Raw genomic sequence first — 221,695 nt, forward strand, 5'->3', positions numbered from 1 at the left:
TTACGTCCGTATTCTCAAGTGCGGTTTCCGCACCGGCGACAACGCCCCCATGGCCTTCGTCGAACTCGTCGACCGTCCGGTCGTCGAGGAGTCCGAGGAAGTCGTCACCGAGGAGTGATCTCCGGCGGCGGGCCTTGGTCCGGCAGTGCTGTAGCAATACGAAAAACCCGGCTTCTCGCGAAGCCGGGTTTTTTATTGCGTTTCGACCCTACTTGGAAGTCGCTGGCTCGGCCTTCTGGCTCTTGGCCCGCTCCAGCAGCGGCTTGAGGAAGCGTCCAGTGTGAGAGGCCTCCATCTCCGCCACCTGCTCCGGCGTGCCCTCGGCGATGATGCGTCCACCGCCGGAGCCGCCCTCGGGGCCGAGGTCGACGATCCAGTCGGCGGTCTTGATCACGTCGAGGTTGTGCTCGATCACCACGATGGTATTGCCGTGGTCGCGCAGGCGATGGAGTACGACGAGCAGTTGGCGAATGTCCTCGAAGTGCAGCCCGGTGGTGGGCTCGTCGAGAATATAGAGCGTCTTGCCGGTGTCGCGCTTGGCCAGTTCCCTGGCCAGCTTGACCCGCTGGGCCTCGCCGCCGGAGAGGGTGGTAGCGCTCTGGCCTAGGCGGATATAGGAGAGACCCACGTCGAGCAGGGTCTGCAGGCGGCGGGCGATGGCCGGCACGGGGCTGAAGAACTCCAGCGCCTCCTCCACAGTCATCTCCAGTACCTCGTCGATGCTCTTGCCCTTGTAGGCGATCTCCAGCGTCTCGCGGTTGTAGCGCTTGCCCTTGCACACGTCGCAGGGTACGTAGATGTCGGGCAGGAAGTGCATCTCGACCTTGATCATGCCCTCGCCCTGACACGCCTCGCAGCGCCCCCCCTTGACGTTGAAGCTGAAGCGGCCCGGCTTGTAGCCCCGGGAGCGGGCTTCCTGGGTACCGGCAAAGAGCTCGCGGATCGGCGTGAAGATGCCGGTGTAGGTGGCCGGATTGGAGCGTGGCGTGCGACCGATCGGGCTCTGGTCGATGTCGATCACCTTGTCGAGCTGATCGAGGCCTTCGATGTGCTCATAGGGCGCCGGCGTCAGGGTGGTGGCGTGGTTGAGTTCGCGGGCGGCGATGGGCATCAGCGTCGAGTTGATCAGCGTCGATTTGCCGGAGCCTGAGACGCCGGTGACGCAGATGAACAGCCCCAGCGGCAGGGTCAGGCTGACGTTGCGCAGGTTGTTGCCGCTCGCCCCACTGAGCACGAGTCGCTTTTCGGGGTTGCCGGGGATGCGCCACTTGGGTATCTCGATACGCCGCTTGCCGGAGAGGTACTGGCCGGTGAGCGAGTCGTGGCTGGCCATGACGTCTTCGGGCGTGCCCTGGGCGACGATACGGCCACCATGAACACCGGCGCCGGGGCCGATATCGAGCACGTGGTCGGCGGCGCGGATGGCGTCCTCGTCATGCTCCACCACGATCACGGTGTTGCCCAGGTCGCGAAGGTGGATCAGCGTCTTGAGCAGGCGATCGTTGTCGCGCTGATGCAGGCCGATGGAGGGTTCGTCGAGGATGTACATGACGCCCACCAGGCCTGCCCCGATCTGGCTCGCCAGGCGGATGCGCTGGGCTTCGCCGCCGGAGAGGGTCTCGGCGCTGCGCTCGAGGTTGAGGTAGTCGAGGCCGACGTTGACCAGGAATTCGAGGCGCGCGTGGATTTCGTTGATGACCTTCTGGGCGATCTCGCCCTTGCGTCCGGGCAGGGTCAGGCGCTGAAAATAATCCCACGCCTCGCCGATCGGTAGCTGCACGATCTGCGGCAGGGTGTGATCGTCGACGAAGACGTGGCGGGACTCCTTGCGCAGGCGCGAACCGTGACAGGTGGGGCAGGGTCGGTCGGCGATATAGCGCGCCAGCTCCTCGCGCACCATGCTCGACTCGGTCTCGCGGTAGCGGCGCTGCATGTTGGGCAGTACCCCTTCGAAGGGGTGTTCGCGGGTGACGCGACGGCCGCGGTCGTTGACGTAGCTGAAGGCGATCTCGTCGTCACCGCTGCCATGGAGAATGACTTCCTTCTCATGGCGGGCAAGCTCCTGCCATGGTGTCTCCAGGGTGAAGCGGTAGTGGTCGGCGACGGCTTGTAGCTGGCTGAAGTAGTAGATACTGCGACGATCCCAGCCCTTGATCACGCCCTCGGCCAGCGACAGTTCCGGATGGCTGATCAGTTTGTCGGGATCGAAGACCTGCTGCACGCCGAGTCCGTCGCAGGTGGGGCAGGCACCGGCGGGGTTGTTGAACGAGAACATGCGCGGCTCTAGCTCGGCGATGGCATAGCCGCACACCGGGCAGGCGAAGCGCGCCGAGAATGGGATGTCCTCGGCTTCGCCGTCCATGAAGTGGACCACGGCGATGCCATCGGCAAGGTTGAGGGCCGTCTCGAACGACTCAGCCAGGCGCTGCTGGAGCCCTTCGCGCACCTTGATGCGATCGACCACCACGCTGATGTCGTGTTTCTTGTTCTTGTCCAGCGGGGCGATGTCGTCGAGTTCGAGAGCCTGCCCGTCGATCAGCACACGCACGAAACCCTGGGCGCGCAGCTCGGAGAGCAGCTGCAGGTGTTCGCCCTTGCGTCCCTTGACCACCGGGGCGAGCAGCATCAGCTTGCTGCCCTCGGGCAGGGCCAGCACCTGGTCGACCATCTGCGAGATGGTGCTGGCCTCGAGATCCTCACCGTGCTCGGGGCAGCGCGGCGTGCCGGCCCGGGCAAACAGCAGGCGCAGGTAGTCGTAGATCTCGGTGATGGTGCCCACGGTGGAGCGCGGGTTGTGGGAGGTGGATTTCTGCTCGATGGAGATCGCCGGCGACAGTCCTTCGATGTGGTCGACGTCGGGTTTCTCCATCATCGACAGGAACTGGCGCGCATAGGTGGATAGCGACTCCACGTAGCGTCGCTGTCCTTCGGCATAGAGGGTGTCGAAGGCCAGCGACGACTTGCCCGAGCCCGAAAGCCCCGTGACCACGATCAGGCTGTCACGGGGCAGTTCGACGTCGATCTGCTTGAGGTTGTGGGTGCGCGCACCCCTGACCACGATCCTGTCCATTCACACCTCATGGCGCTCGGCAAAACCTCGATTATACTCCTGCGGCCGACCGCGCGCCAAAGCGCCGCTGGTCGGGACGTTTCCTGCGGGGCCCGGAATCGTTAGAATAGTCGGTTCATTGAAGGGCTCCGGCCCGCCTACCCATGGAAGCGTCTCACTCCCTATGCGCAAGGTCTCTGGACTGCTGCTAGTCTCCGAACGACGCGCCATTACCGGCTTGGCCAGCCTGTATGCCACGCGCATGCTGGGGCTGTTCATGGTGTTGCCGGTGCTGGCGCTGTATGCCGACGAACTGGCCGGCGCCACGTCGTTGCTGGTGGGGCTGGCACTGGGTATCTACGGCCTGACCCAGGCGGTGCTGCAGATCCCCTTCGGGCTGCTCTCCGACCGTCTCGGACGCAAGCCGGTGATCGCCGGAGGTCTGCTGCTGTTCCTGCTCGGTAGCGTAGTGGCGGCATCCGCCGAGACCATAGGCGGTGTCATCGTGGGGCGCTGCCTGCAGGGCAGCGGCGCCGTTGCCGCGGCTATCATGGCGCTGCTTGCCGACCAGACCCGCGAGCAGGTGCGTACTGCCGCCATGGCCACCATCGGCCTTTCGATAGGCGTGGCGTTCGCCGTCGCCATGGTGATCGGCCCCTGGCTGGCCGCCGCTTTCGGGCTCTCTGCCGTGTTCTGGTTCACCGCCCTGCTCGCCGCACTGGGCCTGGTGGTGCTATGGAAGCTGGTGCCGCCAGCACCGCGGCGACTGAGGCATCGCGACGTGGGCATCGATCGGCAGCAGTTGGCGGCGACTCTCACCCGGGCCGATTTGTGGCGGTTGGACCTGTCGATCTTTGCCCTGCATCTGGTGCTGATGGCGATCTTCGTTGCCGTGCCGTTTCGCCTGGTCGAGGCGGGCATCGAGGCCGAGCGGCATGGCCTGACCTACCTCGCCATCATGGCGTTGGCCTTCGTCGGCATGGTGCCGTTGGTGATCGTTGCGGAGAAACGTCAGCGCATGAAGGCCATGAGCCTGACGGCGATCGCGGCCATCACCGTCAGCCTGGCCGGCCTGGCCTCGTTCGGCAGTGGCTGGGCATTGTTCGCCTGGCTGCTGCTGTTCTTCACCGCCTTCAACTTGCTCGAGGCAATGCTGCCTTCGATGCTCAGCAAGCTGGCACCGGCCGGGGCCAAGGGCACGGCGATGGGCGTTTACTCCACCAGCCAGTTTCTGGGCGCCTTCCTCGGCGGCGTGTTGGGCGGCTTCCTGGCCCAGCAATGGGGGCTGCCGGCGGTATTCGTCGGCAGCGCCGTGCTCGCCGGCGTCTGGTGGCTGTTGATGCTGGGTATGCCGACGCCGCCGCACCTCTCGAGCGAGGTGGTGGCGCTGGATGACGAGCATCATGAGGATACGCTCGATACACTGATGGCGAGCTTCGCCGAGGTGGCCGGCGTTGAGGACGTTATGGTCGTTCCCGAGGAGCGAGTGGCGTATCTTAAGGTGGACCGGCGCCGCCTCGACGAAGACGCCCTGGCGCGCCTGATCCGTTCGAGTCGCCACCGTGGCGGCTAGCCTGCCTGTCAGGTGCCGGCCTCTCAGGTCGGTTCATTACAATGCACATGTTCATTTATAGAGGGAGTCCAGCATGGCCCGTGGCGTCAACAAGGTCATTCTCATCGGCAACCTGGGGCAGGATCCCGAGGTTCGCTTCATGCCATCCGGTAGCCCCGTCGCCAACCTGCGCGTCGCCACTACCGACACCTGGACCGACAAGCAGAGCGGCCAGCGCCAGGAGCGGACCGAGTGGCACTCGGTGGTGTTATTCAATCGACTGGCCGAGATCGCCCAGCAGTACCTGAAGAAGGGATCGCGGGTCTATCTCGAAGGGCGCTTGCAGACGCGTAAGTGGCAGGGACAGGACGGTCAGGATCGCTATACCACCGAGATCGTATGCAACGACATGCAGATGCTCGATACCCGTAGCGGTGACTTCGGCGGCCAGCCGGGGGCGGGCATGCCTCAGCAGCAGGGCGGCTATGGCGCGCCCCAAGGCAACCCTGTGCCACAGCAGGGCGGCTACGGCAACGCCGCGCCTCAGCCAGGTGGCTTTGGCGGCCAGCCCCAGCAGCGACCCGCGCCGGGCGGCCAGCCCCAGCAGGGAGGACAGCCCCAGCAGGGAGGACAGAAGCAGAGCAATTACGGCGCGCCCGATCCGGGCAGCTTCGACGATTTCGACGACGAAATCCCGTTCTGACTTCCTCCCGACCGAGCCTGCCGGAGGCGATCGCGTGAAGCTGTTGGTACTGGATGCCGGCCACTGTCTCAACCTGGCATTGGCCAGGCTGGTTCATCGCCGCAGTGATACCGAGCTCGTCATCGAGCCCGGTCTGAAGATCGATGCGGCGCTATTGCTCGAGCTGGCACCGGATGCGGTCATCATCCCGCCCCTCTCGGCACCGATGGAGATCGAGCCCGCAGCCGTGATCGCGCATGGCGAGGGCGTCGATGCCTGCCTGGCGGCATGTCGTGAAACCGACACGCCGCTGGTGTGGTGCGTCTCCGATCAGCTCTATCAGGATGGCTTCGAGACACCCATTGACGAGCACGTGATACCGGCGCCGCGGGACGAGAGTCTCAGGCGTCTGATCGCCATCGGTGACCGAATCCGCCAGAGCCATCCGCGACACCTGATCGTGCGGCTGGGGCCGCTGTTCGCGCTGGAAGGCGGGCACGCCTGGCTCAGCGGCGTGATCGATAGCCTGGTGACCGGGGAAGAGGTTCGCGCGGCCCAGGACGTGATCTTCTGCCCGACGTCGGCCGATGCCGTGGCCATGGCCCTGGTGGGCATGCTGCACCAGCTCTCGTGCGGTTCCAGTGCCTGGGGTGCCTATCACCTGGCAGGCACGGAGCCGGTCAGTGCCTACACCTTCACCTCCATGGTGCGTACGCAGCTGTCGACTCGCCTGGAGGGGCTGGGGGAGCAGGTTGCGTTGGGCGAGGTCAAGGCTCTCAAGCATCATCACGATCAGCCGCTACGCCGGGTACTCAACTGCAGGCGCGTGCTGGAGGCCTTCGGTGTACATCAGAAGCCGTGGCGGCTGGAGGTAGGGCGGCTGCTGGATGAGTGGTGCCAGGCCCGCCGCGCCATCGCGACCGATGAAGAGGGCGGCATTCCACTATGAATGTGTTGCGCAGCCTGTTGTTCTACGTCGGTTACTTTTTCGCTATTTTCGTCTTCGGTGCGCTGCTGCTGCCCGTCGCCCCGCTGCTGGCGCTACCGGCACGCTACCGGCTGCTCAATCTCTACAACCATTTCATCACCGCCTGGTTCCGCTGGACGTGCGGCGTGACCTATCGGGTCAGTGGCAAGGAGCGGCTGCCGCAAGGTCCGTGCGTAATCCTGGCCAACCACCAGTGCGAGTGGGAAACCATCTTCCTGCAGATTCTCAAGCCGCCAGTGTGCACGGTACTCAAACAGGAGCTGCTGCGCATCCCGCTGTTCGGCTGGGGGCTCAGGCTGCTGCATCCCATTGCGCTGGACCGCTCGAAGCCGGCGCGGGCCATGCGCCAGGTGCTGAGCCAGGGCGTGGCGCGACTGCAGGAGGGGCTCTCGGTATTGATCTTTCCGGAAGGCACACGGGTGGACCCGGGGCAAAGGCGGCGCTACAACAAGAGCGGGACTGTCATCGCCTGTCGGGCCGGCGTGCCGGTGCTACCGGTAGCGCATAACGCCGGTGAACGCTGGCCGGGTCGCCATTGGGTGAAGAACCCGGGAATACTCAACGTCGTGGTGGGGGAACCCATCGATACCGTGGGCCGTACTCCGGAGGAAGTGTTGATCGAGGTCGAAGCGTGGATCGAGGCGCGCCTGGCCGAGATCTCGGAAGTCCCGCGCCCGGTGGATGCCAAATCTGCAGTTGAGGCAAGTTCGGGATAGACTGCTGCGTACGACATACTTTGCATGACGAAGAAGGCGCCCCGCTGGGCGCCTTCTTCGTTGCGGACGGAACCTCTAGTCGCGGTAGCGCTGCAGTACCAGGCAGGCGTTGGTGCCGCCGAAACCGAAGCTGTTGGAGAGTACGCGATCGACACTGACGCTCTCGCGAGTGCGAGTGACGATATCGAAGCCGGCCGCCTGGTCGTCGAGCTCTTCGATGTTGGCCGAAGCGGCGATGAAGCCATGCTCCATCATCAGCAGCGAGTAGATCGTTTCCTGTACGCCGGTGGCACCCAGCGAGTGGCCGGTCAGCGACTTGGTGGAACTCATCGGCGGTGTGCTGTCACCGAAGACCTCGCGGATCGCCTTGAGCTCGGCAACGTCGCCCACCGGTGTGGAGGTGCCGTGGGTGTTGATGTAGTCGATCTTGCCGTCCACGGTGGCCAGTGCCTGGCGCATGCAGCGCATGGCGCCCTCGCCGGAAGGGGCGACCATATCGTGACCATCGGAGGTGGCGCCATAACCGACCAGCTCGGCATAGATCTTCGCCCCGCGCGCCTTGGCGTGCTCGAGCTCCTCGAGTACCAGCATGCCACCGCCACCGGCAATGACGAAGCCGTCGCGGGCCTTGTCATAGGGGCGTGAGGCCTTTTCGGGCGTGTCATTGTACTGGGTCGTCAGGGCGCCCATGGCGTCGAACAGGCACGACAGCGTCCAATGCTCCTCCTCGCCGCCGCCGGCGAAGACGACATCCTGCTTGCCCATCTGGATCTGCTCCATGGCGCTACCGATGCAGTGCGCGGAAGTGGCGCAGGCGGAGGAGATCGAATAGTTGACGCCCTTGATCTTGAACGGCGTGGCCAGGCATGCCGAGACGGTGCTGCCCATGGTGCGGGTGACCCGGTAGGGGCCGACCCGGCGTAGCCCCTTCTCGCGCATCACGTCGGCAGCCTCGACCTGGTTGGCGCTGGAGGCGCCGCCGGAGCCGGCGATCAGGCCGGTGCGTTCGCTCGATACCTGCTCGGGGCCGAGGCCCGAATCCTCGATGGCCTGGGCCATGCTGACATAGGCATAGGCCGCGGCGTCGCCCATGAAGCGGCTTAGCTTACGGTCGATCAGGGCGTCGAGATCGATATCTACGACCCCGGCGACCTGGCTACGAAAGCCGCGCTCGGCGTATTCCTCCTTGAAGCGAATGCCCGAGCGCCCGCTCCGGAGCGCTTCGACGACCGTTTGTGCGTCGTTGCCCAAGCAGGACACGATGCCCAGGCCGGTGACTACCACTCGTCGCATGGGAGCCTCCTGTTTCAGAAATTCGCGGTAGAGGTGAACAGGCCGACGCGCAGGTCGTTGGCCTGGTAAATGTCGCGGCCATCCACCGATACGGTGCCATCGGCGATGCCGAGGATCAGGCGCCGGGTGATGATGCGCTTGACGTTGATGTGGTACTTGACCTTGCCCGCCTCGGGCAGGATCTGGCCGGTGAACTTCACCTCGCCACAACCCAGCGCACGGCCGCGGCCGGGGTGGCCGAGCCAGCCCAGGTAGAAGCCCACCAACTGCCACATGGCGTCGAGCCCCAGGCAGCCGGGCATGACCGGGTCGCCAGGAAAATGGCAGTCGAAGAACCACAGGTCGGGTTGGATATCCAGCTCGGCGATCAGCTCGCCCTTGTTGAACTGGCCGCCCTCCTCATGGATGTGCGTGATACGATCGAGCATCAGCATGTTGGGCGCCGGCAGTTGTGCATTACCGGGGCCGAATAGTTCGCCGCGGCTACACGCCAGTAGTTCTTCGCGTTCGAAAGAGTGTTGCTTGGTCACTGAGTCGTTCCGAGTCGCAGTTGTAGTGGGCCCTTCCGCGTACGGTGCGGAGGCACATGGCACAGGTGCCAACCCGCCCGGGCGGCCCTGCCTAGTCTACTGGCCGTGGTCCTTGATTGCACGTCAGGCATGACGCGACAGCCGCCAGTGATTAAAGTGTTACCGCAAAGTGTCGATACTCTAGGTAGGGTCGATGCACAGCATGGGCGCAACTTTCCTCTCAATATCCGTTACATCGGGACCACGCATGCGGCCATCCTTCGCATTGAACCGCCCCTTGACCTGGGCTGCCATGGCAGCGTTGCCGGCCTGTATCTGGCTGCCCAGTCCCGGTTTGCGAATGGCCGCCGTCGCCATCGTCGTGGCGGGGTTGACGGCTGCCTGGCGCCAGTTGAAGCGAGACCGCCAGCACGCCGATCTGATGCAGCAGGCACTGATGCTCTCCGAAGAGGGTGTGCAGATCACCGATGCCGAGAACCGTATCCTCGCCGTGAATCCCGCCTTTACGCGCATCACCGGTTTCACCGAGGATGAAGTGCGCGGGCTCAATGCGACCAACCTGGCCGCAGCGCGTCACGACCCGGCCTTTTTCAAGCGGTTCTGGCAGACCCTGCACAGCAAGGGGCGCTGGGAGGGGGAGATCTGGAACCGGCGCAAGCAGGGCGACGAGTTTCCCGAATGGCTGCGGGTCAAGGCGGTCACCGACAGCCGTGGACGCATCAGCCATTACGTCGGCACCTTTACTGATATTTCGGTACACAAGGCTCGCGAGCAGGACTTGCGACGCATCGGCTTCGAGGACCCGCTCACCGGTCTGCCCAACCGCCGCCGGCTGCATGACCTGATGACCTCGCGGCTGCGCCACCTGCGCGCCGGCGAGAGCCTAGACATGGCGATCATCGATATCGACGGCTTCAAGGCGGTCAACGACAGCCTCGGCGTGGAGCAGGGCGACCGGCTGCTGGCCCGCTTCGGCCAGCGCCTGGCTCGGCATGTGGCCGGCGGCGTGGTGGGGCGCCTCGGGGGCGACGAGTTCCTGGTGATACGCACCACGACGTACGACGACCACGACAACTGGATCGCGGGACTGCGACAGCACCTGGGCGAGCCTTTCGAAGTCGGCAACAAGACCCTGCGCCTGGGACTCTCCATCGGCAGCTGCCGGGCCCCTGAGGACGGCAAGGAGTCCGGCGTGCTGTTCCAGCGTCTGGAATCGGCGCTCTATTCGGCCAAACGCCACGGGCGTAACGTCAGCCAGCGCTTCCGCCCGGCACTGGACGTGCAGAATTCACCACACATGACGCTGGTCTACGGCTTGCGCGATGCCTTGGCCAATGGCGACCAGCTCGAGCTGTATTACCAGACCCAGCACCGCATCATGGATGGTGCCGTGGTGGGCATGGAGGCGCTGCTGCGCTGGCGGCACCCCGAGCATGGCATGGTGTCGCCGGTCGACTTCATTCCGCTGGCCGAGCGCCATGGTCTGATGGGCCAGCTTGGCAACTGGGTGATCGACGAGGCGCTGGCCCAGATGGCGCGTTGGCGGGAGTTGGGCCTGCCCCAGCTTCCCGTGTGGATCAATATTTCGGCGATCCAGATGTTTCAGGGCGAGCTCGAAACGGCACTATCGGCGGGCCTGGCGAGACACGGCATCGAGCCACCCCAACTGGGCCTGGAGCTGACGGAGTCGGTGCTGCTCGACGAGCGCGCCGGCGATATCGTGCCGCGGCTGGAGGCGCTGCGTGCCAAGGGCCATCGTATTGCCATCGACGACTTCGGCATGGGCTACTCGTCGTTGAGCTACCTGAAGAACCTGCCGCTGGACAAGCTCAAGCTCGATCGCGCCTTCATCCGCTCGCTGCCCGACGATCCTGCCGATGCCGCCATCGTCAGTGCCGTGCTGGCGATGGCGAGGGGGTTGGGGCTCGACGTGGTGGCCGAAGGCGTGGAGACACAGGGGCAACTCGATTTCCTGCAGCAGGCCGGCTGTCGATTGGTACAAGGCTATCTCTATGCACGGCCGGGGCCGGCCGAGCTGATCGAAGCGCAGTGGCAAGCCCGCCCATCGGACTCGGCGGGCTTGATGCTGCGTGCCGAGCCCACGACTTAGCCGCTGATTTATTGCATCGTCGACATTGTCACTCCGAGGCGGAGTTTCTAGGCGGGAGGTAGCAATGCCTTGAAGGCTTCCAGCGCTCGGAGGCGTGCCATCCTGTGTTCGACGATGGGCGACGGGTAGCCGGTGTCGGCGCGCTGGGCTTCGCTGGGGGCATGGCGATCCCGGGTCGGCAGCTCGGCCAGTTCGGGTACGTACTCGGCAATGAAGCGAGCCTCCGCATCGAAGCGGTGAGACTGGCTCGTAGGATTGAAGATACGGAAGTAAGGCGCTGCATCGGTGCCGGTGGAGGCGGCCCACTGCCAGCCACCGTTGTTGGCGCAGAACTCTCCATCCACCAGGTGACGCAGGAAGAATGCTTCACCTCGCCGCCAGTCGATCAGCAGGTGCTTGCTCAGGAACATCGCGGCGACCATGCGCAGCCGGTTGTGCATCCAGCCGGTGCGGACCAATTGACGCATGGCGGCGTCGACGATGGGGTAGCCGGTGCGCCCCTCGCACCAGGCACGAAAACCGGCTTCGTCGTCGCGCCAGGCCAATGCCTCGGTGTGCCGCTGGAAGGCGCGATAGCGGCATACCCGTGGGAAACCTGCCGCCACATGCTGATAGAACTCCCGCCACACAAGCTCGTTTACCCAACTGACGATACCGGCATCGCCCTCGGCCAAGCTGCCGTCGTTCTCGCTCAGCGCGGCCTGCAGGCACTGGCGATGCGAGATCATGCCGAGCGCCAGATAGGGCGAGAGTTCGCTGGTGCCGGCCACTGCGGGGAAATCGCGCTGCTGCGCATAGCGGCGCGCGCGAAAGCGCAGGAAGCGCTCCAGACGGTCGGCGGCTGCCGCTTCGCCGGCAGGCCAGCGCGTCATATCGGCCGGGGGGGCGTCGAGCGGAGGCAAGGGGGCGATTGCGTCGCTCTCGATGGCTGGTGAAGGTTGCGGGGGAGGACGGTCGCGCAGAGCCAGGCGCTGTGCTGTCAGTTGGCGGTGCCAGGCTCGCGCAAAGGGCGTGAAGACACTGTAGAAGTCACCTTTGCCGGTCAACAGCTCGCCGGGAGCGAAGGCCACGCTGTCGTGATGGCCAGTCGCGGTAAGGTCGGCTTGTCGAAAGGCCTCGATGACGGCCTGGTCGCGGCGCTGCTCGTCGAACGGGTACTCGCGGTTGAAGTGCAGTGAGCTGGCGCCGGCCTCGCGGGCAAGATCGAGCAGGGTAGCCGGGGCCTGGCCGAAGTCGTCGATATCGCGATGCAGCAGGGGTATGCCGATGCCGGCCAGGTCCTCGCCGAGGGCCACGACACCGCGATGCCAGAAGTCGAGCTTGTTGACTCCATGCCCGTGTCGTTGCCACTGGGAAGTGCTGCGCAGGAACACGGCGATGACCGGCCCCCGGCGTGCGGCGGCTGCCAGCGCCGTGTTGTCATGAACGCGCAGGTCGCTGCGAAACCACATCAGGGAGCAGGTCATGGTCGGCTGCCTCGCGATGGGGTCAGTGGTCGAGAATCAAGGGGCGCATGCGGGCCATGGCCAGGGGCAGGTCGTCGCCAAGCAGTTCCACCAGGCTGTCGGCCAGATCGCCGCTACGAATCCGCGCGACCGGCCCGCACAGGCCGAGGGGGGCATCGAGCTGCTCGGCGAGGCGGGGCAACTGGCGACGGATCAGGTCGGCCCGCTCGGCGCGGCCGCTGACCAGGATCAGCGCGGCGGCATGCAGGCGCTCGACCGCCAGTGGCAGTTCGCCGAAGGGCAGGGCGCTGTCCATCAGTTGGACCTGGTAACCGGCATCGCTGGCGGCGAGTGCGGCCATCAGCAGCCATAGGGGGCCGGGGTCGTCGGGCAGCGGGGCGATCAGTAGTACGGGTCCCTTGGCCAATCGGTTGGCATGGTAGAGGCGGATGCCGATGCGGGTGCGCAGGAACGACTCCAGACAGCGGCGCTGCAGGGCGGCGCCGAGCTGGTCGGCCCAGTGCTCCTCGAGTTCGCGCAAGACCGGCTGCCACAGCTCCGTCAGGCAGGTAGATACGGGATAGAGTGCCAGACTCTGGGTGAAGAGCGTTTCCATCTGGCCCTGGTCGAGGGCCTCGATGGCCGCCATCAGCTGGCGTCGTTGGCTGGGCCAATCGCCGGAGGCAGGCTCGGTGGCCGGTACGGGTTGTGGTTGGTCGATGAGTTCCTTGACCTGGCTGACCGGCACGCCGCGGCTGAGCCACTGCAGGATTCGCTCGACCCGCTCGATGTCTTCGCGGGCGTAGAGCCGATGCCCCTTGGGGGTACGCTTGGGGCGGATCAGCCCGTAGCGACGTTCCCAGGCGCGCAGGGTAACCGAATTGACGCCGGTAATGCGTGACACCTCGCGGATAGGATAGAGCGGTGTGTCGGCCCGGTGGGCCCCCTTCTCGGTCATGCTCGCCTGCCTCTTGTGTTGTCTTGGCCACGTGGCAACGGTGCTCGGGCCGCTGCCAAGGAATATTGTACACTAAGCGGGCGGTGTACAACTGATGGCGGTCATGGTCAAGTCGGCAATGCTTCTCCGGCCTGTTCGGCTACCACGGCGGCCAGGGCCTCGATGAAGGCAGGGTGCTCGCCAACGGGCGGCAGTAGCGTCAGTTCGGTATCGGGGTGGTTCGCCCTCAGCGCCTCGACCTGGGCCGGGACATCCTTGCGCAGGTGCCGCCCGGCGGCGAAGAACAAGGGAAGGATTTCGATGCGCCGAATGCCGGCCGAAGTGAGTTCGGCCACACTGCTTTCCAGCGAGGGTTCGCTAAGCTCCATGTAGGCCAGCTTCAGCGACGTCTGCATGCGAGTGGCCAACGCCTCGTGGAACCGCTCGAAGGGGGCGCGCCATGCGGGGTCGCTGGAGCCATGGGCGAGCAGGATCAGGCTGTAGGACATGGCGGGTCTCCCGGAAACACGACGTTCAGCGGCTGGGCGGGGTGTCGAGCTGCACCTGAATTGCCCGGTTGCCGGCAGCATAGCAGAGATGTACAACGGTTGTATAACGAGAGGCTGCGAAGCGGCCGAATGCGGAGGGAGTCGAATGCGAGTCTTGATTACCGGAGGTAGCGGTTTCGTTGGCCAGCGCCTTTGTCAGCGCCTGAGGGAGGCGGGGCATCGCCCGCAGGTGGTTTCGCGTGATCCCGAGGCCGCCAAGCGCAAGCTGCCCGAAGGGGCGGACGTGCGACGCTCGGTGCTCGATTTCGTCGATTCGCCGCCGCATGCCATCGTCAACTTGGCCGGGGAGCCGATTGCAGCCAAGCGCTGGAGCGATGAGCAGAAAAACCGCCTTATCGACTCCCGGGTCAATATCACCCGCGACCTGGTGATTCTCTGCGAGCAACTCGAGCAGGCCAGCGGCAAGGCGCCAAAGGTCATGGTGTCGGGTTCGGCGATGGGTTATTACGGGGACCAGGGAAACCGCGAAGTCAGTGAACAAACGCCTCCCCACGACGAGTTCGCCCATCGTCTGTGCAAGCGCTGGGAGGATACCGCACTCGAGGCGACCGACTTCGGTACCCGGGTGGCACTGCTGCGCACCGGCCTGGTGCTGGACACGGGGGGTGGCAGCCTTGCGAAGATGCTGCCGCCGTTCAAGCTGGGGCTGGGGGGGCGTTTCGGCGACGGCAACCAATACATGCCCTGGATCCACCGCGAGGATCTGGTGCGTAGCATTCTGTTCCTGATCGAGCGTGACGATCTCGACGGGCCGTTCAATGGCAGCGCGCCGCATCCCGTCACCAACGCCGAGTTTACCCGCGCCCTGGCCAAGCAGCTCAACCGCCCCGCCGTCATGCCGGTGCCGGCGGTCGTGCTGGAGACCGCCTTCGGCGAAATGGCACGCCTGCTGCTGACCGGCGCCGACATGCGCCCGGTGCGCCTGCTCGAGGCCGGTTTCGAGTTCCGCTTCCCGACGCTGGAGCAGGCTCTCGCCGATATTCTTTGATTGTCATTCTTAGTCGCCGATGGTGACTATCACCCGCACCGCATCCAGCCGCAGCCGCGTGCCGTCGATGGCGGTATCCAGCTCGCTGCGTTCGCGGCGCAGCGCCTCCAGCTCTTCCTCGCGCACCGCTGGATTGAGCCGTGCCAGTGCTTCCAGGCGGGCCAGTTCGCCATCGAGCTCCCGGCGCATGCGCACCTGGGCGGTCTCGACGATGCTCGGCAGCTCGCGCTCGGCCTCCTGCTCGCCTTGGGTGAGCAGTTCCCGCAGCTGATCGTGACGGCTGCGGATCAGGTCGCGAGCCATGGCCTTCTTGACCTTCTGCAGGTTTTTCGCCAGACCGGTGAAGGAGACCTTATCGCTGAGCACGGCGCCGGATTCGTCGAGCAGCACGCGTACCGCGGTCGGTGGCAGAAATCGGTTGACGTGCAGCCGCCTGGGGGCGGGGCAATAGGTGCGAAAGACCAGCTCTGCCATCAGTCGCCCAGCGGGTATCGCCGGATGCTTGAGCAGTGCCAGGGCGGTGTTGCCCATGGCACCGTCGAGGATGCGTCCCATCATCTCGCGCAGCAGAGGGTGTTCCCATGAGAGCCTTTGCACGTCGTCGCGGGCCAGGGCACGTCCACGCGACAGCGTGGCGGTGAAACCCTCCTCGCCCTTGGCCAGGCCGGGCAAGCCGTCGAGCATCTGCGGGCTGGGCTGCAGGTGCAGCAGGCCGCTGCCGAGTTCGTGGCTGTCGATGCCGAAGATATCCAGCGCCTGATCGAGGTAGCGCGGTAGCGCCGGGTCGTCGTCGAGTTCACGGATCGCCGCCGCTACCGCCTCGGCCCGGTCCGGACGGCAGGCGTTGAGCTCGAGCAGGCGGTTGCGCCCGGCGTCGCGTTGGGCCAGGCGGCTCTCGAACAGCATGCGGGTCTCGTTGATAACGTCGTCGAGGGCCTCGTCGTCGAGCAGGGCCTCGGCCAAGGCGTCGCCGAAGGCGTCGAACAGCTCGTTGCCGACGCCATGGGGCGCGTCGAAGGCGTCCATCCCTTCGCGGAACCAGCGCAGCAGGCGCTCTCCGGGGCTGGCTTCGAACAGCGGCACATGGAGCTCGATGGCGTGGCGCTGGCCGATGCGGTCGAGCCGGCCGATGCGCTGCTCGAGCTGGTCGGGATGCTGCGGCAGGTCGAACATCACCAGATGGTGGCAGAACTGGAAATTGCGCCCCTCCGAGCCGATCTCCGAGCAAACCAGCACCTGGCTGCCCTCCTCCTCGTCGGCAAAGGCCGCAGCTGCGCGGTCGCGCTCGATCAGGGTCAACCCTTCGTGGAACACTGGGGCGTGGATGCCGCCCAGCACCCGCAGCGCCTCGGCCAGGCCCTGGGCGGTCTCGCGACCGTGGGCGATCACCAGTACCTTGTCGTTGGCGAAGCCTTGCTCGCCCTCGTCCGCGAGACGCTCCAGCAGCCAGCTCACTCTAGGGTCGATCTGCCACCAGGGCTCGGCGTTGAGCGGGTCGTCGGATATCGCCCGGTAGGTGGCATCGGGGTAGATCAGCACGTCGGGGTGGTCGAGCCCGGTCTCGATCAGCAATTCGTCGAGATAGTCTTCGTCGCGCTCGAGCTTGCGTAACACGCGGCGGTAGGCCGAGGGTAATGCCAGCGATGCCAGGTGCAGGCGGCGTTCGGGAAAGCCGCCGACATGGCGTCGGCTATTGCGAAACATCACCCGACCGGTGCCGTGGCGGTCGAGCAATTGATCGCGTAGTTGATCGCGAGCGCTGTCCCGCTGCTCCGGGCTGCTTTCCGCATCGGCCAAGGTGTCGAGCAAGGCCAGGCTATCGGGTTCGTCGATCGCAGCGGCCACGCTATTGCGAGCCTCGATGCCCGCTTCGGGCAGGCGCTCCAGCGCGTCGATGGCCTGGGCCACTTCCACGTAGTGCTGCTCCTCTTCGCGGAACGCATCCAGGCTGTGGTAGCGGTCCGGATCGAGCAGACGCAGACGGGCGAAGTGGCTTTCGAGCCCCATCTGCTCGGGGGTGGCGGTCAGCAGAAGCATGCCCGGCACGGCCTTGGCCAGGCGCTCGACGCAGGCATAGCCGGGGCCGACCTGCTCGGCGCTCCAGTCGAGGTGGTGGGCTTCGTCGACGATCAGCAGGTCCCAGTCGCAGGCCGCGGCCTGCGACTGGCGGTGGGGGTTGGCGAACAGCCAGTCCTGGCTGGCAAGGATCAGCTGGCCCGACTCGAACGGATTGGCTTCAGCCTGGGCCAGGCTCTGCTGCTCGTCGAGCAGGGTTACCTCGAGGGCGAAGCGGCGTAGCAGCTCTACCAGCCACTGGTGCGTGAGGCTTGCCGGTACCAGGATCAGGGCGCGCTCGGCACGGCCGGTGAGCAGCATGCGATGCAGGATCAGCCCGGCCTCGATGGTCTTGCCCAGTCCCACCTCGTCGGCCAGCAGTACACGCGGCGCGTGGCGGCGCGCCACTTCATCGGCGATGTATAACTGATGCGGGATCAGGTCGATGCGGGGCCCGGCCAGGCCCAGCGCCGGGTTCTGCTCGATGCGATGATGGTGGTGCAGGGTGCGGAAGCGCAGGTCGAACCAGTCGTTGCGATCGACCTGGCCGGTCAGCAGGCGGTCACGGGCCTGGTCGAACTGCATGGTGTCGGCCAGGCGCGCCTCGGGCAGTTCGCGCAGCTCGCCCTGATCGTCCTCGCCGATATAGACGATCAGCCCGTCGACCTCCTTGCTGTCGTCGACGGTCAGGCTCCAGCCCTCGGTGGACTGGATCCGGTCGCCGCTGCCGAAGGCCACACGGGTCAGTGGCGCCTGGCGACTGCTGTAAGTGCGGGTTTCCTGGCTGGCGCCGAACAGCACGGTGACGCTACGGTGGTCGCAACTCAGGATGGTGCCCAGGCCCAGGTCGGCCTCGCCGTCGCTGATCCAGCGCTGGCCGGGTGAAAAGTCGCTCATGATGCCTCGGTCGATGCTGAATACGGTGCGCATGCTGTCGGCGAAGAGAACTCCGTCAGCAGCAGGGCGGGGGATTCTAACGCAAAGCCTGCGCGGGCTTAAGGCTGGTGGAGAAGAGCGGGAAATGGTAGGGCCCGCTCGTACTGTCTAGTGGGACTGCAGCCAGCCGTCCAACTGTGCCCGCGACAGCTCGCCCACGTGGCGCTCCACTGCGCGGCCCTCGCGGTCGAACAGCACCGTGGTTGGCAAGCCTGGCGACGCCATGGTCTTCATCATTTCCTGGCTCGGGTCGAGCAGCGCGTAGCGGAAGGCCAACTCCTGCTCGTCGAGATAGCGCACCACCTGCAACAGCTCCTCACCCTGGTTGATCACCACCACGCTGACACCCTCGCGCTCGTCGGCCTCGGCCAGCAGTGGCATTTCGCGCAGGCAGGGCGGACACCAGGTGGCCCACAAGTTGACCACTACGCGTTCGCCACGCAGATCCTGCAGGTTGACCGGCTCGCCGTCGAGGTTTTCCAAGGTAACGCTGGGTAGCTCGCGCAGAGGCATGTCACCGCCCAGCGGCGCCAGAGTGACGAGTACCAGCCACAGCGCCGAGACGCCAATGGTCAGGCTCATGGCGCCGATCATGGACAGCAGTCTGTCGCGCAGTGCCCAGCCGGTCCAGATCAGCGCCGCAAGCAGTCCCCACAGGCCGTGGTAGCCAGCCTGCCACAGCTTGAGCACGTCCAGCGGGGCGACGGCATAGGCGTCGAGATTCATGGCCACGTGGCCCAGGCGGGCGCCAACCAGCCAGGTCAGCAGCAGGCCGTTGAACCAGCGCGCACGGACGGTGGATGAAAGCCCCAGCAGCAGCCATGCCGCGAGTAACAGCAGCAGAGCGCAGCCAATGGCGTACAGGCGCGGGACGGATATCAGTACGGGGCCCAGGGCGAAGGCGTCCATTGGCTCAGCTCCGAGAAGGGGGGTCGGCGCAAACGGCAAGACCGGGTAGAATCATTCACTTGCAGAAGATTACTGCGTCAGGCAAAGCAAGCCTACTGCGCACGGACAGCACTGTCACCCGGCGGGAGCCTTCATGGCACAGAAGTCGTTCGATACCCTGCGCGCCCTGGCCATCGGCAGCCAGGCGCTGGGCTTCATCCTGATCATTACCTTGGAAACAGTGATGGGGGGCGAGGCTGCCCGACCCTGGCAGGGAGTGACGCTGGCCGCCATGGTGGCGTTTGCCTTGGCGCTGGCGTTGGCACGTCTCTACCGGCGCAACAAGACACGCAAGGCCATGGCACGACGCCTGGCGGACGACGATGACGAAACCTGAGTCCAGCGACTCGAGTCGAGCCCGCAGATGGCGCCTGGCACTATTTGGCCTGATGGCGTTCCTGCTTTTCGGGTGTGCCGGCACGTCGGCTCCGCGTGAACATGGGGCGCTGCTGTCCACTGCCGAGAGCGAAGCTACCTGGCTGGGCCAGTGGGCGCAGCTGAGCGCTTCCGCCCACCCTGGCAAGAGCGGTTTCGCCCTGCTTTCCAGCGGCCAGGACGCCTTCAGCCTGCGCGTGCTGCTCAGCGAGCAGGCCGATCGGCGCCTCGATATCCAGACCTACTTGATGGGTGATGGGTTGACGACCCGGTTATTGCTGCACCGCCTCCTGAGTGCCGCTGATCGAGGCGTCGAGGTGCGCCTGCTGATCGACGACATGGGCGCCGTGGGTCAAGGGCAGGAGCTGGCCGCGCTCGATAGCCATCCCAATATCCAGGTGCGCGTCTACAATGCGCTGAGCCTCGGCCGCGGGACGTTGACGGGCCGGGTGCTGGCCTCGGCACCACAGGCCTCCCGCCAGCATCGTCGCATGCACAACAAACTGTGGATCGCCGATGGCGCCCTGGCCATCGTCGGTGGGCGCAATCTGGGCGATGAATATTACAGCGCCAGCGAGCCGCGCAATTTCACCGACCTTGACCTGATGGTGCTCGGGCCCGTGGTAGAGCCGCTGTCGCGCAGCTTCCATCTCTACTGGAATCATGGCCTGGCGCAGCCCGTCGGACGCTATCACCATGCGGATGGAGAGGCCTGGCGTGAACTGCAGGCATTGCTTGTCGAGTGGTTCGAGGCCAACCTCGACTCGCCCTACTTCACCGAACTGCGCCAGCGCTATGCCGATGCCGAGCAAGGCCCGCTGGTGGGCAGGCTGCACTGGGGAGAAGGCATCGCCCTCTGGGACCCGCCGGGCAAGCCGGCATGGCGTGGGCGCCCGACGTTTTCCCGCACCATGGCCGGTGAGCTGCTCGAGCACGCCGGTGAACCGAGCGAGCGGCTGGTGATCGTCTCCGCCTACTTCGTGCCCGGTGAGCTTGGCACGCAGCGCTTGAGGGAACTGGCCGAATCGGGTGTCGAGGTCGAGGTCTTCACCAATTCTCTCGAAGCCACCGACGTGCCGTTGGTCCATGGCGCCTACCAGGTGCGCCGCAGAGCGCTGCTCGACAGTGGCGTCAGTCTCTACGAAATGCGCGCCGAGAGTGAATCCGACGACGAGGGATTCGGCGTGGGTTCATCGGCCTCCGCCCTGCACATAAAGGCGCTCGCCATTGATGACGATCGTGTGTTCGTCGGCTCGCCCAATGCCGACCCTCGTTCCGTGTGGTGGAATACCGAAGTGGGCGTGCTGGCCACGAGCCCGAGCCTGGCGGCAGAGCTGCAAGCAATGGCGGAAATCGGCAAGTCGCCGGCACTGAGTTATCGGGTCGGGCAACAGGCGTCGGGACGGTTCCACTGGCAGACCGTCCACGAAGGGGAGACAGTGCGACTGGTGCAGGAGCCCGGTGGCTTCTGGCGTCGCCTGGGTGCCCGGCTGGGCAGGATTACCTGGCTGGAGCCGCTGCTCTAGGTTGCGGGGCGTGTGGCGTCGTCCAACTGCTGCGCTCAAGCATGGGTCTCGGCGATGCCCACTCGGTTGCGTCCCGCCCGCTTGGCCCGGTAAAGGGCGCCGTCGGCGCGGGCCAGCATCTCTTCGGGGCTTTCGCCTCGCCGGTACTCGGCGATGCCCAAGCTGATGGTGACGGCGAGCCCGTGCAGGCGGGTCTCGGCCACCTGCTGGCGCAGGCGCTCGGCGAATATCGACGCCCCCTGGGCGGACGTGTCCTGCAGCAGGATGGCAAACTCCTCGCCACCCCAGCGGGCCAGCAGGTCGGTACTGCGCAGGGTCTTGCCTACCAGCAAGGCCAAACGCTTGAGAATGATATCGCCGGTATCGTGGCCATGCTGGTCGTTGACCGATTTGAACAGGTCGATATCGAAAAGCAGCAGCGAGAAGGTATTGTCGCTGCGTTCGGCCTGCCGGATTGCCTTGCGCATGGCGGCATCGAAGGCGCGGCGGTTATGCGCCCCGGTCAGGTGGTCGCGGGTGGCCTGCTGTTCCAGCTCCTGCTCCAGGCGCTTGCGTTCGGCGATGTTGTGGAACACCGCGATGAAGTGGCGGATGTTGCCTGCCTCGTCATGGACAACCGTGATTGATTGCCACAGCGGATAGATTTCGCCGTACCTGTTGCGGTTCCAGATCTCGCCTTGCCAGTGGCCGGTCTCGCGTACGTCCTGCCACAGCCGCGCGTAGAACGCCTTGTCATGCCGGCCAGACTTGAACAACCGTGGCGTGTGGCCGATCACCTCTTCCGGGAGATAACCGGTGATGTCGGTGAAGGCCTGGTTGACTCTCTCGATGCGCATCTCCGGATCGGTGATCAGGGTGGCCTGGCCGGTCTGGAATACGCTGGCGAGAAGCCGCAGCTCCTCCTCCTGACGCTTGCGCTCGGTGATGTCCTCTTTCACCGCCACGAAGCGTACGATCTCGCCGGCATCGTTGCGCACCGGCGTGATGGTTTCGGCTTCCCAGTAGAGTTCGCCGCTCTTCTTGCGGTTCTGCAGCTCGCCGCGCCAGACCTGTCCGCTGCGCAGGGTTTGCCACAGGTCGCGATAGACGATCTCGGGCGTCAGGCCCGACTGGATCATGGCCGGTGTCTTGCCGACCAGTTCTTCGCGGGAATAACCGGTCACCTCGAGAAAGCGCTGGTTGACGTACTCGATGCGCCCCTCGGTATCGGTAATCGCGGTTGCGGCCGGGCTCTGCTCCACGGCAATGTAGAGTTGATAGAACTTGGCTCGCAGTGTATCGATATCGTTGCTGGAGCAGTGGGGGCCGGGCATGGCAGCAGCAATGCCGGCGCTGCCATGCGCAGTTGCAAGCTCGCTATTCTCCACGAGCACCCTCCCTACGAGTGGACTTGTTCCAGGGCAAGTTTCTTATGTCTTTTGTATGATCGCTTGGCCGAATCTTGCATCAAAAGGGACGGTGGCGACCCCTCGGTCGCGGAGCATAGCGTCTTTTCGCAGCACGTTCACGCCGAAGTTGGGGATGACGGGCTAAAGAAGGGCAAACCACTTTTTCATCGACAGCGCGGCTTCGTCTGCGGGCTGCGGTTCGTGCATATAAAACCCCTGAATCTGGTCGCAAGCATGGCGACGCAGGTATTCCACATGCGCCGCCGACTCGACGCCTTCGGCGACGACCGTCAGGCCCAGGTTCTTGCCGAGATCGATGATGGCCTCCGTGAGGCTCCTGTCGCCGGCATTGTCGAGAAGGTCATGGATGAACGAGCCGTCTATCTTGATCGTGTCGAGCGGAAATGCCTGCAGCTTGGAGAGCGAGGAGTAGCCGGTGCCGAAGTCGTCGATCGCGATGCGCACGCCGATTCCTCTCAGCTCCTGCAGGACTCTGACGGCTTTTGGCATGTCCTGCATCATCATGCTCTCGGTGATCTCGACCTCGAGCAGTTCGGGGGCCATGCCGGTGGCCTGAAGTGCGCCTTTGATGTCTCTGAGCAGACCATCATCGAGGAACTGACGGGCCGAGAGATTGACCGCCATGCTCAATGCCGGGAAGCCGGCCTTCTGCCAGGCGACATTCTGTCTGCATGCCGTGTAGATGACCCAGCGGCCGATGGGGATAATGAGACCATTTTCTTCCGCCAGCGGTATGAACTGCTTGGGCAGTACCAGCCCGAGTTCCGGATGTTGCCAGCGAAGCAGCGCTTCCATGCCGATGACGCGGCCGGTCGCCATATCGAGCTTCGACTGGTAGTAAAGCAGGAACTCCTGGCGCTCCAGCGCCTTGCGCAGGCTCGACTCGAGAGCCAGGCGCTCCAGGGAATCCGTCTTGAGCTGCTCCGAGTAGTACTGGGCGTTGTTCTTGCCCTCTTCCTTGGCGTGATACATCGCCACGTCGGCGTGTTTCATCAGGGTTTGCTCATCCTCGCCATCGGCGGGATAACGGGCAATGCCGATGCTGACCGTAATACGAAACTCCTGACCCACCAGAGTGAAAGGGGTGCTGACTGAGGCAAGGATCTTGTCGGCAACCTGGTTAATCTGGTTCGGCTCAGTGATCTCGGGGAGCAGAATGACGAACTCGTCACCACCCAGTCGGGCGACGGTATCGCTTTCCCGCACTGCGCGGCCAAGTCGGCGGCTGACCTCCCGAAGCAGCTCATCGCCCGCATCATGTCCCAGAGAGTCGTTGATCGCCTTGAATCGGTCCAGATCGAGAAAGAGCAGCGTCAACTGCTTGTCGTAGCGGCGAGCGTGCTGCATCCCTTTGGTCAACAGACGGCTGAAATAGGCTCGGTTCGGCAACCCCGTCAGGTTGTCGTGGAAGGCGAGATATTCGGCACGACGGGCGTGGTCCAGGCGCTCTTCGAGTACCCTGGCCTGCGCCCTGCGGAGTTTCCGGCTCAGCCGGCCGAGCAGTGTCAGCATGGCGAGCGCAACGATGCTGACCAGCATCGCGCGCCAATAGTAGGTGTGTCGAAGTGCAGCGGCGGCGGCCATCTGCTCCTCCTCGGAGAGACCGACGACGATGGCGAACGGGAACTCGTACAGCGGCCTGGCCACCAGGTAACGGCGCACGCCGTCCCAGCCATTGACGCTTACCCGGGCGGGCTCACCGAGTGCACTGTTATCCTCCAGCAGCTTCTCATAGTCGATCTGCTCGCCCGTATGGATGTGTTCACCAGTACGGCGAACCAGAAAGGTGTCGTCTTCCCCCGCCAGGGCCAACGCCCCCAATGCCCCGAGCGTGTCCATGTCGTAGCCGCTGACGAAATAGGTCGCATTCACCACCACGGACACCCAGCCCGCCTCTTGTTGCCCGCTTTCAGACAGGCTTCGGTGGAAGGCCAGCTTGCTGTCCTGCTCGGACGTGGCCTGATGGTGAAGTTCGACCCTCAGGCCCTCCTGCCCGGCAACGGGTGAAATATCCTCCGTGTACGAGGGCCCGTGCGTGCTGGCGATGACGTTGCCCTCGCCATCGCTCAGACGGACCTCGAACAGCAGGGTGGGGGGGAGCATGTCCTGCTGGCTCAGTTCATCAAGAACGACCTGCGGCGGGCGTTCGTCGAGACTGTAGCGCACCAGCTTGAGGGTGGTATCGATCTCGCGCAGCGCCCGGACGACCTGGGCCTCGTAGGTCTCCGCCATGTCCGTCGCGAGTACCGCCGCGCGGCGGTGAGCAGCCGACTGCTCACGTGCGGTCAGGTTCCACGTGACCAGCCAGATGGCTGCCAGTGCCAGCAGGGCGAGACCCGTGAAGAGCATGCCGGGCTCGACGAGGCGATGCATCCAATGCCGCTTGGTGAGGGGCGGGCCCGTAGCGGTGCCAGCGTGCGAGGTGGGTTCAATCAATGGTCACCACCCGCAGGCGCTCATCAACGTAGGCGTCGTCCACATAGCCGATGGCAGTGGCCTGCCCCGCCACGAAGTCGGCCATGGTCTGATGATCCGCCAAGCTGCGTGGTGGCTGGCCGCGGCCGGTGAAGATCAGGCGCGACCAATGCATCTTGATCTGGGCGGGCGTCTGGCCCAGATAGTTGCGATAGAACGTGACGTAAGCCGGGGAGTTCTCGTGCTGGTCCACGGGCATGGCGGGTTGCCCGCCAGGGAAGCGGTTGGTCCGGCCCAGGTAGATATCGGTCAGCTCGCTGCGCGTGAGGTTACTCACCGGGCTCTGGGCGGAAACCACCACCACGGCATCGGCCAGGGCAGGGCTCGATGCCAGGCCGAGGAGCAGGATGCAGCCGATCTTCGTGAGTCGCGAAGGCATTCTTGTCTCCTCAGAACACGAAGTCGAGCGCTAGGCTGAACAAGTTGACCGAACCGCCGGGCTCGAAGCCTGGCTGCGAGTTGACCAGGTAGCCGCGCGATCCCCCCTCGTGGTTCATGTGGTCGAACTGGGCCTTGACTGCCATGTTGCTGCTGAAATCCCAGCGTACACCGACAGAAACGCTTCTCTGCTGTGGCTGCCCCTGAAGCATAGCGTTGAGCATCGCATCCAATGCTTCGCTGCCGGGCTGTGAGAGGCCCGGGGTGGACGTCTTGCTGAGAATGCGCTGACCGGCATATGTCAGATAGGGCGTGAAGGCACCCAAGCGGTAGCCACCGGAAATGTACCAGCCGCGGCTATCTGCCAGGAAGGTGCGGCTGCTGGTCTGGGTCCATTCGCCCATCGCGAACCAATTGCCGGGATCGTAGCGTGCCCCCAGGCTGATCACTTCAAATGACTTGCCATCGACATTGTAGCGATCGGCAATGGCATCCCCTTCGGGGCCAAACATTCTGAACGCATCGAATAGCGGGTTGAATTCCTCGATGGTCAGGCGGTAATGGCTATAGGCGGCAAAGACGCTGACGTTGCCATGCTCCATGGTATTGCTGACCGTCAGCCCTTCCCGGGCGCGTGCCTCGGCCGTGGCTCGGCTCAACGTGGCGTCGATGTAGGGAAAGGTGGAATCACTTTGCCCATAGGTGGCCCGAAGCGTGTTGGTGACGCTTGCGATATGGGCGCGGTAGCTTACGTCCACGCCGTCAGCGCTGGAAACCGGTATGGTGCGATAGACTTCCAATGGCGGGCGGATCCAGGGCGTCGCGTAGCCTACCTTGCGATACTCTGAATTCATGAAGACCGGAAGTATGACGCGGCCGACTCTCATGCTCAGGTCTGGAGTCACATCGAAATTGATGTTGGCCCACTCGATTGCCGGCCTGAACTGGCCATCGTACTGCTGCTCGGTAACGGCCTGCACCACGCTCGAGAGGCGAGGCGTAAGGTTAGCGGTAAGCTGCAGGCCCAGCCGGCTGTCGACCTCGGCACTCCAGTCACTGGTATGGCCAGCCCCTCTGGGCATCAGCATGCTCGAAACGAAATCTGCCTCGCCCTCACTGGAATGCACCACGGCAAGTGTGCCGAAGCCATTCAGGGACAGTGAGGGGGTATTCGCTTGTGCGGCAAGGGGAAGCCCGTATGCCAGCACCAGCGAGGTGAGGAGGGTAAGAGATAGCTTTCTCGACATATGGGAGACCACGTGCGTGGGCGGTGATACATGGCCGTCTCCGAGCGGTGGCGGAAGGCTGGCCGAATGATTGACTTCGCAGGCAGGAGAGGTACGTCTCTGCTTTCTAAACGAGCTATCGGCAGGAGATCGAAGAACTTGAGGTCAGAGGGGGTAAGTCGGCGACAAACGTGCGGCTGGCTTCACGACGCAAAACCGCCACCCGGCATGATCCGTAAGTGGCGGTTTTTACTGAATTCTCTGGTCGGAGTAGCAGGATTCGAACCTACGACCTCTGCCTCCCGAAGGCAGCGCTCTACCAAGCTGAGCTATACTCCGTTGTTGCGTTTCGAGCTGCCTCTGAAGGCCACCCGATGCCGGCTCTGCTGGAGCCGACGGATGGGCATTATACGCAAAACCGGGGTGCTTGCAAGTCCCTCGGAGGCGGCTCGGCGTCGCTCAGTTCTGGCGCTCCACGGCGAGTCGGGCCAGGTCGGCCATGCTGTCACGGTAGCGGCTGGGGGGCAGGAAATCGAGCTGCTCCAGCGCCTTGGCCGACATCTCCTCCGCCCGTGCTCGGGTGTAGTCCAGCGCGCCGGTATCGCGCACGATGGCCAGCACCTCGTCCAGTCGCTCGAGCCCGCCCTGGCGAATGGCCTGACGAATCGTCTTGGCCTGGTCGGCGGTGCCGGCGGCCATGGCCTGGATCAGCGGCAGGGTCGGCTTGCCTTCAGCCAGGTCGTCGCCCACGTTCTTGCCCATGGCCTTGGTGTCGCCCTGGTAGTCGAGCAGGTCGTCGACGAGCTGGAACGCCAGGCCCAGGTAACGGCCGTAATACTGTAGTGCCGCTTCCTGTCGTGGGTCGGCCTCGGCCAGAATGGCGCCGCTGTGGGTAGCGGCCTCGAACAGCATGGCTGTCTTGCCCTGGATGGTCTCGAAATAGACCGCCTCGTCGATGTCGGGGTTGCCCACGTTGGTCAGTTGCTGCACCTCGCCCTCGGCGATGACGCAAGTGGCGCTGGAGAGCACGTCCATGATCTTGAGCGAACCAATCTGCACCATCATCTGGAAGGAGCGAGAATAGAGGTAGTCGCCCACCAGCACCGATGGGGCGTTGCCCCAGGCGTCGTTGGCCGTGGCACGGCCGCGGCGCATGTGCGATTCGTCGACCACGTCGTCGTGCAGCAGGGTCGAGGTGTGCATGAATTCGATTAGCGTGGCCAGCGAGATGTGCTTGTCGCCTTGGTAACCCAGCGCTCGAGCCGCCAGCAGGACCAGCAGTGGGCGCAGCCGCTTGCCGCCGCTGGCGATGATGTATTGGCCGATGGTTTCCACCAGCGGAACCCGCGAGGCCAACTGGTCCATGATGGTGCGGTTGACCGCGGCGAAATCGTCGGCAACCGCGGCATGGAGCGACGAGGCGGAGGCGTTGCTGTCGGTCGGGCTGGTAGAAGCGTTGGCAGGCATGAGGCGGTGTCATCGAGCTGTTGGGCCGAATGCCGGACAGTGGCTAGTGGCCTTGGGTTGCGGGTCATGCTATGGCCCCCCCATGGGGGCGTCAAGCTGTGCTGCGGTGAGCCTTGATGTGAGGCGGCGTCGGGTCGAGAGTGAGGGTAAAGGCCGCTTGAATGGCACGCTGGGCGCGGTTATAATGCGCGGCCCACTCATCATGCTCCCTGTCAGATGGCTGCCAAAAGGGGCGCCACTCGAAGCAGGCCGACGAAGAGCCAACCCCGATGAGTTCTGGAGAGATGCACATGTACGCAGTAATCAAGAGCGGTGGCAAGCAATACCGCGTTCAGGAAGGCCAGACGCTCAAGCTCGAGAAGCTTGAGATTCCGACCGGCGAAACCGTCGAGTTCGACCAGGTGCTGCTGGTCGCCGATGGCGACGACGTGACCATTGGCGCTCCGCTGGTCGACGGTGCCAAGGTGGCCGCCGAGATCGTCTCCCACGGCCGTGGCGAGAAGATCCGTATCATCAAGTTCCGTCGCCGCAAGCACCACATGAAGCGTCAGGGCCACCGTCAGTGGTTCACTGAAGTCAAGATCACCGGGATTTCCGCCTAAGCGGCTTCCCCTTAACGAGCGAGGACTTTGCAATGGCTCATAAGAAGGCAGCCGGCTCTACCCGTAACGGCCGCGATTCAGAATCCAAACGCCTTGGTGTCAAGCTGTACGGCGGTCAGGCCGTCACCGCAGGCAACATCATCGTGCGCCAGCGTGGTACCCGTTTTCACGCCGGTACCGGTGTCGGCATCGGCCGCGACCACACCCTCTTCGCCCTGAGCGACGGTGTGATCAAGTTCGAGACCAAGGGTCCGAAGAACCGTAAGTTCGTCAGCGTCGTCTCTGCCTGAGAACGCCCGAACCGGTAAAGGGAAGGCCCCGCTCAGGCGGGGCCTTCTTGTATCATGACGGTAGCATCCGTCGGGAGAGTGTCACATGCAGTTCGTCGACGAAGCCTCGATCATCGTGGAAGCCGGCAGGGGCGGTAACGGCTGCCTGAGCTTTCGCCGCGAGAAATACGTGCCCAGGGGTGGTCCCGATGGCGGCGATGGCGGGCATGGCGGCAGTGTCTACCTGGTCGGCGACGACGCCCTCAATACCCTGATCGACTTCAAGTACCAGCGTTTCTACCAGGCCGAGAGCGGGCGCCCTGGACAGGGGCGGCAGATGAGCGGTCGGGCCGGCAGCGACCTGGTGGTCAAGGTGCCGGTGGGTACTACGGTAATCGATGAGGACACCCTCGAGGTGATCGCCGACATCACCGAGATCGGGCAGCAGGTGCTGGTGGCCCAAGGGGGGCGCCGGGGCCTTGGCAACATCCATTTCAAGTCGTCCACCAACCGGGCGCCGCGCAAGACCACGCCCGGTACCGACGGCGAGCGGCACAACCTGCGCCTGGAAATGAAGGTGATGGCCGATGTCGGCCTGCTGGGCATGCCCAACGCCGGCAAGTCGACCCTGATTCGCTCGGTCTCCGCGGCCAAGCCCAAGGTGGCCGATTACCCCTTCACCACCCTGGTACCCAACCTCGGCGTGGTGAAGCTGGGCATGCACGAGCACTTCGTGATGGCCGACGTGCCGGGGTTGATCGAGGGTGCCTCGGATGGTGCCGGCCTGGGCCTGCGCTTCCTCAAGCACCTGACGCGTACCCGGCTGCTGTTCCATGTCGTCGACGTGGCGCCTTTCGACGAGTCCGACCCGGTCGAGGCGGCGCAAGCCATCGCCCACGAGCTGGAGCAGTTCTCGCCGACCCTGGCCGAGCGGCCGCGCTGGCTGGTGATCAACAAGCTTGATCTCGTGCCGGAAGAGGAGCGCGAGGCGCGAGTCGCCACCATCGTCGAAGGTCTTGCCTGGACGGGGTCGGTCTATCGTATCTCGGCGATCAGCGGTGAGGGCACCGATGCCCTGGTGCAGGCGGCGCACCGCTGGCTGACCGAGCAGCGCCGGCTGGAAAACGAGGACGAAGCAGCGGCCGAGCGTGAGCGAGAAATGCGCGAGCGCATGGAGGCCGAAGCAGTGGCGCGCACCGAGGCGCGCCTGGGTCGCAGGCGCAAGCGCAGCGATCAGGACGATGATGACGATGACTTCGACGACGATGATTACGATGTCGAAGTCGAGTATGCCCCTTAAGTGAACACTGGCTGCGCTCGGCCATACGTCGTTAAACCTTGACTCAAGATGCTCATTTGCAACAGCAAACTCCGCTCTTTCGCCAAGGTTTGCCTAGTCTGACCATCGCTCGCGCAGTGTCTCGATGTTGGTAAATTGCAGCCTTGTGGGAGAGTCGAAAGGTGAGCAACGAGCGGGTTCCGGGTCGCGATGCGCTGCGTGGCGCTCGCCGGGTGGTGGTGAAGATCGGCAGTGCGCTGCTGACCAATGACGGGCGCGGGCTCGACGAGGCGGCGATCGGCGGCTGGGTGGACCAGATCGCGGCGCTGCATCGCCAGGGCGTCGAGGTGGTGCTGGTGTCGTCGGGTGCCGTGGCGGCCGGTATGGTGCGGCTGGGCTGGCAGGCCCGCCCTTCGGCAGTGCATGAGTTGCAGGCCGCCGCCGCGGTCGGACAGAACGGCCTGACCCAGTGCTACGAGCATCATTTTGCACGTCATGGATTGCTCACCGCCCAGGTGCTGCTGACCCATGACGACCTCTCCAACCGCAAGCGGTACCTCAACGCGCGCTCGGCGCTGCGTACCCTGGTCGACCTGCGCGTGGTGCCGGTGGTCAACGAAAATGACACCGTCGTCACCGACGAGATCCGCTTCGGCGACAACGATACCCTGGGCGCGCTGGTGGCCAACCTGCTCGAGGCCGAAGCACTGGTGATCCTCACCGACCAGGAGGGGTTGTTCGACGCCGATCCCCGGCATAATCCCGCGGCCACGCTGATCAGCGAAGGGCGTGCCGACGATCCGGCGCTTGCGGCAGTGGCGGGTGGCGGTGGCGCGCTGGGGCGGGGTGGTATGACTACCAAGGTGCAGGCGGCTCGCTTGGCCGCTCGCTCCGGCGCCGTTACGGTCATTGCCAGCGGTCGCCAGCCCGATGTGTTGTCCCGGCTGGTCCAGGGCGAACGGCTGGGTACGCTGCTGTGTCCGGAAGAGGCGCCGATCGCGGCGCGCAAGCGCTGGCTGGCGGGGCAGCTGCAGGTACGCGGTAGCCTGACGCTGGACGCCGGTGCGGTGAAAGTCCTTCGCGGCAGCGGCTCGAGCCTGCTGGCGGTAGGGGTCAAGGCGCTTTCGGGCGACTTCGTTCGCGGGGACATGGTGCTGTGTCTCGACGAACAGGGCGAGAGGATTGCCAAGGGGTTGGTCAATTATGGCGCCGACGAGGCACGCCGCATTCTGGGTCAGCCGAGCCACCAGATCGAGGCGATCCTGGGCTACATGGAGGCCCCCGAGTTGATCCACCGGGATAACCTCGTCGTGCTGTGATCCAGTGTTTTCGCTGCATGTAGCATGACGCCGCGCACCTGTGGTAGGATGCGCCATCCTCTCAGACACGGCCCGTCGACAATCTTGACGTTGACACAATGGCCAGGCCGGCAGGAAAGCGATAATTCCAGGCCGGACAAATCGTTATCGATGCCGCCCCACATTGGGCGGCGTTAAAGTTTTTCAGGAGATAGTCAGTGGCAAACAGCAAGCAAGCCCGCAAGCGTGCCCGTCAGGCGGAAGGCCGTCGTGTTCTGAAGGCGAGCCAGCGCGCCATGGTGCGTACCTATGTGAAGCGTGTCATCAAGGCCATCAACGGCGGCGACCACGCCACCGCGATGACCGAGTTCCAGAAGGCGCAGCCGATCATCGACCGCATCGCCGACAAGGACGTGCTCTCCAAGAAGAAGGCCGCGCGCCTGAAGAGCCGCCTGAACAAGCGAATTAAGGCGCTGGCTGCGTAAAGCCGGACGCCTGGAGACGTCGCGAGCGCTCATCGGTTCGATGCAGTGTATCGCGATCTCGAAAAACCGGCCTTGGCCGGTTTTTTTGTGCCTGATGGTGGGACGCTCCCACCTTGAACGAGCCTGGTGAGGAAGGGATAGGTGACGGAACGCGAGCAGTTGCCCGAGCCCGGAAAGTCGGCCCCGCCCCAGGTGGCCGACGACGATCGAGCCGTTGCACCCAAGGCCGGTGGTCTGATGCGCTCCGGCCTGGTCGTCGGCGCCATGACCATGCTGTCACGAGTCATGGGGTTGGTGCGCGACGTGGTAGTGGCGACCCTGTTCGGTGCCGGTAGCGGCGCCGATGCCTTCTTCGTCGCCTTCAAGATCCCCAACTTCATGCGCCGCCTGTTCGCCGAAGGGGCCTTCAACCAGGCCTTCGTGCCGGTGCTCTCCGAGTACGCCACCCGCGGCAGCAAGCGCGAAGTGCGCGAGCTGCTCGATGCCGTGGCCGGCAGTCTCACCGCCGTGCTTGCGCTGATCACTGCCCTGGCGATGCTGGCCGCACCCTGGCTGGTCTGGGTCTTCGCGCCCGGCTTCGGCCGCGACCCGGCCAAGCTGGCGTTGACCGCCGACATGCTACGGCTGACCTTTCCTTACCTGCTGCTGGTCTCGCTCACCGCCTTCGCCGGCAGCGTGCTCAACACCTGGAACCGCTTCGCCGTGCCGGCCTTCACTCCGGTGCTGCTCAACCTCTCGCTGATCGGTGCGGCCGTGCTGCTCACGCCCTTGATGAGCGAGCCGGCCATGGCGCTGGCCTGGGGAGTGCTGATTGCCGGCTGCGCCCAGCTCGCCTTCCAGGTGCCGTTCCTGGCACGCCTGGGGCTGATGCCGCGGCCGTGGCCCAACTTCGCCCACAGCGGGGTGAAGCGCATCCTGGTGCTGATGGCGCCGGCGCTGTTCGGCGTCTCGGTGTCGCAGATCAACCTGCTGCTGGACACGGTGCTGGCTTCACTGCTCGCGCCTGGCAGCGTCTCCTGGCTCTATTATTCCGACCGCCTGGTCGAGCTGCCACTGGGGGTGTTCGGTATTGCCATCGGCACGGTGATCCTGCCGGCGCTCTCCAAGCGCCACGCCGAGCAGTCGGGCGAACACTTCGCCGCCATGCTCGACTGGGCGGTGCGCGCCGTGTTGCTGCTGGGCTTGCCGGCGGCGCTGGCGCTGGCGATCCTGGCCGAGCCGTTGCTGATCTCGTTGTTCCACTACGGCGCCATGACCGAGCACGACATTGCCATGGCGGCCATGAGCCTGCGGGCCTACGCCTTCGGCCTGGTCGCCTTCATGCTGATCAAGGTGCTGGCGCCGGGCTTCTTCGCCCGCCAGAACACCAAGACGCCGGTCAAGGTCGGCATCATCGCCATGGTGGCCAACATGGTGTTCAACCTGATCCTGATCTGGCCGCTGGCCCATGCAGGCCTGGCCCTGGCTACGGCGCTGTCGGCGTTCCTCAATGCGGGCCTGCTGGGTTGGCTGCTCTACAAGCAGGGCGTGCTGGTGTTCCAGCCTGGCTGGGGCCGCTACGCGGTGCAACTGATCGGCGGCTGCGTGGTGATGAGCGTGGGGCTGGCCTGGCTCGCGCCGGACTGGCAGCAGTGGCTGGGCTGGGGCGTATGGACACGGGTACAGTGGCTGGCGCTGCTGGTTGTAGCCGGCGCGATGGTCTACTTCGCCTGGCTGGCGGCGCTGGGCGTCAGGCCGCGGCAGTTCCGGATGCGAGGGTGAGAGCTGTTCTTCTAGCAACGTGCCGGGGCTGATCCAAGGGCAAAGGTCGCCGAGAAGGCGCTGTGAATGCTTCCCTGGACGCTACATTTGCCATCCATGGCAAATGGCCTTCTCGTCGACCTTTGCCCTCGGCACCCCTCGGTGTGGGGAGTCGGGCCGGCCGGCTGTCAAGGGGAGCCAGGTCCGCTATAATCGAGCCCTTTACACGTTTCAACCCTAACAGGATGTTGACGACCAGATGGAAGTCATTCGAGGACTGCACAATCTGCGCGAGGAGCATCGCGGCTGCGTGGCCACCATCGGCAATTTCGATGGCGTGCACCGCGGACACCAGGCGATTCTCGATCAGTGCCGCGAGCAGGCCTCGAAGCTGCGCCTGCCGGTAACGGTCGTGGTGTTCGAGCCCCAGCCGCGTGAATTCTTCGCCGGCGACCAGGCGCCGCCGCGGCTGACCCGGCTGCGCGAAAAGGTGCGCCTGCTGGGCGAGAGCGGCGTCGATTACGTGCTCTGCCTGCCGTTCAACGAGCGGCTGCGAAGCCTCACCGCGGTGGAATTCATCGACCGTGTGTTGGTCGAAGGGCTGGGTGTACGCCATCTGGTGGTGGGGGACGACTTCCGTTTTGGCTGCGACCGCAGCGGTGATTTCACCTTGCTGGCCAAAGAGGGGGAGCGGCGTGGCCGCGAGGGCTTTGGCGTCGAGCATACGCGCACCTTCGCCTATGACGACGAACGGGTCTCCAGCACGCGAGTGCGCACTCTGCTGGCCAGCGGCAACTTCGCCCAGGCGGCGAGAATGCTGGGGCGCCCCTATCGTCTCGGTGGAAGGGTGGTCGCCGACCAGAAGCTGGGGCGTACCATTGGCGTGCCCACCGCCAACCTGCCGCAGCCGCGCCTGCCGCTGGCGCTGCGCGGGGTCTATGCGGTAGTGACCGAGCTACCCGATGGGCAGCGCCTTCCCGGCGTGGCCAATATCGGCTGGCGGCCAACGGTGGGCAGCGACCGGCCGGTGCTGGAGGTCCACCTGTTCGACTTCGACGGCGACCTCTACGGGCAGCGCCTGGTGGTATTTCCCTGTGCCAGGCTGCGCGGCGAAGTGAAGTTCGACGACTTCACTGCGCTCAAGCAGCAGATCGCTGCCGACCAGGCCCGTGCCCGGCGCTATTTCGCCGAGGAGTGCCACACGGCCAGGGAGCTTGGCCTGACAGACGACTCTCTTCCATTGGCATCGGCGCCGCTGGCGCGCGAAGCCGTGAATTTCGAATCCTCGGCGGGACGTTCCGCCGACCACGACGACGGCTGACTCCCAGGATATGAGCGACTACAAGCACACACTGAACCTGCCCGAAACCGACTTCCCCATGCGCGGTAACCTGCCCCAGCGTGAGCCCGGCCGGGTGGCACAGTGGCAGGACATGAAGCTCTACCAGCGCCTGCGTGAGGAGCGCCGCGGCCGCGAGACCTTCGTGCTTCACGACGGCCCTCCCTACGCCAACGGCAGCATTCACATCGGTCATGCCGTCAACAAGATCCTCAAGGACATCATCGTCAAGTCGAAGAACCTGGCCGGCTTCGATGCGCCCTACGTGCCCGGCTGGGACTGCCACGGCCTGCCCATCGAGCACAAGGTGGAGACTACTCACGGCAAGCACCTCGAGCCCGAGCAGGCGCGAGGGCTGTGCCGCGAGTACGCCGCGGCGCAGATTCAGACCCAGCTCGCCGATTTCGTGCGCCTGGGTGTGATCGGCGACTGGGACAACCCCTACCGCTCGATGGACTACGCCAACGAGGCGGGCGAGATCCGCGCGCTGGCCGACATGGTCGCGGCGGGTTACGTCTTCAAGGGACTCAAGCCGGTCAACTGGTGCTTCGACTGTGGTTCGGCGCTGGCCGAGGCCGAGGTGGAGTACCAGGACAAGAAGTCCGATGCCATCGATGTGGCCTTCCCGGCTGCCGACGAAGCCAAGCTGGCAGCCGCCTTCGGGCTGGCGACGTTGCCCAAGCCCGCCGCCATCGTGATCTGGACCACCACGCCCTGGACCATTCCGGCCAACCAGGCACTCAACGTGCATCCTGAGTTCACCTACGCGCTGGTGGATACCGGTAGCCGCCTGCTGGTGCTGGCCGAGGAACTGGTCGAGTCGTGCCTGGAGCGCTACGAGCTCCAGGGCAAGGTGATCGCCACCGCCAAGGGTGAGGCGCTCGACCTGATCGAGTTCCGCCACCCTTTCTACGACCGCATCTCGCCGGTCTATCTCGCCGACTACGTCGAGTCCGAGGTGGGCAGCACCGGTATCGTTCACTCCGCCCCGGCCTATGGCGTCGACGACTTCGTCACCTGCCGTGCTCACGGCATGGCCTTCGAGGAGATCAAGAGCCCGGTGCAGGGCAACGGCGTCTATGCCGACGACCTACCGTTCTTCGGCGGTCAGATGATCTGGAAGGCCAATCCGCAGATCGTCGACAAGCTGCGCGAGGTCGATGCGCTGCTGGCGCACAAGGTGATCACCCATAGCTACATGCACTGCTGGCGCCACAAGACGCCGGTGATCTACCGCGCCACGGCGCAGTGGTTCGTGGGCATGGATATCAAGGACAAGGAAGGGCGCACCCTGCGCGAGCGGGCGCTCGAGGGCATCCAGGCCACCCACTTCACTCCGGCCTGGGGGCAGGCGCGGCTGCACGCAATGATCGCCAACCGTCCCGACTGGTGCATCTCGCGCCAGCGCAACTGGGGGGTACCGATCCCGTTCTTCCTGCACAAGGCCAGCGGTGAGCTGCATCCGCGTACCGTGGAACTGATGGAAGAGGCCGCCAAGCGTGTCGAGCGCGATGGCATCGATGCCTGGTTCCGCCTCGACCCGGCCGAGCTGCTGGGCGACGAGGCGGCGGATTACGACAAGGTCACCGACACCCTCGACGTGTGGTTCGACTCCGGCACTACCCACCGCCACGTGCTGCGCGGCTCGCATCCTCACGGTCACGAGAGCGGCCCACGCGCCGATCTCTACCTGGAGGGTTCCGACCAGCACCGCGGCTGGTTCCACTCGTCGCTGCTGACCGGCTGCGCCATCGACGGCCACCCGCCGTATCGCGGCCTGCTCACCCACGGCTTCACCGTCGACGCTCAGGGCCGCAAGATGTCCAAGTCGATGGGTAACGTGGTGGCGCCCCAGGAGGTGATGGACAAGCTGGGTGCCGACATCCTGCGCCTGTGGGTCGCCTCCACCGACTATTCGGGCGAGATGGCGGTCTCCGACGAGATCCTCAAGCGTACCGCCGACGTCTACCGGCGCATTCGCAATACCTCGCGCTTCCTGCTCAGCAACCTCAACGGCTTCGACCCTGAGCGCGATGCGGTGGCCTTCGGCGACATGCTGGCGCTGGACCAGTGGGTGGTGGATCGCGCCGCCCAGCTCCAGGCGCGCATCGAGAAGGCCTATGAGGAGTACCGCTTCCTCGACGTCTACCAGCAGGTACATACCTTCTGCTCGCGTGAGCTCGGCGGCTTCTACCTCGACGTGATCAAGGACCGCCAGTACACCACCCAGGCCGACTCCCTGGCCCGGCGCAGCTGCCAGACCGCGCTCTATCACGTGGTCGAGGCGCTCTCGCGCTGGGTGGCACCGATTCTCAGCTTCACCGCCGAGGAGATCTACGAGCACATCCCCGGCGATCGCCGCGACAGTGTGCTGCTCGAGAGCTACTACCCAGGCCTCGCCACCCTGGCCTCGGATGCCGAGATGGGCCGCGAATTCTGGGAGCAGGTGCTCGAGGTCAAGCAGGCGGTCAACAAGTGCCTGGAGGACGCCCGCAACGCCAAGACCATCAAGGGTAGCCTGGCCGCGGAAGTGACGCTCTATGTCGATGACAAGCTCAATGCCATCCTGGCCAAGCTGGGCGAGGAGCTGCGCTTCGTGATGTTGACCAGCGAGGTGCGCCTGGCACCCCTGGCCGAGGGGCAGAACGCAGATGATGCCGAGGCCACCGAGCTGGCGGGCCTGAAGGTTGCCGTCGCGGCCAGCCCCCACCAGAAATGCGAGCGCTGCTGGCACCATCGCGAGGATGTAGGTAGCCACGCCGATCACCCCGACCTGTGCGGTCGCTGCATCAGCAACCTGCCGGAAGGCGCCGGTGAGACTCGCCACTATGCGTGACAAGGAACAAGGCGGTGGCGCTTCGGTGCCGCCGATGCACAAGCCGCTGCGCTGGCTGTGGCTGGCCGTCGCCGTAATGCTGCTGGACCTTGGCACCAAGGCGCTGATGTCGAGCGTGCTGAGCTACGGCCAGCCGGTGGAAGTGCTGCCGTTCTTCAACCTGACATTGCTGCACAATACCGGCGCGGCGTTCAGCTTCCTTGCCGGACATCCCGGTTGGCAGCGCTGGTTCTTCGCTCTGATCGCCGTTGGCGCGACGGTAGGCCTCAGCATCTGGATGAGCCGGCTCAAGGCCGACGAAAAGCTGCTCGCCGTCTCGCTGGCACTGGTCATCGGCGGGGCGCTGGGCAATCTCTATGACCGCCTGGTACATGGCTACGTGGTCGACTTCTTTTCCTTCCATGTCGCCGGCTGGTACTACCCGGCCTTCAACGTGGCCGATATCGGCATCACGCTGGGGGCCGTCGGCCTGATCTGGGAATCCATCTTCGAAGGCCGCAAGCAGGCGCGGCGGCGCGGCTGACACGCCTGCTATGCTGCTGGCAGATACCGACCTAACGAGCGCAAGAGCCGATCAAGCGAGAGCGACATGAGCGAATATCGCATCGACGAGGGCATGGAAGTGACCCTGCACTTCACCCTCAAGCTGGAGGACGGCACCATAGTCGACTCCACCCGGGAAAAGCAGCCCGCTACCTTTCAGGTGGGTGACGGCAACCTGCCGCCCGGCTTCGAGCACCCTCTGAAGGGCATGACGGGCGGTGAAAGCGGCAGCTTCGAGATCACGCCTGAGCACGGTTTCGGCCAGCACAATCCGCAGAACGTGCAGATGCTGAGCCGCGACGATTTCGAGGAGATTGAGCCCGAGGTGGGCACGGTGATGTCCTTCTCCGATCCCGCTGGCGGCGAATTGCCTGGGGTGATCTCCGCCGTTGGTGAGCGCCAGGTGGAAGTGGACTTCAACCATCCGCTTGCCGGGCGTACCCTGACCTTCGAGGTGGAAGTGATCGACGTCCGGCCCGCGCAGACACACTGAGCGGTTAGCACGATGATCGACTGTCAGAAGGGAGTCGGGGGCGGGTCGTAGCGGAGGTCTTTTGCCAGGGAAGGCAAAAGTAGCGCCTAGGGATGGGGTCACAGCGCCTTCGCAGAGAACTGCCGCCGCGACAGCCCTGACTTGAAATACCATTATCGGATGCCCTGACGCATCAAGGCGACGTAACCATGCAAGCTAACTCCGTGCGAATCAGGCTGGCCAATCCCCGCGGCTTCTGTGCCGGTGTCGATCGTGCCATCGAGATCGTCAACCGTGCACTGGACGTCTTCGGGCCACCCATCTACGTGCGTCATGAAGTCGTTCACAACCGCTTCGTGGTCGACACGCTGCGCAGCCGTGGAGCTGTCTTCGTCGAGGAGCTCGACGAGGTGCCCGATGATGTCATCGTGATCTTCTCCGCCCATGGCGTCTCACGGGCTGTGCAGGAGGACGCCGAGCGGCGCGGTCTCAAGGTCTTCGACGCCACCTGCCCGCTGGTGACCAAGGTGCATTTGGAAGTACTTCGCTACGCCAGGCGTGGACAGGAGTGCATCCTCATCGGCCATGCCGGCCATCCGGAGGTGGAGGGCACCATGGGGCGCTACGACGTAACCCACGGCGGCGCCATCTACCTGGTCGAGGACGAGGCTGACGTCGAGCGTCTGGCGGTGAACGACCCGACCCGGCTTGCCTTCGTCACCCAGACCACGCTCTCCATGGATGACACTGCCCGGGTGATCGATGCCCTGCGCGTGAAGTTTCCCGAGATCGAGGGGCCACGCAAGGACGACATCTGCTATGCCACCCAGAACCGTCAGGATGCGGTGCGCGAGCTGGCTGCCGACTGCGACCTGCTGTTGGTAGTGGGTAGCCCCAACAGCTCGAATTCCAACCGGCTACGGGAGCTGGCCGAGCGGGTCGGCACACCGGCCTACCTGATCGACGACGCCAGCCAGATCGATCCGGTGTGGCTCAAGGATGTATCTGCCGTCGGTATCACCGCAGGGGCGAGCGCGCCGGAGGTGCTGGTCAAGGGGGTGATCGAACGGCTCCAGGGATTGGGCGCTCAGGCGCCGGAGGAACTGGCCGGCCGCGAGGAGACCATCACCTTTTCCATGCCCCGCGAGCTGCGTGAACGCGTGATCGCCAGCGATTCGCTATCCTCAGAAAAGGTATGAAGAACGATACCACCTGAAGGTATGAGACTTCTCATGCTGTGTGAGAATATCAAGCCGGGCCTGCCCCGGCTTTTTTCATGACGTATCTAGCAGGGTTGGTTGTCATGATACATACTGAAACCAAGTGTAACCAATCAGCGGAGGAGCGCCGAGTGACGACCTACGCTTGCCCGGCTCATCGCTGGTCCCGGTATGGCACGCCCCGGCGCGCCCATGGCTTTACGCTGATCGAACTGATGATCGCCGTGGCCGTGATCGCGATACTGGCGTCTATTGCCATACCGAGTTATCGCGGCTATGTGGAGCGGGCGACACGCACCGATGCCCATGCCGGGCTCATGGAGGCAGCCGGTCAGCTCGAGCGTTGCTATACGGTCAACAACTCCTATGCGGGATGCAGCGTGGCTTCGCCCTCTCCTGATGGAAACTACACAATCACCGTGACGAGTGCTGCTGCGACTTACACCCTCACTGCTGCATTGAGAGCCGGTCGTGGCCCGGACGGATGTTCCGGGAACATGACCCTGAATCATCAAGGTGTCAGAAGCCCTGCGGCCTGCTGGTAACGTATCGATGAAAAGCGCTGGTTTCACCCTCATCGAGTTGTTGGTCACGATCGCCGTGATGACGATCGTTGCCACCATTGCCGTACCGGGCTTTCAGGGCATGATGGCCAGAAACCAGCTCGCGGGTGACTACAACCTGATACTGTCCGGTCTGAACCAGGCCCGCAGTGAGGCCATCAAGCGGCGCGAGAACGTGACATTCCGGGTGACACAAGCCAGCCCCTGGGAATACAGGATCACTACGGCCGACAATAACGACATTGCGATTCGCTCTGCACGCGGCGGCGGCCAGGTCAGTATCACCAATACGAATATCACCTTCAATGCGCTGGGGCGTCGCGCGAACTGCACGTCAGGCTGTGACATCACGGTCGATCACAGTGCTGCCGGAGACATCGACCTGCGCGTGAGTACCACTGGCCGTATCGGCAAGCCGACGAGTTGAGGAGCGAAATGAGACGCCACGCTCAGTCAGGTTTTACGCTAATCGAAGCGCTGATCGCCGTGCTGGTGCTCTCCATCGGCCTGCTCGGTGTAGCGGCCATGCAGCTCAGGGCGCTGCAGAGCGCCCATATGGGCTATCAGCGCGCGGTGGTCAGCCTGGCGGCGATCGATGCGCAGGAGAGGGCGTGGGCCGCGCTTTCAGCGGATCCCAACAAAGCGTGCCCGGCTGCGAATGCGGTCGAAAATGGCTGGCTGGGGAACTGGTTCGGCACCCTTCTTTTCGATACGGGAAGCGATATCGGCGGTACGGACTGTGACTATAGCGTAACCGTACGCTGGCAAGAGGATCGCTATGGCGCGGGTGAAACCGGGGTGGGGTTCGTTTACCAGTTCCGGTTGCCCGACCTGGATCCATAAGGGGAGCGCGCACAATGACCATTGCAGGCTCACCGCATCATGTCCCTCATCAGCAGTCAGGCTTCACTCTGATCGAGCTGATGGTGGCGTTGGTGATCGGTCTGGTCATCATTCTCGGTGCCGGTCAGCTATTTCTCATGGGATTCCAGACGTTCCGTCAGATCGAGCTGCTGGGCAACAAGCAGGCGGCGCTGACCTTTGCCACGGAGACGCTGATACGCGATATTCGGCGGGCCAATAACATTGACTACGATGCCACAAATGATGAATTGACGGTCGAGTTTCCGAACAATGGAGACATGAGCGGTTGCGGCCCGGGTGTGAGGGTCGTTCGTGTCTATCGTCTGAGTAGTTCGGCATTGAGCGCCAGCGAAGGTTGGTCTCTGAATATGGGACAGGAGTGCAACGATACGCCTAGTGGCTCCGATTTTGAGCCGCTGGTGACCTCCTTTGTGGCCAATGGATTCAGTGCAACTGATGCTTCAAATGGTATCTGGCTAGTCAACTTCTCGCTGATGGCGAATCGGGATGGCAGCGTGACGGATGATTTCGAGTTCCGTGCCGTCAACCGAAACCAGGCCGTCAATTGATCTTGCCCTGATGGGCATGGGAGGGAGCATGAAGCAACAGCGAGGTGCAGCGCTTGTCGTCGTTCTCTCCATGCTGGCCATGTCACTGATGCTGGGACTTTCCGGCATGCAGTCGTCGCAGATTGATGAACGCTTGGCGGGTAACTACAAGGCTTCGGCCGAAGCCCAGATGGGTGCGGAAAGGGCCATCTCGGCCGGCTGGGGCGTGAGTGGCAGCGGAGTGAGCGTCAGCGATTTCGATGCCACGCGGACCCTCGCTGAAGTGGAAGCCTACAGTTGGACGGAGTTCATTGCCTTGAGTGATATCTCCGCCAACGTCTGTAGCGGCAATATCGCCTGTCACTATTATTTGCTCCAGGATGGGGGCGAATATTTCATTGCTGGCATGGGGGCCGTGGTCAGTGCGGGCACTCTGGCGGCCCTGAGCCAGCCGGTCTTCGCTCGCGTCGAGTTCACTCCGGGGCCGAATCCTGCCTTTACCAAGGGGCTGCTCAGCGCCGACTATATCCTGGTCACGGGTCAGTCCACCGTCATGGGTAACGTCCACTCAAACGGTACCGTCGACATTACTTTGCGAAACGGTTCGGAAGCGACAGTGACCGATGGTAGCGACCAGATGATCGAGGTTCCTTTGCCTGGGACCAGGCCCGAAGGCGAGGACATGAGTGCCTGCGACGAAAATCCTGCACCTTACTGCTACAAGAGCTATGACCCCAACGTGTTTGACGAGTACGAGAACAGGGAAGGCGTCATCAATACCTGTAGTATCGACGTCGACGCGCTGAACGACGGCGATACGGTGTTTTGTGATAATGACCTTGTGGTGTCCGGTGGAAATATAGGCAGTAAAAGAGTGACTCTGGTGTCGACCGGTAACGTCACGATGAACGGGGCTACTTCAAGCGGCGGCAGCGAGAGCGAGATCGGCCTTTTCGTCATCGCCGGCCAGGATATCGAATTCAATGGCAACACGGATAATTATGGCGTGTTCTGGGCCGGTGGATATGTGCGTCAGAACGGCAATTCGAGCCTGTATGGCGCAATCGTGGCGGGCACCTATATTCGCAGCAATGGCGGTATAGACTTCATCAGCATCGATAACGTAACCAATCCGGATACTTTCGTACCTGCCGAGCCGAAGATCGTCGCTTGGTACTGAGAGGGAATGTCTTGCCGTTTGGTCTGCGAAAACGCCTGGTCACTCGGGTTGCAGGCTGATCTAAGTCAGGCATAAATCCGAGTGCTCGTCCCTCCCCTCATTTTGAATCGAACCGACTAGGTCCGGGGGCGCCTGTCTTTTCGCATATTCTTTCGTTTGCTCTACCCTGAAAGAACAAAGGAGCATTGCACTGAGGCGGGCAGCAGCCCCCCGGCGGCCAATGCAGCAAATACTCGTCCAGGGAGGGCATCCATGCACCAGCAGCACGGTGCCGCGCTCATTGTCGTTTTGTCCTTGCTATCCATCACCTTGATGCTGGGGCTGTCGGGCTTCCAGTCCGCCTTGGTCGATGAGCGTCTTGCCGGCAATTATCGTGCGTCGACCGAGGCACAGATGGGGGCCGAGCAAGCCATTTCCTACGCCTGGGGCGAAGGGGGCGAGCACCTCACCTCGGCTGACTTCGTGCCCGCCGCATCCCTCGAGGCGCTGGAGTCTCAGGACTGGGAGGCGTTCTACCCCGGGAGTCGTGCCGGGCCCTGTCGCGGCAACCTGCGCTGCCCCTTTCGTTATGTGAGGGTCGGCGGACAGTACTACATCGTCGCCATGGGGGCGATCGCCAGCGACAACCAGGCGATGGCAAGCAGCCTGCCGGTGGTCGCGAGAGTCGAATTTCGTGAGATTCCCGATCCCGCCTTCACTCGGGGGTTGCTGAGCGCGGGACATATCAATGTCACGGGCAATTCCACGTTGACCCCGGCACGCTATGCGGACGGCAGTATCAATCCCAGCGTGGTGCATGCCAACAGCATCGTCGATATCAGCGTGCCGGAAAGCCAGAGAGCCTACATCACGTCCGGGGCCGACCGCATGGTCGATGTTCCTTTGCCTGGTGAGCGTCCAGCCGGCGAGGACGTATCCCAGTGCACCCGCGCAACGCCCCCTCCTCATTGCTACAAGCGCTATGACCCGGATGTTTTCGATGAGTATCGCAACCGGTCGGGTGTCATTCGCAGCTGCAGCGTCAACCTCAACTCGCTGCGCCATGGTGATACGGTGTACTGCGAAGGGAGCTTATCGGTGGGGAGCGGTAGCGTGGAGGGCAAGCAGATCACCCTGGTGGCCACGCAGGACGTGTCCATGAGCGGCTCCACGACGACCTCGAGCCCAGTCAATGCCGAAATCGGCCTTTTCGTCGTGGCGGGCCGCAACATCTCCTTCTCCGGCAGGACGGACAATTATGGTGTCTTCTGGGCCGGTGGGTATGTCAGCCAGAGCGGTACATCTCGGCTTTACGGTTCTATCGTGGCGGGGAATTACATCCAGAGCAGCGGCGGCATCGACTTCACCAGCATCAATAACGTGACCAACCGTGATGCCTATATCGAGGCTGAGCCGCGCATCGTTTCATGGCGTTAGCTGGGTTCCCGACATCGGAGAGCCGGGAATCATCATGACTCGGAAGGCTTGCGATAGTGGCCGGGCACGGTGACACGTTCTCCGCTGGGAAGCTCGCGTACGTGGGTGGGAACGTAGATGCGTTTGATGACGCTGCGGGACTTGCCGTTCGACATGCTCGACTCCTTGTCCGTTAAGACCTTGATCCACTCTACGTCAGGGGTGACGCGCCGTGCAATCCCGTTCCAGCGGGCAACGCTTGGTTTTACGCCTAGCGCCGGATTGCCTAGTGTAGGTAGAGGGATGGTACAGAGCGGAAGGAGCCGGGATGGGGCAATTGAACTTGGCGCTCACGGTCGTGGGTGGCCTGGTGTTATTCGTGGGTTTGTTGTCGAGCCCGCTGGATCGCTCCTGGCTCTCTACTCCGCTGTTCGCCTTCCTGATCGGTGTGGCGCTGGGGCCCCATGGCCTGAGCGCACTTGACCCGATGGAGTGGGGCAATGCCAAGCGAATGCTCGAGGAGACGGCGCGGCTGACGCTTGGCATCAGCTTGATGGGCATTGCGCTGCGTCTTCCGCCCAGTTATCCCTTCGTGCACTGGCGCTCGCTGCTGGTGCTGCTGGGCATCGCCATGCCGGCCATGTTCCTGATCAGCTCGCTGCTGACTCACTGGGTCATGGGCCTGCCCTTGTTGTTGACACTGCTGGTCGGCGGCACCGTCTGCGCCACCGACCCGGTGGTGGCGTCTTCCATCGTCACCGGCGGGGTGGCAAAGGAGAATCTCCCCGACAGCTATCGTCACCTGCTTTCCAGCGAGTCCGGCGCCAACGATGGCCTGGCCTATCCCTTCGTCCTGCTGCCGATCTTGCTGTTGTCCCTGCCTGCCGGAGATGCCTGGCTCGACTGGTTCGGCAGGGTCTGGCTGTGGGAGATCGGCGGGGGTGTGCTCACCGGGATCGCGCTTGGCTGGGCGGCAGGGCGAGCCTTGCAGTGGTCTGAAGAGCGTGGCTTTCTCGATCAGCCTTCTTTTCTTTCCATCACCCTGGCACTCACTATCCTGGTGCTAGGCTTGGGCCAACTGTTGGGAACCAACAGCATCCTGGGTGTCTTCGCTGCTGGCCTGGCCTTTGATCAAGAAGTGGGCGGCAAGGAGCGTAGCGAGGAAGATAACGTCCAGGAGGCGGTCAATATTCTGCTGACGATGCCAGTTTTCGTCCTGTTCGGCCTGATTGCCCCTTGGTCCGAGTGGCAGGCGCTGGGTCTGCAAGGAGCGCTATTGGCCCTGCTCGTGCTGCTGTTTCGCCGCCTGCCGGTCATCCTGCTGCTGCGGCCCTGGCTGCCAGCGATGCGTAACTGGCCAATCACCCTGATCATGGGCTGGTTCGGCCCGATCGGTGTGTCGGCGCTCTACTACGCCACGCTGGTGTCGAGCCGCAGCGGTTACGATCTGGCCTGGACGGTCGGCACTCTGATCGTGCTGGCCTCGATGACTGTACACGGGATTACCGCGACACCTTTCGCCAACTGCTATGGGCGTTGGCAGCGACGGCGCCGGGAGCGACACTAGTTCTAGCCATCCTCATCCAGCAGCATTTGATGGCATCGCTCGCGAGCCTGCTCGAGTTCAACTGCCTCCCAGACGTTCCATTTCGTCAGTGCTCTTGGCTAGCCATGAGCTGTTGGCTCAGTCGAACCGCCAGCGGTAGCACGTGCTCGCGCGTCAGTGCCGCCAGAGGAAGCTCACGTGCCTCATCGGGCGTTACCCAGCGGAGCTCGGCGATCTCCGCGGCGGCCAACAACGAGTGTGACGGCAGCTTGGCCAGGAACAGCCAGGCATGGACCTGACAGCCGGGCTCGTTGGCGGCCGGAGCAGTGAATTCGCCAAGCAGACGCAGGGCGCTCGGTGCTTGGCTGAGTTCTTCGTGCAGCTCTCGACGCAGCGCGGCCTCTGCGGGTTCGCCAGGTTCTAGCTTGCCGCCGGCTTGCATGAAGCGTTCGGTGCCACGCTTGCGCACAAGCAGCAGGCGTCCCTCGCTATCGAGGATCACTGCCGCGGCGATGCGCAAGGTGGTCAGCCGAGCTTGGCTCATGAGTTCGGTCCCTGTCCGTGAACCGCCTGCCCGCTATCTTGGGAGCATGCGGCAATCAGTTTCAATGGTAGCGAGACGGCAAGCGCGTGAAGCGTACCGGGGGGCTGTACTTCTCGCCCGCCGGGGCGCGCTCGGGAGCGGGGCGGACCCGCCAGCCCCGCGAGCTCGCCCACTCCTTGAGCTCTCGATAGTCGAGCAGCGGGTATTCGCGGCTGTAGGGGTTGGGCGCGGACGAAGGGAAGGCGAAGGCCACATGCGGATAGCGGGCCAGGGCGTCTTCGCTGTTATGGGCGGCCAGGGCAAGATCCAGGGCGTGCTGCCACGCCTGAGAATCCCGAGGGGTGTGTGCCGTGCTGAGTCGAGCGTTGTCGTTTGCGTAGAGACTTCCCATGACGTTTACCTCACTTCGAAATCGTTGAAGGTCGCAGCCAAGTTGTCGAGTGGGCGGTAATCATTTCGGCGGCGAGCGGCGATGAGGCTTGACGGTTACCGTCTTTGGCCCAGGCTTGGGGGAGGACCTGGCGGGTTGGGAAGGGGTTGAGCGACGATGTGGCTTGACGGAAACGCTTTTTCTGGACATGACACACCTCTTGGTTGGCTACCGGGATACTACATGAAGGCCTTCGGCTCCTTTTCCTGCTTGGTAGGTGCCCCACCCAACGCTGGGTGAGGCTTGTGGTCCAGGATCAATCCCAACTGAGCGCGCCGCCCACCTGGTACTCGGTGACGCGGGTCTCGAAGAAGTTCTTCTCCTTGCGCAGGTCGATGATCTCGCTCATCCACGGGAAGGGGTTCTGCGCCCCGGGGAACTGCTCCTTGAGGCCGATCTGGGCCAGGCGGCGGTTGCAGATGAAGTGCAGGTACTCCTCCATGATCGCGGCGTTCATGCCCAGCACGCCGCGGGGCATGGTGTCGCGGGCGTAGGCGATTTCGAGCTCGGTGCCCTCGAGGATCATCTGGGTGACCTCGTCCTGGAACTCGGGCGTCCACAGGTGCGGGTTCTCGATCTTGATCTGGTTGATCATGTCGACACCGAAGTTCAGGTGCATCGACTCGTCGCGCAGGATGTACTGGAACTGTTCGGCCACACCGGTCATCTTGTTGCGCCGACCCATGGAGAGGATCTGGCTGAAGCCGCAGTAGAAGAAGATGCCCTCGGTGACGCAGTAGAAGGCCACCAGGTTACGCAGCAGTTCCTGGTCGGTCTCGGGGGTGCCGGTATTGAAGTCGGGACGCGCCAGCGACTGGGTGTGCTTGAGGCTCCAGGCCGACTTGGCGGCCACCGACGGCACCTCGCGGTACATGTTGAAGACCTCGCCCTCATCCATGCCCAGCGACTCCACGCAGTACTGGTAGGCGTGGGTATGAATCGCCTCCTCGAAGGCCTGGCGCAGCAGGTACTGGCGGCACTCGGGGTTGGTGATCAGGCGATAGAGGGCCAGCACCAGGTTGTTGGCCACCAGCGAGTCGGCAGTGGAGAAGTAGCCCAGGCTGCGCTCGACGATGCGACGCTCGTCCGCGGTCAGGCCATCCTGGCTCTTCCACAGCGCGATGTCGGCGTTCATGTTCACTTCCTGGGGCATCCAGTGGTTGGCGCTGCCGTCCAGGTACTTCTGCCAGGCCCACTCGTACTTGAAGGGCACCAGCTGGTTGAGGTCGGCGCGAGCGTTGATCATCTGCTTGTCGTCGACCTCGATGCGCGCCGCACCCATCTCGAGTTCCTCGAGGCCGGCGGCCACGTCGAGCTCCTCCAGCGACTTGCGGGCCCGCGCCAGACGGTCGCTGTCGGCCACCTGGTAGCTGCCGCTGCTTTCCTTCACCTCATCGCTCGGGGTCGCCGCGGGCTGCGGCTTGGCGGCAGGTGCCGGCGCGGCCTTGGCCGGCTGCTCGGCGACGGAAACCTCTTCTTCGTTGAATTCGTCCCAGTTCAGCATTTCCACTTCCTTCACGTTCGGTGGAGCGGGAGGCGGCGTTGCCGCCTCCGGTGAGGATTACTGGCAGGCCTCGCAGCCCAGGTCGTCGATGTCACTTGCGCTTGGCGCACGCGAGCCGCTGCCCGCCTTGCCGGTGAGGAAATCCTCCACGCCGCGCGGTGCTCTCTGCGCTGTGGGCGGAGTCGCGGAGGGCTCCGGCGCGGTGGAAGGCGACTGATTGCTTACCGCATTGAGCGTGCCGCGGCTCACGGTGGATTTCTCCACCGAGGTGGCGCCCAGGGCGCGCAGGTAGTAGGTGGTCTTGAGGCCGCGGAACCACGCCATGCGGTAGGTCACGTCGAGCTTCTTGCCAGAGACGCCCTTGATGTAGAGGTTCAGCGACTGGGCCTGGTCGATCCATTTCTGGCGCCGTGCGGCGGCCTCCACCAGCCACTTCGGCTCCATCTCGAAGGCGGTGGCGTACTTGGCCCTGAGATCTTCCGGTACCCGCTCGATGGGTTGCACGCTGCCGTCGTAGTACTTCAGGTCGTTGATCATCACCTCGTCCCACAGGCCGCGTGCCTTGAGGTCGTGGACCAGATAGGCGTTGACCACCGTGAACTCGCCGGAGAGGTTCGATTTCACGTAGAGGTTCTGGTACGTGGGCTCGATCGACTGCGATACGCCGCAGATGTTGGAGATCGTCGCGGTGGGGGCGATCGCCATCACGTTGGAGTTGCGCATGCCCTGTTCGGCGATCTTCCGGCGGATACGCTGCCAGTCCTGGGTGGCACTGGTATCGACTTCGATGTACTTCTCGCCGCGCTCCGTCACCAGCTTCTCGATGGAGTCGATGGGCAGGATGCCCTGACTCCACAGCGAGCCCTCGAAGCTTTCGTAACGGCCTCGCTCGGCGGCGAGGTCCGATGAGGCCTCGATGGCGTGATAGCTGACAAGCTCCATGGAGTGGTCGGCGAACGCCACCGCTTCCTCGGAGGCGTAGGCGATGTCCTGGGCGTAGAGGGCGTCCTGGAAGCCCATGATGCCGAGTCCCACCGGGCGATGCTTGAAATTGGAGTTCCTGGCCTGGGGCACCGCGTAGTAGTTGATGTCGATGACGTTGTCGAGCATGCGCACGGCGGTGCGTACAGTCTTCTTCAGCTTGTCGTCGTCGAGCTTGCCGTCGACCACATGCTGGGCCAGGTTGACCGAGCCCAGGTTGCACACCGCGATCTCGTCGGCGCTGGTGTTCAGCGTGATCTCGGTGCACAGGTTGGAGGAGTGCACCACCCCGGCGTGCTGCTGGGGGCTTCGCAGGTTGCACGGATCCTTGAAGGTGATCCACGGGTGGCCGGTCTCGAACAGCATCGAGAGCATCTTGCGCCACAGGTCCTTGGCGCGAACGCGCTTGAACAGCTTGAGCTGCCCCGAGCGGGTCATCGCCTCGTACTCTTCATAGCGCTTCTCGAAGGCGGCGCCATAGAGGTCATGCAGGTCCGGGCAGGTGGCGGGCGAGAACAGCGTCCACTCCTTGTCGTCGAACACCCGCTTCATGAACAGGTCGGGCACCCAGTTGGCGGTGTTCATGTCGTGGGTGCGTCGGCGGTCGTCGCCGGTATTCTTGCGCAGCTCCAGGAACTCTTCGACGTCCAGGTGCCAGGTCTCGAGGTAGGCGCACACCGCCCCCTTGCGCTTGCCGCCCTGGTTCACCGCCACGGCGGTGTCGTTGACCACCTTGAGGAACGGCACCACGCCCTGGCTCTTGCCGTTGGTACCCTTGATGTAGGAGCCCAGCGCGCGCACCGGCGTCCAGTCGTTGCCCAGGCCGCCGGCCCATTTGGAGAGCAGGGCGTTGTCGCGGATGGCACTGTAGATGGCGTCGAGGTCGTCGGGCACGGTGGTGAGGTAGCAGCTGGAGAGCTGGCTGCGCACGGTGCCCGAGTTGAACAGCGTCGGCGTGGAGGCCATGTAGTCGAAGCTGGAGAGCAGCTCGTAGAACTCGATGGCGCGCGCCTCGCGGTCGTCTTCGTTCAGCGCCAGGCCCATGGCCACGCGCATGAACATCACCTGGGGCAGTTCGTAGCGGACGTCGTCACGGTGGATGAAGTAGCGGTCGTAGAGCGTCTGCAGGCCCAGGTAGGTGAAGGCGTTGTCTCGGCTATGGTCGAGGGCGTCGCCGAGGCGCTCGAGGTCGAACTCGGCCAGCGCCGGGTCAAGCTGCTCGAACTCGATGCCGCGGGCCACGTAGGCTTGAAACGCCGGCTTGTAGAATTCGGCCATCTCACCGAAGGTGGCCTCCTCGGCGATACCGAGGAACGACAGCGCTTCGCGGCGCAGATTGTCCTGCAGCAGGCGGGCGGTGACGTAGGTGTAGTTCGGCTCCTTCTCCACCAGGGTGCGCGCGGTCATCATCAGCGCCTGGGAGACGCCATCCACCGAGACGCCGTCGTAGAGGTTCTTCAGCGACTCCTCGACGATGCGGTTGGGGTCGACGTTCTCGAGCTCCGCGCAGGCATCGAACACCAGCGTCTCGATGCGGCCGAGGTCCAGCGGGCGACGGCTGCCGTCGGGCAGCGTGACGTTGAGCGTGGGGTGCGGCTTCTCGATCTCGGTACCGGTCGCGGCGCGGGCCCGGGCGTGTTCCTCGCGATAGAGCACGTAGGCGCGGGCGACTTTCTGCTCACCGGCGCGCATCAGCGCCAGTTCCACCTGGTCCTGGATGTCCTCGATGTGCACGGTGCCGCCGTCCGGCATGCGGCGCAGGAAGGCGCGAGCGATGGACTGGCTAGCCTGTTCCACGAAGTCGCGGACCCGCGAGGAGGCGCTGACGTTGTCGCCCTCCACGGCAATGAAGGCCTTGCGCATGGCGACGGCGATCTTGCCGGCGTCGAAGGGCGCCACGTCGCCGTTGCGCTTGATGACGCGCAGGGTTTGCGGGGCCGTGAGCGACAGCTCGGTGGGGTCGGGGGTCTGGAGTTCCATGCCGATAATCCCTTCTGCGTGGGAATGAGGTCAGGGGCGACGAAGGCATTGACAGCCGACGGAAGGCTTGGTAAATGCACATCATCTTGTGTCGTTCTCTTTTGAGAACACAAGATAGTGTGCTTTTTCGTCTCCTTCAAGTGGATAACCTGTGGGTGAGCTGTGACTCGCCGGGGGGCATCCTTTGGGTTGTTGTGCAAGTCCGGGCTATGCTTCGCTGGCAGGCTGCAATGACGCGAAATGTCATGAAAGGCAGGCGAAAGGAGCTATTTCGGGTATCCTTGATTTGTAATTTGGCGGGACAGGGTGTCCCGAGTGATAACGAAGCCCAGCACGGGGATGACTAGGATGGATGACAACCTGGAAAGCAGCGACATGGAACACGTGCTGATTATCGAGGATGACGTGCGCCTGGCCGAACTCACCCGCGACTACCTTGAATCCAATGGGTTCAAGGTCACGGTGGAGGCCGAAGGTTCACGAGGTGTCGAACAGATACTGACGTTGCAGCCGGATCTGGTGATCCTCGATCTGATGCTGCCCGGAGAGGATGGATTGTCGATCTGTCGCCGGGCCAGGCCCGACTATGCTGGGCCTATCCTGATGTTGACCGCCCGCACCGACGACATGGACCAGGTGCTGGGGCTGGAAATGGGGGCCGACGATTACGTGCCCAAGCCGGTCCAGCCCAGGGTGTTGCTGGCACGCATGCGGGCGTTGCTGCGGCGAGCCGAGAACGCCGAGAATTCCGGTGAGGCCCGTCTCACCTTCGGCAACCTGGAGATCGATAGCGCCACCCGCGAAGCCTGGTTGCAGGGAGAGCGTATCGATCTCACCAGTGCCGAATTCGATCTCTTGTGGCTATTGGCCAGCAATGCCGGCCGGGTGCTCACTCGAGAGGAGATCTTCAGCGATCTACGCGGCATCAAGTACGACGGCCAGGATCGCTCCATCGACGTCCGGGTCTCGAGGATTCGTCCCAAGATCGGCGACGACCCCAATCATCCGCACCGGATCAAGACGGTACGCAGCAAGGGCTATCTATTCGTCAAGGATGCCTGAACCATGCAGCGGTTCCTGGCCGATGGCTCCTTCCTGCGTGTCTACCTGGCCTTGGCCCTGGCACTGCTGCTGACTTTCGGCCTGGCCCTGATGGGGCTGGCGCTGGTCGATCGAGTTCGGATCGAGCAGTATCGCGAGCAACTGGCCGAAGCACCGCTGCAACTACTCACCTGGCGGGTGGCGGCTCTGCCGGCCTACGAGCGCGGCGGCTGGTTGATCCAGCAGTCGGACGTGCTCGACATGCGCCTCTCTCTGCGCGAGCCGGAGGCAACCGGGCTCGGTTGGTTCGAGCGTCGTCGGATTGACCGTGGCCAGGTGTTGGTGAAGGTGCACGAGGAGGAGGGCTGGCGGCTCTACCGGCGTCTGCCGCGTGAAGAACGAATTCTGGAAGCGCGTCTCTCCGGGCTCAATGAACGTCAGCTACGCGGCCTGGCTCAGATGCTGGGCGACTGGCTGGCCGAGGTGGACGGTGACGCTCGCCGTCGTCGCCTCGAGAGCGTGACCAGCGATGCCTTGCCGGTACGCCTCAGCGACCTGGCTCCCGAAGGGCTCGACAGTCATCAACTCACCCGCCTGCGGGACGGTGAGCTGGTGATCCGCCTGATGCCGGGCCACTGGGCATTGACAGTCCATCTTGCCGTGCCGGCTGCCGACGGTTCCCGCCAGTGGCTATCGATCGGCCCGGTTTCGGCGCTCGAGCCCACTCCCATTTCCCTGCTCTTGCTGGTGCTGGTGATCATGCTCGGCGTGCTGGCCGCGATCATCTATCTGATCGTGCGGGGTGTGGAGGCGCGCCTGGCTCGGCTCGAGCTGGCCGCGGGTCGAATCGCCAGCGGTCGCCTCGATACCCGGGTCAAGGTCGACGCCGGTGGCTTCATCGGCCGGGTCGGCATGGCCTTCAACGCCATGGCCGCCCAGGTGCAGTCGCTGCTGCGCTCGCAGCAGGAGATGATCCGTGCGGTATCCCATGAGCTGCGCACCCCCGTGGCGCGCATACGCTTCGCCATGCAGATGGTCGAGGACATGACCGACGACCCCGCCGTTCATCGTCAACTGCATGGCATCGACAGCGATATCGAGGAGCTCGACCAGCTCATCGACGAAATCCTGACCTACGCGCGGCTCGACAGCGGTATCGTCAACGGGGCCGAGCTGGAGCGCACCCAGGTCGATTGCCGCGCCGTCGCGGAGCGGGTCATCGAGACCCTGGCACCGTTGCATGCGCACCTGCGACTGGCGCTGGCGCCGGGGCCCGAGGTGGAAGTGCAGGCCGACCCGCGCTATCTGCAGCGGGCGCTGCAGAACCTGGTGGCCAATGCCTGTCGCCATGCCCAATCGCAGGTGCTGGTGCGGCTATCGCTGGAGTCTCGGCTGGTACGCCTGGATATCGAGGACGACGGGCCCGGCGTGCCGGCCGGCGAACGCCAGGCCATTTTCAAGCCCTTCGCGCGGCTCGACGACAGCCGCACGCGGCGCAGCGGGGGCTATGGCCTGGGGCTCTCCATCGTGCAGAAGATCATGGCCTGGCACGGTGGCAGTGTAGTGGTCGACGACAGCCAGGAATTGGGCGGTGCGCGCTTCTCGTTGCTGCTGCCGCGGGTGACGGCCAACAAGGCCAAGCTGCCGCTCAAGCCGGCTTGATGCCCTCCAGCACGGCGAAGGAGGTCTCGCGGGCCGTGCGCAGGAAGTCCTCCATCCACGCCTGCTCGCGGCTCTCCTCGCGGATGGCGGCGTACAGCGTACTCCACATGCCTGTTTCGCCAAGGCCTACCGCCTTGACGTAGTCGCGCTCCAGATATTCCGTCAGTGCCCAGTTGGGCAGCGCACAGACCCCGCGGCCGCTGGCCACCAGTTGCATCATCATCACCGTGAGTTCGGCGGTGCGGATCTCACGCGGGCGGACACCGGCAGGGTCGAGAAACTGAGTGAACACGTCGAGCCGCGCATGCTCGACGGGATAGGTGATCAGGGTCTCCTCGGTGAGGTCCTCGGGCGTGACGAAGGTGCGTTCGGCGAGGCGATGCTGACGGGCGACGGCCAACAGACCCTGATAGCGGAACAGCGGCTCGTAGTAGACGCCCGGCAGCGACTGGGGGTCGGCGGTGATCACCAGATCGAGCTGCTCACGGGCCAGTGCCGGCAACGGATCGAAGTGATGTCCGCCGGGAATGTCGATCTCCACTTCCGGCCAGTGGTCGCGGAAATGGTCGATGGTCGGCATCAGCCACTGGAAGCAGCTGTGACACTCGATCGCCATATGCAGGCGGCCCGGTTCGTGACCGATCAGCCGGGCCACGTCACGTTCGGCCATGCGTACCAGTGGCAGCGCCTGTTCGGCCAGGGCCAGCAGGCGCTGACCGGCGCGGGTGAACTCCACCGGCCGTGTCTTGCGCACGAACAACGCCGTGCCCACGCGCTCCTCGAGGTCCTTGATCTGATGCGACAGGGCCGACTGGGTCAGATGAACCCGTTCAGCGGCGTCCACCAGCGAGCCGGCATCGCGCAGGGCAACCAGGGTCCGCAGGTGACGAAGTTCAATCATGAGAAATGTTCAAGTTGTAGGTTAATTTATTTAGTTTGATTCAATAGTTCGCGGCGACGAGACTCTACGGCATCATTCATGCGTAGAGGGACTTATCATGACATTAGCTCATGTACTTGGCTATCCGCGAATCGGAGCCGACCGCGAACTCAAGCGTGCCGTCGAAGCCTACTGGCGTGGCGAGCTCGACCGTGCCGGCCTCGAGGCCGCTGGCCGCGAGCTGCGGGCGCGTCACTGGCAGGCGCAGCGCGACGCCGGCCTGGACTATGTCACTGTGGGCGATTTCGCTTTCTACGATCAGGTGCTCAACGTCACTACGATGCTGGGCGCCGTGCCGGCGCGTTTCGCGGCCGAGGAGGAGGTCGCCCGTGGAGAGGTCGGTCTCGACACCCAGTTCCGCATGGCTCGCGGGCGTGCCCCCCATGGGGCACCGGCCGCGGCCTGTGAGATGACCAAGTACTTCGATACCAACTACCACTACCTGGTCCCGGAGCTGCACGAGGGGCAGCAGTTCAAGCTGGCCGCCACGCGGCTATTCGATGAGGTGGCCGAGGCACGCGCGGCGGGACATCCGGCCAAGGTGGCGCTGACCGGGCCGCTGACCTGGCTGTGGCTGGGCAAGGGGTGTGAGGCTGGCTTCGATCGCCTGAGCCTGCTCGAGGCGCTGCTGCCCGTCTACGGTGAAATTCTTGCACGGCTGGCCGAGCAGGGCGTGGAGTGGGTCCAGCTCGACGAGCCGGCACTGGTGCAGGATCTGCCGGTGGAGTGGCGCAACGCCTTCGAATTCGCCTACAACGCCTTGCGTTCGGCGCCGCTCAAACTGATGGTGGCGACCTATTTCGGTGGCCTGGGGGACAACCTGCAACTGGCGGTGGGCCTGCCGGTGGATGGCCTGCACATCGATGCGGTGCGCGCGCCCGAACAGCTGACACCGGTGCTCGACAACCTGCCCGGCTACAAGGTGCTCTCGGTCGGGGCTATCGACGGGCGCAACGTCTGGCGGGCCGACTTGGCCGCCCTGCATGAGCGCCTGGCCAATGCCCGCATGCGCCTCGGCGAGCGGCTGTGGCTCGCACCCTCCTGCTCGTTGCTGCACGTGCCGGTGGATCTCGCCAGTGAGAGCGAACTCGACGAGGAACTCAAGAGCTGGCTGGCTTTTGCGCGCCAGAAGCTCGACGAGACGGTGACCCTGGCCCGGCTGCTGGGCAACCGTGCCAGCGCCGCAGAGCGCGCCTGGGTCACCGCCGCCACGGCCGCGCTGGATGCCCGACGAGCCTCGCCGCGGCTGCACCGGCCGGAAGTCGCCCAGCGCTTGGCCAACATCGGTGACGCCGAGCGTTCTCGCGACAACCCCTACCCGGTCAGGGCCCGAGCTCAGCGCCGCGCCCTGGATCTGCCGCTATTCCCCACCACCACCATTGGCTCCTTTCCTCAGACCGGGGAGATCCGCGCCGCCCGCCGCGCCCACAAGAACGGTGAGCTGGGGCGTGACGCCTACGAGGCGAAGATGCGCGACGAGATCGGCGATGCCGTACGCCGTCAGGAAGAACTGGGGATCGACATGCTGGTGCACGGCGAGGCCGAGCGCAACGACATGGTGGAGTACTTCGGCGAACAGCTCGATGGCTACGTATTCACCCGCAATGGCTGGGTACAGAGCTACGGCTCGCGCTGCGTCAAGCCGCCCATCATCGTCGGCGACGTGGCCCGGCCGGCGTCGATGACGGTAGTATGGAGCCGCCATGCCCAGTCGCTCACCGAGCGGCCGATGAAGGGCATGCTCACAGGGCCGGTAACCATGCTGCAATGGTCCTTCGTGCGCGACGATCAGCCGCGCGATGTCACCTGCCGGCAGATCGCCCTGGCACTGCGCGACGAAGTTGCCGATCTGGAAGCCGCCGGCATACCGGCCATTCAGATCGATGAGCCGGCGCTGCGCGAGGGCTTGCCGCTGCGCCAGGGTGAGTGGCAGGGCTACCTCGACTGGGCCGTGGAGTGCTTCCGCCTGACCGCCTCGGTGGCATGCGACGCCACCCAGATTCACACCCACATGTGCTACTCGGAGTTCAACGACATCATCGCAGCCATCGCGGCGCTGGATGCCGATGTCATTACCATCGAGACTTCGCGTTCCAACATGGAGCTGCTCGACGCTTTCCACGACTTCGCCTATCCCAACGAGATCGGCCCGGGTGTCTACGACATTCACTCGCCCAACGTGCCGGAGGTAACGTGGATGGTCCAACTGATGGAGAAGGCCGCCGAGCGTATCCCTGTCGAGCGGCTGTGGGTCAATCCGGATTGCGGCCTCAAGACCCGCGGCTGGGCCGAGGTGGAGCCGGCGCTGGCCAACATGGTCGAGGCGGCACGGGAGCTGCGTCGTCGCCACGGCTGAGGCCGGCATGAGGCGCTGCGTTCGTCGTGCGTGAAACGGCACCGGGCCGGGAGGCGCCGGTGCCTGTTATGCTGTGCCGGTTCAGAATGTTCAAGGAACCGCCATGTCGCTTCGTTCTTCTTCCTCTCTTCGCTCGGCCTTGCTCGTCGCCGGTTCGCTGTTGTTGGGCGGCTGTGTCGCCGCGCCCGTCGATGGACCCCGTCCTGATACCGGCAAGGTGGCCAGCACGGCCCCGCTGATGCCTTCTTCGTTTTTTCCCGGTGGTGCCGAGCGCTTCGAGGCCTGGCGCTGCACGCCGCAGCAGGACCTGGTGACGGCTTTCGGCGAGCGCGAGCTGCGGCTGTGGTCGGCACACGGCGCCTATCGCTTGACACCCGCGGTGGTGGCCAGCGGCGCGCGCTACCAGCAGGGCGACCTGAGTTTCTGGAACAAGGGCGGGGATGCCGTGGTCGAGAGCGCCAACGGCCAGCTGGAGTGCAGCGCCGCCATGGCGCGCCCGGCGCTGACTCGCAAGCAGCGGCCCGGCGTCATGTTCCATGGGCGCGGCAACGAACCGGGCTGGAACGTCAATCTGGCTCATGACAAACCCGAACTGACCCTGGTGCTTGACTACGGCGCGCGGGAAATGACCTTGCCTTATCGTGTCATCGGGATGGACAACGCCAATGGCCGGGTCATCCTCGCCAGCAGCCAGCCCGACCGGACCTTCGAGCTGCGCCTGGAGGCTCAGGCCTGCTTCGACGACATGAGCGGTGAACCGTTCCCGGCCCGGGTCATGCTGACGATGAATGGAGAAACATATCGGGGCTGTGGTCAAGGTATCGCCCCTTAGCCCTACCCCGTGATGCGATGGATGCAGCGCCTCGCGCTGGCCAGAACCAAGGCAAGCCGGGAGCCATCGGATTTGCCTTGGACGAGCCCCGCCACACCACCGTGAATAGCAAGGAGCCACAACAATGGCATTCGAACTGCCTGCACTGCCCTATGAGAAGAACGCCCTCGAGCCGTACATCTCCGCCGAGACCCTCGAGTATCATTACGGCAAGCACCACCAGGCCTACGTCACCAAGCTCAACGAACTGATCGAAGGTACCGACAACGCCGACAAGTCGCTGGAGGAGATCATCAAGTCCTCCTCCGGCGGCCTGTTCAACCAGGCGGCGCAGGTGTGGAACCACACCTTCTACTGGCACTGCCTGGCACCCAACGGCGGCGGTGAGCCGACCGGCGCGCTGGCCGAGGCGATCAGTGCCAGGTTTGGCTCCTTCGCCAAGTTCAAGGAAACCTTCAACGCCAGCGCCGTAGCCAACTTCGGCGCCGGCTGGACCTGGCTGATCAAGACCGCCGACGGTGGCGTCGACATCGTCAACACCAGTAATGCGGACACGCCCATAGCCCACGGCCAGACCCCGCTGCTGACCATCGACGTGTGGGAGCACGCCTACTACATCGACTACCGCAACGCGCGTCCCAAGTATCTTGAGAATGTATGGAGCGTACTGAACTGGGACTTCGTCACTCAGAACTTCGCCTGATAGGCGGGGCTTGTTTGCAGAGCTGTATTTTCGTTTTTGTCGAACGATAGGCGCGAAAATCTGCGCTTTTAGTATGAAAAAATGCACGTAACATGACGATCAATACCGAACCCTACAGTGGAGATCGTCATGGCTACCCGTATTCTTCTCGTTACCTCCTCGATCCTCGGCGAGCATGGCCAGTCCAACGCCCTCGCCGGCCACCTTCGTGAGCGTGTCGCCGGGCGCAACGACGTCGCCGTCACTCACCGCGACCTGGCGAGCGAATCGCTGCCGCATCTGGGCCTGGAGGAGCTCTCGAGCTGGCAGGTCGCAGCTGACGAACGCTCCGCCGAGCAACAAATGCTGGCCGAGCGCTCCGATAGCCTGATCGAGGAGTTGCAGGCCCACGACGTATTGGTGCTGGCGGTGCCGATGTACAATTTCGGCATTCCGTCCCAGCTCAAGGCCTGGTTCGACCGGGTGATGCGCGCAGGCACCACCTTCCGCTATACCGAGCAGGGCCCCGAGGGGCTGGTGAAGGGCAAGCGTGCCGTGATCCTGGCCGCCCGTGGCGGGCAGTATGCCGGCACCGAGCTCGACAGCCAGACACCGCACCTCAAGGCGATGCTGGGCATGATCGGCATCAGCGACGTATCGGTGATCTTTGCCGAGGGGCTCGCCATGGGCGAAGGGCTGCGCGATGCCGCACTCAAGGAGGCCCGTCAGGCCATCTATGGCCTCGTGGCCAGCCTCTAGGGCCGTGGAAGTGGACGCCTGCTTTCAGCAGGCCTCGGGCCTGACTTCGACCCAGTGCTCGGCGACGAAACCACTCGTGCACAGGTTGGCCTGTGCATCGAGAATACGCGCCCCTAGCTGACCGAGGGCCTGCCGATCCGCGCGTGAGTCTGGAGCCACCATCGCGGTGGCCTCCAGCGGCTGCCACGCCTTCTCTTCGCGTGCCGCCAAGGCGTAGCTGAAGGCGAAGAAGCCAGGAAACCCCAGGCGCAGGTCTGTCGCTACCAGGGTTTCCCTACCGTCCAGTTCACGCGCTTCATAGCGTAGAAAGGGGCCGGCGAACCAGTCCAGCCGCTGGCCCTTCTCCAGCGCCAGGGCGACCGACTCGAGGTCAGCGCCGCGACGGAAGGTCTCTACCATTGGCGGCGTACCGCCATCCAGCAGGCCCAGCAGGGTTTCATGATGACGGTCGCCGTCGATGATCGTCACCCGCCACAGTAGCGTATTGAATGGTGTGGGTTGTACCAGCCGGGGCGCTTCAGCGAGCCCGCGTTCGGCCAGTAGCGGCGTGAGACGATGCTCGACCACGCCCTTGGCGGTCATGGCGAATGCCAGATAGGCACAGGAGAGTGCCAGGCCCCAGGCGGGACCACGATAGCCGTTGCCGGTGGCCAATGCGAAACCGATGCCCACCAATAGCGGCAGTGTGTAGAGTGGATCGATGATGAACACCACCGGCCAGGCGCTGGGGCGCACGTCGAGCGGCCACCATAGCTGTGTGCCGTAGGTGGTCAGCGCATCGAGCAGCGGATGAGTGATCAGGCACAGCAAGAAGTAGACCCACCAACGGCCCAGGGAAATGTCGCGAGCCGGGGCGAAGCGTCGGACGAGCAGCGCCAGCAGCGTGCCGAGGCCGGTCAGCACGAACAGCGAGTGGCTGAAGCCGCGGTGCTCGGTGACGTTGGCCACTGCATCGCCATAGTCGAGAAAGACGTCGAGATCGGGCAGGGTACCCAGCGCCGCACCGATCAGCACCGCCTTGCGCCCGAGGCGACGGCCCAGCACGGCACCGCCTACTGCCGCGCCCAGCGCGGCCTGCGTCAGCGTATCCATTCTCTCGGGTTCCTTCTCGTATGAGCGCCAGGCGCTCGGCTCAGGTGTTGTACCAGGCCGGTCCAGCGGCGAGAATGCGCTGGTGGATGGGACAGTCGTCGCGATGGGCGCCAGGCAGGTAGCCCGTGCTCATGAGAAACTCGCCGACGATCTCGGGGCCGGTGAAACGAAAGGTGCGACGGAACAGCTTGACCCAGTCGGCCAACGGTAGTGGGTGGTGGTGGTCGAGCCAGCCGGCGAAGCTGCCGTGCTCCTCGCGCAGCGTCTGGATCACGCCGGCATTGTGAATGACTGCCTCGACCTTGAGCCGGTTGCGGATGATACCGGCATCGCCGAGCAGGCGCTCGCGGTCGGCGTCGCCGAAGGCGGCAACTCGGTCGACGTCGAAATTGTCGAAGGCATGGCGAAATGTATCGCGCTTCTTCAGCACCGTCAGCCACGACAGGCCGGCCTGGTTGATCTCCAGCACGAGACGCTCGAACAACGCCGTTTCGTCACCGACCGGGAAGCCGTATTCATTCTCGTGGTAGGGGCCGTGCCAGGGGTGTCCCGGTGCCAGATCGCAGTAGTGCGCCATTTCCACTCTCTTTCCCTTGGGAGGTATTGGCAAGCCGTCGCCGGCTTGTCACGATTCCATCGGCATGGTGACGCAACGCATCAGGAGCCGCAGACATGAAGATCCTACCCGCAAACCGCAAGGCCCGGAAGCCAGCGCTGCTCTCCTCCCTGGCTGGGGGATTGCTGGCCACTTACGTCATCGTGGCCTCAGTCTCGCCCTCCCAGGCCGCGCCTGTGGTCGAAATGTACCAGGACCCCAGCTGCGGTTGCTGCTCGGCCTGGGCCGAACATCTCGAGGAAGAAGGCTTCGAGGTGCGCCAGCACAAGACCCGCGATATGCGTTCGGTCAAGATCGAGCATGGCGTCACGCCGGAGCTCGCCTCATGCCATACGGCGTTGATCGAGGGCTACGTCATCGAGGGCCACGTGCCGGCTGCCGACATCAAGCGGTTGCTCGAGGAGCAGCCCGACGTGGCGGGGCTGACCGTGCCCGGCATGCCCCATGGGTCGCCAGGCATGGAGACCGGGCGCCACGACGACTATGCCGTGCTGACCTGGCGCCACGAGGATCGGACGCCGGCCATCTTCAACGAATACACCCACGAGTGAAGTAAAGACGACACAAGGAGGGGTTCATGCAGTACCTGCACACCATGGTGCGCGTCAGTGACCTTGACGCTTCGCTGCGTTTCTACTGCGACCTGCTGGGGCTCGAGGAGGTTCGCCGCAAGGAGAACGAGAAGGGGCGCTTTACCCTGGTCTTCCTGGCCGCCCCCGAGGATGCATCGCGCTCCGAGCGGCTCAAGGCGCCCGAACTCGAGCTGACCTACAACTGGGACCCGGAGGAGTACACCGGCGGGCGCAACTTCGGACACCTGGCCTACCGGGTCGAGGATATCTATGCGCTGTGCGAGCGTCTGCAGGCGGCGGGCGTGACGATCAACCGGCCGCCGCGTGACGGCCACATGGCCTTCGTTCGCAGTCCCGACGGTATCTCCGTCGAGCTGTTGCAGAAGGGGGATCCGCTGCCGGCCAAGGAGCCCTGGGCGTCCATGGAAAACACCGGTTCTTGGTAGCGGGTGTGTCGACCCACGACTGCGTTTGGCCTACGGCGTAGAACTCACCCTGAGAGAAGAAGAAAGTCCATGAAGATGACGCTTGTGGCCCGCCTGGGCCTGATGTTGGCGACCGCGTCCTTGTTGGCGGCGTGTGGCAGCCAGCCCTCCGAGCCGACACGCGATGATGGCCCTCGTGTCTCCAGCGACCACCCGGTGGTGGGGCAGCGCTGGAACCTGCTGCTGGTGGGCACCGACGAACGGCTCTCCATGCCCGAGACGCCACATTTCGTGGTTTCTCCCGATGGCCGCGTGACGGGCAGCGATGGCTGCAACGAGCTCAATGGGCGGGTAAAACTCGACGCGGGCAATCGTGTTCAATTCAGTGAATTGGCCACCACCCGCCGGGGCTGTCCGCAACTCGACGATGCCCGGCGCGTCACCGGGATGATGGAAAACGCCTACCGTTTCCTCATCGACCACGACCGGCTGGTTTTCTTCGGCCCGGATCAGCGCGTTCTGGGTGGCTGGCGCAGAGCGAACTAGGCCTAAGCGACTTGGGGAAGAGCGCTGCGCACCTTGACCAGCCAGCCAGTGATGGCACCGGCCAGGACCGGGCCCAGCGGCGTCAACAGGATCCAGGGCGTGACGATCAGGTTGATCGCCAGGGCGGCGAAGTAGACGTCGCTGAACCAGTGGGCGCCGCCGAGAATGCGCGGGGCGCTGAGCAGCACTGCGAACAGCGCGCTGACCAGGGCGACACGCAGCCCGGCGAAGCGCCACATGAAGGCGGTGAACAGGATCAGGTTGATGCCGTGATTCCCCGGGAAGCTGCTGGCGGAGCTGTCCTTGGTCGAGAATTCGACCATCTCCGTGATCAGGTTGACATTCTCGTAGACCAGCGTGGGGCTGGGATGCGTATAGGGGACCGCCATGCTGACGCCCTGGGCGATGAACACCGCCGACAGCAGCATGGTGAGACCGATACCGCCCCAGCGCAGCAGGCGGTACTGGCACGGTGCGTCGCGCCGCATTGCCCAGAGGAAGATTCCCAGCAGGACCAGCAGGCTAGCCACGTCGAACAGGCGATTGTTGGTAAACGCCACGAGCAGTACCCACGCCGCATTGTCCTCGCGGAGCCAGGCGTTGGTGGTGAAGAAGACGGCATCGTCCCAGGCGGTCCAGAACAGCAGGCTGGGCGAGAGCCAGGACCAGACCAGCAGGGCACCGAGCAGGTTGAACAGCAGGACGCGGCCAGGCGCGAAGTAGGGTTTGAAGTGTGACATGAGGGGCACGCGCGAAGTAAATGGCAATGCCCCATTCTAGCGTAAGTGAACGTAACGGAACAGTGTTCCTTAACGTTTTGTGACTACTGCATGTACCAACCGTGACTGGCCACCACCGACTGGCCGGTCAACGCCGCCGTGGGGAAGGCGGCCAGCTGCAGCGCGACCTCGGCGATGTCGTCCAGCGTGGTGAACTCGCCGTCGACGGTATCCTTGAGCATCACGTCGCGCACCACCGCTTCCTCGGAGATACCCAGCGCCTCGGCCTGCTCGGGGATCTGCCGGTCCACCAGCGGCGTGCGCACGAATCCTGGGCAGATCACGTTGGCGCGCACCCGGTGCGCCGCGCCCTCCTTGGCCACGGTGCGGCACAGGCCCAGCAGGCCGTGCTTGGCGGCCACGTAGGGCGCCTTGAGTGGGGAGGCGAGCTTGCTGTGCACCGAGCCCATGTAGATCAGGCAACCGCCGCTCTCCTGCCGGTACATCTGGCGCAGGGCAGCCCCGGTGACCAGAAAGGCGCCGTCCAGGTGTACCGCCATCACCCGCCGCCAATCGGCAAAGGATAGGGTATGCAGCGGCTCGATATGCTGGATACCGGCATTGGCAATGGCGATATCCACCCCACCCCAGCGCTCGACCATCGTCGCCACGCCGGTTTCCACCGCGGCTTCGTCGGTGACGTCCATGGCCAGCGCCAGGGCTTGGCCGCCATCTTGGCGAATTTTTTCCACGGTCGCCTCGGCCGCGGCCAGGTCGAGGTCGGCCACGGCGACCCGGGCGCCTTCGCGGGCGTAGCGCTCGGCGATGGCGCGGCCGATGCCGCCGGCCGCTCCGGTGATCAGTGCTCTCTTGTCGGTCAGTTGCATGCCTAGTCTCTCCGAAGATAAGGATCAATTGCCGCCGTAGATGGTGTTGGGCAACCAGGTCGCCAGCGGCGAGAAGAAGAACACCAGCAGCAGGCCGAGCAACTGCAGCGCAACGAAGGGAGCCACGCCGAGATAGATGTCGCGTGTGGTGATCTCGGGCGGGCAGACCCCCTTGATGTAGAACAGCGCGAAACCCACCGGCGGCGTCAGGAACGAGGTCTGCAAGCAGATGGCGAAGAGCATCGCGAACCACAGCGGGTCGACGCCCAGGCTCATGATTACCGGCGCCACCAGTGGCAGGATGATCAGCGTAATCTCCACCCAGTCGAGGAAGAAGCCGAGCAGGAACACCACCGCCAGGATGGTCAGCACGATACCTGTTTCGCCGAAGGGCAGGCCGGTGAGCGCCAGGCGCACCACGTCGTCGCCGCCCAGTCCACGCAGCACGGCGGCGAACACCGTGGCGCCAATGAAGATGGCGAAGATGAAGGCGGTGGTGCGGCTGGTCTGGAACAGCGCCTGCTGCAGGATCGTGAGATTGAAGCGACGGTTGGCCATGGCCAGCAGCATGGCGCCCAGGGCGCCCACGGCCGAGGCCTCGGTCGTCGTGGCGAAGCCGGTGAAGATCGAGCCGAGTACGGCGAGAATCAGCCCCAGAGGAGGCAGCACCGCGAGAAACACCTGCAGGAAAGCGCGGGCGTCGAGCGGTTCGCGGTCCTTGGGCGCCGGCGCCAGGTCCTTCTTCAGGTAGGCGGCAATGAGGATATAGGCAATATACATCAGGCCCAGCATCACCCCGGGGATCAGCGCCGCCATGAACAAACGGCCGACCGACGCCTCGGAGGTGCCCATGCGGTCGGCCATCAGCACCAGCATGATGCTCGGCGGCACCAGGATGCCCAGGGTGCCCACCGAGCAGGCGGTGCCTACCGCCAGTGACTTGTTGTACTGGGCGCGCATCATTGGCCCCAGCGAAAGCATGCCGAGCAGCACCACCGAAGCACCGACGATGCCGGTGGAGGCCGCCAGCAGTATGCCAACGATCACCACGGTGACGGCATAGCCACCGCGCAGGCCGCCGAGAACGCGCACCAGCGAGGTGACCAGGCGCTCGGCGATGCCGGAGCGGTCGAGCATGATGCCCATGAAGATGAACAGCGGCAGCGCCACCATCAGCTCGTTGGCGACGATGCCGTAGATGCGCCGGTCAAGCACGCCGATGGTGCCGCCCCAGGAGAACCACAGGTCGGCGCCGAGGAATTCCACCAGCACGTGGCCAATGATGGCGAAGACGAAGCCGATGCCGGCCAACGACCAGGCCACGGGAAACCCCAGCAGCAGCAGGCCCATGAAGCTGGCGAACATCGCCAGCACGAGAAATTGCTCCAATCCCATAATCGATCTCGCTAGATGAACGTGGCGTATGCCGGTTGGATGCGCAGTGGCTACTGCCGCGGTGTGGTCTGGCGGATGGGCCGGGGGAAACCGAACAGCAGCGTGGAGCAGCGCAGTGCTCGAGAGAACAGCGCCACGGCCACCAGCGTCAGGCCGACGGGAATCAGGGTCTTGATGATGAAGCGATAGGGCAGGCCGCTGGGTGCCTGGGAGCGCTCGCCGCGCTGGAAGGCGCGATAGCCGTACTCGAACAGTGCCTCCGCCATCAGGTAGAGAATCGGCAGGGCCAGCAGCACGATGCCGGCAAGCTCGATCCAGGCCTGGGTGCGCAGCGTGAACTTCTCGCGAATCACGTCGACGCGGACGTGGTCGTCGCTGACCACGGCGTAGGCCAGGGTCAGGATCATGGTGGCGCCGAACAGGTGCCAGGACAGCTCCTCCACTGCGATCGAGCCGCGACCAAGGATGAAACGGTTGACCACATTGGTCAGCACAACCGCCATGGTGGCCAGCCATAGCCAGGAGATGGCCCGGCCGAACAGCAGGATGGCCATGTCGAGGCGGTGGCTTAAGCGATTGGTGGGCAGTTCTGGCGCGGAGTGGCCCTCCGGCCCTTGGGATGAGCCTGCCGAATCATTGACGCTCATGGAGTGACTCCGAGGTGTTGAGACGAATGCCGGCCGCCACCGTGCGATGGCGGCCGGCATTCAGAGCGGCTTTAGGTATCAATTATCGAGATTTTCCGGCGCATAGTAGGAGCGCGGCAGGTGGCCTTTGACGTGCCAGTTGCCGTGCAGCTTCATGAACTCGCGCTGACTTTCGAGGACGCGACCGAACATCTCGTCCTCGGCGGCGATCTCGGCCTGCACCTCGTTGGTCACCCGGCGCAACTCGGTGAGAATCTCGTCGGACAGCACCTGGGCGTTCACGCCCTCTTCTTCGAAGTCGCGCAGTGCCTTGGGCGTCTCGATCTCGCTCTCGGAGTAACCGTAGAGAGTGGCGGCGCGACAGCCCATGTCGATCATCGCCTGGGTCTGCGGCTCCAGCGCCTCCCAGCTCTCCTTGTTGACCAGCAGGTGAGCGGTAGTAAAGGTCTGGTGCCAGCCCGGCATGACGTAGTTCTGCACGATCTCCTGCATGCCGAGGATGCGGTCCACCGCCGGTGCCGAGAATTCGGTGGCGTCGATGGTGCCGCGCTCCATGGCCTGATAGAGCTCACCGCCCGGAATCATGGTGACCGAGGCACCCAGTCGCTCCAGCACGCGACCGCCGATACCGGCGAAGCGGATGCGCAGGCCGTCGATCTGGTCGAGGGACTCCAGCGGCTCGGCGAACCAGCCGGCGGCCTCGGGACCGATCATGCTGCACAGCAGGGGCTGGACGTCATACTCGGCATAGATCTCCTCGAGCAGTTCCTTGCCGCCGCCGAAGTAGTGCCACGCCAGGTAGGCGGGCGGTTCCATGCCGAACGGCGCGCCGGCGAACAGCGGCAGCGACGGGATACTGCCCTGGTCGTAGCCGACCCAGGTGAAGCCGGCATCATAGCGGCCTTCGGAAACGGCATCGAGAATCTCGAACGGTGGGATCAGTTCGCCCGGCTCGTAGTAGCGCAGATTGATGTTGCCGCCCGAAGCCTGTTCCAGCGACTCGCTGAGGAAGCGAACCGGGGTGCTCAGGCCGACCAGGTGCGAGGGGAAGGCGATGGGAACCTGCCAACGTACCTGCTCCTGGGCCTGGACGTTGCCTGTGGCACCGGCCAACAGGGCAGCGGCGGCCACGCCGAGAGTGAGCGGACGAAGGCGGATGGCGAGAGGCGATGAGGATGGCATGGAAGCTCCTTGTGCGTTGTTGTCGTCGCAACGCCTTGGATGGCGTTGTCGCGATGCATGAGCCATGGCGCACCCGCCATCGGACGGATAGCGCTTGCACCATGCACTGGCGCTTGTAGTGCACGTGCCGTGCCATTCTTGGTTTCTAGCTGTATTTCAGTGGGTTAAAGGAGGGCGAGGGAAAGAGGTGGGAAAGGGGTGTCCGATTTTTCGGACAATGTTCCGACCATGGTCGAAGAGGTTGTGTCCGTGAATCCGGACACTTGACCGGTTAGTCGGACAGTCTGGCCAGTTTTTCGTAGAGCACTGAACGAGGAATGCCCAGCATGCGAGCCGCGCGGGATTTGTTACCACGGCAGGCGGACAGCGCATCGTACAGCGCACTGCGCTCGGCCGCGGCCACGACGTCGGCCAGGGGACGCACGGTAGAGGTGGAGGGAGTGGGGTGTGTTGCGGCATTGGTATGGGGCAGGGCGGCGCGCAGCTCCGGCACGTCGATGACGCTGCAGGCTTCGTTCAGGGCCAGGGTCTGCTCGAGCACGTTGCGCAGCTCGCGAATGTTGCCCGGCCAGTCGTGCCGCTGCAGCAGCGCCACGCCCTCGGCGGTGATCTCGGCGCGGGGCTCGCCGCTCTCCGCCGCGATCCGGCCGAGGATCGTCTCGCACAGGATGCCCAGGTCGGCAAGGCGCTCGCGCAGCGGCGGCACCTGGATGCGCAGCACGTTGAGCCGATAGTAGAGGTCGGAGCGAAAGCTGCCGTCGGCCACCATGGCCTCGAGGTCGCGGCTGGTGGCTGCAATCACGCGCACGTCGACGCGCTTGATCTCGTTGGAGCCCAGCGGCTCCACTTCCCCTTCCTGAAGGGCGCGCAGCAGCTTGGCCTGCAGCGCCAGCGGCATGTCGCCTACCTCGTCGAGGAACAGGGTGCCGCCGTCGGCGAGCTGGAACTTGCCCTTGCGGGTGCGCTTGTCGGCGCCGGTATAGGCGCCCGGGGCGACGCCGAAGAACTCCGCTTCGAGCAGGTTCTCTGGCACCGCCGCGAGGTTCACTGCGATGAAGGGGCTGCCGCCACGGGGGGAATCGCCGTGGATGGCCTGGGCCAGTACCTCCTTGCCGGTGCCGGTCTCGCCCAGCAGCAGTACCGGTGTGGCGCGGGCGGCGGCCAGTCGGGCGCGACGCTTGACCTCCAGCACCGGGGGGCTGGCGCCGACGAAGTCGGCCAGCTCGTAGCGTGAGCCGCGCCGGGCCAGGGCGCGTCGCGCCGCCGCCAGGTCATGCTGCAGGCGGCGGTACTTGCCGAGTAGCGGCGCCAGGGGCTCCAGGTCGTCGAACACGATGAAGGCCACCGCGCCGTTGACCCGGCCGCTGGCCGGGTCGTGCAGCGGCAGCCGCGTGACCACCAACTGGCGGGACTGGTACTCCATGATGTCGAGCAGGATGGGGCGCCCGCTGCGCACCACCTCGGGCATGCGGGTATGAGGGATCACCGCGTTGACCGGGCGACCGATGACGCTGGCCGGATCGGCGATGCCCAGCAGCCGGCAGTAGCAGGCATTGATCCAGATCAGGCGGCTCGCCTCGTCGACCAGGATCGCCCCGGCGCTGTTGCGCTCGAGCAGCGGGAACAGCGGCCGGATCGCCTCGAGCGTCAAGCCTTGGCTTTGGCCGGCCATAGTGCTTTCATCCCGAGGCATTCGTGTCGTCTCCTGGCGGCGATGTCGGGCCGCTAATCAGAGCGCGGCAGTTTCGGGCCGCTAAATCAGAGCGCGGCAGTTTCGGGCCGCTGTTCAGAGCGCGGCGATCTTGTCGCGCTGCTCGACCAGCACACCGCGGGCGGCCTGGTACTCCCTGAGCTTGCCGCGCTCCTTCTCGACCACCGCTTCCGGCGCCTTGGCGACGAAGCTCTCGTTGCCGAGTTTCTTCTCGATGCCGCCAATCAGCTTGTCCTGCTTGTCGATCTCCTTGGCCAGGCGGGCGAGCTCCGCCTCCTTGTCGATCAGGTCGGCCATCGGCACCAGCACCTCCATGTCGCCGACCAGCTGAGTGGCCGAAAGCGGTGCCTCGCTCGGGTCGTCGAGCCAGGTGGCGCTCTCGAGCTTAGCCAGCTTGGCGAGGAAGGGCCGGTTGGCCTCCAGGCGCTCGCGATCCGCCGGAGCACCCTTGGACAGCAGCACCTCGAGTGGCTTGCCGGGAGCGATGTTCATCTCGGCGCGAACGTTGCGCACCGCCACGATCACGCCCTTGAGCCATTCGATGTCGCGGGTCGCCTGCTCGTCGATCTTCTCCTGCTCGGCCATGGGCCACGGTTGGTTCATGATCGACTCAGCGCCGTCGCCCGTTGCCTTGCCCGCCAGCGGCGCCACGCGCTGCCAGATCTCCTCGGAGATGAACGGCATCATCGGGTGGGCCAGGCGCAGGATGGCTTCCAGCACGCGCACCAGGGTGCGGCGGGTGCCGCGCTTGGCCGCCTCGCTGGCGCCGTCGTCCCACAGTACCGGCTTGGAGAGTTCCAGGTACCAGTCGCAGTACTCGTTCCAGACGAACTCGTAGAGTGCCTGGGAGGCGTGGTCGAAGCGGAACTCCTCCATCGCCTTGGTCACCTGGGCCTCGGTCTGCTGCAGGCGCGAGACGATCCAGCGGTCGGCCAGCGACAATTCGACCTCGCCACCTTGCGCACCGCAGTCCTGGCCCTCGGCGTTCATCAGCACGTAGCGCGAGGCGTTCCACAGCTTGTTGCAGAAGTTGCGGTAGCCGTCGAGGCGGCCCATGTCGAACTTGATGTCGCGCCCGGTGGTGGCCTGGGAGAGGAAGGTGAAGCGCAGCGCATCGGTACCGTGGGGCTCGATGCCCTCGGGGAACTCGTCGCGGGTGGCCTTGGCGATGGCCTTGGCCTTCTGCGGCTGCATCATGTTGCCGGTGCGTTTTTCCAGCAACGTGTCGAGCTGGATGCCGTCGATCAGGTCGATGGGGTCGAGCACGTTGCCCTTCGACTTGGACATCTTCTGGCCCTGACCGTCGCGCACCAGGCCGTGGACGTAGACGGTCTTGAACGGCACTTCGTCCATGAACTTCAGCGTCAGCATGATCATGCGTGCGACCCAGAAGAAGATGATGTCGAAGCCGGTGACCAGCACGCTGGAGGGGTGGAAGGTCGCCAGCTCCGAGGTCTTCTCCGGCCAGCCCAGGGTGCCGAAGGTCCACAGCCCCGAGCTGAACCAGGTGTCGAGCACGTCTTCATCTTGGGTCAGAACGATGTCGTCACTCAGGCCATGCTTCTCACGCGCCTCGGCTTCGGTGCGGGCGACGTAGACGTTGCCCTCGGCGTCGTACCAGGCGGGAATGCGGTGGCCCCACCACAGCTGGCGCGAGATGCACCAGTCCTGCAGGTCGCGCATCCACGAGAAGTACATGTTCTCGTAGTTCTTGGGCACGAACTGGATGTCGCCGTTCTCCACCGCGGCGATGGCGGGCTTGGCCAGGCTCTCCACGGCGACGAACCATTGATCCGTGAGCAGCGGCTCGATGACGTCGCCGGAGCGGTCGCCATAGGGCAGGGTGTTGTTGACCGTCTCGATCTGCTCGAGCAGCCCGGCGGCCTCCATGTCGGCGACGATCCGCTTGCGCGCCTCGAAGCGGTCGAGCCCGGCGTACGCTTCAGGCAGGCTTAAGTCGATCTCGGGCAGCGGACGGCCCTGGATGTCGAAGGCCTCGGCCTGGGGCAGGATCGCCGCGTCCTGGGTGAAGACGTTGATCAGCGGCAGGCCGTGGCGACGACCCACCTCGTAGTCGTTGAAGTCATGGGCCGGGGTGATCTTCACGCAGCCGGAGCCCTTCTCCATGTCGGCGTGTTCGTCGGCGACGATGGGGATGCGACGGCCGACCAGCGGCAGCTCGACGAACTTGCCCACCAGCGAGGCGTAGCGCGGGTCCTCGGGGTTGACCGCCACGCCGGTGTCGCCGAGCAGGGTCTCGGGGCGGGTGGTGGCGACGACCAGGTAGTCGAGGCCGGCATCGGTCGTCACGCCGTCGGCCAGCGGGTAGCGGAAATGCCAGAACTGGCCCTGCTGGTCGCGGTTTTCCACTTCGAGATCGGAAATGGCGGTGTGCAGGGTCGGGTCCCAGTTGACCAGGCGCTTGCCGCGGTAGATCAGGTCCTCTTCATAGAGGCGCACGAAGACTTCCTGCACCGCCTTGTAGAAGCCGTCGTCCATGGTGAAGCGCTCGCGCGACCAGTCGACGCTGGCGCCCATGCGGCGCAGCTGGCGAGTGATGTGGCCGCCGGATTCGTGCTTCCACTCCCATACCTTGTCGATGAATGCCCCGCGCCCCAGGTCGTGGCGGCTCTTGCCCTCCTCGGCGGCGACCTTGCGTTCCACCAGCATCTGGGTGGCGATGCCGGCGTGGTCGGTGCCGACCTGCCACAGGGTGTTGTTGCCCTGCATGCGCTTCCAGCGGATCAGCGTGTCCATGATGGTGTCCTGGAACGCGTGGCCCATGTGCAGGCTGCCGGTGACGTTGGGCGGCGGGATCATGATCGAATAGGGTTCGCCCTTGCCCGAGGGGGCGAAGCGGCCGTCGGCCTCCCAGCGCTCGTACCAGCGGGATTCGATCTGCTCGGGTTGGTAGGTCTTGTCCATGGGGCGTTCCGGGTCCAGAAATGATCGCCGCCGGATCGTGGTGCCGGGCGGCAGGAAAGTCGTCGAAGCGGTCGAAAAATGGGCTCGATTATAGCGCGATGAGGGAGTGGGCGTCAGCCTTGCTGCTCGGGGCTGATCCGCCAGCAGGCCTGCGAGGAGGCGCTGTGAACCCATCCCTGGGCGCTACTTTTGCCATCCATGGCAAAAGACCTCCTCTTCGGCCTGCTGCCGGCGCCCCTGGCTTGGTGGTATTAGCCGCGTAGCTGATGCGCTTTCACCGGATAGCCACGCTGCTTGTAGGTCTGCCAGCATTCGCGCTTGGCGACGAGCACCTGTTGGTGCTGGTTGATGATCTCGGCGACCCGCTCGAAGCGCGAGAACCACTCGGGGATACCCGGGTCGAGGTTGAGCAGCGCCATGGGGGCCTCGGGATTCGGTTCGGGCGGCTGTTCCCAGCCGATGGTCACCGCCACGCTCTCGGCCATGTCGCTGCCGAGCAGGGCGTGGGGCAGGTAGGCCTCGGGGCGAAAGGTCCAAAGCCGCTCGTCGAGGTCGGTGGCCATGGCCTCGTCCTCGGCGTGCAGGTGCAGCCGGAAGCCCTTGCCGGCGATGGTCTCGGCCAGCCGACAGGCGAAGTCGAGCCGCGCTTCCAGCGTGGTGTCGGGGAGTATGTAGAAGTCTACTTGCGTCATGACGGCCTTAACGGTTGGGGCCGATTCTGCCGATGCAGTGGCGAGGCCCTGCCGCAAGCAGACCTACCAGGAGGCGCTGTGAACCCATCCCTGGGCGCTACTTTTGCCTTCCCTGGCAAAAGACCTCCTCTTCGGCCTGCTCCCGGCCGCCTCGCGAGGCGTTCGGCTCCTGGCGTAGTGGGTAGCGTCAGACCAGCCTGGTCAACCAGCCATGCGTATCTTCCGCGCGGCCGTACTGCAGGTCGAGCAGCTTGGCGCGCAGGCGCTTGGCCACTTCGTTGCCTTCGTCGGGCATGCGGATGGTGTCGTCTTCGCTGATCAACTGACCCACCGGCGTGATCACCGCGGCGGTACCGCAGGCGAAGACTTCGGTGATCTCGCCGGAGGCCACGCCCTCGCGCCACTCGTCGATGCTGATGGCACGCTCTTCCGCGGTGAAGCCTTCGTCGCGGCCGAGGGTGAGCACCGAGTCCCGGGTCACGCCCTCGAGGATGGTGTCGGTCAGGCGCGGCGTGACCAGGCGGCCGTCCTTGTAGACGAAGAACAGGTTCATGCCGCCCAGTTCCTCGACCCACTTGTTCTCGGCAGCGTCGAGGAAGGCGACCTGGCCGCAGCCGTGCTTCTCGGCTTCCTTCTGGGCGGCCAGCGAGGCGGCGTAGTTGCCGCCGCACTTGGCAAAGCCGGTGCCGCCGGGGGCGGCGCGCTTGTAGTGCGAGGAGAGCCAGATCGATACCGGGGCGATGCCGCCCTTGAAGTAGGCACCGGCAGGAGAGGCGATGACGTAGTAGTCGACTTCCTTGGCGGGACGCACGCCAAGGAACTTCTCGCTGGCGATCATGAACGGGCGCAGGTAGAGGCTCGATTCATCGGCCTCGCTGCTGGGTGTCGGCACCCAGGCGTGGTCCTGGGCGAGCAGCGCCTTGAGCGAGCCGACGAAGTCTTCGTCGCTGAGCTCGGGCAGCGCCAGCCGGCGCGCGCTGCGGCGGAAGCGCTCGGCGTTCTTCTCCGGGCGGAACGACCACACCGAGCCGTCGGCGTGGCGGTAGGCCTTGATGCCCTCGAAGATCTCCTGGCCGTAGTGCAGCACGGCCGCCGCCGGGTCGAGGGTCAGCGGACCGTAGGGGCGTACCTCGTGGCCGTGCCAGCCGGACTCGGCCGTCCAGCGTACGTGGGCCATATGATCGCTGAAGTACTGGCCGAAGCCGGGGCTGGCGAGAATGTCGTCGCGAATGTTGGCTGCCACGGGTGTGGCGTTGGGCAGCGTCTCGAAGGTTGCGTTGGGCACGGCAAATGGGTCTCCGCTATGCCGGGATTCCGGCGTTTTCTTGGGCTTCTACGGCGCTCCGAGTCAGGCGACCCGGAGCGCGCAATGCGTCAGATGTAACGGTTGTCGCCTGCGTTGGCAACCTTGGCAACGTCAGGCGTCGTTCTCGACCTGACGCGTCTCTTCCTCGCGGTCGAGCAGGTATTGGGTCAGCAGGCCTACCGGACGGCCGCTGGCGCCCTTCTGCTTGCCCGAGGTCCAGGCGGTGCCGGCGATATCCAGGTGTGCCCAGGGGAACTTGTCGGCGAAGCGCGAGAGGAAGCAGGCGGCGGTGATGGTGCCGGCCGGGCGCCCGCCGATATTGGCCATGTCGGCGAAGTTGGAGTCGAGCTGCTCCTTGTACTCGTCCCACAGCGGCAGGTGCCAGGCGCGGTCCCAGGCAGCTTCGCCGGCATCGAGCAGGTCCAGCGCCAGGTCGTCGTCGTTGGAGAGCAGGCCGGTGGCGTGGTGGCCCAGGGCGATGATCGCCGCACCGGTCAGGGTGGCGATGTCGACCACGCTAGCGGGCTCGAAGCGCTCGGCGTAGGTCAGCGCATCGCACAGCACCAGGCGACCCTCGGCGTCGGTGTTGAGTACTTCGACGGTGAGACCTTTCAGCGTCTTGATGATGTCGCCGGGCTTGGTGGCGCGGCCGTCAGGCATGTTCTCGGCGGCGGCGACGATGAACACCAGGTTGAGCTTGGGCCGGATGCCGAGCACCGCCTTGGCGGTGCCGAACACGCTGGCCGCTCCGCACATGTCGAACTTCATCTCATCCATGGCTTCGCCGGGCTTGAGCGAGATGCCGCCGGTATCGAAGGTGATGCCCTTGCCCACCAGCACGTGGGGCGACTCGTCGGCATTTTCTGCCCCTTGGTACTTCATGACGATCAGCCGCGAGGGCTGCTCGCTGCCACGGCCCACCGAGAGCAGGCTGTGGGCGCCGAGCTCTTCCAGCGCCGCCTCGTCGAGGATCTCGACGGCAAGCGCGCCGCCCGACTCGCGGCCGAGCTGCTCGGCCTGTTCGGCCAGATAGCTCGGCGTGCAGACGTTGCCCGGCAGGTTGCCCAGGGTGCGGGTGTAGGCCACTCCTTGGCCAATGGCGTCACCGATGCGAGCACCCTCGCGGGCCTCGCCGGCGGTATCGTTGTCGCTGAGCAGCAGGGTGACTTTCTCCAGCCGCGGACGCGGGGCCTTCTCCGACTTGAACTCGTCGAAACGGTAGACGGCACGCTGTGCGGCCTCCGCCGTCATGCGCGCCTTCCAGGTAACGCTGCGCTCGGGTACAGGCACGTCGGTGAAGGCCACGGCGACGTCCTCGGCCGGCAGCCCGGCGACGGCGGTGAAGGCGGCATCCAGGGCCTTGATGAAGGCGCGCTCCTGGCACTTCTCGCGCGTGCCCAGGCCCACCAGCATCAGGCGGTCGGCGGAGAGGCCGGGGGCGAAGGGGATCAGTTGCACATTACCCAGCTTGGCGTCGAAGTCGCCGCGCTCGATCAGCTGGCCGATCAGCCGCTCGCTGGCGTCGTCGAGCTTGGCGGCGGCGGGCAGCAGGTCGCCGTCCTTGAAAACCGGGACCACGAGGCAGGCCGATTCGGCCTTGGCGGGATTGGCCGTCTGAACTGGGAATTCCATGGTGACTCCACAAGACAAGCGATGGGGGATTCTGGATAATGCCGGCACGGCTCCAGGCCACTGCCGAATCACCCAAGTGTACTCAAGGCATGGCGCCATTGCATGGAAGACCGCTGCATGATCATTTTTCGATACCTGACCCGCGAGATCCTGCTGACCATGGCCGCCGTTGCCGGCGTGCTGCTGCTGGTCATCATGGGCAGTCGTTTCATCCGCTACTTTACTGACGCTGCAGAGGGCGATATCCCAGCCACCATCCTCGGCAGTTTGATGCTCTATCACCTGCCCGGCTTTCTTGAGCTGATTCTGCCGCTGGCCTTCTTTCTCGGTATTCTGCTGGCCTACGGTCAGCTTTACCTCAACAGCGAGATCACCGTGCTGGTGGCTTGCGGTACCAGCCCCGCTCGGCTGTTTCAGATCAGCCTGGTGCCGGCGACCTTGCTGGCGGTAGCCGTGGGACTGTGCAGTTTGTGGCTGACCCCGGCGGGGGCGCTGCACAACGCCGTGATGCTCGAGGAGCAGCGCAGCCAGATCGACTTCACCGCCCTGGCACCGGGACGCTTCCAGGACTTCGGCGGCGGTCGCACTGCCTATACCGAGTCCTTCAGCGACGACGGCAGCCGTATGCAGGAGGTCTTCATCAGCGAACGCCAGCGCCGCCGCGACGGCACGCCGGAAACCGCCGTGACCCGTGCCGGCAGCGGCTACCAGACCGTGGACCGCGATACCGGCAGCCGTTTCCTGGTGCTGGCCGACGGCGAGCGCTACAGCGTCGATCCCGGACGCTTCGAAGCCGAGCGGTTGGAGTTCGATACCTATGCCGTGCGTCTTTCGCTCGCCGGTGAGCAGCGTGAGCTGGAGTCGGCGGAATATGCCACCACGGCGGAGCTGTTCGGCGACGACTCCGGGCGTGCCCGCGCCCAGCTACAGTGGCGGCTTTCGCTGCCGCTGATGGTTTTCATCCTGACCCTGATGGCGATGCCACTCTCGCGGGTCAATCCGCGGCAGGGGCGTTTTGCCAAGCTGCTGCCGGCGATCTTCCTGCACATCTGCTACTTGAGTCTGCTGTTGGCGGCACAGGATGCCATCGGACGCGGAACGCTGTCGGCGTCGATCGGCATGTGGCCCATTCATCTGGTCTTCCTCGCGCTTGGCCTGGGGCTGCTGATGCACAACCAGCGCAGGGGGATGCGTTGATGCTGACGGACCGTCTCGACCGCTATATCGCCCGTAACGTGCTGGGAGCGATCCTCGTCGTTCAGGTAGTGCTGCTCGGCCTCGATCTGGTAATCACTTACATCAACGACCTGAACGATGTGGAAGGCGGCTACGGAGCGTTTCAGGTCCTGCTCTACCTGTTGATGCGTCTGCCCTGGCGCTTCTACCAATATGCGCCGGTAGGCGTGCTGATCGGCGCACTGATCGGGCTTGGCAGCATGGCCTCGAGCAACGAGCTGACGGTGATGCGCGCCGCGGGACGTTCGTTGGCGCGCATTCTGTGGGGCGTGATGAAGCCGATCATCCTGGTGGTGGCCATCCTGCTGCTGATTGCCGAATTCGTCAGCCCGCGTACCGAGCAGTACGCCAGCGCCTGGCGGCTGGAGCAGATGCAGGGCGAAGGCGCCTTGCTGACCCAGAGCGGTGGCTGGCAGCGCGAGGGCGACAGCGTTTATCGATTCGGCGCCATCCGTGCCGACGATACGGTTCTCGACCTGACCCGCTATGTCTTCGATGAAAGGAGGCTGCGCGAAGCCGTGCAGGCGGCGCGTGCATCCTGGGCAGGCGACCACTGGATGCTCGAGGAAGTGAAAATCACCCGCTTCGGGGAGGACCGAACCGAGGCCGAGGCGCACGAGCAGCTGTTATGGGAGACGACCCTCACCCCCGATCAGCTCAATCGCCTGCTGCGGGATATCACTAGTCAGGCGCCCAGTGAACTGTGGGCCTACTCGCGTTATTTGCTGTCCCAGGGGCAGCAGGCCACCCAACCGCTGCTCTATTTCTGGCAAAAGATGCTGCTGCCACTGACCATGGCCTCGCTGGTGCTGGTGGCGGCGTCGTTCGTGTTCGGCCCGTTGCGCACCGTGGCTGCCGGAACGCGGGTTTTCTACGGCGTGATCGTCGGGCTGTCGTTCAAGTACCTGCAGGACCTGCTGGCACCGGCCTCCACCGTATTCGGTTTCTCGCCGGTGTGGGCGGTGTTGGTACCTACGCTGCTGTGCGCTGCCCTGGGATTCTATTTGCTGCGCCGCTCGGGTTAGCGACGTCGCCGGCATGGGCCTGGAACAAGGGATGATGATGCAACGACGATTCGATCAGCTCGACGATGTATGGCCCGCCGGTCTGGGGCGGCGCCTGGGTGCGATGCTTTACGATGCCTTGCTGGTCCTGGCGATCTGGATCTTGATCACCGTGCTGCATGTGGTCTTCGTGCGCCTGGTCCTTGGGCTGGATGCCGAGCTGGTGGGACAGGGGGCCCCGCAGCGCCTGACCCTCCAGTTGGCGCTGCTGATCGGAGCGTTCGTATTCTTTGCCTTCTCCTGGATGCGTGGCGGCATGACCCTGGGCATGCAAGCCTGGCGTCTGCGCGTACAGACCCGCAGTGGCCACTCGATCACCTTGAGCCAGAGCCTGGTGCGTTACCTCGTGGCCTGGCTCTCGCTGGCCGCCTTCGGGCTGGGTTATCTTTGGGTGCTGTTCGATACGGAGCGCCGCAGCTGGCCCGATATCGCGTCAGGCACACGGGTCGTGGTCATACCCAAGCCGGGCCGGCACTAGCCGCTCGGGATGACCTTGGTCAAAAAACAGGCGATTCTCTCTTGCGATATGCTATGCGAATCATTTACATTACTCCTCGTAAGCACAGCGAGGTGGATGTCGATGTACGTATGTCTTTGCAAGGGCGTATCCGACCGCAAGATCCGCGAAAGCGTCGAAGGCGGTGCCCGTAGCTGGCGTGAGATTCAGCAGGAAACCGGCTGCGGCACGCAGTGCGGCAAGTGCGCCTGTGTCGGCAAGTCCATCACCCGCGAGGCCGTCAAGGCCGAACTGATGGCCTCGGCCAACGATCTCGCCTACGCCGTGTAGTGTTTCGAGCCGTCATCGGCTGTCGTTGCCAATCTCTCTCATTCTTGTTGCCATTAATCCAACCGACTGTCTCGGTTGGATTTTTTGCGTGTTTGGGCTGATACTGCCTATTATGGTTCGCTGAGCGTCACGCAACGCCAAGACAGGCCCAAGGCCGAGACGAAGAAGGGAGAAAGGCAATGAAAGGCGATGCCAAGGTCATCGAATACCTCAACAAGTCCCTCGGCAATGAGCTGGTTGCCATCAACCAGTACTTCCTGCATGCCAAGATGTACAAGGACTGGGGCCTCAAGGCACTGGCCAAGTGGGAGTACGACGAGTCGATCGACGAGATGAAGCATGCCGACAAGCTGATCGAGCGCATCCTGTTCCTCGAGGGCGTGCCCAACCTGCAGGATCTCGGCAAGCTGCACATCGGCGAGAACGTGCGCGAGATGCTCGAGAGCGACCTCAAGATCGAGCATGAGGGTCGTAACGACTACATCGAGGCCATCGCCTATTGTGAGCAGGTCAAGGACTACGTGTCCCGTGATCTGTTCCGCCATATCCTCGCCGACGAGGAAGAGCACATCGATCATATCGAGACCGAGCTCGGCCTGATCGACAAGGTCGGCATCGAGAACTACATGCTGCGTCAGATGCAGGAAGCCGGCGACGAATAACGACGCGCTGCGGCGTATCGCAACGGCACCGACACACGTCGGTGCCGTTTTTGTTTCTCGATGCTGAGAATTGTCGAAGTGTTTTCCTGACGTCAACGCTGCGTCAGTGAGCAAGGTTTGGTCTTCCTCGCTATGAGCTAAGCTGGTGCATGAGAATCTGCTTGTCGATTTCCGCTGCACCTTTCCGACGCTCCACAGGCTTGCCGCCATGCGCTAATGTGGCGCGCTGTATGAGCAACGGGCAAGCGGGTGCCGTTGGCAGGGCGATTGCATAGAACAAGCACAATCAGAAGCTTCGCGAGGGCAACTTCAATGAACCGATTCCATCGAACCACCGGTCTGCTGGCCGGGGCGCTTGGCCTGTCCCTGCTGGGTGCTTCCGCGGCCCAGGCGGACGAAACCCGTATTCGTTTTCAGCTCGATTGGCGCTTCGAAGGACCCTCGGCGCCCTTCCTCATGGCCGTGGAGCGCGGGTATTTCGCCGAAGAGGGGCTCGATGTCCAGATCGATTCCGGCAGCGGCTCCGCTGGAGCCATCAACCGGGTCGCCTCGGGAGCCTACGAGATGGGCTTCGGCGATCTCAACGCGCTGGTGGAGTTCTTGGCCGAGAACCCCGATGGGCCCGGCATACAGGGCGTCTACGTGGTGTACGACGGCAGCCCGGCTTCGGTCTTCGCGCGCAAGGATCGCGATATCGAATCGCCCGCGGACCTCGCCGGCAAGTCCATCGCCGCGCCGGCCTTCGATACCGGCTACCGTGCCTGGGGCATCTTCGCCGCGGCCAATGACCTCGATGGCGATGACGTCGAGTGGCAGAATGTCGACCCCACCCTGCGCGAGACCTTGCTGGTGCGCGGCGACGTGGATGCCATCACCGGGTTTTACTTCACCAGCCTGCTCAACCTGGAAGGGCGCGGAATGGGTGAGGATCAGCTCACCATCATGCCGTTCCCCGACTACGGGGTGCCGCTCTATGGCAATGCCATCATCGCCAGCGAGGCCTTCTCCGAAGAAAATCCCGAAGCCGTGGAGGGCTTTCTGCGCGCCTTCAATCGCGCCCTCGAAGAGACCCTGGCCGACCCGGATGGCGCCATCGACTACGTCCAGAACCGCGACTCGTTGATCGACAGGGAGATGGAGACGCGGCGGCTCAGGCTTGCCATCGACAGCGTGATCGACACCGAGGATGCCCGTGCCAATGGCGCCGGGGCGGTGGACGAAGAGCGTCTGCGCAGCGCCATTCAACTGGTGGCCGATGCCTATGAACTGCCGTCGGTGCCCGACCCCGAGCGTGTCTTCACCTCGCGTTTCCTGCCACCCCAGGAGGAGCGCATGATCTTCCCCGAGCGCGCGGAGTGACGGCATTGGCACAAACCATGCCCTTCGTCGACTTCGACCGGGTCAGCCTGGCCTATGACGACAGCGGCAATGCCATAGAAGACATCTCGCTCTCCATCGGAGAAGGCGAGTTCGTTGCCTTCGTCGGCCCCTCCGGCTGCGGCAAGTCGACCTTCATGAAGCTCTGTACCGGCCTGCATGGACCCACAGCCGGCAGCGTGCGCGTGGATGGCGAACCGGTGGGCGGGCCGTTGAAGATCTGCGGTATGGCCTTCCAGAGCGCCAACCTGCTGCCTTGGCGTACCACCCTGGACAACGTGTTGCTGCCGCTGGAGATCGTCAAACCCTACCGTTCGCAGTTCCGCAAGCGACGCGCGGAGTTCGTCGGTTGGGCCCGCGAGCTGCTGCGTACGGTGGGGCTCGAAGGCTACGAAGACCAGTACCCGTGGCAGCTCTCGGGCGGCATGCAGCAGCGCGCCTCGATCTGCCGCGCGCTGATCCACCGCCCGCGGCTGTTGATGCTCGACGAGCCTTTCGGAGCGCTGGACGCCTTCACTCGCGAGGAGCTGTGGTGCGTGCTGCGCGACCTATGGGAAGCCCAGCGCTTCACTGTGGTGTTGGTCACCCACGACCTGCGCGAGGCCGCGTTCCTGGCCGATACCGTCTATGTCATGAGCCGCCGTCCGGGGCGCATCATCGAGCGGCGCGAGATCGACCTGCCGCGGCCGCGGGAACTGGCGGTCACCTATGAAAAACCTTTCATCGATAGGGTGCAGGAGCTGCGCAATCTGATCGGTGACATCCGCAGCGTCTGAGGAGCGAGCATGAACAACAACGACAAGCTGCGCGAACGCTTGGCGCCCTGGGTCGCCGTGCTGGCGCTGGTGGCGATCTGGGAAGTCAGCGTGCGTCTGCTCCAGGTACCGGAGTTCATCTTTCCCAGCGCCTCGGCCACCGCTCAAGCCCTGGTGACCTTTGCCGGCCCCATCGGCATGCATTCATGGCAGACGCTGTGGACCACCCTCGCGGGTTTTGCCCTGGGGGTAGCGGTGGGTCTGGCGCTGGGCTTCGTCGTCGGCTCCTCGCGCTTTCTCTACCACGCCTGCTACCCGTTGCTGGTGGGCTTCAATGCGATTCCCAAGGTCGCCTTCGTGCCGATCCTGGTGGTGTGGTTCGGCATCGGCTCGGTGCCGGCGATCCTCACCGCCTTCCTGATCTGCTTCTTTCCCATCGTGGTCAACGTGGCTACGGGGCTTGCGACCCTGGAGCCGGAAATGGAGGACGTGCTCCGGGTACTGGGTGCTCGGCGCATGGACGTACTGCTCAAGGTGGGCCTGCCGCGCTCGCTGCCCTACTTCTTCGCCTCGTTGAAGATTGCCATCACCTTGGCCTTCGTCGGCACCGTGGTATCCGAGACGGTGGCCTCCAACCAGGGCATCGGCTACCTGATGATGAGCGCCGGGTCGCAGATGCGCATGTCACTGGTGTTCGCCGGGCTGATCGTGATCAGCGCCATGGCCATGGTGATGTATGAGTTGTTTGCCGTTCTTGAAAAGCGGATGACGGGGTGGGCGCATCGCGGTCAACGTTAGAACGCCTTTTCGAGGTCGAAACGCGGCACCGGTTCGCCGCGCACTTCGACGGTTTCGGTAAACATGGCCAGCGGACGCACCCACAGGCCGTAATCGCCGTACAGGGCACGATAGACCACCAGCGGCTCCTCGGTTTCGCTGTGATGGGCGACACCGAGCACCTCGTAGCGGTTACCCTTGTAGTGGCTGTAGATGCCGGGAACAGGGAGAGGATGAGACATCGCGTTGGCTCCAGGTCAGGGGGACGTGTCGTGATCGCCTGCCGCCTTGGCGGCCTGCTTGGCCAGTCGCGCGAGTACCCGCGAGGTGGCGATGAAACCGAAACCGCCGGTGACGAAGGTGGCGGCGCCCACGCCGGAGGCGCAGTCGAGCCGGGTCGATTCGCCACTGGCGGGTTTCTGCAGGCAGACCTCCCCGTCCGAGTCGGGGTAGATCAGCTGCTCGTCAGAATAGACGCATTCGACGGAGAAGCGACGCTTCGGATTACGCGAGAAGCCATAGTCGCGGCGTAGGCGTGCACGTACCTTGGCCAGCAGTGGGTCGTGCTCGGTGCGGGCGAGATCCGCCACTCGGATGCGTGTGGGATCGGTCTGTCCGCCAGCGGCACCGGCGACGACGATGGGCAGCTTGCGTCGCCGGCACCAGTGGATCAGCGCGGCTTTGGCCACCACGCTATCGATGGCGTCGACCACGTGGTCGGCGTCGTCCGGAATGCGTTGCGCCAGGTTGGTCGGGGTGACGAAGGCGGTATCGGCCACGACCTCGATACCGGGCTGGATCGCCCGACAGCGTTCGGCCAGTACCTCTACCTTGGGGCGGCCGATGGTACCGTCGAGCGCTGGCAACTGGCGGTTGACGTTGGAGACGCAGACATCGTCGAGGTCGATCAGCGTGAGCCGGCCGATGCCCGAGCGCGCCAGTGCTTCCACTGCCCAACTGCCCACACCGCCGACACCGACCACCACCACATGGGCACTGCGGAAACGCTCCAGGGCACGGGTGCCATAGAGGCGACGGATGCCGCCGAAGCGAAAATCGTAGTCGTCCTGAGCTGGCGGGGCGACATCATGTGGGCGTAGTGGAGCTGTCATGGTGGCGTCTCGAATCTCCTGGGTCAGGTCGGGGCGGGTAAGGGCGTTCCCAGGCAACGTGCGGCGTCGGTCGGCAGATGGCCGGCCCAACCGAAATGCTGGAACAGGTCTGTCATGGCACTATCCAGTCCACAGCTCAATGCCAAATGATAGCCATCGACGGGATGCTCGAAGCTCAAGCCCACCGCGGCCAGCAGTAGCCGCGAACAGTTCAGGCGTTCGGCGAAGAAGCGGTTGTGGTTGCCCTTGCCGTGCTTGGCATCGCCGATGATCGGATAGCCTCGCCGTGACAGGTGACGGCGGATCTGATGGCGACGCCCGGTCAGCGGCCGAACCTCCATCAGCGAATAGCGGCTGGTAGGGTAGCGATCCACCTGTACCGGCAGTTCCACGCCATCCAGCCGTCTGACTTCGGTGAGCGCTTCCAAGGCCGGCATCTCCGCCTTGGGACGGCTGCCATCCTCCTCGCGCAGGGCATAGTTCAGCCATTCATGCTCGGGGCCTGATCCACGCACCACGGCCAGGTAGCGCTTGACGACCCGGCGCTCGGTGAAGGTTTCGCCCAGACGAGCTGCGGTGGCCGAATCAAGCGCAAGGATCATCACGCCCGAGGTGGGGCGGTCGAGACGATGCACCGGATAGACACGCTGGCCCAACTGGTCGCGCAGGCGCTGTAGCAGGAACTCGCGCTCGCCGGCTGCCAGCTTGGAGCGGTGTACCAGTAATCCCGCTGGCTTGTGTACCGCCACCAAGTGTTCGTCCTGATGAAGAATGGTCAGGGGTTCCGTCATGGCGGCCCGAATATGCTCGCAAGGGGGCGTCATTGTCGCCCCCGCCGCGGCGCTTGTCACCCTGCGTGCGGAGCCGGGGGGCTCAATCGCTGTCCTGGCAGTTGCCGCGCCGCTGAATGGCGTCGGCGATGCGCTCGATGCCCTGACGATAGGCGGCCTTGCGGTAGGAGATTTCCTCTCGCTCGGCGCGCTCGAAGACGAGCTCGCTCTCGCGCTTCAGGCGTTCGGCCAGCCGCTGGTTGATGTCTTCCTCCGACCAGCGCTCTCCACTGCGGTTCTGCACCCATTCGTAGTAGCTGACGATCACACCGCCGGTATTGGCCAGCACGTCGGGCAGCACCGGCACGCCGCGCTCCTCGAGTCGCTCATCGGCACGGCTGGTAACCGGGCCGTTGGCGATCTCGAGCAGTGCGCCGGCCTTTATCTGGTCGACGTTGTCCGCATGAACCTGATTCTCCAGTGCCGCCAGCACCAGCACGTCCGCTTTCAGGGTCAGCAGATCGTCACGCTCGATCGGCTCCGCATCCTCGGCGATGCACACCGAATCATCGCAGTAGACCATGTCATGCAGGCGCTGATTCTGGGTTTTCTGCTCCATGATGGGGTCGGGATCGAGGCCTTCGCGGCTGTAGATTGCTCCCTTGGAGTCGGAGACCGCGACGATGCGATAGCCCCGCTCGTGGGCCAGGCGGGCGAAGTGATAGGCGGCGTTGCCAAAGCCCTGGATCGCCAGGGTGGTCTCCTCGGGCCTGCGTTGCTCACGGGAGGCCCACATGTCGAGCACGTGCAGCGCGCCGCGCCCGGTAGCGGCGACGCGGCCCAGCGAACCGCCCAGGGCCGGCGGCTTGCCAGTGATGGCGGCCGGCACCTTGCCGCGGGCCAGGTGATCGAACTCGTCGGCCATCCAGCCCATTATCGTGGGGTTCGTGTTCACGTCGGGGGCGGGTATGTCGCGATCGGGGCCCATGATGTCGGCGATGGCGCGTACGTAGCCGCGGGCCAGGCGCTCGAGCTCCAGCTTGGACAGTTGCTTGGGATCGACCTTGACGCCGCCCTTGCCGCCGCCGTAGGGCAGGTCGACCACGGCACACTTCACCGCCATCCACAAGCTCAGTGTGGTCACTTCATCCTGATTGACGTCGGGATGGAAACGAATGCCGCCCTTGGCCGGCCCAAGGGTATTGTCGTACTGCACGCGCCAGCCGGGAAGGACCCTGAGGCTGCCGTCGTCCATGCGCACGGGCACGCTGACCTGCATGGCCAGGTTGGGCTGCATCAGGCGCTCTCTGGCATCGCCGTGCACATTGATGGCATCGAAGACTTCCCGCAGGCGTGAACGGGCATCGTCGAAAAGATTGGCATGGTCCTTTTGCCGAGACATCGGTTTACTCCTGATACGCATGATCCGTCATTGCCAAGTTCAGCGTAGCAGTGCTGGCCGATAGTGACCGGAGGTTGGGCAGGTGAGCAGGGCGGAAAGAGTCAGTGCCGTGAGACGTGGTGCAGCTGGGGGGGGTCGATGAGGGGCGGCGTTGCGCTGCCCCTCGCTGTGGTTGGAACCGGGTTCAGCTCACTCGCGATGCAGCTGCAGCGTATAGTTACCGCTCTCGCTGCTGCCATAGGCGCGGGCGGTGACACGATAGCCGCCCGGTTCCAGGTGGGCGCTGATGCGAGAATTCAGCCCACCGGCACCGTCGTCGTCGCGCAGGTACTGACCCTGGCCATCGAGTTCGAGATAGGCATCGAAATCGTCCGAAAGCAGGTCGATGCGATAGCGGCCGGCTTCGTCGACTACCAGCTCGTAGTAGTCGCGAACGCCCGGCTCAAGCCTGGCGTTCACTGGACTATCGACCTCCAGTTGACCATTGCTGGGTAGTTCGTCGATCGCGGTTGCGCTGGCGCGCAGCTCGAACAGACCGCTGCCGTGACCGCCATGGCTGCGTGCAGTCACGCGGTAGCTGCCGGCTTCAAGGGGGGAGTAGAGGCGGGCGTTGAGCTCACCGCCACCGTCGTCGTCACTGATGGAGACATTGTCGCCGTGCAGTTCGAGATAGGCATCGAAATCGGACGAGAGCATGTCGATGGTCACGGCGGCAGGCGCATCGAGAGTGAACTCGTACGTTAGCGTTTCGCCGCTGAACCAGCCGTGCAACGGTTCGTCCATTGCCAGCGTACCGCTGTTGCGCAGCGTCACGTCGCTGGCCAGCTCATGGGGGCCCAGTTCCAGGGAGTAGAGGCCACCCTCCTGTTCGTAGGCAGAGCGTGCGATAAGACGGTATTCCCCGGGTTCGAGGAAGTCGGCAATGCGGGCGTCCAGGTTGCCGGCGCTGTCGTCGTCCTCGCGTCGGTAGCCATTGGGGCCTTCCAGCACCAGATAGGCATCCACGTCGCTGGAGCGCATCTCGAACTGGTAAAGGCCGCTTTCCTCGATCGTCACACTGTAGGTGTCGCCACCGTCTTGCAACCAGCCATCGGCACGCGAGGGCATCTCGAGCGTATCACTGGTAGTGAGTTCCATCAGACGGCTGGTCAGCGTGAAGGGACCATAGCTATGCATGTCCTGGCCACTGACCACCACCATGTAGTCACCGCTCTCGTCGATGCGACGGCGCAGCGAGGCGGCTGCCGGGGCGTCGTAATAGGCCGGATTGGCACTCGAAGCGAGCAACTGCTCATCGGCATCATAAAGTGAGAGGGTGCCCTGCAGGGGCCCGCCGAGCTCGATCTCGACGAGCGCCTCTTCCTCGAGCGCCAGGGTGAAACGCTCGAAGCGGCTACCATCCTTGCCGTTGAGTTCGCTGGCCGAGGTGATCTCGCCGCGCAGGCGCTCGCCCAGTTGCAGCGAAGGCAATGAAGCGCTGTCGACTTCCGTTTCGGCTTCGGCCGTTTCGATGATCGGGGCGGCGGTCGTTGTGGTGTCGGGCAGTTGCCAGCCGACGATCAGGCCGACGGCAGCGCCACCCAAGGCGGCGAGAGTAACAGTTGAGGCGCGATTGGCCATGAAAGCGTCCTTGTTCGATGGCAGGCATCGGTGGATGAGATTCCCTGGTAGGGGGTATTACATTGCGTAACCATTATATGCACGCCATTACGTTGAAGGAAATGTGCCGAATCGGCACTTGCACTTCCCGAGTCGAGCACCACACTGGAGAGCGTCCGTCCATTCGAATTTGAGGAGCTGCCATGGCTTCCCGTGTTTTGATCACCGGTGCCAATCGTGGCATTGGTCTGGCGCTGGCCCGCCACTACCAGGGCGAGGGCTGGCAGGTAATCGGCGTTTGTCGTACGGCCTCCCAGGAGCTCAACGAAGCCGCAGTGCAGGTAGTCGAGGGCATCGACGTGACCCGGGACGAGGACGTGGCGCGCCTGGCCGAGGCCATCCGCGGGCAGCACCTGCATCTGTTGATCAACAATGCCGGCCTGCTGCACGACGAATCGCTGGGTTCGCTCGACTTCGACACCATTCGCGAGCAGATGGAGGTCAACGCCTACGGCCCGCTGCGGGTGACCGAGGCACTGCTCGACAATCTGGGCGCGGGCAGCAAGGTGGCCAACGTCACCAGCCGCATGGGCTCCATCGCCGACAACGACTCCGGCGGGCGCTACGGCTACCGGGCCTCGAAGGCAGCGCTGAACGCTTTCGGCAAATCGCTGGCCATCGACCTCAAGCCCAAGGGTATCGCCGTCGCCCAGTTGCATCCGGGCTACGTGCAGACCCGCATGGTCAACTTCGGCGGCCTGATCCCGCCCGAAGAGGCCGCCGCCGGCATCGCCGCACGTATCGAGGCGTTGACGCTCGAGGCCAGCGGCGGCTTCTGGCACAGCAACGGCGAGGCGCTGCCCTGGTAACGTCAGCCTGCCAGATAGAGGCTGGCCAGGGCGAACGCGTAGCCGATGGCGGCACCGGCGGCGACGTCGCTGATGTAGTGCAGGCCGAGCCCGACCCGGGACAGTGCAATGAGTAGCGCCAACGGCACCAGCAGTGGCAGCAGCCAGGGGGCATGAGCGGCGGTCAGTACGCAGAACATCACCGCATGCATGGTATGTCCGCTGGGGAAGCTGTAGCGGTCGCGGGCCGGCTCGCCGCACTGGATGATATTGACGAAGGTGATGAAGGGGCGTTCCCGACACAGGCGGGTCTTGATCAGGCGGTAGACGAGGATGGCAACGAGCCCTGTAATGGCGTACTGCAGGAAGTAGGCGAGGCCGGCCTTGGGCTGAAGCAGCGGCTGGGCGGCGATCAGCAGCACCCATACCGGCCAGTCACCCACACGGCTGGCCAGCCGCAGGGTGGCAAGCCATGGCGCGTACAGGCTGAGGCTGGCGAAGCGCTGGCACAGCCGCCACTCCAGCAGGTCGAGTCGATCAAATACCGCAAGGGCGCGTGGTCGCATGGTTCACCTCCCGAGCCTGCTCGAGTACGGAAAGAAAGGTGTCGGCAATGGCTGGCCAGCGGCAGGCCTGGCTGCGCAGGCGCGCCGCTCGGCCCATCTGGGCGTAGCGCGCCGGCTGCTGGCACAGTGCCACGGCGGCCTCGCGAAATGCCTCGGCATCGCCGGCGGGCACGGTCACGCCGTTGACGCCGCTGTCGACCAGCTCGGCGGCGGCGGCGTGATGGTAGGCCACCACGGCCAGGCCGCTGGCCATGGCTTCGGGCACCACGTTGCCCCAGGTCTCGGAGAGCGAGGGAAACAGGAACAGATCGGCGCTGGCGTAGTGCCGGGCCAGCGCCTCCGGTGAGATGAAACCGGTGAAATGTACCTCCGGCAGCGCCTTCTCGAGCGAGCGGCGTGCCGGCCCGTCGCCGACGACGACCTGGGCCATGTCGGGGCGTGCGCTGCGCATGGCATGGAAGGTCTCGCGCAGCAGGGAAAGATTCTTCTCCGCCGCCAGGCGGCCGACATGCAGCGCCACCGGGCGGTGCTCGTCGGCTCCCCAGCTGCGGCGCAGCTCGGCGCAGCGCAGCGCGGGGTCGAGCCGCTGGTGATCGATGCCGCGTCCCATCACCTCGAGCCGCTGGAAGCCCTGGCGTGAAAGGTCGTCCGCCTGCTGGCGGGTGGGCACCAGGGTCGCCTGACAGCCATTGTGGAAGTGGCGCAGCCCCCGCATCAGCGTCGGGGCCAGCCAGGGCACGCCGTAGTCGCCGCAGTAGTGGTCGAAGTTGGTGTGCCAGCCGGCCACCAGCGGGATGCCCATGCGCCTGGCCACGCGCCGTGCCGACCAGCCCAGGGGTCCTTGAGTAGCCAGGTACACCACGTCGGGACGCTGCTTCTGCCACAGCCGCTGGATACGCCGCCCGGCGGGTAGCCCGAGGCGCACGGCACGGTAGCCGGGTATCGCCATGCCCGGTACCCTTAGCTCAGCCTGCATGTCCGGCGTACGCCGCGGGGCGGTGGCGTCGGCCGGGTACGGCCGGATGAGCTGCAGCGACATGCCGCGCGCCAGCAACTCCTGGCTCAGTTGCATGAGGGTGTGGGCGACGCCGTTGATCTCGGGCGACCAGGTCTCGCTGACAAGACAGATTCGCATGGCATCCTCGCTGCCTGGGTGCTTGGGAGCGAGAATGCCTGGCGTGGATGACGGCCCGGCGACAGGGCGATGATGAATGGATGACGACGGGCGTGTCGCCGAACTACAACGCGCCCCACCATGGTCGGCTCGCGCAGCGGGCGAGAATTGGCGAAGCTGGTGGCCTACGCTGCCCGGAGTTCGCCATGAAGCATTCCCCCGCCTATCGCCTCGCCGCCACCATCCTGCACGGCTTCGACGAGTACCGTAACCGCTTCAAGGAGATCACCGCCGATGCCAGTCGGCGCTTTCGCGATGCCGCCTGGCGCGAGGCCCAGCAGGCCTCGGCCGAGCGCATCAACCTCTACGAGGAGAAGGTCGGCGAGACCCTGGCGCGGCTGCAGCGCGCCCTGGACGAGGACGATCTGACCCACTGCGAATGCTGGCGCGAGGCGCGCAATCACTACGCCGAACTGATCAGCGAACGGCTCGACTACGAACTGGCCGAGACCTACTTCAACTCCTTGTTCTGCTCGATCTTCCACCATCGCCACATCCGTAACGACTGGATGTTCGTCTACAGCTCGCGGGACGCCGCCGCCCACCACTCAGGGCTCGAGCCCTGCCGTCGCATGCTCGTCAAGGGCGACTGGGAAGCGGCGATTCGCTGGGCGCTGGCCGAGGCCCCCTTCGAGACGCCCTTCGAGGATCTGGAGCGGGACGTGCGGCTGGGCGCCGAGTTTCTGAGCGGTCATCTTCCCCGGACGATCCTCGATGCGCCGGATGCCGAGGTCGAACTGCTTAAGAGCGTGTTCTACCGCAACAAGGGAGCCTACCTGGTGGGGCGGGTGCGTGGCGATGGTGAACAGGTGCCGCTGGTGCTGCCGGTCCTGCACGAGCAGGGAGAGGGGCTGCACCTGGATACCGTGCTGATCGAATCGGACGAGGTCTCCATCATCTTCTCCTTCACCCGCGCCTACTTCCAGGTCGAGGTGCAGGTGCCTGGCGAGTTCGTCGATTACCTGCAGCAGCTGATGCCCGACAAGCCGGAGGGCGAGCTCTATTCGGCGATCGGCTTCTTCAAGCACGGCAAGACCGAATTCTTTCGCGCGCTCAATCGCCAGGTGGCCAAGCGCGAGGACAAGTTCATCATCGCCCCCGGCGTGCGCGGCATGGTCATGGCGGTGTTCGTGCTGCCCTCGTTTCGCACCGTGTTCAAGATCATCAAGGACCGCTTCGACCCGTCCAAGGAGATGAGCCACGAGACCGTGCGCGAGAAATACCGGCTGGTGAAGCGTCACGACCGGGTCGGACGCATGGCCGATACCCAGGAGTTTTCCAATTTCATCGCGCGCAGAGATCACTTCTCGCCCGAGTGTCTCGAGCACCTGCTGGAGGTGGCGCCTTCCACCGTGTATCTCAGGGGCGACAAGGTGATCATCAAGCACTGCTACACCGAGCGCATGATGACTCCGCTCAACCTCTACCTGGAGCAGATCGGCGAAGAAGAGACCCGGGCGGTACTCAAGGACTACGGCAACGCCATCAAACAGATGGCGGCGGCCAACATCTTCCCCGGCGACATGCTGCTGAAGAACTTCGGCGTGACTCGCCACGGCCGGGTGATCTTCTACGACTACGACGAGGTGTGCTACCTCACCGAGTGCAACTTCCGCCATATCCCCGAACCGATGTATCCGGAGCAGGAGCTTTCCAACGAGCCTTGGTACTCGGTGGGGCCCAATGATATTTTCCCCGAGGAGTTCGGACCGTTCCTGTTCGCCGACCTCAAACTGCGCAAGCTCTTCTACCAATTGCACCCCGAGCTGTTCGACGCCGACTACTGGAAGGGGCTGCAGCAGGCGATCATCGACGGGCGCGTGATCGACGTCTATCCCTATCGCAACAAGCAGCGCTTCAGTGCCAGCGAAGAGAATGGCTTGGTGTACTGACGTAACGCAACGAGGGCCGTGATGGCAGACGTTAGGCGCCCCCACCTGGTGGTCTTCACCGGCTCGGGTATCAGTGCCGAAAGCGGTATCCAGACCTTTCGTGCCGGCGACGGGCTGTGGGCCGAACACCCCATCGAGGAGGTCGCCACGCCGCAGGCCTGGCGGCGCGACCCGGCCCGGGTCCTGCAGTTCTACAACCTGCGCCGCGAGCAGGTGCGCCGGGCGCGTCCCAACGCTGCCCACAAGGCGTTGGCGGCACTGGAGCAGCGGGGTTTTCGTGTCAGCATCATCACCCAGAACATCGACGACCTGCACGAGCGCGCCGGCTCGCGCAACGTGCTGCACCTGCATGGCGAGATCCTCAAGGCGCGTTCCACCGTGGATGCACGCATGCAGTACCCGCTGCCTCGCGGCGGGATAGAGCTGGGCGACATCTGCGACAAGGGCAGCCAGCTGCGTCCCGACGTGGTGTGGTTCGGCGAAAGCGTGCCGCACTTCCAGGAGGCCTGCGAGATCGTCGGCGAGGCGGACCTGCTGCTGGTGGTGGGCACCTCATTGGCGGTGATGCCGGCGGCCTCGCTGCTCGACCACACGCCGCTGGACGCCCCTAGCGTACTGGTCGACCCAGAGGCCGAGGCGCTGGCGCCGCCGGGGGTGACCCGCATCAGCCAGCCCGCCGGCAAGGGTGTGCCGGCGCTGGTGCGCCATTGGCAACGCGAAGGGAGGCTGTGGGTGCCCCAGACTCTGCTCGCCAATAGCTGACATGGTCCTACATACCGGAGGCTGGCGAATGCCGATTGGTATAGAATGCCGCCTCCTTTCCCCAAGAAGTGAGCAGATGCTGGACGAGACTAGCCAGGCCGACCTTTCGGGCCGCCACCCCGCCACGAGATTTTCGCCTGACCCCGTAACCGGGCTTTCTTATGACCCCGCGACCGGTCATCCACGCCCGCCGCGGCGCGAGTTCAAGGCGCGGGGCAGCTTTACCGAGCGCTGCCCCGGCTGCCAGCTGCCGGTGTTGAACTGTCTCTGCCCCTATCAGGCCTGCGCCGAAAGCGAGGCGCGCGTGTGGTTGATCACTCACCCGCTCGAGCATTTCAAGCCGACCAATACCGGGCGCCTGATCCGCGACGTGTTGCCGGCGACCGAGGTCTTCACCTGGTACCGCACGGCGCCGGACGAACGGCTGCTGGCGTTGCTCGACGACCCGCGTTTCGCTCCCTTCGTGATCTTTCCCGACGACCAGCCCGACTACGCAGAGCGGGTGGTGGGCATCGAGGCGGTCAGCGAGGCCAAGACGAACGGCAGGATACCGGTCTTCATCCTGCTCGACGGCACCTGGCGGCAGGCGCGGCGGATCTTCCGCAAGAGCCCCTATCTCGATCGGCTGCCGGTGCTGCCTCTGGCCACCACACGCCTGACCCGCTATCGGCTGCGTAAGCCGGCTTCCCAGGCCCACCTGTGTACCGCCGAAGTGGCGGCCGAACTGCTGCGCCAGAGCGGCGACGTCGAGGCGGCCCAGGTGCTGGACGACTACTTCGATGCCTTCAACGTCAGCTATGATGCCAGCCGCCGCTACGAGAAGATCGAACAGCCGACTTCGGCGATGCGCCGGCTACTGGCACACCGCGCCGAGTAGAGGAGAATCACTCGTCGACTTCCTGGGTCCGCACGCAGGCACGCCCTGCTCGCTTGGCGCGATACATGGCATGATCGGCGCGTTGCACCAGCTTCCTGGAGGTGTCTCCAGGCTTGTGGTCGGCGACACCGAAACTGGCGGTGACTTGCCCCACGGGTTCGATGCGGCATCGGGAGAGGTCGTGACACAATCGGCAGGCCAGTTCCTGTGCTTGGGCCAGGTCGCAGCCAGGTACGACGACGACGAACTCCTCGCCGCCCCAGCGGCCCAGATGATCACTGTCTCGCAGCTGCGACTGAATTTCCTGGGCCACGCGGCGTAGCACATGGTCGCCCACTTCATGGCCATGGGTGTCGTTGATCGGTTTGAAATGGTCGACGTCGAGCAGCAGCAGTGCCAAGGGGCTGCCGTTCCGGCTGGCTATCGCCAGCTCGGCCTCGAGTACCTGTTCGATGCGCTGGCGGTTGGCTACCTGAGTCAAGGGGTCGGTGTAGGCCAGCCACTGGAGACGGGTGTTGCGTTCGTGGAGCAGGCGGTAGCGCTGCCGGGTTTCGCGCTTTTCGAGAAGCAATGCCTCGCGCTGCACGACCAGTTGGATGAGTTGCAGCAACAGGTGCCGCAGGGGCGGGGCGAGATGACGTGACTGACGGTCTCGACATATCACCAGGCTCCGGCCCGGGGTCGTCTCGCCAAGATCGAGAATGAGTGCCGCACGGGTCTGCCGGTCGGTCAGCCAGGCCCGTAACAATGGCGGCGGCAGACACAGTGGGCAGTGTGACAGGTCCGGGAGTGGCCCCGGCGCCGCGAGCAGCTCGATCGGTTCCGCCTGGCTGTCGATCAGCATCCGCGGTGCGCTGCCGCAGTGGGCCACTTCGCTGGGGAGAGGCTCGAGAAGCGTGCCTGCCTGGCCCAGCCGTATGCTGCGTCCGCCATACTCATGGCTATGGAGAGTGCAAGATTCGAAACCGGTCAGCGCATGTAGCGCCTGCAGCAATTGGTTGTAGAGTTCTTTGACGCTGCTGGCCCGGGCGATGCGGAGCCCCCAGGCGTAACCGAGTCCCGGCAGGTCATGGCCTTCCCCCTCCTGGGGCTCCACTTCGAGAATCACATGCCGTCCTGCCATATGCGCGGAGACGTAGAGGTACCGCGAGGAGACATCCGCCTGACCAGAGGGGATCGTGGTGCCGGGAAGACCCTTGGCCAGTGCCGTCGCCAAGGTCGTAACGGTATCGGCACCCAGCACCTCTTCGGGCGGTTGTCCGAGCGCTTCGGCGGGCGACAAGCCGAAGAAGCGAGAAAGATTGGCGCTGGCCAGGCTCACGCCTTGCCAGTCGCTGTCAAAAGCCATGAGACAGCCATGCGGCTGCACCGCATCGCGGAGGGGCGGTACGGACGGGCAGATGCTCGCATCGAGTTCCCTATCAAGCGAGTCCGGCATGGGGTTTTCCTGTTGTAGTCGGCAGCGAGGGTTAGCTGCCGCCCCGATTACGTGGCATGTCATCCGGGAAGGCCGGCATGTCACACGAGGGTACCTGACATGACGGGAGTAAACCATTGGTTGTCCTGTTAGATCAACCGCGGTTTAACTGCGGGCCCGGTGCGCGCGGCACATTCCTTCGATGAACGAGAAGATCGCCTTTGCCGAACGGCTGGCTGCCGCCATGCGCGCTGCCGGCTACGAACCGCGCCCTGCCGTACTCGAGCGGGAATTCAACCTGCGCTATTGGGGCAAGCCCGTCACGCTGCAGGGCGTGCGGCGCTGGCTATGCGGGGAGACCCTGCCTCAGCAGGAGAAACTGCAGGTGCTGGCCGAGTGGCTCGGGGTCGAACCCCAACTGCTGCGCTTCGGCGAGGGCGGCGGCTACCGGGTGAGCGAGCCGCGCGGTGCCTGGGACGCCTCGATCAGCGCCGAGGAGCGCCGCGTGCTGCAGCGCTACCTGGCCCTGCCGGTGGAGCGGCGCAAGGTGGTGGCCCAGGTCATCGAGGCCTTCTCCCGGGCCGAACGCAGCGACTCGGGAGAAGACCGGGCTGGCGATGAGACCGGCCGGGGCGAGGGGTCAGCCTAGGCGGTGGTCCCCAGCAGTGCCCCGGCGATACGGAAGCCGGCGATCCAGGTACCTGCGGCGGAGCCCAGGGTGGCGAACAGGAACACCAGCAGCGTGCGCGAGACGCGGTTGCGCCACCAGCCCTTCAGCTCGGTGACGTCGTGGCGCAGCATCGAGAAGTCGCGCACCTTGGGCTTGCGCAGCCACAGCTCGACCCCGGCGGCGACAAAGCCGGCGCCGATGGTGGGGTTGAGCGAGGTGAGCGGGGCGGCGAACATGGTGGCCACGACGGTGATCGGGTGGGCCAAGGCAATAAGTGTGGCCAGGCCCGACAATAAGCCGTTGATCAAGAACCACTCGACGACCAGCTGCCAGCCCAGGTCGGTGTTGCGCGAGAAGCCGATGACGAACCCGGTCAGCACCAGTGCCGTGATCAGCCAGGGCAGCGCGCGCCAGACTTTCGAGGGTGGCGGGGTGGCTTCCAGGGTTTGGCGTTCCACTTCGGGATCGGCGGGCAGCGGTGCGCCGAAATGCTCGACCATGCCCTTCATGTGGCCGGCGCCGATCACCACCAGCACGTTACGGTAACGCCCGGGCGGGGCCTGCTCCGCCAGGCGCAGCACCATGTAGCGGTCACGCTCCGAGATGAGCGGCGTGTAGAGCGACTCGGACTCGGCGGCGAACTCGCTGAACGTCGATTCCAGTACGTCACCTTCCTTGAGGCGCTCGATCTCCTCGGGCTTGATTTCCTGGCGCGACATCACGCTGCCGAGCAGGCCGGTGAACAGCGACATGCGCTGCCACCACGGCACGTTGGCGTAGATGCGCTTGAGCGTGATGCCCACGTCGCGGTCGATCAGCAGCAGTGGCAGGTCGTGGTTGCGCGCCTCCTCCAGGGCGGCACGCATCTCGGCGCCGGGTTCGATGCCGGACTGCTCGGCGACCCGCTGCTGGAACGCCCCCAGCGCCAGGTTGGCCGCGACCATGCCGGCCTTGCCCCGGCGGAAGATCTCGAACAGGTCCTGCTGAGCCAGGGCATCGGGGTTACTGAGATTATGGTGGCGTGCGTCGCACAGCTCGATGGCCACGGCGTCGAAGTCGCCGGAGCGGATCAGGCGGCGTACGTCATCGGCGCTCTCGGCCGAGACGTGAGCGGTGCCCAGCAGGGTGTAGCGGGTCTCGCCCACTTCGACGACTTGATGGGGGCCGCTGAAAGCGCCATCCTGGCGGGGCTCGGTCACGGAGTCCTGTGAGTCGGTCATGAACGCTCGGGTTGCAAGGGGTGAAACGCCGATTATCCACGAAGCCGGTCGGTGCACCAAACCCGGTGACGGCCAGCTGTCATTTTTTCCAGAAGGCGGGGGTGAACAGCACCAGTACGGTGAAGATCTCCAGACGTCCGAGCAGCATCGCCACCACCAGGATCCACTTGGCGAGCTGGGGCAGTTCGCCATAGTTTTCTGACGCTTCGCCAAGGGCGGGACCCAGGTTGTTGAGGGACGAGGCTACCGTCGACCAGGCGGTGACCTGGTCGACCCCGGTGGCCATGACCCCCACCAGCATCAGGAAGAACAGCATCAGGTAGGCCGAGAAGAAGCCCCATACCGCCTGGGCGATGCCGTCGGGCACGCTCACCTTGCCCACCTTCACCGCGATTACCGCGTTGGGGTGGATCAGGCGCATCACCTCGCGCATGCCCTGCTTGAGGATCAGGATGATGCGGATCACCTTCATGCCGCCGCCGGTGGAACCGGAGCAGCCGCCAACGAAGGCGGCCATGAACAGCAGGAAGGGTAGGGCACCCGGCCAGGCCGAGAAGTCATCCACGGCGAAGCCGGCGGTGGTGGCTACCGAGACCGCCTGGAACAGCCCATGGCGCAAGCCGAACTCGATGTCGTGGGTGCCGGTCAGCCACAGCGAGACCACGGCGATGACGACAAGCCCAGAGAGGAATATCAGCAGGAAACGCGCCTCGGGATCGTGCAGGTAGTGGCCCAGCTGGCGGCCGCGCCAGGCCAGGAAATGCAGGCTGAAGCTCATCGCCGAAATGACCAGGAAGAAGACGCAGATCAGCTCGATCAAGGCACTGTCGAAGTGGCCGATGCTGGCATCGTAGGTGGAGAAGCCGCCGATGGCCACGGTGGAGAAGCTGTGGCCCAGGGCATCGAACCAGTTCATTCCCGCCACCATGTAGGCCAGGAAGCAGGTCAGCGTCAGTGCCGCGTAGATGTACCACAGCGCCTTGGCCGTCTCGGTGATGCGCGGCGTCAGCTTGGAATCCTTCAGCGGTCCGGGTATTTCGGTGCGGTAGAGTGCCATGCCGCCGACCCCGAGGGTCGGCAGGATCGCCACCGCAAGAACCACGATCCCCATGCCGCCGAGCCACTGCAGCTGCTGGCGATAGTAGAGCACCGATTCGGGCAGGAACTCGATGCCGGTGATGACGGTGGCGCCGGTGGTGGTGAGCCCCGAGAACGATTCGAACACCGCATCGGTAGGCATCAGAGCGGCATCGCCGGTCAGCATCAGCGGCAGCGAACCGAACAGACCGAGTACGCTCCAGAACAGCGCGGCAATCAGGAAGCCGTCGCGGGTACGCAGTTCCTTGCGCGCATTGCGGTTGGGCAGGTACATCACCAGGCCGGTCATCACTGTGATCAGGATGGCGATGACGAAGGCATCCCACTGGGCGTCGCCGAACAGCAGCGAGACCAGGATCGGCGGCATCATGGTCAGGCTGAACATCATCAGCAGCAGGCCGAGGATCCGAAGGATGACTCGCAGGCTCATCGGGCCGCGTGCCTCGCGTCGCAGAAGGTCATCTAGCCACCATCAGAAGAACGTCAGCCCGACCTGGAACAGGCGCTCGACGTCGCGGATGCGGCGCTTGTCGATCACGAACAGGATCAGGTGATCGCCGGACTCCACCACCACGTCGTCATGGGCGATCAACACCTCCTTGCCGCGCACGATGGCGCCGATGGTGGTGCCGCGGGGCAGGTCGATCTCGCCGATGGCCCGGCCCACCACCTTCGACGACTGCATGTCGCCGTGGGCAATCGCCTCGATCGCTTCGGCGGCACCGCGGCGCAGCGAGTGCACGTTGACGATGTCGCCGCGACGCACGTGGGTCAGCAGGCTGCCGATGGTGGCCTGCTGCGGCGAGATGGCGATGTCGATTTCGCCACCCTGCACCAGGTCGACGTAGGCGGCGTTGTTGATCAGCGTCAGCACCTTCTTGGCGCCCATGCGCTTGGCCAGCATCGACGACATGATGTTGACCTCGTCGTCGTTGGTCAGCGCGCAGAAGATATCGCAGTCCTCGATGTTCTCCTCTTCCAGCAAGCGCTTGTTGGTGGCGCTGCCGTGCAGTACCACGGTGCGATTGAGGCGCTCGGAGAGCACCGTGCAGCGCTCGAGCCCATGCTCGATGATCTTGACCTGGTGGCTGTGCTCGAGGTGCTCGGCGAGGCGCTCGCCGATGTTGCCGCCGCCGGCGATCACCACTCGGCGGAAGTCGCGGTCGACCCGGCGCAGCTCGCTCATGACCGCGCGGATGTCGCGCCGGGCGGCGATGAAGAAGACCTCGTCGTCGGCTTCGATCACGGTGTCGCCGCGGGGAATGATGGGGCGGTTGCGACGGTAGATGGCCGCCACCCGGGTATCGACGCTGGGCATGTGACGACGCAGGAAGCCGAGGTCCTGGCCCACCAGCGGCCCACCGTAGTAGGCCTTGACCGCCACCAGTTGCACCAGGCCGCCGGCGAACTCCAGCACCTGCAGTGCGCCGGGATGCTCGATCAGGCGGCGGATATGGTCGGTGACCACCTGCTCGGGGCTGATCAGCACGTCGATGGGCACCGCCTCATGGGCGAACAGCCCCTTGCGGGTGAGGTAGGCGGTGGCGCGGACACGGGCGATCTTGGTCGGCGTGCGGAACAGGGTGTGGGCGACCTGGCAGGCGATCATGTTGACCTCGTCCTGGCTGGTCACCGCGATCAGCATGTCGGCGTCTTCACAGCCGGCCTGGCGCAGCACCACGGGATAGGAGGCGGGGCCCACCACGGTACGGATGTCGAGCCGGGTATGCAGCTCGCGCAGCCGTTCACCGTCGGTGTCCACCACCGTGATGTCATTCTCCTCGCGGGCCAGATGCTCGGCCAACGTTCCGCCGACCTGGCCGGCGCCCAGAATGATGATCTTCATAAGCTGTCTGGCCCATCAAACGACTCTGCGACGCCGTTATGGCGCCGCAGCATCCGGTGGCTAGGATAAACCAGCCGAAGGTGATGTAACAGGTTCGTGTGGCGCTGGTCGTGTCAGTCCAGGGTGAAGCCCACCTTGAGCGTGACCTGCCAGTGGCCGACACGGCCGTTCTCGATATGTCCGCGGGTGTCCAAGACCTCGAACCAGCGCATGCCGTGAAGAGATTGAGAGGCCTTGTCGAGAGCGCGCTGGATGGCGTCCTCGATGCTCTTCTCGGAAGAACCGGTCAGCTCGATATGCTTGTAGACATGGTCGCTCATGGGTGCTCCTTGCTCATGTGGACGATGGCGGGAGTGATTCAACCCCGTTTCTTCAGTCTGGCATAAAAGAAGCCGTCATGACTGTCGGGCTGTGGCAGAAGCTGGCGCCCCGGACCGGCCGTCCGGCCCCAGCTCACCTCCTGTGGCGTAGTGACCTCGGCGTCGGGGGTACGTTCGAGGAAGGCCAGGACCTGTTGGTCGTTTTCTTCGCGCAGTACCGAGCAGGTAGCGTAGAGCAGCGTCCCGCCCGGGCGCAGCAGCGGCCAAAGGTTGTCGAGCAGGCGCGCCTGAAGCTCGGCCAGCTTGGGTATGTCGGAAGGCCGCCGCAGACGCTTGATGTCGGGATGGCGACGAATCACGCCGGTGCCCGAGCAAGGGGCGTCGAGCAGGATGGCATCGAAGGGCGTGCCGTCCCACCAGTCACGAAGAGTGGCGTCGGCATGCACCAGCGTGGCCGAGAGCCCGAGTCGCTCCAGGGTTTCCTCTACCCGGGCCAGGCGTACGGCGTCGCTGTCGAGTGCCAGCAGTTCGATATCGAACAGTTCGAGCAGGTGGGCCGTCTTGCCGCCGGGGGCACAGCAGGCATCCAGCACACGGCCACCGGGGCGTGGCGCCAGCGCCGGCCCGAGCAGTTCGGCGGCGAGCTGGGCGGCCTCGTCCTGCACGCTGACGTCGCCATCGGCGAAACCGGGTAGCGCCTGAACGTCGCAGGGCTTCTTCAGCGTCAGGCCATCGGGTGAGTGCGTGCACAGCCGTGCCTCGATACCGCTCTCCAGCAGCTGGGCCAGGTAGGCTTCGCGGTCGCCGTGGCGGCGATTGATGCGCAGGGTCATCGGCCCGGGCTGGTTATTGGCATCGGCGACGGCGCGCCAGTCGTCGGGCCAGGCCTGGCGCAGCGCCTTGAGCAGCCAGCGGGGATGTAGCAGCGCCACCGCGGGGTCCTGGTCGACCTCGGCCTGAAGCGCCGAGGATTCCCGCGTCAGGCGGCGCAGGCAGCCGTTGAGTACGCGAGTCGCCCACTCCTTGCCCAACTGGCGTGCGGCGCCGGCGGTCTCGCCCACGGCGGCATGCACCGGGATGCGCAGGTAAAGCAACTGATAGATGCCCAGCAGCAGCAGTGCCTGGATGTCGGCGTCACGGGCCTTGAACGGCGTCTTCAGTAGGCGTTCGGACAGCGCCTCCAGGCGCGGCAGCGCGCGACACACGCCGTAGCACATGGCCCTGAACAGCGCCCGGTCGCGTATCACCACCTGGTGATCGTCCAGTTCATTGAGCGACCCCTTGCCGGTGATCACGGGCACCAGGGCACGGGCGGCGCTGGCACGTACCGCCTGGCCACCGTCCTGGACGTTCTTGCCGGCGCGGGAAGAGGGAGTGGAGCGATGCATCAGACGCTCTCCTCGGCGGCATGGCCCAGCCGGTGCCCGGCTCGCAGGCGTTCGTCACGCGCATTGAGAAGGTCGCGGGCCGCCAGCGGCTTGCCGCCCGGTAGCTGGGCCCGGGTGACCCGCAATACCTCGTCGCCCTGCGGGCCGCAGGCGATGCGCAGGGCGTCGGCATCGGGCACAAGCAGAGTGCCTGGCAGCGCCGGCGGCTCGTCGACGTGGCGGGTGGACGCCTCGGCCATCAGTAGCCGCAGCCGCTCGGCGCCGCAGGTGCACCAGGCCACCGGCCAGGGATTGAAAGCGCGCACCTTGGCGGCAAGCTCGCCGGCAGGGCGGGTGAAATCGAGTTCGGCCTCGGCCTTGGACAGCTTGGCCGCATAGGTCACGCCCTCCTGCGGCTGAGGTGTGGCCGCTAGGCCCTCATCGGATAGCGCGTCCAGTACCTCGACCATCGCCTCGCCACCGAGTGTGGCCAGGGTATCGTGCAGTTCGCCGCCGGTGGTAGCCGCAGTGATGGGCGTGCGGCGCACGAGCAGCATGGCGCCAGTATCGAGCCCGGCGTCCATCTGCATGATGGTCACGCCGCTCTCGCGATCGCCGGCCTCGATGGCGCGCTGGATCGGCGCGGCGCCGCGCCAGCGCGGCAACAGAGAGGCGTGAACGTTGAGGCAGCCGAGCCGGGGGATGTCGAGCACTGCCTGGGGCAGGATCAGCCCGTAGGCGACCACTACCATGATATCCGCCTCGAAGGCGGCCAGTTCGGCCTGTACTTCGGCGTGCTTCAGGGTCTCGGGTTGGCGAACGGGAAGGTCATGCTCGAGCGCCAGCGACTTGACCGGGCTGGCGGTCAGCTTGCGGCCGCGGCCGGCCGGGCGGTCGGGCTGGGTGTAGACGGCCACCACCCTGTGCTGGCTCTGTAGCAGTGCGGCCAGGCTGGCAGCGGCAAAATCGGGAGTGCCGGCGAAGATGACGCGCAGGGGTCGGGACATGTCTCGGGCCTTGCCAGTGAACGAATGTCCTCATCATAACGGAGGCGGGCACAAACGACGAAGGCCGACGCGGATCGCGTCAGCCTTCGGATCGGTAGGAGGCGGAAATCAGGCCGTCTGCAACAGCTTGTGGCGCTTCTGCATCTTCTTCAGCACGCGGTCGCGCTTGAGTGGCGAGAGATAATCGACAAACAGCACGCCTTCGAGATGGTCGTGCTCGTGCTGGATGCAGTGGGCCAGCAGACCCTCGGCTTCGAGCTCGTAGGGCTTGCCTTCGCGGTCCAGCGCCTTGAGGTGAACCTTGAGCGCCCGCGGTACCTCGGCGTAGTACTCGGGTATCGACAGGCAGCCCTCGGACATCAGCTCGCGCTCATCCCCGATCGGCGTGTACTCGGGATTGATCAGCACCAGCGGGTTGGCCCTGTCGTCACTGACGTCCATCACGATCACCCGCCGATGGACATCCACCTGGGTGGCGGCAAGCCCAATGCCGGAGGCGTCGTACATGGTCTCGAGCATGTCGTCGACCAGCCGGCGCACCTCGTCATCGACCGTCTCGACCGGCGCGGCCCTGGTGCGCAGCCGCTCGTCGGGAAATTCGAGAATTGTCAATTTGGCCATGGCGTTGGAACCACCGTTATGCTGTCATTCGGGAATTGCCCTTATTCTAGAGGGCGGCAGGCCAGGGGGAAACCGCTGGCATGCATATCAATTCAATAGCATTGGACTATAGCACGACACGCCGGTTCCCGGCGTGGTCGGGTGAGGCCGGGAGCGCCTAGGGCATGGGAGTGGCGGGATGGACGAGAAAGCAACGCGGGGGCTGAGTTGGGCGCGAGCTTGGGGGGCCGGGCTTGCCCTGCTGCTGACGGCAACGCTGGCCCAGGCCCAGGGGCTCGACTGGGAGCAGGGTCTGCGCAGCGATGCCCCGGATCGCTACACGGTAGTGCGTGGCGATACCCTCTGGCACATCTCGGGACGCTTCCTGCGTCACCCCTGGCAGTGGCCCGAGGTGTGGCAGGTCAACCCACAGATTCGCAACCCCCACCTGATCTATCCCGGCGACGTGGTCTACCTCTACGACTGCAATGGCCGGCCATGCCTGGGGCTCGAGCGCGGCCAGGGCGAAGTGCGGCTCTCGCCCGAGGTGCGCCGCATCCCGGCACGCGAGGCGATCGAACCGATTCCCCTGGATACGGTACGGCATTTCCTGCGCGACCACCGCGTGATCGATGATCCCGAGACGCTGGACGAGCTGGCCTACGTGGTGGCCGGCAACGACCGGCGCATCATCAGTGGTGCCGGCGATCGCATCTATGCCCGCGGCGAGCTGCAGAGTGGGCAACGCTATGGCATCTACCGCGTGGGAGACCGCTACAGCGACGCTGCAACCGGCGAGACGCTGGGCCTGGAACTGGTCAGCATCGGGCGGGCCCGGGCCGAGCGTGGCGAAGACGGCATCGCGATCATGGAGGTCCTCTCCGCCAACCAGGAAGTGCGCAATGACGATATCGTGCTGCCGCTGGAGGATCGCGAGCTGGACAGCGAGTTCGTGCCCCGGGCGCCGGGTCACGATGTCGACGGTACCATTCTCGCCGTGCCGGGTGGAGTGCGCTTCATCGGTCGGCTGCAGGTGGTAGCGCTGGACCGGGGGCGGCGGGACGGGCTCGAAACGGGCCATGTACTCGAAGTCGAGCAACAGGGCGAGCGCGTCGTCGACCCACGCACCGGCGAGTCGCTGCGCCTGCCCGGAACGGATGCCGGGCTGATCATGGTGTTTCGGCCCTACGAAAGGATGAGCTATGGCCTGGTGATGCAGGCGACCCGCTCCCTCGAAGTCGGTGACCGCATTCATAACCCCCGCCGCGGGGTGGGGGTGGCACGGCGGTGAGCGAAGCACAGCGTATGCCGAGCCAGCGCGACTGGCTGGCACTGATGCGGTTGCCGGGAATGGGTGCTTCGCGACTGGCAGAGATCCTGTCCGTCGCCCCGGATTGGCCCGCCGGCTGGCTGGCTCGCTTGCCGAACCCGGCAGCTACGGCACTGCGGCTATGGCTCGACCATCCCTCCCGCAGCCCACTGATCCAGGCGGTAGAGGCCGACCTGGCCTGGCTCGCGGCTGCGCCTGGCCGCCACCTGTTGCACCCGGGGCACCCCGCCTGGCCGGCGTTGCTGGAGCAGATCGGCGACCCGCCGCCGGTGCTGTGGGCCCTGGGTGATCTGGCCGCGCTGCAGCCGCCCCGGCTGGCCATCGTCGGTTCGCGCCGGCCCACCCGCGAGGGCCTGACCAATGCCGCGGCCTTTGGCCGTGAGCTGGCCAGCCGCGACTGGTGCGTGGTGAGTGGCCTGGCACTGGGCGTCGATGGTGCCGCCCAGCAGGCCGCCCTGGAAGCCGGTGGACGCAGCGTGGCGGTACTGGGCTGCGGCGTCGATGTGATCTATCCGCCGCGCCATGCGCAGCTCTACCGGCAACTTATCGACCCGCCCGGCCTTCTTCCCAAGACGCAACCGTATCGTCACCGGCCTCTCGCTGGGCGTGCTGGTGGTGGAGGCCGCCGAGAAGAGCGGCTCGCTGGTCAGCGCCAGGCTCGCCATGGAGCAGAACCGCGAGGTCTTCGCGCTGCCCGGTTCGATCCACAACCCCCAGGCCCGCGGCTGCCTGCGGCTGATCCGCCAGGGGGCGGTGCTGGTGCGCCACGTCGACGACATCCTTGAGGAGCTGACCCAGTGGGCAGCGTCGAGCCCCGCGCTGGCCCGACCCCAGGAGGCCGGCTCGCAGGATGCCGGTAGCGGCGATCCGTTGCTGCGCTGGCTCAGCGATGCGCCATCGCCGCTCGATGCCCTGGTGAACCTGACCGGCCTGGCCGTGCCCGACTGCCAGCGGCGCCTGCTGGAGCTCGAGCTCGAGGGGCGGGCCGCACAGGCGCCGGGCGGCTGGGTGCGCCTGCCTGAGAACGCCTAGGCGTGCTAGCATGTGAGCCCTCATCAGGACCGTCTGGCAGGCTGCCGGCGGTCGCTGTGCTGAATGATCTGGCAGGAGACCATGACCGTGGCCGAATCGCTCGATGCCGCCGTTGCCGTGCTGCGCGCCGGCGGTGTAATCGCTTACCCCACCGAGGGTGTATGGGGACTGGGCTGCGACCCCGACAATGACGAGGCCGTGGCCCATCTGCTACGGCTCAAGGCGCGCGATCCGGCCAAGGGGCTGATCTTGGTGGCGGCTTCCATCGGGCAGTTCGCGCCCTGGCTCGAGGGCCTGGCGCCGGAACTGCATGCTCCGCTGGTCGCCAGCTGGCCCGGGCCCAACACCTGGCTGGTGCCGCACAATGGCCGCACCCATGCGCTGGTGCGAGGTGCCCACGACTGCGTGGCGCTGCGGGTCAGTGCCCACCCCGGGGTGGCGGCGCTGTGCCAGGCCTTCGGCGGCCCGATCGTCTCGACCTCGGCTAACAGGGCCAATGAGCCCTCGGCCATGAGCGCCGCCGAGGTCCGCGAGATCTTCGGCGACGAGCTCGATGCCATCGTCGAGGGCGAGCTGGGCGGGCTCGACCGCCCCAGCACCATTCGCGACCTGCGCAGCGGCCGGGTATTTCGAGCCTGAAAGTGTGTGGCGCCTGCCTCAGTCGGGTGTTGTTGGCCAGTAAAGACATCAAGAGGATCAACATGGCGCATGCCAATCTCGAAACGGTGAAGAGCTACCTGCTCGACCTGCAGGACCGGCTCTGCGCCAGCCTCGCCGCAGAGGACGGCGGCGGCTTTCGCGAGGAGAGCTGGCAGCGCGAGGCCGGCGGAGGCGGCCGCTCGCGAGTGATCGAGAATGGCCGGGTGTTCGAGAAGGGCGGGGTCAATTTCTCCCATGTCCATGGCGACCAGTTGCCGCCTTCGGCCACGGCCGCCAGGCCGCAGCTCGCCGGTCGCGGCTTCCATGCGGTGGGCGTTTCCTGGGTGTTGCATCCCGAGAACCCCCACGTGCCCACCAGCCATGGCAACGTGCGCTTCTTCATCGCCGAGAAAGAGGGAGAGGCCCCGGTATGGTGGTTCGGTGGCGGCTTCGACTTGACGCCCTATTATCCGGTGCACGAGGACGTGGTGCACTGGCACCGGGTGGCCCGCAATGCCTGCGCTCCATTCGGTGCCGAGGTCTATCCGCGCTTCAAGGCGTGGTGCGACGAGTATTTCTATCTCAAGCACCGCGAAGAGACTCGCGGCGTAGGCGGGCTGTTCTTCGACGATTTCAACGAGTGGAACTTCGACGCCTGCTTCGCCTTTCAGCGCGCCGTGGGCGACGCCTTCCTCGACGCCTATCTGCCCATCGTGCAGCGCCGCCGCGATACTCCCTGGAGCGAGCGCGAACGCGATTTCCAGCTCTACCGCCGCGGGCGCTACGTGGAGTTCAACCTGGTGTGGGACCGCGGCACCCTGTTCGGCCTGCAGAGCGGCGGGCGTACCGAGTCGATCCTGATGTCGATGCCGCCGCTGGCTCGTTGGGAGTACGGCTGGCAGCCAGAGCCGGGCAGCCCGGAAGCGCGGCTGTACGAGGAGTATCTCCATCCACGCGACTGGTTGGGGGAAAGCGCTGAATAAGCGTCTGCGCGACCGAATCGCTGCGTTACGCGGTGCTCGCAATCCTCACCTATAACCCATAGGCTCCGGTTGCTGTGCTCCGGGCGCCTTGCGCTTCATGTCGCTCGATGGCTATTCAGGTGCTTCCCCGTCTATGAGGAAACCCTTATGACTGACCGCTACTGCGTTTTCGGCAATCCCATCGCGCATTCGAAGTCGCCGATGATCCACGCCGCCTTTGCCGCGCAAACCGGGGAGGCCATCGAATACACCGCGATCGCGGCGCCGCTGGACGACTTCGCCGGCGCCTGGCGCAGCTTCACGGCCGAAGGAGGGCGGGGGGCCAACGTCACCGTGCCGTTCAAGGAGGAAGCGTTCCGCCTGTGCGATGTCCTCAGTGAGCGGGCGCGGCGTGCCGGTGCGGTCAACACGCTGCTGCTGGGCAAGAACGGCCGCACCTATGGCGACACCACCGACGGCATCGGGCTGGTACGCGATCTGCAGCACCAAAAGGTAAGCTTGGGCGGAGCCCGTATCCTGGTGCTGGGCGCCGGCGGGGCGGTACGTGGCGTGCTGGAGCCACTGCTGGCGGCACAGCCCGCGAGCCTGCTGGTGGCCAACCGCACCGCCGAAAAGGCCGAGGCGCTGGCCGCCGACTTCGGCGACCTCGGCACGATCAGCGGCGGCGGTTTCGACGCCGTGGCCGGCCCCTTCGACCTGGTGATCAACGGCACCAGCGCGAGCCTGGCCGGCGACCTGCCGCCGCTGCCCGACGACCTGTTCGCCGCGGGCGCCACCGCCTACGACATGATGTACGGCGCCGAGCCTACCGTCTTCCTGCGCTGGGCCGCCGAGCGTGGCGCACGCACCCTCGATGGCCTGGGCATGCTGGTGGAGCAGGCCGCTGAGTCTTTCTTTCAATGGCGCGGCAAGCGCCCCGAGACCGACTCGGTGCGGGAAGCGCTGCGCGCAGGGTTATGATCGACGGCTCATGCCCGCCCATCGCGAATATTGCCGAAGTACGCATCCGAGCCGACCTGCCCGCCCTTGAGCGCCACCTCGAGCCCATCGAAGGCCGGTTCGTCGCTGTAGGCACGACACAGCGGTGAGCCGGGCGTCTCCGGTAGTGGCAGGCGGATGGTCAAGGCGTGGACTCGCAGCTCGCGCAGGGCGTGGCTCGAGGTATCCCCGCCGGCGATGGCGACCCGGCGCAGCCCATGGATCTCGACCAGCCGGCGCAGCAGTTGCCCCAGCGAGCGGCCGATGCGATGGCGTGCCTGCGAGCCCCCCTTTGCTATCGCTGAGGCGTTCGTCTCTGGCCCCATGGCGGTATGCAGGATCACGCTCATGCCATCGGCCAGGGCGCCATTGGCCGCCTCCAGCGCTGACCGCATGATGTCTTCGCCGCGTTCGTCACTGACCAGGCCTTCCGCATCAAGCGCGATGGCGCGGAAGCCGTTGGCTTCGGCCCAGCGGATCTGGCGGGCCGTGACCTCCGAGCAGCTACCCGATACCACGGCGAGTTTTTCCACCGCTCCCGGCGGCGGAAAGGAAGGCGCCGAGGCGGGAATGTGCTGCTGCCGGCGCCAGGCCTCGAGCAGCGCGTACTCGACACCGGACGAGCCCACCACGTAGCCGCCCCTGGGCTGGCGGGTGCGCCACAGCTGGTGTCCGACCTCGGCCTGATGTTCTGTATCAAGTACATCATAGAGCAGCACCTGATGGCTTGCGCTCAGCCGGTCGATGCGCTCGTCGACATCCTGCTGGGCGAGACACAGTACGTCCGCCAGGCCGATGGAGAGGGAGGTCTGGCCGGCCAGGTGGCGACGCAGGTCGGCCTCGCCCATGGGGGTGACCGGATGACGGCTCATCACCGGATGACGGTCGAGACGATGCACCTCGCCGTCGAACATGGCGAAGTGCTGGCCGAAGACGGTATAGCGCTTCAACTGCGGAGCCCCCGCCACCAGCGGCACGCACGCCTGGTCGAACAGCGCCTGGCCGATCTCCAGGGCGCGGCCGATATTTCCCACTTCCGGTGCGCTGTCGAAGGTCGAGCAGACCTTGTAGTGGCAGAGTGCGGCGTCGAGCGACCGCAGCCAGGCGAGGGCATGATGCAGATGGTCGTCCATCCACGCGGGCGTCTCGCTGCGGCTGGTGCCGGCGAGCCCGATCGCTTGGCAATCGGCGAAGCGTGCCAACTGCTCATCGCTGGGCAGGTCGAGGAACAGTACGGTGGCAATGCCGCCGAGGCTCAAGGCTTCCATGACGTCGGTGGAACCGGTCAGGTCATCGCCGTAGTACGACAGCAGCAGTGAAGAAGACATCAGCGGAAGGTCTCCATGGCCTGGGCGAGTTCGATGTGATCGCGTGAGTAGACCTCCGGGGCGATGCCGGCGGTGGCCGCTTCCCAGGCTTGGCGCAGGCTGGCAACGCCGCCGGCAATGCCGCCGGGGTGAGCCATGATGCCGCCGCCGCAGCAGTAGATCAGATCGCTGTTGCCCAAGGCCGCATGGGTATCCGCCACCTGGACGGCGCTCTGCCCCGAGGAGAAGACCGGCATCACCATGTAGTCCGGTGTGGACGATCCGAACAGCGGTGCCTGGCAGGCCCGGGCGCTGGCTATGACGCTGTCATCCGCCTCGCTGAACTTGTTGCGCAGGCCGTTGACGTGAATATGGTCGACGCCGGCCAGGCGCCACAGCTTGTGATAGGCAGCGAAACCGATGCCGACATGCGGCGAGCGACTGAAGAGCCCCCAGCCGGCCCGGTGGCCATGCAGGGCGACCTGGCAGTGGCGGCGCAGGTGGGCGACGCCGGCCAGGCCGACGCTGTTGATCGCCACCATGACGCAGGTGCCGCCGGCGGCAACCACGTAGTCATGGTGTTCGCGCATCTCGTCGATGTCTCCGCTGATGTTGAAGGCGTACATCACCTTCTTCCCGGTGCGTTCGGCGTGGGCGTTGATCAGTGGCATGATCGCATCGACCCGCGCCTTGAGCGGGCTATGGGGCCCGTTGGCCTGGAGTTCGTCATCCTTGATGAAGTCGATGCCGCCTTCGAGCAGCTCCTTGACCGTATCGGCGGTCTGGGCCGGCGTCAGGCCGACGCTCGGCTTGATGATGGTGCCGATCAGCGGCCCCTGCTCTACGCCACTGAGCTGCCGGGTCCCCGCGGTGCCGAACTGGGGGCCCGGATAGGCCTCGGCGAAGGCTGGTGGAAGCTCGAGATCGAGCAGCCTCAGCCCCGAAAACTCTTTCAGCTCGAAGAGATTGCCGGCCACCGTCGACACCAGGTTGGGCAGCGAGGGGCCGAAGTTCACGAGGGGCCAGGAGAGTTCGACGAGGGCGCGCTGGTAACCGTGTCGGGTTGTTGGCACCAGGTCTGCACGCATGGGTAGCGAGGGGCGATCGACGACTTCCAGGTGTTGGATGGACTCGACCCTGGCACCGTGCGCCTCGCGCAGGGCATCGGTTTCGCTGGCCAGACGGGTGAAGGTGCCCGATGACTGCTCGCCGGCCATTACCTGGGCGGCATGCTCGAGGTCATAGGGGGTTTCGACGAAATAGTGGGCGTGGATTCTGTCACTCATCCTGGCGGCTCCGGGGGCATTAGGGGCGCGGCTCAATAGAGCAGGTCGCGCAGCAGCAGGGAGATAGATGGCACATAGGTGATCAGCATCAGGCAGGTGATGATGGTCAGTACCGGCGGCAGCAGGTAGCGGAAGAGTTGCTCCACCGGCAGCTTGGCAACCTGGGCGGCGGCGAACAGGTTGACGCCGAGCGGTGGGGTGAACATGCCGAGGGCCAGGTTGACCACGATGATGATGCCGAAATGTACCGGGTCGATGCCGAAGCCGATGGCGATGGGCGCCAGGATCGGCGCCAGGATCAGGATGGCGGCCGAGGTCTCGATGAACATCCCCACCAGCAGCAGCAGCATGTTGATCGCCAGCAGGAAGGTATAGCGGTTGTCGAAGGCACTCTGGGCCCAGGCGCCGATGTCCGTGGCCAGCCCCGAGCGCCCGATGACGAAGCTCAGGGCCGAAGCTGCCGCAATGATCAGCATGACCGCACCCGCGGACAGGGCGCTCTCGCGGAAGATCCTCGGCAGATCCTGCAGGGAGATGGTGCGGTAGACCGCCATGCCCAGGAACAGCCCGTAGGCCACTGCCACGGCGGAGGCTTCGGTGGGCGTGAAGATGCCGCCATAGATTCCCCCGATGATGATGACCGGCATCAGCAGGGCGAGAAAGGCGCGGCGGAAGGCGGGCCAGATCGGGCTGCGCAGCTCGCCGTCTCGGGTACCGTAACCCTTGATGCGGCACCAGATGGCGATCATCAGGATCAGTGCCGCGCCGATCAGCAGCCCGGGGCCGAAGCCGGCCATGAACAGCTGGGTGATCGAAGTCTCGGTACTCACGCCATACAGGATCAGCGGCACCGAGGGAGGAATGATGATGCCGAGCTCCGCCGAGGAGGCCTGGACCGAAGCGGCCATCGGGGGCGGGTAGCCGCGCTGTACCATGGCGGGAATCAGGATGGCACCGATAGCGAAGGTGGTGGCCACGCTGGAGCCGGATATCGCTGCAAAGAGCATGCAGGTGACCACGCAGGTGCAGGCAAGCCCGCCCTGGATGCCCCCGACCAGGGAGCGGGCGAACTCCACCATGCGCGCCGCGATGCCACCGTTGCTCATGATGTTGCCGGCGAGGATAAAGAAAGGCACGGCCATCAGCGGAAAGCTGTCGAGGCCGACGAACATCCGCTGCGGCACGACCTGGAGAGGGACGCTGGTGAAGAAGTAGAGGCCCGCGGCGGCAGCCAGGGCGATGGCGACGGCGATGGGAATCGAGAGGGCGAAGAGCCCGACCAGCACGGAGCCGATGGCAAAGTTCATGGGTGTTCTCCTGCCTGCCGCTCACCCATGGCTGGGGCGTGCCGAGCGCGGCGATGCTCCTGCTCACGTAAAAGCTGACGTGCGATGACGGCAACGGCGGCGCCGACGCAGCCTACCGGGATGGCGGCGTAGAACCACGACATGGAAATCTCGAGCATGGCGATCTGCTGGCGGGAGACCCTTGCCGTGATCAGGTAGCCCTGCCAGACCAGCAGACCCAGCAAGGTCAACACCGCGGCGCATACCAGGCGATGGCCGTGAATACGCAGATGTGACGGAAGGCGCGAGATGAACAGGCCGATGGCGATCATGGCGCCGTGCCAGAAGGCAGCGGCGCTGACCAGGAATACGCTCCAGACGATCAGGCCGCGGGCGAGGATTTCCGACCAGGAGGCGGGGTTGTCGAGGATGAAGCGGGTGAAGACCTGGTAGAAGACCAGGGCCACGGCAACGGCCAGCAGCAGGGCCGCGAGGTTATGAGTGAGCCTGACCAATCCCTGTGCCAGGGCACTGAACAGAGAGAACATGAGGGCGCTCCTCGTCATCCAGGATGGAGGCGCCTCCTGGGGAGGCGCTCGATCGGGCGTCACTGGGTATTGCGGATACGCTCCAGCAGGTCGCCGTTGAACTCGCCGGCGAAACGGTCGTAGACGGGCTGCACGGCGTCGCGGAACTGCTCGTAGTCGATCTCTTCGACTACCTGCATGCCGTTCTCGCGCAGCAGCTCGACGCCCTCGGCTTCGATACGCGCGACCGACTCGCGGGAGGCCTGGGCTGCCGCCTGCGCCGCCTGGCGGAACCAGCCCTGCTGCTCCTCGCTGAGGCCATCCCAGTAGATCTGCGACATGACTACAGCGGTCGGCGAGTAGACGTGGCCGGTCAGGGTCAGGTGGTCCTGGATCTCCCAGATGCTGTTGACGGTCAGGATCGGGGTCGGATTCTCCTGACCGTCGATGGTGCCCTGCTGCAGCGCAGTGATCACCTCCGTCCAGGAGAGCGGGGCCGGCGCCGCACCCAGCTCGCGGAAGGTCTCCAGGTGCACCCGGTTCTCCATGGTGCGAATCTTCATGCCGCGCAAATCGTCGGGAGTCTCGACAGGGCGCAGGCTGTTGGTCAGATGCCGAAAGCCGTTCTCGGCCCAAGCCAGGCCGATCAAACCCTCACTCTCGAACTCCGCCAGCAGTTCCTGGCCGATCTCGCCATCGAGTACGGCATGAGCGTGCTCGTAGTCGCGGAACAGGAAGGGGAAATCCAGGGCATAGATCGAAGGGATGAAGTTGCCGATGGGCCCTGTCGAGGTCAGCGTCAGTTCCACCGAGCCGATCTGCAATCCTTCGAGAACGTCGCGTTCGCCGCCCATGGCGCTGGCAGGCTGCAGGACGATCTTGAACTCGCCGTCGCTGAGGCGTTCGATCTCCTCGGCGAAAGCGCGACCGGCATCGCCGTAGTGGGAGTTCAGCGGCGGTGTGAAAGCCAGGTTCATTTCCTGTGCGGCGAGGGCGATGCCGCCCGGAAGCAGAGGCAGGGCAAGCGCAATGGCGGTGGTGATCTTCTTGAGGCTGTAGGTCTTCATGGTCGGCTCCTGATCGTTGTCGTTGTGTTGGGTGTTCCGAGGCGGGCATCAGGTGATACGGCGAATGCTCTCGGCGATCTCCTCGGGCTCGAAGACCCGCTTCCAGTCGTCGCGCATGAGCTGTGGCTTGGCATTCTCGATGGCTTTGTTGCAGGCGTCAGAGAACACCCCGGGCTGCTCTTCGAAGGTTACGGCGGCGAGGATATTCATATGGCCGAGCAGGAAGTCGCGGGCGCACTGCTTGTCCACTCCGCGTGCCACGACCTCATCCATGGCTTCGCGCATCACCGCCAGCAGAGTGGCGCAGACGGTTTCCGACAGGCCCGGCTCGAGCAGTGCCATCTGCTCCACGGAGACCTTGTGCGAACGCACCACGGGGGCGTAGATGGTCTTCGCGATCTCCTCGCCGAGGGCGAACATCTCTTCTGGCCCCTGCATCAGGGCACTGACGATATGCTGCTTGGCCAGGTGGCCGCCGAAGAAATCGCGCTTGGCTTGTGGATCGGTCTCGTCATTGAAGATCGGTGGGTGGCAGGGGTGGGTAACGAAGTAGACCAGGTCGTCGCGTTCCGGCAGATGGCCGGCGAAGGGAGCAGCGGCATCGAGGGTAATCACCATGGTGCTGCCGGCCATCAGTGGGGAGAGGCCCTCGGCGATGCGGCCGACCAGATTGTCGGGGACCGCCAGGATCACCACGTCGGCGCCGGGTACGGCTTGATCGGCATCCACGCAGTGAATGCCGAGGCCGAGGGCGAGGCGTTCCCGTCCGGCGTCGCTGACTTCCACGTGGCTGACGTCATAGTCGGAGCGTTGCAGGTTGCTGGAAAGGCGATAGCCCATCTTTCCGCCAGCACCGATCAGCGCAATTTTGGTCATGTGAGGCTCCTGGTCGAAGGGTTCACCGCCAGCCAGGCGGGCGGTATCGGCCGGGCCCGCAAAGCGGAAGAAGGCGTTGCCCGACAACTGGTATGATGACATAATATCTATACCACTTAGTCAAATGCTGCTTTAGTCGTATTTGAGCGCCATGGGTAGATGTCGATAGACTGCCAACGCGTCTGGCACAGCTGGATTCCATCTGAATTGGCCATCGTCCAGAGGCTTGCGAGGAGAAGACATATGCACCCGACCCCCAAGATCACCCGGCGCAAGCTGTCCGACGAGGTCTTCGACCGGCTTTACGAGATGATCGAGTCGGGGCAATACCGCCCAGGCGATACCCTGCCCTCGGAGCGGGAGTTGATGGATACCTACGGGGTGGGGCGGCCGGCAATCCGTGAAGCGATGCAGTCGCTGGAGAGAATTGGCCTGGTGGGAATCAACCATGGCCAGCGTCCCAAAGTACTGCAGCCAACGGCGATGGGGCTGATTTCCCAGATAGACCTGACTGCACGCCATATGCTGGCCAGTTCCCCGCAGTCGCTGGAGCAGTTGAAGGAGGCAAGAACCTTCTTCGAGCTGGGCATGGTCGAGAAGGCGGCGCGCCAGGCGACGCCGGAGGATGTGGCGAGGTTACGGGAGCTGGTGGCGGAGCAGCGCAGCCATTTGAACGAGGATGCTGCTGCCTTCGTGCAGGCCGACATGGCCTTCCATACGGCAATCGCCGGCATGACGCGTAACCCGATCTTCACTGCCACCAGCCAGGCGATGCTCGGCTGGTTGGCCCGCTTTCACGCCAGCATCCTGCATTGGGAAGGCAACGAAGCGACCACGCTCATGGAGCATGAGCGGATCATCGACTGTATCGAAGCAGCGGAGCCCGAGCAGGCGGTCAGAGAAATGAAGAAGCACCTGGAGCGGGCCCGGGCGCTTTATGCCTTGGGCAAACCGACCTAGCCGGTGATGGCCAGGCGCGGTTAGCAGGCTGGCGCTCAGCGCCGTTTGACGTACAGCCCCAGCATGCACATGACCACACCGATCAGCGACAGCAGCATGCCGCCGTTGACCAGCCAGGGCTGACGTTCCACCCAAGGTGCGAAGGGCTGGGGCGTCTCACGGCATACGCTCTCCAGATAGTCCCAGTGGCCACCCTGGATCAGGGTGCATTCGCGCACGTCGCTGAGTTCCCAGAAATAGACGCCCATCAGTACGAAGATGGGCAGTATCAACAGCAGCAGTCCAAGTCTCAGCATCGATACTCCGGCTCATGGGCGAATTCAGTGTCGAGCATGCCAACGCCTCAAGGGCGCGGGCAATTTGGCTGCCGTCCAGCCTGGCGAGCTTGCTCGTAGCGAGCCAGGGCGTTGCCCATTTCGGCCTGCAGGCCCTGCATGCGCTGGCCGTGGCTGGGGTGGGTGGACATCCACTCCGGCGGGCGCGCGCCGCCCTGGGCGCCCATGTTCTCCCACAGCGCGATGCTGGCCCGTGGGTCGAAGCCGGCGTCGGCCATCAGGCGCAGGCCGATCACGTCGGCCTCGCTCTCGTGGCGGCGCGAGAACGGCAGCAGGACCCCGTACTGGGCGCCGAGGCCAAGCGCCCCCATCAACTGCTCTCCTCCCGGCCCCTGCAGACCGGCGGCCGACGACAGCACCGACAGCGCGAGCTGGGTCGAGGTTTGGGTCGAAACGCGCTCGTTGGCGTGGCGTGCCAGCACGTGGCCGATCTCGTGGCCGATTACCGAGGCGAGCTGGTCCTGGTTCGTGGCGACATCGAGCAGGCCGGTATTGACGCCCATGTAGCCGCCGGGCAGGGCGAAGGCGTTGGCCTGCTCAGCTTCGAAGACGCGGATCTGCCAGTCCTGGTTGCGCTCCTGCTCCGGCAGTACGGCGACGATGGCTTCGGCCACGCATTGGGCGTAACGCTGCTGGGCCTGGCCGGCGGGGGGCAGGTCCTGCTGGTACTTTTCGAAGGCCTCCTGACCCATCTGGTTGAGCTGCGAATCTGACATCAGCGTCAGCTGCTGGCGTCCGGTCGGTGAAGTGGTACAGGCGGTAATGGTCAGGGCCAGTGTGGCCACGGCAGCACAGCGAATCCAGCGCATGTTCGATACCTCGTTCGGTCAGATCCCTTGAGACCCTGGACGGGGGGGACGGTTCGCCACAAGATACCCCGAACCGTCATAAGGTCAACCGCAAACAGTGGAAGTCCCGAGGAGATGTCAATGGATGCCGAGCTGAGCCGACGCCTGAACCGCCTGCTGGACCACGTGGAACACTGGCTGCCGCCCACCCCGCAGGAGGTCGACTGGACGCGTGACGTGGCCGCGCTGTGGCAGCGCCATGCGCTCGGTGGCCGGCTGCTGCCGGTGCCGCCCCGCGATGCCCTGTCGCTCGACGATCTGCTGGGCATCGAGCGCCAGAAACTGGCGCTGGTCGACAATACCCGTGCCTTCCTTCAAGGCCTGCCGGCCAACCATGCCCTGCTGTGGGGGTCACGGGGCAGCGGCAAGTCGTCGCTGATCCGTGCCCTGCTCAATAGTCTGGCGGTGGAGGGCTTGCGCCTGGTGCAGGTCGATCGTCACGACCTGGCCGGGCTGCCCATGCTGGTCGAGCAGCTGCGTGGGCAGCCGCATCGCTTCGTGGTCTACTGCGACGATCTTTCCTTCGAGGGTCACGACGATGCCTACAAGGCGCTCAAGAGCGTGCTCGATGGAGCATTGACCGGTCCACCGGAGAACGTACTGCTCTACGCCACCTCGAACCGCCGCCACCTGCTGCCGGAATCGTTGGCCGACAACGCCGACACCCGTCTGGTGGGGGAGGAGCTGCACCATGGCGATGCGGTGGAGGAGAAAATCTCGCTCGCCGACCGCTTCGGCCTATGGCTCGGCTTCTACCCCTTCAACCAGGACACCTACCTGGAGGCTTGCTGCCATTGGGTCACGCAACTGGGCAGCGCCAAGGATTGGAATACCGAGGCCCGCGCCGAGGCGGTCCGCTATGCCACCCTGCGCGGTGGCCGCAGCGGCCGGGGCGCCTGGCAGTTCGCCAGTCAGTGGGTCGGCCAGCGGCGCTTGCGAGACCGTTCCCGTGGCCAGGGGAGTCAGTGAGAGTATGCGACCCCGCGATGAACATGTGCACGTCTGGCGGCTTTCCGGTCGGGGGGCGTGGGGCGGTGATCGAAGCCTTCGCGAGAGGTTATCATGACGAAGCGATGGCGACCGCTGGTGGCGTATGTTGCGGCCGTGCTCGACGCCACACTGCTGGGATCGATCGTGCAGACCCAGTTCAACCTGGCTGCGCTGGGAGCCGAGATCTCATTCTCCACGCGTCTGGCGACCACGGGTCACGATCTGCTGGGGTTCACACCGCTGTACGGCAGCCTCGTCGCCATCATGATGCTGGGGGCCATGCCGGTGGCCACTCTGGTGACACGCTGGCTGGGCTTCGGGGCATGGTCGATTCATGCGCTGGCGGCGGCGCTCGGGCTATGGGGCATGCTGTCGATCGTCGATGCTCTGGTGCCCATGCCGACCCTGGTCGCGGCCACTCGCAGTCTTGAGGGAACCCTGGCGATGATGACAACCGCCGCCCTGGGCGGCTGGGGCTATGCCATCCTGGCGTATCTCGACTGGGACGGGACGTCCTGGTGACCAGCAGGAGGGAGCATGCATCGATTCAGTCGTGTCCTGCTGACCATCGTCGGCTTGTCGGTGTGTCACCCGGTGCTCGCCGTGGACTATCGGATCGAGACGCTGGCCGAGGGGCTCGAACATCCCTGGTCGCTGGCCTTCCTGCCCGGGGGCGGCATGCTAGTCACCGAGCGCGTCGGGAGGCTGCGCCTGATCGGTGCCGACGGCAGGCTGCGCGAAGCGCCCATCGATGGGGTGCCCGAGGTCTTTACCGGTGGCCAGGCGGGGCTGTTCGAGGTGGCGCTGGCGCCGGATCATGGCGTCAGTGGTTGGGTGTATCTGAGCTATGCCTGTGGCACACGTGCCGCCAACACGACCTGCCTGGATCGCGCCCGCTTCGACGGCCGGAGGCTGGTCGCACGAGAGACACTGTTTCGTGCCGAGCCGGGCAAGCAGGGACGCTCCCACTACGGTGGCCGTCTGACCTTCCTGCCGGACGGTACCCTGGTGCTGGGGCTGGGCGATGGCTTCGACTACCGCGAACAAGCCCAGAATCCGGGCAACCACCTGGGCAGCCTGGTCCGCTTGAACCCCGATGGATCGGTGCCCGCCGACAATCCCTTCGTCGATGACCGTGTAGCACGAGCGGAGCTCTATAGCATCGGCCATCGCAATATCCAGGGGGTCGTCTTCGACGAGACGCGCAGTGAGCTGCTCATTCACGAGCATGGCCCGCGGGGCGGTGACGAGCTCAATCGTATCCTTCCCGGCGCCAACTATGGCTGGCCACTGGTCACGCATGGCGTCGACTATACTGGCGCGCGGGTCACGCCCTTCACCGAGCTGCCGGGGTTCGAGGCGCCCTTGCTGCACTGGACGCCTTCCATCGCTCCCTCGGGCATGACCGTGTATGACGGGGAGCGGTTTCCCGAGTGGCGCGGCGACCTGTTCGTCGCGGCGCTGGCCGCTCGCCAGGTGCGTCGCCTGATCCGCGAGGATGGCGAGATCGTGGGGCAGGAAGCGTTGTTCACGGAGCTCGACGAGAGGATCCGTGACGTCCGCAGCGGGCCGGATGGCGCCCTCTACCTGTTGACCGACAGCGCCGAGGGGCGGGTGTTGCGCGTGGTGCCGGCCCCCTAGTCACGTGGAGGCGAATCAGCGCTGCGGAGTCAACTCGCCGTCCTGTCCCACGGCAAAGCGCAGGGTCGGGGTCCACAGCCCGGCCGGCAGCTTCACACCCAGGCCGCGCAGGCTGCCCGGGGTAATGGCCAGCTCGCTGCCCGCGGGGAGTTCGCCTTGGCTTGCCAACTGCGTGGCGAGTTCCACCATGGGCGCCAGGCGCCGAGTGTCGGTGGCCAGCACATCGAAGGCCACGGGCAGGCGCAGCTTGGTGTCATCGGTGGAGGTCAGCGTCACGTCCTGCTGGTAGTTGCCGCTGACCGGCTCGGCGCCGGGCACGTCCAGGGTCCAGCGGAAGCCGGACATCTCCACTGCCGGCATGCCGACGGGCAGCGACAGGCCCATGGCCACGGTGGCCTGTATCGGCAGGCTGCCCATGCCGAGGCTCGAGGCTACCAGCGAGGCGATGTCGCTGGTATCCAGGCCGGCCTGGATCGAGTAGGGGCCGATGCGGACGTCCTCGATGCCGAGCGAGGTCACTGCCAGGCGGAAGGCGAACAGCCCGGTCTGGGGAAGAGCCAGGCAGCCGGTGAGCAGCATGGCCAGGCTCAGCGGGGCAAGCAGGCGCCAGCGGCGGCGCGGTACGACGAAGGACGATACGCGACTCAGGAACATCGGCTCCTCCCGTTGGGAAGCGGGTCAGTAAACAGGGTTGGGGACAGGTCGGATTGCTGGGGTGTAACGGCCCGGCCTTGACGGCCGGACACTTGGACAGGGGTCAGCGGCGTTTGTTGCGGGCTTCGCGGGTGCGTCCCAGCTCGCGCTGCTTGGCTTTCTCCCGGTCGCTGGCACCGGCCTGCGGATCGAACGGGTTGCTGCCAGAGCGAAATTCGAAGCGGATCGGCGTGCCGCGCACCTTGAGTACCTTGCGGAAGGTATTGGTCAGGAAGCGCTTGTAGGCCTCGGGCAGGGCTTCGGTCTGGTTGCCGTGCACCACGATGATCGGCGGATTGCTGCCGCCCTGGTGGGCCATGCGCAGCTTGATCCGGCGACCGTGAACCAGCGGCGGCGGATGTTGGCTGACGGCATCCTGCAGCAGGGTCGTGAGGCGGTTGGTCGACCAGTGGCTGTTGGCCGAGGCGAAGGCGCGTTCGATGGAGGGGTAGAGGTCACCCACGGCGGTGCCGTGCAGGGCCGAGATGAAGTGCAGCTCGGCGTAATCGGCAAAGCCCAGGCGGCGCTTGATCTCGGCGCGCATCTTCTCCTTGGCCTCCTGCTCCAGGCCGTCCCACTTGTTCACTGCCAGCACCAGGGCGCGGCCGGTGGTCAGCACGTAGTCGAGCAGGTGCAGGTCCTGTTCCACCAGGCCGCTGCGTGCATCGAGCACCATGATCGCGACGTGGCACTCCTTGATCGCTTCCAGCGTCTTGATGATCGAGAACTTCTCGGCTATCTCGCTGACGTTCTTGCGCCGCCGCACGCCGGCGGTATCGATCAGTACGTAGGGCTTGCCGCGCCGCTCGAAGGGGATCTCGATGGCGTCGCGGGTGGTGCCGGCTTCGTCGAAGACCACCACCCGCTCCTCGCCGAGCAGGCGGTTGACCAGCGTCGACTTGCCCACGTTGGGCCGGCCGATGACGCCGATGCGGATGCCCTTGGTGCCGGTGTCCGCCGGGATGCTCTGGTCGCGCTCAGGAAAGGGCTCGAGCACCTCCTCGATCAGGCTGGTGACGTTGCGCCCGTGGGCGGCGGCGATGGGGCGGGGATCGCCCAGCCCCAGCTTCCAGAAATCGGCCATGGCCGAATGTTCTTCCAGTCCGTCGGTCTTGTTGACGACGAGCCAGGTCTTCTTCTGGTTGACCCGCAGGTGGTTGGCGATGGCTTCGTCGGCGACCTGCAGGCCGGCCCGAGCGTCGACCATGAACAGCACGATGTCGGCCTCGTCGATGGCCGCCAGCGATTGCTCGGCCATGGCGGCATCGATGCCCTCCTCATCCCCACTGATGCCACCGGTATCGATCACCGTGTAGGCCTTGTCGCCGAGCATGCCGTTACCGTACTTGCGGTCGCGGGTGAGCCCGGGGAAGTCCGCCACCAAGGCGTCGCGGCTACGGGTCAAGCGGTTGAACAGGGTCGACTTGCCCACGTTGGGGCGGCCGACCAGGGCGATTACGGGTGTCATCGATTGATTTCCAGGGCCTCGAGGCGGCCGCTGTTGGCCAACACGTAGATGCGGCGGGAATCGGTGATCGGTCGCAGGCTGATTCCCGAGCTGTCGACCCGGGTGCGGGCGGTGAAGCGGCCGTTCTGGATATCGACCAGATGCACGTAGCCCTCGAAGTCGCCCAGTACCAGGTTGCCGTCGGCGAAGGCCGGAGACGTCAGCCAGCGGCCCTCGAGGTCGCGGTTGCGCCACAGTTCCTCCCCGGTGCGCGCATCGAAGGCGATCACGTGGCTGGCTTCGGTGACGGTGAACAGGCGGTCGCCCACCAGCACCGGGGTCCGGAAGCTGGAGTGCTCACGCTCCCACAGCACCTCGCCGCTGGGCGCTTCCAGGGCTACCAGGCGGCCGTTGTAGCTGGTCACGAACAGTCGGCCGTCGGGGGTCAGCACCGGCTGGCCACCCAGGTCGACCATGCGGTCGATCTCGCTGCGCCCGCGGGGCACGGCGATGCGCCGTTCCCACAGCGGCTGGCCGCTGCGGTTGTCCAGCGTGACCAGGCGGCCGTTGGCGAAGCCGGCGAAGGTCACTGGGTCGATCACCGCGGGCGTGCCGGTGCCGCGCAGGGTGAGGGCAGGTTCGGTGGTGGTATGGACCCAGCGCTCACGGCCGGTGAGCCGGTCCAGCGCCGTGACGGTGCCGTCGACGCTCTGCACCACGAGCAGCTCGTTGTTGGGCTGCGGCGGAGCGAGCACCTCGCTGGAGACGCGTGCACGCCAGCTGACATCGCCGTTGGACTGGCTCAAAGCCAGCACCTCGCCGTTGCGGGTGCCGAGATAGACCTGTCCGGCCACGGCCGTCAGGCCGCTGGAAACGCCGACCTCGAGGTCGGTCTGCCAGCGACGTTCACCGCTCTGGGCATCCATTGCCATGACCCGGCCACGTTCGTCGGCGGTGTAGATCACGCCGTTGTCGAGCGAGGGCGAAATGGGATAGGTGGCTCGGCCGAGGCCCTTGCCGACCTGCTGACGCCAATCGGTATCGAGTTCGACGCTGGCCTCGAAGCGCTGCAATTCCTTGGGGCTGTAGCGTGGTTCCGCCTTGTTGGCACAGCCGGCCAGCAGGCCGAGAGCGAGAGTGGCCACCAAGGCCAGGGATGACTTGCGAGCCAGGAAAGATTGGCGAGTGTATGTCGTCTTCATAGCATGGCCTCTTCGGCACCCAGGTCGTCGAGCTTCAGCTGGACGCCATAGATCGGCTGATTACGTTGTTCGGCGACCGCAAGGGCCTCTTGCCAGGCTTGGCGGGCTTCGTCGTCGCGGCCCAGCGCGCGCAGCGCATCGCCGCGGATATCTGCCTGTTGGGCGGCCAGGGCCGCCGGAACGTCGCGCGCCAGGGTATCGAGCGCGGCTTCGGCGTCGTCGGTAGCGACCTGCAGCCGGGCCAGACGCAGCCTTGCCAGCCCCTGTACGTACGCGTGCTTGCTGGAGGCGATCACCTCGTCGAGGATGTCGCGCGCCTCGTCCAGTTCGCCCTCGTCCACGGCGAGGCCGGCGTCGATCAGGCGCGCCAGGTCGGCGTAGAGCGTGCGGCCGTGGTTGTCGGCGATTTCGGCGACCAGGCTGCGGGCTTCATCAACCTCGCCGCTGTCGGCCAGGCTGACCAGGTGCTGATAGCGCATCGAGGCCGCTTCCGCCTGATTTTCCTGATAGCTCTGCCAGGTATTCCAGCCCACCACGCCGGCAATCGCGATGGCCACGCCTGCGATCAACGCGGTGCCGTTCTCCTTCCACCAGCGCTTGATGGCTTCCAACTGCTCTTCTTCAGTTCTCAGCTCCGCCACGGGCGGTCTCCTTTACACAACAGATGCGGTTCGGTCAGGCGCGCGCACCGCTCACCAGGGTGGCGAGGGTCTCGGCCAGGGCGTCCTGGGACAGGCTCAGTTGCTCGCGCTCCTCGCGCAGGAACTTCAGCGTCGCGCGGCCCTGGGCCAGTTCGTCCTCGCCCAGCAGCAGTGCCAGTCGGGCACCGCTGCGGTCGGCCTTCTTGATGCGGCTCTTGAAGCTGCCACCGCCACAGTGCAACTGCACGCGCAGCTCGGGCAGTTCGCTGCGGACCCGTTCGGCAAGCAACATGGCCCGGGCGGTGGCGCCATCGTCCATGGGCAGCACGTAGAGGTCCAGCTCGCCCAGGGCAGCGTCGGGTACCAGTTCCAGGGTCTCGAGCAGCAGGATCAGACGCTCGATGCCCATGGCGAAGCCCACCGCCGGGGTCGGCTTGCCGCCGAGCTGCTCGACCAGGCCGTCGTAGCGGCCGCCGGCGCAGACCGTGCCCTGGCTGCCCAGCGCCGTGGTGGTCCACTCGAAGACGGTACGGCCGTAGTAGTCGAGGCCGCGCACCAGGCGCGGGTTGATCACGTAGTCGATGCCGGCGGCCTCGAGCAGGGCGGTGAGGCCCTCGAAGTGCTCGCGCGAGGCATCGTCGAGGTGATCCATCAGCTTGGGCGCGTCGGCCAGCATCGGCGCCATGTCCGGGTTCTTGGAGTCGAGAATGCGCAGCGGGTTGCTCGACAGGCGGCGCAGCGAGTCCTCGTCGAGCTGGTCGCGATGCTGTTCGAAGTAGGCCACCAGCTTGTCGCGATAGGCGGCGCGGGCCTCGCTGGAGCCCAGCGAATTGAGCTCCAGGGTGACGTGTTCGATGAGCCCCAACTCCTGCCACAGCCGCGCGGAGAGCAGGATCACCTCGGCGTCGATGTCCGGCCCTTCCAGGCCGAAGGCTTCCAGGCCGACCTGGTGGAACTGGCGGTAGCGACCCTTCTGCGGACGCTCGTGACGGAACATCGGGCCCTGGTACCACAACCGCTGGGTCTGGTTGTGCAGCAGGCCGTGCTCCATGGCGGCACGTACGCAGCTCGCAGTGCCCTCGGGTCGCAGGGTCAGGCTGTCGCCATTACGGTCATCGAAGGTGTACATCTCCTTCTCGACGATATCGGTGACCTCGCCGATGGAGCGGGCGAACAGGGCGGTCTGCTCGACGATGGGCGTGCGGATCTCGGCGTAACCGTAGCGCCGCATCAGCGCCTGAACGATACCTTCGAAGTACTGCCACAGGGCGGATTGGCCCGGCAGCAGGTCGTTCATGCCACGAATGGCCTGGATCTTTTTCTGGCCGCTCTCTTTGGTGCTCGATTGGTTGGTGCTCGACTGGGACTTGCTCAACGGTGGCTCCTTGATGGTCGACGGCCGCTCAGGCCTCGCGGGCGATCACGTTCTGTTCGGCCTGCTCCTTCTCGCGTACCTTTGCGCGGATCAGGGCTTCGAGATCGTCGACCAGATGTTCATTACGCAGCTTGGACGCGGGCTTGCCGTCGATATAGACGAGGTTGGCGGGGCTGCCGCCGGTCAGGCCGATGTCGCTCTCCTTGGCTTCGCCGGGGCCGTTGACGATACAGCCGATCACCGAGACGTCGAGCGGGGTCATGATGTCCTCGAGGCGCTCCTCAAGGGCGTTCATGGTGCCGATCACGTCGAAGTTCTGACGTGAGCAACTGGGACAGGCGATGAAGTTGATGCCCTTGCTGCGCAGGCGCAGGCTCTTGAGCATGTCGTAGCCGACCTTGATCTCTTCCACCGGATCGGCGGCAAGCGAGACACGAATGGTGTCGCCGATGCCGTCCATCAGCAGCATGCCCAGGCCAATGGAGGATTTCACGGTGCCCGAGCGCAGCCCGCCGGCCTCGGTGATGCCGAGGTGCAGCGGCTGCTCGATCAGTTTGGCCAATTGGCGATAGGCGGCTACGGCCATGAACACGTCGCTGGCCTTGACGCTGACCTTGTACTCCTGGAAGTCGAGACGGTCGAGATGGTCGATATGGCGCATGGCCGACTCCACCAGCGCTTCCGGTGTGGGCTCGCCGTACTTGCGCTGCAGCTCCTTCTCCAGCGACCCGGCGTTGACGCCGATGCGGATCGGGATGCCGTTGTCGCGGGCGGCGCCGACCACGGCGCGCACGCGCTCCTCCTTGCCGATGTTGCCGGGGTTGATGCGCAGGCAGTCGACACCGAGCTCGGCCACGCGCAGGGCGATCTTGTAGTCGAAGTGGATGTCGGCCACCAGCGGTACGTTGACCTGCTGCTTGATGCGTCCGAAAGCCTCGGCGGCGTCCATGCTCGGCACCGAGACGCGCACGATATCGGCTCCGGCGGTTTCCAGGCGCTCGATCTGGGCTACGGTGGCGGCCACGTCCAGGGTGTCGGTATTGGTCATGCTCTGTACCGAGATCGGGGCATCACCCCCGACCGGCACCTTGCCGACGTGGATCTGGCGCGACTTGCGGCGAACGATGGGCGATGGGGAATGCATATCACTCTCCCAAGGTGAAACGGGCGACGTTGTTGGCCCCGGCGCGAGCGGAGAGGTCGACGCGCTCGCCGGCCCAGCTCAGCTCGACGGCGGAGGCATTGCCGATGGTCAGGCGGAAAGGGGGCTCTCCTTCGACGGTGGCCGTGGTGCCGGGTTCCTGAAGACCGACGAAAACGCGCCGGTTGTTGGCATCGAAGATCTCGGTCCAGGACTGCTCGTTGAAGGTCAACTGCAGCACGGTGCGGTCGGCGGAGGCTGCTACCCCGGTCTGCTCCGGTTCCTCCTCGTCGATGATCGGCTGCTCGGTGGGGGCCTCTACGCCGGCCTCATCCGGCATGACCGGCTCCTCTTCGTTCATGCCTGCGATCAGCTCGGCTCCGGTGGGATCGACTTCGCTGGACGGCGCTTCGGCTTCGCCAGCGAGCGGGTCGACGCCCTCCTCGGGCAGCGGCGGCAGGGCCTCCTCGACCTCGGGGCGCGGCTCCTCTTCGATGGTGGTGGTGCCATCCAGTGTTTCGACCGAGACCGGGCCGGTCGCGTCGACGGTGGGCGGTTCGTTGCCGTCGCGGCTTTGCCACCACACCAGAGTGAGGCCGATCAGGCCGGCGATCACCAGCAGGGTCACCAGCTTGAACAGCCAGGCGCCGATGCGCGACGGCGGCTTGGTGATCTGGACCGGCGCGACTCGCTGCTCGTTCTCCTGATTGCCGAAGCGGTCTGCATAGGCCTGCAATACGGGGCGGTCGTCCATGCCCAGCAGTCGGGCATAGGCGCGCAGGTAGCCACGGCGATAGGTGGCGACCGGTACCTGATCGTAGCTGTCCTCCTCCATGCCGGTGACGACGGCAGGGCGCAGGTTCAATGCCGTGGCGACTTCCTCGCGGGACAGTCCCTGCGTTTCACGTTCGCGGCGAAGCAGCTCCCCGGGGGAGGCCGGCGACGTGAAGCCGGCGGCATCGATATCTTGGTTGTCGCTCATGGCTGAGCATCCTTCGTCTTGGAGTCGTTGATCAAGGTGCGTCACGCTGCGTATCAGCGCCGGCGGCGGCGATCTGCTGGGCCAGCGCCCGGGCGTCCGGCGTCATGCCGGCAAGCCCCACGAAAATTTCCAGCTGCTGCCGGGCAAGATCGGGATTCCCCTGCTCCAGTTCCAGCGCAGCCAGCGTGAAATAGCTTCTCGGGTTGCGCGGATCGAGGCTGCGGGCTCGCTCCAGGCTATGTCTCGCTTCCCCTATCGCACCGATATCCCACTGGCACTGCCCCAGGTTGGCGAACAGCTGGGCCCGGTTGGCATAGCGAGTATCCCGGGAAGCCAGCTCGAGTTGCTCGCAGGCACGCCGTACCTGGCCGTGCTCGTAGAGAAAAGCGGCGTAGTTGTTGCGTGCGCGGCTGTTGCCGGGAGCGGCCGCGATGGCCCGCTGGAACATCTCGTCGGCCTGCTCGCGCTCGCCCTGGCGCTGGTAGACGATGGCCATGGCCTGAAGCGCCTCGGGGTCGTCGGGAACGCGCTCCAAGGCCCGGTTGAGTGCCGCCATGGCACGCGGGAGATTGCCGCGCTCCAGGTACGCCATGCCCAGCTCGGTGAAGGCCTCGGTCGGGTCTGCATCGGCCTGCTGCTCGAGTCGGTTGGCGCAGCCGGAGAGCCATAACGATGCAACCACCATCGCTACCAGCGGCATGCGTCGGCTTGGCAGATAGGGGGCGCGCGTCATGGCATCCTCATGGTCGGGCCTGTCTGGCTGTCGATGTCTGGCGTGCCTGGTGCCCGGTTGGCGCTGGCCAGGGGTAAAAAAAGCCTGTCCATCAAAGCGCCGTGACGTGTTGAAGTCAAGGCAGCACCCCGCTTCAGTCGGCGTCGATCTGGATCGAGCGGATATAACGCTCGTGGCGGCGGGTACGGTCCTTGACGCGACCCACCAGCTGGCCGCAGGCGGCGTCGATGTCGTCGCCGCGGGTGCTGCGGATCGGCGCCGTGTAGCCCAGCTCATAGAGCCACTGCTGGAAGCGCATCACCTGGTTGCGCGATGGCTTCTCGTAACCCGAATGGGGGAACGGGTTGAACGGGATCAGGTTGATCTTGCACGGCAGCTCGCGCAGCAGCTCGGCCAGCTGCGTCGCGTGCTCCTGCTGGTCATTGACGTCCTTGATCACCGTATACTCGATGGTCACCATGCGCGTGTCGTCGCACTTGGCCAGGTAGCGGTGACAGGCGTCCAGCAGGGTGCGGATGTTGTACTTGCGGTTGAGCGGCACCAGCTCGCTGCGCAGCTCGTCGGTAGCGGCATGCAGCGAGATGGCCAGGCTCACGTCGAGCTCGTCGCCGAGCTTGTCGAGCATCGGCACCACCCCGGAGGTGGACAGGGTGACACGCCGCTTGGAGAGCCCGTAGCCGTTGTCGTCGAGCATCAGCTTCATCGCCGGCACGACGTTGTCGTAGTTCATCAGCGGCTCGCCCATGCCCATCATGACCACATTGGTGACCGGGCGATTGGCGGTATCCTTGCGCGGGCCCACGCTACGCTGGGCAACCCACACCTGGCCGATGATCTCGGCGGCGGTGAGGTTGCGCTGGAAGCCCTGCTTGCCGGTAGAACAGAAGCTGCAATCGAGCGAACAGCCCACCTGGGACGACACGCACAGGGTGCGGCGCTTGCCGTTGTCGGCAGGGATCAGCACCGTTTCCACGTAGCTGCCATCCTCCACCTCCAGCACCCACTTGCGGGTGCCGTCGCTGGAAGTCCCTTCGTAGACCACGCCGGGACCGCGAATCTCGGCTACCTCGGCAAGCCGCTGACGCAGCGGCTTGGAGAGGTTGGTCATGGACTCGAAATCGTCGCAACCCTCGTGATGGATCCACTTCATCACCTGGGCGGCTCGGAACTTCTTCTCGCCGATGGAGAGGAAGAAGGCTTCCATCTCCTCGCGAGTCATGCCGAGCAGGTTGGTACGTTGGGCGGTGGTAGTGGCGGTCATGGCATCACGTCGGTCGGGGCAGGACGAGAGCGGGGACTGGAGCGTCCCCGCGGAGTGCACGGTTGGCCGCAGCCTTAACGTGAATGGATCTCGTCGGCGTTGAAGAAATAGGCCACTTCACGCTCTGCGGAAGCCGGCGAGTCGGAGCCGTGCACGGCGTTGGCGTCGATGGTCTCGGCGAAGTCGGCGCGAATGGTGCCCGGCGCGGCTTCCTTGGGGTTGGTGGCACCCATCAGGTCGCGGTTCTTGGCAATGGCGTCGTCGCCTTCCAGCACCTGGACGACCACCGGGCCGGAGGTCATGAAGCCCACCAGATCCTTGAAGAAGGGGCGCTCCTTGTGCTCGGCGTAGAAGCCGCCGGCCTGCTCTTCGGAGAGATGCAGCATCTTGGCGGCGACGACCTTGAGGCCGGCCTTTTCGAAGCGGGAGATGATCTCGCCGATGGCATTCTTGGCGACGGCGTCGGGCTTGATGATGGAAAGGGTACGTTCGGTTGCCATGTGGGCCTGTCTCCATTGAGATTCGTATGGGGATAGCGCCACGCCGTACCTACCCGGATGGGGCGGTATGGCGTGGCGCTACGGATTCTGGATGCGTTCGTCCCCGCGTACCGAGTGTGCTGCACGTGGCGAGTCAGCGCGAGAAAACTGTGGGCGCAGAGTATACCGCTGCCGGAGGGCGTTGAACAATCGTCACTCCTGCGGAAAGAAACGCTGCACAAGTCGGCGAGCGGAGTGAAGCGCAAGGCGCACGCAGCGCAGACACCGGAGCCTATGCGGTACTAGGTGAGGATGTCGAGCAGCGCGCAACGCAGCGATTTGCCCGCGCAGACACTTGTGCAGTGTTTCTTCAGACGGTGAAGCTCTCGCCGCATCCACACTGATCCTTCACGTTGGGGTTGTTGAAGCGGAAGAAGCGATTGAGCCCCTCCGAGACGTAATCGACCTCGCTGCCGTCGAGCATCGGCAGCGCCTCGGGAGTGACGAAGACGGTGACGCCGTGCTCTTCGAACACCGCGTCGTCGTTGGCGGCTTCGTCGGCGAAGTCGAGCACGTAGCTGTAGCCGGAGCAGCCGCTGGGTTTGACCGAGACACGCAGGCCCAGTCCTTGCCCGCGCTCCTCGAGTACCCGCTGGATCTGCTCGGCGGCGGCGTTGGTAATCGACAGATGCGCCATGTTGTTCCTCCTGCTGCGAAATTGGCTAGCGGCGTAGGCCCGGAAGGGCATGGTGCAAGGCGTCGAGCGCCGCATCGATATCGGCCTCGGTGGTAAAACGGCCGAAGCTGAAGCGTAGCGAAGCCAGGGCCAGCGATCTGGGCACGCCAATACCCTTCAATACATAGGATGGCTCGACGCTGGCGGAGTTGCATGCCGATCCGGTCGACAGGGCAATGCTGCGCAGTGCCATCAGCAGCGACTCGCCGTCCACGCCCTCGAAAGCAAGGTTGAGAATGTTGGGCACCGCCACCTCGACCGCGGTGTTGCAATGAATGCCGTCCAGATCGGACAACCCATCGAGCAAGCGGTTCCGGAGTGCCAGGATACGCGCCTGGTCGGCTTCGCCCTCGGCCGCGGCCAGGCTGAAGGCTTCGCCCATGCCGGTGATCTGGTGGGTGGGCAGGGTCCCGGAGCGCATGCCACGCTCATGCCCGCCACCGTGGATCAACGGCTCGATGCGCAGGTCCGGGCTGCGCCGCACATAGAGGGCACCGATGCCCTTGGGGCCGTAGGCCTTGTGCCCCGAGAGCGACATCAGATCGATGCCGAGACGGGCCACATCGAGATCGATGCGACCCACGCCCTGGGCCGCATCGACATGAAAAGTCGCATTGCCGGCGTGAGCCACCTCGGCGAGGGCCGCCAGGTCGTGGATGCAGCCCAGCTCGTTGTTCACCGCCATCAGTGACACCAGCACGGTGTCGGGACGCATGGCTTCACGCAACTGCTCGGGTGTGACACGTCCGTCGGCGCCAGGCGTCAGCCAGGTAACCTCGAAGCCCTCCTTCTCCAGCGCCGTGGCGGTATCCACCACCGCCTTGTGCTCGATGATCGATGTCACCAGGTGCCGGCCGCGCTCACGGTTGGCGCGCATGAAGCCGATCAGCGCCAGATTGTCGGCTTCGGTGGCGCCGCTGGTCCAGACGATCTCGCGCGGGTCGGCCGCGATCAGGTCGGCCACCTGGCGGCGTGCGCTCTCCACCGCCTGTTCCGCCTGCCAGCCGAGCATGTGGCTGCGCGAGGCGGGGTTGGCGTAGGTGCCATCCACCGTGAGGTAGCGCTGCATTACGTCGGCGACCCGGGGGTCGACCGGGGTAGTGGCGGCGTAGTCGAGATAGACGAGGGCGCTCATGGGCTCACGGGATCTCCGAGGAGGTCAGGATGGTGTTGTCCTCGTGGCGGCTGCGCTGGCGGGCAGCGATGCGGCGTACGTCGCCGTGCTCGACCAACTGGCCGAGGGTGATACCGTCGAGGAAGCTGCGGATCTGCTCGGAGAGGTCGCACCATAGATGGTGGGTCAGGCAGGTGTCGCCCTGCTGACAGTCCGAGAGTCCCTGGCAGCGGGTGGCGTCCACGGATTCGTCGACGGCATCGATCACCCGCGATATCGATATCTCGGCCGCGGGCAGCGCCAGCAGGTAGCCGCCGCCTGGGCCGCGAACGCTGTTGACCAGCCCGGCGCGACGCAGCCGGGCGAAGAGCTGCTCAAGGTAGGGCAGGGATATCTCCTGGCGACGCGAGATGTCGGCCAGGCAGATGGGCCCCTTGTCTGCGTTCAGGGCCAGGTCGAGCATGGCGGTGACGGCGTAGCGTCCCTTGGTGGTCAAACGCATGGCGGGCCCTTCAGGCGCATCGGAAAGCTTGTCTCGGGGCTCGTGACAAGGCCGGCAGGTCAGCGAGCGCTCGCCGCGAGCGGCGAGCCGTGGATCGATTCGCCATTATGGTAAAGCCTGACCGTTAAGGTCAACCATTCCCCCGCGGGGTGTTCTGTCCGCCTTGATCCTCGTCATGTCCGCTGTCGGAGTCGACGGTGGGGCCGCAACAGCCGTCGACATCGGAGAGAATGTCGGCGAAGTCCTCGTCGCGCAGTTCCGGCAGCTTGCCCTCGCGATAGCTGGCGTCGAGCTTGCGCAGGGTGCCGCACATGCGCTCGATGCGTCCGTCGACGGCGTGCATGTGATCGAGCATGGCCTGAATCGAGCGCGCCACCGGGTCGGGCATGTCCTCGCTCACGCCGTAGGCATCGAAGCCGAACTTGCGCCGCATCGCCTCGCGGCGCTCGGGGTCGATCTCCAGCGCCTCGGCGGCATCCGGCTCGGTTCGCTTGACGATCTTGCCGGGGATGCCGACCACCGTGGCGCCGGCGGGTACTTCCTTGGTCACCACGGCGTTGGAACCGACCTTGGCCCCGGCGCCGACGGTGAAAGGGCCGAGAATCTTGGCGCCGGCGCCGACGATGACGCCATCTCCCAGGGTCGGGTGGCGCTTGCCCTTGTGCCAACTGGTGCCGCCCAGCGTCACGCCCTGGTAGAGGGTGACGTCATCGCCCACCTCGGCGGTCTCGCCGATCACCACGCCCATGCCGTGGTCGATGAAGAAGCGCCGGCCAATCTTCGCTCCGGGGTGGATCTCGATGCCCGTGAGCCAACGCGAGAAGGTCGACAGGGTGCGGGCCAGCCACTTGAGATGCTTCTTCCACAGCCAATGGGCGAGGCGATGCAGCAGCAGCGCATGCAGCCCCGGATAGTTGGTCAGCACTTCCAGAAAGTTGCGCGCCGCCGGGTCACGGGCGAATACGCTATTGATGTCCTCGCGCAGTCGTTGAAACATGCAGCGGTCCTTGGGTGGCGGTGAGGCGGCCTGGGCGGCGGGTAAGCAATAGGTGACAGTTGCATCATATGGGGACGCAACGGGCAGCGTTCAAGGCATTTACCGCTCGCGCCCCGAATGCGTTGCGTTGTCGTCCGTCTCGCCGACGTTACGCTGCTTGCCGTGGACGCTCACCCCAAGGGGCTCGCCCTCTCGCGTGGCGGCGCACTTCTCCGTGGCCGACAGGATGCCGCGCAGGATGTTGAGTTCCATGCGCTCGGGGCGGGCGCGCAGGGTGAAACGGCGCAGCCGGGCCATCAGCTGGCGCGGCTGCGCCGGGTCGTGGAAGCCGATGTCGATCAGGGTGCGCTCCAGGTGAGCGAAGTAGTGCTCCAGCTCCTCGTGACTCGCCAGCGGCTGGTGCGGCTCCGCTTCCTGTTCGCCGGCATTGCTGCCGGCGCCGAGCCAGGCCTGGCGGCACTCGTAGGCCAGCACCTGTACCGCGGCGGCCAGGTTGAGCGAGCTGAAGTCGGGGTTGGTGGGGATGTGCACGTGGGCATGGCAGCGCTGCAGCTCGGCGTTGGAGAGCCCGCTGTCCTCACGGCCGAACACCAGTGCCACTCGCGACTCGGGGCCGGCAAGTTCCTGTGGCAGGCGCTCGCCCAAGGCGCGAGGGGTAATCATCGGCCATGGCAGGGTGCGCGAGCGGGCGCTGGCGCCTACCGCCAGGGTGCAGTCGGCGACGGCTTCCTCGAGAGTGGCGACGGTGCGCGCAGCATGCACGATATGATCGGCCCCGGAGGCGCGCGAGATGCTCTCGCTGGTCAGCGGCTGGCAGCGCGGCGCGACCAGGGCCAGATCGCCGAGTCCCATGTTGTGCATGGCGCGAGCGGTGGCGCCGATGTTGCCGGGATGGCTGGTGCCGATCAGCACGATGCGAATGCGGTCGAGCATGGAACTGTCTCTGCCGTTGACGATAAAACGTGGGAACCCAGGGAAGGGCAAGTCTATCATGCCCACTGGCGGCGATGGCGCAGTTGCCGCGATTCTGCTAGGATGCGCGCCATGCGTGCGACCCGTACGCCACGTTCGACCCGCACTACGCGTTCGAACTCGCCTGTTCTTTAACATCACCGACGCTCCAAGGCCCGATCATGCATCCGATGGTCCAATTTGCCCTGCGTGCCACACGCAGCGCCGCCGAACAGTTCCTGCGCATTCGTGAGCGCATCGAGAATTCTCACGAGGAACACAACCTCGAGCGCCTGCTCGAGGACACTGCTCGTAATGCCGAAACGCTGATCCAGCGTCAGCTCAACCGCGGCTATCCCCAACATGGGGTGGTGGGCCGCTTCACGCCCCACCGCGCCGGCGAAGGCGAGGGACAGGACATCGAATGGCGTATCGAGCCCTTCCACGGCTATTCCAGCCTGGGCGTGGCCGGTAGCGGCTTTGCCCTGTCGGTGGTATGCCTGGTGAAGGGCCGCCCGGAGCATGCGGTGGTGATCTGCCCCTTCAGCGACGATGAATACCTGACTAGCCGTGGCCGCGGTGCCCAGCACAACGGCAAGCGCATTCGCGTGCCCAAGTCCAACGCCATTCTTGGTTCGCGCATGGCCATGAGCCTGCCCGAAAGCGAGCAGCGCTCGCGCTACCTGCCTGCCTACCTGACCCTGATCCAGCAGCTCGGCCCTCAGGTCGAGAGCCAACTGGCTACCGGCAGCGGCCTGCTCGACATGGCCGAACTGGCTGCGGGCCGCGTCGATGCCGCCTTCGTACTGGGGCTGGAGGAACAGGACCGCCTGGTCGGCAGCCTGCTGCTCAAGGAAGCCGGAGCGCTGATGGGAACGCCCGATGGCCAGCCCGGCGTGGATACCGCAGGGCAACTGATGGCCGCCGGCCCGCGCCTGTACAAGGCTTTGGTGCAGCAGCTCAAGCCCCACTTTTAAGCCTCGATACAGCCCGCAACGAAACCGCCCCCGCAGCAGCGCTGCGGGGGCGGTTTCGTTTCAGGGCACCGCTGCGCCCAAGATACCGAGCGCAGACGTCATGGGTGCCTTTCCTAGGGCAACTGCTCTTCCTCCGCGTCCACCTCTTTCTTCGGCGGTATCAGGTCCTTGCGTTCCAGGTGCACGGTCAACAGCAGGGCGGCTGCCACGTAAACGGAGGAGAAGGTGCCTACCACGATGCCGAGGATCAGGGCGATGGAGAAGTAATGGATCATGTCGCCGCCGAGGATCAGCAGCGCCAGCAATACCAGCAGGGTGGTGCCGGAGGTCGCCAGCGTGCGCGACAGGGTGAGGTTGATCGCTTCGTTGAAGATCGCCGGCATGTCGTCGATGCGCGAAGTGCGGATCGTCTCGCGGATGCGGTCGTAGACGACGATGGTGTCGTTGAGCGAGTAGCCGATCACCGCCAGCAGCGCGGCGAGCACGGTGAGGTCGAATTCCAGTTGGAACAGTGAGAAGACGCCGACCACGATGATGACGTCGTGCATCAGCGCCAGCAGCGCGCCGATGGCGAACTTGTACTGGAAGCGGAAGGCGACGTAGAGCATCACCACTCCCAGCGCCACCAGCAGGCCAAGGCCGCTCTGGTCGCGCAGCTGTTCGCCGACCTGGGCGCCGACGAACTCGGCGCGCACCAGCTCCACCCGGTCGCCGCCCTCGCGCAGCAGCGACACCACCCGGTCACCCACCTCGGGGTCGAAGGCCTGCTGCAGGCGGATCAGCACCTCGGTGGAGGCGCCGAAGGTCTGTACAGAGACGTCGCGGAAGCCCGAGCCCTCGAGGGTCTGGCGCACCGCGTCGAGCGAGGGCGCCACGGCGTAGCGCACCTCGACCAGGGTGCCGCCGGTGAAGTCCAGCCCCAAGTTGAGCTGCTGGAACAGCAGCGAAGCGATCGACACCAGGATCATCAGGCCGGAAATGATAAAAGCGATCCGGCGCTTGCCCATGAAGTCGAACTGACGGTTGACGAGGGTCTTCATAACCACCTCAAGTTGGTGAGCCTTAGATCCAGAGCTTCTTGACCGGCTTGCCGCCGTAGGCGAGGTTCACCATCGCGCGTGTCACCATCAGGGCGGTGAACAGCGAAGTGAGGATCCCCAGCGACAGGGTCACGGCGAAGCCCTTGACCGGGCCGGTGCCGATCGAGAACAGAATGATCGCCACCAGCAGGGTGGTGATATTGGCGTCGACGATGGAGCTGAAGGCTCGCTCGTAGCCGGCATGGATGGCCTGCTGGACCGACAGCCCGCCACGCAGCTCCTCGCGTATGCGTTCGAAGATCAGCACGTTGGCGTCCACCGCCATGCCCAGCGTCAGCACGATGCCGGCGATGCCGGGCAGCGTCAGGGTGGCACCGAGCAGTGACATCGCCGCGATCAGCAAGGTCAGGTTCAAGGCCAGCGCCAGGTTGGCGAAGACGCCGAACACCTTGTAGCGAATCAGCATGAACAGCACCACCAGCAGCAGGCCGATCTGCACCGACATCAAGCCGCGCTCGATGTTCTCGGCGCCGAGGCTCGGGCCGATGGTGCGCTCCTGAACGAAGTAGATCGGTGCCGCCAGCGAGCCGGAGCGCAGCAGCAGGGCCAGCTCGGCTGCCTCGGTGGGCGAATCGAGCCCGGTGATGCGGAAGCTGTTGCCCAGTGCGCTCTGGATGGTGGCGAGGCTGATCAGGCCGCGTTCGGTGTAGGGTTCGCGAACCGTCACCTCTTCGCCATCCTCCATCACCACCCGGTCGCGAGACTTGTGCTCGATGAACAGCACCGCCATGTTGCGTCCGATATTGGTGCGGGTGGCTCGGTTCATCAGCGTGCCGCCGGTACCGTCCAGATTGATGTTGACCTGGGGCCGGCCGTTCTCGTCGAAGCTGTGGTTGGCGCTGGAGACGCTGTCGCCGGTGATGATCACGTCGCGCATCAGGTCGGCGGTGCGATTGGGATTGTTGCGGAAGGCGAAGGACTCGGTCTCCGCGTCCGGGGTGTCCGGGCGCGCCTCGAGGCGGAACTCGAGGTTGGCGGTAGCGCCCACCACGCGCTTGGCGGCCACGGTGTCCTGTACGCCGGGCAGCTCGACCACGATGCGGTCCGGACCCTGGCGCTGCACCATCGGTTCGGCCACGCCCAGCTCGTCCACCCGGTTGCGCAGGGTAGTGAGGTTCTGGTTGATGGCGTAGTCCTGGATCTCGGCCACTGCCTGCTCGGTCAGCGTCATGATCAGCAGCGAAGCGCGACCTTCCTGCTCGCTGGCATAGTCGAAATCGCGGAACTCGCGGCTGATCAGCCGGCGTGCGCTGTCGCGATCCTCTTCGCTGGCGAAGGTGATGGTCAGGGTGCGGTCCTCGATATCGGTGCCCCGATAGCGGATACGCTCGCTGCGCAGCTGTTCGCGCATGGCGCTGGCGTTGACCTCCAGGCGTTGGGTCACCGCCGCGTCCATGTCGACCTCGAGCAGGAAATGCACGCCGCCGCGCAGGTCCAGGCCCAGGGTCATCGGCGAGGCGGCCAGGCCCTGCAGCCAGGTTGGGGTGGATTCGGCGAGGTTTAGCGCCACCACGAAGCCGTCGCCGAGCTGCTCGGCGACCAGGTCGCGAGTGCGCAGCTGATGGTCGGGATCGTTGAGGCGAATCAGCACGCTGGTTTCTTCGCGCTCGATGGCCTTGATGTCGATGCCGGCATCGCGGAGGGACTGCTGGACGCGCTCGAGCTGTGCCTCATCGAGGGTGCTATCGCCCTGGGCGCTGCTGATCTGAACCGCGGGATCCTCGGGAAAGAGGTTGGGTAGCGAGTAGATCAGGCCGCCGAGCAGCACGATGAGTATCAGCAGATACTTCCATAGGGGATAACGGTTGAGCATGGGAGCCCTGCCTAGGTTGCGTAAAGAAGGCTACAGGACGGCAGTGCGGCCGGATCCCCGATCCGCGAGGACAGGGCAGCCGGCCGCCATGCGACCCTCGCCGTCACCAGGCTCGGAAGAGCCATCGGCAAGGGCGAGGAGCATCGACGTCAGATGGACTTGATGGTGCCCTTGGGCAACACGTTGGCCACGGCACTCTTCTGTACGTTGACTTCGATGTTGTCGGCGATCTCCAGGGTGAGGAACTCGTCGCCCACCTTGGTGATGCGACCCACCAGGCCGCCACCGATCACCACTTCGTCGCCCTTGGACAGGCCGCCGACCAGCTCGCGGTGCTGCTTGGCACGCTTGGATTGGGGGCGCCACAGCAGGAAGTAGAAGATCAGCACGAAGCCGACCAGCATGACGATCTGGGCGATGCCGCCACCTGCGGCGCCGGCGTCCTGGGCCATGGCCGGGGAGATGAAGAAGTCCAGCATGAGAAGCGTCTCTCCTGAAAGAAGGTAAGTTGGGTCGCGAATGAAGTAAGCAGCTGATGACGGCCGGTGGCGCCTGGCCTGACGCCACCGGCCGGCGGTCAATCTGGTGCGTCGGGTACCGGCAGCCCCCGCTGCGCATAGTAGCCTGTCACGAAGTCAGCCAATGTACCCGCTTCGATGGCACCGCGCAAACCGGCCATCAGGCGCTGATAATAGCGCAAGTTGTGGATCGTATTGAGCATCGAGCCGAGCATTTCGCCGCAGCGGTCCAGGTGGTGCAGGTAGCTGCGCGAGAAATGCTGGCAGGTGTAGCAGTCGCACCCCTCCTCCAGCGGGCGGGTGTCGTGGCGGTGCTTGGCGTTGCGGATCTTGATCGTGCCTTCGGCGGTGAACAGGTGGCCGTTGCGGGCGTTGCGGGTGGGCATCACGCAGTCGAACATGTCGACGCCGCGGCGCACGCCTTCCACCAGATCCTCCGGCTTGCCCACGCCCATCAGGTAGCGCGGGGTCTCTTCGGGCATCCATTGCGGCAGATAGTCGAGCACCCGGATCATCTCTTCCTTCGGCTCGCCCACCGAGAGGCCGCCGATGGCCAGGCCGTCGAAGCCGATCTCCAGCAGGCCATCCAGCGAGCGGCGGCGCAGTTCGGGATACATGCCGCCCTGGATGATGCCGAACAGTGCCGAGGGGGAGTCGCCATGGGCATCGCGGGAGCGCTGGGCCCAACGCAGCGAGCGTTCCATGGAGAGCTCCGCCTCCTTCTCGGTGGCCGGGTAGGGGGTGCACTCGTCGAAGATCATCACCACGTCGGAGCCCAGCGAACGCTGCACCGCCATTGACTCCTCCGGCCCCATGAACACCTTGGCGCCGTCTACCGGCGAGCGGAAGTGCACGCCCTGCTCGGTGATCTTGCGCATTTCGCCCAGCGAGAAGACCTGAAAACCGCCGGAATCGGTGAGGATCGGCTTGTGCCACTGGGCGAAGTCATGCAGGTCACCGTGGGCTTCGATCACCTCGGTGCCGGGGCGCAGCCACAGGTGAAAGGTATTGCCTAGGATGATCTCGGCACCGATTTCCTCCACCGAGGCGGGCGTCATGCCCTTGACCGTGCCGTAGGTGCCCACCGGCATGAAGGCCGGCGTCTCCACCGTGCCGCGAGGGAAGGTGAGGCGACCGCGGCGGGCCCGGCCGTCGCTGGCCAGTCGCTCGAAGGACATGAAGCATTCGTTTCGCATTGACATCTCTTCTTTACGGCAAGACGTCGCAACGCAGGACGTCTCGCGGGTCAGCTATTCTTGGGGTTCAGGAGCGCTTGTGGGTCAGGAACATCGCGTCGCCATAGCTGAAGAAGGCGTAGCGCTCGGCCACGGCTTCGCGATAGGCCGCCATGGTGGCCTCATACCCGGCGAAGGAGGAGACCAGCATCAGCAGGGTCGACTCTGGCAGGTGGAAGTTGGTGATCAGCGCATCCACGCAGCGCCACGCGTAGCCGGGATAGATGAAGATATCGGTCTCGCCGCTGAACGGGGCGATCTCGCCGTCCGCGCTCGACGCACAGGCACTCTCCAGGCAGCGCACGCTGGTGGTGCCCACCGCGATCACGCGGCGTCCCGCGGCCTTGGCCGCGCGCACCTTGTCACAGGCCGCTTCGTTCACCTCGATCCATTCGCTGTGCATCTGGTGCTCGCGGATGTCGTCGGCACGCACCGGCTGGAAGGTGCCGGCACCCACGTGCAGGGTGACGAAGGCGCTTTCGACGCCTTTCGCCGCCAGCCGTTCCAGCAGCGGTTCGTCGAAGTGCAGTCCGGCGGTGGGGGCGGCCACGGCGCCGTCACGACGGGCATAGACGGTCTGGTAGCGGTCGCGGTCGGCGAGTTCGTCGGCGCGGTCGATGTAGGGCGGCAGCGGCATGTGACCGTGGCGCTCGAGCAGCTCGATCAGCGGCGTCTCGCCGAGAAAGCGCAGCTCGAACAGCGCCTCGCGACGGCCCTCGACCACGGCGCGGATATCGCCCTCGAAGATCAGCTCGGTGCCCGGCTTGGGCGACTTGCTGGAGCGGATATGGGCCAGCCCGCGGTGGGCGTCCAGCGGGCGCTCCAGCAGCATCTCCACCTTGCCACCGCTGGCCTTGTGGCCGTGCAGGCGTGCCGGAATCACCCGGGTGTCGTTGAACACCAGCAGATCGCCCGGCTCGAGCAGCTCCACCAGGTCGGTGAAGCGGCGATGGGCCAGCTCGCCGCTCTCGCCGTTGACGCACAGCAGGCGACAGTCGCTGCGCCGTTCGGACGGATAGCGGGCGATCAGCTCCTCGGGGAGCTCGTAATGGAAGTCGGCGCGCTGCATGCAGGTCGGGTCCGCATTGGTCATCGAGAGAATTCGTGCACGGCGGCTCGCGAGCCGCCGAAACAGCCGGCAAGGATACCGAAAATCGTCTCTCGCGTCAGGCCTGGCGATTGACCTGCCGCACCGGCCACGTATAATGCTCGGCGCTGCCGGCGTGGCGGAATTGGTAGACGCAGCGGATTCAAAATCCGCCGGGTGCAAGCCCTTGTCGGTTCGAGTCCGACCGCCGGTACCACTGATAGAGAAGTCATTGAAAAACAGCCGCTTATAAGCGGCTGTTTGCGTTTATGGCCTCTCCTGCAGTCGGTGCAGGGGGCTGAATCCTACCCGAACCACCGGGTCAGCGTGGCCTTGGCCTGCTCCCGGTGCTTGTCGTTGATGCGGGCGGCGACGATGGCGAGTGCGCCGGCCAGCACGCCCATGTCATCGGTGTAGCCGAGAAAGGGGGTAAGGTCGGGGATGGCGTCGATGGGTGAGATGAAATACCCCAGCGCGCCATAGATGGTGGTCTTCGCCCAGAGCGGCGTGTTGGGGTCCTGCGCGGCGTAGTACATCCTCAGCGCGGGCTCGAGGGTCTTCCTGCCCGCCCGGCGGGCGCTATGGGCGACCTTGTCCCAGAAGCCCTCTTCGGAATAGTGGGCCTCGTTCTCCTCGAGGGTGCCCATGATGGCGCCCGACCCGACATCGTCACGGTGGGTGTCGTGTAGCTTCATGAGAGATCGTTCCTGTGGTTCCTTGCCTACCGTTTTGACAGCGTAGCTTACCGGCACGTTCGCGCTTTCGCTGCGGGCCTTGGGTGCCGGTCGTGCTATGTGCCGTTCTCTTGATGTACCTCTCCGTCCGCTGCATGCTGAGCGAATAAAATCCAGAGAGGTGGCGATATGGGTGTGAAGCGGTTTGCCTGGGCGCTCGGTGTCCTGGGCGTCGTGCTGGCGCTGTTTGGCTGGCAGCAGCAAAGTCCGGGGGCTTTCGTCGGCGTTGTGCTTGTCGCGCTGGCCGGGGTGCTGCTGGCGACGTCGAAGCGGCAACCAAAACCCTAGGAGCTTCAGGCGGGCCTGACATTCCCCAGGCTAGGGCTTATCATGGTGAGAGCCACAGTCCTTCTCCCCGCCGGGGCGAAGGGCTGTTTTCGTTGCATGGCCGACAGCACACTTCGCTGTCGGTGCCAAGGAGGTCGTATGTCGTCCCGTCCCCCCCTTATCATCAATCGTCTGGATGCGGAGCGGCTGCAGCGCCTGATCGACCACGCCGACGACAAGGATCGCTTCGTTGCCGACTGCCTGGAAGAGGAGCTCGAGCGCGGCGAGGTGATCGACCCCGAAGAGATCCCGGCAGACGTGGTCAGCATGAACAGCCAGGTGCAATTCACCGATCTGACACGCAACCGCCAGATGATACGCACGCTGGTCTACCCCCATGCGCTGGCGGCTACCGAAGACGGCATCTCGGTGATGGCGCCCATTGGAGCCGGACTCATTGGCCTGCGCATCGGTGACGAGATCGACTGGCCGTTACCGGATGGCGGCGGAGCACGACTTCGCGTCGATGCGATCCTATGGCAGCCTGAGCGGGAAGGTCAGTTCCACCGTTGAGATGACGCGCCGTCCGTAAACATCGTCGCCCTAAACATCGAAAAGGAGCAGGGGATGCCGCTTTCACTCTGGATGTCGCTGGTGGCCGTGTGTGCCATGGGTGCGATGTCGCCGGGGCCTAGCCTGGCTCTGGTGCTGCGGCATACGCTCGGTGGCGGACGCACGCCAGGCATCGTGGCGGCGCTCTCCCACGCCCTGGGGGTGGGATTCTATGCCCTGCTCACGGTGCTGGGGCTGGGAGCGTTGATCGTGCGCTTTCCTACGCTGTTCCAGCTCATCACCTGGGGGGGAGCGGCTTACCTGGCCTGGCTCGGCGTCAAGGCGCTGCGTGCCGGCAGGGCGGCAGCGCTGGAAGCGGCCGGCGTTGCCACCACTCGGCGCCAGGCGGCCCGTGAGGGCATGCTGGTGGCGCTGGGCAACCCCAAGCTGATCCTGTTCTTCGTCGCGCTGCTCAGCCAGTTCGTCACCCCGGAGATGTCGCTCGCCGCCAAGGCGATCATCGTGTTGACGGCAATGATCATCGATGGCGGTTGGTACGTGCTGGTGGCGGTGTCGTTGACCCATTCGCGCGTGCTGCCCTGGCTGCAACTGCGTGCGCACTGGATTCATCGTATTACCGGCGTGATGCTGCTGGCGCTTGCGCTGCGGGTGGTGATCGGCCCCCTCGGCTGAGGGGCAGCGTTGACAATCTAGCCGGCTGGTCGTCAGGGATGATGTTAGCCTCAGGATAATTCGTGAGCGGGATCCCCCTGATGAACCTCTTAGCGGAATTCGAAGAAGAAGAGCGAGCCCTGGCGATGGTGCTCGACGAGGATCCCGACGTGGTAGCGGTCTTGTCGCTACAGCTGCACGTGCTGGGTCTGGAGAGCCGCTGTTATCGCCGGGCAGATGCCTTGCTGGCGGAGCTCGACGAGTGCTCGCCGCAGTTGGTGATCATGGGGCTCGAGTTCGGCGACCCGGACGGCATCGAGCTGCTGCGGCTGCTGGCCGAGCAGCGCTTCGCCGGCTGGGTGCTGCTGCTCGGTGGTGTCGAGCGCAAGATCTCGCGCATTGCCGAGCGGGTCGGCCATACCCTGGGGCTGCAGATGCTCGGCTCGCTGGACAAACCGATGCGCCTGGCCGAACTCAGGCAGCGCCTGGAGCGGCTGAGCCCCGGGTGCAAGCCGACCATCGTGCCCGAGGACAGCCCTTTCTTCTCTGCCGATGAGCTGGAGACGGCGCTTCAGCGCCGCGAGCTCACCGTGCACTACCAGCCACAGTTCGAACTGGCCAGCGGCCGCCTGAGCGGCGTCGAGGCGCTGGTGCGCTGGGCGCATCCCGTGATCGGACTGATCGGCCCGGCCAGTTTCCTCCCTATGCTTACGTCCGCCCAGAGTCGGCGCCTGACCTGCCATGTGCTCGAGCAGGCGCTGTCCGATGCCCAGCGCTGGCGCGAGCAGGGCGTGCTGCTGTCACTATCGGTCAACGTCACCGCCGAAGACCTGATGGCGTCGCAGCTGCCGGCGCTGACCCGCCAACTGGCCCCGGCCGACTCACCCCTGGTAGTGCTGGAGATTACCGAAACGGCGGCAATGGACGACGAGCTGCTGGGTTCGGAGATCGCCGCGCGGCTGCACCTCAGTGGCATGGAGGTGGCGGTGGACGATTTCGGGGTCGGTTTCTCGTCGCTCTCGCGCTTGCAGATGTTGCCCATCAGCGAGCTCAAGATCGACCGCAGCTTCATTCGTCACCTGCAGCAGGACAGCCAGGACGCGGCGATCGTCGAGGCCATCGCGCTGCTCGGCCGCCGCTTGGGCATTCGGGTCGTGGCCGAAGGCGTCGAGCAGCTCGACTGCCTGCCCACGCTGACCCGCTTCGGCTGCACTCACGTACAGGGCTTTGGCCTGTCGCGGCCGGTACCGGCCGATGAGATCCCGATGTTGGCCTCCGATCAGTCACCGATCCGCGCCAGAATCGCCGCCAGCGGCGTGCCGGCCGGCAGCACGCCGTAGACGGGGCTCGCCTCTACGCCGAGGCGCGAGCGGCAGAAGGTCTCGGCGACCTCGCTCGGCGCGTGGCGCAGCAGCAGCGCGGCTTGCAGGCTCTGGGCCAGGCGTTGGGCCAGCCAGCGGGCACGCGGCTCGAGCTCCTCGGCGGGCAGCGCCAGATCGCGCTCGAGCCCGGCCAGGGCCAGGTCGAGGTCCTGCTGCAAGCCTTGAGCCGCGCGTAGTTCGTCGCGCAGGGCGGCGATCGATTCGGGATGACGCGCCAGCACTCGCAGCAGGTCCAGGCAGATCACGTTGCCCGAACCCTCCCAGATGGAATTCACCGGCGCCTCGCGGTAGAGCCGTGCCAGCGGCGTCTCCTCCACGTAGCCGATGCCGCCCAGGCACTCCATGGCCTCGGCCATGAAGCCGGGGCCGCGCTTGTTGTGCCAGTACTTGGCCAGGGTGGGCAGCACCCGCGCCAGGGCTGTCTCGTGGGCCTCGCCGCGGGCATCGCCGTCGAAGGCGCGGGCGGCGCGCAGGGTCAGGGCCAGGCCGGCTTCCACCTCCAGCGCCAGGTCGGCGATCACCGCCTGCATCAGCGGCTGTTCGGCGAGCTTGCGGTCGAAGGCCTGACGCTGGCGCACATGCCCCCACGCCTCGGCAAGCGCCTGACGCATCATGCCCACCGGCGCGGTGGCAGCATCCAGGCGGGTCTGCTGCACCATGTCGATGATGGTGGCTACGCCACGGCCCGGTTCGCCGACCAATGCGGCCCAGGCACCGCGGTACTCGATCTCGGCCGAGGCGTTGGCGCGGTTGCCGCACTTCTCCTTGAGCCGCTGGATCTCGATGGCGTTGCGCTCGCCGTCCGGTGTAAAGCGCGGCGCCAGGAAGCAGGAGAGGCCGTTGTCGGTCTGGGCCAGGGTAAGGAAGGCATCCGACATCGGCGCGCTGCAGAACCACTTGTGACCGGTAAGCCGCCAGCCTTCGCCGTCGCGTTCGGCGCGGGTGGTGTTGCGGCGCACGTCGCTGCCACCCTGCTTCTCGGTCATGGCCATGCCGAAAGTGAGGCCATGCTTGTTGGCCGGCGGCAGTGGGCGAGGGTCGTAGACGTTGGCCAGCAGACCTGGGGCCCACTCGGCTTCGATGGCACGGTTGCGACGTAGCACCGGCATGGCGGCGTGGGTCATCGTCACCGGGCAGCAGAAGCCCGGTTCGGCCTGGGTCAGCAGATAGAGAGCGGCGATATGCGCCTGGTGCCCGCCGCGGCCCTCCTCCTGCCAGGCCACGGCATGCCAGCCGCCTTCCAGGGCCAGGCGCATCAGCTCATGGTAGGCGGGGTGATAGCGCACCTCGTCCAGCCGCCGGCCGTGGCGGTCGAACAGGCGCAGCTCCGGTGGGTGGCGGTTGGCGAGCTCGCCGAGCTCCTGCACGCGAGCGCTGCCCGCTTCTCGGCCCAGCGGCGCCAGGCGTTCGGCCACCCAGGCCGGGGCTTCGCGCTCCAGCGCTTCTCGCAGCGGCAAGTCGGAGGCGAAGAAGTCCCGGTCGCCGGGCGTATCGGGCTGGTTGACCACTTCGTGGGTGGCCAGGCGGCTACGGGGAGCATTGTCGCGCATGGCACCTGTCCTCGGTGTTGCTGTCCATTCAGCATGACCAGTCGCGCGGGAGTGGTCAACGCGCCCAAGGCGTGACGGCGCAGCCGCTTCTCGGTAGGCTTGAAGCCAGCGTGCGAAGAAAGCCTGGCTTGGGCTGACCCAGGAAAGGTTGCCTCGGTGCGCTGAGGAGTGCTACGTGTGAAACGTGGCGTGGTGAGAGGTGACAGCGAGGCAGGCGAGACATGGCCATCCACGAGCACGAATGCCGTACCTTTCGCGGCGAGCCCTTCAACCTGCGTGCCCTGCAGGGACAGGTGCTATTGATCGTGAACGTAGCCAGCCGCTGTGGCTTCACGCCCCAGCTCGGTGAGCTGGAGCGTCTTTACCGCCGCCATCGCGACCGCGGTTTCACCGTGCTGGCCTTTCCGTGCAACCAGTTCGCCCGCCAGTCACCTGAGACCGCGCTGGACTTCTGTGCCTTCAGCACGAGCCAGTACGGTGTGACGTTTCCGGTCATGGAAAAAGTGCGGGTAAACGGCACCGGGGCGCATCCGCTGTTCGTCGAGCTCAAGCGCAAGGCACCGGGAGTGATGCACACCGGGATGATCAAGTGGAACTTCACCAAGTTCCTGGTGGCCCGGGATGGCCGGGTGATTCAACGCTTCTCGCCGCGCGCGAGCGGTCAGGAACTGGAGCTGGCGCTGGAAGAGGCCCTCGACGAGAAGTTCCAGCTCTAGTTCAGGTCGGTATCAGGAGTGAGGCGACTCCCCGCGCTCCATCATCACCCGGGCCATCAGCTCGTTCCAGCGGTGCCGGGTCATCATCGTGGTCAGCCCCGAGAACAGCGCCCAGCTCTTGCGACGCCAGCCCGTGAGCCTCAGGTTGTGAGCCACCAGTTGTTGCATCAGCCGATAGTCGTCGAACTCGCGCCACTTGCCGGCGATCGACATCTGGTTGCGCGCCAGCACCGGGGCCAGTTCGAGGCGAAAGATCCACTCCAGCTCGTGCAGCGTCAGCTCGTGGCGCTGGATCACTTCCACCATATGCGCGTACTCGCGCTCGCTGGGCTCGCGGTCCAGCCACAGTGGGGCCAGTGCCAGCCACAGCTCGCCGCGCTCGTCCACTAGCGCCTGTGCGTTCATACCCACCTCCTGCCATGGCATTGCCGGGGTTGCATCGTGCCCTAGACGTCACCATCGCTCAAGAGCGGACAGACGCATGCGTGGCCGCTAGAATGTCGCCACTGTCCATTCGTATCGATCCGGCGTCCTGCGCGGCGCTGCACCACCAACAACGAGGTCTGTCGTGATCATCAAACCCAAGGTTCGCGGTTTCATCTGTACCACTACCCATCCGGTCGGTTGCGAGAAGAACGTGCTCGAGCAGATCGAGGCGACCCGCGCTCGCCAGTTCGACAAGGCCAACGGGCCGAAGAAGGTATTGGTGGTCGGCGCCTCGAGCGGCTATGGCCTGGCGGCACGCGTCACCGCGGCGTTCGGCTATGGCGCCGATACCCTGGGCGTGTTCTTCGAGAAGCCCGGCAGCGAGAAGAAGCCAGGCACCGCAGGCTGGTACAACGCCGCCGCCTTCGACAAGTTCGCCAAGGCCGAGGGGCTCTACAGCAAGTCGATCAACGGCGATGCCTTCTCTCACGAAGCGCGTGAAAAGGCCATCGAGCTGATCAAGCAGGACATGGGCCAGATCGATCTGGTGGTCTATTCGCTGGCCTCGCCGGTACGCAAGCTGCCCGACAGCGGTGAGCTGAAGCGCTCCGCGCTCAAGCCGATCGGCGAAACCTACCGTGCCACGGCCATCGACACCAACAAGGACACCATCATCGAAGCCGAGGTCGAGCCCGCCACCGAGCAGGAGATCGAGGACACCAAGGCGGTGATGGGCGGCGAGGACTGGGAACTGTGGATCGACGCCCTGGACCGTGCCGGCGTGCTGGCCCCGGGTGCGCGCAGCGTGGCGTTCAGCTACATCGGCACCGAGATCACCTGGCCGATCTACTGGCACGGTGCGCTGGGCAAGGCCAAGGAGGATCTCGACCGCGCCGCCGGTGAGATCGACGCCAGGCTCAAGGCCACCGGCGGTGGCGCCAACGTGGCGGTGCTCAAGTCGGTGGTGACCCAGGCCAGTGCCGCCATCCCGGTCATGCCGCTGTATATCGCCATGGTCTACAAGGTGATGAAGGAGAAGGGCCTGCACGAAGGCACCATCGACCAGCTCAACCGACTGTTCGGCGAACGGCTCTACGGCGGAGAGATGACGACCGACGAAGCCGGCCGCCTGCGCCTGGACGACTGGGAGCTGCGTGATGACGTGCAGCAGGCGTGCAAGGACCTGTGGCCGCAGGTGACCACCGAGAACCTGTTCCAGATCACCGACTATGCTGGTTACAAGCACGACTTCCTGAAGCTGTTCGGGTTCGAGCGCGACGATGTCGACTATGAGGCCGACGTGAACCCGGACGTTAACTTCGATGTCGTGAATTTATAGGCCCGCCATAGGGTCACCCATCCATGGCGGGCGAATCCAGCGTCAAAGGAGATGCGCCATGGATACCAGGGAGAGCAAGACACCGGAGGAAAAGAAACAGCACATGATGGAGGAGCGGCTGCCCGAGGATTTCGCGCACCCCGAACCCGATGCCGAACAGCCCGAGGCCAAGCGGCCGCCGCGGGGCGCGCACTGGCTGGTGCTGGGCGTAGCGATCCTGGTGGCTGGTATCCTGCTCTTCGTGCTGCTCCCGGGGATAATCGGGGGCTAATTCTCCATTGCCGACCCTCCCCGGCGTACGACTGGGGCGGGCCGGCTCAGCTATTGCCAACGCTGCCGATCGAGTACCATTTCAGCTTCGTTCCGGCAATGGCGCTGTGGCATGCCCGATACTTCCTCCATCGCTTCCCGTGAGCCTTCGCCCCGTTGGGTCGGCGTGCTGACGCTGCCGGGCTTCTCGCTGCTGGCCCAGGCCTGTGCCCTGGAGCCGCTGATGGTGGTCAATCAGTTGGCTGGCAGGCGGCTCTATCGCCTGCAGGCGTTTGCGCCCGAAGGCAGCGAGGTCGTCAGCATGGCCGATATCAGCCAGGTGGCCTGCACCCCCTTCGAACTTGCCTCGACCGAGCTGGATATGCTGGTCGTCTGCGCGCCGAGCCCGTTGCCCTCCATGCACGAGAGTGGCGTGCTGGGGGGCTTGCGCCTGCTGGGGCGAAGCGGTGTGGTGCTGGCCGGGGTCGGCGGCGGCACCGAACTGCTGGCGCGTGCCGGCGTACTGGACGGTTACCGCGCCACCCTGCCGTGGCAGCGCTTCGCCGCTTTCACTCGCGACTTTCCGCGCGTTCGGCTCACCCAGCAGCTGTTCGAGATCGACCGCAACCGCCTCACCTGCGGCGGTGGCACGGCGGCGATGGACATGATGCTTACCCTGATTGCCACCCATCACGGCAGCGAGCTGGCCGAGCGCGTCTCCGAGCACTTCGTGCTGGAGCGGGTGCGCATGGCCGATGAGCCGCAGCAGGTACCGCTGCGCGCCCGGCTGGGGCATGCCCCGGCACCGCTGGTAGATGCCGTGATGCTGATGGAGGCCAATATCGAGGAGCCGCTCACCACCCACGAGCTGGCCGAGCATCTGGGCATCTCGCGCCGTCAGCTCGAGCGCCTGTTCAAGAAGTACCTCCAGGCCGTGCCCGGCCGCTACTACCTGGACCTGCGCCTGAAGGAGGCGCGGCGTCTGCTGCGCGAGAGCGACCTGCCCGCCGGTGAGATCGCCATGAAGACCGGTTTCTCCTCACCTGCGCACTTCTCCACCGCCTACCGCAACCACTTCGGTGCCACCCCGCGCGAAGAACGTCTATAGCCACGTTTTACAGCCTTTTATACAAATCGGGGTCCCATAGCTGAAAGCCGTCAGCGGCCAGGCTCCTTATACTCGAACGACATCGTTGCGTTGCTATCACCCTGCAGGAATGGAGAACGAGATGAGCCATACCCCGACCCGCGCCGACTTCGACCAGTACATGGTGCCGAATTACTCTCCTCAGAAGGTCATTCCGGTGCGCGGCGAGGGCAGCCGCCTGTGGGACCAGGAGGGGCGCGAGTACATCGATTTCGCCGGCGGCATCGCCGTGAACTCCCTCGGGCACTGCCATCCGGTGCTGGTCGAGGCGCTCACCGAGCAGGCGGGCAAGCTCTGGCATCTCTCCAACGTCTACACCAACGAGCCGGCGCTGAAGCTGGCGAAGTCGCTGGTGGAGCGTACCTTCGCCGACAAGGCTTATCTGTGTTCCTCCGGTGGCGAGGCCAACGAGGCGGCGCTGAAGCTGGCGCGGCGCTGGGCCCACGACAACTTCGGCGAACACAAGCATCGTATCGTCTCGTTCCGGCAATCCTTTCACGGTCGTACCTTCTTCACCGTCAGCGTCGGCGGTCAGCCCAAGTACTCCCAGGGCTTTGGCCCGGTGCCGGGGGGCATCGTGCACGGCGAGTACAACGACCTCGACAGCGTGCGCAACCTGATCGATGACGACACCTGCGCGGTGATGGTCGAGCCGATGCAGGGCGAGGGCGGCATCGTGCCGGCCTCACAGGAATTCCTGCAGGGGTTGCGCGACCTGTGCGATGCCCACGATGCACTGCTGATCTTCGACGAGGTGCAGACCGGTGTCGGCCGTACCGGCTCGCTGTTCGCCTACATGGAGTACGGCATCGAGCCGGATATCCTCACCAGCGCCAAGGCGCTGGGCGGTGGTTTCCCCGTCGGCGCCATGCTCACCACCGACCGCGTCGCCCCGGCCATGGCCATCGGCACCCACGGTTCCACCTACGGTGGCAACGCCCTGGCTTCGGCCGTGGCCCTGGCGGCAGTGGAGCACATCGACACGCCGGCAGTGCTGGGCGGCGTCAAGCAGCGCCACGACCTGTTCCGCGAGCACCTCGAGACGATCAATCGCAAGCACGGTGTGTTCAAGGAGATCCGCGGCATGGGGCTGCTGATCGGCGCCGAGATGACACCCGAGTACGAAGGCCGCGCCAAGGACATCCTGCCGCTGGCCATCGAGGAGGGCCTGATGGCGCTGATTGCCGGACCCAACGTGCTGCGCATGGCGCCCTCGCTGGTGATACCCGAGGCCGATATCGCCGAGGGCATGGCGCGGCTCGAGCGCGCCGTGGCGCGGCTGGTGGCGGCCAAGTGAAGGCAGGCCGAGCCATGCAGGACACCGCCAATCGACCTGGAGATCCCGCCATGATGGTCGTACGCCCCGTCAGGCAGGCCGACCTGCCGGCGCTCGAGCGGTTGGCGGGCTTGGCCACGCCGAGCCTGACCAACCTGCCGGCGCATCGTGACCGCCTCGAGGAGCGTATCGCCCGCTCGCGGCAGTCGTTCGGTCGCGAGGTGGATTTTCCCGGCGACGAGCACTACACCTTCGTGCTCGAGGATCTCGAGCGCGATGAGGTGGTGGGTACCGCCACGCTGCGCGCCGAGGCCGGCGCGCGCGAGGCCTATTACACCTACCGCCAGGAAACGCTGATCCACGCCTCGCAGCAGCTCAACGTGCGCCGCGAAGTGCAGACCCTGTCGCTTTCCCACGAGGTCTCGGAGACCACCCAGCTGTGCGCACTGTCACTGGACCCGCGCTACCGCGGCACCAGTGCCGAGAGCCTGCTGCGTCGCGCGCGGCTGATGTTCATCGCCCAGTACCCGGAGCGTTTCGCCGAGGTGCTGGCGATGGCCTTCCCGGGCTACCTCGACGAGCAGGGCGAATCGCCGTTCTGGAACAGCGTGGGGCGTCACTTCTTCGTGCGCGACTATCACGACATCAACTACCTCGCCGGGGTGCGCTCGAAGAGCTTCATCGCCGAGGTGATGCCGCAGTTCCCACTCTACCTGGCACTGCTCACGCCCCAGGCGCGTGCCGCCATCGGTCGCGAGCATCCCGCCCACGAGGCGGCCATGGCCGAGATGCTGGCCGAGGGCTTCATGCGCTCGCGCCACGTCGACCTGTTCGACGCCGGCCCGGTGATCAAGGGCGAGCGCGACCGCCTGCACACCTTCCGTCGTGCCGCCTGGCATCCTGTGCGGGTGCGCCCGGCCCATGCCCTGCCGGACGCCGAGCCGGCGATGATCGCCAACCAGCGCCTTGCCGACTTCCGCTGCGTGGTGGCGCGCTACGCGCTCTCGCCCACCGGGCAGCTGATGCTCTCGCCGGAGCATGCCGAGCTGCTCGGGGTAGAGGAGGGGCGGGCGGTGCTGGCCGCGCCGCTGGCGCTGCCGACCGCCGGCGAGGACGAACTGGGCTTCGACGAGGGGGAGCTGTGATGCGTATCCGACCGATCGCCGAGGGCGACCTGGACGAACTGCAGAAGATCGCTCGCGAAACCGGGGTCGGCTTCACCTCGCTGCCTGACAACCGTGAATTCCTGAGCGACAAGATCACCGCCGCCGTGGCCGCCTTCGAACAGCGCACGCCGGCCGACCGGCGCAACTACTTCTTCGTGCTCGAGGACGACGCGAGCGGCGAGCTGGCCGGGTGTTGCGCCATCGAGGGCCAGGTGGGTCGCGAGGTGCCGTTCTACCACTATCGCCTGGGCACGCTGGCCCACTCGTCGGTGCAGCTCGACCTGCACCGCACCATCGATACCCTGTTCCTCAGTTCCGACCACACCGGCGACGCCGAGGTGGCCTCGCTGTTCCTGCGCCCGGGCTTTCGCGGCAAGGAGCGCCAGCATCAGCGCAACGGCGCGCTGCTGTCGATGATGCGCTGGCTGTTCATGGCCGAGTTCCGCGACCAGTTTCCCGACAAGGTGCTGGCCGAAATGCGCGGGGTGTTCGACGAGCATGGCAAGAGCCCGTTCTGGGAATGCCTAGGCAGCCACTTCTTCCCCATGGACTTCGACGAGGCCGACCGCCTCACCGGGCTTGGGCAGAAGAGCTTCATCGGCGAGCTGATGCCCAAGTTCCCGATCTACACGCCGTTTCTCTCCGATGAAGCGCGGGCCTGTATCGGCCAGGTGCACCATCACACCCGCCCGGCGCTGGCCATGCTCAAGAAGGAGGGGCTGCGCTGGGAAGGCTTCATCGACATCTTCGACGGCGGGCCGACGGTGGAAGCCTATATCGACGACGTACGCGCGGTACGCAAGTCACGCCGCTGCCGGGTGGAGATCCGTGCCAGCGATGAGCCGCCTCCCGCACGCCCGCGCTGGCTGGCGGCCAGCACGACGATGGCCGACTTCCGCGCCGCCTGGGTGGCCCATGGCCCCGACGAGGAGGGCACCCTCACCCTGAACGAGGCGGAAGCCCAGCGGCTGGGCGTGACGGCCGGCGACTCCCTGCGCGTACTGGATACCGAGGAGACTTCATGAAAGCGATGCAACAGCTGATGATCGGCGGCCGCTGGCAGCCGGGCGAGGCAACGACATTCACCAAGTGCGACCCGGTCTCCGGCGAGACCCTGTGGCAGGGAGCGGCGGCCAGCGACGGCCAGGTGGCGGCAGCGGTCGAGGCCGCCCGCGGCGCCTTCCCGGGCTGGGCCCGGCTCGCTTTCGCCGAACGCCTGAGCGTGGTGGAGCGATTCCGCGAGCAACTGGAAACCCATCGCGAGGACCTGGCCCGCGCCATTGCCGCGGAAACCGGCAAGCCGCTGTGGGAAGCGCGGACCGAGGTGGGCGCCATGATCGGCAAGGTGGCGATCTCGGTGCGCGCCTACCAGGAGCGGACCGGCGAGCGTAGCCGCGAGGTCGGCGACACCACGGCGGTGCTACGGCATCGTCCACACGGCGTGATGGCGGTGTTCGGCCCCTACAATTTCCCTGGCCACCTGCCCAACGGTCACATGGTGCCGGCTCTGCTGGCCGGCAACACGGTGGTGTTCAAGCCCAGCGAGCAGACCCCGTTGACGGCCGATCTCACCCTGCAGTGCTGGCAGCAGGCGGGCCTGCCGACCGGCGTGATCAACCTGGTGCAGGGCGCCGCTCCGGTGGGCCAGGCACTGTCGTCGCACCCGGGCATCGACGGCCTGCTGTTCACCGGCAGCGCCCGGGTCGGCGGCCTGCTCAACCGTCAGTTCGCCGATCAGATGGAGAAGATCCTCGCCCTGGAGTTGGGCGGCAACAACCCGCTGGTGGTCAAGGACGTGCATGACCAGGACGCCGCGGTGCTCGCTATCCTGCAGTCGGCTTTCCTCTCCGGCGGCCAGCGCTGCACCTGCGCCCGTCGGCTGATCGTGCCCGAGGGCCAGGTCGGCGATCACCTGCTCGACGCGCTGGTCGATGCCATCGCCCGCCTGAGGGTGGCGGGGCAGTTCGCGGAGCCGGCCCCGTTCTACGGCGGCCTGGTCAGTCCCGAGGCGGCCCAGGGTCTGCTCGAGGCCCAGGACGACCTGGAGGCGCTGGGCGGCGTGGTGCTGGCGCGCATGGAGTGCCTCGCGGAGGGCACCAGCCTGCTCTCGCCGGCGCTGATCGACGTCACCGGCCTGCCGGTGCCCGATGAGGAGCACTTCGGCCCGCTGCTCAAGGTCTATCGCTATCGCGACTGGGACCACGCCCTCGAACTGGCCAACGACACCCGCTACGGCCTTGCCGCGGGACTGATCGGCGGCGAGCGGGGCGACTGGGACGACTTCCTGCTGCGCATTCGCGCCGGCATCGTCAACTGGAACCGCCAGACCACCGGCGCTTCGGGCGACGCGCCCTTCGGTGGCGTGGGCATCAGCGGCAACCATCGCCCCAGCGCTTATTACGCAGCGGACTACTGCGCCTACCCGGTGGCTTCGATGGAGGCCGAGACCCTGAGCCTGCCCGACAATCTGCCGCCCGGAGTGGTGTTATGAGCCAGACGACGAACGCCGACTACCGGGAAGTCAACTTCGACGGCCTGGTGGGCCCGACCCACAACTACTCGGGCCTGGCCCACGGTAACGTGGCCTCGATGAGCCACGGCGGGCTGGTCTCCAACCCCCGCGAGGCGGCGCTGCAGGGCCTGGCCAAGATGAAGGCGCTGCTGGACGCCGGCTACGCCCAGGGCGTGCTGCCGCCGCAGCAACGACCGGACCTCGGTGCGTTGCGCTCGCTAGGCTTCACCGGCAGCAACCGCGAGGTGCTGGCACGGGCCGCCAGCGAGGCGCCCCAGGTGCTGCGCGCGGTGTGTTCGGCCTCGAGCATGTGGACGGCCAATGCCGGCACGGTGACACCGAGCCGCGACGCGCCGGATGGCCGCGTGCACTTCACCCCGGCCAACCTGCAGTCGAGTTTTCATCGCTACCTGGAGCCGGAAACGACCGGCCGGGTACTGGGGTCGATTTTCCGCAACGAGGCGCACTTCGCCCACCACTCGGTGCTGCCGGCGACGCCGGCCTTCTCCGACGAGGGGGCGGCCAACCACACCCGACTGTGCGGCGAACATGGCGATACCGGCGTGCACCTGTTCGTCTACGGTCGCCAGGCCTTCGGCGGTGATCCCGCCCATGAACCCAAGCGATTTCCCGCGCGTCAGACCCTGGAGGCGAGCCAGGCGGTGGCGCGCCAGCACGGTCTCGCCGCGGCGCAGACGGTGTTCGCCCAGCAGCACCCCGAGGCCATCGATGCCGGCGTGTTCCACAACGACGTGATCGCGGTGGGCAACGGGCCGGTGCTGCTCTACCACGAGATGGCCTTTCTCGACGAGCAGGCGACGCTGGATGAACTGCGCGCCAAGATGGCCACGCCGCTGGTCCCGGTGCGCGTACCCAGCGAGGCGGTGAGCCTCGACGACGCCGTGGCGTCGTATCTCTTCAACTCGCAGCTGCTGAGCAATCCCGACGGTAGCATGACCCTGGTGGTTCCCGGCGAATGCCAGGAGCGCGAGGCGGTATGGCGCACCATCCAGGACCTGCTGCTGGCCGGCCACAACCCCATCAATGAGGTGATCGTCAAGGACGTCAAGCAGAGCATGCGCAACGGCGGCGGCCCCGCCTGCCTGCGCCTGCGGGTGGTGCTCTCCGCCAAGGAGCGTGCCGCGCTGACCGGCCGTGTGCTGCTCACCGACGCCCTGCACGGCGAACTCGCCGCCTGGGTCGAGCGCCACTACCGCGACCGCCTGGCACCCGACGACCTCGCCGACCCGCAACTGGCCGACGAGACCCTCACCGCACTGGACGAGCTGACGCGCCTCCTCGAGATCGGCTCGGTCTATCCCTTCCAACTGGGATAGCCTGGCGTTACAAGAGGCGGCGCGCCGGTGGCTCAGTAGCGCTTTCGCCGCGCCGTGCCGGTGAGTGCCGCGATGCCGAGCACGGCCCCGGCAATGGCCGTGGCGGTCAGTGCCGGATGCATCGTCGCCTGGGTATAGAGGCTCCTGTCGGCAACGGGATGATCGAACTCGGCCCGCTGCCAGACACCCGGCGCCGGCCGGTGCAGCCCGCCGATGTGCTGCGGCGGCTGGTCCGATCGCTGCCTGGGGATCATGCTGCGACGCATGATGCGGTCGGCCAGCCTCGGCGCCAGTTGGCCGAGCATGGCGATGCCCTGGCTGGCGCCGCCGATGCGGATGTCGCGCCGCGGATGCTCGGCGCAGTGCAGGATGGCGTCGGCCACCACGCTCGGCTCGTAGAGGGGCGGTGGCAGGGTCGGTTCGACCTCCATGCGGTTGCCCGCGTGGTGCGGGAAAGGAGTGGCGATGCTGCCTGGCTTGACCAGCGTGACCGATACCGGTACCCCCAGCTCATCGAGTTCCATGCGTAGCGCATCGGTGAAGCCCTTGACCGCATGCTTCGAGGCCGAGTACATGCCCTGCAGCGGGATGGCACGATCGGATACCACCGAGCCGAGGTTGATGATCGCGCCGCCGTGCCGTTCGGCGCGCATGCCAAGGTGGCGGGCCGCCTCCAGCGAGCCGTGGACGACACCCCAGAAGTTGGTGTCGAACAGGCGCCGTTGATCCTCGAGGGGCTGGTCGGTCATGTAGCCGAACAGCGAAACCCCGGCGTTGTTGATCCATGTGTCGAAACCGCCGAAGCGATGGATGGCGGTCTCGGCGATATCATGGACCTGGTCGGGGTCGCCGACGTCGGCCACCGCATAGGTCACATTGGCGCCGCGCTGGTGCAATTCCTCTACCAGCGCCTGCAGAGCGCGCTCGTCGCGAGCGGCGACGACCAGGCGGGCACCGCGGTCGGCGGCCTGGCGTGCGGTCGCCAGGCCAATGCCGCTGGTGGCCCCGGTAATCACGAGAATCTGCTCTTCGAGTTTCTTCAAAGGCACTGCCATATCGCTCTCCTTGCCTGCGCCTCGGTAAGCGCCTGGCGTTCTGCGGTCCGTGTCATCTCAGGATAGAATCCCTGTGAGATCTGCCAAAGCGAAGCGGCAGCCATATCCGAATGCATCAAGGAGAGAGCATGGCCATGCAGGATCCGATCAATATCGTTCGATTGAGCCCCGACTCGGACCATGTCGCTACCGTGGCGAGCTGGACCTACGCCGAATGGGGCCACTTGCACCCGAACAGCACCGCCGAATCGTACCGCGACGCCTTTCGCCGCGAGTGCGGTGACGGTGGCGTGCCGTCGGTCTTCGTGGCGATGCATGGCAACAAACCGGTGGGAACGGCGGCGCTACTCGCCGAGGACATGGACAGCCGACGCGAGCTTACACCCTGGCTGGCCTCTGTGTTCGTGCTGCCGGAGTGGCGCGGGCAGGGCATCGCCTCGACGCTGATCCGGCGGGTCGAGGAGGAGGCCGTCGCCTGTGGCGTCGATCATTTCTACCTGTTCACGCCCGACCAGCAGGCGCTCTATCGTCGGCTCGGTTGGCAGGATCACGAGGAGCTGAGTTACCGCGGCGAAGACGTCACCATCATGCGGCGTCGGCTCGAGGCATGACGGTAGCCTCGCCGTTGGACCTTTATCGCGATGCCGTGGAGCGCCACGGTTTCGCCCCCGACGAGGCCCAACGTACGGCGGCAAAGCGGCTCGATGGCTGTTTCCATGCACTGCACGACCAACCCGCATCGGCCCGCTGTTGCGCCATTCACGGCGTCTACCTGTGGGGCCCGGTGGGGCGCGGCAAGACCTGGTTGATGGATGGCTTTCATCGTCACCTCCAGGTGCCCTCCCGGCGCCTGCACTTCCATCACTTCATGCGTTGGGTGCATCAGCGCCAGTTCCAACTGAGCGGTACCCCCGACCCGCTCGCGGCACTGGCACGAGAGCTGGCAGGAGACGTCCGCGTGCTGTGCCTCGACGAGCTGTTCGTCAGCGACATCGCCGACGCCATGCTGCTCGGCCGCCTGCTGCAGGCGCTGTTCGATCAAGGCGTGGTGCTGGTGTGCACCTCCAACCAGGCGCCGTACCAGCTGTATGCCGAAGGTTTCAACCGTGAGCGCTTCCTGCCCGCCATCGAGGCCATCGAGCGCTGCATGGAAGTGGTGGAACTCGACGGCGGCTTCGACCACCGCCTGCATCCCGGCCTGGCGTGTCAGCGCTACTGGGTGACCGAGCCCGGCCGGCCGTGCGCGCTGGGAGCGATATTCGAACGGCTGAGTGGAGGCGAGGTGGCAGGCAGCGAGCCCATCGAGTTGGGACATCGCCAGGTTGCGGTGGAACGGCGCAGTGAACGGGTGGTGTGGTGCCGCTATGCCGAGCTGTGCGAGCAGCCGCTGGCCGCGCTCGATTTCATCGCCCTGGTCGACGGCTTCGATCATATCCTGCTGAGCGAGGTGCCGAGGCTGAGCGATGCGATCGCCGCCCGAGGGATCGCCCGCGGCACCGAGGACGGCAGCGAGCGTGTCGAGGCCGGAGAGCGTGAGCTCCCACCGCTGTCTCGGCGCGATGACGGGGTGCGCCGCTTCATCGCCCTGGTCGACGAATGCTACGACCGCCGTGTGCCGCTCTACCTGGAGGCCGAGGTCGCCATGGACGAGCTGTATGCCCATGGCTACCTGGAATTCGCCTTTCGCCGCACCCTCAGCCGGCTGCACGAGATGCAGCTGGCGCGGTTCGGCGCGAAAGCCTAGCCGTTGGCGCCAGCCCCGCCGACGATACCGCCGCGCAGGCCGCCTTGCCTGTTGCTGCCGTGCAGGTGCTGCGCCACGGTGTCCTCCGGCGAACCGGCCATCTCGCGGAACATGCCCATGGAACCGAGCAGGGCGGAGGATTCGTAGGGCACGAACACGCGCTCGCCGTCCTGGGCCATGTTCGGCAGGACCTTGATGTAACTCTGGCCGAGCAGGTAGCCGACCACGGTGCGCTTGTTCTCCTCGCTGTCGCCGATGGCATTGAGCACCAGCTTGATCGATTCCTGCTCGCCCTGAGCACGCAGGATGGCGGACTCCTTGTCGCCCTGGGCATTGAGGATGGCCGATTCGCGCTGCCCCTGGGCCTTGGCGATGGCGGCGGCCTTCTCGCCCTCCGCCTCGGTCACGGTGGCGCGGCGCTTGCGCTCGGCGGCCATCTGCAGGCGCATGGCGGTCTCCACTTCCTCGGGCATGGCGATGTCCTGCACCTCAACGCGCGAGATTTTCACGCCCCACTTGGAGGCCGGCTCCTCCATGGCGGCCTGGATCTCGTTGTTGACCTCGGCGCGTGACTCGAACAGCTTGTCGAGCTCCATCTTGCCCACTACCGAGCGCAGCGTGGTCTTGGCCAGCACTTCCACTGCCTGGCTCATGTTCTCGATCTCGTAGACGGCACGGCGCGGGTCGATGATCTGGTAATAGAGCGCCCCGTTGATGGTGACCGTGACGTTATCGGTGGTCACCACCGGCTGGCCGGGAAAGTCCATCACCGTCTCGCGGCGGTCGATGCGCGCCTCGCTGGTCGTTACCGGAAAATACTCCTCGCCGCGCTTCTGGTAGCGGATCATGGTGATGGCGCGGGGTTGCTCGATGAAGGGGATGATGATGTTGATGCCGCTCTCCAGCAGCCGATTGAACGAACCCAGACGCTCGATCACCATGACTTCCGACTGGCGTACGATCACCAGCCCCTTGGCGATGATCAGGATGCCGATGACGACGACGATCAGGGCCAGCAGCAGCCCCGGATTGATGGGTAGATCCATGTTCATGTTCCCTCATGCAGTTGCGTAGGTATGGAGACGCCGTCCTGCAGCGCCAGGTATTGTCTTGTTCGTCAGAGCGGTTGGGTGTGGCTGACGATGGCGGTGGTGCCGTCGAACGCCTGGAAGACCACGAGCGTACCTTCGGGCAGCTCGGTCTCGCCGGTTTCGGCCACTCGCAGGCGATAGAAATCGCCGTTGATCTTGATGCCGGTTGCGCCATCGAAGTCGCGCTTCAGGGTGGTATAGCTGTGCCCCTGTTCCACGCCGGTGCCCGTGGTGCCGTAGGCGACCCCGCTGGGCGAGAACCAGGGGCGGATCACCTTGATCGCAAGCGGCAGCAGAATGCCGGAGAACACGCCCATGGCGAGCAACTGCCAGGGCAGGGTGAGCCCCAGCGCCGCCAGGGCCGAGGTGAGCGCGGCGGCAATGCCCAGCGCCAGCAGCACCAGGGCGCCGGAGGAGAGTTCGGCCAGGCCCAACAGCAGGGCGATGGCCAGCCAGATCAGGGCGGGGTTCCAGTCCATGGTAGTCTCATGATGAGTTATGTCCCGCGCCGGTACGATGACCTGCGTGGTACTTGGTTCTATCGTAGTCGTACGACCCCATGGTAAAGGAGAGCACCATGTCGCACACCCTGCTAATACGCCCCCTCTCGAAACTCGCCGTCGTTCTGGCCGGCGGCGCCCTGCTGGCCGCCCCCGTCTTGGCAGCGGAAGAGGAGACCCAGGCGCAGGAACGGATCGAGCAGGTTGAGTCCGAAAGGGCTGAAGCACAGCAGGATGATGGGGAGGCGAACGGCACCGAGGGCGAAGCCAGTGGAAGCGAAGCCCAGGAGGAGATGATGGGCGCTGAGGAGGACCCAGAGGAGCATGCCGAGCATGTCGCGGAGCCCGAGGAGGACGAGCACGCCGACAACTTGGCGGTGCAGGCCTACCGCGAGATCGCCGAACGCATGCACGCCGACATGCAGACCGAATTCAGCGGTAACGCCGACGCTGACTTTGCCCAAGGCATGATCGCTCATCATCAGGGCGCCATCGACATGGCCAACGTGGTACTGGCGCATGGCGAGGATGAGGCCATCCGCGACCTGGCGCGCGAGATCATCGAGACCCAGGAGGAGGAGATCGCCTTCCTTCAGGACTGGCTGGCCCAGCACGGCCACGAAGCCGAATGAGGCTGACTCTGACCTGACGCTCGTCATGGGGCGGCATGTCACGGCGTGTCGCCTTGCTACGCCCCTCTCGGGGTAGTGACGTGTTCCCCGTAGGGGCGAGCGGGGGCCGCTACAGCCCCAAGCGCTCTTTCACCCGGCCGAAAGCGGCAAGGGCGAACTCCAGGTCATCGCGGGTCAGGGCGGCGGACATCTGGGTGCGAATGCGCGCGCGGCCCTGGGGCACGACCGGATAGGAGAAGGCGATCACGTAGACACCCTCCTTGAGCATCTCTTCGGCGAAGCGAGCGGCGAGTCCTGCGTCGTGCAGCATTACCGGGACGATGGGGTGCTCGCCGGGCAGCAGTTCGAAGCCCAGTCGCTCCAGGCCTTCGCGTAAGAAGGCAGTGTTCACCCGCAGGCGATCGCGCAGTTCGCGGGACTCGACGGCGAGTTCGAGGGCCTTCAGCGCGCCGGCGACCACAGGCGGCGCCACGGTATTGGAGAACAGGTAGGGGCGCGAGCGCTGGCGCAGCAACTCGACCACCTCGCGCTTGCCGCTGGTGTAACCGCCGCTGGCGCCGCCCAGCGCCTTGCCCAGGGTGCCGGTGGTGATGTCGATGCGATCCATGCAGCCACGGTACTCGTGGGTGCCGCGCCCGCCTTCGCCGAGAAAGCCGGTGGCGTGGCAGTCGTCGAAGTGTACGAGTGCCCCGTAGCGCTCGGCGAGGTCGCAGATTTCGTCGAGCCGGGCGATGTAGCCATCCATGGAGAACACGCCGTCGGTAGTGATCAGCTTGAAGCGCGCGCCGTCGCGTTCGGCGGCCTTGAGCTGCTCCTCCAGATCGGCCATGTCATTGTTGCGGTAGCGGTAGCGCTTGGCCTTGGACAGTCGCACGCCGTCGATGATGCTGGCGTGGTTGAGTTCGTCGGAGATTACCGCGTCCTCGGCGCCGAGCAGGGTCTCGAACAGCCCGCCATTGGCATCGAAGCAGGAGGGGTAGAGGATGGTGTCCTCGGTGCCGAGAAAGTCGGTCAAGCGCTGTTCGAGCTGCTTGTGCAGGCTCTGGGTGCCGCAGATGAAGCGCACCGAGGCAAGCCCATAGCCCCACTCCTCGAGGCCCGCCTTCGCCGCGGCGTTGACCTCGGGGTGCTGGGCCAGGCCGAGGTAGTTGTTGGCGCACAGGTTGAGCACCTCCCGGCCGGCATCGATCCCGACATGGGCGCCCTGGGGCGTGGTCAGCTGGCGTTCGTGCTTGTACAGCCCCGCCCGACGAATGGCGTCGAGCTCGCCGCGCAGGTGCTGTCGAAAGGCTCCGTACATGGTCATGTCTCCCAGTTGAGAACCACCTTGCTCGCTTCACCGCTCAGCATGGCATCGAAGCCGCGCTGGAACTCGGTGTAGGGCAGGCGATGGGTGATCACCGGCGAGATGTCGAGTCCGGACTCGATCATTACCGACATCTTGTACCAGGTCTCATACATCTCGCGGCCGTAGATACCCTTCAGCGTCAGCATGTTGAAGATCACCGTGTTCCAGTCGATGGCGATCTCCTCGGTGGGAATACCGAGCATCGACACCTTGCCGCCGTGGCACATGTTGGCCAGCATGTCGCGGAAGGCGGCCGGGCTGCCGGACATCTCGAGGCCTACGTCGAAGCCCTCGGTGAGGCCCAGTTCGCGCTGCACGTCGGCGAGTTTTTCGCGTTCCACGTTCACCGTGCGGGTGGCGCCCAGGCGCTTGGCCAGTTCCAGGCGGCCCGGGTTGAGGTCGGTGATCACCACGTGTCTCGCCCCGGCGTGACGGCACACCGCGGCGGCCATGGCACCGATGGGTCCGGCGCCGGTGATCAGCACGTCCTCGCCGAGCAGGTCGAACTGCAGCGCGGTGTGCACGGCATTGCCCAGGGGGTCGAACAGCGCCGCCACGTCGAGGTCGATGCCCGGCTTGTGTTCCCAGACGTTGGACATGGGCAGGGCGAGGTACTCGGCGAAGGCACCCGGGCGATTGACCCCCACGCCGCTGGTGTGGGCGCACAGGTGGCGGCGCCCGGCCAGGCAGTTGCGGCAGCGACCGCACACCACGTGACCCTCGCCGGAGACGATCTGACCGGGATGGAAGTCGTTGACGTTGGAGCCGACCTCGACAATCTCGCCCACGAACTCGTGGCCCACCACCATGGGTACGGGGATGGTCTTCTGGGCCCAGCTGTCCCATTTGTAGATGTGTACGTCGGTGCCGCAGATGGCGGTGCGCTTCACCTTGATCAGCACGTCATTGATGCCGACCTCTGGGTCCGGGACCTCATCCAGCCACAGGCCGGGTGCCGCCTCCTTCTTGATCAGTGCTTTCATGTCGCTCTCTTCCTTTTGTTTGTCATTGGGCGTCGGTCGTGGGTGGGCTGCGAGCGGATTGTGGCAATTCACAACGGAATGTTTACTATAGGGGAACGAATTCCAGTATTGCAGATTTTTTCCATCATGCAAGAGAGTATTCCCTTATGCTGGAAACTCGGCGGATCTCGCACCAATCCGTCAGTTGGGCGTGTCCGGGTAGAGGAGAAGTGTAGGTGGACGATACGATGATGACCGAATCGCAGGCCGAACCCGGCAGCCTCTCCACTCGCGTGATCGAACTGCGCAAGCGGCGCGGGCTCACCCTGGAGCAGCTGGCAGCGGCCTCGGGGGTCAGCCGCTCGATGCTCAGCCAGATCGAGCGCGGCAAGGCCAATCCCACTCTGGCGGTGACGCTGCGTATCGCCCAGGCCTTCGACATGAACATCGGCGACCTGGTGGACCAGCCCTGGACGGCCTCGCGCATCGAAGTGGTGCGCGGCAACGATGCCAGCCAGCTGTTTCGCGACGATCACGATTGCCGTATCCGTACGCTCTCGCCGTTGCACATGGAGAAGAACGTTGAGTTCTACGAGATCCGACTCGCGCCGGGAGCTTGTCTACAGAGCGCCGCCCACTTCGAGGGGACCCGGGAACTGCTGACCGTGACCCAGGGCCAGGCACGGATCGTGGCGGGAGAGAACCGCTGCGAGCTGAACCCGGGCGATTCGGCGCATTATCACGCCGACCTGGAACACACCATCGAGAACTGCGGCGAGGGGGAACTGGTGAGCTTCCTCGTTGTGACTTATCAATGAAGGTGCGGCGCTATCGGCGGTGGCACGGGTAATGCACGATCCAGGAGAGTGACTTGACGGCGCTGGTGTACTGGCTGGACATGGCGGGCGTGATCGTCTTCGCCCTTTCGGGGGTGATCTTGGCCTGCCGCTCGCGCATGGATCCGTTCGGCATGCTGGTGCTGGCGGCGGTCACGGGCATCGGCGGCGGCACCCTGCGCGATTTGGTGCTCGGTGTGCGCCCGGTGTTCTGGGTTGCCGACCCCACCTACCTGTGGGTGATACTCGCCACCGTGGGTCTGTCGATCGTCGGTTTCCATTACATTCACCGTCTCTCCCGCGTCTTCCTGCCGGTGGCCGATGCTTTCGGCCTGGCGCTGTTCACCGTGATCGGCGCTCACAAGGCGCTGCAACTGGAGGCACCCGGCGTGGTGGCGGTGCTGATGGGGCTTCTGACCGGTGTGGCCGGCGGCATGGTGCGTGACGTGCTGGCACGCCGGGTGCCGATGGTGCTGCGCCAGGAGGTCTATGCCACGGCCTCCATCGCCGGTGGTATCGCCTACGTGGGGTTGGGAGCGTTGAACGTACCGGCCGGGATCGCCATTGGCCTGGCGCTCGCGGTGACGCTGGGCCTGCGCCTGGCGGCCATCCACTGGGGACTCGCGCTGCCGGTGTTCGCCTGGGTCGTCATTCCGCCGCCGGTGGAGCCACCCTCGACTGACGACAGCTCCCGGGTCGACGCGGTCGCCGACAACACGGCCGGAAGGAGGGCGGTACGCCCCAAGGTGAGGGTCCGCATGATTTCGCCCCGAAAGCGGAGCAGAAAAGATGGCTGAAGGCGCCTTGCACCGCCTGTCGGTCGGGCGGTGGTTCATTCTGCTGTTGCTCGCATGGCTGGCCGGCTGCGCTCTCCAGGTTTCGCCGCCACCCGGCGATCACCGGGCCATCGGTCAGGCGATTCAGGCCGTCTACGAGGCTGCCTTGCCCGAGCTGCCCCACGACAAGCAGCGCCACTATGCCCAGCGGCTCTATCGTATCAGCGGTGACGCGCGCTATCTCGGCCCCATCGAGGCGCATGGCCGTTTGCTACTGACTCAGCTCGAACGTGACATCAGCGGCCTCGAAGAGCCCGGCTATGCGTCGGCTCGCGCCCGGGAGATCGTGGCGAACTATCCACGTCGCACGGCCAAGCAGCGCGCCAGGCAGGTGATGCTGGCGGAGTGGGGCGAGATCGCGTTCGGTCGTCAACTTCTGTTTCGCCTGATCCAGGCGGATTACTACGGCCTGCTGGAAACGATGCCCGACCATGAGCGGGCGCTTGACTACCTGGCGAGCCTGGCATGGCAGCGTTTCCTCACCGACCCCGAGGTCATGCGCCTGTATACCGCCCAGGTGGCGAATCAGGCCTGGTTCCTGCACCAGTTGGCTGTCGTCGACCTGCGCCAGGAGATGCGCGAGGCGTTTCATGTCGCCTTTCCCCCGCATGCCGTGGCGGCTCTGGACCAGGCCGACTACCGCAACCGACTGTACGGCATGACCCATATCGTGATCGCCGACAGTCGTTACTACCAAGGCTGGGTCCCGGCCGGGCGTCATGCCTGGATACTGGATGCCTTTGCCGCCGAGATCGAACGCATCCTCGATCAGGCCACCGAGGACATCCAGGCCGAGGTGGCCCTCAGCTTCCTGCTGACGGGGCAAGAGAACCATCCTGTCGTGGCGCGGATACGCCAGCGCCTGGTCGAGGCCATCGACCCTGCCACGGGCATCGTACCTTCGCCGAAAGGCGAGACCGATCTGGCCCGCGGCGAGCATCGCAACGTGCTGGCGTTCATGGTGCTCACCTGGCCGGGACGACTGTACCCGGGCCCTGATCTGTCACGACTGCTCCACCAGGTTGAGCAGGTCTCTATCGGCGAGTACCCGGGGCAACTGGCCGGCGAGCTGCTGCCGGATCCGCCGGTAGGGGTCGACCAGCTCGCGGTGCATGTCCTGCTGGGCGACGAAGTTGTCGATATAGAAGGCGTTGCGCTGGCCATGTAGCTCGATCGTATCGCCGATACGCCGGAAGCGAAAACCCGACATGGCCAGTAACCGTGGCAGGCGAGACGTCATCATGGCGAAGATATGCCGGCGATCGACCAGGTCGACCAACGCATGAGTCGCCAGAAACAGCGCGATCGTCAGCAACGGGAAGACACGTCTCTCCGCGGGCGAGAACTCATACACGAGATTGTCTTCGTCGAGTGTTTCGTGATTGATCGGGTGGTTACGAAATTCACGTGCCGTGGCGAAGCGCGATATTTCGCAGATCTTGTCGATGGGAAGGTGGTTGGGATGTAGCGACTTGTGGGTCAGGCTCCTGCCGCCGTATTCCTGCAGGGGGAGTCTTATCTCCGGGCGTGTGCGTTCGGGGGCGGGCAGCACCAGCCGGAAGCAGCCTGCCGCGATGCCGGACTTGCGATGCTCCAGTAAGCAGTGCAGGGCATTCTCGTCATAGGCATCCAGCTCCAGGGCAGCAGCTTCCTCGTTGGGAGGGTTATAGCCGATTTCCTGGCAATAGACTTGATACCTCAAGCGGTAGACACGGCGCCTGTCCTTGTCGTTACAGGCCAGCGTGAAGGCGAAATCCTCATCGAACTGCGCGAAGAGCTCGCTTCTGCTGGCGTTTCCCTGCGTGGGGAGCCTGATGGATGCCATGATGCGCTCCTTGCTTGTTTGTGTTGTGTGGTAAAAACCCCTTCGCTGTAAAGTTAGTCGTTAAAGATGTAAGGAAAAGCTCAAAAAGTATCGCGCAATGGGGCTGGCTTCCCCAGATGGTAGCCCTGACCATAGGCGATGCCGTAAGACGACAGGATCGGTATCAGTGCTTCCTGATCCACGAATTCGGCGATGGCCAGCTTGCCGAAGCCTGCCGCGATGTCGGCTATGGCCTTGACGATGACCTGGCTGTCAGTGTTCGTGTGCAGGGTGCGAATGAAGGCACCATCGATCTTGATGAAATCGACAGGCAGCTCGCCGAGGTAGTGGAAGCTGCTGAAGCCGACGCCGAAGTCATCGAGGGCGGTGCGACAACCCAGGTCACGCAGGGCCTGGAGAACCCCGCGAGCGCTGGAAAAATCGGTGACGGCAGCCGTTTCTGTGATCTCCAGGATCAGGTGGTGCGGATCGGCACCGGTGGCAGACAACTCCTCCATGAGGAAGTGCTTGAGTCCCTCGTCGTGAAGGGTCTGGCCCGAGAGGTTGACGGCGAGGCTGATGCCTTGGGCCTGAACGCGGCTCAGGGCGCGCAGGCTGTTGCGTAGCACCCAGCGGTCGATCTGCACGATCTGGCCGCTGCGTTCCGCCACGGGTATGAAGTGAGCCGGAGAGATGAGTGCACCCTGGGGGCCACGCATGCGCAGGAGCACTTCATAATGCCTCACGTCGCCATCGCTCAAGCGCACGATCGGCTGCACCATCAACTCGAATCCTTCCTCATCGATGGCCTGACGAATCCGCTCCACCCAGTAGACGCGCTCCTGAAGCTCATCCTTGGCACGCTCCAGCGTCGAGAGAAGATGCCAGCGCTGGGAGCCGCTCTCCTTCGCCTTGTACATGGCCAGGTCGGCGTTGGCCATCAGGTCGGCAGGGTTGTCGCCATGCACCGGGAACAGGGCGATGCCGAGGCTCGCGGTCGCCCTGTGGCGCTGGCCGCCGGCATCCAGGCCAGTATTGTCGAGTAGCGGGGTGATCTGCTTGGCGATGCTGATGGCGCGCCGGGTGTCGGCACCTTCCAGCAACATGGCGAACTCGTCGCCGCCCAGGCGCGCGATGATGCCGCAATGGCCGAACTCCTGAAACAGCGTATCCGCCACCATGCGCAGGAGCTGGTCGCCGGTATGGTGACCGCTGAGTTCGTTGACATCCTTGAAGTGGTCGAGGTCGAGCAGCAACACTGCGCCGCAGCGTCCTCGCCGCATGACGAGACCCAGCGCCTCCTGGAAGTAGCGCCGGTTGTACAGCTCCGTCAGCGGATCGCGTTCGGCCAGCCAGGTGAGGCGCGCTTCGGCCAGCTTGCGCTCGGTGATGTCGAGCCCGACCGAGATCCGTGCCGCCCGAGAGTCGCTATGTGAGGCCAGGGGGGCGTGGTACCAGGCGATGATCCGCTGCCTGCCATCCGCCGTCACCAGGCTGCGCTCCTCCTGTGAGGTATCCTCATTGGTGTTCTTGTCGTTGCCGTTGCGGGAAATGAAGATGCCGTCAAACGCCCGACCCAGCAGGCGCTCCTCCTGCATGGCCAGGGTCGTGAGGGCGTAGTCGTTGATCAGCGTGATTTGGCCCTGGGCGTCCTGGGTGACGATGAAGACGCGTGCGGTATCCAGCAGGCTGCCGACGAAATCGCGTTCGCGTGCCAACTCGTCCACTCGCTCGGCAAGCTGTTGCCCTCGGGTAGAGACCTCTTGCTCCAGCGCTTCCAATTGGTCGGCAAGCGCCAGAGTGGTGTCCTCCAACACGTCGATCTCGTCCTCGAAACGGCTGTTCGGAACGGGTATGACGCTGCGCGCCTTGGCGAAGCCGCCTTGGGCCAGGATGGGAAGGACACCGGCCAGCCGGCGCAGCCTGGCCATCGGCCGTAGCAGAATGGCCAGCAGCAGCAGTTCAGCGGCAAGCCAGCCGCCGATGCCGACCAGCAGCAGGTTACGTGTGTTTTGCTGAATGGCGCGGATCTGGGTGGTGATGTCCGCCGCCAGGAGGAAGAAGCCGGTACTGCGCCGGTTGTCGTCGGCCTCCATGCGCACGGCGGACAATTCGTAGTCGCGACCGGCGTGCTGCAGACGCAGCGGTGTCTGGAGGATATCGCTGAGCATGGCCATTTGCGCCGCTCGCTGCAGTATCGGCAGGTAATCATGCGTGTGGGTCAGCGCGGCCAGGTGGCCGTTCCATGCCGCCAAGTGACGCTCGGGCATCACCTCCGCTTCATGAGCCCCGGTAATCAACAGGGCGACATCGCTGCCGGAAACCTGCTGGGCCTGGCGGGTCACGTCTGCCAGCGAGCGTGACAGTACGATCATGCCGACGCTTTCGCCCTCGACCAGGATGGGGACGGCGGCATATTGCCGACAGTCGTTGGCACAGCGCAGTGCCGAGAGCGGGTATTCGGTTTGCATCACCTTGCTTACCCAATCCTGGACAGGGCGGTCCCTGTCTACCTGGGCCTCGCCCCATTCGGCCAACTGGCTGCCTTGGACGTCGAACACCAGGATCTCGTCGATACCGGCTTCGAGCTGGAGCGTGGGCCACTGGGACGAGAGCGAGCCGATCAGCTCCGCCTGATCGTCGTTCGCCAGCGCCGGCCCCAAGTCGGGAGAGGCGGCAGCCAGTGCCGCGATTTGCTGCAGGCTGGCCTCGGATCGCTGCAGGGCAAGCTGGATTTCACGTGCTTCCCGCCGGTTGCTCTCCTTGCGGCTCTCCTCGAACTGGCGCGTCAGGTTGGCATGGCCGAGCCAGGTGAAGAGCCCCGCCAGCACCAGCAGCAACAGGCTGCTCAAGGCAAGCACTCGCCAGGTCAGGCTTAGATGAGGGCGGGGTTCCCGGTGTGTGGAAGTGCTCATGCGGGCAAATCCCTGACCGATTCGAGTGAAGGTGTCGATTCAGAAACGCAAGGAGAGCTGGAAAAGCACCATGTTCCAGCGTCGGCGTGTCTCCGCGGGATCGGGCTCATCCTGGAGGGGAAGCCAGGCGGTACCATCGATATGATGGTACTCGGCGGCTAGCAGCACGCGGGGGGTCACGCTCCATTGCAGGCCCAGCGTAATGTCCTTGGCGTACTGGGTATGGGCTGGGCCGCCTCCGATGGCTTCAAAGGCTCGGCCGGAACGGTCGTCACGATTGTTGACCAGACTGTCATAGCGTACCAACCACTGCCAGTCCTCGTGGAAGCGTCGCGTGTACTGCACGTACCAACTCTCCCCGGTGACGTCGAAATTCATGAACGGATTGGCAAAGCCCTCCAGCCTCGAGTTTCTCAGCGCATATTCGCCGGTCAGGCTCCACAGCTCGGCGTTGTACTGCAGCGAGAGAATCCAGGGTCGAAAATGGAAGGTACCATCCTGCATGCCGGGGGAATCGGCCTCGAAACGGGCACGAGCGCTGGCCGTGCTGAGTGCAGCCACGATGCGTCCTCCATCATGCTCGTAGCGTACCTGGCCGATGGCTGAGCGCCTGGGTTCCAGTGAACCGGGGGTATTCTCGAGACGCATGGTGCGCCGCAGGTCATCGCCCGTCTGAATGTCCCCTACGCCGATTTGCGTACGTATGCTGCCCGTGGAAATGCGCTCTTCGTGATAAAGGGTCAACCCGTCGGCGGCGAGCCCGAGTGAGCGGGTACGGTCGAAGTAGATCGATTGGGGCAGCAATATGCTGGGGCGGGTGAAGGCCACATCGCGGGTCTGGTTGTAGAAACCGAAAGGGTTCTTGAAGCGCCCCACCTGGATGCCCAGGGTCCGCTGCTGATTGGAGTACGGCTGGTAGTCGACCACGCCGTAGTCGAGGGTTGGCCGGGCATCGCTGCCTTCGCCTCCGGCGCGGCGGCTGAGCACTTGGGCGGCCACGAGCACGTCATGACGTGGCCGGATCGAGGCATTGGCGCCGATCTCGGTGTACTTGAGGCTGCCGTCACTGCTGCTGCTGGGCCCGAAGAAATCGTTGTCATCGGTAATGACGAGTGCCTGGCTGAGAAAGCCGTGTACCTGCAGGGTATCCATCACGCCTTCCGCCGCGGCCATGGGAGCCCAGGCGAGAGCCAGCGCCAGACACACTGGGCGTGAACGACGGCTACTCCATGGTAATGACTTGGACTCTCTCATCCAGATACTCCCTTTCCAGATACCCAAGGGCGCCAGGTGTAGTGGCGACTCGTTCCAGCATCTCTGACTGGCTGCTGACCTGGCTAGGTGCCTGGCCCGTTCCAGAGAACACCATGCGATCCCACGCCAGCTGCAACTGATGGGGGTAAACGGTAAGACGCTCCTTGGCGAAGCGTGCGTGGACGGGGTGGGTATTGGGCAGCACGAAGACCCGGACGGCCTGGCCATCGGGCCAGCTGCGCTGGCGCATGGCAAATATGGCCCGGGTGGTGTCGCGGGTGAGAGTGGCGTCGGCCACGTTCGCATGAGCGATCAGTACGATCTGCCGCTCATTGGCCTGCATGGGCAGGGGTAGCAGCGCCAGCACCAACGGCAGTAACAGCCAACGTATCAATCCAGCCACGCGCCAGCTTCCCGAAGGCTTTGCTGCACCGAACCCGCTCGAACCAGAACAATGGCTCCCATGCCTGGCTCAACGGAGACGTCGGCTGGCCAGGACTTCCTGAGCGTATCGATAGTGTTGTCCCCCGATCCCTTACTGAGCTGGAGCGGCCATGTCCGTAAGGTCATGCTCCCTGATGATTATGTCTCGTACTTTAGCCGCTAAGCGTTGTTGTACGATATACGTATATCACAAGAATGACGAGTACGGATCATGGCGCCAAGTGCCATGGCCTCAACCGCGCTCCGTTTTCACGGTAACATAGTTTCACAGGCCTATATTACGATGCCGTGAGCAAGCTGGACGAGCCAACTGCCGGCGGGTGCTGCAGCGCCTATCCCGGCCCGAAGTGGCCGCGTCGACAAAAAAAATGGCATTATCGCCAACTTGAGCTATTCCATCCAAGGACAGGCCAGAACACGAATGTTTCTCGACCCTTACCATACGCAAGCGGGCGCGGGCTTCCGCATCTCCGCGCAGCAGGCCAGCGACTTCGCCAAGCGTGTCGCTGGAGACTTCAATCCCATTCACGATGCGGGAGCCCGGCGGTTCTGCGTTCCCGGTGACTTGTTGTTCGCCTTGGTGCTTAGCCGGTTCGGCCTCTCTCGGCATATGGACTTTCGCTTTCGCAGCATGGTGGGTGACGGGACCCTGCTGAGCCTTGAGGAGAACGAAGCGGGGCAGCTCGAGATCAGGGACGAAGAGGGCAAGCAATACCTCGAAGTCGGCCGCGAAGGTGAAACCAATCTCGATGCGGCAGCCATAGAAGCTTTCACGCGCTGCTACGTCGCCTTCTCGGGCAAGAATTTCCCTCACGTGCTGAAGCCGCTACTCGAGGCGCGGGGCGTGATGTTCAATCCCAAGCGCCCGCTGGTGATCTACGACAGCATGGGCTTTTCACTGGACCGGCTCGATCTGGCCGAGCCTTCGCTGGAGTTGGTCGACTCGAGCCTCGAGGTGGTCGGCAAACGCGGTGACGTCAGGCTCGAGTTTCGTATCATCGACCGAGGCGAGCCGGTCGGCAGTGGCTCGAAGAAGCTGGTCGTCAGCGGCCTGAGCGAATACGACCCCGACGCCATGGAGGCCATTGTCACCGAGTTCTATCGCTTGAAGGAGACTTACGAGAACGCCGGTCGCGCCTAGCGCGCCTGCGTGGCGGTCTGCCGTTCCCTGGGTACGTAGAGTGTCTTGCCGAACAATGTGCCGCCCCCGGGAATGCCGTTGGCGACCCGGTTGAACACGATAGGGCCGGTCATGCCCACCACGATCAGCAGCAGCGAATAGACGAACAGCGAGAAGGGAATGAACTCATGGGCGAAGTCCACCATGGCGAAGAACATGGGGTGCGCCAGGTAGATGCCGAACGAATAGCGGTTGACGAACTTCACCAGGGGCGTGGCCCGCACACTTCGCAGCCGCGTGACGGTAAATAGCGTGAACAGGATGAAAAGCGGCACGACCCAGGTCTCCTTGGAGGAGTGCTCCAGCCAGCCGAACCAGGTGAGCAGGGCGATCAAGACGACATAGGCCAGCAGCAGCTCCGGTCGTGACAGACGTGCGAGCCAGGGAGCCTCGTGCAGCCGCGGCGGGGCGAGCTGCGGATAATGGCGTACCACGAGCATGGCCAGGAAGAACAGGTATATCCAGCCGAGCGGGGCGATCCAGAGCAGGTAGCCCGGCGGTTCGAAGTCGAAGAAACGGGTCAGGCCCCAGTAGGCGATACTGATCAGGCTGCCGATCACCAGCCAGGGAGCGGGTGGCAACCAGCGCTCCAGGCCATAGCGGGAATAGAGCCAATAGAAGGCGTAGAACTGCATGGCGATGATCAGGAAATAGCCGTGCCAGCCGGCATAGATCAGATATTCGACCAGGGTGTCGACGAGATCGGCCGGCACGCCCTCGCGGCGCAGATTCACGTACTTTGTCAGTGCATAGATCAGGCCGTAGACGATGTAGGGCACCATCACGTACTGCAGGCGCTTGACCAGGAAGCCGGAAGGCGGCCGGTCGCCATAGCGGGCCGAGAACAGAAAAATCGAGATGAAGATGAAGATGGGCGTGCCGAGCACGGTGGGGATGCGAGCCAGATCGATATAGACGTTGTCGGCGTACTGATTCAAGCGATCGAAAAAGTGAAAGCCGAACACGGCCAGGCAGCCATAAAAGCGCAGCCAGTAGATTTCTTCGATCCGCTTCATGAGAGCCTTGCCTTCCTTGGTGGCAGGAATATCGGTATGAGGAACATCGGTCATCGATATGGTGTCGGACCATGACGAGACGGAAAGATTCCCGCTGCACGCTAGTGTTACCGGCACAGGGAGCCAGTGCTATGACATTCAAGCGCACCGTAATCGCTCTGTTGGCGACGTTGTGGTTTGGACCGACGGCCCAGGCCGGCGAAGTGACCTATCACCGTTTCGCTTCGGAGATCCTGGGACGCGACTATCACTATTCCCTCTACTTGCCCGACGGCTATCACGAGACGAACCAGGCCTATCCCATTCTCTACTTGCTGCATGGCTCGTTCGGCAGCGAGCGGGATTGGGTCGAAAGCGGCGGCATCGAGCAGGTGGCCGACCGCATGATTCGGGCTGGCATCATTCCACCGACGGTCATCGTCATGCCCGGCAGCGAAAGCTGGTGGATCGACGGTCACAACGAAGCGGCGCGCACGGCCTTGCTCGACGAGCTCATGCCGTACGTCGAGGAGACCTGGCGGGTCGTGCCTCAGCGTGAATGGCGCGCCATGGCCGGGCTCTCCGCGGGAGGCTATGGCACCCTCAACTTCGTGTTCGAACGCCCCGAGCTGTTTGCCGCCGCTGCCGCCCTTAGCCCGGCGAGCTACCATCCACTGCCGCCCCGGAACTCCTCGGCCTGGCGTCACCCCGCTTTCCTCGATGCCGCGGGTAACTTCGACGAGGCGCTGTGGCAGCGCCGCAACTATACCGCTTACCTGGATCGCTATCTGGAGCGAGAGGAGGTCGTACCGCTCTACCTGAGTGCGGGCAATCGCGATGTCTACAACGCGGAGCACCATGCGCGACTCGTGCGTCAGGCGTTGGCGCCACATCAACCGGACCTGGTGGAAATGGAAGTGTTCAGCGGTGGGCATACCTGGCGAGTCTGGCGGGCCAGCCTGCCCAACGCCCTGGCCTGGATGGGGCGCTTCCTGCAGGGGCCGGTGCCGCTCGAGGCCTTGGTCGAGGAGCAGACCGTCAACCCCTGATACGACCAAACGACGACACCGGCACATCCAAGGTGGGGTTGGCGGCACCGCATTTAGACCTTAGTCTCAAGGGCCGATCCTTTTTCAGGCCCCTGGCATGCACCCCCAACGAGAACGACTGCACAACGAACTGCACGCCCGCCCCTCGATCTATTTCTCCGAGCCGGCGCACCTCTATCATTACGCCTTCTTCGCCGATGCTCAGACACACGCCACCATGCTGGGGCAACTGACTGAGACGACCGGTGTCGCCTGCAATGCCGATGCGGCCCAGCAGATCCTTGCCTTTGACGGCGTGGTGCTGAAGTGGGAGCGTCATACCGAGTTTTCCACCCTGACCCTGATGGCGCCCAAAGCCGAAGGAAGCGAGGCCTGGGCCGCCCCGCCGGCTTGGTTGACGAAAGTCGTCGAGGCGCAGCGGACCGTTCTGATCAACGCCACCCTGGTGCTGGTGGAGAGCGTCGATACCTGGCGGGGCAGCGCCGAGGCGTACGGTTTCAACGACCCGGCCGGTTCGCAGGTGGGCGGTGGTGACGCCACGGTGTGGAGCGATTTTTACCTCGACGGTGCTGGCTTCAACCGTCTGTTGATGCTCAACCATGGCCTCAATGCCTTCCGCCTGGGGCGCATGGTGCGTCGTCTGCTGGAAATCGAAACCTACCGCATGATGGCCTCGCTCTCGCTGCCCCTGGCCAAGGAGCTGGCGCTCGAACTGGAGGATTACGAGGTCGAGCTGGGCGAGCTATCCGATCGAAACGCCGAGCAGGAAGAGGCCAATCCGCGGCCACTGCTGACGGCGCTGTCGCAGCTTTCTGCGCGACTGGAACGCAGCGGTGCCCGCTCGCGTCAACGCTTCAGTGCCACGGATGCCTATGCGCGCATCGTGTTTTCCCGTATCGAGGAGCTCAGGGAGGCGAGAGTCGATCACTGCCCGCGACTGGGCACCTTCATCCTGCGGCGCTTTCGCCCAACGGTGCACTATTGTGCCGCCATTCACGAGCGTCAGGAGAGTCTGGCCGAGAGCGCTGCCCGTTTGAACGACCTGTTGCGCACCCGCGCCCAGGTGGAGATCGAAGAGCAGAACATGAGCATCCTCAACAGCCTCGACGAGCGGGCGAGCAGCCAGCTCAAGATCCAGAAAGCGGTGGAGGGGCTCTCGATCATCGTCATCAGCTACTATGTGTTCAGCCTGTTCAAGCTGGGCCTGGAGAGCCTGGAGGCGCTGGGCGTCGCGGTCCCGCCCCACACCGCGGCGACCATCCTCGGGCCACTGGGCGTGTTGATCGTCGGCCTGCTGGCCTGGCGGATCTGGCGGGTGAAGCGGCACTGAGAGGAGGTCAACGGCCGGTGCTGTGCCTCACCCTGGCGCGGAGGACAACCAGCCCCAGCATCAATAGACCGACCAGGGCGGCCAGCAGCAGGGGAAAGGCGGTGATGCCGGCGCGTTCCAGCAGTGGGCCGGTCAGGGAGGGGAGCGCCATGCCACCGAGCCCGCAGGCCAGGAAAATCCAGCCGGTGGTACGTCCGCTGATGGGCATCAGCTGATTGCTCAAGCCGAACAGAGTGGGAAAGATGGCTGATGCCGCGAGGCCGAAGAGCAAGGCCACCAGCGGTAACGGTAGCCACAGGAAGTGCAGCGCCAGGGCACTGAACAGGCCCAGCCCAAGGCAGCCACGCAGTACCTTCCAGGGCGACAGCAGGCGAGCCAGCGGGATGGCCAGCAGACGTCCAGCCGACAGCGTCAGCCAGAACCAGGTCACCAGCAGGGCCGCATCCCCCGGCGCGTGACCACTGAGGACGCCATAGGCGGTGATCCAGCCGGCGAAAGTGACCTCCATACCGACATAGAGGCCGAACATCAGCAGGAAGATCGCTAGTCGCCAGCCATCCTGGGGTGGAGGGGCGGCGCGTTCGCCCACGGTAATATCGGGCGGGCGAGGGCTAGCCAGGCGCAAGAGCGGGATCATCAGAGCCGCAACATACAGGGCAACGAGCCAGAACGCCCAGGCAAAGGAGAACTGCAGGCGCAGCACCGCGACCAGAACCAGCGGTACCAGCATGTTGCCCAGCCCGAAGCAGAAATGCAGCGCGCTGATCCAGGGCGGCGAGGCGGTGCCGTGGGTCCACAGCAGCAGGGTGTTGGCACCGGCATTGACCGATACCTCGGCCAGGCCGAGCAGGAACATCACGGCGGTGAGTACTGCCAGCGCTTGGCTGAAAGGTACCGCCGCAAGCCCGATGGTCAGCAGCAGCAGCATCGCGGCCAGTACCCGGTGTCCGTCGAAGCGATCGATCAGCACGCCGGACAGCACGGAGCCCAACATGGTGCCAAGGGCACGAGCGGTGAACAGGATGGCGATCTGAGCCATGCCCGACCCCGTCATGTCGGCGAGGTGCGGCAGCGCCGGGCCGAGCAGCCCGACACACATGCCAATGGCGATGAAGGTGAAGAAATAAGTCAGGGTGACCCGGCTACCGTGATCGTTCAACAGCGACGGCATGCATACTCCCAGGGGCTGAGGAAAGAGGCGAGCGGTGCGCACGCGCGCTTATACTCTCCGAGAATGGCGCTAGGGGAAATACCGTAGAAAACCAAGAACGCAACCAGAGAGGTTTTATGACCCGCATTGCGAAAACACCGGAGCCACCTTACTACGCGGTCATCTTCACCTCGCTGCGCACCGCGGGCGATAACGGCTATGGGCTGATGGCCGAGCGCATGGCCGAACTGGCGGCCCAGCAGCCGGGCTTTCTCGGGCTGGAATCGGCGCGCGAGGAGCTGGGCGTGACGGTCTCCTACTGGGAGAGCCTGGAGGCGATCCAGCGCTGGAAGCAGCACGTGGAACACCGCGAAGCGCAACGCCTCGGTCGCAACGACTGGTACGCCGCCTTCCAGGTACGCATCGCCAAGGTCGAGCGCGACTACGCTTTCGGTGAGCGCAACGGCGCCGAAGGCTGAGTCGTCCCGGCTGTGGAAGTGCCGGGACGAGCCTTACTCCTCCCCATCGATGCGTTCGAGCAGGTCGGCCACTGCCCGCTCCAGTTGGCGGTCGCGCTCGGCCACCTCGTCCTGCGGTGTCTGTTCGACCGGCAGGTCCGGCATGGCGCCGTTGTGCTCCATGTCGGTGCCGTTCGGCAGGTACCAGCCGCGGAAGGGGCGTCGCACGGTGGCGCCGTCGATCAGCGTGTGGCTGAGAGTGGAGATCACCCCGCCGTACGTCTGCTGGCCGACCAGCGTGCCGCGCTCGAGAGTGGTAAAGGCGTGTGCCAGGATCTCCGCATTGGAGTAGCTCTTCTCGTTGGCCAGCATGTTGACCGGTAGCGTATAGCGAGGCGCATCCAGGCGGTCCTGTGGATAGTGGCCGGTTTCGCCTCGGTCGGCGCCCGCCGGAATCGTGTAGGCATGTGCCCCGGCCATGATCGACGTCAGGATGCGATCCGTGGTATTGCCGCCGCCATTGTTGCGCACGTCGATGATCAAGCCGTCCTTGCCCTCCGCCGCGGCGTAGAGATCGCCCTGGAAACCCTCCAGCGAGGTCTGGTTCATGGCCTGGATGTGCAGATAGCCGATACGCCCGTCGGAGAGCTCGTCGACGCGGCGCCGGCTCTCCTCGCGGAAGGCGTCGTACTTCAGCCGGGCGAGCTCGGCAAGGCCCACCGTCCGCAGCATGGTGCGATATTCGGTATAGCCGTCTTCGCCCGGTCGGTCGAAGGTGACGATCACCTCCCGGTCTACCTGGCCACTCAGCCGCTGCAGCAGGGTCTCGTGCTCCTCGAAGGGCTGCAGGCCGATCGCGGTGATGATGTCCCCGCGTGCAAGGGGCATGGGGCCGCGGCTCGCCGGCCCCTCCGGTAACACCTCGGTGACGCGGTAGCCGAGGCGGCCGTCCTGCTGCGAGACGATGCCCTCGTACTCGATACCCAGCCTACCCGAAGGTTCACGCAGCGCCGAGACCGGCCCGGGGTTGGATACGCCCATGTGCGACGCCGCCAGTTCCCCCATCAGGCGGTTGGTGATGTCGCTGAATTCGCTGGAGGTGCGAGCCCGGCGAATCAAGGAGGCGTAATCCGCCACCACGGCCGGCCAGTCCAGGCCCTTCAGGTCGGTACGGTAGAAGTTTTCGCCGATGACGCGGGCCGCCTCGTGGAACTTCTGCAGCGCCTGCTGGCGCAGATCGATGCGCAGCCGGTCGGAGATGTCCAAATAACGGGGAGAGCCGCCACCGGAGAGATTGGCCACCCCCACCCGGCCATTGACGATGTAGACCACCTGCTCGCCGGTGAGGTTGAGCTGCTGAACGTTGGCCGTGGGGCCGATGCGGGTCCGGTTGCTGCCGTCCCAATCCATCGCCACGAGCCCTGTGCTGCCGTCGTTGAAGACGTAGCGATCGCCCCCTGGCGTCATCTCGTTGGCCGTCTGGTGGGTCGGGGTAGCGGTGATGCGCTCGATGCGTCGCCAGGCGTTCTCCAGGTCGAGCTCCACCGCGTCTCGAGCCGCTGCCTCGGTCCCGTGGTCATCATCCACCGGCAGCGGAGAGCGACCCCGCGCTTCCTCACGGGCGTTGCGGTAGTAGGTGCTGAGTTCGCGCGGCGTGTAGGTCTCGATGTCGCGATCCAGGTAGACCCGGTAGAGATCGTAGTTCTCGCCGGATCGGTTGGAAATGAAGGTCAGCTTGCGACTGTCGGCCGACCAGCGCGGATTGAGGTCGTTGCGCGGATGCCGGGTGATATTGACCGGCGCTTCCGAACCATCCGCCGGCACCACGAAGATATTGGCGCTGAAGTCGAGGTCGTTCTGGGAGTAGGCGATGTAGCGGCTGTCGGGAGACCAACGCCACTGCATGAAGCTGTCCCAGCCCTCGATCAGGGTGCGCTCCTCGCCGCTCTCGAGGTCGAGTATCACCAGGTCGCCGCGTCCGCGCCGGAAGGCCAGGGAGCGTCCATCCGGTGAAGGCGACACCTCGCGGTCGTTGGTGTCGTCGGCGACCACGGGGCTGACGTCGAACTGGATGGCATCGTGCCAGCGGGTCGGGTCGCGGTTGCTGGGAAGATCCTCGGGCGGCTCCTCTTCCAGTTCCTCCTCGGGGATGCTCTCGACCTCCACCTGGGGCTCCTGGGGAGGCGGCGGCACGTCGGCGGGATCGCCAGGCCGCGGAATCAGGACAGGGTCGAGGATGAAGCCGGGATCCTGCGGCGCGAAGGGGTCCTCCGGCTCCTCGCCACGCACCGCCAGGTCGGGGTTGTAGTCATGGTCGGAGTCTTCCTCGGGCACCTCCTGGAGATCAGGGTCGAGCTCGGCGTCGGGGTCGACATCAGCGTTTGCCGAGGCCAGCGAGACCGAGGAGTCGCCGTCCCAGTGGCGGGCGGAAACACGGCTGCGTGCACGCTGGCGCTCATGGCTGCGCCGTACCTCATCCCGGGTCAGTGTCACGCGCGCCTCGTAGATCGACTCGCTGCCGTCGGCATCGTTGACGAAATAGAGCCGCAGGCCGTCGGGCGACCAGGCCAGGCTGTGATGACGGGCATGAGTACCTGGCGTGACCAGCCGGGTGGGACTCTGCTCGTCGACGTGACGCACGTAGACGCGGCCATAGGCGATATAGGCCATAGTCTGGCCATCCGGGCTCAAGGCCGCCTCGCTGACGTCGCGGTCGATACGCCGCAGGGAGTGGTTGTCGCGGCCATCGTCGGGGGCGCGCAGTGCGATGGGCTCGGGCTCGGCGTTCGGCTCCTCCAGCGCGAGCGTCATCAGGGTGTCCCAGATCTGCAGCACGGCGGTGCCGCCATCCTGGGAGACGTCGAAATACTGCAGATCATGCTCATCGAACTGGGTGAGCCGCTCGATGGTACGTTCGGCGTCGAGCTCCATGCGGTAGAGGTTGACGGTCTGGTCCTCGCGGTCGGACATGAACAGCAAGGTATCCTCGTCGACCCAGCGGGCCATGCCGTCGTCGCCATTGCGCTCGGTCAGCGGTTCGAAACGATCGGTGCCGAGCTCGTGCAGCCAGACATTCATGGCATCCGGGCCGCGGTAGTGGCGCCGGTTCCAGTCGTGATAGGCGCCGCCGCGGGTGAAGACGACGCGCTTGCCGTCGGGTGAGAGCTGCGGTTCGGAGCCGAAGGCATCGTGCAGCCGGGTATACTCGCCGCCTTCCGGCGAAAGCAGGTAAGGGCGTTGATCGCGGTAGACATCGGCCTCGAGCATGCCCGAGAAGGTGATGACCGGCTCACCGTCCTCGTTGCGGCCGAAGGAGGGATTGCGCAGGTGCTGGTCGCCATGGGTGAGCTGAGTGAGCTGGCTGCCGTCGCGGCGCATTCGCCACAGGTTGAGATAGCCGTCGCGCATCGAGGCGAACACGATCCACTCGCCGTCGGGGCTCCAACTGGAGTGCAGGTCGTCGAGATTGTGACGGGTCAGGCGTACCGCTTCACCGCCGCTGCTCGATGCGCGCCACAGGTCGCCGCGCCAGCTGAAGATGAGCTCCGAACCGTCCGGGCTGATGGAGGGGAAGCGCGGCAAGCCTACCTGACCCGACTGTGCCTTCGCGTCGGCCGGCACGCTGGCTAGCAGACCCGCAAGTGTCAGCAGTGCGAGCCTGCACACGGCATTGCCCGGCGCTCGAACGTGAAGGGCTAGTGCGTTCCTCATACCAATCCTCTAGCGATGCCATACTTCCCCGCCATGCTCCCCCAACGTAGCAATAAACCCATCGCGCATCGAACCGGCTACGGCGTGTCTTGGCCGGTCGAAGCGGTGTCGTCTAGGCTGCTGACGGAGGCGGGCGTTTCGTCTATCCGCTCAAGGGAAGGAGGGAGAGATGAACCACGCACGCGATCCCTATCCCGATGCGCTGCGTGCCGTCGCCTTGCTGACCGTGATGCTCGGGCACTGGGTGGCCACGCTGCCGCGCTTCGAGGACGGCAGGCTGGTGGAGACCGGGCACATACTCGATGCCTGGGCACCGGCGGGTTTCTTTACCTGGATCTTCCAGGTCGTACCGCTGTTCCTCTTCGTCTCCGCCGCGGTCAGCTCCGAAGGAGTATGGGAGCGCTACCGCGCCGGCGATCCCCACGTTCACTGGTGGGCGGATCGTGCCCTGGGCCTGGCCCGTCCGACCGTGACCTACCTGGCCATCCTGTCTCTCGTCGTGGGCATTGCCTTCATCACCCGCGAAGGCGTGCTCGAGGTACTCAACCATTCACTGACCGTGCATCTCTGGTTCCTGTTGATCCTGCTTGGCGTACAGCTGTTGCTACCGCTTAGCGTGTGGGCCGACCGGCGCCTCGGCCTGTGGGCGGCGGCCATGTTGATCGTGGGCATCGTCGCAGTGGATCTGTTGCGTTCCCGTCCCGCTTCGGTCGACGAGTGGCTTCAACTGGGTTCACTGGTCACCGAGCGTCACGACTATTTCGCCTGGATCAATACGCTGTTCTTCTGGCTGCTGCCGCAACAGCTCGGCATCGCCTGGTGGAACGGCCGCTTCGCCGGGCGGCGGCTGGGGTTCGCGCTGTTGCTGATGGGCCTGGTCTGGCTGGTATCGGCAGTCGCTCTCGGTTACCCCGCCTCGATGGTCAACGGTAGTCCCGGTGGCCACACCAACGTGTTGCCGCCGACGCTGGCCCTGCTCGGGGTGCTGTGGTTCCAGGTCGGGCTGGTGGTGCTCTTCGAGACGCCGGTAAGGGGGTTCTTGAAACGCCAGCGACTGGGGCGCTGGATGGCGATGCTCGGTGCGTTCGGCCTGCAACTCTACCTCTGGCACAAGCTGGCCGAACTACCGGCGGCCTGGCTGGGGCAATGGCTGGATTGGCCGATCAATGCCGACGTGCCGGGCGAGCCGAGCTTCTGGATCGGCCGCCTGGAGTGGCTCGGGTTGTGCGCCCTGATGGTGGTGCCGGTGATGCTCGCGGTGGTGGCCTTCGAGCGCTACCGCAAGCCGCATGTCGCCGCGACCACGCGCGCCTGGCGTATCGCCAGCGGCGGCGTGGCGCTGCTGGTCGGCCTGGGAGCCAGCCTGTTGCTCGGGGCGTACCCGGGGGCGCTCATCGGCCTGCCGCTGGTCGCCATCGCCTCCTGGCTGTTGCGCGCTCCGCAGCAGGCCTGATGTCCGCGTCATGTATCCCTGGCTTCCTTTGTCGCAATGGGCTCGATGACCCAGGGCTCGTGGGCGACTTCGTCGCGACAACTGTCGTCGACGGGGCGGTGCGGGTCGTCGAGAAAGGCCTGGACCATGGTCGAGCGGCACTCGTTGACCGGGCTGTGCCCGAGGCCCTGGTAGACGACGTACTGCAGGTTGGGCAGGGTGCGGCGCAGGTGTTCGCTCCAGCGTGGGGTGCAGCAAGGGTCCATCTCGCCATGAATTGCCAGTGCCGGTGTCTCGCTGACGGGCGGCAGCACGGCATAGTCGTCGGCCAGTGTCAGGTAGAGCGTGTCGAGGAAGGCGGCGCCATCGCATCGCCATGGCGGTGCCTTTCCTATGGTGCATCGACGATCCTCAAGGCGCCTCAGCGCTGGGTGGAGCCATGTCGCGTATCGCTTCCGGCGCCGAGGGTTGAATCGGGTCGGGCCGCTCGCAAAGCACCTCGAGGACACCGCGCTGTGTGAAGGCCGAGACGTTGGACATGCGGCCGAGGTTCTCGCCATCCGCGGTCAACGTATGGGCATTGCGCAATTGCACATGACATTGGGGTGCCTGGAGGTGCACCACGGTGTCGTCGTGTCGAGGCGTACGCCGTAGCAGGCGGACCATGACGAAGGCGACGAGCAGACGCAGCCAGGAGCGCTGGCGTACTGCCACCACGTCCAGCAGGCCATCGTCGATGCGGGCCTCGGCGATGTCGTGCCCGCCGCCAAAATAAGCGCCCGAGGCGATGGCGATGGTAAGCCAGCGCCCCTCGACGACCTGGCCATTGCACTCGATGCGACCATGGATACCGCTCTGCAGGCCGATCCGCTGTGCCAGGGTGAGCAGATAGCTGAAGCGGCCCAGCCGTCGTTTCTGCGCCTGGGAGGCATCTTTGGCGGGAAGGGTGCCGAGCCCGATATGGGCGACATTGAGGAACAGGTGACCGTTTAGCCAGGCCACGTCGACCGTCACACTCTGACCCGAGCGCACCAGGCGACACAACGCGGCGGGATCTTCCGGCAGGTTCAAGTTGCGGGCAAAGTCGTTCGCCGTTCCCGAGGGCAGTACGCCGAGCACGGCATGGCGCTCGATGCAGACCGAGGCCACCCGGTTGACCGAGCCATCGCCGCCGGCCGCCAGGAGGCGGTCTCCCGGTGCCACTTCGCGTTCCCAATCGGTAGCGCTAAGTGCGCGAACCTGCACCTCATCGATGCCCGCCGCCTGTAGATGCTCGCGCCAGTAGCTCTCTCCCCGGCGGCCATCGCCAGCTGCGTCGTTGACGATCAGCCAATAGTTCATCGGTGTCTCCTTCACCTCGGTCCAGTCCTGTCCCTAAGGATAGCGAGCTGGTGTTTGCTGCGCCTTAGCCCAGGTGATGCCGGTTCACCTCGCTGCCGGTTCGGGAAATGCGAGGGGAAGAAAGAACACCCACTCTGAGCTCGCTAAAACAGAAAAAAATCCACTGGCTCAACGGTATGCAGCCCGGGGTAGGGCGTGATTCAATCTGCCCCATATCGACACGCCGGACAGGCTGCCCCACCTCATCCCTTTTTCCCGTTCCACCACGACGCCCCGTCGGCGCGAACAGCGCGCTGGCTTTTCGGCATGTCGTTGCCTGGAATCGCCGGGGTGATGAAGTCAAGGGGAGCCGCTTGACCAGGGCGTGGAAAGCGACCGCCATCAAGGCTCAGCGAGGAGGATCACCATGCCTACAGAGAACGTGCCGTCCATTCCGGCCACCATGAATGCCATGGTCCTGACCGGCCACGGCGATATCGACAAACTGGTGTATCGCGACGACGTCGCCACTCCCCGCCCGGGGCGGGGCGAGGTGCTGGTACAGGTCACCGCCACGGCCAAGAACAACACCGATCGCAAGGCTCGCGAGGGGCTCTATCCGACCAAGGACAAGGGTGACGTGACCTCGTTCGCCATGGGCGGCGAGCCCACGCTGACCTTCCCGCGGATACAGGGCGCCGACGTGGCCGGTCGGGTGGTGGCGGTGGGCGAGGGGGTTCCAGCCTCACGAATCGGTGAGCGCGGCCTGCTCGACTTCAACCTCTACGCGGACGAGCGCCGCGACATCAACCTGACGCCCGACTACTACGGCCACGGCGCCGACGGCGGTTACGCCGAGTATATCGCCGTGCCGTCGGACCAGTTCCACCACGTGGCGAACCCGGAGCTTGCCGATGCCGAACTGGCGGCGATGGGCATGTGCTCCTACCAGACCGGCTACCACATGATGACCTCGGCCAGGGTAGCGGCGGGCGAGCGGGTGCTGGTCAGCGGTGCCAGCGGCGGTGTGGGTGCCGCGCTGATCCAGATGTGCCGCATCGTCGGTGCGATTCCCTATGCGGTGAGCCAGCCCGACAAGGCGGACGCCCTGCTCGAGCTGGGTGCCGAGGCGGTGATCGATCGTGGCGACCTGACCACCTTCGTCGAGCGCGTGCTCGATGCCACCGGCGGTGCGCCCATCGATGCCGTGATGGACCTGGTCGGCGGCGAGATGACCGATCTGTTCATCGACACCATGATCGGCGACATGAAGGCCCGTTCCACCTACCCGCGGCTCTCCATCGCCGGTGCCAGCGGCGGCAACCTCAGCGAGATCATGTGGACGCGCATCTATCTCTACCAGGTGCAGATCTTCGGCGTCTCCCACGGTACTCGCGAGGAGGCCGAGCAATTGGTCGAGTGGATCCGCGGCGGCCAGCTCAAGCCGGTGCTGCATGCCGCCTTCAAGCTCTCCGAACTGCATGAGGCGGAGCGCTACTTCGTCAATCGCGGCAGCAATTACCTGGGCAAGATCGTCGTCGTGCCCGACGCTCAGTGGGCCGAACACGGCGCGCCCTTCGCGCTCGAAGGCAACGTTTTCAAGGACAAGGCATGAGCCACGAACTCACCCTGCAACTGCTCGACACCCATGCCGGCGGTGACGTCAGCCGCATCGTGATCGGCGGTATCGACCCCCTGCCCGGCGCCACCGTGCGTCAGCAGATGGAGTACCTGGAGAACGACGCCGACGGCCTGCGCAAGCTGCTGCTGAACGAGCCCTACGGCATCCCCGAGATGTCGGTGGACCTGATCGTGCCCGCCACCGACCCCCAGGCGCAGATGGGCTACATCATCATGGAAGTGATGGGGTATCCGGTCTATTCCGGCTCCAATACCATCTGCACCGCTACCGCGCTGCTCGAGACCGGGTTGGTCCCCAAGCGTGAGGGCATCCAGCATTTCACGCTGGAATCCCCGGCCGGGCTGGTCCAGATCGAAGCGCGAGTGGAGAACGGCGTGGTCGAGGCCATCACCTGTGGCGGCCTGCCGAGCTACATCGACACCCACCGCGCGCGCATCCACGTGCCAGAGGTGGGCGATGTGACCTACAGCATCGCCTACAGCGGCGGCTTCTATGCCCTGGTGGATGCCGAGGAGCTCGGCTTCTCGCTCAAGCGCGAGGAGGAGCGGGCGCTGGCCGAGTGCGCGCACCGTATCGTCGAGGCTATCCAGGCCCACAGCGGTTTCTCCCACTACACCCTGGGCGACGTCGGGCCGCTACCGTTCCTGCACTTCATGGGGCCGGTGGAGCAGATCGCCGACGACTTCTACCGCTCGCGTTCGGCGACCTACGTCCATCCGGGCGTGATCTGCCGCAGCACCACCGGCACCGGCACTTCGGCGCGGCTGGCACTGATGCATTATGAAGGCACCATCAAGCCAGGCGACAAGTTGGAAACCGTATCGCTACGCGAGACGGGATTCATCGGCCAGTTCATCGAAGCACGCGAAGCCGGCGGCAAGCACCAGGTGGTGGAGAACACCATCACCGGCAAGAGCTTTGTGCTGGCGCGCTCGGAGATCGTGGTCAACTGCGAGGATCCGATGGTCGACTGTGGCGGGGTGCACCATATCCTCAGCTCTAGGCATCCATAAATCGGTTAAACGGCTCAATCGTAGCGGTTCCGCCACTGCTTGACGGCGATCTGTTCCTTGATCAGTTCGAGCATGTCGACGAGCACCTGTTCGGTCACCCGGTCGGTATGCTCGTCGACCTGCAGCCAGGTATCGAAGCCGCTGTCGGCCAGGCGCTCCACCAGTGCGGTGAACTCCGGCGAGCGCAGCCCCTCCATGGCCTCGTGAACCAGGCGGCAGGCCAGGTCGGCAAGGCTCGATTGCATGCTGCGCGCGACGGCATCTCCCATCGGCAGCCGTCGCAGGCGTCTTATCTCCTGGCTCTCGGCCACGGTACGACCGACCAGCGCGCTGACGTAGCGCATCGTCTCCTCTCGGTTGCGTGCATAGGCGTTGCCGGTCATCTCCTCCAACCGACGCGAAAGCTCGTGGATCAACTGCTGCTTGCGCGGCATCACCACCCGGTCGATGATCCGCGTCGACAATGAGTCGCCGGAACGGACCTGTTCCTGCATGTTGCCCAGCAGGCGTAGCGCCACGCGGTCGGAAAGCTCCTCGAAGAAGACGTCGTAGTATTTGGCATAGAACGCGTAGAGCTGCCAGCGGCGAACGTCGATCAGCCCCAGGCGCTGCAGTCGGAAGAGCAGCGAGAAGATACGCAGCACGCGCAGGAGTCGGAAGCCGCTCAGCGGGATGCAGCCCAGCACGTCGTACCAGTGCACGAAGGGGTAGAAGAACCAGCGGTGATAGCGGCGTTCGGCGATCGCTGCGGACCAGCCCAGGAGTACGTCGAGCACGAAGATCGCGACGAAGACGAGGTCGATCTCGATAAAGTTGGCGTGCACGTGACGATCATAGGCGCCGTGCAGGCCCGGGGCGACGGTGGCGAAGAGATCGTTCAGTGGCGGCAGCAGGAACAGGCTGTCGAACAGCAGCAGCGCCAGGTTGGCCACGACCAGCACCATGATCAGCAGGTCCCAGGTCAGATGCAGGCGCTCCAGCGTCGGGCTCAGCGGACGTGAGACTCTCCTCGACGGCATGACGGCTCCTTGGCTTGAAGTACGCAACGTTGCGTTAAGCCTAGCAGTCGCCTGCTAAATCTTGGGCTTGCCGCGCAACGCCTTGGTCTGCCCCTTCTTCGTCTTGCTATCCATGCGTCTGCGCTTCGAGGCGCGGGTCGGCTTGGTGGGCTTGCGTGCCTTGCGCGTCTTCACCGCCTCCTGGATCAGCGCCTTGAGCCGCTCCAGGGCATCCTCGCGGTTCTGCTCGAAGGTGCGGTAGCTCTGCGCCTTGAGCACCACCACGCCCTCCTTGGTGATGCGCTGATCGGACAGCGCCAGCAGCCGCTCCTTGTAAAAGGGCGGCAGGCTGGAGTTCGCGATATCGAAGCGCAGGTGCACCGCGGAAGCCACCTTGTTGACGTTCTGGCCACCGGCTCCCTGAGCGCGGATCTGGCTGAGCTCGATCTCGTGGTCGGGCAGTTCCACGCTATTGGAAATGTGCAGCATCGCTCTCCTGTCCGTTCACCAACATGAAAGCCAAGGCTAACACAGGGCCGGCAGTAGAGGCTTGGTGGTACCCATGCCTAGGCCTCATCGCCGTAGGCCTGCTGTACCTCGCCGTGCAGCCACGCCTGGAAGGCTTCCATGGCGGCGCTGGGCGTGCGCGACTTGAGCCGGGTGAGCCAGTAACTACCCAGCGCGGCATGGATGTCGAAAGGCTGGACGACCAAGCCGCTGCTCAACTGTCGTCCGAACATCCGCGGCGGGGCGAGGGCCACGCCAACGCCCTGCACCGCAGCTTCCATCATGGCCAGTGACGAGTCGAAGGTCACGCCATGAGCCCTTGCCGGTGGCTGCGACACACCCGCCGCCGCGAACCAATGCGTCCATTCGTTCTCGCGATAGGAGCGCAGCAGGGTGTGGCGGGCCAGGTCTGCCGGCGTGCGCAGGGATTCGGCCAGGCGAGGGGTGCACAGGGCAGAAAGCGGGGCATCGAAGAGCCGCTGAGCCTCGAGCCCGTGCCAGGCGCCATCGCCGAAGCGAATGGCATAGTCCAGCCCTTCGATGGGCATGTCGACCCGGTTGTTGTGGGTCGACAGGCGAACCTCGATCAGCGGGTGGCTGCGCTGGAAGCTAGCCAGGCGCGGGAGCAGCCAGCCCACCGCGAAGGTGCCCACCGCACCCACACTGAGAATGTCGCGCACCCTGCCGCCCTCGAGCCGCTCCAGCATGTTCGCCATGCGGTCGAAGGCATCGCGCGTCACCGGCAGCAGCGCCTCGCCCTCGGCGGTGATCATCAGCCCGCGGGGCAGGCGCTTGAACAGCGCCGTGCCCAGGCGTTCCTCCAGCAGCTTGACCTGGTGGCTCACCGCCGCCTGGGTCACGTTCAGCTCGTCGGCGGCGCGGGTGAAGCTCAGGTGGCGGGCCGAGGCCTCGAAGGCGCGCAGGGCGTTGAGCGGTAGGTAGGGTCTCGTCATTAGCCCAAGCTCAGTTTGTGGCTCATGCAAGATATCATGGTTTGTAAGCCTCGGTATCGTCCCGCTAATCTCACCTCCGACGCGTCGCTCATCACTTCATCACGACACCCCCACGACGAACGGATGGAACCATGACCCTAAAATCCTTGAGGCTGAAAATCCTGACACAGAGAACCTTGGCCGGTGCCTTGCTGCTGGCCCTTGTTCCCCTGAGCGCCGTCGCCGATAGCTGGCAGGAGCGGGCCGACTGGGGCGAGATCTTCCGCGCCAACGAGGCCAGCGGCACATTGCTGATCGTCGACAAGCGCGAGGGCACCACCACGACCCTGGTACACGATGGCGAGCGTGCCCGGCAGCGCTTCGTGCCTGCCTCCACTTTCAAGATTCCCCATAGCCTGTTCGTCCTCGATGCCGACGTGGTGAAAGACGAGTTCGAGGTCTTTCCCTGGGATGGCGTCGAGCGTGACTTCCCGCAGTGGAATGCCGACCACGACTTGCGCTCGGGCATGCGCAACTCGGTGGTGTGGCTCTACCAGCAGTTTGCCAGGGAACTTGGCGAAGAGAGAGAGCAGCGCTATCTGGAAGCGATCGACTACGGCAACGCCGACATCGGCGACGACGTCGAGAACTTCTGGCTCGAGGAAGACATGCTGGAAATCTCGGCCGAGGAGCAGATCGAGTTCCTCGAGCGGCTTTACCGTAACGAGCTGCCGTTCGACGAGGCTGATCAGCGCCTGGTCAAGGATCTGATCATCGTCGGCGCCGGCAGCGACTGGATCCTGCGTGGCAAGACCGGCTGGAGCGGCAAGCTTGGCTGGTGGGTGGGCTGGGTCGAGCGCCCGAGCGGCCCGGTGTTCTTCGCCCTCAACATGGAAACGCCCAACCGTCTGGCCGACCTACCCAAACGCCAAGGCATCGTCAACGAGGCGCTGCGTACCATCGAGGCGTTGCCGCCGGAAGCGTGACGTTTCGCGGCTCTCGGCCGGGCGTTTTCGCGCCGGTCGGGGGCGCGTCATTCGGGGCGCAACCGATCGAAGCCTAGCCGGTGCGCTGCTCCAGCGCATCGAAATAGTCTTGAATCCGCTTCGCATTGGCGCCCGCATCGCCGCGCCCCAGACGCGAAGCCGAGCGCACATCGACCCGTATGCCGTCGGACTCCTGCGTCAGCCGAATCACCACGTCGTCCTTGAAGCCGAACCAGCGTGTCGTCGCGGTGGCCTCGATGGTATCGACGGCATCGATGGAGATGTCGGCGATCTCCCAGCCCATATCCAGCACGGCGGCTTCGGCGGCGGCACGAACCGTCGCCAGGGGCAGGGGGAAATGGCGGGGTTGGATATCGGGGTAGGCTCTGCGTTGGCGGCGGGCGAATGACTCGCCGGGGTAGTCGACGGCGTTGGGCGCGGCCTCGCGAGCGGGAGCCAGGGCGACGAATTCCGGAGGATTTTCCAGGTCCGTGGTGATGTCGTGGATTGGCGGCGCCGATTGGGCGCGCTGCCAATACATCCAGGGTATTGCCAATAGCGCCACGGTGGCTGCGGTCGTGAACAGCGTCATCCAGACGATGCCCTTGCGACGACACAGAAGCGCCACCAGCAGTGCCAGCAGGGCGACCGCGATGGCGCCAAGGCCCAGCAGGCCGCCCAAACGCAGCATATTGAAGGCCCCACCCAGCGTCAGCAGGTCCAGCCGGTAGGCGGGTCCGGCACCGGCCAGCAGTAACGCGGCCAACACCAGCAACAGCACACTGAACCCGGCGATGCGTGTCGGCCACCGTCCGCCGCGCTGACGGTGCTGACGATACAGAGCGGACATGGCTTACCCCGTTAGTATTAGAACGATACCCCTAGCATATCCATGTAGGCACCGACCTGCCGCATCCGGGATGCATTTTGCAACATCTCACCGATGCTCGCGGCTGCTATCGTTTCCTCAAGGCTCACCAAGGAGGACGAAGCATGACCATGCAGGTCGAGTACATGGCATCGGCGCCAAGCCTCGAAGAGGTGTGCTCCCTCGACGGTGTCACCGTGCTCGAGTTCGGCACCCCCTGGTGCGGCTACTGCCAGATTGCCCAGCCTGGACTCGAGCGGGCCCTCGCGCGTCGTCACGACGTGCATCATATCAAGATCGAGGACGGCCCAGGTCGACGCCTGGGGCGGGCGTTTCGCATAAAGCTGTGGCCGACGCTGGTTTTTCTTCAGGATGGCGAAGAGGTGGCTCGGCTGGTGCGCCCTGCCAGCGGCGAAGCCATCGAGCAGACACTCGAAGCTGCGGTGGCTTGAGAGCATCTATTGCAAGCACGGCTGTGACTTGACGAAGCCCGCTGCCGGGGCCAGCTTGAAGGCACAGGACATCAGCACAACGGTGCAGCCAAGGAGGCGAGAACATGAGCCGTTATCAGCAACGCCGGGCAGACGAACTCGAGGCCGATATTCGTCTCTCCCGTGCCCAACTCGACAACACCCTGCATGAGCTCGAAAGCAGGTTGTCACCGACACAGCTCAAGCAGAACGTATTGCAGCATATACCCAGGCGAGATGGAGCAGCGGCCAGCTTTATCAACGGCCTGGGCCGTTCGGTTCGCGAGCATCCCATGCCGGTCCTGATGACTGGTATCGGCTTGGGTTGGCTGGTCGTTTCTCAACTGCGCTCCACCTCGCGTGGGCACACTCACGAGAGGGACACTCGCCCGGGGTCGCGTGGCACGACGATTCCGACGCGTCAGGAGGCGCCACAGCACATGGTGGCTACCCACCTGGGCACCCAGCAAGGGCGAGCATCCATCTCGACGCACCGGCCGGAGGTGGTCGGCGAAGCGACTCATCTGGGTACCGGACAGGGGTGGCAGGGCTATGTGCATCCCTAGGCGCGGGCCCGGGCTCGCGCGCTCCCGGCGAAAACTGTAGCCGCAAGGGCCTTGTCGGCTTTCGTCTGACCGTGACGTTAACCCTCAGTTGCCCTTCATTGACGTTTCGCTTCGTTGCGTTTCTGGCCGGTTGTGATCGCTGCTGCCTAAGCTCATGAAAACGGACACCCAAGGAGGAAAGTGCCATGAAACGGACATTACTGGCTATCGCCATCGGTGCAATTTCCGCCGGGCTCGTCGGCGGCGCCCTGGCCCAGGACAACGAGGCCGAACTCAGCGAGGAAACCGCGGCAGGCGAAGAGCAGTCCGCCGAGACTCAGCAAGCCCAGGAGGAGAGTGAGCGGCCAGAGGAAGAGCGTAACGCCGCGGCCGACGAGGAGAGCGAGCCGACCGAGGCTTCGACAGACGAGGAGGCGTTGCCCGACGAAGGCACCGATGCCGAGGATTACCAGGAAGTGCGTGACGAAGGCAGCGCCGACGACGACCAGGCCGAGGCCATCGGTGAAGGCGATGAATCCGCGATGGAGACCCAAGAAGCCGACGACGCGGAAATGCAAACCGACCCGGGCGAGCAGGCGACGTCAACCGAACCTGATACCGAGCAGGCATCGGAGCAGGAGCAGGCATCAGATGAGGAACAGGCAACGGAAAGCGATCAAGCCGCCGAGGGTGGCAGTGAGGAAGGCTTCGAGGAGATGGAGCCGACCGGTGCCTCGCTCGACTCGTCGATCGCCTCCATGCAGGTCAGCGAGATCGAAGGCATGACCATCGTCAATGCCGAAGGCGAGACGCTTGGCCAGGTCGAGAGCGTACTGCGTCACGACGATGCCAAAGATCTGCATGCCGTCGTCTCGGTGGGTGGCTTCTGGATCTTCGGCGGCTCCGAGGTCGCCTTGCCGCTGGCCGACATGCAGCTGGAAGATGAGCAATTGGTGCTGCAGGACGTCATAGGTCAGGACGAACTCGATGATCTGGCCACTGGGTACGACAAGGATCGCTACAGTGAGGTAGACGGCGATATGACCCTGTCCGAGGCGATGGGAAACTAGCTCCTTCTTCGCACGTCAAAAAAGGCAAGGCCAACTGGCCTTGCCTTTTTTGAGCGGGCAGGAAACGCAGCGGTTACTTTTGGTTTCCTTTTCTATCCTAATTTTTCTTTTGAACGCCAGAGTAAGCGCTATTTTCAAAAGGTGGACACTGAGTCAACTCTAGGAGGGAGTGTGATGAAAAGGACATTGTTGGCAATCATGATCGGCGCCATTTCCACCGGCCTTGCAGGAGGCGCTCTCGCTCAGGACAACGCAGAAGAGGACAACGGCCTCAATGGCGATGCTGCCGTGGGTGAAGAGCAGGCCCCCATGGAAGCCGAAGGCAATCAGGACGATGCCGAGCTAATGGACGATTCGCAGGACATGGAAACCATGGACGATTCGCAAGACATGGAAACCGACGAGGCGGCTCCTGCGACTGACGCTGGCTCAGGTGGCATGGCGATGGGCAACCAACTGGACGACTCGCTGCGCGACATGCAAGTCAGCGAGATCGAGGGGAAGACCGTCGTCAATCTGGAAGATGAAGAGATCGGTGACGTCCAGAACGTGGTCAAGGAGAACGACACTGGCGATCTCTACGTCGTCGTCACCGTGGGTGGCCTCTGGGGCATGGGTGGCAGTGACATCACCCTGCCGCTGTCCGACATGCAGCTGCAGGATGACCAACTGGTGATTCAGCAGGCCTACGGCGAGGACGAACTCGAGGAGTCTTCCGAAGAGTACGATGAGGAACGCTACACTGAACTGGACGACGATGAGATGACCCTGGGCGATGCCTGGGGGCAGTAACTCACACTGGTATTTCAAAGCCGGCGATGCCGGTAACCACTAAAGGCAAGGCCGTCAGGCCTTGCCTTTATCATGAGTTCCCCGAATGACGGCAGTGCTGCCCATTGTCGCGACCGGCGCTGCCGGGCCATGTCGCACGACATCTGGCAAACTACGTTGAAAACGTATCCTGAACCGTCGAGAAAGGAAGCACATGAGCGAGACGCACAAGCCTTGGGCCGAGCCCATGCCGGAAACGCAGTTCACCCTGATGCAGCGCATCCTCGACGCACCCAGCCCCGTGGGGTTGGAAGGTGCGATGACCTACGGCGTACTCAAGCCCCACTTCGAGAGCTTCGCCCCCGAGGGCTGGCACATGCACCAGTACAAGGGCCACGCCGGCGTAGTGTGGGATACCCACCCGGGCCGCGACGACCTGTTCAAGGTGATGATCATCGGTCACGCCGACAAGATCCGCATGCAGGTACGCAGCATCGGTGACGACGGCAAGATCTGGATCAACACCGATGCCTTCCTGCCCAACGTGCTGGTCGGCCATGAGGTCAAGCTGTTCAGCGAGGACCCCGAAACTCCTGGGCGCTATCGCATCATCCAGGGTGGCACCGTTGAGGCGCTGGGTGCCATTCACTTTTCCGACGCGGCCCAACGCGAAGGCAGCAAGGGCATCAAGAAGGAGCAGATCTATCTCGACCTGCAGATCCATGGCGAGAACAAGAAACAGCAGGTTCTCAACCTCGGCGTGCGTCCCGGCGACTCGATCATCTTCGACCGCCCCATCCGCCACGGCTTCAGCCCCGACACCTTCTACGGCGCCTACCTGGACAACGGCCTGGGCTGCTTCGTCACTGCCGAGGTGGCGCGGTTGATTGCCGAGGCCGGCGGCACCGAGAAGGTACGCGTATTGTTCGCCATCGCGAGTTATGAAGAGATCGGCCGCTTCGGCAGCCGGGTGCTGGCCGGCGAGCTCAAGCCGGACATGGTGATCGGCGTAGACGTGAACCACGATTACGTGGCCGCTCCAGGTATCGGTGAGCGGCGCATGCAGCCGCTGGAGATGGGCAAGGGCTTCACCATGTCGGTGGGCGCGATCGCCAGCGCGCAACTCAATCGCATCATCGAAACCACCGCCCGTGAGCACGGCATCCCCATGCAGCGCGACATCGTCGGTGCCGATACCGGTACCGACGGCATGGCCGGCGTGCTGGCTGCCATCGACTGCGCCGCGACCTCCATCGGTTTTCCCATTCGCAACATGCATACCATTTCCGAGACCGGCAACACTCAGGACGTGCTGGCCGCCGTCCACGTGCTCAAATACACTCTCCAGGCGCTGGACGCACTGCCGGACCCGCATCGCGAGTTCCTCGACAGCCACCCTCGGCTCGACCAGGCTGAACGCCTGATGCACCAGGGCTCGGCCAAGCCAGAGCCGGGCCATGACGCTAACCGCCAGGAAGCAGGCCACCAGCAGCGACACCCTTCCTGAGCGAAGGCAGGAACGCCTTGCCGCGGGGCGGGCCCAAGCGGGAATTGAAAAAGGAGAACAGAATGGGTGCAGTGACGAGAGCCTCAGGGTTGGCTTGGGCGGCTAGGCGTGTCGGCACGCTGGGGTTAATGGCGGCGGCCTGTCTGATGATGGCAAGCCCACTGCTATGGGCGCACTCCCACCTAACCGCCACGTACCCTGAGGCCGGCGCGATGCTGGAGCAGGCATCGGAGCGGCTGGAGCTTCAGTTCGATTCGCCGATCCGTCTGACCCAGTACGAGGTTACGGGGCCGCAGGGTGTGGTGAAACTGAGCGAAGACCCGCTCGGCTCGCTGGCCGAGCGGCATGGCGCCGTGCCCGCTGAAACCATGATGCCGGGAGAGTATGAAGTCGTGTGGCGCGGCATCGCCGAGGACGGTCATACCATGTCGGGTGGTCATCGCTTCACGATCCAAGAGTAGGCGAAGAGCGGAATGACATTGACCGACCTGGATGCATGGACGATCGGTCGTGTTGTCGTCCTGGCGGGATTCTACGTCTCGGCCCTGCTGGCAGTGGGGGGCATGCTGTTTCGCTTCGCCTTTACCACCCTGCCGCCACGCGAGATCGACGTTCTCGACCGCTGTACCTGCATCTCCGCCTGGTGTGGCGTCGGCATGCTCCTGCTGCTGTGGCTGCTGCAAGCCGCTTACCTGGGGGGCGGTAACTGGAGCTCGGCCTTCAATCCGGTATTGCTCGGCATCGTTGGCGAAAGTGCCCAAGGTGAGCGGCTACGCTTGGCAATCCTGGGGCTGTTGTTGCTGCCGGTGGCGCTGTGGCACGGTATACCGCTGGCAGTGCGCTACGTCGTCAGTGTGCTCGGCATCGGCCTGGTGCTGGTGGGGTTCGCCCAGGTCGGCCACACTCGCGGCTCACCGTGGCAGAGTGCGTTGCTGATGCTGCACCTGAGCCTGGCGGCCTTCTGGGCCGCGGCGCTACTGCCGCTCTACCGCCTGGCGAGAAGCGGCGCACCTGACGAGTCGGCCCGGCTGCTGCTGCGCTTCGGGCGCTTCGGCCTGTTGCTGGTGCCGCTGCTGCTTATCGCCGGGGGTAGCCTGGCCCAGTGGCTTCTCGGTGGTAGGCCAAACGCTCTGCTTGGTACGTCCTACGGCCAGGTTTTAGCGGTAAAACTGACCTTGGTGCTGCTGCTGCTCCTGCTGGGGGCGGCCAACCGCTGGTGGCTTGTTCCCACCGTGGCGCGAGGTGAGCCGAAGGCCCCTGGCCGGCTGAGTCGCAGTATTGTCCTCGAAGCCATCTTGATGCTGCTGATCGTGCTGGTCGCCGCCCTGTTGCTGACCACTGCCTCGCCGGCGCGGTAGGCTAATCCTTCACGAGCCGAGTGTACCGACCACCCATGACGTACGAAGCCGGTTTGCCTACCCAGGCCCGCCACCTGCTCGAAGCTGCCCCGGCTGCCTCGCTGCCGATGACCTACCAGCAGCTTGCCGAAGCGCTTGGGCTCACGCCGCCGCGTACCATCCAGCGTGTGGCCCAGGCGCTCGAAACGCTGATGCACGAGGATGCCGAGCAGGAGCGACCCTTCATCGCCGCATTGGTGGTAAGCCGGCGAGGCAACCTGCCGGCGCCAGGTTTCTTCGAACTGGCCGTGGCACTGGGCCGTTTTCCCGTCGACCCGGCCCGGCATGCCGAGGCGTACCGCGAGGAGTTCCAGCAGGCGCTGGCAGCCCGAAAATAAACGGCTAACCTCGTGTTTTCCCGCGCAGTGGCTCGAGCAGCTCGCCAAGGCCGTTGTGGTCGATCTCGTGCATCAGGTGCAGCAACTCGCCAATCTCGCCGGGCGGAAAGCCCTCCCGAGCGAACCAGTTGAGGTAAGGGCCCGGCAGGTCGGCGATCAGCCAGCCTTCGTACTTGCCGAACGGCATCCTGCGGTTGACCAGCTTTACCAGGTCCTCGGGCTTCACTCGCTCTCTCCTTCGTCGGGCTCCGGGCCGTATCCCACCAGCAAATCCGGACAGGGGCAAGTCGTAGAGGAGTGTCCCGTCGGATTTGCACCTGTCTCGGCTTCTACTGCTAAGCTTCCTTTGACCGGATGGCCGGATGCGTCATGTCAAACAGCGGGAAAAGGATATCGCAGTGAGTGTGACGGAACGGAAGCCGCAACAGAAACTCCAGCAAGCAGCGCCCGTGAAGTCGCTGCAGGTCATGACGATCAACGTGCACAAGGGCTTCAACGTGTTCAATCGTCGTCATATCCTGCCGGAACTGCGCGATGCCGTGTCCACACTCTCGGCCGATATGGTGTTCCTGCAGGAGGTGCACGGCGAACACAAGAAACATTCCCTTCGCTACCATGACTGGCCGGGCGTGCCGCAGTACGAGTATCTCGCCGATACCATGTGGCCCGACTTCGCCTACGGGCGCAACGCCGTCTACCCCGACGGCGACCATGGCAACGCCCTGCTGTCCCGCTACCCGATTCTTCATTACGAAAACAGGGATGTCTCCATTCACGGCACCGAAAGTCGTGGGCTCCTTCACTGCCAACTGGCGGTACCCGGGCAGCCCACGGTGCATGCGGTCTGCGTCCATCTTGGGCTGCGCCAGAAACACCGCCTGCTGCAGCTGAGACTGTTATGCAAGCTGCTGGACTCGATACCCGACGATAAGACGGTCATCGTCGCGGGAGATTTCAACGACTGGCAATTGAAAGCCGATGTGGTGCTGGCCGAGTGCGGGCTGCGCGAGGCGTTCGTGGACTGCAAGGGAGGGCCAGCAAAAACGTTTCCGGCGCGCTGGCCTCTGCTGTGTCTGGACCGGATATATGTCCGCCACGCCTCGTGCCGAAACCCGAGAGCCCTCGATCGCAAGCCGTGGTCGCATCTCTCCGATCATGTTCCGCTCGTTGCAGAGATAGGCCTGTGAGATTCCAATGGAAGGAAGGCAATCAAGCCGAACTGTTGATCAATGGAAGTCAGTACTTTCCCCATGTGTTCGAGGCAATCCGTTCGGCACGCCGGGAAATCCTGATCGAGACGTTCATCATCTTCGATGACGAGGTCGGCCAGGCGCTCAAGGACGCCCTGCTCGAAGCCGCGGCCCGACAGGTGCGCATAGAAGTCACGGTGGACGGCTACGGCACGGCGGACCTGAGCAGCGAATATATTGACGAGCTGGCCGACGCCGGCGTTCACATGCATGTCTATGACCCGAAGCCTCGCCTCTTCGGCGTGCGCACCAACCTGTTCCGCCGCCTGCACCGCAAGATCGTGGTGGTGGATGGCGAGGTAGCCTATATCAGCGGGATCAATTTCGGCTGGGACCACCTGCCCGACAAGTACCTAATGGGCAAGCAGGACTATGGCGTATGCGTGCGCGGGCCGGTCGTCGAGGACATTCGTCGCGCCGCCAGGGCGCTGCTGATGGAGCACCAGGCCGTGCAGGGGTTGCCGACAACCCTGGTCGGCACTCCGCCGGTGGGGCAGGCCGTCATGCGCCTGGCCATTCGTGACAATCATCTGCATCGCACCGATATCGAAGACCACTATCTGCAGGCGATTCGAACCGCGAAGTCGCGGCTGCTGATCGCCAACGCCTACTTCTTTCCCAGCTATCGCATATGGCGTGAGCTACGTAATGCATCCCGCCGGGGCGTCGAGGTGACCCTGATCCTGCAGGGGCGCCCCGACATGCCCTGGGCGCGGATGTTCTCCAGCTCGCTGTACAGCTATCTGCTCAAGGACGGCATCCGCATCTACGAATACAAGGAGCACCCCCTGCACGGCAAGATCGCGATTGCCGACGAAGAGTGGGCAACGGTGGGGTCGAGCAACCTTGACCCGCTCAGCCTGTCGCTCAACCTGGAGGCCAACCTGTTCATACGCGATGCCAGCCTCAACCGGGAGATATACGATCATCTGATAGGGCTCATCGAGAGCAGCTGCCATAGGATCACTCCCGAAGCGGCAAATAAAGGGCGCTGGTGGCGGGCACCGCTGATGTTCGTGAGCTACCACTTCCTGCGTCACTCCCCGATCAGCGTGGGCTGGCGGCCGGGTCATGCGTCCAGGCTCGAGACGCTGACGTCGAAGGAAAGGGTCAGCAAGGACGAGCCGCAATGAAGCGGCAAGGTTACCTATGAAGAAGGCTACCAGGACGGACAATTCACGCCCCCGCAGGCGCTGGCTGAAATGGTTGAAGCGCATCGCCACCCTGGCATTCTTCGTGCTGGTCGCGGTGCTGCTGTTCTCGCTGGCCCGCAACGTCGACTGGCACGAAGTCATCGAGACCCTGCGAGGTTACAGCCCGTTGATGCTGGTCGCCGGGGTGGGCATTACTGCGGTCAGCTATCTCGTCTTCAGCAGCTACGACCTGCTGGGAAAGAAGTACACCGGCCATGGGCTGTCGACCGGGCGCGTCCTGCTGGTTGCCTTCGTGTGCTATGCCTTCAATCTCAACCTGGGCGCCTGGGTGGGCGGCCTGGCCATGCGCTACCGGCTCTATACCCGCCTGGGCCTCGGCGTGGGTATCGTCACGCGCATTCTCAGCATCAGCCTGATCGCCAACTGGTTGGGCTACATGATTCTCGCTGGCGCCATCTTCTCATTTCGCCTGCTCGAGCTGCCCCAGAACTGGGAGATAGGCGCCACCGGCCTGCAGTTCATCGGCTTCGGGCTGCTCGCCGTCGCTTTCGCTTACCTGACCGCCTGTCGCTTCTCCAAACGGCGCGTATGGCACATTCGTGGCCATGAGATCGTTCTTCCGCCGCTCAGGCTGGCGCTGATGCAGGCGGCCCTGGGCGCGGCGAACTGGTCGTTGATGGCAGCGCTCATCTACCTGCTGCTGCCGCAAGGGCTGTTCTTTCCCAGCATCCTCGGCATCCTGCTGATCAGCTCCATTGCCGGGGTCATCACCCATATTCCCGGTGGCCTCGGCGTGCTCGAAGCGGTATTCCTCGCCTTGCTTCAGCACCACGTTGCCCCGAGCCTGATACTCGCCGCGCTGATCGGCTACCGTGCCCTCTATTTCCTGCTGCCGCTGACGGTGGCCTTCCTGGTCTATCTGGTGCTGGAACGGCGGGGCAGGAAGCGGAAAAGAGCGCAAGCCAGGCAGGAAGGGTGAGCGAGCCAGCGTACCGAAACCAGGATTATCCGAACGTGCCGAGGTTGCTAGCTGGGTTGGAATTGGTTGCGCTCTGTTCGCCTCCAGATGAATGGCTTACCCTTGGTTTTCCTGTGTTGCAAGAGAGAAGCAATGGCTGGTTCTGCATCGCGCCGCCTGCCCTACCACGTCGCGGATATCATCAAGGGTTGGATCGTGGAGCGTCAGTTGGTGCCGGGCGATCGCCTGCCCAGCGAGGCCGAGCTGATGGAGACCCTGGGCGTATCCAAGGGCACCATTCGCGAGAGCACGCGGGTGTTGGAAGCCCAGGGTCTGGTGGTGACGCGTACCGGCCCGGGGGGCGGCGTTTTCGTCTGTCGAATGAGCGAGGCCAAGGCGACCTCGCTGCTTAGTCATTACTTCTATTTTCAGGACATCTCGATTCGGGATATCTACCAGATCCGCCTGGCGCTGGAGCCCGAACTCGCCGCTTCGCTGGCCGGCAAGGTCAGTGCCGAAGATCTGGCTCGCCTGCGCGAAAGCCTGCACACCTACGCCACGCCGGCCCCCGACATGGAGACCGAGCGCCAGCAGCACATCGACTCGCTGCGTTTCCACGAAATGCTGGCCGAGCTGGCGGGGGGCAATCCGCTGCTGTCGTTCATCATCCGCTTCACCGTGCAGGTGCTCTCCGACCTGACCGTCTATCGCCGGCTCTACGAGCCAGGGGACCACCAGATCGGTCCTACCGGCTGCCAGTATCACGCGCGGCTGCTGGATGCCATCGAGGCGGACGATGCCGACCTGGCCCGCGATCTAATGCGCGAACATATGCTCTCGGCCCAGGCGGTAATGAACGACAACGAAGCCCAGGTGCGGCGTGGCTTCCTGACCGACTGATGCCGTGCCCTGCTTGATCAGCTCCTGCTGCGCGCTTTCGATCCCAGATTGGTGAGGAAACGCATCAGCACACGGGTCGCGCGGTCGGCGTCCTCGATGCTTATGGCTTCGTCCGGGTGATGGCTCAGGCCGTCCTTGCAGCGCACGAAGAGCATGCCGATATCGGTCAGGTCATGCATGGCCAGTCCGTCGTGGCCGGCACCGCTGAACATGCGTTCGGCGGGCTCACCGCACTCCTCGCAGGCGCCCTCCAGGGTTTCGATCAGCCATTCGGCGCATGCCACTGCTTCGGCCTGGTAGGTGGGCTCGCTCGACAGCTCGAGCCCTCGCGCCTGGGCAAGCCGCTGGCAGGAATCCAGGATTTCCCTGCGGCCCTGCTCGCGTACCGTGGTGTCGGGGGAGCGCAGCTCCAGCGTGAAGTTCACCTCGGCGGGAATCACGTTAACGGCATTGGGCCTGACTTCCAGCTTGCCCACCACCCCAACGAAGTCCGGGGTGGCGTTCAGTATCCTGTCCGCTGCCACCACCATCTCGGCCGCACCCACCAGGGCGTCGCGACGGCCCGGCATGGGCGTGGTGCCGGCGTGGCCGGCCTTGCCGCGCACGCAGATGCGATGACGCTCGATCCCGGTCAGTGCGGTGACGACACCCACTGCCTGATCGCGCTGCTCCAGCACTGGCCCCTGCTCGATATGCACCTCGACGAAGCCGAATACCGCCTCGGGCTTGCGTGCCAGTTGGGGAATCGCTTCCGGATTGCCACCGAAGGCCTTGAGCGCTTCACCGAGCGTCACGCCGTCGGCGTCACGTGCCTCGAGGCTTACTGGATCGAAGGTGCCGGCCAGGGCGCGGCTGCCGATCAGGGTTGACTGGAAACGCGTGCCTTCCTCGTCGCCGAAGGCCACCGCCTCGACCCCGTAGGGTAACTCGATGCCGACTTCCTTCAGCGCCTGAAGGGCTTGCAGCGGCAGGGCAATTCCCAGCATGCCATCGTACTTGCCCCCCTCGGCGACCGTGTCCTGGTGGGAGCCCAGTATCAGCGTCTTTTCGCCCGCCATGGCGCGTGCATTGCGCCCTACCAGGTTGCCGGACGCATCGAGTTCCGGAGTCAGCCCGGCCTGGCGCATCCAGTCGGCGATAAGCTCCAGTACCTTGCGATGCTCATCGGAACAGAACAGGCGCGTGACGCCCGGGCCGGGCCGGGAGTGGCGCGCGGCCTCGTCCAGGCGCGCCATCAAGTCTCGGCCCAGGGCCGTCTGCGTCTTGGAGTCGGTCATGCTTCTCTCCTGAATCAATGCGTGGGCAGCGAGGCAAGGAAGGCGGAGAACGCCGGGGCGCGTACGCGACGAACCAGCGCTCGTAGCGCACCGGCGGGATCATCGTCCCAGTCCACACGTAGGTCGATGGGGGCCGCATCGAAGGACTCGATACGCAGGGCGGCCGAGCGGGTGCCGCGGGCGTCGCCGCCGACCTGCAAAGCCGTGTCCAGCGATTCGATCAGCGTCTCCAGCAGGTGTGCCTCGTAGCCGTCGCGATAACGGGGCGTGACACCCTGCGCCAGTACCTCGTCGGGGTTGGCGCAGGTCAGCGCCAGAAAGGTTTGCAGCAGTTTCGCCACGACCCGCTCATCGGCCAGCATGTTGCCGGCGGCCGCCACCGTAGGGCGAAGCTCGGCGCTAACCACGGCGACGTTGTCATTGCCGGAGTGCACTGCGGCCTGGCCGTCGGCATCCATCACCAGGCACTGGCGGCGTGATGCACCGCTGTCCCGCCGGATCACCTCCTGCAGGGCCTGCTGGGCCGTGCACTGCTGGCCCAGCGCCTTGCGAATACCCTCGGGGTACCAAGGATTCGTGATCAGTCCTTGGGTGGCGCAAGCGCCCAGGCCACGCCAGGCATGATGCACGTAGCCGCCCACCGCCACGCCGCCGGTGGCCGTCAGCGCGGCGACCGTGCCGGTCGCCGGCTGCACGTGGATGAGTGACAGGGTCATGAGTTGCTCAGTAGCCGACGTAGTGGCCGATGACCAGACCGACCCACGCCAGGATATAAACCAGCGCCATGAAGGGCAGAATGGCCTTCAGCCACTTCACGTAGGAGACTCGCCCCAGGGCCAGCATGGCCAGGGTGCCGCCGGAAGTGGGCACGATCAGGTTGGTCAGGCCGTCGCCCACCTGGAAGGCGGTGATCATCAATTGGCGGCTCATGCCCACCAGGTCGGCCACCGGTATCAGGATGGGCATGGTGACCAGGGCCTGCCCGGAGCCGGAAGGCACGAAGAGGTTGATCGCGCCTTGTACCACGCTGGCCATGATCGCCGACATGGCGCCGGGAATCCCCTGGATCAGGCCGCTCAGCCCGTGAACGATGGTGTCGATGATCTGGGCCTGGTTGAGGATCACCTGGATGGAGGCGGCCAGGCCGATGACCAGCGCGCCGGCCGTGACCTTGGCAGCTCCTTCCATCATTTGCGCGACGATCTCGTTGGCGCCTAGCCCGTTGACGATACCGATCACGATGGCCATCAGCAGGAACATGCCGGCGATCTCGTTGATGTACCAGCCTTGGGTGAAAACACCCACCAGCATGGCCGCCAGGCCCAGGATGAACACACCAAGGGTCATCTTGTTTTGCTTGGTCAACTGGTATTCATCCAGTGACTTGGTCATGGCCTTGGCGTTGTCCGGCTCCTCGAAATCCATCTTGACCACCCACTTGCAGATGTAGAACGACAGCAAGGCCAGCGAAGAGACCACCAGCAGCGTACGCAGCCAGGCGCCTGAAAAGGTCGGCAGCTCGGCGATGCCCTGGGCCACACCCACGGTATAGGGATTGATCGGCGAGAGTGCGAAGCCGATACCGATGCCGCCGACGGCCATTGTTGTGCCGACCAGGCTGGAGCAGCCGATGGCACTGGCGATCAGCACCGCGATGGGCACCAAGGCGATATTGTTCTCGAATCCCACGGCCACGCCGAAGAATCCGTAGATGAAGGTGCCGGCGGTAATGATGATATTGCGTCGTTCGACGCCGACCCGGTTCACCGCCACGCCGATTGCGTTCTCCAGGGCGCCGGTGCGCTGCAGGATATGAAACAACCCGCCGGCTATGAACACGATGAACAGGTAGAGCGACGCCTCGTTGAGGCCGCGCGGGACCGCCACGAAGATATCGAAGGGCGAGATGGCGCCCACATCGGGAAGGTATTCGAAGGAGTCCGGCACCACGACGGTGCGTCCAGCCTCCTCGACCCGCTCGTACTCACCCGCCGGCACCACGAAGGTGAGGGCATAGGTGGCCAGCAGAATCATGAAAATGAGAACCATGGGGTCGGGTACCGTCTGGTACCACTTCTTCTTGCGCTGTGTCAGCGCCTGCTCGGTTGTCTGCATGTCGTTGTCCTTGTTCGCCGGGCGCCGGCGAGGGGAGTACCGACGCATACCATGAAATTTATCATGATAAATTGGCGGGTCAAGGAACGAGGCGAGCTCAAGAAATGCGTGCCCGAGGCTCTGGCCTGAAAAAAAGTAGCGGACCGATACACTGGCGTTTCATCATCACAAGCGCTAAATTGCAACTTATACGTTGCCTATTTATCAGTAATGCAACACATGTGATGCTTATGAGTCTTCTCGATCAATACCGTCAAAGGCGGCTGGCGCTCCAGCTCACGCAACAGGATATGGCCGATCGAACCGGCATGGTTCGTCAGCAGTACCAGCGTCTCGAGCAAGGAGGGAACCCTCGCCTGAACACCCTCGAGCTTGCTGCGGACGGGCTCAATGCCAGGTTGACGCTGATCCCGCTTGAAAAATGGCACGCCGTCCAGTCGTTGTTGAAGGGAGAGATCAGCGAGACCGCTGGCCTCGATGCCGACCCTTGGCAGGGCCTGCTCGGAGACGACGAAGGTGATGAGAGCGAGCGCAATGAAGAATGAGGCGGTCGAAATGCTGTGTCTCGAGCTGCACGGTAGCCGGGTGGGATACTTGGCCGGCTACCGAAGTGGGCGCAACGTCATGGTTTTCGATGACGCCTGGCGACTCGATGTCGAGCGTCCCACGCTCTCGCTGACCTTGCACCCCAACTTTCCTCGCGCAGGCGAACTGATGCAGTCGCCCTGGATCCGTCAGCAGCGACTGCACCCCTGGTTCTCCAATCTACTGCCGGAAGGGGCGCTACGCGACTGGCTGGCCCAACGACTCAAGGTCCATCCGGACAACGAGTTCCCCTTGCTAGCGAGCCTGGGGCATGACCTTCCCGGTGCCCTGCAGGTGGCACCTGTGGCGCCCGACGAAATGCCGGACTGGGTGCTCAGCCACCGCCGCAGCGTCATGCCGGTGCGTCGGGTGGCCGAGGTGGGCGGCGGTTTCTCGCTTGCCGGAGTGCAGATGAAGTTCTCAATGCGCGAACGTGACGGGCGTTTTCACTTCGGCCATGCTGACGAACTCGGCGACTGGATCGTCAAGACACCTTCGACACGCCATCCTCACGTTCCCGAGAACGAGGCCACAGCGATGTGGCTGGCCGAGAGCGTCGGCGTCGAGATACCCGAGGTTCGTCTGATCCCATTGGATGCTCTCGAAGGCCTGCCAGCGATCAATCTGCCGCAAGAGCAGTTCGCTTACGCCATTCGGCGATTCGATCGGAAAGGCGAACGGCGAATTCACGCCGAGGACATGGCACAGGTGCTGTTTCGCTATCCCCATGAGAAATACGACGGACCCAACTACGAGCGCCTGGGGCGCTTGTTGCGGGAATATACCGATGACGGCCTGGCCAATGTTCAGGCCTTCGCTCGCCGCCTGCTGGTAGATGTGCTACTTGCCAATGGAGACGCTCACCTCAAGAACTGGAGCCTCATCTATCCCGATCAGCGTACGCCGCGTCTGGCACCTGCCTACGATATCGTCACCACTTTGGCCTACCTCGAAGGTGACCACCAGTTAGCGCTCAATTTGAATGGAAAAAAGGAGTGGTATCGGCTGGGTAAGGAGGACTTTCGCCGTTGGGCCGAAAAGGCTGGTATCGCCTGGCCTGCCATTCGTGCGGTACTCGACGATACCATCGAGCGTGCCCGTACCCAGTGGCCACGCCAACTAGAGGAGATGCCCATGGCCAAAGCGCACAAGGCGATTCTCAGACAGCATTGGCGTAGCCTGGCGCCAGAATGGCGAATCACGGCTCTGCGGTAAGCAGGTTGCAATTGACACTTCCCCCGCATCCGCGCGAGGCTAGGGGCTGCGCCGCAAGGCGTCCCCGTCCGCGGAAAGGGCTGCGCCCAACGTTTCATATCACTGACTCCATACGACTCCCGGCCTGCCCGGCGGACACAGGCGCATGGAGGGAATCGTATGTCCACGCTCCCCCGGCGTGACGCCACGTCTCACGGTCGCTTCAATCTCGAACAGCAGCGCAAGCGCGCCAAGGAACTGCTCAAGGCCGCCCGTGCCGACGAACCGGCCGCTCTGGCGCGGATGCTTCAGCACATCCCGCCGCGCGAGACGCCGCTGAAACTCGCAGACGCGCAGTTCGTCATCGCCCGCGAATGTGGTTTCCCGAGTTGGGCGAAGCTCAAGTCGCATATCGAATCGATCGATGCCTCGCGGCGGCGGCTGAACGAGCGCGGCGTCCGAGACATGGCTACGCTGCACATTCGCTGCGGCTCGGATATCGAGCACAGCCTGCGCACCGCCGGCTTCGAGGGCGACTTCCTCGAATTCTCCGATCCGTTCTGCATCGGTCCGTTGCAGGATCTTCCCCCCGAGGAGTTGATGCGGCTGCGTGCCGGCTTCTTGGCGGAGGTTTCCGGCATGGCCGAGCGTGATGCACTGGCCCGGCTGCGCAAGAGCTACGAAGCATTGGACCAGCTCGAACGCTATGAACGGCTGGTGCTGTGGTTCGAGCACGACAGTTACGACCAACTGATACTCGCCTATCTGCTTTACCGGCTGCATGCGAGCCCGCCCCAGGCGCGAATCGAGCTGGTGGCGGTAGAGTCTGTGCCCGGGGTGGAGCGTTTTATCGGCATCGGCCAGCTGGCGCCGGATTTACTGGCCTGGCTCTGGCAACAGCGCCGCCCCGTTGAGGCGCCACTGCTCGAACTGGGCGTCCGGGTCTGGCAGGCACTCACTGCCGACGGCCCCGAGCCGCTACGAGCGCTCGTTGCCACCGGCACCCCGGCCCTGCCGATGATGGGCCGCGCGCTGGCCCGGCACATGCAGGAATCGCCAGCTTCAGATACCGGCCTCGGCCTGACGGAACGGCTTTCGCTCGAAATCGTACGCGACCATGGCCCGCTAACGGTGGGTAAGGCCTTCTCCTATCTGATGCGTGAATACGAGCCGCTGCCTTACCTGGGCGACCTGATGTTCTGGTGGCTTCTCCAGCCGTTGATTGCCGAACCAGAGCCGCTTCTAGCCATCAGCGATATCCACCGGGAGTGGCCCCACCGCCAGCTCGCCCTTACGGAGCGGGGGCGGGACGTGCTCGAAGGGTGAAGTATCTGGCTGCCGCAGTAACGGTACGGAGAGCGGTGAAACGTCGGATCAATCGTTCGATGGCATGGCCGCCGGATCCATCCAGAATGACTCCCACACATGGCCGTCGGGGTCGGCCAATGCACAGCTGTACATGAAACCGTGGTCCTGACGCGGGTTGATGTCGGCGGTGCCGCCATTGGAGCCGGCCGCCTCGTTCATGGCATCTACCGCTGCGCGGTTCTCGCAGGAGAGTGCCAGCATCACTTCGCTGGAATCGGCCGGCGGAATCGGGCGGTCGGTGAAGGTGCGCCACTTGTCATGGGTGAGAAGCATTACGTGGATCGTTTCGCTCAACACCATGCACGCCGCCGTCTCGTCGGTGAAATGGGGGTTATTGGTAAATCCGAGCGCCTCGTAGAACGCCATCGATTTTTCTAGATCGACAACAGGGAGGTTCACGAAGATCATGCGTGACATAAGAAAGCTCCATCGGGTGGTGTAACAGGATTAGTCAATTGTGCTGGCTCCTGCTAGTCGATTGGGCCATGGAGATTTCGACAAGGCCACGCATGTCGAAAACACGAGCGCCAAAACGATAATGACCAAACACACAACGGAAGGAGCCCAGCATGCGCTACGCCTGCTTCATCTATTACGACCCCAAGGTGCTTTTTGGCGGCAGCCCCGAAGCCAACGCAGTGCTCGAAAAGTGCGCGAGCTACGACGAGGTGCTGAAGGCGAGCGGCCACTTCGTCATGGGCGAAGCCCTGGAACTGCCGGAAACCGGGCAGGTCGTGCGGAAGCGAGAAGGGGAGGTTCTGGGAACAGACGGCCCCTTCATGGAAACCAAGGAAGTTTTGGGCGGCATCATCCTCATCGAAGCACCGGATCTCGACGAAGCTGCGCGTGTGGCGGGCGGACATCCCCTGGCCAGCATTGGAGCCATCGAAGTGCGCCCCGTAGTGGACTTCAGCCAGCCGCGACCGGTGATGTAATACCTTCTCGGCGCTTGCTATTTCTTCCGGCGAAGAGCGCCGGGAATGTGAGGAGTCGCAGGCATCACGCCGTGTACGGCAACCGCGCGTCTCGGCGCAGGCGCAGCATGGTGATCACGTTGGTCAGGAAGATCAGGCTCTCGGCAATCGTGCCGCCGATGGAGCCTGCCAGCACGTTACTGGCGACCCAGCACAGCGCCGCCGCGGCCAGGGCGATACGCATGGGAATGCCACTCAGCATGAACATGCCGTAGGTGCCTAGCAGGCCCGCGGCCAGGGCCGGGATGTCGCGCGGGCCGCTCCAGGTCAGCAGAGCGACCACCAGAGTGGCGAGCAGCATGCCGAGCATGATCGCTCGATGGCGCGGGAAGCGGCGCACCAGGGCAATGCGCAGTACGATCAGTGCCGAGATGCCCGCGGCCACCCAGCTCTCGAACAGGGCGAACTGCGCGGCGAAGGCCACGTTGGCGAACAGCAGCAGCACGAACAGTCGGTCGTCGCGCTTGCTGGCGAAGGCCACCAGGCACAGGGCCAGCGCCACCAGACTGACGCCCTGGCCCAGCAGCCATCTCAGGCCGATCTCTTCCATGCGTCATTCCGTTATCGAGCTAATAGAAACTCGAGCTTAGCATGGCAATCTCGACCGGGCGTCCTTGGCTCACATCTGGGAGAGCAGGTAGTTCGGCTTGCCCAGCATCTTGATCAGCCGTAGCTGCTGCTCGAGCCAGTAGGCGTGGTCCTCTTCGGTGTCGGCCAGCAGCCCCAGCAGCACGTTGCGGGTCTGGAAATCGCGCTCCCGCTCGCACAGGGCAATCGCTTCCTTCAGGGCATCGCCCACTTCGTATTCGAGCTGGAGGTCATTGCCGAGCATTTCCTCCACGTCCTGGCCGACCCGAACCGGAGTACGGGTATGCATGTCCGGCTTGCCTTCCAGGAACAGGATCCGCTCGATCAACTGCTTGGCATGGCCCTTCTCGTCGTCGAATTCGTGGGCGATGCGCTCATAAAGCTTGGTGAGCCCCCAGTCGGCATACATCTCGGAGTGGATGAAGTACTGGTCCATGGCGGCGAGTTCCGCTGCCAGCAGGCCGTTCAAGGCGTCGATGATGGTCTGTTTGCCTTTCATGCGGTTCCCTGTATTAGCGCTAACGGGTAGATTGACCCATACTAGGGTGAATCATTGGTTAGGTCAATTTTCCTTTAAATTCATATGCTTGATATTGAATCCGCGTGCGATTCGCATTTGGTTTCCAAAGCGGTCACGACAGCCAAGCGTGGCCAGGATTCACCTTCTCAGGACAGGCGATGCAATGCGCTGGCGAATGAAAGATACTAAGCAGAGTAACGATCGACAGGCATTACGCGAGGCGACATGAATCCCACCATCGAACTGCTGAAATCCCACCGCTCGATTCGCAAATTCACCGACCGCAAGATCCCTCACGAACTGCTGCTCGAACTGGTTCGTGCCGGCCAGGCCGCCGCGACCTCCAGCCATGTGCAGGCCTACAGCGTCATTCATGTAAGGAACCCGGCCAACCGCGAGATGATCGCCGAACTGGCAGGCGGCCAGTCGTATGTCGCCACCGCCTCCGATTTCCTGGTGTTCTGCGCCGACATGAAGCGCCCCACCGAGGCCTCCGAGCGTACCGGCGCCAACGTCGTGCGCGGCATGACCGAGCAACTGTTGGTAGCAAGCGTGGATACCGCATTGATGGCCCAGAACGTCGCCATCGCCGCGGAATCCGAGGGGCTCGGCATCTGCTACATCGGCGGCATTCGCAACAATCCCCAGGCCATCAGTGACCTGCTGCGCCTGCCGGAGCACGTCTACCCGGTGTTCGGCATGTGCCTCGGCTATCCGGCCGCCGACCCGGACGTCAAGCCGCGCCTGCCGGTGGAAGCTATCCTCAAGGAGGATTACTACACCGATGACAGCGAACAGGTAGCGGCCTTCGACGAGGCTATGCAGGCTTACTACAGCGAGCGCCGAGGCGGCAACAAGGACTCTGATTGGTCGCGCAATCTCACCCCGCTGTTCGACAGCAAGCTGCGCGCCCATATGCGCGACTTCCTGGTTGAGCGCGGCTTCGAGATGAAGTGATTATTTGCTTCCCTTGGCATACCCGTCGACCGACTGAAGCGACGAGATGCCCCCAGACGTTAAAAAGGCATCGCGTAGGCGAGGACAACGTGTCGCCAGCCTGCTCTTGGTTGGAGCGTAGGTGAAGCTTACGCAGCAATGGATTGATATCGGTATGGAACGACGCGAACCATGAAAGAGAGAATTGAATGGCTGAGATCGTATTGTTTCATCACGCCCTAGGGCTGACTCCTGGCTTCATCGAATTTGCCGACAGGTTGCGGCGGTCCGGGCACGAAGTGCATATACCCGATCTTTTCGGTGGACGTACCTTCGACAATATCGAGTGCGGTATGGGGTTCGTTGAAGAGCTTGGGTTTGGTGAAGTGATCGAGCGTGGGGAGAGAGCGGTAGATGGGCTGTCTAATGACCTCGTCTACGCCGGAATTTCCCTCGGCGTGCTTCCGGCTCAGAAGCTCGCCCAGACTCGAGCCGGTGCGCGTGGTGCCCTTTTATTCGATTCCTGTGTGCCGGTCTCGGAGTTCGGGCCCGCTTGGCCGAAAAACGTGCCCGTGCAGATCCATGCCATGGATGCCGATCCGTTTTTTGTTGGCGAGGGGGACATGGACGCAGCCCGTTCGCTCGTCGAAGCCGTCAAGGAGGCAGAGTTGTTCCTCTATTCGGGCAATCAACATATCTTTACTGACAGCTCTCTGGGTTCGTACGATGCCGAGGCAACGGCTCTCATGCTCCAACGACTATTGAAGTTTCTGGCTGCACGTTAACGGAATGATTGCGGACCAGACGGTTCGAGCTTTACCCATCAACCGGAGCATCGGAGACATCATGGAAACCCTGTTGAGTTCACGCTCGGAAGTGACGGAGGCCGCCCTGGCCGCCATCGCACACATGCCCACCGCCAGTCTGCCGGTGTTGATGGACGATGCATTTGCCCAGCGCTTGACCGATGCCGACCTCATGCGGGTCGCCGTGCTGCTGGCGCAGAAGAGCCATGACGAGGGTGGCTGCCCCATCGGCGCGGTAATCGTCGATAACGCCACGCGTCGCATCCTCGGCAAGGGGCACAACACCCTGGTGCAGGAGAACCACCCCTACAACCATGGGGAGACCTCCGCCATTCGCGATGCCGGTCGCCGCGACTTCAGCCGGGCCACGCTCTTCACCACCCTGAGCCCCTGCGAGATCTGCGCAACGCTGCTTCACATGCGAGGCTTCGCCCGGGTAGTGGTGGGTGACGTTACCAATGCCTCCGGGACGGAGCCTATGCTGCGCGACAAGGGCGTACAGGTGGACATCCTGGAAGACTCGCGCGGTATCGAGCTCTATGCCCGCTTCCGTGCCGAGCGGCCCGAGCTGGACCTCGAAGACTGGAAGGGTGTGAGAGCCACGCGTGAGCGATAAGGCTTCCATTACCACCGAGCTGCCGATCGGCGTCATCAGCGATACCCATGGGCTGCTGCGCCCCGAGGCGCTGACGCTGCTGGAAGGCTGCGAGCTAATCCTGCACCTGGGCGACGTGGGCAGCCGGGACGAGGACGCCGCCATTCTCGAGCGGCTGGCGGAGCTGGCACCGGTGGCGGCGGTGCGCGGCAATATCGACACCGCTCCCTGGGCCGAGGCGCTGCCGCTGACGCTAAATCTCAGCGTCAACGGCTGGCGCCTGCACCTGGTGCATATCCTGCAGGAATTCGACCCGGCCACCCCCTGCGACGCCGTACTCCATGGCCACTCCCACAAGCCGCGCCACGAATGGCAGGGCGGCCGACTGCTGTTCAACCCCGGTGCGGCCGGCAAGCGCCGCTTCCGTTTGCCCATCACCCTGGGCAAGCTCTGGGCCGACGAGCGCGGCCTACGCGGTGCCATCCTGCATTTGCCGCTCCGTTGAGCCAGGCATTGGCCAAGCCATCCTTCGTTACTAATCTGAATGTTGGCCACTCTATCCCGAACCTGCGCGCATGGTGCTCCGGTGGCTGCTCCAGCCGTTGACCGAAGCATGCAAATCGGCAGGCGTACGCCCCGAACCGGGGCGTGACGGAAACGACCGGGATCGAGATCACATCGTGGCTTCGTTCATATAGCCGGGCAGGAAGGTTGCCAGGCCGGGGAAAGCGATCAGCAACAGCGCCATGAGCGCCATGATCAGGAACATCGGCGCCGCTGCCTTGGCGATGAAACCGAGGCTGTGGTTGGTCAGGCCCTTCATGACGAAGAGGTTGAAACCGACCGGAGGCGTTATCTGGGCCATTTCCACCATGACCAGAACGAAGATACCGAACCAGAGCAGATCGATACCGGCTGCGTTGAGCATGGGCGTGACGACGGCCATGGTCAGCACCACCGCCGAGATGCCATCCAGAAAGCAGCCCAGCACGATGTAGACGAACATCAGGGCCATCAGCAGCATGAAGGGCGTGAGATCCAGGGTGCCCACCCACTCGGCCAGGCCGCGCGGAAGCCCGGTGAAGCCCATGGCCAGCGTCAGGAACGAGGCGCCTGCCAGTATCAGGGCAATCATGCAGGAAGTCTTCGCTGCCCCCATCAAGCTCTCTACCAGCGAGGAAAAGGTCAGGCTGCGCTGTATGGCGGCGAGCAGCAGGGCACCGACGACCCCGAGAGCGGCGGCTTCGGTCGCGGTAGCGAGGCCGGAGTACATCGAGCCAATCACGGTAAGGATCAACAGTGCGACAGGAATCAGCAGGCGCGATTCATAGAGGCGGTGCTTCATCGTCATGGCCGGTTCTTTGTCGATGTTGGGCTTCTTCAGAAGCCCCCAGGCCACCACATACCCCATGAACAGCGCAGCCAGTATGAGGCCGGGGAGTATCCCCGCGATAAAGAGCTTAGGGATGGACTGATTGGTGATCACGCCATAGACGATCATAGTCAGCGAGGGGGGAATCATCAGGCCAAGGGTGGAGGCGCCGGCCAGGGTTCCCACGCTCATGAAGTCGGAATAACCGCGCTTTTTGAGCTCAGGCATGGACATCTTGCCCACGGTGGTCAACGTGGCGGCGGAAGAACCTGAGACCGCGGCGAACAGGGTGCAGCCGATGACGTTGGTATGCATCAGCCGCCCAGGCAGCCAACTGAGCCAAGGGCTCAATCCCCGGAAGAGGCTTTCGGAAAGCCGCGTACGGTATAGGATTTCTCCCATCCAGATGAACAGAGGAAGGGCCGTGAGCGTCCAGCTCGTCGAAGACGTCCAAAGCGTGCTGTACATCGAGGCCCCGATCGGGCGGCCCGTGAAGAACGCGATGCACACGATGGCCACCCCGACCAGGGACAGGGCCACCCAGACGCCGGAGCCCAGCAGCAGGAAAAGGATGAGCAGAAGCGCAATGGCCAGTTCGGTGATGTCCATCAGAGACTCCTCACGGGATGGGTTCCGTGGTGGTTGGCGCCTGCGGAACGAAACAGCGCGGCCAGGGTGCGCACGAAGTGATCGAGTATCGAGATCGTGAAGGCCGTCGAGCCAAGCGCAAGCAGCGACTGGGGGATCCAGAGCGGCATTGCATCCTGCCCTGATGAGACGTCGCCAAACCGATATGACCAATAGGCCGCATCGAAGGCGTGCCACGTGATGAAGCCTGCGATGCCGCCCGCGACCAGCAGGCACCACAGCTCGCCGATGGGGCGAAAGCGCCCGAGCCGTTCCACCAGGAGACCGACGCGGATATGCCCACCTTCGTGAAAGGTGTAGGCCGCGGCAAGGAACGTGCTCGCGCCCATCAGGTAGCCGGCATAGTTGGTGGCGCCAGGCAGGGTCATGCCGCTCCAGCGCAGCACCACCTGGACGACGATCACGACCAGCATGATGAAAATGCATAGCCCGGCGAGATACCCGAAGACGCGATAGAGCGTTTCCAGCCACCTGGCTGCACGGAAAGTGGAGGAATTCATGGGAGCGACCTCTAGTTCAACCAGCTAAGCGGAGTCCCCATTCCGCGGAATGGGGACATGAACCGTACCGTCATTGCATGGCACGATATTCCTCTACCAGTTGCTGGCCTTGCGGGCCGGCCTTCTCCAGCCACTCCTCCTGCATCGCTTCACCGATGCGGTTGAATTCCGCTTGCAGCTCCTCGTTGGGCTGGTTGATCGCAACGCCCTTGTCGCTCAGGCGGTTCTTGAGTTCATCGGTGAGCTCCCTGGCCTGCTCCTCGCCGCGCTGCTCGGCTTCTGCGGCAATCGCCAGGACTTCCTGCCTCGTCTCCTCGTCGAGAGCTTCCCAACGGTCCTTGTTGACAAAGACGTGGCTGAGGACGAGCCAGGCCTTGGCATCGTAGAAATGGGGAAGATAGTCCCACAGCTGGTGGTTGTAGACGGGGTCGCCGGAGGAGATCAGCGATTGCACCATGCCGGTGGCGGCCGCCTGTGAAAGCTCGGCCTCCTCGATCAGGGTCGGCGTCATGCCCATCAGTTCGGCAAAGCGCGCCGTCGCCGTATTATAGGCCCGGAACTTGAGCCCCTCCGCATCCTCGGGCGACTCGATCTCGCGATCGAAGAAGATGCCCTGTGGGGGCCAGGGGATATGGTAGAGCAGTTGAAGGTTCTGCTCCGCCATCATCTCGTCCAGTGCCGGCTTGGTCACCTCCCAGAGCTGGGCGGACTCTTCGAAGGAATCCGCCAGGAAAGGCACGGAATCGATACCGTAAAGGACGTTCTCGTTCTGGTGGGCGGACAGGACATGAACGCCTATCTGTGCCTGGTCGCGCTGAACGGCACGCTTGATCTGATCGCCGGGGAACAGCGACCCGCTCGGGTGAACGCGTATGTCCAGTTCGCCATCGGTGGCCTCGCGCACCTGATCGGCGAACCAGCTGACGTTCTCGGTGATGTAGTTGTCCGAGGGTTGCGGGGAAGGAAGGTCCCAGACGTCGGCGTGGGCCAGTCCGTTGATTGCCAGGGTCAACGAGGTAATGGCGGCGGTCTTGCGCAGTACGTGAACCATGCTGTTGGTCTCCTCTTTTCTAGTTGTAGGAAGGGTGGTCGGGTCTTTTCTCTTGTCGTTATTGTCCATCTTTTACCTCTGGTTCACGGTCAATGAAGCCGTTGGCTATCCCAGGCTTCGTGTAGGGTCTTGGGCAGGCTGTGCTTGACGATGCGGTGACTGGGAGTTCGCTCGAACTCATCCACGATGGCGAGATAGCGTGGGCACTGGTAGGAGGCCAGGCGCTCCTTCAGCCACAGGTAAAGCTCACGAGGCTCGATATCGCGACCGGCCTTCGGCTTCAGGAAGAGCTTGATCTCCTGCTCACCGATGTCGGCGGCGACACCGATCATCGCGCACTCCTCGACGTCGGGGTGCTGCTGGGTGACCGACTCCACCTCCCAGGCCGAGACGTTCTCGCCCCGACAGCGCACGCTATCGGTAATGCGCCCGAGGAAGTAGAGAAAGCCGTCCGCATCGAGCCAGCCGCGGTCGCCGGTATGCAACACGCCGTTTGCCAGCGTCTTCTCCGTGGCCTCGGCGTTGCGGAAGTAGCCATCGAACAGCACGCCGGGCTGCGTTTCACGGACCACTACCTGGCCCGGCTCGCCTGTCGGTACCGGGCGGCCCCGGTCATCGTGAATGGCGACGTCCAGCCAGGGAACGACGCGGCCCACCGACCCCGGCCTGCCTTCGGCATTGAAGGTGGTCAGGCTCGAGGCTTCCGTCATCCCGTAGCACTCGCGGATCTCGAAGCCGAAGCGATCCTGCAGGGTCGACCAGATATCGCTTGGACAGCCCCCTCCCCAGGCGATACGCACGTTGTGCGCAGTCTCCCGCTCGCTGGGTGGCTGCTTCAGCAGGATCTGCAGCACGCCACCCAGGTAATGGATATGAGTCGCACCGCTGGCCTCGACCTGCTCCCAGAAGCGACTGGCGCTGAAGCGCTCGGTCAGGCTGAGTCGCACATCGAAGAACAGAGGCAGCAACAGCATCTGGGCGCCGCCGATGTGGTAGAAGGGCTCCCACTGGAAGAAAACGTCGCCCGGCTTGATCGAACAGAGCAGCTCGACGCTCTTCAGGGCGTACGCCATCATCGCGTGCGTGACGCGTACCCCCTTTGGCTTGCCCGTCGTGCCGGAGGTGTACATCAAGGCGTACAGCTCCGACATGGCCGGCGCCGGTGCGTCCAGTCTTCCCTTGCCTTGCAGATGCTCGGCGATCGTGTCTTCCGCGCCTCCCAGCAGCAGCGTCCTGCCCGTGAATGCCGCCCCGCTATCGGCGACGACCGGCCACAGGTCGGCATCGGTGAACAGAATCGCGGGGTCGCAATGCTCGAGGATGTACTTCAATCCATTGCCGCGCTGGCGAGCATTGACCGGCACCCAGACGATACCGGCCTTGGCCAGGGCGAACAGGATGGCGATGGCCTCGGGGCCGTTGTGCATCATGACCGCGGCACGCTCGCCGGGGCGAATGCCCAACTCCCGGCGAAGGTAGGCGGCGAGTGCCTCGGCCTGGCGGTCGAGCTCGCCGAACGTCAGGGGGCGTTGATCGAAGTGCCCGAACAAGCGCTCCGGCTCGCGCGTTGCGATATCGCGCAGCGCGAGAATGAAGCTGGGATCGTTGAGGTTGAATATCATAGGTGTCAGATTCCGATTCAACCGTTTCGGCGCTTGAGGAAGAGCTCCATCATGCGTGCCGGCTCGCCCGAGGCGTAGGCCTCGCCCTGGATGCGAACCCCCGCCTCGAGGCAGTCGCGGAAGCCGGGCTCGGTGATCTCCTTGAAGCGCTGACGATCCAGGCGCATCGCAACGGGCGGCTTGTCGGCGAGCTCTTCCCCCAGCGCCAGCGCTTCCGGCAGCACCTGGTCGGCAGCGACCAGGCGGTTGATCAAGCCGAGGGCATGCGACTCGTCGGCATTCATCAGGCGGCCGCTCAGGGTCAGGTCGATGGTACGAGCGAGCCCCAGGTGTTCGCGCATGATCCAGGGGCCAGTGGTGCTGGCGATACCCGAGTTGATTTCGGGCTGCCCCATGCGAACGTCGGCATGGGCGATGCGGAAGTCGCACAGCAGGGCAACCTGGAAGGCCGAACCGGCCGCCACTCCGTTGAGCGCGGCAATGATGGGCTTGGGACTGCTGCGCAGCTTGCCGTAGAGGGTCTCCCACTCTCCCACCCAGCTCTTGGCCCGTTCAGCGTCGAAGGACCGGGTCTCGTTGAGATCCTGGCCGGCACTGAAGGCCCGCTCGCCCGCTCCGGTCAGCACGATGGCGCCGAGGGAATCGTCATTGCAGAACGTGTCGAGAGCGGCGATGAGCTGCTGACGCATCTCGCTGTGCCAGGCATTGAGGACTTCGGGGCGGTTCAGGGTGATGACACCGACACGGCCTTGCTTGTTGGTGAGGATGTGTTCGGACATGATTGCCTCTCGGTTGTTTGTATCTTTGTGATTGCAATGCGATCACTAGTGATCTACATTCAATCAATGTAGTTGAATGGCGAGCGTTGTAAAACCCAAAATCGACCCAAGAAACGACTTTTCTTGCGAAAAGATCCGTCTGAAAAGGGGTAAGTGTTTGAGCGAAAAAGAAAAAGTGGACCGCTTGCTGGTCAAGAGCGTAGTGAAGGCGTTTCGGATCCTCGAGGTCTTCGATGCCGAGCACCCGGCGATGAGCGTCAAGCAGCTGGCGGAACGCTGCGACATGGACCGGAGTGCGGCGCAGCGTTTCGTGCACACCCTGACGCAGCTAGGCTACCTGCAGCGCAACGAGGAGACGCAACTGATCGAGCCCAGCGTGCGCACGCTGGATATCGCCGCGCACTACCTCCATGCGCACCCACTGGTCGACAAGGTACGTCCCTACCTGCTGAACCTGAGCAAGGAAACGGAAGGTTCGGTCAGCCTGACGATTCTGGATGGGCAAGACGTGGTGTATCTCTCCCGCTTGCTGAGCCGCAACATGCTGGATACCGACATCACCATCGGCTCGCGCCTTCCGGCATTCTGCACGGCGCCTGGGCTGGCGATGCTGTCGCAGTTGGAAGAACAGGAGGCGCGGGCGGTCCTGGAGCGGACGCAGCGAAAGGCCTACACGCCGAATACCGTGCATGAGGTGCCTGCGATCATGGAGCGCTTGGCCCGATTCCGGCGCCAGGGGTATGCCCTTTCGGTGGAGGAGTATTTTCTCTCCGACATCTCGATTGCGGTACCGGTACTGGATAGGCACAACCGACCGCGGGCGGCCGTGAGCATTTCCATGTCCCGGGTGCGGAGTATGCCCGAGGAACTGGAGCAGAACCTCTCGGATCTCCTGATCGCCACGGCGCGCCAGTTGTCGAGGTTGTAGCTACTTTCAGAGTTACTATGCTGGGAATTATCCCCCTTGGCCCCTTTCCGCAATAATGTCCAAGCCTTCCTATGGCACCGAGCTTAAGCTATCCCTGTATGGCGTTCAGGGAGGCGCGACATGGCGAAGCAATCCAGCCGGTTCGATTACTACAAGAGCCGACAGATACCCGAGCTTACGGTACTCCAGGCGTCTCTGAGCGACTTCTGCTACGACCGCCACGCCCATGAGGAGTATGCCTTCGGGGTGACTCTCTCCGGGCGGCAGGACTTCTTCAGCGGCGGGCAGTTTCACCGCAGCCCGCCCGGCAACGTCATCCAGTTCAATCCCGAGCAGGTGCACGACGGCCATCCGGGCGACGACAGCAGGCTGGGCTACGTGATGGTCTACGTGCCTCCCGCCCAGCTCGAGGCTTCGTTCGCCGACGCGGCAGGATGCGAGCGTGCCGCCCGGTTCCAAGGCAGCGAGACCCTGCTGGCCGACCCCGAGCTGCGCCGCGCCATTCTCGATCTTGCGCAGTTGATGATTCACCAGCAGGGCACGCGCATCGACCAGGAGCACGCCCTGCATCGCATGGCGACTCGCCTGGTGCAGCGTGCCGGCAAGTTCCAGCCCGGCGGCAGGGTGAGCCGGCCCGATGCGCTGTTGCTGCGCGCCAAGGAGTACGTGCTCGCCCACCTGGAGTCGGATCTCTCGCTGGACGAGATCAGCCAGGCCGCCCATCTCTCGAAGTACCACTTCCTGCGCCTGTTCCGGCAGCAGTTCGGCATTACGCCGCACCAGTACGTGCTGAGCTGCCGGGTCAATGCCGCGCGCACCGCCCTGGAGGCCGGCGTGGCGCCCTCCGAGGTGGCCTTCCGCTACGGTTTTACCGACCTCAGCCATTTCAACCGCCGCTTCAAGCGCATCTACGGCAAGACGCCATATCAGTACCAGCGCAGCGTCACCTAGCGGCGCTTAACCTCGGCCGCTCGGCCACCCAACGTACTTCCTATCGGAGAGACTCCCATGGAGATCGTCGCCTATGCCCTGGGCGTCATGTACACGCCTGGGCCTGTGAACCTGCTCGGCCTGAACGCTGGGCTCAACGGTCAGGCCAGGACATCGCTTGGCTTCTTCGTCGGTGTGGGGCTGGCCATGCTCACGCTATTTTTGCTGTTCGGCTGGGCCGGCGCGGCCTGGGTGCGCGGCGACATGCTTGCCGTGGTGGGAGCGGTGGGCTGCGGCTACATTCTCTACCTGGCGGTCAAGATCGCCCGCTCGAGCATCGACCTGGGCGAGGTGCGTGCAGCGCCGCGCGTGCTGCAGTTCCGCGACGGCCTGATCATGCAGCTGTGCAACCCCAAGGGCATGATCGCGACCCTGCCGATCGCCACCATCCAGTTCCCCGCCGCCGGCATCGACGGCGCGAGCCTGCTGGTCTGGTCGCTGGGGCTGGCCGTGCTGGCTTTCGGCGCCCCCGGTAGCTATGCGCTGATGGGCGCCATGGTTGGTCAGCGAATCGAGAGCCCGCGGTTGCTCAAGGGTTTCAGCCTCGCCATGGCCGTTCTGCTGGTATGGGTCGCGATCACCATCGGCTACGAGCACGTGTGGCTGCCGCTGGCGTCGCGTGAGTATTGAGGTACGCCTTTGATAGCGGCTTCTTTGGCTTCCGTTGATCCAGCGCATGAAGGTTGGTCAGCCTTGAATGATAGGCTTTGCCGCAAAACACGATATCGATAGCTCATACGCAAGGATGCTCAAATCGAAATGGATCATTCAGAGCTTTGTACCTCCTTTGTCATCGATTGAATAACCTCGAATGCCAAAGCTCCACTCTCCAAATACTTAGGAGAGACGGAAGTGCGTAGGTGTTGTTGTCGTGAATAAAAAGAATTTGGCGAAAGCCAAATGGCGTGGCCCTGTGGGCCAGTCAGTAAAAAGCGGCTTGAAGCTGCAAGCAAACGCAAAAGAAAGGGAACTGAAATGAAACTACTCAAAACCACAGCTGCCATGGCGGTGCTGGCTTTGATGACAGGGTGTGCCTCGGTCAACATGGCTCCGCAGCAGGAGTCATCTCAAGCCAAGCAGTTCGAAGCCCCGGCAGAGGGCATGGCAGGTGTGTATGTCTTTCGCAAGGAATCCCCTATCGGGGCTGCGCTGAAGAAAGACATCTGGATCGACGGCGAGTGTATCGGTGAAAGCGCTCGAGGAGTTTTCTTCTACCATCAGGTAGAGGGAGATCAGGAGCATGAGGTTGCCACTGAGTCCGAATTTTCCCCCAATACGCTGAGCCTCGTGACGGAATCGGGAAACAACTACTTTATTGAGCAATATATCAAGATGGGGGCCTTCGTCGGTGGTGCCAACCTCCGGCTCGTCGACGAAGAGCAGGGTATGGAAGAGGTGAGCAAGCTGAGCATGGCAAGTTCAGGAAACTGTAGTCGGTAAGCCGAGCCGGCGCCGTCTTTCGACGGCGCCTCGATGATTCTGGCGCGGATGTATCCGGCAAGACGCGCTGGCCACGCCAACGCCAACTCTTTCAACGAGCCTGGATCGGGGCCGGCCTTTTCGACTGTCCGATCCCGAATCAATCGACATCGGCCGAAAAGGCCACGTCGCGCTGTGCTTCGAGCGCTTGAAGCCGCTCTTCCAGCGCCTGCTTGACGCCCGTATACGCCGTGCTGCCGAGTGCCAGCCGCAAGGGTGGTGTCGGCGCGTCGGCGGCGGTGATTATGGCGTCAACCGTCCTGGCGGCATCGCCCTTTATCTCGAAGCTGCCATCCGCCAGGGCGCGCCTGACATCGCCTGCCGGCGTTGCGTCATAGACCTCCATCGGAGCCCCGCGCACGAGCCCGGCGGCAAAATCGGTCGCGGTGGGGCCCGGTTCGACAATGATGAAATCGATCCCGAACGGCGCCACGTCCTGCGCCGTCGATTCGACGAAGCCCTCGATGCCCCACTTGGTGGCGTGATAGAGCGAAAAGTTGGGATAGGCTTTCTGGCCGCCTTCTGA

At 64.7% G+C, this 221,695-nt stretch carries 216 protein-coding genes, 2 tRNA genes and 2 pseudogenes (2 of these 220 cut by a window edge); 111 read left to right on the plus strand and 109 right to left on the minus strand.

From position 1 onward, the window contains the following. Positions 1-118 carry the 3' end of a 50S ribosomal protein L17 gene (gene rplQ, locus ACRWQA_RS02400; protein ID WP_263581354.1) on the plus strand. It extends 278 nt beyond the left edge of the window, so 118 of the gene's 396 nt are visible here — the last part of the coding sequence; the start codon falls outside the window, past its left edge; its stop codon occupies positions 116-118. A gap of 90 nt (positions 119-208) precedes the next feature. Here rplQ and uvrA read toward each other — a convergent pair whose 3' ends face one another. Further along, positions 209-3,070 (minus strand): excinuclease ABC subunit UvrA, encoded by a 2,862-nt coding sequence (uvrA, locus tag ACRWQA_RS02405; protein ID WP_434226934.1) that lies wholly within the window; start codon positions 3,068-3,070, stop codon positions 209-211. Positions 3,071-3,233: 163 nt separating this feature from the next. Here uvrA and ACRWQA_RS02410 point away from each other — a divergent pair, with 163 nt between their 5' ends. The 4 genes from ACRWQA_RS02410 to ACRWQA_RS02425 all read left to right on the plus strand — a co-directional run bounded on the left by ACRWQA_RS02410 (position 3,234) and on the right by ACRWQA_RS02425 (position 6,987). Next, entirely contained in the window at positions 3,234-4,622 is a 1,389-nt protein-coding gene (locus ACRWQA_RS02410; protein ID WP_263581352.1) for an MFS transporter, read from the plus strand. A gap of 73 nt (positions 4,623-4,695) precedes the next feature. Then, positions 4,696-5,304, plus strand: coding sequence for a single-stranded DNA-binding protein (gene ssb, locus ACRWQA_RS02415; protein ID WP_434226936.1), 609 nt, complete (start codon positions 4,696-4,698; stop codon positions 5,302-5,304). 34 nt (positions 5,305-5,338) lie between these two features. Continuing rightward, a complete protein-coding gene (locus ACRWQA_RS02420; protein WP_263581350.1) occupies positions 5,339-6,232 on the plus strand; it encodes a sugar nucleotide-binding protein in 894 nt (297 codons plus the stop codon). Further along, complete coding sequence (locus ACRWQA_RS02425) at positions 6,229-6,987, plus strand: lysophospholipid acyltransferase family protein (RefSeq protein ID WP_263581349.1); 759 nt, start codon at positions 6,229-6,231, stop codon at positions 6,985-6,987. Before ACRWQA_RS02420 ends, ACRWQA_RS02425 begins: the two co-directional genes overlap by 4 nt. Before the next feature lie 75 nt (positions 6,988-7,062). On the opposite strand, the gene fabB is transcribed toward ACRWQA_RS02425, so the two are convergent. Both fabB and fabA read right to left on the minus strand, forming a co-directional pair. Continuing rightward, on the minus strand, positions 7,063-8,280 hold the full coding sequence (gene fabB / locus ACRWQA_RS02430; RefSeq protein WP_434226938.1) for a beta-ketoacyl-ACP synthase I: 1,218 nt from the start codon (positions 8,278-8,280) through the stop codon (positions 7,063-7,065). Between the two features lie 14 nt (positions 8,281-8,294). Next, the gene (gene fabA / locus ACRWQA_RS02435) at positions 8,295-8,810 is read right to left on the minus strand and encodes a 3-hydroxyacyl-[acyl-carrier-protein] dehydratase FabA (RefSeq protein WP_263581347.1); all 516 of its coding nucleotides are present in this window, start codon (positions 8,808-8,810) and stop codon (positions 8,295-8,297) included. A 247-nt stretch (positions 8,811-9,057) separates the two neighbouring features. Here fabA and ACRWQA_RS02440 point away from each other — a divergent pair, with 247 nt between their 5' ends. Then, positions 9,058-10,920, plus strand: coding sequence for a putative bifunctional diguanylate cyclase/phosphodiesterase (locus tag ACRWQA_RS02440; RefSeq protein ID WP_263581346.1), 1,863 nt, complete (start codon positions 9,058-9,060; stop codon positions 10,918-10,920). 47 nt (positions 10,921-10,967) lie between these two features. On the opposite strand, the gene phrB is transcribed toward ACRWQA_RS02440, so the two are convergent. The 3 genes from phrB to ACRWQA_RS02455 form a co-directional block, all read right to left on the minus strand. After that, a complete protein-coding gene (phrB, locus tag ACRWQA_RS02445) occupies positions 10,968-12,386 on the minus strand; it encodes a deoxyribodipyrimidine photo-lyase (RefSeq protein WP_263581345.1) in 1,419 nt (472 codons plus the stop codon). Positions 12,387-12,408: 22 nt separating this feature from the next. Continuing rightward, positions 12,409-13,323: a MerR family transcriptional regulator gene (locus ACRWQA_RS02450; RefSeq protein ID WP_434226939.1), complete on the minus strand. Its 915-nt coding sequence runs from the start codon at positions 13,321-13,323 to the stop codon at positions 12,409-12,411. A 107-nt stretch (positions 13,324-13,430) separates the two neighbouring features. Further along, positions 13,431-13,811, minus strand: a complete 381-nt coding sequence (locus ACRWQA_RS02455) for a sirohydrochlorin chelatase (RefSeq protein ID WP_434226940.1) — start codon at positions 13,809-13,811, stop codon at positions 13,431-13,433. A gap of 145 nt (positions 13,812-13,956) precedes the next feature. On the opposite strand from ACRWQA_RS02455, the gene ACRWQA_RS02460 reads away from it, so the two are divergent. Then, the gene (locus ACRWQA_RS02460; protein ID WP_434226941.1) at positions 13,957-14,859 is read left to right on the plus strand and encodes a TIGR01777 family oxidoreductase; all 903 of its coding nucleotides are present in this window, start codon (positions 13,957-13,959) and stop codon (positions 14,857-14,859) included. A gap of 9 nt (positions 14,860-14,868) precedes the next feature. Here the strand turns inward: ACRWQA_RS02460 and rapA are convergent, their stop codons facing one another. Next, positions 14,869-17,811, minus strand: coding sequence for an RNA polymerase-associated protein RapA (gene rapA / locus ACRWQA_RS02465; protein ID WP_434226942.1), 2,943 nt, complete (start codon positions 17,809-17,811; stop codon positions 14,869-14,871). A gap of 147 nt (positions 17,812-17,958) precedes the next feature. Further along, positions 17,959-18,759, minus strand: coding sequence for a TlpA family protein disulfide reductase (locus ACRWQA_RS02470; protein WP_434226943.1), 801 nt, complete (start codon positions 18,757-18,759; stop codon positions 17,959-17,961). A 133-nt stretch (positions 18,760-18,892) separates the two neighbouring features. On the opposite strand from ACRWQA_RS02470, the gene ACRWQA_RS02475 reads away from it, so the two are divergent. Together ACRWQA_RS02475 and ACRWQA_RS02480 are read left to right on the plus strand one after the other, a co-directional pair. Further along, positions 18,893-19,135 (plus strand): hypothetical protein, encoded by a 243-nt coding sequence (locus tag ACRWQA_RS02475; protein WP_263581339.1) that lies wholly within the window; start codon positions 18,893-18,895, stop codon positions 19,133-19,135. Then, a complete protein-coding gene (locus ACRWQA_RS02480) occupies positions 19,122-20,699 on the plus strand; it encodes a phospholipase D family protein (RefSeq protein ID WP_446326244.1) in 1,578 nt (525 codons plus the stop codon). Before ACRWQA_RS02475 ends, ACRWQA_RS02480 begins: the two co-directional genes overlap by 14 nt. A 35-nt stretch (positions 20,700-20,734) precedes the next feature. Here ACRWQA_RS02480 and ACRWQA_RS02485 read toward each other — a convergent pair whose 3' ends face one another. From ACRWQA_RS02485 to ispB, 6 genes are all read right to left on the minus strand, one after another. Then, complete coding sequence (locus ACRWQA_RS02485; protein ID WP_263581337.1) at positions 20,735-22,066, minus strand: sensor domain-containing diguanylate cyclase; 1,332 nt, start codon at positions 22,064-22,066, stop codon at positions 20,735-20,737. A 162-nt stretch (positions 22,067-22,228) separates the two neighbouring features. Next, a complete protein-coding gene (locus tag ACRWQA_RS02490; protein ID WP_434226945.1) occupies positions 22,229-24,481 on the minus strand; it encodes a putative bifunctional diguanylate cyclase/phosphodiesterase in 2,253 nt (750 codons plus the stop codon). A gap of 55 nt (positions 24,482-24,536) precedes the next feature. Next, positions 24,537-24,962, minus strand: coding sequence for a type 2 periplasmic-binding domain-containing protein (locus ACRWQA_RS02495; protein ID WP_434226946.1), 426 nt, complete (start codon positions 24,960-24,962; stop codon positions 24,537-24,539). 10 nt (positions 24,963-24,972) lie between these two features. Further along, entirely contained in the window at positions 24,973-26,208 is a 1,236-nt protein-coding gene (locus ACRWQA_RS02500) for a porin (protein ID WP_446326245.1), read from the minus strand. Between the two features lie 241 nt (positions 26,209-26,449). Continuing rightward, positions 26,450-26,526, minus strand: a tRNA-Pro gene (locus ACRWQA_RS02505). A 120-nt stretch (positions 26,527-26,646) separates the two neighbouring features. Then, positions 26,647-27,654, minus strand: a complete 1,008-nt coding sequence (ispB, locus tag ACRWQA_RS02510) for an octaprenyl diphosphate synthase (protein ID WP_263581333.1) — start codon at positions 27,652-27,654, stop codon at positions 26,647-26,649. A 290-nt stretch (positions 27,655-27,944) separates the two neighbouring features. On the opposite strand from ispB, the gene rplU reads away from it, so the two are divergent. The 17 genes from rplU (at position 27,945) to ACRWQA_RS02595 (ending at position 44,308) form a co-directional block, all read left to right on the plus strand. Next, the gene (gene rplU / locus ACRWQA_RS02515) at positions 27,945-28,256 is read left to right on the plus strand and encodes a 50S ribosomal protein L21 (protein WP_263581332.1); all 312 of its coding nucleotides are present in this window, start codon (positions 27,945-27,947) and stop codon (positions 28,254-28,256) included. Positions 28,257-28,288: 32 nt separating this feature from the next. Then, positions 28,289-28,546, plus strand: coding sequence for a 50S ribosomal protein L27 (gene rpmA, locus ACRWQA_RS02520; RefSeq protein ID WP_167119120.1), 258 nt, complete (start codon positions 28,289-28,291; stop codon positions 28,544-28,546). Positions 28,547-28,631: 85 nt separating this feature from the next. Then, positions 28,632-29,825, plus strand: coding sequence for an Obg family GTPase CgtA (gene cgtA / locus ACRWQA_RS02525; RefSeq protein WP_434226948.1), 1,194 nt, complete (start codon positions 28,632-28,634; stop codon positions 29,823-29,825). 161 nt (positions 29,826-29,986) lie between these two features. Further along, the gene (gene proB / locus ACRWQA_RS02530; RefSeq protein ID WP_263581330.1) at positions 29,987-31,123 is read left to right on the plus strand and encodes a glutamate 5-kinase; all 1,137 of its coding nucleotides are present in this window, start codon (positions 29,987-29,989) and stop codon (positions 31,121-31,123) included. Between the two features lie 197 nt (positions 31,124-31,320). After that, complete coding sequence (gene rpsT / locus ACRWQA_RS02535; RefSeq protein WP_010626521.1) at positions 31,321-31,587, plus strand: 30S ribosomal protein S20; 267 nt, start codon at positions 31,321-31,323, stop codon at positions 31,585-31,587. A 237-nt stretch (positions 31,588-31,824) separates the two neighbouring features. After that, positions 31,825-33,348: a murein biosynthesis integral membrane protein MurJ gene (gene murJ / locus ACRWQA_RS02540; RefSeq protein ID WP_434227170.1), complete on the plus strand. Its 1,524-nt coding sequence runs from the start codon at positions 31,825-31,827 to the stop codon at positions 33,346-33,348. Between the two features lie 238 nt (positions 33,349-33,586). Further along, a complete protein-coding gene (gene ribF / locus ACRWQA_RS02545; RefSeq protein ID WP_263581329.1) occupies positions 33,587-34,648 on the plus strand; it encodes a bifunctional riboflavin kinase/FAD synthetase in 1,062 nt (353 codons plus the stop codon). Between the two features lie 10 nt (positions 34,649-34,658). After that, on the plus strand, positions 34,659-37,502 hold the full coding sequence (gene ileS, locus ACRWQA_RS02550; RefSeq protein ID WP_434226949.1) for an isoleucine--tRNA ligase: 2,844 nt from the start codon (positions 34,659-34,661) through the stop codon (positions 37,500-37,502). Between the two features lie 34 nt (positions 37,503-37,536). After that, positions 37,537-38,025 (plus strand): signal peptidase II, encoded by a 489-nt coding sequence (lspA, locus tag ACRWQA_RS02555; RefSeq protein ID WP_434227172.1) that lies wholly within the window; start codon positions 37,537-37,539, stop codon positions 38,023-38,025. Between the two features lie 66 nt (positions 38,026-38,091). Beyond that, entirely contained in the window at positions 38,092-38,538 is a 447-nt protein-coding gene (gene fkpB, locus ACRWQA_RS02560) for an FKBP-type peptidyl-prolyl cis-trans isomerase (RefSeq protein WP_434226950.1), read from the plus strand. 188 nt (positions 38,539-38,726) lie between these two features. Continuing rightward, positions 38,727-39,716 (plus strand): 4-hydroxy-3-methylbut-2-enyl diphosphate reductase, encoded by a 990-nt coding sequence (gene ispH, locus ACRWQA_RS02565; protein WP_263581326.1) that lies wholly within the window; start codon positions 38,727-38,729, stop codon positions 39,714-39,716. Positions 39,717-39,868: 152 nt separating this feature from the next. Next, positions 39,869-40,282, plus strand: a complete 414-nt coding sequence (locus ACRWQA_RS02570) for a type IV pilin protein (protein WP_434226951.1) — start codon at positions 39,869-39,871, stop codon at positions 40,280-40,282. 7 nt (positions 40,283-40,289) lie between these two features. After that, positions 40,290-40,727, plus strand: coding sequence for a GspH/FimT family pseudopilin (locus ACRWQA_RS02575; protein WP_446326246.1), 438 nt, complete (start codon positions 40,290-40,292; stop codon positions 40,725-40,727). Positions 40,728-40,735: 8 nt separating this feature from the next. Further along, on the plus strand, positions 40,736-41,143 hold the full coding sequence (gene pilV, locus ACRWQA_RS02580; RefSeq protein ID WP_434226953.1) for a type IV pilus modification protein PilV: 408 nt from the start codon (positions 40,736-40,738) through the stop codon (positions 41,141-41,143). A gap of 14 nt (positions 41,144-41,157) precedes the next feature. Then, entirely contained in the window at positions 41,158-41,733 is a 576-nt protein-coding gene (locus tag ACRWQA_RS02585) for a PilW family protein (RefSeq protein WP_434226954.1), read from the plus strand. Between the two features lie 28 nt (positions 41,734-41,761). After that, entirely contained in the window at positions 41,762-42,892 is a 1,131-nt protein-coding gene (locus tag ACRWQA_RS02590) for a pilus assembly PilX family protein (RefSeq protein ID WP_434226955.1), read from the plus strand. Between the two features lie 252 nt (positions 42,893-43,144). After that, entirely contained in the window at positions 43,145-44,308 is a 1,164-nt protein-coding gene (locus tag ACRWQA_RS02595) for a pilus assembly PilX family protein (protein WP_434226956.1), read from the plus strand. A 32-nt stretch (positions 44,309-44,340) separates the two neighbouring features. On the opposite strand, the gene ACRWQA_RS02600 is transcribed toward ACRWQA_RS02595, so the two are convergent. Then, positions 44,341-44,463, minus strand: a complete 123-nt coding sequence (locus tag ACRWQA_RS02600) for a hypothetical protein (protein ID WP_263581320.1) — start codon at positions 44,461-44,463, stop codon at positions 44,341-44,343. 152 nt (positions 44,464-44,615) lie between these two features. Here ACRWQA_RS02600 and ACRWQA_RS02605 point away from each other — a divergent pair, with 152 nt between their 5' ends. Beyond that, positions 44,616-45,854: a cation:proton antiporter domain-containing protein gene (locus ACRWQA_RS02605; protein WP_434226957.1), complete on the plus strand. Its 1,239-nt coding sequence runs from the start codon at positions 44,616-44,618 to the stop codon at positions 45,852-45,854. An 85-nt stretch (positions 45,855-45,939) separates the two neighbouring features. On the opposite strand, the gene ACRWQA_RS02610 is transcribed toward ACRWQA_RS02605, so the two are convergent. From ACRWQA_RS02610 to ACRWQA_RS02625, 4 genes are all read right to left on the minus strand, one after another. Next, positions 45,940-46,377, minus strand: a complete 438-nt coding sequence (locus ACRWQA_RS02610; protein WP_434226958.1) for an NUDIX hydrolase — start codon at positions 46,375-46,377, stop codon at positions 45,940-45,942. 61 nt (positions 46,378-46,438) lie between these two features. Next, complete coding sequence (locus ACRWQA_RS02615; RefSeq protein WP_263581317.1) at positions 46,439-46,768, minus strand: hypothetical protein; 330 nt, start codon at positions 46,766-46,768, stop codon at positions 46,439-46,441. Between the two features lie 295 nt (positions 46,769-47,063). Beyond that, on the minus strand, positions 47,064-48,311 hold the full coding sequence (locus ACRWQA_RS02620; RefSeq protein ID WP_263581316.1) for a ribonucleotide-diphosphate reductase subunit beta: 1,248 nt from the start codon (positions 48,309-48,311) through the stop codon (positions 47,064-47,066). Positions 48,312-48,368: 57 nt separating this feature from the next. Further along, on the minus strand, positions 48,369-51,272 hold the full coding sequence (locus tag ACRWQA_RS02625; RefSeq protein ID WP_263581315.1) for a ribonucleoside-diphosphate reductase subunit alpha: 2,904 nt from the start codon (positions 51,270-51,272) through the stop codon (positions 48,369-48,371). Positions 51,273-51,620: 348 nt separating this feature from the next. Between ACRWQA_RS02625 and ACRWQA_RS02630 the strand changes: the two genes are divergently transcribed. Both ACRWQA_RS02630 and ACRWQA_RS02635 read left to right on the plus strand, forming a co-directional pair. After that, positions 51,621-52,334 (plus strand): winged helix-turn-helix domain-containing protein, encoded by a 714-nt coding sequence (locus tag ACRWQA_RS02630; protein ID WP_263581314.1) that lies wholly within the window; start codon positions 51,621-51,623, stop codon positions 52,332-52,334. A 3-nt stretch (positions 52,335-52,337) separates the two neighbouring features. Further along, positions 52,338-53,975: an ATP-binding protein gene (locus ACRWQA_RS02635; RefSeq protein ID WP_434226959.1), complete on the plus strand. Its 1,638-nt coding sequence runs from the start codon at positions 52,338-52,340 to the stop codon at positions 53,973-53,975. On the opposite strand, the gene ACRWQA_RS02640 is transcribed toward ACRWQA_RS02635, so the two are convergent. Beyond that, entirely contained in the window at positions 53,962-54,876 is a 915-nt protein-coding gene (locus ACRWQA_RS02640) for a LysR family transcriptional regulator (RefSeq protein ID WP_263581312.1), read from the minus strand. The genes ACRWQA_RS02635 and ACRWQA_RS02640 overlap by 14 nt on opposite strands. A 97-nt stretch (positions 54,877-54,973) precedes the next feature. Between ACRWQA_RS02640 and metE the strand changes: the two genes are divergently transcribed. The 4 genes from metE to ACRWQA_RS02660 all read left to right on the plus strand — a co-directional run bounded on the left by metE (position 54,974) and on the right by ACRWQA_RS02660 (position 59,544). Beyond that, on the plus strand, positions 54,974-57,271 hold the full coding sequence (gene metE, locus ACRWQA_RS02645) for a 5-methyltetrahydropteroyltriglutamate--homocysteine S-methyltransferase (RefSeq protein WP_434226960.1): 2,298 nt from the start codon (positions 54,974-54,976) through the stop codon (positions 57,269-57,271). Positions 57,272-57,374: 103 nt separating this feature from the next. Next, entirely contained in the window at positions 57,375-58,103 is a 729-nt protein-coding gene (locus tag ACRWQA_RS02650) for a COG3650 family protein (protein ID WP_434226961.1), read from the plus strand. Positions 58,104-58,227: 124 nt separating this feature from the next. Then, positions 58,228-58,806: a superoxide dismutase gene (locus ACRWQA_RS02655; protein WP_434226962.1), complete on the plus strand. Its 579-nt coding sequence runs from the start codon at positions 58,228-58,230 to the stop codon at positions 58,804-58,806. Between the two features lie 129 nt (positions 58,807-58,935). Further along, positions 58,936-59,544 carry an FMN-dependent NADH-azoreductase gene (locus tag ACRWQA_RS02660; protein WP_434226964.1) on the plus strand — a complete coding sequence of 203 codons (609 nt, stop codon included), beginning with the start codon at positions 58,936-58,938 and terminating at the stop codon, positions 59,542-59,544. Positions 59,545-59,568: 24 nt separating this feature from the next. Here the strand turns inward: ACRWQA_RS02660 and ACRWQA_RS02665 are convergent, their stop codons facing one another. Then, positions 59,569-60,636: a metal-dependent hydrolase gene (locus tag ACRWQA_RS02665; protein WP_434226965.1), complete on the minus strand. Its 1,068-nt coding sequence runs from the start codon at positions 60,634-60,636 to the stop codon at positions 59,569-59,571. Between the two features lie 40 nt (positions 60,637-60,676). Beyond that, positions 60,677-61,213: a DNA-3-methyladenine glycosylase I gene (locus ACRWQA_RS02670; protein ID WP_434226966.1), complete on the minus strand. Its 537-nt coding sequence runs from the start codon at positions 61,211-61,213 to the stop codon at positions 60,677-60,679. A 95-nt stretch (positions 61,214-61,308) separates the two neighbouring features. Here ACRWQA_RS02670 and ACRWQA_RS02675 point away from each other — a divergent pair, with 95 nt between their 5' ends. The 3 genes from ACRWQA_RS02675 (at position 61,309) to ACRWQA_RS02685 (ending at position 62,795) form a co-directional block, all read left to right on the plus strand. Beyond that, positions 61,309-61,803, plus strand: a complete 495-nt coding sequence (locus ACRWQA_RS02675; RefSeq protein WP_434226967.1) for a DUF411 domain-containing protein — start codon at positions 61,309-61,311, stop codon at positions 61,801-61,803. A 26-nt stretch (positions 61,804-61,829) separates the two neighbouring features. Next, entirely contained in the window at positions 61,830-62,270 is a 441-nt protein-coding gene (gene gloA, locus ACRWQA_RS02680; protein WP_263581304.1) for a lactoylglutathione lyase, read from the plus strand. A gap of 69 nt (positions 62,271-62,339) precedes the next feature. Beyond that, positions 62,340-62,795, plus strand: coding sequence for an META domain-containing protein (locus ACRWQA_RS02685; protein ID WP_263581303.1), 456 nt, complete (start codon positions 62,340-62,342; stop codon positions 62,793-62,795). 2 nt (positions 62,796-62,797) lie between these two features. On the opposite strand, the gene ACRWQA_RS02690 is transcribed toward ACRWQA_RS02685, so the two are convergent. The 10 genes from ACRWQA_RS02690 to ACRWQA_RS02735 form a co-directional block, all read right to left on the minus strand. Then, the gene (locus tag ACRWQA_RS02690) at positions 62,798-63,535 is read right to left on the minus strand and encodes a phosphatase PAP2 family protein (RefSeq protein WP_434226968.1); all 738 of its coding nucleotides are present in this window, start codon (positions 63,533-63,535) and stop codon (positions 62,798-62,800) included. 83 nt (positions 63,536-63,618) lie between these two features. Continuing rightward, positions 63,619-64,401 carry a 3-hydroxybutyrate dehydrogenase gene (locus ACRWQA_RS02695; RefSeq protein WP_434226969.1) on the minus strand — a complete coding sequence of 261 codons (783 nt, stop codon included), beginning with the start codon at positions 64,399-64,401 and terminating at the stop codon, positions 63,619-63,621. A gap of 24 nt (positions 64,402-64,425) precedes the next feature. Then, on the minus strand, positions 64,426-65,796 hold the full coding sequence (locus ACRWQA_RS02700; protein ID WP_263581300.1) for a TRAP transporter large permease: 1,371 nt from the start codon (positions 65,794-65,796) through the stop codon (positions 64,426-64,428). Between the two features lie 50 nt (positions 65,797-65,846). After that, the gene (locus ACRWQA_RS02705; RefSeq protein ID WP_434226970.1) at positions 65,847-66,443 is read right to left on the minus strand and encodes a TRAP transporter small permease subunit; all 597 of its coding nucleotides are present in this window, start codon (positions 66,441-66,443) and stop codon (positions 65,847-65,849) included. 78 nt (positions 66,444-66,521) lie between these two features. Further along, positions 66,522-67,625, minus strand: a complete 1,104-nt coding sequence (locus ACRWQA_RS02710; RefSeq protein ID WP_434226971.1) for a TRAP transporter substrate-binding protein — start codon at positions 67,623-67,625, stop codon at positions 66,522-66,524. Positions 67,626-67,896: 271 nt separating this feature from the next. After that, on the minus strand, positions 67,897-69,297 hold the full coding sequence (locus ACRWQA_RS02715; protein WP_434226972.1) for a sigma-54 interaction domain-containing protein: 1,401 nt from the start codon (positions 69,295-69,297) through the stop codon (positions 67,897-67,899). Positions 69,298-69,411: 114 nt separating this feature from the next. Then, positions 69,412-72,261 carry a valine--tRNA ligase gene (locus ACRWQA_RS02720; RefSeq protein WP_434226973.1) on the minus strand — a complete coding sequence of 950 codons (2,850 nt, stop codon included), beginning with the start codon at positions 72,259-72,261 and terminating at the stop codon, positions 69,412-69,414. Positions 72,262-72,512: 251 nt separating this feature from the next. Further along, positions 72,513-72,953 carry a DNA polymerase III subunit chi gene (locus ACRWQA_RS02725; RefSeq protein WP_263581295.1) on the minus strand — a complete coding sequence of 147 codons (441 nt, stop codon included), beginning with the start codon at positions 72,951-72,953 and terminating at the stop codon, positions 72,513-72,515. Positions 72,954-73,140: 187 nt separating this feature from the next. Next, entirely contained in the window at positions 73,141-74,238 is a 1,098-nt protein-coding gene (locus ACRWQA_RS02730) for a branched-chain amino acid aminotransferase (protein ID WP_434226974.1), read from the minus strand. 132 nt (positions 74,239-74,370) lie between these two features. Then, complete coding sequence (locus tag ACRWQA_RS02735; protein WP_434226975.1) at positions 74,371-75,891, minus strand: leucyl aminopeptidase; 1,521 nt, start codon at positions 75,889-75,891, stop codon at positions 74,371-74,373. A 117-nt stretch (positions 75,892-76,008) separates the two neighbouring features. Here ACRWQA_RS02735 and lptF point away from each other — a divergent pair, with 117 nt between their 5' ends. The 8 genes from lptF to ACRWQA_RS02775 all read left to right on the plus strand — a co-directional run bounded on the left by lptF (position 76,009) and on the right by ACRWQA_RS02775 (position 82,570). After that, positions 76,009-77,088, plus strand: a complete 1,080-nt coding sequence (gene lptF, locus ACRWQA_RS02740) for an LPS export ABC transporter permease LptF (protein ID WP_434226976.1) — start codon at positions 76,009-76,011, stop codon at positions 77,086-77,088. Further along, a complete protein-coding gene (gene lptG, locus ACRWQA_RS02745; protein WP_263581291.1) occupies positions 77,088-78,152 on the plus strand; it encodes an LPS export ABC transporter permease LptG in 1,065 nt (354 codons plus the stop codon). The genes lptF and lptG overlap by 1 nt, the downstream gene beginning before the upstream one ends. A 37-nt stretch (positions 78,153-78,189) precedes the next feature. Next, positions 78,190-78,669, plus strand: coding sequence for an RDD family protein (locus ACRWQA_RS02750; protein WP_263581290.1), 480 nt, complete (start codon positions 78,190-78,192; stop codon positions 78,667-78,669). 102 nt (positions 78,670-78,771) lie between these two features. Further along, positions 78,772-78,978 carry a (2Fe-2S)-binding protein gene (locus ACRWQA_RS02755; protein WP_263581289.1) on the plus strand — a complete coding sequence of 69 codons (207 nt, stop codon included), beginning with the start codon at positions 78,772-78,774 and terminating at the stop codon, positions 78,976-78,978. A gap of 179 nt (positions 78,979-79,157) precedes the next feature. Continuing rightward, complete coding sequence (gene bfr / locus ACRWQA_RS02760; protein ID WP_197566544.1) at positions 79,158-79,640, plus strand: bacterioferritin; 483 nt, start codon at positions 79,158-79,160, stop codon at positions 79,638-79,640. 312 nt (positions 79,641-79,952) lie between these two features. After that, complete coding sequence (locus tag ACRWQA_RS02765) at positions 79,953-80,999, plus strand: ABC transporter substrate-binding protein (RefSeq protein WP_263581288.1); 1,047 nt, start codon at positions 79,953-79,955, stop codon at positions 80,997-80,999. A 5-nt stretch (positions 81,000-81,004) separates the two neighbouring features. Continuing rightward, positions 81,005-81,793, plus strand: coding sequence for an ABC transporter ATP-binding protein (locus ACRWQA_RS02770; RefSeq protein ID WP_263581287.1), 789 nt, complete (start codon positions 81,005-81,007; stop codon positions 81,791-81,793). 9 nt (positions 81,794-81,802) lie between these two features. Then, positions 81,803-82,570 carry an ABC transporter permease gene (locus tag ACRWQA_RS02775; RefSeq protein ID WP_263581286.1) on the plus strand — a complete coding sequence of 256 codons (768 nt, stop codon included), beginning with the start codon at positions 81,803-81,805 and terminating at the stop codon, positions 82,568-82,570. Here ACRWQA_RS02775 and ACRWQA_RS02780 read toward each other — a convergent pair. The 5 genes from ACRWQA_RS02780 to ACRWQA_RS02800 form a co-directional block, all read right to left on the minus strand. Then, positions 82,567-82,791, minus strand: a complete 225-nt coding sequence (locus tag ACRWQA_RS02780; RefSeq protein WP_263581285.1) for a DUF1653 domain-containing protein — start codon at positions 82,789-82,791, stop codon at positions 82,567-82,569. The two genes, ACRWQA_RS02775 and ACRWQA_RS02780, sit on opposite strands and share 4 nt — an antisense overlap. A 15-nt stretch (positions 82,792-82,806) precedes the next feature. Further along, positions 82,807-83,661, minus strand: a complete 855-nt coding sequence (gene tcdA, locus ACRWQA_RS02785; RefSeq protein ID WP_434226977.1) for a tRNA cyclic N6-threonylcarbamoyladenosine(37) synthase TcdA — start codon at positions 83,659-83,661, stop codon at positions 82,807-82,809. Positions 83,662-83,684: 23 nt separating this feature from the next. Next, positions 83,685-84,452, minus strand: coding sequence for a pseudouridine synthase (locus ACRWQA_RS02790; protein ID WP_434226978.1), 768 nt, complete (start codon positions 84,450-84,452; stop codon positions 83,685-83,687). Between the two features lie 82 nt (positions 84,453-84,534). Continuing rightward, positions 84,535-85,833, minus strand: a complete 1,299-nt coding sequence (locus tag ACRWQA_RS02795; RefSeq protein ID WP_434226979.1) for a Glu/Leu/Phe/Val family dehydrogenase — start codon at positions 85,831-85,833, stop codon at positions 84,535-84,537. 189 nt (positions 85,834-86,022) lie between these two features. Continuing rightward, positions 86,023-87,453, minus strand: a complete 1,431-nt coding sequence (locus ACRWQA_RS02800; RefSeq protein ID WP_434226980.1) for a hypothetical protein — start codon at positions 87,451-87,453, stop codon at positions 86,023-86,025. 182 nt (positions 87,454-87,635) lie between these two features. Here ACRWQA_RS02800 and ACRWQA_RS02805 point away from each other — a divergent pair, with 182 nt between their 5' ends. Next, positions 87,636-88,301: an SDR family oxidoreductase gene (locus ACRWQA_RS02805; RefSeq protein ID WP_434226981.1), complete on the plus strand. Its 666-nt coding sequence runs from the start codon at positions 87,636-87,638 to the stop codon at positions 88,299-88,301. Positions 88,302-88,303: 2 nt separating this feature from the next. Here the strand turns inward: ACRWQA_RS02805 and ACRWQA_RS02810 are convergent, their stop codons facing one another. Next, a complete protein-coding gene (locus tag ACRWQA_RS02810; protein ID WP_434226982.1) occupies positions 88,304-88,846 on the minus strand; it encodes a phosphatase PAP2 family protein in 543 nt (180 codons plus the stop codon). Then, on the minus strand, positions 88,818-89,981 hold the full coding sequence (locus tag ACRWQA_RS02815; RefSeq protein ID WP_434226983.1) for a glycosyltransferase family 4 protein: 1,164 nt from the start codon (positions 89,979-89,981) through the stop codon (positions 88,818-88,820). The genes ACRWQA_RS02810 and ACRWQA_RS02815 overlap by 29 nt, the downstream gene beginning before the upstream one ends. A gap of 185 nt (positions 89,982-90,166) precedes the next feature. On the opposite strand from ACRWQA_RS02815, the gene aceK reads away from it, so the two are divergent. From aceK to ACRWQA_RS02830, 3 genes are all read left to right on the plus strand, one after another. After that, positions 90,167-91,912: a bifunctional isocitrate dehydrogenase kinase/phosphatase gene (gene aceK, locus ACRWQA_RS02820; RefSeq protein WP_263581277.1), complete on the plus strand. Its 1,746-nt coding sequence runs from the start codon at positions 90,167-90,169 to the stop codon at positions 91,910-91,912. A 21-nt stretch (positions 91,913-91,933) separates the two neighbouring features. After that, entirely contained in the window at positions 91,934-92,674 is a 741-nt protein-coding gene (locus ACRWQA_RS02825) for an SIR2 family NAD-dependent protein deacylase (RefSeq protein ID WP_263581276.1), read from the plus strand. Between the two features lie 76 nt (positions 92,675-92,750). Continuing rightward, positions 92,751-93,551 (plus strand): tRNA-uridine aminocarboxypropyltransferase, encoded by an 801-nt coding sequence (locus ACRWQA_RS02830; RefSeq protein WP_434226984.1) that lies wholly within the window; start codon positions 92,751-92,753, stop codon positions 93,549-93,551. 7 nt (positions 93,552-93,558) lie between these two features. Here ACRWQA_RS02830 and ACRWQA_RS02835 read toward each other — a convergent pair whose 3' ends face one another. After that, positions 93,559-94,989, minus strand: coding sequence for a sensor domain-containing diguanylate cyclase (locus ACRWQA_RS02835; protein WP_434226985.1), 1,431 nt, complete (start codon positions 94,987-94,989; stop codon positions 93,559-93,561). Between the two features lie 181 nt (positions 94,990-95,170). Here ACRWQA_RS02835 and ACRWQA_RS02840 point away from each other — a divergent pair, with 181 nt between their 5' ends. After that, positions 95,171-95,617: a transcriptional regulator gene (locus tag ACRWQA_RS02840; protein ID WP_263581273.1), complete on the plus strand. Its 447-nt coding sequence runs from the start codon at positions 95,171-95,173 to the stop codon at positions 95,615-95,617. Here the strand turns inward: ACRWQA_RS02840 and ACRWQA_RS02845 are convergent. The 7 genes from ACRWQA_RS02845 to def form a co-directional block, all read right to left on the minus strand. Continuing rightward, a complete protein-coding gene (locus tag ACRWQA_RS02845; RefSeq protein ID WP_434226986.1) occupies positions 95,614-96,858 on the minus strand; it encodes a TraB/GumN family protein in 1,245 nt (414 codons plus the stop codon). The two genes, ACRWQA_RS02840 and ACRWQA_RS02845, sit on opposite strands and share 4 nt — an antisense overlap. A 79-nt stretch (positions 96,859-96,937) precedes the next feature. Further along, positions 96,938-98,386 (minus strand): TrkH family potassium uptake protein, encoded by a 1,449-nt coding sequence (locus ACRWQA_RS02850; protein ID WP_263581271.1) that lies wholly within the window; start codon positions 98,384-98,386, stop codon positions 96,938-96,940. 42 nt (positions 98,387-98,428) lie between these two features. Beyond that, the gene (gene trkA, locus ACRWQA_RS02855; RefSeq protein ID WP_263581270.1) at positions 98,429-99,802 is read right to left on the minus strand and encodes a Trk system potassium transporter TrkA; all 1,374 of its coding nucleotides are present in this window, start codon (positions 99,800-99,802) and stop codon (positions 98,429-98,431) included. A 113-nt stretch (positions 99,803-99,915) separates the two neighbouring features. Beyond that, entirely contained in the window at positions 99,916-100,122 is a 207-nt protein-coding gene (locus ACRWQA_RS02860) for a dodecin (RefSeq protein WP_197566527.1), read from the minus strand. Positions 100,123-100,160: 38 nt separating this feature from the next. Beyond that, positions 100,161-101,510: a 16S rRNA (cytosine(967)-C(5))-methyltransferase RsmB gene (gene rsmB / locus ACRWQA_RS02865; protein ID WP_434226987.1), complete on the minus strand. Its 1,350-nt coding sequence runs from the start codon at positions 101,508-101,510 to the stop codon at positions 100,161-100,163. Beyond that, positions 101,510-102,496, minus strand: coding sequence for a methionyl-tRNA formyltransferase (gene fmt, locus ACRWQA_RS02870; protein ID WP_434226988.1), 987 nt, complete (start codon positions 102,494-102,496; stop codon positions 101,510-101,512). The genes rsmB and fmt overlap by 1 nt, the downstream gene beginning before the upstream one ends. A gap of 108 nt (positions 102,497-102,604) precedes the next feature. Beyond that, the gene (gene def, locus ACRWQA_RS02875; RefSeq protein ID WP_263581267.1) at positions 102,605-103,117 is read right to left on the minus strand and encodes a peptide deformylase; all 513 of its coding nucleotides are present in this window, start codon (positions 103,115-103,117) and stop codon (positions 102,605-102,607) included. Between the two features lie 178 nt (positions 103,118-103,295). Here def and ACRWQA_RS02880 point away from each other — a divergent pair, with 178 nt between their 5' ends. The 5 genes and pseudogenes from ACRWQA_RS02880 (at position 103,296) to aroE (ending at position 108,040) form a co-directional block, all read left to right on the plus strand. After that, on the plus strand, positions 103,296-104,387 hold the full coding sequence (locus tag ACRWQA_RS02880; protein ID WP_263581266.1) for a LysM peptidoglycan-binding domain-containing protein: 1,092 nt from the start codon (positions 103,296-103,298) through the stop codon (positions 104,385-104,387). Between the two features lie 14 nt (positions 104,388-104,401). After that, positions 104,402-105,458, plus strand: a pseudogene (gene dprA / locus ACRWQA_RS02885) (DNA-processing protein DprA). Between the two features lie 81 nt (positions 105,459-105,539). Continuing rightward, complete coding sequence (tsaC, locus tag ACRWQA_RS02890) at positions 105,540-106,097, plus strand: L-threonylcarbamoyladenylate synthase type 1 TsaC (protein ID WP_263581265.1); 558 nt, start codon at positions 105,540-105,542, stop codon at positions 106,095-106,097. Between the two features lie 62 nt (positions 106,098-106,159). Continuing rightward, positions 106,160-107,080 (plus strand): oxygen-dependent coproporphyrinogen oxidase, encoded by a 921-nt coding sequence (gene hemF / locus ACRWQA_RS02895; RefSeq protein ID WP_434226989.1) that lies wholly within the window; start codon positions 106,160-106,162, stop codon positions 107,078-107,080. A gap of 147 nt (positions 107,081-107,227) precedes the next feature. Further along, positions 107,228-108,040, plus strand: a complete 813-nt coding sequence (aroE, locus tag ACRWQA_RS02900) for a shikimate dehydrogenase (protein WP_434226990.1) — start codon at positions 107,228-107,230, stop codon at positions 108,038-108,040. Positions 108,041-108,048: 8 nt separating this feature from the next. On the opposite strand, the gene ACRWQA_RS02905 is transcribed toward aroE, so the two are convergent. The 6 genes from ACRWQA_RS02905 to ACRWQA_RS02930 are packed head-to-tail and all read right to left on the minus strand — an operon-like array spanning position 108,049 to position 114,407. Beyond that, a complete protein-coding gene (locus ACRWQA_RS02905; protein ID WP_434226991.1) occupies positions 108,049-109,386 on the minus strand; it encodes a four-carbon acid sugar kinase family protein in 1,338 nt (445 codons plus the stop codon). After that, positions 109,386-110,651, minus strand: coding sequence for a ribulose-bisphosphate carboxylase large subunit family protein (locus tag ACRWQA_RS02910; protein WP_434226992.1), 1,266 nt, complete (start codon positions 110,649-110,651; stop codon positions 109,386-109,388). The genes ACRWQA_RS02905 and ACRWQA_RS02910 overlap by 1 nt, the downstream gene beginning before the upstream one ends. Positions 110,652-110,683: 32 nt before the next feature. Beyond that, a complete protein-coding gene (locus ACRWQA_RS02915) occupies positions 110,684-111,958 on the minus strand; it encodes a TRAP transporter large permease (RefSeq protein ID WP_434226994.1) in 1,275 nt (424 codons plus the stop codon). Then, on the minus strand, positions 111,955-112,485 hold the full coding sequence (locus ACRWQA_RS02920) for a TRAP transporter small permease (RefSeq protein WP_434226996.1): 531 nt from the start codon (positions 112,483-112,485) through the stop codon (positions 111,955-111,957). Before ACRWQA_RS02920 ends, ACRWQA_RS02915 begins: the two co-directional genes overlap by 4 nt. 59 nt (positions 112,486-112,544) lie before the next feature. Then, positions 112,545-113,531 carry a TRAP transporter substrate-binding protein gene (locus ACRWQA_RS02925; protein ID WP_434226998.1) on the minus strand — a complete coding sequence of 329 codons (987 nt, stop codon included), beginning with the start codon at positions 113,529-113,531 and terminating at the stop codon, positions 112,545-112,547. 48 nt (positions 113,532-113,579) lie between these two features. Continuing rightward, positions 113,580-114,407 carry a phosphogluconate dehydrogenase C-terminal domain-containing protein gene (locus ACRWQA_RS02930; RefSeq protein ID WP_434227000.1) on the minus strand — a complete coding sequence of 276 codons (828 nt, stop codon included), beginning with the start codon at positions 114,405-114,407 and terminating at the stop codon, positions 113,580-113,582. A 243-nt stretch (positions 114,408-114,650) separates the two neighbouring features. On the opposite strand from ACRWQA_RS02930, the gene ACRWQA_RS02935 reads away from it, so the two are divergent. Further along, complete coding sequence (locus ACRWQA_RS02935) at positions 114,651-115,367, plus strand: transcriptional regulator NanR (RefSeq protein ID WP_434227002.1); 717 nt, start codon at positions 114,651-114,653, stop codon at positions 115,365-115,367. 35 nt (positions 115,368-115,402) lie between these two features. Here ACRWQA_RS02935 and ACRWQA_RS02940 read toward each other — a convergent pair whose 3' ends face one another. Further along, the gene (locus tag ACRWQA_RS02940) at positions 115,403-115,663 is read right to left on the minus strand and encodes a hypothetical protein (protein ID WP_263581262.1); all 261 of its coding nucleotides are present in this window, start codon (positions 115,661-115,663) and stop codon (positions 115,403-115,405) included. 47 nt (positions 115,664-115,710) lie between these two features. Further along, the gene (locus ACRWQA_RS02945) at positions 115,711-116,511 is read right to left on the minus strand and encodes a M48 family metallopeptidase (protein WP_263581261.1); all 801 of its coding nucleotides are present in this window, start codon (positions 116,509-116,511) and stop codon (positions 115,711-115,713) included. 120 nt (positions 116,512-116,631) lie between these two features. Here ACRWQA_RS02945 and ACRWQA_RS02950 point away from each other — a divergent pair, with 120 nt between their 5' ends. From ACRWQA_RS02950 to ACRWQA_RS02960, 3 genes are all read left to right on the plus strand, one after another. Continuing rightward, the gene (locus ACRWQA_RS02950) at positions 116,632-117,519 is read left to right on the plus strand and encodes an ATP-binding protein (protein ID WP_434227005.1); all 888 of its coding nucleotides are present in this window, start codon (positions 116,632-116,634) and stop codon (positions 117,517-117,519) included. Between the two features lie 93 nt (positions 117,520-117,612). After that, entirely contained in the window at positions 117,613-118,062 is a 450-nt protein-coding gene (locus ACRWQA_RS02955; protein WP_434227006.1) for a hypothetical protein, read from the plus strand. Between the two features lie 15 nt (positions 118,063-118,077). Further along, complete coding sequence (locus ACRWQA_RS02960; protein WP_434227008.1) at positions 118,078-119,181, plus strand: PQQ-dependent sugar dehydrogenase; 1,104 nt, start codon at positions 118,078-118,080, stop codon at positions 119,179-119,181. 15 nt (positions 119,182-119,196) lie between these two features. Here the strand turns inward: ACRWQA_RS02960 and ACRWQA_RS02965 are convergent, their stop codons facing one another. From ACRWQA_RS02965 to trmJ, 15 genes are all read right to left on the minus strand, one after another. Beyond that, on the minus strand, positions 119,197-119,835 hold the full coding sequence (locus ACRWQA_RS02965; protein WP_434227010.1) for a hypothetical protein: 639 nt from the start codon (positions 119,833-119,835) through the stop codon (positions 119,197-119,199). 103 nt (positions 119,836-119,938) lie between these two features. Further along, positions 119,939-121,342, minus strand: a complete 1,404-nt coding sequence (der, locus tag ACRWQA_RS02970) for a ribosome biogenesis GTPase Der (protein ID WP_263581256.1) — start codon at positions 121,340-121,342, stop codon at positions 119,939-119,941. Beyond that, entirely contained in the window at positions 121,339-122,523 is a 1,185-nt protein-coding gene (gene bamB, locus ACRWQA_RS02975; protein ID WP_434227012.1) for an outer membrane protein assembly factor BamB, read from the minus strand. Before bamB ends, der begins: the two co-directional genes overlap by 4 nt. Next, positions 122,520-123,164 carry a YfgM family protein gene (locus ACRWQA_RS02980; RefSeq protein ID WP_434227014.1) on the minus strand — a complete coding sequence of 215 codons (645 nt, stop codon included), beginning with the start codon at positions 123,162-123,164 and terminating at the stop codon, positions 122,520-122,522. The genes bamB and ACRWQA_RS02980 overlap by 4 nt, the downstream gene beginning before the upstream one ends. Before the next feature lie 34 nt (positions 123,165-123,198). Next, the gene (hisS, locus tag ACRWQA_RS02985; RefSeq protein WP_434227016.1) at positions 123,199-124,539 is read right to left on the minus strand and encodes a histidine--tRNA ligase; all 1,341 of its coding nucleotides are present in this window, start codon (positions 124,537-124,539) and stop codon (positions 123,199-123,201) included. Positions 124,540-124,567: 28 nt separating this feature from the next. After that, positions 124,568-125,683 (minus strand): flavodoxin-dependent (E)-4-hydroxy-3-methylbut-2-enyl-diphosphate synthase, encoded by a 1,116-nt coding sequence (gene ispG / locus ACRWQA_RS02990; RefSeq protein WP_263581252.1) that lies wholly within the window; start codon positions 125,681-125,683, stop codon positions 124,568-124,570. Position 125,684: 1 nt separating this feature from the next. Continuing rightward, positions 125,685-126,662 (minus strand): RodZ domain-containing protein, encoded by a 978-nt coding sequence (locus ACRWQA_RS02995; RefSeq protein ID WP_434227018.1) that lies wholly within the window; start codon positions 126,660-126,662, stop codon positions 125,685-125,687. A 31-nt stretch (positions 126,663-126,693) separates the two neighbouring features. Next, on the minus strand, positions 126,694-127,395 hold the full coding sequence (gene pilW / locus ACRWQA_RS03000) for a type IV pilus biogenesis/stability protein PilW (protein WP_263581250.1): 702 nt from the start codon (positions 127,393-127,395) through the stop codon (positions 126,694-126,696). Between the two features lie 133 nt (positions 127,396-127,528). Beyond that, positions 127,529-128,656, minus strand: coding sequence for a dual-specificity RNA methyltransferase RlmN (gene rlmN, locus ACRWQA_RS03005; protein WP_263581249.1), 1,128 nt, complete (start codon positions 128,654-128,656; stop codon positions 127,529-127,531). Positions 128,657-128,730: 74 nt separating this feature from the next. After that, the gene (ndk, locus tag ACRWQA_RS03010; protein ID WP_167113734.1) at positions 128,731-129,156 is read right to left on the minus strand and encodes a nucleoside-diphosphate kinase; all 426 of its coding nucleotides are present in this window, start codon (positions 129,154-129,156) and stop codon (positions 128,731-128,733) included. Positions 129,157-129,505: 349 nt separating this feature from the next. Continuing rightward, positions 129,506-129,832: a HesB/IscA family protein gene (locus ACRWQA_RS03015; RefSeq protein ID WP_263581248.1), complete on the minus strand. Its 327-nt coding sequence runs from the start codon at positions 129,830-129,832 to the stop codon at positions 129,506-129,508. 25 nt (positions 129,833-129,857) lie between these two features. Further along, positions 129,858-131,006: an aminotransferase class V-fold PLP-dependent enzyme gene (locus ACRWQA_RS03020; RefSeq protein WP_434227022.1), complete on the minus strand. Its 1,149-nt coding sequence runs from the start codon at positions 131,004-131,006 to the stop codon at positions 129,858-129,860. A 4-nt stretch (positions 131,007-131,010) separates the two neighbouring features. Continuing rightward, positions 131,011-131,487 carry a Fe-S cluster assembly transcriptional regulator IscR gene (gene iscR / locus ACRWQA_RS03025; RefSeq protein ID WP_434227023.1) on the minus strand — a complete coding sequence of 159 codons (477 nt, stop codon included), beginning with the start codon at positions 131,485-131,487 and terminating at the stop codon, positions 131,011-131,013. 130 nt (positions 131,488-131,617) lie between these two features. Further along, positions 131,618-132,484 carry a serine O-acetyltransferase gene (gene cysE / locus ACRWQA_RS03030; protein WP_434227025.1) on the minus strand — a complete coding sequence of 289 codons (867 nt, stop codon included), beginning with the start codon at positions 132,482-132,484 and terminating at the stop codon, positions 131,618-131,620. 99 nt (positions 132,485-132,583) lie between these two features. Then, positions 132,584-133,417 (minus strand): tRNA (cytosine(32)/uridine(32)-2'-O)-methyltransferase TrmJ, encoded by an 834-nt coding sequence (gene trmJ / locus ACRWQA_RS03035; RefSeq protein ID WP_434227027.1) that lies wholly within the window; start codon positions 133,415-133,417, stop codon positions 132,584-132,586. 200 nt (positions 133,418-133,617) lie between these two features. Between trmJ and ACRWQA_RS03040 the strand changes: the two genes are divergently transcribed. Further along, positions 133,618-134,412: an inositol monophosphatase family protein gene (locus ACRWQA_RS03040; RefSeq protein ID WP_263581243.1), complete on the plus strand. Its 795-nt coding sequence runs from the start codon at positions 133,618-133,620 to the stop codon at positions 134,410-134,412. Between the two features lie 113 nt (positions 134,413-134,525). Here the strand turns inward: ACRWQA_RS03040 and secF are convergent, their stop codons facing one another. The 5 genes from secF to queA all read right to left on the minus strand — a co-directional run bounded on the left by secF (position 134,526) and on the right by queA (position 140,147). Continuing rightward, the gene (secF, locus tag ACRWQA_RS03045; RefSeq protein ID WP_434227029.1) at positions 134,526-135,452 is read right to left on the minus strand and encodes a protein translocase subunit SecF; all 927 of its coding nucleotides are present in this window, start codon (positions 135,450-135,452) and stop codon (positions 134,526-134,528) included. A gap of 22 nt (positions 135,453-135,474) precedes the next feature. Further along, positions 135,475-137,325 (minus strand): protein translocase subunit SecD, encoded by a 1,851-nt coding sequence (secD, locus tag ACRWQA_RS03050; RefSeq protein WP_434227031.1) that lies wholly within the window; start codon positions 137,323-137,325, stop codon positions 135,475-135,477. Positions 137,326-137,474: 149 nt separating this feature from the next. Further along, entirely contained in the window at positions 137,475-137,804 is a 330-nt protein-coding gene (yajC, locus tag ACRWQA_RS03055) for a preprotein translocase subunit YajC (RefSeq protein ID WP_434227033.1), read from the minus strand. 98 nt (positions 137,805-137,902) lie between these two features. Then, entirely contained in the window at positions 137,903-139,021 is a 1,119-nt protein-coding gene (gene tgt / locus ACRWQA_RS03060) for a tRNA guanosine(34) transglycosylase Tgt (RefSeq protein ID WP_434227035.1), read from the minus strand. Positions 139,022-139,106: 85 nt separating this feature from the next. Continuing rightward, entirely contained in the window at positions 139,107-140,147 is a 1,041-nt protein-coding gene (gene queA / locus ACRWQA_RS03065) for a tRNA preQ1(34) S-adenosylmethionine ribosyltransferase-isomerase QueA (protein ID WP_434227173.1), read from the minus strand. A gap of 148 nt (positions 140,148-140,295) precedes the next feature. On the opposite strand from queA, the gene ACRWQA_RS03070 reads away from it, so the two are divergent. Next, positions 140,296-140,382: transfer RNA gene (locus ACRWQA_RS03070), tRNA-Leu, on the plus strand. A gap of 88 nt (positions 140,383-140,470) precedes the next feature. On the opposite strand, the gene ACRWQA_RS03075 is transcribed toward ACRWQA_RS03070, so the two are convergent. Continuing rightward, positions 140,471-140,860, minus strand: coding sequence for a YkvA family protein (locus ACRWQA_RS03075; protein ID WP_434227037.1), 390 nt, complete (start codon positions 140,858-140,860; stop codon positions 140,471-140,473). Between the two features lie 168 nt (positions 140,861-141,028). On the opposite strand from ACRWQA_RS03075, the gene ACRWQA_RS03080 reads away from it, so the two are divergent. From ACRWQA_RS03080 to ACRWQA_RS03095, 4 genes are all read left to right on the plus strand, one after another. Next, positions 141,029-141,187, plus strand: a complete 159-nt coding sequence (locus ACRWQA_RS03080) for a hypothetical protein (protein ID WP_263581238.1) — start codon at positions 141,029-141,031, stop codon at positions 141,185-141,187. Positions 141,188-141,325: 138 nt separating this feature from the next. Continuing rightward, the gene (gene rnk / locus ACRWQA_RS03085; RefSeq protein ID WP_263581237.1) at positions 141,326-141,739 is read left to right on the plus strand and encodes a nucleoside diphosphate kinase regulator; all 414 of its coding nucleotides are present in this window, start codon (positions 141,326-141,328) and stop codon (positions 141,737-141,739) included. Between the two features lie 54 nt (positions 141,740-141,793). Further along, entirely contained in the window at positions 141,794-142,411 is a 618-nt protein-coding gene (locus ACRWQA_RS03090) for a LysE family translocator (RefSeq protein ID WP_263581236.1), read from the plus strand. Between the two features lie 62 nt (positions 142,412-142,473). Continuing rightward, positions 142,474-143,730 carry an EAL domain-containing response regulator gene (locus ACRWQA_RS03095; RefSeq protein WP_434227040.1) on the plus strand — a complete coding sequence of 419 codons (1,257 nt, stop codon included), beginning with the start codon at positions 142,474-142,476 and terminating at the stop codon, positions 143,728-143,730. On the opposite strand, the gene ACRWQA_RS03100 is transcribed toward ACRWQA_RS03095, so the two are convergent. After that, on the minus strand, positions 143,670-145,322 hold the full coding sequence (locus ACRWQA_RS03100; protein ID WP_434227042.1) for an acyl-CoA dehydrogenase family protein: 1,653 nt from the start codon (positions 145,320-145,322) through the stop codon (positions 143,670-143,672). The two genes, ACRWQA_RS03095 and ACRWQA_RS03100, sit on opposite strands and share 61 nt — an antisense overlap. Before the next feature lie 221 nt (positions 145,323-145,543). Here ACRWQA_RS03100 and ACRWQA_RS03105 point away from each other — a divergent pair, with 221 nt between their 5' ends. Beyond that, positions 145,544-146,038, plus strand: coding sequence for a glutathione peroxidase (locus ACRWQA_RS03105; RefSeq protein WP_263581233.1), 495 nt, complete (start codon positions 145,544-145,546; stop codon positions 146,036-146,038). Positions 146,039-146,050: 12 nt separating this feature from the next. On the opposite strand, the gene ACRWQA_RS03110 is transcribed toward ACRWQA_RS03105, so the two are convergent. Next, on the minus strand, positions 146,051-146,443 hold the full coding sequence (locus ACRWQA_RS03110) for a DUF7079 family protein (protein ID WP_434227044.1): 393 nt from the start codon (positions 146,441-146,443) through the stop codon (positions 146,051-146,053). 163 nt (positions 146,444-146,606) lie between these two features. Between ACRWQA_RS03110 and fabV the strand changes: the two genes are divergently transcribed. From fabV to astB, 8 genes are all read left to right on the plus strand, one after another. Then, positions 146,607-147,803: an enoyl-ACP reductase FabV gene (gene fabV / locus ACRWQA_RS03115; protein ID WP_434227046.1), complete on the plus strand. Its 1,197-nt coding sequence runs from the start codon at positions 146,607-146,609 to the stop codon at positions 147,801-147,803. Between the two features lie 58 nt (positions 147,804-147,861). Beyond that, entirely contained in the window at positions 147,862-148,074 is a 213-nt protein-coding gene (locus ACRWQA_RS03120; RefSeq protein ID WP_263581230.1) for a hypothetical protein, read from the plus strand. 111 nt (positions 148,075-148,185) lie between these two features. Then, on the plus strand, positions 148,186-149,160 hold the full coding sequence (locus tag ACRWQA_RS03125) for a GlxA family transcriptional regulator (RefSeq protein WP_263581229.1): 975 nt from the start codon (positions 148,186-148,188) through the stop codon (positions 149,158-149,160). A 121-nt stretch (positions 149,161-149,281) separates the two neighbouring features. After that, the gene (locus ACRWQA_RS03130) at positions 149,282-150,496 is read left to right on the plus strand and encodes an aspartate aminotransferase family protein (RefSeq protein WP_263581228.1); all 1,215 of its coding nucleotides are present in this window, start codon (positions 149,282-149,284) and stop codon (positions 150,494-150,496) included. A 50-nt stretch (positions 150,497-150,546) separates the two neighbouring features. After that, positions 150,547-151,620 (plus strand): arginine N-succinyltransferase, encoded by a 1,074-nt coding sequence (locus ACRWQA_RS03135; RefSeq protein ID WP_263581227.1) that lies wholly within the window; start codon positions 150,547-150,549, stop codon positions 151,618-151,620. After that, a complete protein-coding gene (gene astA, locus ACRWQA_RS03140) occupies positions 151,620-152,666 on the plus strand; it encodes an arginine N-succinyltransferase (RefSeq protein ID WP_263581226.1) in 1,047 nt (348 codons plus the stop codon). Before ACRWQA_RS03135 ends, astA begins: the two co-directional genes overlap by 1 nt. Then, positions 152,663-154,132: a succinylglutamate-semialdehyde dehydrogenase gene (gene astD / locus ACRWQA_RS03145; RefSeq protein WP_434227049.1), complete on the plus strand. Its 1,470-nt coding sequence runs from the start codon at positions 152,663-152,665 to the stop codon at positions 154,130-154,132. The genes astA and astD overlap by 4 nt, the downstream gene beginning before the upstream one ends. After that, positions 154,129-155,490, plus strand: coding sequence for an N-succinylarginine dihydrolase (astB, locus tag ACRWQA_RS03150; protein WP_434227051.1), 1,362 nt, complete (start codon positions 154,129-154,131; stop codon positions 155,488-155,490). The genes astD and astB overlap by 4 nt, the downstream gene beginning before the upstream one ends. A 32-nt stretch (positions 155,491-155,522) precedes the next feature. On the opposite strand, the gene ACRWQA_RS03155 is transcribed toward astB, so the two are convergent. Next, the gene (locus ACRWQA_RS03155) at positions 155,523-156,545 is read right to left on the minus strand and encodes an SDR family oxidoreductase (protein ID WP_434227054.1); all 1,023 of its coding nucleotides are present in this window, start codon (positions 156,543-156,545) and stop codon (positions 155,523-155,525) included. Between the two features lie 128 nt (positions 156,546-156,673). Here ACRWQA_RS03155 and ACRWQA_RS03160 point away from each other — a divergent pair, with 128 nt between their 5' ends. Continuing rightward, positions 156,674-157,156: a GNAT family N-acetyltransferase gene (locus ACRWQA_RS03160; RefSeq protein WP_434227057.1), complete on the plus strand. Its 483-nt coding sequence runs from the start codon at positions 156,674-156,676 to the stop codon at positions 157,154-157,156. Next, on the plus strand, positions 157,153-158,289 hold the full coding sequence (gene zapE / locus ACRWQA_RS03165; RefSeq protein ID WP_434227059.1) for a cell division protein ZapE: 1,137 nt from the start codon (positions 157,153-157,155) through the stop codon (positions 158,287-158,289). Before ACRWQA_RS03160 ends, zapE begins: the two co-directional genes overlap by 4 nt. Here the strand turns inward: zapE and ACRWQA_RS03170 are convergent. After that, complete coding sequence (locus ACRWQA_RS03170; protein WP_263584016.1) at positions 158,286-159,335, minus strand: SPFH domain-containing protein; 1,050 nt, start codon at positions 159,333-159,335, stop codon at positions 158,286-158,288. The genes zapE and ACRWQA_RS03170 overlap by 4 nt on opposite strands. Positions 159,336-159,406: 71 nt before the next feature. Then, positions 159,407-159,859 carry an NfeD family protein gene (locus ACRWQA_RS03175; RefSeq protein WP_263581221.1) on the minus strand — a complete coding sequence of 151 codons (453 nt, stop codon included), beginning with the start codon at positions 159,857-159,859 and terminating at the stop codon, positions 159,407-159,409. A 98-nt stretch (positions 159,860-159,957) separates the two neighbouring features. Here ACRWQA_RS03175 and copM point away from each other — a divergent pair, with 98 nt between their 5' ends. Next, a complete protein-coding gene (copM, locus tag ACRWQA_RS03180) occupies positions 159,958-160,512 on the plus strand; it encodes a CopM family metallochaperone (RefSeq protein WP_434227062.1) in 555 nt (184 codons plus the stop codon). 109 nt (positions 160,513-160,621) lie between these two features. On the opposite strand, the gene kbl is transcribed toward copM, so the two are convergent. Beyond that, positions 160,622-161,812: a glycine C-acetyltransferase gene (gene kbl, locus ACRWQA_RS03185; protein ID WP_434227063.1), complete on the minus strand. Its 1,191-nt coding sequence runs from the start codon at positions 161,810-161,812 to the stop codon at positions 160,622-160,624. A 2-nt stretch (positions 161,813-161,814) separates the two neighbouring features. After that, complete coding sequence (tdh, locus tag ACRWQA_RS03190; RefSeq protein ID WP_263581218.1) at positions 161,815-162,843, minus strand: L-threonine 3-dehydrogenase; 1,029 nt, start codon at positions 162,841-162,843, stop codon at positions 161,815-161,817. A gap of 215 nt (positions 162,844-163,058) precedes the next feature. Between tdh and ACRWQA_RS03195 the strand changes: the two genes are divergently transcribed. From ACRWQA_RS03195 to ACRWQA_RS03205, 3 genes are read left to right on the plus strand one after another with little or no spacing between them, the layout of a single operon-like run. Next, positions 163,059-163,640 (plus strand): helix-turn-helix domain-containing protein, encoded by a 582-nt coding sequence (locus ACRWQA_RS03195; RefSeq protein WP_263581217.1) that lies wholly within the window; start codon positions 163,059-163,061, stop codon positions 163,638-163,640. Positions 163,641-163,693: 53 nt separating this feature from the next. Beyond that, positions 163,694-164,455: a trimeric intracellular cation channel family protein gene (locus tag ACRWQA_RS03200; protein WP_434227066.1), complete on the plus strand. Its 762-nt coding sequence runs from the start codon at positions 163,694-163,696 to the stop codon at positions 164,453-164,455. Then, complete coding sequence (locus ACRWQA_RS03205; protein ID WP_434227068.1) at positions 164,448-165,662, plus strand: DUF3541 domain-containing protein; 1,215 nt, start codon at positions 164,448-164,450, stop codon at positions 165,660-165,662. The genes ACRWQA_RS03200 and ACRWQA_RS03205 overlap by 8 nt, the downstream gene beginning before the upstream one ends. On the opposite strand, the pseudogene ACRWQA_RS03210 reads toward ACRWQA_RS03205, so the two are convergent. From ACRWQA_RS03210 to ACRWQA_RS03225, 4 genes and pseudogenes are all read right to left on the minus strand, one after another. Then, positions 165,624-166,319 (minus strand): annotated as a pseudogene (locus ACRWQA_RS03210) (PEP-CTERM/exosortase system-associated acyltransferase); the annotation flags it as partial. The gene ACRWQA_RS03205 and the pseudogene ACRWQA_RS03210 sit on opposite strands and share 39 nt — an antisense overlap. 80 nt (positions 166,320-166,399) lie before the next feature. Then, positions 166,400-169,213: a bifunctional diguanylate cyclase/phosphodiesterase gene (locus ACRWQA_RS03215; protein ID WP_434227070.1), complete on the minus strand. Its 2,814-nt coding sequence runs from the start codon at positions 169,211-169,213 to the stop codon at positions 166,400-166,402. Positions 169,214-169,252: 39 nt separating this feature from the next. After that, positions 169,253-170,467 carry a hypothetical protein gene (locus tag ACRWQA_RS03220; RefSeq protein ID WP_434227072.1) on the minus strand — a complete coding sequence of 405 codons (1,215 nt, stop codon included), beginning with the start codon at positions 170,465-170,467 and terminating at the stop codon, positions 169,253-169,255. After that, positions 170,436-170,870 (minus strand): substrate-binding domain-containing protein, encoded by a 435-nt coding sequence (locus ACRWQA_RS03225; RefSeq protein WP_263581212.1) that lies wholly within the window; start codon positions 170,868-170,870, stop codon positions 170,436-170,438. Before ACRWQA_RS03225 ends, ACRWQA_RS03220 begins: the two co-directional genes overlap by 32 nt. 462 nt (positions 170,871-171,332) lie before the next feature. Here ACRWQA_RS03225 and ACRWQA_RS03230 point away from each other — a divergent pair, with 462 nt between their 5' ends. Then, positions 171,333-172,052 (plus strand): DUF3581 domain-containing protein, encoded by a 720-nt coding sequence (locus ACRWQA_RS03230; protein ID WP_434227074.1) that lies wholly within the window; start codon positions 171,333-171,335, stop codon positions 172,050-172,052. Here ACRWQA_RS03230 and ACRWQA_RS03235 read toward each other — a convergent pair. Then, the gene (locus ACRWQA_RS03235) at positions 172,049-173,107 is read right to left on the minus strand and encodes an acyltransferase family protein (RefSeq protein WP_434227076.1); all 1,059 of its coding nucleotides are present in this window, start codon (positions 173,105-173,107) and stop codon (positions 172,049-172,051) included. The two genes, ACRWQA_RS03230 and ACRWQA_RS03235, sit on opposite strands and share 4 nt — an antisense overlap. Before the next feature lie 131 nt (positions 173,108-173,238). Here ACRWQA_RS03235 and ACRWQA_RS03240 point away from each other — a divergent pair, with 131 nt between their 5' ends. Beyond that, a complete protein-coding gene (locus ACRWQA_RS03240) occupies positions 173,239-174,135 on the plus strand; it encodes an alpha/beta hydrolase (protein WP_434227078.1) in 897 nt (298 codons plus the stop codon). 97 nt (positions 174,136-174,232) lie between these two features. Further along, positions 174,233-175,465 (plus strand): DUF3422 domain-containing protein, encoded by a 1,233-nt coding sequence (locus ACRWQA_RS03245; RefSeq protein ID WP_434227080.1) that lies wholly within the window; start codon positions 174,233-174,235, stop codon positions 175,463-175,465. Positions 175,466-175,472: 7 nt separating this feature from the next. Here the strand turns inward: ACRWQA_RS03245 and ACRWQA_RS03250 are convergent, their stop codons facing one another. Next, complete coding sequence (locus ACRWQA_RS03250) at positions 175,473-176,636, minus strand: MFS transporter (protein ID WP_434227082.1); 1,164 nt, start codon at positions 176,634-176,636, stop codon at positions 175,473-175,475. A gap of 116 nt (positions 176,637-176,752) precedes the next feature. Here ACRWQA_RS03250 and ACRWQA_RS03255 point away from each other — a divergent pair, with 116 nt between their 5' ends. Next, on the plus strand, positions 176,753-177,094 hold the full coding sequence (locus ACRWQA_RS03255) for an antibiotic biosynthesis monooxygenase family protein (protein ID WP_263581206.1): 342 nt from the start codon (positions 176,753-176,755) through the stop codon (positions 177,092-177,094). A 33-nt stretch (positions 177,095-177,127) separates the two neighbouring features. On the opposite strand, the gene ACRWQA_RS03260 is transcribed toward ACRWQA_RS03255, so the two are convergent. Then, positions 177,128-180,784, minus strand: coding sequence for a S41 family peptidase (locus ACRWQA_RS03260; protein WP_434227084.1), 3,657 nt, complete (start codon positions 180,782-180,784; stop codon positions 177,128-177,130). A gap of 169 nt (positions 180,785-180,953) precedes the next feature. Between ACRWQA_RS03260 and ACRWQA_RS03265 the strand changes: the two genes are divergently transcribed. Then, positions 180,954-182,237: an acyltransferase family protein gene (locus ACRWQA_RS03265; protein WP_263581204.1), complete on the plus strand. Its 1,284-nt coding sequence runs from the start codon at positions 180,954-180,956 to the stop codon at positions 182,235-182,237. 8 nt (positions 182,238-182,245) lie between these two features. On the opposite strand, the gene ACRWQA_RS03270 is transcribed toward ACRWQA_RS03265, so the two are convergent. Together ACRWQA_RS03270 and ACRWQA_RS03275 are read right to left on the minus strand one after the other, a co-directional pair. Continuing rightward, positions 182,246-182,530, minus strand: coding sequence for an alpha/beta hydrolase (locus ACRWQA_RS03270; RefSeq protein WP_434227086.1), 285 nt, complete (start codon positions 182,528-182,530; stop codon positions 182,246-182,248). Positions 182,531-182,627: 97 nt separating this feature from the next. Next, positions 182,628-183,557 (minus strand): diacylglycerol/lipid kinase family protein, encoded by a 930-nt coding sequence (locus ACRWQA_RS03275; protein ID WP_263581202.1) that lies wholly within the window; start codon positions 183,555-183,557, stop codon positions 182,628-182,630. Positions 183,558-183,963: 406 nt separating this feature from the next. Between ACRWQA_RS03275 and ACRWQA_RS03280 the strand changes: the two genes are divergently transcribed. Next, positions 183,964-185,151: a zinc-binding dehydrogenase gene (locus ACRWQA_RS03280; RefSeq protein ID WP_263581201.1), complete on the plus strand. Its 1,188-nt coding sequence runs from the start codon at positions 183,964-183,966 to the stop codon at positions 185,149-185,151. Further along, positions 185,148-186,191 (plus strand): proline racemase family protein, encoded by a 1,044-nt coding sequence (locus ACRWQA_RS03285; protein ID WP_434227088.1) that lies wholly within the window; start codon positions 185,148-185,150, stop codon positions 186,189-186,191. Before ACRWQA_RS03280 ends, ACRWQA_RS03285 begins: the two co-directional genes overlap by 4 nt. A 14-nt stretch (positions 186,192-186,205) precedes the next feature. Here the strand turns inward: ACRWQA_RS03285 and ACRWQA_RS03290 are convergent, their stop codons facing one another. The 3 genes from ACRWQA_RS03290 to ACRWQA_RS03300 form a co-directional block, all read right to left on the minus strand. Next, entirely contained in the window at positions 186,206-187,210 is a 1,005-nt protein-coding gene (locus tag ACRWQA_RS03290) for an ion transporter (RefSeq protein WP_263581199.1), read from the minus strand. A gap of 54 nt (positions 187,211-187,264) precedes the next feature. Beyond that, positions 187,265-187,678, minus strand: coding sequence for an alternative ribosome rescue aminoacyl-tRNA hydrolase ArfB (gene arfB, locus ACRWQA_RS03295; RefSeq protein WP_263581198.1), 414 nt, complete (start codon positions 187,676-187,678; stop codon positions 187,265-187,267). A 77-nt stretch (positions 187,679-187,755) separates the two neighbouring features. Beyond that, the gene (locus ACRWQA_RS03300; RefSeq protein WP_434227090.1) at positions 187,756-188,649 is read right to left on the minus strand and encodes a LysR family transcriptional regulator; all 894 of its coding nucleotides are present in this window, start codon (positions 188,647-188,649) and stop codon (positions 187,756-187,758) included. A 131-nt stretch (positions 188,650-188,780) separates the two neighbouring features. Here ACRWQA_RS03300 and blaOXA point away from each other — a divergent pair, with 131 nt between their 5' ends. Further along, positions 188,781-189,614, plus strand: coding sequence for a class D beta-lactamase (blaOXA, locus tag ACRWQA_RS03305; RefSeq protein WP_434227092.1), 834 nt, complete (start codon positions 188,781-188,783; stop codon positions 189,612-189,614). A 73-nt stretch (positions 189,615-189,687) separates the two neighbouring features. Here the strand turns inward: blaOXA and ACRWQA_RS03310 are convergent, their stop codons facing one another. Further along, on the minus strand, positions 189,688-190,464 hold the full coding sequence (locus tag ACRWQA_RS03310; protein WP_434227094.1) for a DUF1499 domain-containing protein: 777 nt from the start codon (positions 190,462-190,464) through the stop codon (positions 189,688-189,690). Between the two features lie 143 nt (positions 190,465-190,607). Here ACRWQA_RS03310 and ACRWQA_RS03315 point away from each other — a divergent pair, with 143 nt between their 5' ends. The 8 genes from ACRWQA_RS03315 (at position 190,608) to ACRWQA_RS03350 (ending at position 196,580) form a co-directional block, all read left to right on the plus strand. Continuing rightward, positions 190,608-190,934: a thioredoxin family protein gene (locus ACRWQA_RS03315; RefSeq protein WP_434227096.1), complete on the plus strand. Its 327-nt coding sequence runs from the start codon at positions 190,608-190,610 to the stop codon at positions 190,932-190,934. A gap of 104 nt (positions 190,935-191,038) precedes the next feature. Further along, complete coding sequence (locus tag ACRWQA_RS03320; protein WP_434227097.1) at positions 191,039-191,518, plus strand: DUF3618 domain-containing protein; 480 nt, start codon at positions 191,039-191,041, stop codon at positions 191,516-191,518. A 185-nt stretch (positions 191,519-191,703) separates the two neighbouring features. Then, on the plus strand, positions 191,704-192,567 hold the full coding sequence (locus tag ACRWQA_RS03325; RefSeq protein WP_434227098.1) for a PRC-barrel domain-containing protein: 864 nt from the start codon (positions 191,704-191,706) through the stop codon (positions 192,565-192,567). Positions 192,568-192,741: 174 nt separating this feature from the next. Beyond that, positions 192,742-193,359 carry a PRC-barrel domain-containing protein gene (locus tag ACRWQA_RS03330; protein WP_434227100.1) on the plus strand — a complete coding sequence of 206 codons (618 nt, stop codon included), beginning with the start codon at positions 192,742-192,744 and terminating at the stop codon, positions 193,357-193,359. 193 nt (positions 193,360-193,552) lie between these two features. Further along, the gene (locus tag ACRWQA_RS03335; protein ID WP_263581190.1) at positions 193,553-194,845 is read left to right on the plus strand and encodes a M20/M25/M40 family metallo-hydrolase; all 1,293 of its coding nucleotides are present in this window, start codon (positions 193,553-193,555) and stop codon (positions 194,843-194,845) included. A gap of 62 nt (positions 194,846-194,907) precedes the next feature. Beyond that, the gene (locus tag ACRWQA_RS03340; protein WP_434227103.1) at positions 194,908-195,306 is read left to right on the plus strand and encodes a copper resistance CopC family protein; all 399 of its coding nucleotides are present in this window, start codon (positions 194,908-194,910) and stop codon (positions 195,304-195,306) included. 12 nt (positions 195,307-195,318) lie between these two features. Further along, positions 195,319-196,203, plus strand: a complete 885-nt coding sequence (locus tag ACRWQA_RS03345; RefSeq protein WP_434227105.1) for a CopD family protein — start codon at positions 195,319-195,321, stop codon at positions 196,201-196,203. Between the two features lie 35 nt (positions 196,204-196,238). Continuing rightward, a complete protein-coding gene (locus ACRWQA_RS03350; RefSeq protein WP_263581187.1) occupies positions 196,239-196,580 on the plus strand; it encodes a hypothetical protein in 342 nt (113 codons plus the stop codon). A 4-nt stretch (positions 196,581-196,584) separates the two neighbouring features. On the opposite strand, the gene ACRWQA_RS03355 is transcribed toward ACRWQA_RS03350, so the two are convergent. Next, positions 196,585-196,806 carry a DUF3820 family protein gene (locus ACRWQA_RS03355; protein WP_434227107.1) on the minus strand — a complete coding sequence of 74 codons (222 nt, stop codon included), beginning with the start codon at positions 196,804-196,806 and terminating at the stop codon, positions 196,585-196,587. Between the two features lie 136 nt (positions 196,807-196,942). On the opposite strand from ACRWQA_RS03355, the gene ACRWQA_RS03360 reads away from it, so the two are divergent. From ACRWQA_RS03360 to ACRWQA_RS03375, 4 genes are all read left to right on the plus strand, one after another. Beyond that, a complete protein-coding gene (locus tag ACRWQA_RS03360) occupies positions 196,943-197,767 on the plus strand; it encodes an endonuclease/exonuclease/phosphatase family protein (protein ID WP_434227109.1) in 825 nt (274 codons plus the stop codon). Next, entirely contained in the window at positions 197,764-198,963 is a 1,200-nt protein-coding gene (gene clsB, locus ACRWQA_RS03365) for a cardiolipin synthase ClsB (RefSeq protein WP_434227110.1), read from the plus strand. Before ACRWQA_RS03360 ends, clsB begins: the two co-directional genes overlap by 4 nt. Before the next feature lie 16 nt (positions 198,964-198,979). Next, complete coding sequence (locus ACRWQA_RS03370) at positions 198,980-199,963, plus strand: lysylphosphatidylglycerol synthase domain-containing protein (protein WP_434227112.1); 984 nt, start codon at positions 198,980-198,982, stop codon at positions 199,961-199,963. Positions 199,964-200,095: 132 nt separating this feature from the next. After that, positions 200,096-200,842: a FadR/GntR family transcriptional regulator gene (locus ACRWQA_RS03375; protein WP_434227114.1), complete on the plus strand. Its 747-nt coding sequence runs from the start codon at positions 200,096-200,098 to the stop codon at positions 200,840-200,842. A 17-nt stretch (positions 200,843-200,859) separates the two neighbouring features. Here the strand turns inward: ACRWQA_RS03375 and ACRWQA_RS03380 are convergent, their stop codons facing one another. From ACRWQA_RS03380 to ACRWQA_RS03390, 3 genes are read right to left on the minus strand one after another with little or no spacing between them, the layout of a single operon-like run. After that, a complete protein-coding gene (locus tag ACRWQA_RS03380; RefSeq protein WP_434227115.1) occupies positions 200,860-202,119 on the minus strand; it encodes an allantoate amidohydrolase in 1,260 nt (419 codons plus the stop codon). A 14-nt stretch (positions 202,120-202,133) separates the two neighbouring features. After that, positions 202,134-202,835, minus strand: a complete 702-nt coding sequence (locus ACRWQA_RS03385) for a DUF1028 domain-containing protein (RefSeq protein ID WP_263581181.1) — start codon at positions 202,833-202,835, stop codon at positions 202,134-202,136. A gap of 7 nt (positions 202,836-202,842) precedes the next feature. Beyond that, positions 202,843-204,234 carry a YfcC family protein gene (locus ACRWQA_RS03390; protein WP_434227117.1) on the minus strand — a complete coding sequence of 464 codons (1,392 nt, stop codon included), beginning with the start codon at positions 204,232-204,234 and terminating at the stop codon, positions 202,843-202,845. 230 nt (positions 204,235-204,464) lie between these two features. Between ACRWQA_RS03390 and ACRWQA_RS03395 the strand changes: the two genes are divergently transcribed. From ACRWQA_RS03395 to ACRWQA_RS03405, 3 genes are all read left to right on the plus strand, one after another. Then, complete coding sequence (locus ACRWQA_RS03395) at positions 204,465-204,779, plus strand: helix-turn-helix domain-containing protein (protein ID WP_434227119.1); 315 nt, start codon at positions 204,465-204,467, stop codon at positions 204,777-204,779. Beyond that, the gene (locus ACRWQA_RS03400) at positions 204,769-206,034 is read left to right on the plus strand and encodes a type II toxin-antitoxin system HipA family toxin (protein ID WP_434227121.1); all 1,266 of its coding nucleotides are present in this window, start codon (positions 204,769-204,771) and stop codon (positions 206,032-206,034) included. Before ACRWQA_RS03395 ends, ACRWQA_RS03400 begins: the two co-directional genes overlap by 11 nt. Before the next feature lie 159 nt (positions 206,035-206,193). Then, complete coding sequence (locus ACRWQA_RS03405; RefSeq protein WP_434227123.1) at positions 206,194-207,339, plus strand: DUF1835 domain-containing protein; 1,146 nt, start codon at positions 206,194-206,196, stop codon at positions 207,337-207,339. 48 nt (positions 207,340-207,387) lie between these two features. Here ACRWQA_RS03405 and ACRWQA_RS03410 read toward each other — a convergent pair whose 3' ends face one another. After that, the gene (locus ACRWQA_RS03410; protein ID WP_434227125.1) at positions 207,388-207,798 is read right to left on the minus strand and encodes a VOC family protein; all 411 of its coding nucleotides are present in this window, start codon (positions 207,796-207,798) and stop codon (positions 207,388-207,390) included. A 152-nt stretch (positions 207,799-207,950) separates the two neighbouring features. On the opposite strand from ACRWQA_RS03410, the gene ACRWQA_RS03415 reads away from it, so the two are divergent. Next, a complete protein-coding gene (locus tag ACRWQA_RS03415; protein WP_434227126.1) occupies positions 207,951-208,316 on the plus strand; it encodes a YciI family protein in 366 nt (121 codons plus the stop codon). Positions 208,317-208,380: 64 nt separating this feature from the next. On the opposite strand, the gene ACRWQA_RS03420 is transcribed toward ACRWQA_RS03415, so the two are convergent. Together ACRWQA_RS03420 and bfr (ACRWQA_RS03425) are read right to left on the minus strand one after the other, a co-directional pair. Further along, positions 208,381-208,905 carry a YgjV family protein gene (locus tag ACRWQA_RS03420; protein ID WP_263581173.1) on the minus strand — a complete coding sequence of 175 codons (525 nt, stop codon included), beginning with the start codon at positions 208,903-208,905 and terminating at the stop codon, positions 208,381-208,383. 69 nt (positions 208,906-208,974) lie between these two features. Continuing rightward, positions 208,975-209,442, minus strand: a complete 468-nt coding sequence (gene bfr / locus ACRWQA_RS03425; protein ID WP_263581172.1) for a bacterioferritin — start codon at positions 209,440-209,442, stop codon at positions 208,975-208,977. A 246-nt stretch (positions 209,443-209,688) separates the two neighbouring features. On the opposite strand from bfr (ACRWQA_RS03425), the gene nfsA reads away from it, so the two are divergent. The 4 genes from nfsA (at position 209,689) to ACRWQA_RS03445 (ending at position 212,305) form a co-directional block, all read left to right on the plus strand. Beyond that, positions 209,689-210,420 (plus strand): oxygen-insensitive NADPH nitroreductase, encoded by a 732-nt coding sequence (gene nfsA, locus ACRWQA_RS03430; RefSeq protein ID WP_434227129.1) that lies wholly within the window; start codon positions 209,689-209,691, stop codon positions 210,418-210,420. A gap of 188 nt (positions 210,421-210,608) precedes the next feature. Continuing rightward, positions 210,609-211,184 (plus strand): dienelactone hydrolase family protein, encoded by a 576-nt coding sequence (locus ACRWQA_RS03435; protein ID WP_434227131.1) that lies wholly within the window; start codon positions 210,609-210,611, stop codon positions 211,182-211,184. A gap of 61 nt (positions 211,185-211,245) precedes the next feature. Further along, positions 211,246-211,821, plus strand: a complete 576-nt coding sequence (locus ACRWQA_RS03440; RefSeq protein ID WP_434227132.1) for a nucleoside deaminase — start codon at positions 211,246-211,248, stop codon at positions 211,819-211,821. Continuing rightward, positions 211,811-212,305: a metallophosphoesterase family protein gene (locus tag ACRWQA_RS03445; RefSeq protein ID WP_263581168.1), complete on the plus strand. Its 495-nt coding sequence runs from the start codon at positions 211,811-211,813 to the stop codon at positions 212,303-212,305. Before ACRWQA_RS03440 ends, ACRWQA_RS03445 begins: the two co-directional genes overlap by 11 nt. Before the next feature lie 168 nt (positions 212,306-212,473). Here ACRWQA_RS03445 and ACRWQA_RS03450 read toward each other — a convergent pair whose 3' ends face one another. From ACRWQA_RS03450 to ACRWQA_RS03470, 5 genes are all read right to left on the minus strand, one after another. After that, the gene (locus tag ACRWQA_RS03450; protein ID WP_263581167.1) at positions 212,474-213,781 is read right to left on the minus strand and encodes a TRAP transporter large permease; all 1,308 of its coding nucleotides are present in this window, start codon (positions 213,779-213,781) and stop codon (positions 212,474-212,476) included. Continuing rightward, a complete protein-coding gene (locus tag ACRWQA_RS03455; protein ID WP_434227135.1) occupies positions 213,781-214,320 on the minus strand; it encodes a TRAP transporter small permease subunit in 540 nt (179 codons plus the stop codon). Before ACRWQA_RS03455 ends, ACRWQA_RS03450 begins: the two co-directional genes overlap by 1 nt. Positions 214,321-214,390: 70 nt before the next feature. Next, positions 214,391-215,371, minus strand: a complete 981-nt coding sequence (locus ACRWQA_RS03460; RefSeq protein WP_263581165.1) for a TRAP transporter substrate-binding protein — start codon at positions 215,369-215,371, stop codon at positions 214,391-214,393. Positions 215,372-215,460: 89 nt separating this feature from the next. After that, on the minus strand, positions 215,461-216,993 hold the full coding sequence (locus ACRWQA_RS03465; RefSeq protein WP_434227137.1) for a class I adenylate-forming enzyme family protein: 1,533 nt from the start codon (positions 216,991-216,993) through the stop codon (positions 215,461-215,463). Positions 216,994-217,010: 17 nt separating this feature from the next. Beyond that, positions 217,011-217,772 carry an enoyl-CoA hydratase/isomerase family protein gene (locus ACRWQA_RS03470; protein WP_263581163.1) on the minus strand — a complete coding sequence of 254 codons (762 nt, stop codon included), beginning with the start codon at positions 217,770-217,772 and terminating at the stop codon, positions 217,011-217,013. Between the two features lie 157 nt (positions 217,773-217,929). Between ACRWQA_RS03470 and ACRWQA_RS03475 the strand changes: the two genes are divergently transcribed. From ACRWQA_RS03475 to ACRWQA_RS03490, 4 genes are all read left to right on the plus strand, one after another. Then, positions 217,930-218,700: an IclR family transcriptional regulator gene (locus tag ACRWQA_RS03475; RefSeq protein WP_263581162.1), complete on the plus strand. Its 771-nt coding sequence runs from the start codon at positions 217,930-217,932 to the stop codon at positions 218,698-218,700. 120 nt (positions 218,701-218,820) lie between these two features. After that, positions 218,821-219,651: an AraC family transcriptional regulator gene (locus ACRWQA_RS03480; protein ID WP_263581161.1), complete on the plus strand. Its 831-nt coding sequence runs from the start codon at positions 218,821-218,823 to the stop codon at positions 219,649-219,651. Between the two features lie 57 nt (positions 219,652-219,708). Then, on the plus strand, positions 219,709-220,320 hold the full coding sequence (locus ACRWQA_RS03485) for a LysE family translocator (protein ID WP_434227141.1): 612 nt from the start codon (positions 219,709-219,711) through the stop codon (positions 220,318-220,320). Positions 220,321-220,665: 345 nt separating this feature from the next. After that, on the plus strand, positions 220,666-221,130 hold the full coding sequence (locus ACRWQA_RS03490) for a DUF2846 domain-containing protein (RefSeq protein ID WP_434227143.1): 465 nt from the start codon (positions 220,666-220,668) through the stop codon (positions 221,128-221,130). Positions 221,131-221,269: 139 nt separating this feature from the next. On the opposite strand, the gene ACRWQA_RS03495 is transcribed toward ACRWQA_RS03490, so the two are convergent. Then, positions 221,270-221,695, minus strand: partial view of an SDR family oxidoreductase gene (locus tag ACRWQA_RS03495; protein ID WP_434227144.1) — the 3' portion only. Its footprint extends 402 nt past the window's final position; the window shows 426 of its 828 coding nt (coding positions 403-828); the start codon falls outside the window, past its right edge — the gene reads right to left on this strand; its stop codon occupies positions 221,270-221,272.

The sequence above is a fragment of the Billgrantia sp. C5P2 genome (assembly GCF_051062895.2).

What these genes read in the sequence shown, in the direction of transcription:
- ACRWQA_RS02950 (WP_434227005.1), top strand. Translation starts at nt 116,632, where the DNA reads ATGGATGCCGAGCTGAGCCGACGCCTGAACCGCCTGCTGGACCACGTG.
- ileS (WP_434226949.1), top strand. Translation starts at nt 34,659, where the DNA reads ATGAGCGACTACAAGCACACACTGAACCTGCCCGAAACCGACTTCCCC.
- ACRWQA_RS02410 (WP_263581352.1), top strand. Translation starts at nt 3,234, where the DNA reads ATGCGCAAGGTCTCTGGACTGCTGCTAGTCTCCGAACGACGCGCCATT.
- rnk (WP_263581237.1), top strand. Translation starts at nt 141,326, where the DNA reads ATGTCGTCCCGTCCCCCCCTTATCATCAATCGTCTGGATGCGGAGCGG.
- ACRWQA_RS03155 (WP_434227054.1), bottom strand. Translation starts at nt 156,545, where the DNA reads ATGGCAGTGCCTTTGAAGAAACTCGAAGAGCAGATTCTCGTGATTACC.
- astA (WP_263581226.1), top strand. Translation starts at nt 151,620, where the DNA reads ATGCGTATCCGACCGATCGCCGAGGGCGACCTGGACGAACTGCAGAAG.
- ACRWQA_RS02425 (WP_263581349.1), top strand. Translation starts at nt 6,229, where the DNA reads ATGAATGTGTTGCGCAGCCTGTTGTTCTACGTCGGTTACTTTTTCGCT.
- ACRWQA_RS02720 (WP_434226973.1), bottom strand. Translation starts at nt 72,261, where the DNA reads ATGGACAAGACCTACCAACCCGAGCAGATCGAATCCCGCTGGTACGAG.
- ACRWQA_RS03320 (WP_434227097.1), top strand. Translation starts at nt 191,039, where the DNA reads ATGAGCCGTTATCAGCAACGCCGGGCAGACGAACTCGAGGCCGATATT.
- ACRWQA_RS03235 (WP_434227076.1), bottom strand. Translation starts at nt 173,107, where the DNA reads ATGAAGCGGATCGAAGAAATCTACTGGCTGCGCTTTTATGGCTGCCTG.
- ACRWQA_RS03135 (WP_263581227.1), top strand. Translation starts at nt 150,547, where the DNA reads ATGATGGTCGTACGCCCCGTCAGGCAGGCCGACCTGCCGGCGCTCGAG.
- blaOXA (WP_434227092.1), top strand. Translation starts at nt 188,781, where the DNA reads ATGACCCTAAAATCCTTGAGGCTGAAAATCCTGACACAGAGAACCTTG.
- ACRWQA_RS02490 (WP_434226945.1), bottom strand. Translation starts at nt 24,481, where the DNA reads ATGCATCGCCTCGTCGAGCCCGGCATGCTCTTCACGGGTCTCGCCCTG.
- ACRWQA_RS02775 (WP_263581286.1), top strand. Translation starts at nt 81,803, where the DNA reads ATGAACAACAACGACAAGCTGCGCGAACGCTTGGCGCCCTGGGTCGCC.
- rapA (WP_434226942.1), bottom strand. Translation starts at nt 17,811, where the DNA reads ATGAGCGACTTTTCACCCGGCCAGCGCTGGATCAGCGACGGCGAGGCC.
- ACRWQA_RS02450 (WP_434226939.1), bottom strand. Translation starts at nt 13,323, where the DNA reads ATGACCGAGAAGGGGGCCCACCGGGCCGACACACCGCTCTATCCTATC.
- ACRWQA_RS02930 (WP_434227000.1), bottom strand. Translation starts at nt 114,407, where the DNA reads ATGACCAAAATTGCGCTGATCGGTGCTGGCGGAAAGATGGGCTATCGC.
- fmt (WP_434226988.1), bottom strand. Translation starts at nt 102,496, where the DNA reads ATGTCCCGACCCCTGCGCGTCATCTTCGCCGGCACTCCCGATTTTGCC.
- ACRWQA_RS03275 (WP_263581202.1), bottom strand. Translation starts at nt 183,557, where the DNA reads ATGAACTATTGGCTGATCGTCAACGACGCAGCTGGCGATGGCCGCCGG.
- ACRWQA_RS02685 (WP_263581303.1), top strand. Translation starts at nt 62,340, where the DNA reads ATGAAGATGACGCTTGTGGCCCGCCTGGGCCTGATGTTGGCGACCGCG.
- ACRWQA_RS02575 (WP_446326246.1), top strand. Translation starts at nt 40,290, where the DNA reads ATGAAAAGCGCTGGTTTCACCCTCATCGAGTTGTTGGTCACGATCGCC.
- ACRWQA_RS02905 (WP_434226991.1), bottom strand. Translation starts at nt 109,386, where the DNA reads ATGTCTTCTTCACTGCTGCTGTCGTACTACGGCGATGACCTGACCGGT.
- ACRWQA_RS02935 (WP_434227002.1), top strand. Translation starts at nt 114,651, where the DNA reads ATGCACCCGACCCCCAAGATCACCCGGCGCAAGCTGTCCGACGAGGTC.
- ACRWQA_RS03040 (WP_263581243.1), top strand. Translation starts at nt 133,618, where the DNA reads ATGCATCCGATGGTCCAATTTGCCCTGCGTGCCACACGCAGCGCCGCC.
- ACRWQA_RS03325 (WP_434227098.1), top strand. Translation starts at nt 191,704, where the DNA reads ATGAAACGGACATTACTGGCTATCGCCATCGGTGCAATTTCCGCCGGG.
- ACRWQA_RS03260 (WP_434227084.1), bottom strand. Translation starts at nt 180,784, where the DNA reads ATGAGGAACGCACTAGCCCTTCACGTTCGAGCGCCGGGCAATGCCGTG.
- ACRWQA_RS02650 (WP_434226961.1), top strand. Translation starts at nt 57,375, where the DNA reads ATGTCGCTTCGTTCTTCTTCCTCTCTTCGCTCGGCCTTGCTCGTCGCC.
- aceK (WP_263581277.1), top strand. Translation starts at nt 90,167, where the DNA reads ATGAAGCATTCCCCCGCCTATCGCCTCGCCGCCACCATCCTGCACGGC.
- ACRWQA_RS02455 (WP_434226940.1), bottom strand. Translation starts at nt 13,811, where the DNA reads ATGTCCTACAGCCTGATCCTGCTCGCCCATGGCTCCAGCGACCCCGCA.
- ACRWQA_RS02500 (WP_446326245.1), bottom strand. Translation starts at nt 26,208, where the DNA reads ATGTCGAGAAAGCTATCTCTTACCCTCCTCACCTCGCTGGTGCTGGCA.
- aroE (WP_434226990.1), top strand. Translation starts at nt 107,228, where the DNA reads ATGACTGACCGCTACTGCGTTTTCGGCAATCCCATCGCGCATTCGAAG.
- def (WP_263581267.1), bottom strand. Translation starts at nt 103,117, where the DNA reads ATGGCCAAATTGACAATTCTCGAATTTCCCGACGAGCGGCTGCGCACC.
- ACRWQA_RS03465 (WP_434227137.1), bottom strand. Translation starts at nt 216,993, where the DNA reads ATGATATTCAACCTCAACGATCCCAGCTTCATTCTCGCGCTGCGCGAT.
- ACRWQA_RS03290 (WP_263581199.1), bottom strand. Translation starts at nt 187,210, where the DNA reads ATGCCGTCGAGGAGAGTCTCACGTCCGCTGAGCCCGACGCTGGAGCGC.
- ACRWQA_RS03300 (WP_434227090.1), bottom strand. Translation starts at nt 188,649, where the DNA reads ATGACGAGACCCTACCTACCGCTCAACGCCCTGCGCGCCTTCGAGGCC.
- ACRWQA_RS03315 (WP_434227096.1), top strand. Translation starts at nt 190,608, where the DNA reads ATGACCATGCAGGTCGAGTACATGGCATCGGCGCCAAGCCTCGAAGAG.
- trmJ (WP_434227027.1), bottom strand. Translation starts at nt 133,417, where the DNA reads ATGCTCGACCGCATTCGCATCGTGCTGATCGGCACCAGCCATCCCGGC.
- ACRWQA_RS03255 (WP_263581206.1), top strand. Translation starts at nt 176,753, where the DNA reads ATGACCCGCATTGCGAAAACACCGGAGCCACCTTACTACGCGGTCATC.
- ACRWQA_RS03435 (WP_434227131.1), top strand. Translation starts at nt 210,609, where the DNA reads ATGGCTGAGATCGTATTGTTTCATCACGCCCTAGGGCTGACTCCTGGC.
- ACRWQA_RS02605 (WP_434226957.1), top strand. Translation starts at nt 44,616, where the DNA reads ATGGGGCAATTGAACTTGGCGCTCACGGTCGTGGGTGGCCTGGTGTTA.
- tdh (WP_263581218.1), bottom strand. Translation starts at nt 162,843, where the DNA reads ATGAAAGCACTGATCAAGAAGGAGGCGGCACCCGGCCTGTGGCTGGAT.
- ACRWQA_RS02955 (WP_434227006.1), top strand. Translation starts at nt 117,613, where the DNA reads ATGACGAAGCGATGGCGACCGCTGGTGGCGTATGTTGCGGCCGTGCTC.
- ACRWQA_RS02910 (WP_434226992.1), bottom strand. Translation starts at nt 110,651, where the DNA reads ATGAGTGACAGAATCCACGCCCACTATTTCGTCGAAACCCCCTATGAC.
- ACRWQA_RS02805 (WP_434226981.1), top strand. Translation starts at nt 87,636, where the DNA reads ATGGCTTCCCGTGTTTTGATCACCGGTGCCAATCGTGGCATTGGTCTG.
- ACRWQA_RS02615 (WP_263581317.1), bottom strand. Translation starts at nt 46,768, where the DNA reads ATGGGAAGTCTCTACGCAAACGACAACGCTCGACTCAGCACGGCACAC.
- secF (WP_434227029.1), bottom strand. Translation starts at nt 135,452, where the DNA reads ATGAAGACCCTCGTCAACCGTCAGTTCGACTTCATGGGCAAGCGCCGG.
- ACRWQA_RS03120 (WP_263581230.1), top strand. Translation starts at nt 147,862, where the DNA reads ATGGATACCAGGGAGAGCAAGACACCGGAGGAAAAGAAACAGCACATG.
- pilW (WP_263581250.1), bottom strand. Translation starts at nt 127,395, where the DNA reads ATGACGCGCGCCCCCTATCTGCCAAGCCGACGCATGCCGCTGGTAGCG.
- ACRWQA_RS02860 (WP_197566527.1), bottom strand. Translation starts at nt 100,122, where the DNA reads ATGAGCGACCATGTCTACAAGCATATCGAGCTGACCGGTTCTTCCGAG.
- ACRWQA_RS02880 (WP_263581266.1), top strand. Translation starts at nt 103,296, where the DNA reads ATGGACGAGAAAGCAACGCGGGGGCTGAGTTGGGCGCGAGCTTGGGGG.
- ACRWQA_RS02475 (WP_263581339.1), top strand. Translation starts at nt 18,893, where the DNA reads ATGGCACAGAAGTCGTTCGATACCCTGCGCGCCCTGGCCATCGGCAGC.
- ACRWQA_RS02705 (WP_434226970.1), bottom strand. Translation starts at nt 66,443, where the DNA reads ATGAGCGTCAATGATTCGGCAGGCTCATCCCAAGGGCCGGAGGGCCAC.
- ACRWQA_RS02765 (WP_263581288.1), top strand. Translation starts at nt 79,953, where the DNA reads ATGAACCGATTCCATCGAACCACCGGTCTGCTGGCCGGGGCGCTTGGC.
- tsaC (WP_263581265.1), top strand. Translation starts at nt 105,540, where the DNA reads ATGACCGTGGCCGAATCGCTCGATGCCGCCGTTGCCGTGCTGCGCGCC.
- ACRWQA_RS03490 (WP_434227143.1), top strand. Translation starts at nt 220,666, where the DNA reads ATGAAACTACTCAAAACCACAGCTGCCATGGCGGTGCTGGCTTTGATG.
- ACRWQA_RS02665 (WP_434226965.1), bottom strand. Translation starts at nt 60,636, where the DNA reads ATGGATACGCTGACGCAGGCCGCGCTGGGCGCGGCAGTAGGCGGTGCC.
- rpmA (WP_167119120.1), top strand. Translation starts at nt 28,289, where the DNA reads ATGGCTCATAAGAAGGCAGCCGGCTCTACCCGTAACGGCCGCGATTCA.
- ACRWQA_RS03020 (WP_434227022.1), bottom strand. Translation starts at nt 131,006, where the DNA reads ATGAGCGCCCTCGTCTATCTCGACTACGCCGCCACTACCCCGGTCGAC.
- gloA (WP_263581304.1), top strand. Translation starts at nt 61,830, where the DNA reads ATGCAGTACCTGCACACCATGGTGCGCGTCAGTGACCTTGACGCTTCG.
- ACRWQA_RS02470 (WP_434226943.1), bottom strand. Translation starts at nt 18,759, where the DNA reads ATGGACGCCTTCGCCCTGGGCCCCGTACTGATATCCGTCCCGCGCCTG.
- ACRWQA_RS02480 (WP_446326244.1), top strand. Translation starts at nt 19,122, where the DNA reads ATGACGAAACCTGAGTCCAGCGACTCGAGTCGAGCCCGCAGATGGCGC.
- ACRWQA_RS03220 (WP_434227072.1), bottom strand. Translation starts at nt 170,467, where the DNA reads ATGAGAGAGTCCAAGTCATTACCATGGAGTAGCCGTCGTTCACGCCCA.
- ACRWQA_RS02780 (WP_263581285.1), bottom strand. Translation starts at nt 82,791, where the DNA reads ATGTCTCATCCTCTCCCTGTTCCCGGCATCTACAGCCACTACAAGGGT.
- ACRWQA_RS03460 (WP_263581165.1), bottom strand. Translation starts at nt 215,371, where the DNA reads ATGGTTCACGTACTGCGCAAGACCGCCGCCATTACCTCGTTGACCCTG.
- ACRWQA_RS03375 (WP_434227114.1), top strand. Translation starts at nt 200,096, where the DNA reads ATGGCTGGTTCTGCATCGCGCCGCCTGCCCTACCACGTCGCGGATATC.
- ACRWQA_RS02690 (WP_434226968.1), bottom strand. Translation starts at nt 63,535, where the DNA reads ATGTCACACTTCAAACCCTACTTCGCGCCTGGCCGCGTCCTGCTGTTC.
- rsmB (WP_434226987.1), bottom strand. Translation starts at nt 101,510, where the DNA reads ATGCATCGCTCCACTCCCTCTTCCCGCGCCGGCAAGAACGTCCAGGAC.
- ACRWQA_RS02655 (WP_434226962.1), top strand. Translation starts at nt 58,228, where the DNA reads ATGGCATTCGAACTGCCTGCACTGCCCTATGAGAAGAACGCCCTCGAG.
- ACRWQA_RS03390 (WP_434227117.1), bottom strand. Translation starts at nt 204,234, where the DNA reads ATGCAGACAACCGAGCAGGCGCTGACACAGCGCAAGAAGAAGTGGTAC.
- ispH (WP_263581326.1), top strand. Translation starts at nt 38,727, where the DNA reads ATGCAAGCTAACTCCGTGCGAATCAGGCTGGCCAATCCCCGCGGCTTC.
- ACRWQA_RS02755 (WP_263581289.1), top strand. Translation starts at nt 78,772, where the DNA reads ATGTACGTATGTCTTTGCAAGGGCGTATCCGACCGCAAGATCCGCGAA.
- ACRWQA_RS02585 (WP_434226954.1), top strand. Translation starts at nt 41,158, where the DNA reads ATGACCATTGCAGGCTCACCGCATCATGTCCCTCATCAGCAGTCAGGC.
- ACRWQA_RS02800 (WP_434226980.1), bottom strand. Translation starts at nt 87,453, where the DNA reads ATGGCCAATCGCGCCTCAACTGTTACTCTCGCCGCCTTGGGTGGCGCT.
- ACRWQA_RS03015 (WP_263581248.1), bottom strand. Translation starts at nt 129,832, where the DNA reads ATGGCGCATCTGTCGATTACCAACGCCGCCGCCGAGCAGATCCAGCGG.
- ACRWQA_RS03080 (WP_263581238.1), top strand. Translation starts at nt 141,029, where the DNA reads ATGGGTGTGAAGCGGTTTGCCTGGGCGCTCGGTGTCCTGGGCGTCGTG.
- bamB (WP_434227012.1), bottom strand. Translation starts at nt 122,523, where the DNA reads ATGAAGACGACATACACTCGCCAATCTTTCCTGGCTCGCAAGTCATCC.
- astB (WP_434227051.1), top strand. Translation starts at nt 154,129, where the DNA reads ATGAGCCAGACGACGAACGCCGACTACCGGGAAGTCAACTTCGACGGC.
- ACRWQA_RS03125 (WP_263581229.1), top strand. Translation starts at nt 148,186, where the DNA reads ATGCCCGATACTTCCTCCATCGCTTCCCGTGAGCCTTCGCCCCGTTGG.
- kbl (WP_434227063.1), bottom strand. Translation starts at nt 161,812, where the DNA reads ATGTACGGAGCCTTTCGACAGCACCTGCGCGGCGAGCTCGACGCCATT.
- ACRWQA_RS02715 (WP_434226972.1), bottom strand. Translation starts at nt 69,297, where the DNA reads ATGGCCGGCCAAAGCCAAGGCTTGACGCTCGAGGCGATCCGGCCGCTG.
- murJ (WP_434227170.1), top strand. Translation starts at nt 31,825, where the DNA reads ATGCGCTCCGGCCTGGTCGTCGGCGCCATGACCATGCTGTCACGAGTC.
- ACRWQA_RS02670 (WP_434226966.1), bottom strand. Translation starts at nt 61,213, where the DNA reads ATGGCGCACTACTGCGATCTGGCACCGGGACACCCCTGGCACGGCCCC.
- ACRWQA_RS02915 (WP_434226994.1), bottom strand. Translation starts at nt 111,958, where the DNA reads ATGAACTTTGCCATCGGCTCCGTGCTGGTCGGGCTCTTCGCCCTCTCG.
- der (WP_263581256.1), bottom strand. Translation starts at nt 121,342, where the DNA reads ATGACACCCGTAATCGCCCTGGTCGGCCGCCCCAACGTGGGCAAGTCG.
- ACRWQA_RS02790 (WP_434226978.1), bottom strand. Translation starts at nt 84,452, where the DNA reads ATGACGGAACCCCTGACCATTCTTCATCAGGACGAACACTTGGTGGCG.
- ACRWQA_RS03215 (WP_434227070.1), bottom strand. Translation starts at nt 169,213, where the DNA reads ATGAGCACTTCCACACACCGGGAACCCCGCCCTCATCTAAGCCTGACC.
- ACRWQA_RS03360 (WP_434227109.1), top strand. Translation starts at nt 196,943, where the DNA reads ATGCGTCATGTCAAACAGCGGGAAAAGGATATCGCAGTGAGTGTGACG.
- ssb (WP_434226936.1), top strand. Translation starts at nt 4,696, where the DNA reads ATGGCCCGTGGCGTCAACAAGGTCATTCTCATCGGCAACCTGGGGCAG.
- ACRWQA_RS02590 (WP_434226955.1), top strand. Translation starts at nt 41,762, where the DNA reads ATGAAGCAACAGCGAGGTGCAGCGCTTGTCGTCGTTCTCTCCATGCTG.
- queA (WP_434227173.1), bottom strand. Translation starts at nt 140,147, where the DNA reads ATGCAGCGCGCCGACTTCCATTACGAGCTCCCCGAGGAGCTGATCGCC.
- hemF (WP_434226989.1), top strand. Translation starts at nt 106,160, where the DNA reads ATGGCGCATGCCAATCTCGAAACGGTGAAGAGCTACCTGCTCGACCTG.
- ACRWQA_RS03380 (WP_434227115.1), bottom strand. Translation starts at nt 202,119, where the DNA reads ATGACCGACTCCAAGACGCAGACGGCCCTGGGCCGAGACTTGATGGCG.
- ndk (WP_167113734.1), bottom strand. Translation starts at nt 129,156, where the DNA reads ATGGCAACCGAACGTACCCTTTCCATCATCAAGCCCGACGCCGTCGCC.
- ACRWQA_RS02845 (WP_434226986.1), bottom strand. Translation starts at nt 96,858, where the DNA reads ATGACCGACTCACAGGACTCCGTGACCGAGCCCCGCCAGGATGGCGCT.
- ACRWQA_RS02945 (WP_263581261.1), bottom strand. Translation starts at nt 116,511, where the DNA reads ATGCGCTGGATTCGCTGTGCTGCCGTGGCCACACTGGCCCTGACCATT.
- ACRWQA_RS02725 (WP_263581295.1), bottom strand. Translation starts at nt 72,953, where the DNA reads ATGACGCAAGTAGACTTCTACATACTCCCCGACACCACGCTGGAAGCG.
- bfr (WP_263581172.1), bottom strand. Translation starts at nt 209,442, where the DNA reads ATGAAAGGCAAACAGACCATCATCGACGCCTTGAACGGCCTGCTGGCA.
- ACRWQA_RS03485 (WP_434227141.1), top strand. Translation starts at nt 219,709, where the DNA reads ATGGAGATCGTCGCCTATGCCCTGGGCGTCATGTACACGCCTGGGCCT.
- lspA (WP_434227172.1), top strand. Translation starts at nt 37,537, where the DNA reads ATGCACAAGCCGCTGCGCTGGCTGTGGCTGGCCGTCGCCGTAATGCTG.
- ispB (WP_263581333.1), bottom strand. Translation starts at nt 27,654, where the DNA reads ATGCCTGCCAACGCTTCTACCAGCCCGACCGACAGCAACGCCTCCGCC.
- ACRWQA_RS02640 (WP_263581312.1), bottom strand. Translation starts at nt 54,876, where the DNA reads ATGATTGAACTTCGTCACCTGCGGACCCTGGTTGCCCTGCGCGATGCC.
- ACRWQA_RS03350 (WP_263581187.1), top strand. Translation starts at nt 196,239, where the DNA reads ATGACGTACGAAGCCGGTTTGCCTACCCAGGCCCGCCACCTGCTCGAA.
- ACRWQA_RS03335 (WP_263581190.1), top strand. Translation starts at nt 193,553, where the DNA reads ATGAGCGAGACGCACAAGCCTTGGGCCGAGCCCATGCCGGAAACGCAG.
- ACRWQA_RS03440 (WP_434227132.1), top strand. Translation starts at nt 211,246, where the DNA reads ATGGAAACCCTGTTGAGTTCACGCTCGGAAGTGACGGAGGCCGCCCTG.
- zapE (WP_434227059.1), top strand. Translation starts at nt 157,153, where the DNA reads ATGACGGTAGCCTCGCCGTTGGACCTTTATCGCGATGCCGTGGAGCGC.
- ACRWQA_RS02840 (WP_263581273.1), top strand. Translation starts at nt 95,171, where the DNA reads ATGAACGAGAAGATCGCCTTTGCCGAACGGCTGGCTGCCGCCATGCGC.
- ACRWQA_RS03170 (WP_263584016.1), bottom strand. Translation starts at nt 159,335, where the DNA reads ATGGATCTACCCATCAATCCGGGGCTGCTGCTGGCCCTGATCGTCGTC.
- ACRWQA_RS03110 (WP_434227044.1), bottom strand. Translation starts at nt 146,443, where the DNA reads ATGAACGCACAGGCGCTAGTGGACGAGCGCGGCGAGCTGTGGCTGGCA.
- ACRWQA_RS02625 (WP_263581315.1), bottom strand. Translation starts at nt 51,272, where the DNA reads ATGGAACTCCAGACCCCCGACCCCACCGAGCTGTCGCTCACGGCCCCG.
- ACRWQA_RS03340 (WP_434227103.1), top strand. Translation starts at nt 194,908, where the DNA reads ATGGGTGCAGTGACGAGAGCCTCAGGGTTGGCTTGGGCGGCTAGGCGT.
- ACRWQA_RS03130 (WP_263581228.1), top strand. Translation starts at nt 149,282, where the DNA reads ATGAGCCATACCCCGACCCGCGCCGACTTCGACCAGTACATGGTGCCG.
- fabB (WP_434226938.1), bottom strand. Translation starts at nt 8,280, where the DNA reads ATGCGACGAGTGGTAGTCACCGGCCTGGGCATCGTGTCCTGCTTGGGC.
- ACRWQA_RS03455 (WP_434227135.1), bottom strand. Translation starts at nt 214,320, where the DNA reads ATGAATTCCTCCACTTTCCGTGCAGCCAGGTGGCTGGAAACGCTCTAT.
- ACRWQA_RS02635 (WP_434226959.1), top strand. Translation starts at nt 52,338, where the DNA reads ATGCAGCGGTTCCTGGCCGATGGCTCCTTCCTGCGTGTCTACCTGGCC.
- ACRWQA_RS03395 (WP_434227119.1), top strand. Translation starts at nt 204,465, where the DNA reads ATGAGTCTTCTCGATCAATACCGTCAAAGGCGGCTGGCGCTCCAGCTC.
- ACRWQA_RS02610 (WP_434226958.1), bottom strand. Translation starts at nt 46,377, where the DNA reads ATGAGCCAAGCTCGGCTGACCACCTTGCGCATCGCCGCGGCAGTGATC.
- ACRWQA_RS02710 (WP_434226971.1), bottom strand. Translation starts at nt 67,625, where the DNA reads ATGCCATCCTCATCGCCTCTCGCCATCCGCCTTCGTCCGCTCACTCTC.
- ACRWQA_RS02995 (WP_434227018.1), bottom strand. Translation starts at nt 126,662, where the DNA reads ATGAGCGACAACCAAGATATCGATGCCGCCGGCTTCACGTCGCCGGCC.
- phrB (WP_263581345.1), bottom strand. Translation starts at nt 12,386, where the DNA reads ATGACCTGCTCCCTGATGTGGTTTCGCAGCGACCTGCGCGTTCATGAC.
- ACRWQA_RS03450 (WP_263581167.1), bottom strand. Translation starts at nt 213,781, where the DNA reads ATGGACATCACCGAACTGGCCATTGCGCTTCTGCTCATCCTTTTCCTG.
- ACRWQA_RS03100 (WP_434227042.1), bottom strand. Translation starts at nt 145,322, where the DNA reads ATGCGCGACAATGCTCCCCGTAGCCGCCTGGCCACCCACGAAGTGGTC.
- ACRWQA_RS03265 (WP_263581204.1), top strand. Translation starts at nt 180,954, where the DNA reads ATGAACCACGCACGCGATCCCTATCCCGATGCGCTGCGTGCCGTCGCC.
- ACRWQA_RS02825 (WP_263581276.1), top strand. Translation starts at nt 91,934, where the DNA reads ATGGCAGACGTTAGGCGCCCCCACCTGGTGGTCTTCACCGGCTCGGGT.
- ACRWQA_RS02795 (WP_434226979.1), bottom strand. Translation starts at nt 85,833, where the DNA reads ATGTCTCGGCAAAAGGACCATGCCAATCTTTTCGACGATGCCCGTTCA.
- ACRWQA_RS03405 (WP_434227123.1), top strand. Translation starts at nt 206,194, where the DNA reads ATGTCCACGCTCCCCCGGCGTGACGCCACGTCTCACGGTCGCTTCAAT.
- ACRWQA_RS02940 (WP_263581262.1), bottom strand. Translation starts at nt 115,663, where the DNA reads ATGCTGAGACTTGGACTGCTGCTGTTGATACTGCCCATCTTCGTACTG.
- cysE (WP_434227025.1), bottom strand. Translation starts at nt 132,484, where the DNA reads ATGTTTCAACGACTGCGCGAGGACATCAATAGCGTATTCGCCCGTGAC.
- ribF (WP_263581329.1), top strand. Translation starts at nt 33,587, where the DNA reads ATGGAAGTCATTCGAGGACTGCACAATCTGCGCGAGGAGCATCGCGGC.
- ACRWQA_RS02495 (WP_434226946.1), bottom strand. Translation starts at nt 24,962, where the DNA reads ATGCCTTCGCGACTCACGAAGATCGGCTGCATCCTGCTCCTCGGCCTG.
- ACRWQA_RS03075 (WP_434227037.1), bottom strand. Translation starts at nt 140,860, where the DNA reads ATGAAGCTACACGACACCCACCGTGACGATGTCGGGTCGGGCGCCATC.
- ACRWQA_RS03230 (WP_434227074.1), top strand. Translation starts at nt 171,333, where the DNA reads ATGTTTCTCGACCCTTACCATACGCAAGCGGGCGCGGGCTTCCGCATC.
- ACRWQA_RS03175 (WP_263581221.1), bottom strand. Translation starts at nt 159,859, where the DNA reads ATGGACTGGAACCCCGCCCTGATCTGGCTGGCCATCGCCCTGCTGTTG.
- ACRWQA_RS02960 (WP_434227008.1), top strand. Translation starts at nt 118,078, where the DNA reads ATGCATCGATTCAGTCGTGTCCTGCTGACCATCGTCGGCTTGTCGGTG.
- ACRWQA_RS03400 (WP_434227121.1), top strand. Translation starts at nt 204,769, where the DNA reads ATGAAGAATGAGGCGGTCGAAATGCTGTGTCTCGAGCTGCACGGTAGC.
- ACRWQA_RS03410 (WP_434227125.1), bottom strand. Translation starts at nt 207,798, where the DNA reads ATGTCACGCATGATCTTCGTGAACCTCCCTGTTGTCGATCTAGAAAAA.
- ACRWQA_RS02675 (WP_434226967.1), top strand. Translation starts at nt 61,309, where the DNA reads ATGAAGATCCTACCCGCAAACCGCAAGGCCCGGAAGCCAGCGCTGCTC.
- ACRWQA_RS02810 (WP_434226982.1), bottom strand. Translation starts at nt 88,846, where the DNA reads ATGCGACCACGCGCCCTTGCGGTATTTGATCGACTCGACCTGCTGGAG.
- rplU (WP_263581332.1), top strand. Translation starts at nt 27,945, where the DNA reads ATGTACGCAGTAATCAAGAGCGGTGGCAAGCAATACCGCGTTCAGGAA.
- uvrA (WP_434226934.1), bottom strand. Translation starts at nt 3,070, where the DNA reads ATGGACAGGATCGTGGTCAGGGGTGCGCGCACCCACAACCTCAAGCAG.
- secD (WP_434227031.1), bottom strand. Translation starts at nt 137,325, where the DNA reads ATGCTCAACCGTTATCCCCTATGGAAGTATCTGCTGATACTCATCGTG.
- arfB (WP_263581198.1), bottom strand. Translation starts at nt 187,678, where the DNA reads ATGCTGCACATTTCCAATAGCGTGGAACTGCCCGACCACGAGATCGAG.
- ACRWQA_RS02440 (WP_263581346.1), top strand. Translation starts at nt 9,058, where the DNA reads ATGCGGCCATCCTTCGCATTGAACCGCCCCTTGACCTGGGCTGCCATG.
- lptF (WP_434226976.1), top strand. Translation starts at nt 76,009, where the DNA reads ATGATCATTTTTCGATACCTGACCCGCGAGATCCTGCTGACCATGGCC.
- ACRWQA_RS03330 (WP_434227100.1), top strand. Translation starts at nt 192,742, where the DNA reads ATGAAAAGGACATTGTTGGCAATCATGATCGGCGCCATTTCCACCGGC.
- ACRWQA_RS03420 (WP_263581173.1), bottom strand. Translation starts at nt 208,905, where the DNA reads ATGGAAGAGATCGGCCTGAGATGGCTGCTGGGCCAGGGCGTCAGTCTG.
- ACRWQA_RS03415 (WP_434227126.1), top strand. Translation starts at nt 207,951, where the DNA reads ATGCGCTACGCCTGCTTCATCTATTACGACCCCAAGGTGCTTTTTGGC.
- ACRWQA_RS02735 (WP_434226975.1), bottom strand. Translation starts at nt 75,891, where the DNA reads ATGGAATTCCCAGTTCAGACGGCCAATCCCGCCAAGGCCGAATCGGCC.
- ACRWQA_RS02830 (WP_434226984.1), top strand. Translation starts at nt 92,751, where the DNA reads ATGCTGGACGAGACTAGCCAGGCCGACCTTTCGGGCCGCCACCCCGCC.
- ACRWQA_RS02660 (WP_434226964.1), top strand. Translation starts at nt 58,936, where the DNA reads ATGGCTACCCGTATTCTTCTCGTTACCTCCTCGATCCTCGGCGAGCAT.
- ACRWQA_RS02925 (WP_434226998.1), bottom strand. Translation starts at nt 113,531, where the DNA reads ATGAAGACCTACAGCCTCAAGAAGATCACCACCGCCATTGCGCTTGCC.
- nfsA (WP_434227129.1), top strand. Translation starts at nt 209,689, where the DNA reads ATGAATCCCACCATCGAACTGCTGAAATCCCACCGCTCGATTCGCAAA.
- ACRWQA_RS03480 (WP_263581161.1), top strand. Translation starts at nt 218,821, where the DNA reads ATGGCGAAGCAATCCAGCCGGTTCGATTACTACAAGAGCCGACAGATA.
- ACRWQA_RS03250 (WP_434227082.1), bottom strand. Translation starts at nt 176,636, where the DNA reads ATGCCGTCGCTGTTGAACGATCACGGTAGCCGGGTCACCCTGACTTAT.
- rlmN (WP_263581249.1), bottom strand. Translation starts at nt 128,656, where the DNA reads ATGACCGCCACTACCACCGCCCAACGTACCAACCTGCTCGGCATGACT.
- ACRWQA_RS03285 (WP_434227088.1), top strand. Translation starts at nt 185,148, where the DNA reads ATGAGCCACGAACTCACCCTGCAACTGCTCGACACCCATGCCGGCGGT.
- lptG (WP_263581291.1), top strand. Translation starts at nt 77,088, where the DNA reads ATGCTGACGGACCGTCTCGACCGCTATATCGCCCGTAACGTGCTGGGA.
- ACRWQA_RS03370 (WP_434227112.1), top strand. Translation starts at nt 198,980, where the DNA reads ATGAAGAAGGCTACCAGGACGGACAATTCACGCCCCCGCAGGCGCTGG.
- ACRWQA_RS02965 (WP_434227010.1), bottom strand. Translation starts at nt 119,835, where the DNA reads ATGTTCCTGAGTCGCGTATCGTCCTTCGTCGTACCGCGCCGCCGCTGG.
- fkpB (WP_434226950.1), top strand. Translation starts at nt 38,092, where the DNA reads ATGAGCGAATATCGCATCGACGAGGGCATGGAAGTGACCCTGCACTTC.
- ACRWQA_RS03105 (WP_263581233.1), top strand. Translation starts at nt 145,544, where the DNA reads ATGGCCATCCACGAGCACGAATGCCGTACCTTTCGCGGCGAGCCCTTC.
- ACRWQA_RS02835 (WP_434226985.1), bottom strand. Translation starts at nt 94,989, where the DNA reads ATGCCGGACTCGCTTGATAGGGAACTCGATGCGAGCATCTGCCCGTCC.
- cgtA (WP_434226948.1), top strand. Translation starts at nt 28,632, where the DNA reads ATGCAGTTCGTCGACGAAGCCTCGATCATCGTGGAAGCCGGCAGGGGC.
- pilV (WP_434226953.1), top strand. Translation starts at nt 40,736, where the DNA reads ATGAGACGCCACGCTCAGTCAGGTTTTACGCTAATCGAAGCGCTGATC.
- ispG (WP_263581252.1), bottom strand. Translation starts at nt 125,683, where the DNA reads ATGCATTCCCCATCGCCCATCGTTCGCCGCAAGTCGCGCCAGATCCAC.
- ACRWQA_RS02815 (WP_434226983.1), bottom strand. Translation starts at nt 89,981, where the DNA reads ATGCGAATCTGTCTTGTCAGCGAGACCTGGTCGCCCGAGATCAACGGC.
- metE (WP_434226960.1), top strand. Translation starts at nt 54,974, where the DNA reads ATGACATTAGCTCATGTACTTGGCTATCCGCGAATCGGAGCCGACCGC.
- astD (WP_434227049.1), top strand. Translation starts at nt 152,663, where the DNA reads ATGAAAGCGATGCAACAGCTGATGATCGGCGGCCGCTGGCAGCCGGGC.
- ACRWQA_RS03245 (WP_434227080.1), top strand. Translation starts at nt 174,233, where the DNA reads ATGCACCCCCAACGAGAACGACTGCACAACGAACTGCACGCCCGCCCC.
- ACRWQA_RS03240 (WP_434227078.1), top strand. Translation starts at nt 173,239, where the DNA reads ATGACATTCAAGCGCACCGTAATCGCTCTGTTGGCGACGTTGTGGTTT.
- ACRWQA_RS02850 (WP_263581271.1), bottom strand. Translation starts at nt 98,386, where the DNA reads ATGAGCCTGCGAGTCATCCTTCGGATCCTCGGCCTGCTGCTGATGATG.
- ACRWQA_RS02750 (WP_263581290.1), top strand. Translation starts at nt 78,190, where the DNA reads ATGCAACGACGATTCGATCAGCTCGACGATGTATGGCCCGCCGGTCTG.
- ACRWQA_RS02460 (WP_434226941.1), top strand. Translation starts at nt 13,957, where the DNA reads ATGCGAGTCTTGATTACCGGAGGTAGCGGTTTCGTTGGCCAGCGCCTT.
- copM (WP_434227062.1), top strand. Translation starts at nt 159,958, where the DNA reads ATGTCGCACACCCTGCTAATACGCCCCCTCTCGAAACTCGCCGTCGTT.
- tcdA (WP_434226977.1), bottom strand. Translation starts at nt 83,661, where the DNA reads ATGACAGCTCCACTACGCCCACATGATGTCGCCCCGCCAGCTCAGGAC.
- ACRWQA_RS02600 (WP_263581320.1), bottom strand. Translation starts at nt 44,463, where the DNA reads ATGTCGAACGGCAAGTCCCGCAGCGTCATCAAACGCATCTACGTTCCC.
- bfr (WP_197566544.1), top strand. Translation starts at nt 79,158, where the DNA reads ATGAAAGGCGATGCCAAGGTCATCGAATACCTCAACAAGTCCCTCGGC.
- ACRWQA_RS02620 (WP_263581316.1), bottom strand. Translation starts at nt 48,311, where the DNA reads ATGCTGAACTGGGACGAATTCAACGAAGAAGAGGTTTCCGTCGCCGAG.
- ACRWQA_RS03090 (WP_263581236.1), top strand. Translation starts at nt 141,794, where the DNA reads ATGCCGCTTTCACTCTGGATGTCGCTGGTGGCCGTGTGTGCCATGGGT.
- tgt (WP_434227035.1), bottom strand. Translation starts at nt 139,021, where the DNA reads ATGTCCTTCGAGCGACTGGCCAGCGACGGCCGGGCCCGCCGCGGTCGC.
- ACRWQA_RS03205 (WP_434227068.1), top strand. Translation starts at nt 164,448, where the DNA reads ATGGCTGAAGGCGCCTTGCACCGCCTGTCGGTCGGGCGGTGGTTCATT.
- trkA (WP_263581270.1), bottom strand. Translation starts at nt 99,802, where the DNA reads ATGAAGATCATCATTCTGGGCGCCGGCCAGGTCGGCGGAACGTTGGCC.
- iscR (WP_434227023.1), bottom strand. Translation starts at nt 131,487, where the DNA reads ATGCGTTTGACCACCAAGGGACGCTACGCCGTCACCGCCATGCTCGAC.
- ACRWQA_RS03280 (WP_263581201.1), top strand. Translation starts at nt 183,964, where the DNA reads ATGCCTACAGAGAACGTGCCGTCCATTCCGGCCACCATGAATGCCATG.
- ACRWQA_RS02695 (WP_434226969.1), bottom strand. Translation starts at nt 64,401, where the DNA reads ATGCAACTGACCGACAAGAGAGCACTGATCACCGGAGCGGCCGGCGGC.
- ACRWQA_RS02595 (WP_434226956.1), top strand. Translation starts at nt 43,145, where the DNA reads ATGCACCAGCAGCACGGTGCCGCGCTCATTGTCGTTTTGTCCTTGCTA.
- ACRWQA_RS03385 (WP_263581181.1), bottom strand. Translation starts at nt 202,835, where the DNA reads ATGACCCTGTCACTCATCCACGTGCAGCCGGCGACCGGCACGGTCGCC.
- ACRWQA_RS02630 (WP_263581314.1), top strand. Translation starts at nt 51,621, where the DNA reads ATGGATGACAACCTGGAAAGCAGCGACATGGAACACGTGCTGATTATC.
- ACRWQA_RS03160 (WP_434227057.1), top strand. Translation starts at nt 156,674, where the DNA reads ATGGCCATGCAGGATCCGATCAATATCGTTCGATTGAGCCCCGACTCG.
- ACRWQA_RS02920 (WP_434226996.1), bottom strand. Translation starts at nt 112,485, where the DNA reads ATGTTCTCTCTGTTCAGTGCCCTGGCACAGGGATTGGTCAGGCTCACT.
- ACRWQA_RS03470 (WP_263581163.1), bottom strand. Translation starts at nt 217,772, where the DNA reads ATGTCCGAACACATCCTCACCAACAAGCAAGGCCGTGTCGGTGTCATC.
- ACRWQA_RS02700 (WP_263581300.1), bottom strand. Translation starts at nt 65,796, where the DNA reads ATGGGATTGGAGCAATTTCTCGTGCTGGCGATGTTCGCCAGCTTCATG.
- yajC (WP_434227033.1), bottom strand. Translation starts at nt 137,804, where the DNA reads ATGCTGGACTTCTTCATCTCCCCGGCCATGGCCCAGGACGCCGGCGCC.
- ACRWQA_RS03310 (WP_434227094.1), bottom strand. Translation starts at nt 190,464, where the DNA reads ATGTCCGCTCTGTATCGTCAGCACCGTCAGCGCGGCGGACGGTGGCCG.
- ACRWQA_RS03345 (WP_434227105.1), top strand. Translation starts at nt 195,319, where the DNA reads ATGACATTGACCGACCTGGATGCATGGACGATCGGTCGTGTTGTCGTC.